This is a genomic window from Mycobacteroides franklinii (assembly GCF_002013895.1).
GTDB lineage: Bacteria > Actinomycetota > Actinomycetes > Mycobacteriales > Mycobacteriaceae > Mycobacterium > Mycobacterium franklinii.
The window spans coordinates 344,414-574,184 of record NZ_MAFQ01000006.1 but is presented as its reverse complement, the minus strand read 5'-3'; the positions used below and the strand labels follow the sequence as shown (position 1 = coordinate 574,184).

222 protein-coding genes, 2 tRNA genes, 2 pseudogenes and 2 riboswitches (2 of these 228 cut by a window edge) are annotated in these 229,771 nt (G+C 64.6%); of the genes and pseudogenes, 132 read left to right on the top strand and 94 right to left on the bottom strand.

Annotated elements, in window-relative coordinates:
• Nucleotides 1-935, top strand: partial view of an NADH:flavin oxidoreductase/NADH oxidase gene (locus B4393_RS12615; protein ID WP_025239157.1) — the 3' portion only. 169 nt of this gene lie to the left of the window's left edge; 935 of the gene's 1,104 nt are visible here — the last part of the coding sequence; the start codon falls outside the window, past its left edge; it ends in the stop codon at nt 933-935.
• On the opposite strand, the gene B4393_RS12610 is transcribed toward B4393_RS12615, so the two are convergent.
• Nucleotides 932-3,241: a DEAD/DEAH box helicase gene (locus B4393_RS12610; protein WP_025089348.1), complete on the bottom strand. Its 2,310-nt coding sequence runs from the start codon at nt 3,239-3,241 to the stop codon at nt 932-934. The two genes, B4393_RS12615 and B4393_RS12610, sit on opposite strands and share 4 nt — an antisense overlap.
• A gap of 341 nt (nt 3,242-3,582) precedes the next feature.
• Between B4393_RS12610 and B4393_RS12605 the strand changes: the two genes are divergently transcribed.
• From B4393_RS12605 to topA, 3 genes are all read left to right on the top strand, one after another.
• Nucleotides 3,583-3,786: a cold-shock protein gene (locus B4393_RS12605; protein WP_005064941.1), complete on the top strand. Its 204-nt coding sequence runs from the start codon at nt 3,583-3,585 to the stop codon at nt 3,784-3,786.
• A 91-nt stretch (nt 3,787-3,877) separates the two neighbouring features.
• Entirely contained in the window at nt 3,878-4,465 is a 588-nt protein-coding gene (locus B4393_RS12600; RefSeq protein WP_078281984.1) for a hypothetical protein, read from the top strand.
• 186 nt (nt 4,466-4,651) lie between these two features.
• A complete protein-coding gene (topA, locus tag B4393_RS12595; RefSeq protein WP_078334405.1) occupies nt 4,652-7,426 on the top strand; it encodes a type I DNA topoisomerase in 2,775 nt (924 codons plus the stop codon).
• Here topA and B4393_RS12590 read toward each other — a convergent pair.
• Nucleotides 7,423-8,913 (bottom strand): adenylate/guanylate cyclase domain-containing protein, encoded by a 1,491-nt coding sequence (locus B4393_RS12590; protein ID WP_078334404.1) that lies wholly within the window; start codon nt 8,911-8,913, stop codon nt 7,423-7,425. The two genes, topA and B4393_RS12590, sit on opposite strands and share 4 nt — an antisense overlap.
• A gap of 160 nt (nt 8,914-9,073) precedes the next feature.
• Here B4393_RS12590 and B4393_RS12585 point away from each other — a divergent pair, with 160 nt between their 5' ends.
• The 5 genes from B4393_RS12585 (at nt 9,074) to B4393_RS12565 (ending at nt 13,552) form a co-directional block, all read left to right on the top strand.
• Complete coding sequence (locus tag B4393_RS12585) at nt 9,074-10,282, top strand: DNA polymerase III subunit delta' (RefSeq protein ID WP_078334403.1); 1,209 nt, start codon at nt 9,074-9,076, stop codon at nt 10,280-10,282.
• 57 nt (nt 10,283-10,339) lie between these two features.
• A tRNA-Thr gene (locus B4393_RS12580) sits at nt 10,340-10,415 on the top strand.
• Nucleotides 10,416-10,662: 247 nt separating this feature from the next.
• The gene (locus B4393_RS12575) at nt 10,663-11,184 is read left to right on the top strand and encodes a hypothetical protein (protein ID WP_078334402.1); all 522 of its coding nucleotides are present in this window, start codon (nt 10,663-10,665) and stop codon (nt 11,182-11,184) included.
• On the top strand, nt 11,181-12,404 hold the full coding sequence (locus tag B4393_RS12570) for a hypothetical protein (protein ID WP_078334401.1): 1,224 nt from the start codon (nt 11,181-11,183) through the stop codon (nt 12,402-12,404). The genes B4393_RS12575 and B4393_RS12570 overlap by 4 nt, the downstream gene beginning before the upstream one ends.
• Nucleotides 12,401-13,552 carry a hypothetical protein gene (locus B4393_RS12565; protein ID WP_078334400.1) on the top strand — a complete coding sequence of 384 codons (1,152 nt, stop codon included), beginning with the start codon at nt 12,401-12,403 and terminating at the stop codon, nt 13,550-13,552. Before B4393_RS12570 ends, B4393_RS12565 begins: the two co-directional genes overlap by 4 nt.
• On the opposite strand, the gene B4393_RS12560 is transcribed toward B4393_RS12565, so the two are convergent.
• Together B4393_RS12560 and B4393_RS12555 are read right to left on the bottom strand one after the other, a co-directional pair.
• Complete coding sequence (locus B4393_RS12560; protein WP_070937312.1) at nt 13,492-13,914, bottom strand: helix-turn-helix transcriptional regulator; 423 nt, start codon at nt 13,912-13,914, stop codon at nt 13,492-13,494. The genes B4393_RS12565 and B4393_RS12560 overlap by 61 nt on opposite strands.
• 261 nt (nt 13,915-14,175) lie before the next feature.
• Nucleotides 14,176-14,868 (bottom strand): GAP family protein, encoded by a 693-nt coding sequence (locus B4393_RS12555; RefSeq protein ID WP_078334399.1) that lies wholly within the window; start codon nt 14,866-14,868, stop codon nt 14,176-14,178.
• Nucleotides 14,869-15,085: 217 nt separating this feature from the next.
• Between B4393_RS12555 and B4393_RS12550 the strand changes: the two genes are divergently transcribed.
• Complete coding sequence (locus B4393_RS12550) at nt 15,086-15,781, top strand: CPBP family intramembrane glutamic endopeptidase (protein WP_078334480.1); 696 nt, start codon at nt 15,086-15,088, stop codon at nt 15,779-15,781.
• Here the strand turns inward: B4393_RS12550 and B4393_RS12545 are convergent.
• A complete protein-coding gene (locus B4393_RS12545; protein WP_078334398.1) occupies nt 15,778-16,212 on the bottom strand; it encodes a DoxX family protein in 435 nt (144 codons plus the stop codon). The two genes, B4393_RS12550 and B4393_RS12545, sit on opposite strands and share 4 nt — an antisense overlap.
• An 83-nt stretch (nt 16,213-16,295) precedes the next feature.
• Here B4393_RS12545 and B4393_RS12540 point away from each other — a divergent pair, with 83 nt between their 5' ends.
• Complete coding sequence (locus tag B4393_RS12540) at nt 16,296-16,856, top strand: TetR/AcrR family transcriptional regulator (protein WP_078334397.1); 561 nt, start codon at nt 16,296-16,298, stop codon at nt 16,854-16,856.
• On the opposite strand, the gene B4393_RS12535 is transcribed toward B4393_RS12540, so the two are convergent.
• Genes B4393_RS12535 through B4393_RS12525 form a run of 3 tightly spaced genes read right to left on the bottom strand, consistent with a single transcriptional unit; the run spans nt 16,853 to nt 20,863 of the window.
• Nucleotides 16,853-17,419 (bottom strand): DUF4352 domain-containing protein, encoded by a 567-nt coding sequence (locus B4393_RS12535; RefSeq protein WP_078334396.1) that lies wholly within the window; start codon nt 17,417-17,419, stop codon nt 16,853-16,855. The genes B4393_RS12540 and B4393_RS12535 overlap by 4 nt on opposite strands.
• A complete protein-coding gene (locus tag B4393_RS12530) occupies nt 17,416-19,062 on the bottom strand; it encodes a CocE/NonD family hydrolase (RefSeq protein WP_078334395.1) in 1,647 nt (548 codons plus the stop codon). Before B4393_RS12530 ends, B4393_RS12535 begins: the two co-directional genes overlap by 4 nt.
• A gap of 10 nt (nt 19,063-19,072) precedes the next feature.
• The gene (locus B4393_RS12525; RefSeq protein ID WP_109558405.1) at nt 19,073-20,863 is read right to left on the bottom strand and encodes a hypothetical protein; all 1,791 of its coding nucleotides are present in this window, start codon (nt 20,861-20,863) and stop codon (nt 19,073-19,075) included.
• Nucleotides 20,864-20,933: 70 nt separating this feature from the next.
• On the opposite strand from B4393_RS12525, the gene B4393_RS12520 reads away from it, so the two are divergent.
• Complete coding sequence (locus B4393_RS12520) at nt 20,934-21,878, top strand: NAD-dependent epimerase/dehydratase family protein (protein ID WP_078334393.1); 945 nt, start codon at nt 20,934-20,936, stop codon at nt 21,876-21,878.
• Here B4393_RS12520 and B4393_RS12515 read toward each other — a convergent pair.
• A complete protein-coding gene (locus tag B4393_RS12515; RefSeq protein ID WP_078281839.1) occupies nt 21,822-22,190 on the bottom strand; it encodes a DUF2304 domain-containing protein in 369 nt (122 codons plus the stop codon). The two genes, B4393_RS12520 and B4393_RS12515, sit on opposite strands and share 57 nt — an antisense overlap.
• Nucleotides 22,187-22,897, bottom strand: a complete 711-nt coding sequence (locus B4393_RS12510; protein ID WP_236743154.1) for a glycosyltransferase family 2 protein — start codon at nt 22,895-22,897, stop codon at nt 22,187-22,189. The genes B4393_RS12515 and B4393_RS12510 overlap by 4 nt, the downstream gene beginning before the upstream one ends.
• Before the next feature lie 67 nt (nt 22,898-22,964).
• On the opposite strand from B4393_RS12510, the gene B4393_RS12505 reads away from it, so the two are divergent.
• Both B4393_RS12505 and B4393_RS12500 read left to right on the top strand, forming a co-directional pair.
• Nucleotides 22,965-23,372 (top strand): DUF2628 domain-containing protein, encoded by a 408-nt coding sequence (locus B4393_RS12505; RefSeq protein ID WP_165758479.1) that lies wholly within the window; start codon nt 22,965-22,967, stop codon nt 23,370-23,372.
• Between the two features lie 69 nt (nt 23,373-23,441).
• Nucleotides 23,442-24,827: a WS/DGAT/MGAT family O-acyltransferase gene (locus B4393_RS12500; RefSeq protein WP_078334391.1), complete on the top strand. Its 1,386-nt coding sequence runs from the start codon at nt 23,442-23,444 to the stop codon at nt 24,825-24,827.
• Nucleotides 24,828-24,834: 7 nt separating this feature from the next.
• On the opposite strand, the gene B4393_RS12495 is transcribed toward B4393_RS12500, so the two are convergent.
• The 4 genes from B4393_RS12495 to B4393_RS12480 all read right to left on the bottom strand — a co-directional run bounded on the left by B4393_RS12495 (nt 24,835) and on the right by B4393_RS12480 (nt 32,675).
• The gene (locus B4393_RS12495; RefSeq protein WP_078334390.1) at nt 24,835-26,127 is read right to left on the bottom strand and encodes a hypothetical protein; all 1,293 of its coding nucleotides are present in this window, start codon (nt 26,125-26,127) and stop codon (nt 24,835-24,837) included.
• Nucleotides 26,124-27,476 carry a M1 family metallopeptidase gene (locus tag B4393_RS12490; protein WP_078334389.1) on the bottom strand — a complete coding sequence of 451 codons (1,353 nt, stop codon included), beginning with the start codon at nt 27,474-27,476 and terminating at the stop codon, nt 26,124-26,126. Before B4393_RS12490 ends, B4393_RS12495 begins: the two co-directional genes overlap by 4 nt.
• On the bottom strand, nt 27,473-31,501 hold the full coding sequence (locus tag B4393_RS12485; RefSeq protein WP_078334388.1) for a Pls/PosA family non-ribosomal peptide synthetase: 4,029 nt from the start codon (nt 31,499-31,501) through the stop codon (nt 27,473-27,475). Before B4393_RS12485 ends, B4393_RS12490 begins: the two co-directional genes overlap by 4 nt.
• Nucleotides 31,502-31,694: 193 nt before the next feature.
• Nucleotides 31,695-32,675, bottom strand: a complete 981-nt coding sequence (locus B4393_RS12480; RefSeq protein ID WP_078334387.1) for a TerC family protein — start codon at nt 32,673-32,675, stop codon at nt 31,695-31,697.
• Nucleotides 32,676-32,931: 256 nt separating this feature from the next.
• Nucleotides 32,932-33,076, top strand: a riboswitch (SAM riboswitch).
• A gap of 32 nt (nt 33,077-33,108) precedes the next feature.
• Here B4393_RS12480 and B4393_RS12475 point away from each other — a divergent pair.
• From B4393_RS12475 to B4393_RS12460, 4 genes are all read left to right on the top strand, one after another.
• Nucleotides 33,109-34,404, top strand: coding sequence for an aminotransferase class V-fold PLP-dependent enzyme (locus B4393_RS12475; protein ID WP_078334477.1), 1,296 nt, complete (start codon nt 33,109-33,111; stop codon nt 34,402-34,404).
• Between the two features lie 82 nt (nt 34,405-34,486).
• Nucleotides 34,487-36,076, top strand: coding sequence for a flavin-containing monooxygenase (locus B4393_RS12470; protein ID WP_078334386.1), 1,590 nt, complete (start codon nt 34,487-34,489; stop codon nt 36,074-36,076).
• Entirely contained in the window at nt 36,073-37,032 is a 960-nt protein-coding gene (locus B4393_RS12465; RefSeq protein WP_078334385.1) for an SDR family NAD(P)-dependent oxidoreductase, read from the top strand. The genes B4393_RS12470 and B4393_RS12465 overlap by 4 nt, the downstream gene beginning before the upstream one ends.
• Nucleotides 37,033-37,083: 51 nt before the next feature.
• A complete protein-coding gene (locus tag B4393_RS12460) occupies nt 37,084-37,521 on the top strand; it encodes a hypothetical protein (protein ID WP_191988886.1) in 438 nt (145 codons plus the stop codon).
• Between the two features lie 24 nt (nt 37,522-37,545).
• Here B4393_RS12460 and B4393_RS12455 read toward each other — a convergent pair whose 3' ends face one another.
• On the bottom strand, nt 37,546-38,067 hold the full coding sequence (locus tag B4393_RS12455) for a 2-oxo-4-hydroxy-4-carboxy-5-ureidoimidazoline decarboxylase (protein WP_070937295.1): 522 nt from the start codon (nt 38,065-38,067) through the stop codon (nt 37,546-37,548).
• A gap of 114 nt (nt 38,068-38,181) precedes the next feature.
• On the opposite strand from B4393_RS12455, the gene B4393_RS12450 reads away from it, so the two are divergent.
• Nucleotides 38,182-38,871: a hypothetical protein gene (locus B4393_RS12450; RefSeq protein ID WP_070937294.1), complete on the top strand. Its 690-nt coding sequence runs from the start codon at nt 38,182-38,184 to the stop codon at nt 38,869-38,871.
• A gap of 3 nt (nt 38,872-38,874) precedes the next feature.
• On the opposite strand, the gene B4393_RS12445 is transcribed toward B4393_RS12450, so the two are convergent.
• A complete protein-coding gene (locus B4393_RS12445; RefSeq protein WP_070937293.1) occupies nt 38,875-39,363 on the bottom strand; it encodes an inorganic diphosphatase in 489 nt (162 codons plus the stop codon).
• A gap of 91 nt (nt 39,364-39,454) precedes the next feature.
• Here B4393_RS12445 and dacB point away from each other — a divergent pair, with 91 nt between their 5' ends.
• From dacB to tilS, 3 genes are read left to right on the top strand one after another with little or no spacing between them, the layout of a single operon-like run.
• On the top strand, nt 39,455-40,852 hold the full coding sequence (dacB, locus tag B4393_RS12440) for a D-alanyl-D-alanine carboxypeptidase/D-alanyl-D-alanine endopeptidase (RefSeq protein ID WP_078334384.1): 1,398 nt from the start codon (nt 39,455-39,457) through the stop codon (nt 40,850-40,852).
• Nucleotides 40,852-41,913 (top strand): zinc-dependent metalloprotease, encoded by a 1,062-nt coding sequence (locus tag B4393_RS12435; RefSeq protein WP_078334383.1) that lies wholly within the window; start codon nt 40,852-40,854, stop codon nt 41,911-41,913. Before dacB ends, B4393_RS12435 begins: the two co-directional genes overlap by 1 nt.
• A gap of 56 nt (nt 41,914-41,969) precedes the next feature.
• Nucleotides 41,970-42,851, top strand: coding sequence for a tRNA lysidine(34) synthetase TilS (gene tilS / locus B4393_RS12430; RefSeq protein ID WP_078334382.1), 882 nt, complete (start codon nt 41,970-41,972; stop codon nt 42,849-42,851).
• Nucleotides 42,852-42,857: 6 nt separating this feature from the next.
• Here the strand turns inward: tilS and B4393_RS12425 are convergent, their stop codons facing one another.
• Nucleotides 42,858-44,354 (bottom strand): flavin-containing monooxygenase, encoded by a 1,497-nt coding sequence (locus tag B4393_RS12425; protein WP_078334381.1) that lies wholly within the window; start codon nt 44,352-44,354, stop codon nt 42,858-42,860.
• A 123-nt stretch (nt 44,355-44,477) separates the two neighbouring features.
• Here B4393_RS12425 and hpt point away from each other — a divergent pair, with 123 nt between their 5' ends.
• Nucleotides 44,478-45,059, top strand: coding sequence for a hypoxanthine phosphoribosyltransferase (hpt, locus tag B4393_RS12420; RefSeq protein ID WP_070937289.1), 582 nt, complete (start codon nt 44,478-44,480; stop codon nt 45,057-45,059).
• On the opposite strand, the gene B4393_RS12415 is transcribed toward hpt, so the two are convergent.
• The 5 genes from B4393_RS12415 to B4393_RS12395 are packed head-to-tail and all read right to left on the bottom strand — an operon-like array spanning nt 45,060 to nt 49,638.
• The gene (locus tag B4393_RS12415; RefSeq protein ID WP_078334380.1) at nt 45,060-45,662 is read right to left on the bottom strand and encodes an SIMPL domain-containing protein; all 603 of its coding nucleotides are present in this window, start codon (nt 45,660-45,662) and stop codon (nt 45,060-45,062) included.
• A 3-nt stretch (nt 45,663-45,665) separates the two neighbouring features.
• On the bottom strand, nt 45,666-46,415 hold the full coding sequence (locus tag B4393_RS12410; RefSeq protein ID WP_078334379.1) for an SIMPL domain-containing protein: 750 nt from the start codon (nt 46,413-46,415) through the stop codon (nt 45,666-45,668).
• 24 nt (nt 46,416-46,439) lie between these two features.
• On the bottom strand, nt 46,440-47,471 hold the full coding sequence (locus tag B4393_RS12405) for a zinc-binding dehydrogenase (RefSeq protein ID WP_078334378.1): 1,032 nt from the start codon (nt 47,469-47,471) through the stop codon (nt 46,440-46,442).
• Nucleotides 47,471-48,673 carry an LLM class flavin-dependent oxidoreductase gene (locus B4393_RS12400; RefSeq protein ID WP_078334377.1) on the bottom strand — a complete coding sequence of 401 codons (1,203 nt, stop codon included), beginning with the start codon at nt 48,671-48,673 and terminating at the stop codon, nt 47,471-47,473. Before B4393_RS12400 ends, B4393_RS12405 begins: the two co-directional genes overlap by 1 nt.
• Nucleotides 48,673-49,638 (bottom strand): alpha/beta fold hydrolase, encoded by a 966-nt coding sequence (locus tag B4393_RS12395; RefSeq protein ID WP_078334376.1) that lies wholly within the window; start codon nt 49,636-49,638, stop codon nt 48,673-48,675. The genes B4393_RS12400 and B4393_RS12395 overlap by 1 nt, the downstream gene beginning before the upstream one ends.
• A 120-nt stretch (nt 49,639-49,758) precedes the next feature.
• On the opposite strand from B4393_RS12395, the gene B4393_RS12390 reads away from it, so the two are divergent.
• Nucleotides 49,759-51,105, top strand: a complete 1,347-nt coding sequence (locus tag B4393_RS12390) for an amidase (RefSeq protein ID WP_078334375.1) — start codon at nt 49,759-49,761, stop codon at nt 51,103-51,105.
• Between the two features lie 246 nt (nt 51,106-51,351).
• On the opposite strand, the gene B4393_RS12385 is transcribed toward B4393_RS12390, so the two are convergent.
• Nucleotides 51,352-52,170, bottom strand: a complete 819-nt coding sequence (locus B4393_RS12385) for a Coq4 family protein (protein ID WP_078334374.1) — start codon at nt 52,168-52,170, stop codon at nt 51,352-51,354.
• A gap of 62 nt (nt 52,171-52,232) precedes the next feature.
• Here B4393_RS12385 and B4393_RS12380 point away from each other — a divergent pair, with 62 nt between their 5' ends.
• Nucleotides 52,233-52,895 carry a helix-turn-helix domain-containing protein gene (locus B4393_RS12380; protein ID WP_078334373.1) on the top strand — a complete coding sequence of 221 codons (663 nt, stop codon included), beginning with the start codon at nt 52,233-52,235 and terminating at the stop codon, nt 52,893-52,895.
• Here the strand turns inward: B4393_RS12380 and B4393_RS12375 are convergent.
• Nucleotides 52,892-54,460, bottom strand: coding sequence for a substrate-binding domain-containing protein (locus B4393_RS12375; RefSeq protein WP_109558403.1), 1,569 nt, complete (start codon nt 54,458-54,460; stop codon nt 52,892-52,894). The two genes, B4393_RS12380 and B4393_RS12375, sit on opposite strands and share 4 nt — an antisense overlap.
• Before the next feature lie 145 nt (nt 54,461-54,605).
• Here B4393_RS12375 and B4393_RS27460 point away from each other — a divergent pair, with 145 nt between their 5' ends.
• The 16 genes from B4393_RS27460 to B4393_RS12300 all read left to right on the top strand — a co-directional run bounded on the left by B4393_RS27460 (nt 54,606) and on the right by B4393_RS12300 (nt 70,513).
• A complete protein-coding gene (locus tag B4393_RS27460; protein WP_157901275.1) occupies nt 54,606-54,773 on the top strand; it encodes a hypothetical protein in 168 nt (55 codons plus the stop codon).
• A 68-nt stretch (nt 54,774-54,841) separates the two neighbouring features.
• Complete coding sequence (gene ftsH, locus B4393_RS12370; RefSeq protein ID WP_078334371.1) at nt 54,842-57,109, top strand: ATP-dependent zinc metalloprotease FtsH; 2,268 nt, start codon at nt 54,842-54,844, stop codon at nt 57,107-57,109.
• 1 nt (nt 57,110) lies between these two features.
• Nucleotides 57,111-57,725, top strand: a complete 615-nt coding sequence (folE, locus tag B4393_RS12365) for a GTP cyclohydrolase I FolE (protein WP_078281861.1) — start codon at nt 57,111-57,113, stop codon at nt 57,723-57,725.
• Entirely contained in the window at nt 57,722-58,774 is a 1,053-nt protein-coding gene (folP, locus tag B4393_RS12360; RefSeq protein WP_078334370.1) for a dihydropteroate synthase, read from the top strand. The genes folE and folP overlap by 4 nt, the downstream gene beginning before the upstream one ends.
• Entirely contained in the window at nt 58,771-59,151 is a 381-nt protein-coding gene (gene folB, locus B4393_RS12355) for a dihydroneopterin aldolase (protein ID WP_078334369.1), read from the top strand. The genes folP and folB overlap by 4 nt, the downstream gene beginning before the upstream one ends.
• Before the next feature lie 11 nt (nt 59,152-59,162).
• Nucleotides 59,163-59,675, top strand: a complete 513-nt coding sequence (gene folK, locus B4393_RS12350; RefSeq protein ID WP_078334476.1) for a 2-amino-4-hydroxy-6-hydroxymethyldihydropteridine diphosphokinase — start codon at nt 59,163-59,165, stop codon at nt 59,673-59,675.
• Nucleotides 59,675-60,142, top strand: coding sequence for a DUF3180 domain-containing protein (locus B4393_RS12345; protein WP_078334368.1), 468 nt, complete (start codon nt 59,675-59,677; stop codon nt 60,140-60,142). The genes folK and B4393_RS12345 overlap by 1 nt, the downstream gene beginning before the upstream one ends.
• A 70-nt stretch (nt 60,143-60,212) precedes the next feature.
• Nucleotides 60,213-61,697: a DUF6779 domain-containing protein gene (locus B4393_RS12340; RefSeq protein WP_109842407.1), complete on the top strand. Its 1,485-nt coding sequence runs from the start codon at nt 60,213-60,215 to the stop codon at nt 61,695-61,697.
• A 154-nt stretch (nt 61,698-61,851) separates the two neighbouring features.
• Nucleotides 61,852-62,832: a Rossmann-like and DUF2520 domain-containing protein gene (locus B4393_RS12335; RefSeq protein ID WP_078334367.1), complete on the top strand. Its 981-nt coding sequence runs from the start codon at nt 61,852-61,854 to the stop codon at nt 62,830-62,832.
• Nucleotides 62,833-62,852: 20 nt separating this feature from the next.
• Nucleotides 62,853-63,785 (top strand): pantoate--beta-alanine ligase, encoded by a 933-nt coding sequence (gene panC, locus B4393_RS12330; protein WP_078334366.1) that lies wholly within the window; start codon nt 62,853-62,855, stop codon nt 63,783-63,785.
• A gap of 12 nt (nt 63,786-63,797) precedes the next feature.
• Nucleotides 63,798-64,220, top strand: coding sequence for an aspartate 1-decarboxylase (panD, locus tag B4393_RS12325; RefSeq protein WP_078334365.1), 423 nt, complete (start codon nt 63,798-63,800; stop codon nt 64,218-64,220).
• 2 nt (nt 64,221-64,222) lie between these two features.
• On the top strand, nt 64,223-65,038 hold the full coding sequence (locus B4393_RS12320) for a type III pantothenate kinase (protein ID WP_078334364.1): 816 nt from the start codon (nt 64,223-64,225) through the stop codon (nt 65,036-65,038).
• A gap of 54 nt (nt 65,039-65,092) precedes the next feature.
• Nucleotides 65,093-66,595: a lysine--tRNA ligase gene (lysS, locus tag B4393_RS12315; RefSeq protein WP_078334363.1), complete on the top strand. Its 1,503-nt coding sequence runs from the start codon at nt 65,093-65,095 to the stop codon at nt 66,593-66,595.
• A 163-nt stretch (nt 66,596-66,758) separates the two neighbouring features.
• A complete protein-coding gene (gene lsr2 / locus B4393_RS12310) occupies nt 66,759-67,103 on the top strand; it encodes a histone-like nucleoid-structuring protein Lsr2 (RefSeq protein ID WP_070937268.1) in 345 nt (114 codons plus the stop codon).
• Between the two features lie 280 nt (nt 67,104-67,383).
• Entirely contained in the window at nt 67,384-69,918 is a 2,535-nt protein-coding gene (gene clpC1, locus B4393_RS12305) for an ATP-dependent protease ATP-binding subunit ClpC (protein ID WP_070937267.1), read from the top strand.
• Nucleotides 69,919-70,042: 124 nt separating this feature from the next.
• Entirely contained in the window at nt 70,043-70,513 is a 471-nt protein-coding gene (locus B4393_RS12300; RefSeq protein WP_078334362.1) for a DUF2231 domain-containing protein, read from the top strand.
• Nucleotides 70,514-70,567: 54 nt separating this feature from the next.
• Here the strand turns inward: B4393_RS12300 and B4393_RS12295 are convergent, their stop codons facing one another.
• The 4 genes from B4393_RS12295 to B4393_RS12280 are packed head-to-tail and all read right to left on the bottom strand — an operon-like array spanning nt 70,568 to nt 74,313.
• On the bottom strand, nt 70,568-71,434 hold the full coding sequence (locus B4393_RS12295; protein ID WP_157901274.1) for an LLM class flavin-dependent oxidoreductase: 867 nt from the start codon (nt 71,432-71,434) through the stop codon (nt 70,568-70,570).
• A 46-nt stretch (nt 71,435-71,480) separates the two neighbouring features.
• Nucleotides 71,481-72,473: an ABC transporter substrate-binding protein gene (locus B4393_RS12290; protein ID WP_078334360.1), complete on the bottom strand. Its 993-nt coding sequence runs from the start codon at nt 72,471-72,473 to the stop codon at nt 71,481-71,483.
• Nucleotides 72,470-73,255 carry an ABC transporter ATP-binding protein gene (locus B4393_RS12285; protein ID WP_078334359.1) on the bottom strand — a complete coding sequence of 262 codons (786 nt, stop codon included), beginning with the start codon at nt 73,253-73,255 and terminating at the stop codon, nt 72,470-72,472. Before B4393_RS12285 ends, B4393_RS12290 begins: the two co-directional genes overlap by 4 nt.
• Nucleotides 73,255-74,313, bottom strand: coding sequence for a FecCD family ABC transporter permease (locus tag B4393_RS12280; protein WP_070937263.1), 1,059 nt, complete (start codon nt 74,311-74,313; stop codon nt 73,255-73,257). Before B4393_RS12280 ends, B4393_RS12285 begins: the two co-directional genes overlap by 1 nt.
• Before the next feature lie 98 nt (nt 74,314-74,411).
• Nucleotides 74,412-74,636, bottom strand: a riboswitch (cobalamin riboswitch).
• 157 nt (nt 74,637-74,793) lie between these two features.
• Between B4393_RS12280 and B4393_RS12275 the strand changes: the two genes are divergently transcribed.
• Both B4393_RS12275 and B4393_RS12270 read left to right on the top strand, forming a co-directional pair.
• Nucleotides 74,794-75,000, top strand: a complete 207-nt coding sequence (locus tag B4393_RS12275; RefSeq protein WP_078334358.1) for a CbtB domain-containing protein — start codon at nt 74,794-74,796, stop codon at nt 74,998-75,000.
• 15 nt (nt 75,001-75,015) lie between these two features.
• On the top strand, nt 75,016-75,816 hold the full coding sequence (locus tag B4393_RS12270; RefSeq protein ID WP_078334357.1) for a CbtA family protein: 801 nt from the start codon (nt 75,016-75,018) through the stop codon (nt 75,814-75,816).
• A gap of 114 nt (nt 75,817-75,930) precedes the next feature.
• Here the strand turns inward: B4393_RS12270 and B4393_RS12265 are convergent, their stop codons facing one another.
• Together B4393_RS12265 and mhuD are read right to left on the bottom strand one after the other, a co-directional pair.
• On the bottom strand, nt 75,931-77,244 hold the full coding sequence (locus B4393_RS12265; protein WP_078334356.1) for a serine hydrolase: 1,314 nt from the start codon (nt 77,242-77,244) through the stop codon (nt 75,931-75,933).
• 23 nt (nt 77,245-77,267) lie between these two features.
• Nucleotides 77,268-77,585: a mycobilin-forming heme oxygenase MhuD gene (gene mhuD, locus B4393_RS12260; protein ID WP_046252406.1), complete on the bottom strand. Its 318-nt coding sequence runs from the start codon at nt 77,583-77,585 to the stop codon at nt 77,268-77,270.
• A gap of 52 nt (nt 77,586-77,637) precedes the next feature.
• On the opposite strand from mhuD, the gene B4393_RS12255 reads away from it, so the two are divergent.
• Nucleotides 77,638-78,429 (top strand): alpha/beta fold hydrolase, encoded by a 792-nt coding sequence (locus B4393_RS12255; RefSeq protein ID WP_078334474.1) that lies wholly within the window; start codon nt 77,638-77,640, stop codon nt 78,427-78,429.
• A gap of 4 nt (nt 78,430-78,433) precedes the next feature.
• Nucleotides 78,434-79,861, top strand: coding sequence for an alkaline phosphatase family protein (locus B4393_RS12250; RefSeq protein WP_078334355.1), 1,428 nt, complete (start codon nt 78,434-78,436; stop codon nt 79,859-79,861).
• On the opposite strand, the gene B4393_RS12245 is transcribed toward B4393_RS12250, so the two are convergent.
• Entirely contained in the window at nt 79,844-80,068 is a 225-nt protein-coding gene (locus B4393_RS12245; protein ID WP_078334354.1) for a hypothetical protein, read from the bottom strand. The two genes, B4393_RS12250 and B4393_RS12245, sit on opposite strands and share 18 nt — an antisense overlap.
• A gap of 71 nt (nt 80,069-80,139) precedes the next feature.
• Here B4393_RS12245 and B4393_RS12240 point away from each other — a divergent pair, with 71 nt between their 5' ends.
• The gene (locus B4393_RS12240; RefSeq protein WP_078334353.1) at nt 80,140-81,096 is read left to right on the top strand and encodes a helix-turn-helix domain-containing protein; all 957 of its coding nucleotides are present in this window, start codon (nt 80,140-80,142) and stop codon (nt 81,094-81,096) included.
• Here B4393_RS12240 and B4393_RS12235 read toward each other — a convergent pair.
• Nucleotides 81,093-81,935, bottom strand: a complete 843-nt coding sequence (locus B4393_RS12235; RefSeq protein ID WP_109558688.1) for an HhH-GPD family protein — start codon at nt 81,933-81,935, stop codon at nt 81,093-81,095. The two genes, B4393_RS12240 and B4393_RS12235, sit on opposite strands and share 4 nt — an antisense overlap.
• A 26-nt stretch (nt 81,936-81,961) precedes the next feature.
• Between B4393_RS12235 and B4393_RS12230 the strand changes: the two genes are divergently transcribed.
• The 3 genes from B4393_RS12230 to B4393_RS12220 all read left to right on the top strand — a co-directional run bounded on the left by B4393_RS12230 (nt 81,962) and on the right by B4393_RS12220 (nt 85,146).
• Complete coding sequence (locus B4393_RS12230) at nt 81,962-82,576, top strand: carbonic anhydrase (protein WP_078334352.1); 615 nt, start codon at nt 81,962-81,964, stop codon at nt 82,574-82,576.
• Nucleotides 82,577-82,726: 150 nt separating this feature from the next.
• Nucleotides 82,727-84,271, top strand: coding sequence for an LCP family protein (locus B4393_RS12225; RefSeq protein WP_078334351.1), 1,545 nt, complete (start codon nt 82,727-82,729; stop codon nt 84,269-84,271).
• Nucleotides 84,272-84,402: 131 nt separating this feature from the next.
• Entirely contained in the window at nt 84,403-85,146 is a 744-nt protein-coding gene (locus B4393_RS12220; protein ID WP_078334350.1) for a hypothetical protein, read from the top strand.
• Here the strand turns inward: B4393_RS12220 and disA are convergent.
• Complete coding sequence (disA, locus tag B4393_RS12215; RefSeq protein ID WP_078334349.1) at nt 85,143-86,228, bottom strand: DNA integrity scanning diadenylate cyclase DisA; 1,086 nt, start codon at nt 86,226-86,228, stop codon at nt 85,143-85,145. The genes B4393_RS12220 and disA overlap by 4 nt on opposite strands.
• A gap of 50 nt (nt 86,229-86,278) precedes the next feature.
• Between disA and B4393_RS12210 the strand changes: the two genes are divergently transcribed.
• A complete protein-coding gene (locus tag B4393_RS12210; RefSeq protein ID WP_109558657.1) occupies nt 86,279-86,794 on the top strand; it encodes a PaaI family thioesterase in 516 nt (171 codons plus the stop codon).
• On the opposite strand, the gene radA is transcribed toward B4393_RS12210, so the two are convergent.
• On the bottom strand, nt 86,784-88,205 hold the full coding sequence (gene radA / locus B4393_RS12205; protein WP_078334348.1) for a DNA repair protein RadA: 1,422 nt from the start codon (nt 88,203-88,205) through the stop codon (nt 86,784-86,786). The two genes, B4393_RS12210 and radA, sit on opposite strands and share 11 nt — an antisense overlap.
• 308 nt (nt 88,206-88,513) lie before the next feature.
• On the opposite strand from radA, the gene B4393_RS12200 reads away from it, so the two are divergent.
• Together B4393_RS12200 and B4393_RS12195 are read left to right on the top strand one after the other, a co-directional pair.
• Nucleotides 88,514-89,629 (top strand): ferredoxin reductase, encoded by a 1,116-nt coding sequence (locus B4393_RS12200; RefSeq protein WP_078334347.1) that lies wholly within the window; start codon nt 88,514-88,516, stop codon nt 89,627-89,629.
• A 170-nt stretch (nt 89,630-89,799) separates the two neighbouring features.
• Nucleotides 89,800-90,894 carry a fatty acid desaturase family protein gene (locus tag B4393_RS12195; protein ID WP_236743159.1) on the top strand — a complete coding sequence of 365 codons (1,095 nt, stop codon included), beginning with the start codon at nt 89,800-89,802 and terminating at the stop codon, nt 90,892-90,894.
• A 25-nt stretch (nt 90,895-90,919) separates the two neighbouring features.
• Here B4393_RS12195 and B4393_RS12190 read toward each other — a convergent pair whose 3' ends face one another.
• The 3 genes from B4393_RS12190 to B4393_RS12180 form a co-directional block, all read right to left on the bottom strand.
• Nucleotides 90,920-91,285 carry an MmpS family transport accessory protein gene (locus B4393_RS12190; protein WP_078334345.1) on the bottom strand — a complete coding sequence of 122 codons (366 nt, stop codon included), beginning with the start codon at nt 91,283-91,285 and terminating at the stop codon, nt 90,920-90,922.
• Nucleotides 91,286-91,368: 83 nt separating this feature from the next.
• Nucleotides 91,369-91,824, bottom strand: a complete 456-nt coding sequence (locus B4393_RS12185; RefSeq protein ID WP_078334344.1) for an MmpS family transport accessory protein — start codon at nt 91,822-91,824, stop codon at nt 91,369-91,371.
• An 87-nt stretch (nt 91,825-91,911) separates the two neighbouring features.
• On the bottom strand, nt 91,912-92,595 hold the full coding sequence (locus B4393_RS12180) for a hypothetical protein (RefSeq protein WP_078334471.1): 684 nt from the start codon (nt 92,593-92,595) through the stop codon (nt 91,912-91,914).
• 379 nt (nt 92,596-92,974) lie between these two features.
• On the opposite strand from B4393_RS12180, the gene B4393_RS12175 reads away from it, so the two are divergent.
• The 6 genes from B4393_RS12175 to B4393_RS12150 all read left to right on the top strand — a co-directional run bounded on the left by B4393_RS12175 (nt 92,975) and on the right by B4393_RS12150 (nt 98,059).
• Complete coding sequence (locus B4393_RS12175; RefSeq protein ID WP_070937249.1) at nt 92,975-93,463, top strand: CarD family transcriptional regulator; 489 nt, start codon at nt 92,975-92,977, stop codon at nt 93,461-93,463.
• A complete protein-coding gene (gene ispD, locus B4393_RS12170) occupies nt 93,411-94,130 on the top strand; it encodes a 2-C-methyl-D-erythritol 4-phosphate cytidylyltransferase (protein WP_078334343.1) in 720 nt (239 codons plus the stop codon). Before B4393_RS12175 ends, ispD begins: the two co-directional genes overlap by 53 nt.
• Complete coding sequence (gene ispF, locus B4393_RS12165; RefSeq protein WP_078334342.1) at nt 94,127-94,603, top strand: 2-C-methyl-D-erythritol 2,4-cyclodiphosphate synthase; 477 nt, start codon at nt 94,127-94,129, stop codon at nt 94,601-94,603. Before ispD ends, ispF begins: the two co-directional genes overlap by 4 nt.
• Nucleotides 94,604-94,614: 11 nt before the next feature.
• Nucleotides 94,615-96,027 carry a cysteine--tRNA ligase gene (gene cysS / locus B4393_RS12160; RefSeq protein ID WP_078334341.1) on the top strand — a complete coding sequence of 471 codons (1,413 nt, stop codon included), beginning with the start codon at nt 94,615-94,617 and terminating at the stop codon, nt 96,025-96,027.
• Nucleotides 96,028-96,029: 2 nt separating this feature from the next.
• Entirely contained in the window at nt 96,030-96,977 is a 948-nt protein-coding gene (gene rlmB, locus B4393_RS12155) for a 23S rRNA (guanosine(2251)-2'-O)-methyltransferase RlmB (RefSeq protein WP_078281889.1), read from the top strand.
• Between the two features lie 83 nt (nt 96,978-97,060).
• On the top strand, nt 97,061-98,059 hold the full coding sequence (locus B4393_RS12150; protein WP_078334340.1) for a glycerophosphodiester phosphodiesterase family protein: 999 nt from the start codon (nt 97,061-97,063) through the stop codon (nt 98,057-98,059).
• Here B4393_RS12150 and B4393_RS12145 read toward each other — a convergent pair.
• The 6 genes from B4393_RS12145 to kstR all read right to left on the bottom strand — a co-directional run bounded on the left by B4393_RS12145 (nt 98,056) and on the right by kstR (nt 104,764).
• Nucleotides 98,056-98,772 carry a LamB/YcsF family protein gene (locus B4393_RS12145; protein ID WP_109558663.1) on the bottom strand — a complete coding sequence of 239 codons (717 nt, stop codon included), beginning with the start codon at nt 98,770-98,772 and terminating at the stop codon, nt 98,056-98,058. The two genes, B4393_RS12150 and B4393_RS12145, sit on opposite strands and share 4 nt — an antisense overlap.
• 50 nt (nt 98,773-98,822) lie before the next feature.
• Nucleotides 98,823-99,653 carry a metal ABC transporter permease gene (locus B4393_RS12140; RefSeq protein ID WP_078334338.1) on the bottom strand — a complete coding sequence of 277 codons (831 nt, stop codon included), beginning with the start codon at nt 99,651-99,653 and terminating at the stop codon, nt 98,823-98,825.
• Nucleotides 99,646-100,431 carry a metal ABC transporter ATP-binding protein gene (locus B4393_RS12135; protein WP_078334337.1) on the bottom strand — a complete coding sequence of 262 codons (786 nt, stop codon included), beginning with the start codon at nt 100,429-100,431 and terminating at the stop codon, nt 99,646-99,648. Before B4393_RS12135 ends, B4393_RS12140 begins: the two co-directional genes overlap by 8 nt.
• A 28-nt stretch (nt 100,432-100,459) precedes the next feature.
• Nucleotides 100,460-101,338 carry a metal ABC transporter solute-binding protein, Zn/Mn family gene (locus B4393_RS12130; protein ID WP_109558658.1) on the bottom strand — a complete coding sequence of 293 codons (879 nt, stop codon included), beginning with the start codon at nt 101,336-101,338 and terminating at the stop codon, nt 100,460-100,462.
• Nucleotides 101,339-101,494: 156 nt separating this feature from the next.
• Nucleotides 101,495-104,026: a trehalose-phosphatase gene (gene otsB / locus B4393_RS12125; RefSeq protein WP_078334469.1), complete on the bottom strand. Its 2,532-nt coding sequence runs from the start codon at nt 104,024-104,026 to the stop codon at nt 101,495-101,497.
• Between the two features lie 60 nt (nt 104,027-104,086).
• Nucleotides 104,087-104,764, bottom strand: a complete 678-nt coding sequence (kstR, locus tag B4393_RS12120; protein ID WP_070937239.1) for a cholesterol catabolism transcriptional regulator KstR — start codon at nt 104,762-104,764, stop codon at nt 104,087-104,089.
• Between the two features lie 180 nt (nt 104,765-104,944).
• Between kstR and B4393_RS12115 the strand changes: the two genes are divergently transcribed.
• A complete protein-coding gene (locus B4393_RS12115) occupies nt 104,945-107,101 on the top strand; it encodes an acyl-CoA dehydrogenase (RefSeq protein ID WP_078334336.1) in 2,157 nt (718 codons plus the stop codon).
• Here the strand turns inward: B4393_RS12115 and B4393_RS12110 are convergent.
• The 3 genes and pseudogenes from B4393_RS12110 to B4393_RS12100 form a co-directional block, all read right to left on the bottom strand.
• Nucleotides 107,081-107,381: pseudogene (locus tag B4393_RS12110) on the bottom strand (hypothetical protein). The gene B4393_RS12115 and the pseudogene B4393_RS12110 overlap by 21 nt on opposite strands.
• A 166-nt stretch (nt 107,382-107,547) precedes the next feature.
• Nucleotides 107,548-108,084: a hypothetical protein gene (locus B4393_RS12105; protein WP_078334334.1), complete on the bottom strand. Its 537-nt coding sequence runs from the start codon at nt 108,082-108,084 to the stop codon at nt 107,548-107,550.
• 8 nt (nt 108,085-108,092) lie between these two features.
• A complete protein-coding gene (locus B4393_RS12100) occupies nt 108,093-109,145 on the bottom strand; it encodes a ferredoxin--NADP reductase (protein WP_078334333.1) in 1,053 nt (350 codons plus the stop codon).
• A 264-nt stretch (nt 109,146-109,409) separates the two neighbouring features.
• On the opposite strand from B4393_RS12100, the gene hsaA reads away from it, so the two are divergent.
• From hsaA to fmdA, 4 genes are all read left to right on the top strand, one after another.
• A complete protein-coding gene (hsaA, locus tag B4393_RS12095) occupies nt 109,410-110,603 on the top strand; it encodes a 3-hydroxy-9,10-secoandrosta-1,3,5(10)-triene-9,17-dione monooxygenase oxygenase subunit (RefSeq protein WP_078334332.1) in 1,194 nt (397 codons plus the stop codon).
• Between the two features lie 14 nt (nt 110,604-110,617).
• The gene (gene hsaC, locus B4393_RS12090) at nt 110,618-111,520 is read left to right on the top strand and encodes an iron-dependent extradiol dioxygenase HsaC (RefSeq protein ID WP_078281898.1); all 903 of its coding nucleotides are present in this window, start codon (nt 110,618-110,620) and stop codon (nt 111,518-111,520) included.
• Nucleotides 111,521-111,534: 14 nt separating this feature from the next.
• On the top strand, nt 111,535-112,107 hold the full coding sequence (gene hsaB / locus B4393_RS12085) for a 3-hydroxy-9,10-secoandrosta-1,3,5(10)-triene-9,17-dione monooxygenase reductase subunit (protein WP_078334331.1): 573 nt from the start codon (nt 111,535-111,537) through the stop codon (nt 112,105-112,107).
• Between the two features lie 381 nt (nt 112,108-112,488).
• Nucleotides 112,489-113,745: a formamidase gene (fmdA, locus tag B4393_RS12075; protein WP_078334329.1), complete on the top strand. Its 1,257-nt coding sequence runs from the start codon at nt 112,489-112,491 to the stop codon at nt 113,743-113,745.
• Between the two features lie 7 nt (nt 113,746-113,752).
• Here the strand turns inward: fmdA and B4393_RS12070 are convergent, their stop codons facing one another.
• From B4393_RS12070 to B4393_RS12060, 3 genes are all read right to left on the bottom strand, one after another.
• Nucleotides 113,753-114,865 carry an agmatine deiminase family protein gene (locus tag B4393_RS12070; RefSeq protein ID WP_078334328.1) on the bottom strand — a complete coding sequence of 371 codons (1,113 nt, stop codon included), beginning with the start codon at nt 114,863-114,865 and terminating at the stop codon, nt 113,753-113,755.
• A gap of 144 nt (nt 114,866-115,009) precedes the next feature.
• Nucleotides 115,010-115,270 carry a hypothetical protein gene (locus B4393_RS12065; RefSeq protein WP_078281903.1) on the bottom strand — a complete coding sequence of 87 codons (261 nt, stop codon included), beginning with the start codon at nt 115,268-115,270 and terminating at the stop codon, nt 115,010-115,012.
• 65 nt (nt 115,271-115,335) lie between these two features.
• Complete coding sequence (locus B4393_RS12060; protein ID WP_078334327.1) at nt 115,336-116,610, bottom strand: hypothetical protein; 1,275 nt, start codon at nt 116,608-116,610, stop codon at nt 115,336-115,338.
• A gap of 145 nt (nt 116,611-116,755) precedes the next feature.
• Here B4393_RS12060 and arr point away from each other — a divergent pair, with 145 nt between their 5' ends.
• Nucleotides 116,756-117,181: an NAD(+)--rifampin ADP-ribosyltransferase gene (arr, locus tag B4393_RS12055; RefSeq protein WP_078334326.1), complete on the top strand. Its 426-nt coding sequence runs from the start codon at nt 116,756-116,758 to the stop codon at nt 117,179-117,181.
• A 17-nt stretch (nt 117,182-117,198) separates the two neighbouring features.
• Here arr and B4393_RS12050 read toward each other — a convergent pair whose 3' ends face one another.
• From B4393_RS12050 to B4393_RS12030, 5 genes are read right to left on the bottom strand one after another with little or no spacing between them, the layout of a single operon-like run.
• Entirely contained in the window at nt 117,199-117,573 is a 375-nt protein-coding gene (locus B4393_RS12050) for a DoxX family protein (protein WP_078334325.1), read from the bottom strand.
• Between the two features lie 21 nt (nt 117,574-117,594).
• Nucleotides 117,595-118,548: an acyl-CoA dehydrogenase IpdE2 gene (ipdE2, locus tag B4393_RS12045; protein ID WP_078334324.1), complete on the bottom strand. Its 954-nt coding sequence runs from the start codon at nt 118,546-118,548 to the stop codon at nt 117,595-117,597.
• Nucleotides 118,545-119,498, bottom strand: a complete 954-nt coding sequence (locus B4393_RS12040) for an acyl-CoA dehydrogenase (RefSeq protein WP_078334323.1) — start codon at nt 119,496-119,498, stop codon at nt 118,545-118,547. The genes ipdE2 and B4393_RS12040 overlap by 4 nt, the downstream gene beginning before the upstream one ends.
• The gene (locus B4393_RS12035) at nt 119,495-120,691 is read right to left on the bottom strand and encodes an acyl-CoA dehydrogenase family protein (protein WP_078334322.1); all 1,197 of its coding nucleotides are present in this window, start codon (nt 120,689-120,691) and stop codon (nt 119,495-119,497) included. The genes B4393_RS12040 and B4393_RS12035 overlap by 4 nt, the downstream gene beginning before the upstream one ends.
• A complete protein-coding gene (locus B4393_RS12030) occupies nt 120,691-122,319 on the bottom strand; it encodes a FadD3 family acyl-CoA ligase (RefSeq protein WP_078334321.1) in 1,629 nt (542 codons plus the stop codon). Before B4393_RS12030 ends, B4393_RS12035 begins: the two co-directional genes overlap by 1 nt.
• A 109-nt stretch (nt 122,320-122,428) precedes the next feature.
• Here B4393_RS12030 and ipdE1 point away from each other — a divergent pair, with 109 nt between their 5' ends.
• The 5 genes from ipdE1 (at nt 122,429) to B4393_RS12005 (ending at nt 126,690) form a co-directional block, all read left to right on the top strand.
• On the top strand, nt 122,429-123,571 hold the full coding sequence (ipdE1, locus tag B4393_RS12025) for an acyl-CoA dehydrogenase IpdE1 (RefSeq protein ID WP_078334468.1): 1,143 nt from the start codon (nt 122,429-122,431) through the stop codon (nt 123,569-123,571).
• Between the two features lie 32 nt (nt 123,572-123,603).
• A complete protein-coding gene (gene ipdF, locus B4393_RS12020) occupies nt 123,604-124,392 on the top strand; it encodes a (5R,7aS)-5-hydroxy-7a-methyl-1-oxo-2,3,5,6,7,7a-hexahydro-1H-indene-carboxyl-CoA reductase (protein WP_109558661.1) in 789 nt (262 codons plus the stop codon).
• Between the two features lie 59 nt (nt 124,393-124,451).
• Entirely contained in the window at nt 124,452-125,093 is a 642-nt protein-coding gene (locus tag B4393_RS12015) for a TetR/AcrR family transcriptional regulator (RefSeq protein WP_165758525.1), read from the top strand.
• An 18-nt stretch (nt 125,094-125,111) separates the two neighbouring features.
• Nucleotides 125,112-126,260: an acetyl-CoA C-acetyltransferase gene (locus tag B4393_RS12010; RefSeq protein WP_078334318.1), complete on the top strand. Its 1,149-nt coding sequence runs from the start codon at nt 125,112-125,114 to the stop codon at nt 126,258-126,260.
• Nucleotides 126,261-126,351: 91 nt separating this feature from the next.
• Nucleotides 126,352-126,690: a hypothetical protein gene (locus tag B4393_RS12005; RefSeq protein WP_078334317.1), complete on the top strand. Its 339-nt coding sequence runs from the start codon at nt 126,352-126,354 to the stop codon at nt 126,688-126,690.
• Here the strand turns inward: B4393_RS12005 and B4393_RS12000 are convergent.
• From B4393_RS12000 to B4393_RS11980, 5 genes are all read right to left on the bottom strand, one after another.
• Nucleotides 126,687-127,025, bottom strand: a complete 339-nt coding sequence (locus B4393_RS12000) for a hypothetical protein (RefSeq protein WP_078334316.1) — start codon at nt 127,023-127,025, stop codon at nt 126,687-126,689. The two genes, B4393_RS12005 and B4393_RS12000, sit on opposite strands and share 4 nt — an antisense overlap.
• Nucleotides 127,026-127,111: 86 nt before the next feature.
• Nucleotides 127,112-128,188, bottom strand: a complete 1,077-nt coding sequence (gene ipdC / locus B4393_RS11995) for a (3aS,4S,5R,7aS)-5-hydroxy-7a-methyl-1-oxo-octahydro-1H-indene-4-carboxyl-CoA dehydrogenase (RefSeq protein ID WP_078334315.1) — start codon at nt 128,186-128,188, stop codon at nt 127,112-127,114.
• Nucleotides 128,185-128,934, bottom strand: a complete 750-nt coding sequence (locus B4393_RS11990; RefSeq protein ID WP_078334314.1) for a CoA-transferase subunit beta — start codon at nt 128,932-128,934, stop codon at nt 128,185-128,187. Before B4393_RS11990 ends, ipdC begins: the two co-directional genes overlap by 4 nt.
• Nucleotides 128,931-129,812 (bottom strand): cholesterol ring-cleaving hydrolase subunit IpdA, encoded by an 882-nt coding sequence (ipdA, locus tag B4393_RS11985; protein WP_078334313.1) that lies wholly within the window; start codon nt 129,810-129,812, stop codon nt 128,931-128,933. Before ipdA ends, B4393_RS11990 begins: the two co-directional genes overlap by 4 nt.
• Nucleotides 129,813-129,844: 32 nt before the next feature.
• Nucleotides 129,845-130,615 carry an enoyl-CoA hydratase family protein gene (locus B4393_RS11980; RefSeq protein ID WP_078334312.1) on the bottom strand — a complete coding sequence of 257 codons (771 nt, stop codon included), beginning with the start codon at nt 130,613-130,615 and terminating at the stop codon, nt 129,845-129,847.
• Nucleotides 130,616-130,713: 98 nt separating this feature from the next.
• On the opposite strand from B4393_RS11980, the gene B4393_RS11975 reads away from it, so the two are divergent.
• Nucleotides 130,714-131,526 carry an SDR family oxidoreductase gene (locus B4393_RS11975; protein WP_078334467.1) on the top strand — a complete coding sequence of 271 codons (813 nt, stop codon included), beginning with the start codon at nt 130,714-130,716 and terminating at the stop codon, nt 131,524-131,526.
• A 3-nt stretch (nt 131,527-131,529) separates the two neighbouring features.
• Nucleotides 131,530-132,441: an SDR family oxidoreductase gene (locus B4393_RS11970; protein ID WP_078334311.1), complete on the top strand. Its 912-nt coding sequence runs from the start codon at nt 131,530-131,532 to the stop codon at nt 132,439-132,441.
• A gap of 73 nt (nt 132,442-132,514) precedes the next feature.
• On the opposite strand, the gene B4393_RS11965 is transcribed toward B4393_RS11970, so the two are convergent.
• Nucleotides 132,515-133,003: a nitroreductase family deazaflavin-dependent oxidoreductase gene (locus tag B4393_RS11965; RefSeq protein WP_078334310.1), complete on the bottom strand. Its 489-nt coding sequence runs from the start codon at nt 133,001-133,003 to the stop codon at nt 132,515-132,517.
• Between the two features lie 17 nt (nt 133,004-133,020).
• Here B4393_RS11965 and B4393_RS11960 point away from each other — a divergent pair, with 17 nt between their 5' ends.
• The gene (locus B4393_RS11960; RefSeq protein WP_078334309.1) at nt 133,021-133,407 is read left to right on the top strand and encodes a hypothetical protein; all 387 of its coding nucleotides are present in this window, start codon (nt 133,021-133,023) and stop codon (nt 133,405-133,407) included.
• Between the two features lie 115 nt (nt 133,408-133,522).
• Nucleotides 133,523-134,779, top strand: coding sequence for a cytochrome P450 (locus tag B4393_RS11955; RefSeq protein WP_078334308.1), 1,257 nt, complete (start codon nt 133,523-133,525; stop codon nt 134,777-134,779).
• Nucleotides 134,780-134,825: 46 nt separating this feature from the next.
• Here B4393_RS11955 and B4393_RS11950 read toward each other — a convergent pair whose 3' ends face one another.
• Nucleotides 134,826-135,986 carry a steroid 3-ketoacyl-CoA thiolase gene (locus tag B4393_RS11950; RefSeq protein ID WP_078334307.1) on the bottom strand — a complete coding sequence of 387 codons (1,161 nt, stop codon included), beginning with the start codon at nt 135,984-135,986 and terminating at the stop codon, nt 134,826-134,828.
• Nucleotides 135,987-136,203: 217 nt separating this feature from the next.
• Here B4393_RS11950 and B4393_RS11945 point away from each other — a divergent pair, with 217 nt between their 5' ends.
• From B4393_RS11945 to B4393_RS11920, 6 genes are read left to right on the top strand one after another with little or no spacing between them, the layout of a single operon-like run.
• Entirely contained in the window at nt 136,204-137,463 is a 1,260-nt protein-coding gene (locus B4393_RS11945; protein ID WP_078334306.1) for a cytochrome P450, read from the top strand.
• 23 nt (nt 137,464-137,486) lie between these two features.
• Complete coding sequence (locus tag B4393_RS11940) at nt 137,487-138,548, top strand: acyl-CoA dehydrogenase family protein (protein ID WP_078334305.1); 1,062 nt, start codon at nt 137,487-137,489, stop codon at nt 138,546-138,548.
• Nucleotides 138,549-138,557: 9 nt separating this feature from the next.
• On the top strand, nt 138,558-139,721 hold the full coding sequence (locus B4393_RS11935) for an acyl-CoA dehydrogenase family protein (protein WP_078334304.1): 1,164 nt from the start codon (nt 138,558-138,560) through the stop codon (nt 139,719-139,721).
• Between the two features lie 2 nt (nt 139,722-139,723).
• Nucleotides 139,724-140,668, top strand: a complete 945-nt coding sequence (locus B4393_RS11930; RefSeq protein ID WP_272818821.1) for a bifunctional MaoC family dehydratase N-terminal/OB-fold nucleic acid binding domain-containing protein — start codon at nt 139,724-139,726, stop codon at nt 140,666-140,668.
• A gap of 26 nt (nt 140,669-140,694) precedes the next feature.
• Entirely contained in the window at nt 140,695-141,090 is a 396-nt protein-coding gene (locus B4393_RS11925; protein WP_078281927.1) for a MaoC family dehydratase, read from the top strand.
• 2 nt (nt 141,091-141,092) lie between these two features.
• Nucleotides 141,093-142,247 carry a lipid-transfer protein gene (locus B4393_RS11920; RefSeq protein WP_191987011.1) on the top strand — a complete coding sequence of 385 codons (1,155 nt, stop codon included), beginning with the start codon at nt 141,093-141,095 and terminating at the stop codon, nt 142,245-142,247.
• A gap of 3 nt (nt 142,248-142,250) precedes the next feature.
• On the opposite strand, the gene B4393_RS11915 is transcribed toward B4393_RS11920, so the two are convergent.
• Nucleotides 142,251-142,934: an Rv3717 family N-acetylmuramoyl-L-alanine amidase gene (locus tag B4393_RS11915; RefSeq protein WP_078334302.1), complete on the bottom strand. Its 684-nt coding sequence runs from the start codon at nt 142,932-142,934 to the stop codon at nt 142,251-142,253.
• A 221-nt stretch (nt 142,935-143,155) separates the two neighbouring features.
• On the opposite strand from B4393_RS11915, the gene B4393_RS11910 reads away from it, so the two are divergent.
• Complete coding sequence (locus B4393_RS11910) at nt 143,156-143,914, top strand: hypothetical protein (RefSeq protein ID WP_078334301.1); 759 nt, start codon at nt 143,156-143,158, stop codon at nt 143,912-143,914.
• 9 nt (nt 143,915-143,923) lie between these two features.
• On the opposite strand, the gene B4393_RS11905 is transcribed toward B4393_RS11910, so the two are convergent.
• Both B4393_RS11905 and kstD read right to left on the bottom strand, forming a co-directional pair.
• Nucleotides 143,924-144,781, bottom strand: a complete 858-nt coding sequence (locus B4393_RS11905) for a MaoC/PaaZ C-terminal domain-containing protein (RefSeq protein ID WP_078334300.1) — start codon at nt 144,779-144,781, stop codon at nt 143,924-143,926.
• A 9-nt stretch (nt 144,782-144,790) separates the two neighbouring features.
• Entirely contained in the window at nt 144,791-146,479 is a 1,689-nt protein-coding gene (gene kstD / locus B4393_RS11900; RefSeq protein ID WP_078334466.1) for a 3-oxosteroid 1-dehydrogenase, read from the bottom strand.
• Between the two features lie 88 nt (nt 146,480-146,567).
• Between kstD and B4393_RS11895 the strand changes: the two genes are divergently transcribed.
• The 7 genes from B4393_RS11895 to B4393_RS11865 all read left to right on the top strand — a co-directional run bounded on the left by B4393_RS11895 (nt 146,568) and on the right by B4393_RS11865 (nt 156,951).
• A complete protein-coding gene (locus B4393_RS11895) occupies nt 146,568-148,214 on the top strand; it encodes an FAD-binding protein (protein ID WP_078334299.1) in 1,647 nt (548 codons plus the stop codon).
• Nucleotides 148,214-148,999, top strand: a complete 786-nt coding sequence (locus tag B4393_RS11890) for a 2-keto-4-pentenoate hydratase (protein WP_070937196.1) — start codon at nt 148,214-148,216, stop codon at nt 148,997-148,999. The genes B4393_RS11895 and B4393_RS11890 overlap by 1 nt, the downstream gene beginning before the upstream one ends.
• Nucleotides 149,000-149,009: 10 nt before the next feature.
• Nucleotides 149,010-149,918 carry an acetaldehyde dehydrogenase (acetylating) gene (locus B4393_RS11885; RefSeq protein ID WP_078334298.1) on the top strand — a complete coding sequence of 303 codons (909 nt, stop codon included), beginning with the start codon at nt 149,010-149,012 and terminating at the stop codon, nt 149,916-149,918.
• 1 nt (nt 149,919) lies between these two features.
• Entirely contained in the window at nt 149,920-150,996 is a 1,077-nt protein-coding gene (gene dmpG / locus B4393_RS11880; RefSeq protein WP_109558513.1) for a 4-hydroxy-2-oxovalerate aldolase, read from the top strand.
• Between the two features lie 604 nt (nt 150,997-151,600).
• Nucleotides 151,601-154,762, top strand: coding sequence for an AAA family ATPase (locus B4393_RS27795; protein ID WP_078334297.1), 3,162 nt, complete (start codon nt 151,601-151,603; stop codon nt 154,760-154,762).
• A 23-nt stretch (nt 154,763-154,785) separates the two neighbouring features.
• Entirely contained in the window at nt 154,786-154,995 is a 210-nt protein-coding gene (locus B4393_RS11870; RefSeq protein WP_078334296.1) for a hypothetical protein, read from the top strand.
• A gap of 6 nt (nt 154,996-155,001) precedes the next feature.
• A complete protein-coding gene (locus B4393_RS11865; RefSeq protein WP_078334295.1) occupies nt 155,002-156,951 on the top strand; it encodes a MinD/ParA family ATP-binding protein in 1,950 nt (649 codons plus the stop codon).
• Here B4393_RS11865 and mnhG read toward each other — a convergent pair.
• The 10 genes from mnhG to moeA all read right to left on the bottom strand — a co-directional run bounded on the left by mnhG (nt 156,948) and on the right by moeA (nt 168,320).
• Nucleotides 156,948-157,274 carry a monovalent cation/H(+) antiporter subunit G gene (mnhG, locus tag B4393_RS11860; RefSeq protein WP_078281936.1) on the bottom strand — a complete coding sequence of 109 codons (327 nt, stop codon included), beginning with the start codon at nt 157,272-157,274 and terminating at the stop codon, nt 156,948-156,950. The two genes, B4393_RS11865 and mnhG, sit on opposite strands and share 4 nt — an antisense overlap.
• Complete coding sequence (locus B4393_RS11855) at nt 157,271-157,564, bottom strand: monovalent cation/H+ antiporter complex subunit F (RefSeq protein ID WP_070937190.1); 294 nt, start codon at nt 157,562-157,564, stop codon at nt 157,271-157,273. Before B4393_RS11855 ends, mnhG begins: the two co-directional genes overlap by 4 nt.
• Complete coding sequence (locus B4393_RS11850) at nt 157,561-158,139, bottom strand: Na+/H+ antiporter subunit E (protein ID WP_078334464.1); 579 nt, start codon at nt 158,137-158,139, stop codon at nt 157,561-157,563. The genes B4393_RS11855 and B4393_RS11850 overlap by 4 nt, the downstream gene beginning before the upstream one ends.
• Before the next feature lie 29 nt (nt 158,140-158,168).
• The gene (locus B4393_RS11845; RefSeq protein WP_078334463.1) at nt 158,169-159,761 is read right to left on the bottom strand and encodes a Na+/H+ antiporter subunit D; all 1,593 of its coding nucleotides are present in this window, start codon (nt 159,759-159,761) and stop codon (nt 158,169-158,171) included.
• A gap of 5 nt (nt 159,762-159,766) precedes the next feature.
• Complete coding sequence (locus tag B4393_RS11840; protein WP_078281938.1) at nt 159,767-160,231, bottom strand: Na(+)/H(+) antiporter subunit C; 465 nt, start codon at nt 160,229-160,231, stop codon at nt 159,767-159,769.
• The gene (locus B4393_RS11835; protein WP_078334462.1) at nt 160,228-163,107 is read right to left on the bottom strand and encodes a Na+/H+ antiporter subunit A; all 2,880 of its coding nucleotides are present in this window, start codon (nt 163,105-163,107) and stop codon (nt 160,228-160,230) included. Before B4393_RS11835 ends, B4393_RS11840 begins: the two co-directional genes overlap by 4 nt.
• Before the next feature lie 86 nt (nt 163,108-163,193).
• A complete protein-coding gene (locus B4393_RS11830) occupies nt 163,194-165,383 on the bottom strand; it encodes an AAA family ATPase (protein ID WP_078334294.1) in 2,190 nt (729 codons plus the stop codon).
• A 6-nt stretch (nt 165,384-165,389) separates the two neighbouring features.
• On the bottom strand, nt 165,390-166,277 hold the full coding sequence (pssA, locus tag B4393_RS11825; protein WP_078334293.1) for a CDP-diacylglycerol--serine O-phosphatidyltransferase: 888 nt from the start codon (nt 166,275-166,277) through the stop codon (nt 165,390-165,392).
• Nucleotides 166,278-166,288: 11 nt separating this feature from the next.
• Nucleotides 166,289-167,020, bottom strand: a complete 732-nt coding sequence (locus B4393_RS11820) for a phosphatidylserine decarboxylase (protein WP_070937186.1) — start codon at nt 167,018-167,020, stop codon at nt 166,289-166,291.
• Between the two features lie 106 nt (nt 167,021-167,126).
• Nucleotides 167,127-168,320, bottom strand: coding sequence for a molybdopterin molybdotransferase MoeA (gene moeA, locus B4393_RS11815; protein ID WP_078334292.1), 1,194 nt, complete (start codon nt 168,318-168,320; stop codon nt 167,127-167,129).
• A 115-nt stretch (nt 168,321-168,435) separates the two neighbouring features.
• Here moeA and B4393_RS11810 point away from each other — a divergent pair, with 115 nt between their 5' ends.
• The gene (locus B4393_RS11810) at nt 168,436-169,233 is read left to right on the top strand and encodes an HAD-IIA family hydrolase (RefSeq protein ID WP_078334291.1); all 798 of its coding nucleotides are present in this window, start codon (nt 168,436-168,438) and stop codon (nt 169,231-169,233) included.
• Nucleotides 169,234-169,247: 14 nt separating this feature from the next.
• On the top strand, nt 169,248-169,616 hold the full coding sequence (locus tag B4393_RS11805; RefSeq protein WP_078334290.1) for a VOC family protein: 369 nt from the start codon (nt 169,248-169,250) through the stop codon (nt 169,614-169,616).
• Between the two features lie 40 nt (nt 169,617-169,656).
• Here B4393_RS11805 and B4393_RS11800 read toward each other — a convergent pair whose 3' ends face one another.
• Both B4393_RS11800 and B4393_RS11795 read right to left on the bottom strand, forming a co-directional pair.
• A complete protein-coding gene (locus tag B4393_RS11800; protein WP_078334289.1) occupies nt 169,657-170,067 on the bottom strand; it encodes a hypothetical protein in 411 nt (136 codons plus the stop codon).
• Nucleotides 170,064-170,699: an MspA family porin gene (locus B4393_RS11795; protein WP_070937183.1), complete on the bottom strand. Its 636-nt coding sequence runs from the start codon at nt 170,697-170,699 to the stop codon at nt 170,064-170,066. Before B4393_RS11795 ends, B4393_RS11800 begins: the two co-directional genes overlap by 4 nt.
• Before the next feature lie 147 nt (nt 170,700-170,846).
• Between B4393_RS11795 and B4393_RS11790 the strand changes: the two genes are divergently transcribed.
• Nucleotides 170,847-171,761 (top strand): SDR family NAD(P)-dependent oxidoreductase, encoded by a 915-nt coding sequence (locus B4393_RS11790; protein ID WP_078334461.1) that lies wholly within the window; start codon nt 170,847-170,849, stop codon nt 171,759-171,761.
• Here the strand turns inward: B4393_RS11790 and B4393_RS11785 are convergent.
• From B4393_RS11785 to B4393_RS11775, 3 genes are all read right to left on the bottom strand, one after another.
• Nucleotides 171,758-172,258, bottom strand: a complete 501-nt coding sequence (locus B4393_RS11785; RefSeq protein WP_078334287.1) for a cupin domain-containing protein — start codon at nt 172,256-172,258, stop codon at nt 171,758-171,760. The two genes, B4393_RS11790 and B4393_RS11785, sit on opposite strands and share 4 nt — an antisense overlap.
• Nucleotides 172,259-172,277: 19 nt before the next feature.
• Nucleotides 172,278-173,972, bottom strand: coding sequence for a DEAD/DEAH box helicase (locus tag B4393_RS11780; RefSeq protein ID WP_070937181.1), 1,695 nt, complete (start codon nt 173,970-173,972; stop codon nt 172,278-172,280).
• A 153-nt stretch (nt 173,973-174,125) separates the two neighbouring features.
• Nucleotides 174,126-175,037, bottom strand: a complete 912-nt coding sequence (locus B4393_RS11775) for an SDR family NAD(P)-dependent oxidoreductase (protein ID WP_078334286.1) — start codon at nt 175,035-175,037, stop codon at nt 174,126-174,128.
• A 101-nt stretch (nt 175,038-175,138) separates the two neighbouring features.
• On the opposite strand from B4393_RS11775, the gene B4393_RS11770 reads away from it, so the two are divergent.
• Complete coding sequence (locus B4393_RS11770) at nt 175,139-175,702, top strand: TetR/AcrR family transcriptional regulator (RefSeq protein ID WP_070937179.1); 564 nt, start codon at nt 175,139-175,141, stop codon at nt 175,700-175,702.
• Between the two features lie 11 nt (nt 175,703-175,713).
• Nucleotides 175,714-176,781, top strand: coding sequence for a hypothetical protein (locus B4393_RS11765; protein ID WP_078334285.1), 1,068 nt, complete (start codon nt 175,714-175,716; stop codon nt 176,779-176,781).
• Here B4393_RS11765 and B4393_RS11760 read toward each other — a convergent pair.
• The 3 genes from B4393_RS11760 to B4393_RS11750 all read right to left on the bottom strand — a co-directional run bounded on the left by B4393_RS11760 (nt 176,772) and on the right by B4393_RS11750 (nt 180,005).
• On the bottom strand, nt 176,772-177,947 hold the full coding sequence (locus B4393_RS11760) for an FAD-dependent monooxygenase (protein WP_078334460.1): 1,176 nt from the start codon (nt 177,945-177,947) through the stop codon (nt 176,772-176,774). The genes B4393_RS11765 and B4393_RS11760 overlap by 10 nt on opposite strands.
• A 358-nt stretch (nt 177,948-178,305) precedes the next feature.
• Nucleotides 178,306-179,505 (bottom strand): hypothetical protein, encoded by a 1,200-nt coding sequence (locus B4393_RS11755; RefSeq protein ID WP_109558511.1) that lies wholly within the window; start codon nt 179,503-179,505, stop codon nt 178,306-178,308.
• Nucleotides 179,502-180,005 carry a hypothetical protein gene (locus B4393_RS11750; RefSeq protein ID WP_078334284.1) on the bottom strand — a complete coding sequence of 168 codons (504 nt, stop codon included), beginning with the start codon at nt 180,003-180,005 and terminating at the stop codon, nt 179,502-179,504. The genes B4393_RS11755 and B4393_RS11750 overlap by 4 nt, the downstream gene beginning before the upstream one ends.
• 192 nt (nt 180,006-180,197) lie before the next feature.
• Between B4393_RS11750 and groL the strand changes: the two genes are divergently transcribed.
• Nucleotides 180,198-181,823, top strand: a complete 1,626-nt coding sequence (gene groL, locus B4393_RS11745) for a chaperonin GroEL (protein WP_070937174.1) — start codon at nt 180,198-180,200, stop codon at nt 181,821-181,823.
• 70 nt (nt 181,824-181,893) lie between these two features.
• Here groL and B4393_RS11740 read toward each other — a convergent pair whose 3' ends face one another.
• Entirely contained in the window at nt 181,894-182,886 is a 993-nt protein-coding gene (locus tag B4393_RS11740; RefSeq protein WP_078334283.1) for a hypothetical protein, read from the bottom strand.
• Between the two features lie 204 nt (nt 182,887-183,090).
• Here B4393_RS11740 and B4393_RS11735 point away from each other — a divergent pair, with 204 nt between their 5' ends.
• The 16 genes from B4393_RS11735 (at nt 183,091) to B4393_RS11660 (ending at nt 198,615) form a co-directional block, all read left to right on the top strand.
• Nucleotides 183,091-184,320 carry a proline-rich domain-containing protein gene (locus B4393_RS11735; RefSeq protein ID WP_078334282.1) on the top strand — a complete coding sequence of 410 codons (1,230 nt, stop codon included), beginning with the start codon at nt 183,091-183,093 and terminating at the stop codon, nt 184,318-184,320.
• Nucleotides 184,317-185,318 carry an AAA family ATPase gene (locus tag B4393_RS11730; RefSeq protein WP_078334458.1) on the top strand — a complete coding sequence of 334 codons (1,002 nt, stop codon included), beginning with the start codon at nt 184,317-184,319 and terminating at the stop codon, nt 185,316-185,318. Before B4393_RS11735 ends, B4393_RS11730 begins: the two co-directional genes overlap by 4 nt.
• Nucleotides 185,319-185,324: 6 nt before the next feature.
• Nucleotides 185,325-186,224 (top strand): DUF58 domain-containing protein, encoded by a 900-nt coding sequence (locus tag B4393_RS11725; protein ID WP_078334281.1) that lies wholly within the window; start codon nt 185,325-185,327, stop codon nt 186,222-186,224.
• Nucleotides 186,214-186,687 (top strand): hypothetical protein, encoded by a 474-nt coding sequence (locus tag B4393_RS11720; RefSeq protein ID WP_078334280.1) that lies wholly within the window; start codon nt 186,214-186,216, stop codon nt 186,685-186,687. The genes B4393_RS11725 and B4393_RS11720 overlap by 11 nt, the downstream gene beginning before the upstream one ends.
• Nucleotides 186,678-187,742 (top strand): hypothetical protein, encoded by a 1,065-nt coding sequence (locus B4393_RS11715; protein WP_078334279.1) that lies wholly within the window; start codon nt 186,678-186,680, stop codon nt 187,740-187,742. Before B4393_RS11720 ends, B4393_RS11715 begins: the two co-directional genes overlap by 10 nt.
• Nucleotides 187,739-188,791, top strand: a complete 1,053-nt coding sequence (locus B4393_RS11710; protein WP_078334278.1) for a vWA domain-containing protein — start codon at nt 187,739-187,741, stop codon at nt 188,789-188,791. Before B4393_RS11715 ends, B4393_RS11710 begins: the two co-directional genes overlap by 4 nt.
• On the top strand, nt 188,788-189,771 hold the full coding sequence (locus B4393_RS11705; RefSeq protein WP_078334277.1) for a hypothetical protein: 984 nt from the start codon (nt 188,788-188,790) through the stop codon (nt 189,769-189,771). Before B4393_RS11710 ends, B4393_RS11705 begins: the two co-directional genes overlap by 4 nt.
• A 207-nt stretch (nt 189,772-189,978) precedes the next feature.
• Entirely contained in the window at nt 189,979-190,848 is an 870-nt protein-coding gene (gene scoE, locus B4393_RS11700; protein ID WP_078281959.1) for a (3R)-3-[(carboxymethyl)amino]fatty acid oxygenase/decarboxylase, read from the top strand.
• The gene (locus tag B4393_RS11695) at nt 190,845-191,399 is read left to right on the top strand and encodes an FcoT family thioesterase (protein ID WP_078281960.1); all 555 of its coding nucleotides are present in this window, start codon (nt 190,845-190,847) and stop codon (nt 191,397-191,399) included. Before scoE ends, B4393_RS11695 begins: the two co-directional genes overlap by 4 nt.
• Entirely contained in the window at nt 191,300-192,946 is a 1,647-nt protein-coding gene (fadD10, locus tag B4393_RS11690; protein WP_413816145.1) for a fatty acid--CoA ligase FadD10, read from the top strand. Before B4393_RS11695 ends, fadD10 begins: the two co-directional genes overlap by 100 nt.
• On the top strand, nt 192,939-193,190 hold the full coding sequence (locus B4393_RS11685; protein ID WP_191986995.1) for an acyl carrier protein: 252 nt from the start codon (nt 192,939-192,941) through the stop codon (nt 193,188-193,190). The genes fadD10 and B4393_RS11685 overlap by 8 nt, the downstream gene beginning before the upstream one ends.
• Nucleotides 193,187-197,344, top strand: coding sequence for an AMP-binding protein (locus B4393_RS11680; protein ID WP_078334275.1), 4,158 nt, complete (start codon nt 193,187-193,189; stop codon nt 197,342-197,344). Before B4393_RS11685 ends, B4393_RS11680 begins: the two co-directional genes overlap by 4 nt.
• Before the next feature lie 31 nt (nt 197,345-197,375).
• Nucleotides 197,376-197,684 (top strand): PE family protein, encoded by a 309-nt coding sequence (locus tag B4393_RS11675; RefSeq protein WP_078334274.1) that lies wholly within the window; start codon nt 197,376-197,378, stop codon nt 197,682-197,684.
• 40 nt (nt 197,685-197,724) lie between these two features.
• Nucleotides 197,725-198,018 (top strand): type VII secretion protein EsxS, encoded by a 294-nt coding sequence (locus B4393_RS11670; RefSeq protein ID WP_070937635.1) that lies wholly within the window; start codon nt 197,725-197,727, stop codon nt 198,016-198,018.
• A gap of 24 nt (nt 198,019-198,042) precedes the next feature.
• Nucleotides 198,043-198,333, top strand: coding sequence for a WXG100 family type VII secretion target (locus B4393_RS11665; RefSeq protein ID WP_030095673.1), 291 nt, complete (start codon nt 198,043-198,045; stop codon nt 198,331-198,333).
• A gap of 57 nt (nt 198,334-198,390) precedes the next feature.
• Complete coding sequence (locus tag B4393_RS11660) at nt 198,391-198,615, top strand: heavy-metal-associated domain-containing protein (protein ID WP_078334273.1); 225 nt, start codon at nt 198,391-198,393, stop codon at nt 198,613-198,615.
• Between the two features lie 36 nt (nt 198,616-198,651).
• Here the strand turns inward: B4393_RS11660 and B4393_RS11655 are convergent, their stop codons facing one another.
• Entirely contained in the window at nt 198,652-199,458 is an 807-nt protein-coding gene (locus B4393_RS11655; protein ID WP_078334272.1) for a class I SAM-dependent methyltransferase, read from the bottom strand.
• A gap of 167 nt (nt 199,459-199,625) precedes the next feature.
• Between B4393_RS11655 and B4393_RS11650 the strand changes: the two genes are divergently transcribed.
• The 4 genes from B4393_RS11650 (at nt 199,626) to B4393_RS11635 (ending at nt 202,946) form a co-directional block, all read left to right on the top strand.
• The gene (locus B4393_RS11650; RefSeq protein WP_078334271.1) at nt 199,626-201,029 is read left to right on the top strand and encodes a PPE domain-containing protein; all 1,404 of its coding nucleotides are present in this window, start codon (nt 199,626-199,628) and stop codon (nt 201,027-201,029) included.
• A 146-nt stretch (nt 201,030-201,175) separates the two neighbouring features.
• A complete protein-coding gene (locus B4393_RS11645) occupies nt 201,176-202,213 on the top strand; it encodes an FAD/NAD(P)-binding protein (RefSeq protein ID WP_078334270.1) in 1,038 nt (345 codons plus the stop codon).
• On the top strand, nt 202,210-202,563 hold the full coding sequence (locus tag B4393_RS11640; RefSeq protein WP_078334269.1) for a YidH family protein: 354 nt from the start codon (nt 202,210-202,212) through the stop codon (nt 202,561-202,563). Before B4393_RS11645 ends, B4393_RS11640 begins: the two co-directional genes overlap by 4 nt.
• A 134-nt stretch (nt 202,564-202,697) precedes the next feature.
• A complete protein-coding gene (locus tag B4393_RS11635; protein WP_078334268.1) occupies nt 202,698-202,946 on the top strand; it encodes a hypothetical protein in 249 nt (82 codons plus the stop codon).
• Here the strand turns inward: B4393_RS11635 and B4393_RS11630 are convergent.
• Entirely contained in the window at nt 202,943-203,251 is a 309-nt protein-coding gene (locus B4393_RS11630; protein ID WP_078334454.1) for a DUF3349 domain-containing protein, read from the bottom strand. The genes B4393_RS11635 and B4393_RS11630 overlap by 4 nt on opposite strands.
• 186 nt (nt 203,252-203,437) lie before the next feature.
• Here B4393_RS11630 and phoU point away from each other — a divergent pair, with 186 nt between their 5' ends.
• From phoU to B4393_RS28380, 3 genes and pseudogenes are all read left to right on the top strand, one after another.
• Nucleotides 203,438-204,094, top strand: coding sequence for a phosphate signaling complex protein PhoU (phoU, locus tag B4393_RS11625; protein ID WP_078334267.1), 657 nt, complete (start codon nt 203,438-203,440; stop codon nt 204,092-204,094).
• A 189-nt stretch (nt 204,095-204,283) separates the two neighbouring features.
• Nucleotides 204,284-204,355 (top strand) — tRNA-Thr (locus B4393_RS11620).
• Nucleotides 204,356-204,399: 44 nt separating this feature from the next.
• A pseudogene (locus B4393_RS28380) lies at nt 204,400-204,804 on the top strand (HNH endonuclease signature motif containing protein).
• A gap of 13 nt (nt 204,805-204,817) precedes the next feature.
• Here the strand turns inward: B4393_RS28380 and B4393_RS11610 are convergent.
• Nucleotides 204,818-205,612, bottom strand: a complete 795-nt coding sequence (locus B4393_RS11610; RefSeq protein WP_078334265.1) for a hypothetical protein — start codon at nt 205,610-205,612, stop codon at nt 204,818-204,820.
• A 113-nt stretch (nt 205,613-205,725) separates the two neighbouring features.
• On the opposite strand from B4393_RS11610, the gene B4393_RS11605 reads away from it, so the two are divergent.
• On the top strand, nt 205,726-206,469 hold the full coding sequence (locus B4393_RS11605) for a response regulator transcription factor (protein WP_070936739.1): 744 nt from the start codon (nt 205,726-205,728) through the stop codon (nt 206,467-206,469).
• Nucleotides 206,469-207,995: a sensor histidine kinase gene (locus B4393_RS11600; protein WP_078334264.1), complete on the top strand. Its 1,527-nt coding sequence runs from the start codon at nt 206,469-206,471 to the stop codon at nt 207,993-207,995. Before B4393_RS11605 ends, B4393_RS11600 begins: the two co-directional genes overlap by 1 nt.
• Here the strand turns inward: B4393_RS11600 and B4393_RS11595 are convergent.
• Together B4393_RS11595 and B4393_RS11590 are read right to left on the bottom strand one after the other, a co-directional pair.
• Nucleotides 207,967-208,371: an HIT family protein gene (locus B4393_RS11595; protein WP_078334453.1), complete on the bottom strand. Its 405-nt coding sequence runs from the start codon at nt 208,369-208,371 to the stop codon at nt 207,967-207,969. The genes B4393_RS11600 and B4393_RS11595 overlap by 29 nt on opposite strands.
• Nucleotides 208,372-208,380: 9 nt before the next feature.
• A complete protein-coding gene (locus B4393_RS11590; protein WP_078334263.1) occupies nt 208,381-209,358 on the bottom strand; it encodes an EamA family transporter in 978 nt (325 codons plus the stop codon).
• 72 nt (nt 209,359-209,430) lie between these two features.
• Here B4393_RS11590 and B4393_RS11585 point away from each other — a divergent pair, with 72 nt between their 5' ends.
• Nucleotides 209,431-210,324, top strand: coding sequence for a LysR family transcriptional regulator (locus B4393_RS11585; protein ID WP_078334262.1), 894 nt, complete (start codon nt 209,431-209,433; stop codon nt 210,322-210,324).
• Between the two features lie 3 nt (nt 210,325-210,327).
• On the opposite strand, the gene B4393_RS11580 is transcribed toward B4393_RS11585, so the two are convergent.
• Together B4393_RS11580 and B4393_RS11575 are read right to left on the bottom strand one after the other, a co-directional pair.
• Nucleotides 210,328-211,191, bottom strand: a complete 864-nt coding sequence (locus tag B4393_RS11580) for an alpha/beta fold hydrolase (RefSeq protein WP_078334261.1) — start codon at nt 211,189-211,191, stop codon at nt 210,328-210,330.
• Nucleotides 211,188-212,999 (bottom strand): N-acyl-D-amino-acid deacylase family protein, encoded by a 1,812-nt coding sequence (locus B4393_RS11575; protein WP_078334260.1) that lies wholly within the window; start codon nt 212,997-212,999, stop codon nt 211,188-211,190. Before B4393_RS11575 ends, B4393_RS11580 begins: the two co-directional genes overlap by 4 nt.
• A 109-nt stretch (nt 213,000-213,108) precedes the next feature.
• Here B4393_RS11575 and B4393_RS11570 point away from each other — a divergent pair, with 109 nt between their 5' ends.
• From B4393_RS11570 to B4393_RS11560, 3 genes are read left to right on the top strand one after another with little or no spacing between them, the layout of a single operon-like run.
• Complete coding sequence (locus tag B4393_RS11570) at nt 213,109-213,705, top strand: TetR/AcrR family transcriptional regulator (RefSeq protein WP_070936733.1); 597 nt, start codon at nt 213,109-213,111, stop codon at nt 213,703-213,705.
• A 41-nt stretch (nt 213,706-213,746) separates the two neighbouring features.
• Nucleotides 213,747-215,006, top strand: coding sequence for a phosphoribosylamine--glycine ligase (gene purD / locus B4393_RS11565; RefSeq protein ID WP_078334452.1), 1,260 nt, complete (start codon nt 213,747-213,749; stop codon nt 215,004-215,006).
• Nucleotides 215,007-215,028: 22 nt separating this feature from the next.
• Nucleotides 215,029-215,655 (top strand): hypothetical protein, encoded by a 627-nt coding sequence (locus tag B4393_RS11560; RefSeq protein WP_133052589.1) that lies wholly within the window; start codon nt 215,029-215,031, stop codon nt 215,653-215,655.
• Here B4393_RS11560 and B4393_RS11555 read toward each other — a convergent pair.
• Both B4393_RS11555 and B4393_RS11550 read right to left on the bottom strand, forming a co-directional pair.
• Entirely contained in the window at nt 215,652-216,449 is a 798-nt protein-coding gene (locus B4393_RS11555; RefSeq protein ID WP_078334258.1) for an alpha/beta hydrolase, read from the bottom strand. The genes B4393_RS11560 and B4393_RS11555 overlap by 4 nt on opposite strands.
• A 46-nt stretch (nt 216,450-216,495) precedes the next feature.
• Nucleotides 216,496-217,311, bottom strand: a complete 816-nt coding sequence (locus B4393_RS11550; RefSeq protein ID WP_109558516.1) for an alpha/beta hydrolase — start codon at nt 217,309-217,311, stop codon at nt 216,496-216,498.
• 132 nt (nt 217,312-217,443) lie between these two features.
• Between B4393_RS11550 and B4393_RS11545 the strand changes: the two genes are divergently transcribed.
• The 4 genes from B4393_RS11545 to B4393_RS11530 all read left to right on the top strand — a co-directional run bounded on the left by B4393_RS11545 (nt 217,444) and on the right by B4393_RS11530 (nt 222,022).
• Nucleotides 217,444-218,571, top strand: a complete 1,128-nt coding sequence (locus B4393_RS11545; protein WP_236743158.1) for a pyridoxal phosphate-dependent aminotransferase — start codon at nt 217,444-217,446, stop codon at nt 218,569-218,571.
• Nucleotides 218,572-218,641: 70 nt separating this feature from the next.
• Nucleotides 218,642-219,349: a TetR/AcrR family transcriptional regulator gene (locus B4393_RS11540; protein WP_109420592.1), complete on the top strand. Its 708-nt coding sequence runs from the start codon at nt 218,642-218,644 to the stop codon at nt 219,347-219,349.
• An 18-nt stretch (nt 219,350-219,367) separates the two neighbouring features.
• Nucleotides 219,368-220,786 carry an adenylosuccinate lyase gene (gene purB, locus B4393_RS11535; protein ID WP_078334257.1) on the top strand — a complete coding sequence of 473 codons (1,419 nt, stop codon included), beginning with the start codon at nt 219,368-219,370 and terminating at the stop codon, nt 220,784-220,786.
• A gap of 3 nt (nt 220,787-220,789) precedes the next feature.
• Nucleotides 220,790-222,022, top strand: coding sequence for a cytochrome P450 (locus tag B4393_RS11530; RefSeq protein WP_078334256.1), 1,233 nt, complete (start codon nt 220,790-220,792; stop codon nt 222,020-222,022).
• A gap of 77 nt (nt 222,023-222,099) precedes the next feature.
• On the opposite strand, the gene B4393_RS11525 is transcribed toward B4393_RS11530, so the two are convergent.
• Nucleotides 222,100-222,726, bottom strand: a complete 627-nt coding sequence (locus B4393_RS11525) for a hypothetical protein (protein WP_078334255.1) — start codon at nt 222,724-222,726, stop codon at nt 222,100-222,102.
• An 18-nt stretch (nt 222,727-222,744) separates the two neighbouring features.
• Between B4393_RS11525 and B4393_RS11520 the strand changes: the two genes are divergently transcribed.
• Genes B4393_RS11520 through B4393_RS11510 form a run of 3 tightly spaced genes read left to right on the top strand, consistent with a single transcriptional unit; the run spans nt 222,745 to nt 226,581 of the window.
• The gene (locus tag B4393_RS11520; RefSeq protein WP_078334254.1) at nt 222,745-223,638 is read left to right on the top strand and encodes a phosphoribosylaminoimidazolesuccinocarboxamide synthase; all 894 of its coding nucleotides are present in this window, start codon (nt 222,745-222,747) and stop codon (nt 223,636-223,638) included.
• Nucleotides 223,635-225,752, top strand: a complete 2,118-nt coding sequence (locus B4393_RS11515; RefSeq protein WP_078334253.1) for a S9 family peptidase — start codon at nt 223,635-223,637, stop codon at nt 225,750-225,752. Before B4393_RS11520 ends, B4393_RS11515 begins: the two co-directional genes overlap by 4 nt.
• Before the next feature lie 7 nt (nt 225,753-225,759).
• Complete coding sequence (locus B4393_RS11510) at nt 225,760-226,581, top strand: SDR family oxidoreductase (RefSeq protein WP_078334252.1); 822 nt, start codon at nt 225,760-225,762, stop codon at nt 226,579-226,581.
• Nucleotides 226,582-226,589: 8 nt separating this feature from the next.
• Here the strand turns inward: B4393_RS11510 and B4393_RS11505 are convergent, their stop codons facing one another.
• On the bottom strand, nt 226,590-228,011 hold the full coding sequence (locus tag B4393_RS11505; protein ID WP_078334251.1) for a sugar porter family MFS transporter: 1,422 nt from the start codon (nt 228,009-228,011) through the stop codon (nt 226,590-226,592).
• A 68-nt stretch (nt 228,012-228,079) separates the two neighbouring features.
• Here B4393_RS11505 and B4393_RS11500 point away from each other — a divergent pair, with 68 nt between their 5' ends.
• The 3 genes from B4393_RS11500 to B4393_RS11490 form a co-directional block, all read left to right on the top strand.
• A complete protein-coding gene (locus tag B4393_RS11500; RefSeq protein WP_078334447.1) occupies nt 228,080-228,568 on the top strand; it encodes a glutathione peroxidase in 489 nt (162 codons plus the stop codon).
• 71 nt (nt 228,569-228,639) lie between these two features.
• Nucleotides 228,640-229,344: a DUF2334 domain-containing protein gene (locus tag B4393_RS11495; RefSeq protein ID WP_078282499.1), complete on the top strand. Its 705-nt coding sequence runs from the start codon at nt 228,640-228,642 to the stop codon at nt 229,342-229,344.
• A gap of 193 nt (nt 229,345-229,537) precedes the next feature.
• Nucleotides 229,538-229,771, top strand: partial view of an FAD-binding dehydrogenase gene (locus tag B4393_RS11490; RefSeq protein WP_078334250.1) — the 5' end (the start) only. Its footprint extends 1,425 nt past the window's final position; 234 of the gene's 1,659 nt are visible here — the first part of the coding sequence; its start codon is at nt 229,538-229,540; the stop codon falls past the right edge of the window.

Sequence of the window (229,771 nt, the reverse complement as noted above, 5' to 3'; positions counted from 1 at the left end):
TGGTGTTCACCGAGGCCACCTCCGTGAATGCGCAAGGGCGGCTTTCCCCATACGACACCGGTCTCTGGAACGACACCCAGGAGCAGGCCTGGGCAGCCATCGTGGACGGTATCAAGCACTTTGGCGCCGTCCCCGCGATACAGCTCGGGCATGCCGGGCGCAAGGCATCCACCGTCGCTCCGTGGGACGGGCACCGCTCGCTGGAGCCCACGGACCCGTTGAGTTGGGGGACCATCGGGCCCACCGATGCGCCATACGGTGATTTTGTACCACCCGTGGCCGCCACCACCGCCGACCTCACCGCGATCATCGAGGACTATGTCAGCGCCGCCCAGCGTGCCCTACGCGCAGGTTTCCAAGTGCTCGAGGTGCACGCTGCCCATGGATACATCCAGCACCAGTTCCTTTCTCCGGCAAGCAATACCCGCACCGACGAGTACGGCGGCTCGTTCTCCGGACGGGCCAAACTCACTCTCGACACCGTCACGGCGGTCCGCACCGTCTGGCCCGAACACCTACCGTTGTTTGTCAGGGTTTCGGCGACCGATTGGCTGTCCGAGGAACCGGGACACGAGGCGGACAGCTGGACACCCGATCAGACAGTGGAGCTGGCCAGAATGCTGGAGCCGCGTGGCGTAGACCTCGTGGACGTGTCGACGGGGGGCAATGTGCCGCACGTGCACATACCCACCGGGCCCGGATACCAGGTGCGTTTCGCTCGGCGCATTCAGACCGAAACACCGCTTCCCGCAGCGGCAGTGGGCATGATCACGGAGCCGCATCAGGCCGAATCCATCCTCGCCGCGGGCGATGCCTCCGCGGTGCTCTTGGGCCGTGAACTATTGCGCGATCCGTACTGGCCGCGGCGGGCGGCGCGCGAGCTGGGTGCGGATCTGAGCCCCGCGGTGCCCAAGCAGTACGCGCGGGCGTTCTAGCCCGGCAGTCGCGAGAGCACCAGCCGTAGTACCTTGACGGCAGCGCGCTTGTCCAACGGGGAATTTCCGTTGCCGCACTTGGGTGATTGCACACATGATGGGCATCCCGCATCGCATTCGCAGGCGTCGATGGCGTCGGCCGTGGCGCCCAGCCAGGTCGCGAGTTTGTGGTATCCCCGGGCGGCGAAGCCCGCACCGCCGGGGTGGCCGTCGTACACGAATACCGTCGGCAGACCGGTCTCCGGTTGAAGCGCGGTAGACACACCGCCGATATCGCCGCGGTCGCAGCTAGCTACCAACGGCAGCAGTCCGATCGCGGCGTGCTCAGCAGCGTGTAGGGCGCCGGGGGTCGAGAGCGGATCGATATCGATGCCCGCCAATGCTTCCGGCGTGACGGTGTACATCACCGCCTTGGTGCTCAGCGTCGACGAGGGCATGTCGAGCTCGACGAAGTCGAGGATCTCCCCGGTTGTCAGCTTGCGTAGATAGCCGATCACCTGATGGGTGACGTCCACGGGAACCAGCCCAATCTGTATGTCACCCAGGTCGATCCGCTCGCCCTCGCCGGTGATGGCAATATCGATGGTGGAGCGCGCGAACGTCGAATAGTCGGGCCGGTCGTTGTGCACCAGGGCGATTCCGTCGCCGAAGTCCAGTGAATCGACGACGTATGTCTCGCCGGAATGCAGGTAGACCGCACCCGGATGCACTGTCGCCGGAGCGCGTCCGGTGTCGACCGTGCCCAGCACCCGTCCGGTGTCGGCTTCGAGGATCATGACCTGCCCGCCGATCGACCCTCGGATGTCCACCGCGGCATATGGGTTGAGGCCCGGTGCTGCGAAATACCCGCCGGGCCGCTTGCGGAGCAGCCCGTCGTCGACCAGATCGGATACCACCTGCCCGGCGCCGAGAGAGCGTACATCATCCTCGGTGAGTGGGAGTTCTGTTGCCGCACAAAGCAGATGAGGACGCAGCACATGTGGATTGGTAGGGTCGATCACCACCGCTTCGATCGGTTTGTCCAGCAGGGCTTCTGGATGGTGCACCAGGTAGGTGTCCAGTGGATCGTCGCGTGCCACCAGCACCACCAACGAGCCCTGTCCACGACGCCCGGAGCGCCCGGCCTGCTGCCAGAATGACGCCACGGTACCCGGGAACCCCGCCACCACCACGGCATCAAGCCCGGCGATATCGACGCCCAGCTCAAGGGCATTCGTCGTCGCCGCACCGGTCAACGTGCCGCTCGACAGCGCCTGCTCCAGCGCACGCCGGTCCTCCGGTAGGTAACCGGCCCGGTACGCCGCCACCTGCGATACGAGGCCCGGATCGACCTCGGCCAGCCGATGCGCGGCGCCTAGTGCTGTCATCTCCGCGCCACGCCGCGACCTGACGAAGGCAAGCGTGCGCGCGCCCTCCTGGACAAGGTCGGCCAACAGCCGCGACGTCTCGGTACTGACTGGGCGGCGCACCGGTGCCCCGTTCTCGCCGGTAATCGGCAGCAGGGGTGGCTCCCACAGGGCGACCGTGCGCATCCCGTGCGGTGATCCATCCGCGACCACCTCTTCAACGGGCTGACCGATCAAGGCCTGCGCCGCCGCACCAGGATTGGCAGTCGTGGCACTGGCGAACACCACCGTCGGATGTGAACCGTAGCGCTCGCATAGGCGTAGCAGACGTTGCAGTATCAGTGCTACGTTTGACCCGAAAACGCCACGGTAGTAATGGCATTCGTCCACCACGAGATAGCGCAGGCCGCGTAGGAAGGCCGACCAGCGGGTGTGGTTGTGCAGTAACGAGACATGGATCATGTCGGGATTGGTGAAAACCCAGCGGGAGCTTTCCCGGGCGAACCGTCGCAACTCGTTGGAGCTATCGCCGTCGTACGTGCACGGCTGTACTCGCTCGAAATTGTCAACCCCCATGACTAATTCGCGCACCGCGCGCAACTGGTCGTGACCGAGAGCTTTGGTGGGCGCCAGATACAGCGCCCGTGCGCGCGGTTCTGAGGCCAGGGCGGTGAGGATCGGTAGTTGGTACGCGACCGACTTGCCAGATGCGGTTCCGGTGGCCACCACCACGTGGCGACCCGCGAAGGCCAGGGTGGCGGCGGCGACCTGGTGTGACCACGGCGCCGTCACACCTTGAGCTGCGAACGCGGCTATCGCGTCGGGATGTGCCCACTGCGGCCAGCTGGTCACCTCGGCGTTTCGGGCAGGGATATCGCAAATATGCCGCACCGGAGTCTCGCCGCTCGGCGTGCCGGCGACAATAAGATCCAGCAGTTCACGGCCGTAACCAACGGTCACCGCAAAACCCCTTGTGACCTGCACACTTGTGCCAAAACGGTGTCGATCCCGCTACCGTAAATGGCCATAATGCCAGGGTAAGGCAGGGCTGAAGGGGGCCGAAGTTTCGCCACTGTTCACCGAACTTCCTATCAATTATGTGGCACACCGCTATCGCCAACGGCCCAAACATGCTCTACTTAGGGCGGTCGCAGCTTCTGTGTTCGTGTTTTGCACTCGCAGGATCGACGTTGCGGTCGCGGTTCCTGCGAGGGTCATCTTCACGGGGTATGGCGGTCGGAACGGGGCCCGACGTACCGAACGGCGCGTCGCACCCGGTGTAAGAGAAGGAAAATCAAGAAATGCCACAGGGAACTGTGAAGTGGTTCAACGCGGAAAAGGGCTTCGGGTTCATTGCGCCCGAGGACGGCTCCGCTGACGTCTTCGTCCACTACACGGAGATTCAGGGCAACGGATTCCGTACCCTGGAAGAGAACCAGAAGGTTGAGTTCGAGGTAGGCCAGAGCCCCAAGGGCCCGCAGGCTACCGGCGTCCGCGCCGTCTGACCCACATCCGTCGTAGGAACGCCCCTGGCCCTGTGCCGGGGGCGTTTCTCGTTCGATGAAATTGATCGCGGAGAAAGTACTGTCTGTGACTGTGAGCCAGCTGTCCTTCTTTTCCGCCGAATCGGTGCCTCCCGAGGTCACCGATTTGGCGGGGCTGCTGGCCGGACCGGGTCAGGTGGTGGTCAGTGGAGCGGGCGCGCGCATCTCGGTGGTCGTGGACCAGCCGTGGCGGGCGTTGGCGCTGGCCGAGATGATCACCGAGACCGGTCTGCAGGCGGAGGTTGGCCACACCGAGACCGGTACAGAGAACCATCCGTTGGTGCGTACCGCGGTGAGTCCGGTTCTGCTCCCGGTGGCCGCAGCCTGGACCCGTGGCGCGGTGAAAACCGTGCCCGCACAATGGCTACCGGGTGCACGTGAACTGCGCGCCTGGGTACTTGCCGCGGGCTCGCCGGAGGCCGACAGATATCTGCTCGGGCTGGATCCCCACGCTCCCGATACTCATTCGGCGTTGGCGGCTGCGCTGATGCGGGTCGGCATTGCCCCGACCCTGATCGGAACACGCGGCGCCAATCCCGCGTTACGCATCAGTGGACGACGCCGGTTGGGGCGGTTATTGGAAAACATCGGAGAACCGCCCGGCGACACCGATGCATTCCGCGTCTGGCCGCGGGTCTAGCAGGGTTTTGACAGTGGGTGGGCGAGGACTCGGACACGCTTGTGGCCACCCTGACATCTGGAATACCGGCGCCTATATGCAAGGCTAGGTTTGCGCAATTGGCGTGGGGGTGTCATCTTGTGACCACGGTGAACCGCCCGTACACCGTACATATGCGGCTGAATGCGCAGGTAAGGAGACGAAGCAGTGCGACGGCTCGTCATCGTCGAATCACCGACGAAGGCCCGCAAGATCGCTGGCTACCTCGGCGACGGATACGTCGTCGAATCTTCACGTGGCCACATCCGGGACCTGCCCCGTGCCGCTGCCGACGTTCCGGCCAAATACAAGTCGGAACCCTGGGCTCGCCTCGGGGTGAACGTCGACGCGGACTTTGAGCCCCTCTACATCGTCAGTCCCGATAAGAAGGGCACCGTCACCGAACTCAAGGGCCTCTTGAAGGACGTTGACGAGCTCTATCTCGCGACGGACGGTGACCGCGAGGGTGAGGCCATCGCCTGGCACCTGCTGGAGACTCTCAAGCCCAAGGTGCCCGTCCGGCGCATGGTCTTCCATGAGATCACCGAGCAGGCCATCCTTGCGGCCGCTCAAGACCCCCGTGACCTCGACAACAACCTCGTCGATGCACAGGAGACCCGCCGCATCCTGGACCGGCTCTACGGCTACGAGGTCAGTCCCGTGCTGTGGAAGAAGGTCGGGCGCAACTTGTCGGCCGGGCGCGTGCAGTCGGTGGCGACCCGCATCATCGTCCAGCGTGAACGTGACCGCATGGCCTTCCGCAGTGCCGGGTACTGGGACCTGGGCGCCGAACTGGACGCCGGGAGCGAGGCCAAGCCGCCGCGATTCAACGCCCGCCTGCTGAGCGTCGACGCCCTGCGGGTGGCCTCGGGACGCGACTTCGACTCTCTGGGACACGTCAAAAAGGCCGACGATGTGTTGGTCCTCGACGAGACTCGCGCCAACGCGCTGGTCGCCGGTCTGAGTCAGGCCACGCTGACGGTCGCCTCCGCCGAGGAAAAGCCGTACACCCGTAAGCCCTACCCGCCGTTCATGACCTCGACGCTGCAGCAGGAAGCCGGGCGCAAGCTGCGGTTCTCCTCCGAACGCACCATGAGCATCGCGCAGCGGCTGTACGAAAACGGTTACATCACCTATATGCGTACCGACTCCACGACGCTGTCGGAATCCGCATTGACCGCGGCGCGCAGCCAGGCCGCGGAGTTGTACGGAAACGAATATGTGCACCCTTCGCCGCGGCAATACACGCGCAAGGTGAAAAATGCGCAGGAAGCGCACGAGGCTATTCGCCCGGCGGGTGAGACATTCAAAACTCCGGGTCAATTGCATTCATTGCTCGATAACGACGAATTCCGTTTGTATGAGCTGGTTTGGCAGCGCACCGTGGCCTCGCAGATGGCCGACGCGCGCGGCACCACGCTGAGCCTGCGGTTGGCGGGCACCGCCACCTCCGGCGAGCAGGTGGTGTTCACCGCCAGCGGTCGTACCATCACGTTCCCGGGTTTCTTGTCGGCATATGTCGAGACGGTCGACGAGCTGGCCGGTGGCGAGGCTGATGATGAGGAACGCCGTCTGCCGCAGCTCAAGCAGGGACAGACGGTTACCGTCGCCGAGCTGTCCGCGGATGGACACACCACCAATCCGCCCGCCCGCTACACCGAGGCCTCGCTCATCAAGGCGTTGGAAGAGCTGGGAATTGGGCGTCCGTCCACCTACTCGTCGATCATCAGGACCATCCAGGATCGTGGTTATGTGCACAAGCGCGGCAGCGCGCTGGTGCCCTCTTGGACCGCCTTCGCGGTGATCGGGTTGTTGGAGCAGCACTTCGGCCGCCTTGTCGACTACGACTTCACCGCCGCCATGGAGGACGACCTCGACGAGATCGCTTCCGGCAACGAACGTCGTACAAACTGGTTGAACGCCTTCTATTTTGGTGGCGAGCACGGTGTCGAGGGCTCGGTTGCACGCGCCGGCGGACTCAAGCGCCTGGTGGGTGTGAACCTAGAAGAGATCGATGCGCGCGAGGTCAACTCGATCAAGTTGTTCGACGACGAGCAGGGGCGCCCCATCTACGTGCGGGTCGGAAAGAACGGGCCGTACCTGGAGCGCATGGTGGCCGATCCTGATGGTGAAGCCGGGACTCTCATCCCGCAGCGCGCCAACGTCAAGGACGGCGTCACCCCCGACGAGCTGACCGTCGAGATGGCCGAACAGCTGTTCGCGATCCCGCAGGAAGGCCGGACCCTGGGTGTTGATCCAGAAACCGGACACGACATCGTGGCCAAGGACGGACGTTTCGGTCCTTATGTGACCGAGGTGCTGCCTGCCCCGCCTGAGCCCGCCGAGGACGAGAAGCCCAAACGTGGCGCCAAGAAGGTCGAAGGTCCTAAGCCGCGGACCGGCTCGCTACTCAAGACCATGACGTTGGAGACGGTGACACTTGAGGATGCCCTCAAGCTGCTGTCGTTGCCGCGCGTGGTCGGTGTCGATCCGTCCAACAATGAGGAGATCACCGCGCAGAACGGCCGCTACGGCCCGTATCTCAAGCGCGGCACGGATTCTCGGTCGCTGGCCACCGAGGATCAGATGTTTACCATCACCCTCGAAGAGGCCTTGAAGATCTACTCCGAGCCCAAGCGCCGTGGCGGACAGGCGGCTTCGGCCGCTCCGTTGCGCGAGCTCGGTGCGGATTCGGTCACCGGCAAGCCGATGGTGATCAAGGATGGGCGTTTCGGTCCTTACGTCACCGACGGTGAAACCAACGCCAGCCTGCGCAAGGGCGACGACGTGCTCTCGATCACCGACGAGCGGGCCTCGGAGCTGCTCGCCGATCGCCGCGCGCGTGGCCCGGTGAAGCGTGCCAAGAAGGCACCCGCGAAGGCGGCCAAGAAGGCGCCTGCCAAGAAGGCACCTGCGAAAAAGGCTGCGAAGAAGGCGACTTAGCCGTGACGGGGGCGCGCCACCTGAGTTGACACGGTGCGCCCGCGCAGCTCAACGGTCTCGCCGACGTCCCACCGCAATGCTTCCTCGTCGCGGGCTTCCATGACCGCGGAGGCCGACGCCAGCACGTTTCCGGGCTCGTTCTTGGCCAGCTCGGTCAGCCGGGCCGCTTCGTTCACAGGGTCGCCGATGACGGTGTACTCGAAGCGAGCCTGGGCGCCGATGTGGCCGGCGATGGCCCGTCCGGCGGAGACGCCGATGCCGAAGTCATTGGAACCCAAAACATTAGTGAGCTCGCCGGACAGCTCGCGGGCGGCCGCCAGCGCCGCGGCGGCACCATCGGGATGGTCGATGGGGGCGCCGAAGATGGCCAGCGCCGCGTCACCCTGGAACTTGTTGACGAAGCCGCCGTGCTTGTTGACGGTGTCGACGATGACCCGGAAGAACTCGTTGAGGACGCGTACGACCACCGCGGGCCCGCGGGTGGACGCGAGTTGTGTGGACCCCACCAGGTCCACGAAAAGCACCGCGACACTGCGCTCTTGACCTCCGAGCTCGGTGCCGTATTCGAGGGCCCGGCGTGCCACATCCTCGCCGACATAGCGACCGAACAGGTCGCGCAGGCGTTGCCGTTCGCCGAGATCGCGCACCATGTCGTTGAACCCGGCCTGCAACAGCCCTAGCTCGCTGGCGTCGTAGATCGGAACGTGCGCGTTGTAGTTCCCGCGCTGCACTTCGCTGAGGGCCCAACGCAACTGGCGCAGCGGATCGGCGATCGACGTAGCCACCAACAGCGTGCCCATCAGTCCGATGGCCAACGCGATGATCGCCAGGATCAGGATTGAACCGGTGAGGTTGTCGGCGTTGGACTTGAGATATCCGGCGCGCTGTCCCACGACGGTGAGCACGATCGCCAGGATCGGCACACCGGTACTCAGCGCCCAGGTGAGTACTTGGCGGACGATAACGCCTGGGGCGGTCACATTTTCGGGTACGCCACGGCGCAGGGCCTGAATGGCGACCGGGCGCAGGACGCGTTCGGACTGCAGGTACCCGATGATGCTGGTCGTGGTGGCGCCCAGCACGGTCGCGAACGCGGCGACCAGTACCGAGCTATGGGTGGACGACCAGGTGACGGCGACGAAGATCGCACCACCGACGAGCCATGTCGCGACGCTGATGACGGTCCGATAGAACGGCATCTGCAGGGCGCGGACGCGGACCCACTCAGAGCCCTCCGATTCGAAGTCGGGGGAGCTGTACTGCCAGCGCAGCACCGGCAGCAGCAGGTAGGTGCTGACGACGGCGCCGGCGATGAACAGGATGAACAGCGAGACGCCGAGGATGACGAGCCGCTCCGGGCCGAGCTCGGATAGTTCGACACGATCACTGGGCGGTAAGCCGAACCGCAGAAAACCCAACACGAACAGCGCGCCGACCAGGTTCGACTGGGCGATACCCATGATGAAGAGGGGCCATGGCGTCCGCATGACCCATCGGGAGTACCGGGCTGCGCGTGCGAGAGGGCGCTGGTCGGGCCTACCCTCCGCGCCAGTCACCCGTTAACCGTAGCTGTCGGCGGTGACGGAGGCGTTTCACACGCCTGAGCGGTGCCCTTGGGGTCGGTGCCGGCGGCTAGGGTTGGGGACGATGAGCGGGGTTTTCGAGCGCCTGGTGGATCAGGGAGCGGTGGTTTCGACGCTCTCGTCCTCGGCATTGGCTGCTCGCGGTGGTGACGCGGGCCGGATGACCCATGCGTGGCTGTTTACCGGACCTCCGGGTTCGGGCAGGTCGGTGGCAGCGTTGTGTTTTGCCGCCGCCCTTCAGTGCGAATCCGACGGCGAATCCGTCGGCTGCGGCGAGTGTCGTGCGTGCATGACCACGATGGCCGGAACCCACGCTGACGTGCGCAGAGTCGTTCCGGAGGGATTGTCGATCGGCGTGGATGAGATGCGCGCCATCGTGCAGGCGGCGTGGCGCAGACCGAGCACTGGTCGTTGGTTGGTGGTGCTCATCGAGGATGCCGACCGGTTGACCGAGGGTGCCGGCAATGTGTTGTTGAAGGTTGTCGAAGAGCCGCCACCGCGGACGGTGTTCCTGTTGTGCGCGCCGTCGGTGGATCCCGAGGACATTTCGATCACCCTCCGATCGCGCTGTCGGCATGTGGCGCTCATCACTCCCTCGGTGGCAGCCATCGCGCAGGTGTTGATGGACCGTGATGGCATCGATGCCGAGCAGGCCCTGTGGGCGGCTTCGGTGAGCGGTGGCCATGTGGGTCGGGCGCGCAGGCTCGCTACCGATGAACAGGCACGTGCGCGCCGACTTCGGGCATTGGGGCTGGCCAGGGAGGCCGCCACCCCGACGCGGGCATACGCCGCCGCCGAGGAGCTGGTCATCAGCGCCGAGGCCGAGGCCAAGGAGCTGACGGCTGCCCGTAACGAGTCCGAAGAGGAAGAACTGAAGACGGCGCTGGGGGCAGGCGGCACCGGAAAGGGTGCCGCAACGGCACTGCGGGGGTCCGCGGGGGTCTTGAAAGACCTTGAGCGGAAACAAAAATCCCGGCAGACCCGGGCGTCGCGAGATGCGCTGGACCGCACTCTTATCGATTTGGCGACCTACTTCCGAGATGCCCTGGTGCTCTCGTTCGGCGCCGCCGAGGAGGGGCGGGTGGCCTTGCATCATCCGGATATGGCCGACCGGTTGGGGCCGATGGTGGACAGGGTGCCGCCCGAACAGTTGTTGCAGTGCATCGAGGCGGTCCTGGAGTGCCGAGAAGCGCTGGCGGTCAATGTGAAGCCCAAGTTCGCGATCGATGCATTGGTCGCGACGGCAGGGCAGGCGCTGCGCCCGACGGAATGAGATTGGGCGTCGCGGCAGGGGTGCCGTAGACTCTCGGGCGCCGGGTTCGCCCGGCACGCTGCCCTAGCTCAGTCGGTAGAGCAATTCACTCGTAATGAATAGGTCGGGGGTTCGATTCCCCCGGGCAGCTCCACACCGATTACTCGGTAGCTTTCGTGGCGGCTTCTGCCATCGTTGCGTCGACCCGCTCGAACTCGGCAGGTGGGATACCTGCCATGGAGTTCTGATGCCCGTCGACCAGGGCGACTCCCGCGGAATCGAATCCCAGGCAGGCCGTGGATTGAGCAAACCTTTGACATAAATCACGCCGGCGCCGGCGCCGGGGCCGTGGGCGCTCCTTCTGCTGTGCGCGATGTACCAGGTCGCTAGCATTACTGGCCATGTGGTTTGCGCGACGCGGTGCCAGCGGTCATGGCGCGGTCGTTGCTGCGGTGGACCAGGTGCTCACGGTGAGCGGTGGTGGGCAGGGATCGGTGGTCGAGGTGGCCCGCAGTTGGGCGCAGGCGAACGGCCGGGTGATGGAGATCCAGGACGCGCCGCTTGCGGCCGGTGTGTTTGGCCAGTGGATTTCCTTTCCGGACCGAGACGTAGTCCAAGTAGGTCACGGAGTCGTGGGCCGAGACCGCACCATTGCTCACGAGTTGGGGCACATGGTGCTGGGGCACCGGGGGCTACCGGTTGCAGAGTTTGCAGCAGAGCATGTCGAGGTCGTTGCACCGGAGCTTGTGGCCCGCATGTTGCAACGCAGCTGCGGCAGTGACGATCTGGTGCATGACGACAACCGTTGGCCGGAGGATGAACTGGCCGCCGAGCGTTTTGCAGGCTTGTTGATCCGCCGCATGCGGTCTGGACGGGGCGCGCATACGCGGTGGAGTCCGTACGTGGACGACGCACTGGGGTGATCAGTCCCTGGATCTGGCAGGTCATGCAGATCGTGCGCTTTGTGTTTCTGCTGTGCTTTCTGCCGGTTCTGGTGTACCGGATATGGCGCCTATGGCGATACCCGGCGACCGCTCCGGCGATTGCAGTCACCTGCTTCGGGGTGATCATGTGGTTCTGGCTGTTCACCTTCACCGACACGGTGTGGTCGCTGATGCCGGTGCAGTTCCGCGCAGCCAGCATGGGTGGCTTGTTCGTCGCCACGGTGGCGATGTGCGCACAGGTGTTCATTCTCGGCGTTGCCGCGTCCGCTTCTCCGGATCGCATGCGGCGAGGAATGCGAATAATCCTTGGGGTAACCGCGGTGATCCTCGTCGTGGTCTCGGTGTCCGCGAGTCAGAGTCAAGTGCTGTTGGCTACCAAGGACTTACATGAGCTGACCAATGCGCTTCTGGACGGTGGGGACAGTAGCGCGATCGTTGCGTCGGTGGTGGGTAATGGATACCTGGCGGTGACGCTGGTCCAGTTGGCCTGGGTTGGGTTCCGGCATGCGGACCGCACACCGGTCGGTACCGGATTGGGGATATTGGCGGTGGCCTCGTCTTTCCAGTTTGTAGCGGTGGCTTCGGGGGGAATCTGGCGTCCGCTTACTGGGGGGCACGATCTCATATCTGTTCGGTATGGGCTGGTGCTGCAGAGTCTGACGGGTAGCGTTGGTGTGACATTGTTGACCGTCGGTTTTCTTTGGCCTCCTGTCGTACTGCGTATTAAGGCGCGGCGGGATGAGCGGCGCCTCCGTCCGCTTCACGACGCGTTGGCGCGTGTGTTCCCACAGCTGTTTCCCCCTGAAGAGTCACGAATACGTCTATCCGACTTAGTTTTTGAATGGACGACGCATATTCAAGACGGGCTCACTCTCCTGGCGCAGCATCGGCAGACTCCGATGCATACCGAGGTTGAACTACCGCTGAGTAAGGCAGATCGCGCCGCGCAAGTTGCGAAATGGGTAGCGGGAAAGGCACTTTCGGGATTCAGCTGCGAATGGCTCCTGGCCCCTGAGGGCCTCAGCGACGAGGAATGGGTGTTTGAGGTGGCCGACAGTTTCCGCCGGCTGGGTAGCCCGGGCGTCACGTGGCGGGATCAGGAGGCATCGCCTGTCCATTACACAAGTGGCGACGTAAATCGAACCCTCGAAACGGCTGATGGGGGTCGTCGTCGCCAGGGTGATGTCTGCGCACGATGAGCCACTCGTTCGGAGACAGTCTGCAAGTTCTGCGTATCGCGATTTTACTTTGCTTTCTGCCCGCCCTGTTGTACAGGATTTGGCGGCTGTGGCGGTATCCGACTTCGGTTCCGGCCGTTGCCGCCACGGGTTTCGCCGTGTTCGTGTGGTTGTGGCTGGTGGCGTTTACCGACTGGGCGTGGTCTGCGATGCCACCGGTGATACGAGCGATCAGCGCTGGTGGTTGGTGGATCGTTGCATTAGCGGGGTGTCTGCAAGTGTTCGTGGTTGGTATTCGTGGCGATGCATCTGCGGCGCGGATACGGCGAGGATTGCGAATTACGTTTGTAGTGACCGCCATCATTTCCGCCGTGGTTGCCGTGGCGGCCAGTCAGAGCGAGTTGCTGCTCACCACGAGGAACTTACCTGCGGTGATCGATGCACTTTTGGACGGTGCTGATCCTGCGAGTACTGGTGCGTTGGTGGTGAGCAGTGGATTCGCGGCCGTGGTGTTTGCACAGCTCTCGTGGGTGGGGATGCGGCATGCGGATCGCACACCGGTCGGCACCGGCCTGGGACTACTCGCGACCGCGTCGTTTTTCCAGCTCATTGCAACCGTTTGTGGGGGGATCTGGCGTCCCTTGGTCCATGGAGTGGGGTTCATGGGAAGCCGATATGGGCTGTGGATACAGACCTGGCCCGCGTGTGTCGCCGCGCTCCTGATGTTCATCGGATTTGTCTGGCCGCCGGTAGTACTCAACGTGCAGGCGCGGAGCGACGTACGGAGGCTTCAACCGTTTCACGATGCTCTCGGTCAACTCTTTCCGAAGCTCTTTCCTCCAGAAGACCAACGAGTCCGATTATCTGACTTGGTCTTTGAATGGAGGACTCACATCCAAGATGGTCTTACTGTTTTAGCGCAGCATCGGCAGACTCCGATGCATACCGAGGTTGAACTACCGCTGAGTAAGGCAGATCGCGCCGCGCAAATTGCGGATTGGCTAGTGGGAGAGCTGGTTCCGGGATTCAGTTGCGAATGGTTGCGCTCACCAGATGGTGTGAGCGATCAGGATTGGGTACTCGCGATCGCCGACGCCTACCGGGAGCGTCAGGACGGCTTCGCGGCTCCGGCTTCTTTATCGGGTATGCCCTCCACCTTGCGAAGGTGATCGACCATATCGGCAATCGCCTGCCGACTGTGCTCGGATAGCGCGTAGCTGCGTTGCGCGATCTCACGCACCTTCGAGTCGCGCAACTGTACGAGCCAATCCAGATCGCGGTTCACCGATTCGGCATAGTCGGCGTCATAGAAATAGGCGGGGCTCACCTGAAAAAACTCCGCCAGCGCTGTGACGATTTCGGGCGCGGGGTTCGACCGTTCGCCCTTGCGTAGGAGCGATAGATACGGCGACGACACCTCGACACCGCGCTCGCCGAGTGCGGCGACCACTTCATTCAGTGAGTAGGGGCCACGCCCGGCCGGATGCACGGTGGCAAACAGGTGGCTCAGTCGCCTCGAAAAATCTGGCATCGCACCCCCTCGCGTACTTCCACTCTGCAGCCCAACCATACACGCCGATGCTGTGCTGCTCATCGTAGGTGCGCGGGTGTCTGGGCGGTAAGCAACCTATCGAAAGGGTAAGTGATTGACAAGTGCTATTTACTGACAGTAATGTCTCGGGTGTTCGTTCGGCTAATCAAAGTTGGACGCGTTGGCTGATCAATCGTTGTGCTCATCGTGGGGTTGAGCACAACGAGCGGTCGGCCGATTTTTTGGGGGAGGCGGTGTCGCCTAGCGGAGTCCCAGTGCGCTGTGATGTACGAGCGCGCTGACGATCAGGACGACTCCGAGGCACAGGAAAATGACCCGGATCGCGGTGGGTCCGTAACGGGTCACCGTACGCACCAGGCCGCGCTGCATTCGTCGCGCGCGCGGCGATCGCCGCGTCGAGAGCACCAGAATCAGCAGACTCGGAAGTATGGCAATCAGGCCGTAGCCGACCAGCAGCAGCGGCCACATTGTGGGCAGCGGGTGGCGGGAGGCCAGCATCGCCAGAGCGCTCAAATACGGCACCGACGTAGGGGCTTCGGCGTATCCCAGTGCGAGGCCGACAAAGGCGAGCAGCCACGGATGGCGCCGTGCCACGTTCCGGATCCATGGCGGTGTGACCGGTTCGGAGAACCATGTCAACGCCGCCACCGCGATCAGCAGGATTCCGATGACCAGCTGCGCCCAATACCGGGTCGACGGGGTGATATCGGATCCGGCGGCCACGTCGGTCAGCGAGCGCACACCCAGCACCGTCGCCAGTCCAAACGTGAACAGCGCCACAAACAATCCGGTGATGAAGCTCAGGCCACCGGGGAACACCGACCGGCGTTCCAGCCGGGTCACGTAGACGATCGTGGTGGCGATGCCGATGTTGAGCACGTTGAGGGCGTCCAGACAGGCGAATCCCGCGAACGCCAACAACAGGGTGAGCACGATTTCAGAACTTACGGGAAGGTCGATCGTGTTCCGGCTAACCCGGCCTTGTGGGCACTGCCACAGTGCCCTGGGCTCCGACGTGCAGGATGGCGCCATGACGTGGTCGATACGACTGGATCACACTCTGATCTGGGCTAACGAGAGCGCCGGTACTCTGGATCGGGTGCCTACTCAGACCACGGCCGCCGCTGCGCCGCTGCATGGATTGCGGGATATGCGCACGTACATCGATATCGCTGTCGTCGTCGCTGTTCTGGTCGCCACCAATCTGATTGCACACTTCACCACGCCGTGGGCCAATTTTGTCGTGGTTCCGGTTGCCGCCGCCGGACTGCTCGCTCTGATTCGCTATCGCGGTCACTCCTGGGCCGAGCTGGGCTTGGGCCGAGATCACTGGCGTTCGGGCGCCAAATATGCGGCCGTCGCCGTCGTCATCGTGGGCGCGGTGATCGGCACGGGGCTGTTGTTGCCCATGACCCGCCCGATGTTCCTCAACAGCAGTTACGCCACGACGGTTTCGGGTGCGCTGCTCGCCTCATTCGTCCTGATCCCACTGCAGACCGTGATTCCCGAGGAGCTCGCGTTTCGTGGGGTTCTGCACGGAACGATGGCACGGGCCTGGGGCTTCCGGGGTGTGGCGGCGGCCGGATCCCTGCTTTTCGGCTTCTGGCACATCGCTACCTCGCTGGGCCTCACCACCGGCAATGTCGGCCTCACCAGGCTTCTCGGGGTGGGCCTAGGGGCGCAGATCGCGGGTGTCGCCGGCGCCGTGGTGGCCACTGCCTTCGCCGGATTTGTCTTCACCTGGTTGCGCCGCCGCAGCGGCAGCCTGTTGGCGCCCATTGCGCTGCATTGGTCGCTCAACGGGATGGGAGTGCTGGCCGCCGTTCTGGTCTGGCATCTGGTCTAGCTGAAGGCGACGGTTGTCGTCGCCGCGAGGAACAGCAGCTGTTCCGCGGTTCGCCAGCTCAGCGGCGTGGACAGCGGGTTGGATCGCTGGCTGGCCGCATACACGTTGGCCGGAAACATCACCACCAGCAGCACTCCCAGGCATCCCGCCGCCAACTCTCTCGTCGACGGAATCAGCACACCCAGCGCGCCGAGCAGCTCGAGTACCCCGGTCAGCGCCACCAGAAACCGGGGCGCCGGAATCTGCGGTGGCACGATCGCAATCATCGCCTCACGCATCGTGGGGACGAAATGCGCGACACCGGTCAGCGTGAACATTGCGGCCAGACCGACCGCCAACGCGGCGGGCCAGGCATTGACGAGCGTGAGTCCCAGGGCGCCGGCCAGACGAGCCAACAGCGTCCCGACGACAAGGGCGATGAGCGGAGCCATGACGATTCTCCAATCTTGACAGTGACTAGATTGACGATACTCGGGAACTAGTCACTGTCAAGATCCGGGGTTATGCTGGTGCGATGTCCTACCACCATGGCGATCTGCGGGCAGTGATACTGGCCAGCGCGGCTGACATGGTGGCGCGCCGCGGCGCAACAGAACTGTCGCTGCGGGAGTTGGCGCGCGAAGCCGGTGTCTCGCACGCCGCACCGGCCCACCACTTCGGCGACCGCCGCGGCTTGTTCACCGCATTGGCTGCCGACGGATTCAACCAACTTGCCGACGCCCTTGACAGCGCACACCCCGACTTTCATGCCGCGGCCCTGGCGTATGTGGAGTTCGCGCTGGCCAATCCGGGGCATTACTCGGTCATGTTCGAGCCGGCACTGCTCGATTCCGTGGACGCGTCGCTGGCCACCGCACGTGATCGCGCTGGTGCCGCGCTCGACGCCGGGATAGCCACGCTGACACCTCGGCAGACATCGGCCGACAGGGTCACCGCCGCCCGCGCGGCGTGGTCGTTGGTGCATGGGTTTGTGTCGCTGTGGACCAGTGGGGCGCTTGCCGATTCGCGCGATGACTCCGATCCGAAACAGATCGCCTCGCAGATCGCCTACACGCTGTTTCCGCCTGTCGGCTAGCCGAGCAGCACCCGTGCGCCCTTGGAGTTGTAATCGCTGTGAAGGTCGATCTCCTTGGGTACCGTGCCGTGCGGCACGTCGTAGACAAGCACCGACCGTTTCTGCGCGCCGGGCACAAGCTCCGCACCCGGTTCGAGCTGTTCGGCATTGCGCGCCAAGATGTTCGCCATGCTGTCGGGTGCGTATTCCCTGGCCGTCGCATCCTTGAGCTTCTGCTCGTCGCCGAGGAATGAATGCGTCGTCTGCCCGAGGTTCAGAACCTCGAGGTGTACGACGACGAACGTGCCGGACGCGGTGGCCTGCAGGGCGGGATTTGCCACGTCGCCGACGGTTCCGGCATCGCTCACCTGGGTGACCACGAACGCGAGATCGCCATCGTGCACCTGTTGGCCCATGGCGCCGGGCTTGCCGTCTTCTGCCGTCACCACCTTGGTCTCGGCGCCTCCGCCGCCCGTGCTGCCGACATGGATGAGGGTCGGGTGGCTTTCCGATGCGCCACCGCCCCCGCACGCGCTGAGGAATACCCCCGTAAAACCAAGGAAGCAAAGGTATTTCGTGATCATGAAATGCGCAGCACGGGAAGTGTCACGAACGAGGGGCATTCCTTGTCATGACGTACCTCGAAGCGGATGGGAACAGTGCGGCTGGCGGTGGCAAGCGGCTCGCCGGAGCCGGTATTGCGGGCATGGTTCGGAAACGCGCCGCCGCTGACCTGCACTCGCAGCCGATGTCCCCGTGCGAAACGGTATCCGGTGGGATGCATGGTCACCTGCACGGGGGAATCGGCCGCATCGCTCAGCTTGATGATTCCATCGGTGACGTTGTGGGACAGTCCCTTTCGATCAACATCGCAGAGCCTGACGAAGAGATCGCCCCGGCCGCTGTCGGTTGTCACGTAGATGGAGGCCGAGACGGGGCCGATGAGGTCTAGGTCGCTCGTCAGCGCCTTGGTGGTGAACACCAGGACATCGGAGCGCTTCTCGACATGAGCATTGTCGCGCTGACCGGCAGCCCTGGTGTCCAGCAGCGGCCCACCGACTGTCGGAGTGGGGTCATTGGGGTCGTAGGTAAAGGTGTCGACGGAATTATCATCCTGCGGCGCTTCCCAATCCAGCTTGTGATCGGCCCGTAGATACAGCGGTGTGGGCGAGGAGTCTTTGGGCGGCCAATGCTCGAAGTCCAGCCATTGGCCGGCCTTCTGCAGATAGATGCGTACCGGAGCGCGGTGCGTCGATGAGGTGTCACCGTGCAGATGGGCTGCCAGCCACGAGAAGCTATCGGTGATCACCGCCTTGAGTGACTTCATGTGGTCCCACGGACCTATGGTGATCCGCCGCGGGCAGTCGGTTTTCTGGAGCTCTTCGTAGTCACGCAGCTGTCCGACGAGAAGTAAATCCCACCAACCGGTCACCATGCTCACCGGCGTCTTCAGTGTCGCGAGCGCCGGGGTGTGGTTGATCTCGTCCCAGTGGTCGTCGTCGGTGTGGTCGGTGACGGTGCGCCAGAAAGGTTCTGGCTTGCCGAGCGCGACGTTGTCGGCGTTTCCCAGGGGTAGGTGATCCATGGCCCGGCGCACCCGCTTGGCGTTGGTGCCGGCGCGCAGCAGCCCGGCCAGCTGCGAGGTTTCCGGTGAACCGATCGAGAATGACCATGTCAGTAGGTTGTGAAGATTGAACGACCCGCCCGGATAGAAGAGCTCTGTGAAGTTACTGGTTGTGATGGCGGGGCACATGGCAGCCAACGGAGGTTCGATGTAGGGCGCCACCGCCCACTGGGTATGCCCGAGGTACGACGGGCCGGCGGTTGCCAGTGTGCCATCGCACCACGGCTGCTCCCGAACCCAGGCCGCGGTGGCCAGTCCGTCGGCACGTTCCTGCCGAAACGCGTCGAATTTGCCCTGGGATGCGAACTGCCCGCGGGTGTCCTGCAGTACTACCTGAAACCCCTGACGTGCCAATAGTGTTGCCCATATTTGACTCACCATGCCGCGCTTGTCGTACGGGGTGCGGAAGATGACAGCGGGCATCGGATCCTGCCCAGGTGGGCGGAAATGGTCGGTTGCGAGCCGTACGCCGTCAGGCATGGTGACCTCGATGTCCCGGCGCGTCTGGATCTCGGTGGTGAGTGGTTCCGGCAGGTCGAGCAGCTTTTCGAGGACGGGTGCAGACAGTCGTCCGGTCCACGCCAAAGCCAGTTCTTCGAGCATGGCGCCCAATCTACCGGGGCGCGAGTGCTCCCACCGGCCCGACGGCGACGCACAGCGACAACGACTGGGTAATCGGTTGCAGGGTAAGCGAATTCCCTGAACCTGGGAGTCTGATGAACACCCGGTTGAGGCCGGGGCGCACCGGCACTCTCACTTTCGGCCCATTGGTGAATGATGCCCACACGGCGCCGTCGGTGTTGGCCAGATAGTTCAGCTCGACGATCCAGTCCGCGGGGAGTAGTGGACCACTCAGCGGCATGGTGTGCGTGGACTGCACCAGATACCCGCAGCCGGGGACCGGCCCCTCGGTGATGGCACGCACCCACGTCACCTGGGCATCCAGCAGGTGGCCGTAGCGGTCGAACATCCGTAACTGCGTTGTGGTGGAACCGATCTCTGGCCGGGGACGGACCAGGGCGAACATATGACTGAGCAGGTTCTCCGGCCGCACCACATTCTGCAGAACCAGCGGGTCGACCTCCTGGTCGAGTACCGCCGGGCCGGTTGCTACCGCGGCCAGCGACTCCTTCACATTCGCGATGTAGGGCGAGGCGGGATTGTTGCGCCAGCTGCGCAGATACGTGACCGTCGAGACCATGCTGCTTCCGACGAACAACGCCAAGACCAGCGTGACGGCCGCGGTGCGCCGCGTAGAGCTGTCCAGGTACCCGCTACCCGGACGGTTGGGGGCGGTGAGACCCACCGCGGCCAGCAGCGCGGCGACCACCACCAGATCCGGCAGATACCGCAGCGTCTGCGCGAGCAGCAGTGCCGTGAAGGCCGATGAACGCATGAGGTAGATCGGCACCTCACTGGCCACCAAGTAGCCGAGCAGCGTCAGCCACACCAGCCCGAGCCGCTGCTTGCGGTAGCACGTCAGCAGGATCGTTGCGCCCAGCACGAACGCGCCCAGCCCGATCACGAACGACGAGGGCTCGGCCCACGGCGAGCTCGGCACCCAGCGGTCCCAACGCCACGGTCCGCCCACCAAACCGGGCAGTACCCCGTGCGTGAAGGAACGTTGCAGCAGCGACCACGTCATGGACAGATCGGTACTCCAGCGCTTCTGGTTCACCACCACCAGATACAACGCGATCCATGCCGCGGTCAGCGCCCCCGCCGGGATCCAGAGCATCGCGCCCCGCCGCCATGTTCGGGTCAGTGCGGACCAGCCGTCCCCGCGCAGATAGGCCAGGAGCGCGACCACCGCGATCGCCACGAACGGAATGACCACCGACTTCTCGAAGAACAACAGCCCGCCCAGGAACGCCGCCAGTGCCGTCGCGGCGTATTTACGGTGTCCGGTTCGATCCAACAAGATCGCGTCGGCCACGAACCAGCACATCGCGGTCAGCATCGGCAAAGAGTTCAACGCTGCCGACCACCAGGTGAAGCCGGGCACGGCCAGCGGCGTGAACAGTGCGAACGTGAGCGGAACCAGCAGCACAGGCCGCCAGCCGACTATCACCCACAACGCCCGCAGTAGCGCCAGTGATGCCAATGCCTGCAGCACCACCAGGCTCAGCGCGGGCCAAAACCAATTCAAGGGGGCGAGCTTGGTGATGATGCCTGCCAGTAGGAAGGCCGCAGGCATGACATGCCCGTCGTGATCGTCGAATAGGTACGACGGCGAGAACAGGCCCTGCGTCCCGGCGCGGCCCACCAGGATCAGGTCGTCCCAATAGAAATCGCCCCCGAACGCCAACACGCCACGAACCACCAGCTGCGCCACGATGAGAACCGCCGCAGCAGCGGCAACGCGGTTCATCTGGGGAAGTTGGGCTCGCACTGCAGAAGACATTTGGGCCAGACCCTATCTGTAGGGTGGGGCCGAATGCCGTGAGCTATGCGAACACAGAGGGAGTAGCCAGGTGCGGGCAATGGTTACCGGAGCTGCAGGATTCATCGGGTCGACGCTGGTCGACCGGCTGCTGGCGGACGGGCACGAGGTAACGGGGCTGGACAACCTGGCCACAGGCAAGGTGGCCAATCTGGAGACTGCCGAGGCGCATCCCGCGTTCACCTTCGTCAAGGACGACATCGTCGAGGCTGATCTGGACGCCGTTGTCGCCGAATACTCACCTGAGGTGATCTTCCATCTGGCCGCACAGATCGACGTGCGTCACTCGGTGGCCGACCCGCAGTTCGATTCTTCCGTGAATGTCGTCGGTACGGTCCGGCTCGCCGAGGCCGCGCGCAAGGCGGGCGTACGCAAGATCGTGCACACCTCGTCGGGCGGGTCGATCTACGGCACTCCGGAGCAAATCCCCACCAGCGAGGCCGTCCCCACCGACCCGCATTCGCCGTACGCGGCGGGCAAGGTGGCCGGCGAGATCTACCTCAATACCTTCCGGCACCTGTACGGGCTGGAGTGTTCCCATATCGCGCCGGCCAATGTGTATGGGCCACGACAAGATCCACACGGCGAGGCGGGCGTCGTCGCCATCTTCGCGCAAGCACTGCTGTCGGGCCGCCCCACCAAGGTGTTCGGCGATGGCGGTAACACACGCGACTACGTGTTCGTCGACGATGTCGTGGACGCCTTCGTGCGCGCCTCCGGCCCGGACGGTGGCGGGCGGCGTTTCAATGTCGGCACCGGTGTGGAAACCAGTGACCGACAACTGCATTCGCTAGTGGCCGCGGCCGCGGGCGCGGCGGATGATCCAGAGTTTCATCCACCACGGCTCGGCGATCTGCGTCAGTCCTGCCTGGACGTCGGCCTGGCCAAGAACGTGCTTGGCTGGGAACCGAAGGTGCCCTTAACGGCCGGAATTGGCCGGACTGTCGAGTTCTTCCGGAGGCTCGGCGCCGCGTAACGCGACGGCCCGGGCCAGCCTCGAGTAGCGCAGTTCAAGGTCCTTGAAGCGCAGGTAGGTGCTCAAGGTGGTGAACGCGAACGCGATGATCAGCGCATACAGCATCAAATCTGTGCCGCGGCCCAGGCCGAGCCAATGCGCCAGTGTGGTGGTGTCATTCGGGCGCAGGATGGCGTAGATACCGGCGATCACAAAGACCACGAACCCGAGCTTTACCCAGGCCTTGGCCTGCGCGGTGCTGCGCGAACGCAGCAGATACACCAGCAGCAGCAGAACGGCGACGATCAGCAGCGGCTGTATCCAGGTGATCACGGCAACCTCCGGCGGAACGCGGTGTCGAACAAGATGTTGACCCCGTTGATCAGCGACTGGCCCTTGGCCATCGAATACTCGGTGTACAGGATGTCCACCGGCTGTTCGGCCACCCGCCAATGATTTTCGGAGATCATCGCGATCAACTCACTGGCGTGGCCCATGCCGTTCATGGTGATGTTGAGGCCATTGGCGACGGTTCGGTTGAACACACGCAGACCGTTGTGAGCGTCGGTCAGGTTGAGGCGGCGAGTCCGGGGGCTTAGTAGCACAACGGTTTTCAGCACGATGCGCTTGATGAGGGGCACATGATCTGGTGTGGAGCCCGCACCGAAACGAGTGCCGACGATGATGTCGAGCGGTTCCAGCCGCAGCCGGTCCACCATCGCCACCACGTCCTTGACCTGGTGCTGGCCGTCGGCGTCGAACGTCACGAAGATCTGTGCACCCGGCTGTGCGCGGGCGTACTCCACGCCGGTCTGAATCGCCGCACCTTGCCCGAGGTTGACGGGATGGCGGACCACGTGCGCACCGGCTCCATGGGCGAGTGCGGCGGTACGGTCGGCGCTGCCGTCGTCCACGCAAACGATGTTGGGGAAGGTGCCGAGCGCCGCGGCGATGACCTCGGCGATGACTGGCCCCTCGTTATAGGCGGGGATGACCAGCCAGGTATCAGCATTGGCGCTGTTGCTCCCTGGGATGCTCACTGGGATCAAGGTAGCACCGGCGCCATCTGTATGACTGCTGTGTGCGTCCTGTGTAGGTTCTACCGGCGTGACTGATACCCATGACCGCCAGAGTTTGGCGGAGATCTGGCAGCGACGGTTCGACTTCTTTGACCGATACGGCCTCCCGGCCTCCAGCCCCGAATCCAAGGCCGCCTTCAAGGCGATACCCTTCGGCAGCCGGTTTCGGTTGACTGCGAACTTCCCCGCGTTCTTTTTCGGTCCGATCTACTTCTTCGTCAAGGGTATGTGGCAGAAGGGCCTCACGCTTGTCGGTGTGTGGGTTGTCTTCTACGCGGTGTTCGCGCTGTTGAACCTCCCGGATAGTGCGGCCCGGGGTGCCGGTATCGGGCTATCCGCGGCGACCATGAGCATCGCCAACTACGCGTACTACCTGCACTACGTCAAGGGCAGCCAGTCATGGAATCTGTTCGAGGGCTTCGGCAAGCGACGCTGATCGGATCAAGATCCGACGGTTCGCTGCATTCCTCACAGATGGAAAGCGGTCGGGGCTAGTGTTTCCGCCATGCAACGGCTGTCTGGGGTAGACGCGGCGTTCTGGCACGCCGAAACGGCGGGCTGGCACATGCACATTGGGGGACTGTCGATTTACGACCCCACCGATGCGCCGGACTACAGCTTTGAGCGGGTACGTGCCCTCATCGTGGAGAGACTTCCGTCGATGCCGCAGCTGCGCTGGCGGGTCACCGATGTCCCACTGGGACTGGACCGGCCGTGGTTCGTCGAGGACGAGGAGCTTGATCCCGACTTTCATATCCGGCGGATCGGCGTTCCCGCCCCCGGCGGCCGCAAGGAACTGGAAGAGCTTGCCGGACGGCTGATGTCGTACAAGCTCGACCGGTCGCGTCCGCTATGGGAGTTGTGGGTCATCGAGGGCGTCGAGGGTGGGCGGGTGGCCACGCTGACCAAGATGCATCACGCCATCGTCGACGGTGTTTCGGGCGCGGGGTTGGGTGAGATCCTGCTCGATATCGCACCCGAACCACGCCCCGCGCCGGATGACACAGTCGGTTCGCTGGTGGGGCTCGGGCTACCGAGCCGTGAGCGCATCCTGCTCAGCGCGCTGGTGAATGTCGGTGTCAAGACTCCCTATCGGGTGGTCCGGCTGGTGCAACAGACGGTGCGCCAACAGCTGGCGGTCTTCGGCATGGAACGCAAATCGCCCGGGTATTTCGAGGCACCGCACACCCGATTCAACGCGCCGGTATCGCCGCACCGGCGGATATCCGGGGCGCGTCTGGACCTGGCGCGTGTCAAGGCGCTCAAGGACGCGTTTGGCGTCAAGGTCAACGACGTGGTGCTGGCGATCGTCGCGGGTGCTGTCCGTGACTATTTGGCCAAGCGCGACGAGCTGCCGGACAAGCCGCTGATCGTCCAGATTCCGGTATCGGTGCGCACCGAGGAAACCGACGGGGTGGTAGGCAATCAGGTCAGTTCGATGACCGTCTCGCTGGCGACCGATATCGATGATCCGGCCGAGCGGATCAGGGCGATCTACGAGGGGACGCAGGGCGCCAAGGAGATGGCGCGGGCCATGTCGGCGCATCAGATCATGGGGCTGACCGATACGACGCCGCCTGGGCTGCTGCAATTGGCGGCACGTGCGTACACCGCCAGCGGGCTATCCCGGAATCTGGCACCCATCAACCTGGTGCTGTCCAACGTTCCTGGGCCGTCGTTCCCGCTCTACATGGCCGGGGCGCGATTGGAGTCGATGATTCCGCTTGGCCCACCCGTCATGGATGTCGCGCTGAACATCACCTGCTTCTCCTACCTGGAGCACATGGACTTCGGGTTTGTCACCACACCGGAAGTAGCCACAGATATCGACGAGATGGCTGACGGTCTCGAAGCCGCGCTGGTGGAGTTGGAGCACGCCGCGGGAATCTGAGCGCAGCTCAGTCGATGATGTCCTCGGCAGTCGCGGGGTCCCGCCACAACGCGAGAGCGGCCAAGTGCACCACGATTCCGACGACCGGTCCGCCGAGCAATGCGACGACCGTGCGCTCCTCCAGGCCGAGCGGCAGCAGTAGCAGAAGTGCCGAAACCACCGTCGCTCCAACCCATCCCGCGGAGTAGGCGAGGTGCCGGGCATGTGCCACGGTGGCCGCGCCGGTCAGTGTCAACAATGCGATCATGACCGCCCCGGCGGTCAGCCAGCCCAGCAGCGGGCCGCCCGCCTGATACGCCGGATCGAACACCGTCCGCAGCAGCCAGGGGCCGATGGACGCGGCGAGGGCGATACCCACCGCGCCTACTCCGACGATGATCGCGGCGGGGGTGATCAGCGCGCTGAGTCGCCGCTCCCGTTCATCGACGAAATGGGCGATGAGGTTGCCCTGCAATGCCGTTAGCGGCACCAGCAATGGCGCGCGGGTCAGCGTGACCGCCAGGATCACCACCCCGCCGGTGGTGCCAAGATCGCCCGCCGTCGACTGCAAGAGCACCGGGAATCCCATCACCAGGACCGCGCTGGCGGCCGCGGCGGCGATCGAATGCCGGGCACCGCGGAGGAACGCCATGGTGTCGACGAGCGCCGGCACCCTGAGCGCCTCGCGGGTCGGTTTCGAGAGCAGGGTGAGCAGTAGCCATGACATCGAGCCGGCCACTGTCGCCCAGAGATAGCCGACGAGCCCGAGGGTGGCCGCGAAGGTGACGACGGCCACCACCAAACGGATTCCCGCATCGGTCACCATCAGAACGCCGTATTGCGTCCAGCGGCTCGACCCGGCGAGTGCGCCCAGGGTGGTCGCGTGCATGCAGAAGCCGGCAAGCCCGCCGGCAAGCAATGCGACACTGAGCCAACGGAACTCGGTGAACACGTGCGATGCCCACAACGGTGCTGTGCCGACGATCCCGACGGCAGATGCGATCGCGAAGGCGAACGCGATCCTGATCGGCAGGGAGGAGCCGCTTGGGTGAAGACCATCTGGCAGGGGGGCGGACAGTGGGGAATGCTCACCCTGCGCCAGTGATAGCCGCACTTCGCGGGTGGTCTCCTGCAGCAGCCCGTTGGCGGCCCCTGTCACCAAACCGAATGCGCCCCAGAAGACTCCGAACACCGAGAACAACGCGGGGCCCAGCTCGCGGGCCGCCAGGTACAGCACGGTGTATCCGCAGATCGCGCTGACGGCCGTGGCGGCACCGATACGCGCGACGCTGGAGCGGGTGCTGGGTCCGGCGTCAGTCACTTCCGGTCCAAGGGAGGGAGCTGCTTCTCGTAGAGCCACGCGGTCCACAGCGGGCGCAGCGATTCGTCGGAGTATCCGGCGGCCAGCCCCGTGAAGTCATCGGTGATGACCGTGCTGTGCCGGTATCGGGTTGTCCAGTCCTGCAGTAGTGCAAAGAATTTCGTGTCGCCGAGGCGCAATCGCAAGGCATGCAATGTCAGTGCTCCGCGCTTGTACACGCGATCGTCGAACATCAGTCGTGGGCCCGGATCGGCCAGAATCAGGTCTTGGGGAAGCTCTTTCAGTTTCTGGTGGTAGTGGCGTGCCCGGGCATCGGCCGAGGGCCCGCCGGACTCCTCTGACCACAGCCATTCGGCGTAACAGGCGAATCCTTCGTGCAACCAGATGTCGCGCCAGCGCCGGGCGGTGACGCTGTTGCCGAACCACTGGTGAGCCAGTTCGTGCGCCACCAGTCGCTCGGAGTGCCTCGCGCCATCGCAATGATTGGCGCCGAATACCGAAATTCCTTGTGCCTCAAGTGGAATATCGAGTTCGTCATCGGTCACCACCACGGTGTATCCGGCGGCGAACGGGTAGGGGCCGAACTGCTTGATGAACAGCTTCATCATCTGCGGTTGTCGGCCGAAGTCGTGTTCGAACCGGTCACGCAGCCGTGAGGGCAGTGCGGCGTTCATGGCGACCGGGCTCTTGGCGAGTTTGACCAGTTGGTAGTCGCCGATCTGCAGCGTCGCCAGATACGGTGCCATCGGCTCGGGCTGTTCGTATGTCCAGGTTGTGTGTGCGGCTCGGACTCGGCGGGAAATCAACTCCCCATTAGAGATAACGCAGTACGGACTATCACTGCTGATGACAAACCGATAGCTCGCCTTGGAGCTGGGGTGGTCGTCACAGGGGAACCAGGATGCCGCACCGTTCGGCTGCCCGGCCACCAGGACCCCGTTGGACAGCTCCTCGAACCCGACGTCCCCCCACATGCTGTTGATGGGACGTGGTGATCCGCCGTACCGAATCGCGATGGTCATTGCCGCTCCCGCCGGAATGGCAGAGACCAATTTGACGGTGATCTTGCCGGCGCGATGCCCGAAATGTGTTGGACGCCGCCCATTCACCGTCACCTTCGAAACGCCGAGGGTATCGGCCAGATCGAGGGTGAACTCCTTGAGGGTGGCGAGGGTGACGGCAGTGATCGTCGCGCTGCCGGTCAGCCGGTTGATGGCCACCTTGTATTCCAGGTCCAACTCATACCGGGACACCCGGTATCCGTAGTTGCCGTTTTGCGGCAGGTAGGGATCGATGATCGGAGGCCGTGGAGGGAGCCGTTTGGCTGCCTTTTTGCCTGGTTTGGTCATGCGGCCCCGGAATTCTTACTCGGGGAAACCTTGCCGCCCTTGGGCTTCTTCGGTGCCATCGGGTCCAGCTTGCCCCATGGCGAGATGGGGTTGCCCTGCCACCTGGTCGACGGGGGTACGACGTCGCCGCGGACGACAAGGGAGGCGGGGCCGACGGTGGCGCCGGACCCCAGTTCGGCGGCCGGCAGCGCCACGCAATGCGGCCCTAGGGTGGCCCCCTCGCCGAGTACCACGGTGTCCATTCGCATGATCCGGTCGTGGAACAGATGTGTCTGCACCACGCAGCCCCGGTTCACGGTGGCACCCTTGCCCAAGGTCACCAGATCAGCCTCGGGCAGCCAGTACGTTTCGCACCACACACCGCGGCCGATCTTGGCGCCCAGACCGCGAAGCCACCAGTTCTGCATGACGGTTCCCGACGCCGCACGCGCGAACCACACGGCGGCAACGGTTTCCACGAAGGTGTCGGCGACCTCATTGCGCCAGACGAATGACGACCAGAGCGGCTTCTCGACGGCCTTGGTGCGACCCACCACCAGCCATTTCGCCACGACGCTGACCACCCCGGCCACGGCGCCGGCGATCAGTAGCACCACACCACTGAGCGCTCCGGCCACCCAGAAGTTGAACCGGATGGCGATGTTCTGCAGGGCCAGAAGGACCCCGACTCCGATTCCGAAGGTCACGATGATCGGGATGATGCGGCAAGTCTCCACGATGCCCCGCATGACCTTGAGGCGGAACGGCGGCGCGAACGTCAGTGCCGAGTCTGCACCATCGGCTTTGCGTCGCAGCCGCTTTGGCGGACTCCCGATCCATGAAGATCCCGACTTGGCCTTATGCGGCGTCGCAGACAGAACGGCGACCAGCGCATCGTTGGGCACCTTGCGCCCCGGCTGGGTGATCCCGGAGTTCCCCAGGAATGCGCGCTTGCCGATTCGGGCCTTGGCGATGTGAATCCAGCCGCCGCCCAACTCGTAGGACGCGACCATGGTGTCGTCGGCCAAAAACGCGCCGTCGTCGACCTCGGTGAACTTCGGCACCAGCAGGGCCGTCGAAATCTCGGTGTCCTTGCCGATTTTCGCGCCCAGAATACGCAGCCACCATGGAGTGAGCTGGCTGGCATAGATGGGGAACAGATAGTTGCGGGCCGCGTCCATCAGGCGCTCGGTGGCCCACAACTGCCATCCTTGCCGACTGCGAACGGGGTGGTAGCCCTCGTGGACGCCGAGCGATAGCAGCCGTACCAAAACGACGGTGATACCGGCGTACACGATCACGCTGACCAGAGCCGCTGCCGGTGTCCAGATAAGTGCGGGCACAACGGCTTCACAGATTGTGGCGGCATTCCGGATGCCGTACGCGACCACGGCCAGACCTGCTGCCAGCGCGAGCAAGGGAAGGCCGCCGAGCAGAATCGACGTCAGCCCGTAGATGGGAACCCATTGTCCGGCCCGGGGCGGGCGGTAGTCGGGCCACGGATGGCGAGCCTTCCCGGATTTGACGGCCGGCGAGCCCTTCCAGTACTGACCGTTCTTGACCCTGCCGACGACACCGGAAGCCGGTGCGACATCGGCGTTCTTGCCGACAACCGCCCCCGGTAGCAGGGTGGTCCGCGCACCGACGGTGGCGTCATCGCCGATGACGATGGGGCCGACATGGAACTTGTCGCCATCAACCCAATGCCCCGAGAGGTCAACTTCTGGTTCGACGGAACTACGGTCACCGAGATCGAGCCAGCCCGTCACGGGCGGCGAGGAATGCAAGTCGACACCGTTGCCGACCCGTGCGCCCAACGCCCTGGCGTAGTACACCATCCACGGTGCGCCGGAGAGGTTCTCGGCACCGCTGGCGGTGGCGAGTCGGTCCGCGATCCACACCCGCAGATGCACGCTGCCGCCGCGTTCGTATATGCCGGGCTTGACTCCGGACAGCAGTAGCCGCGCCCCGATGACGGTGATACTCATGCGGCCCAGGGGAGTGATGAAGAGCAGGAAGGCCGCCAACAGCACCCACCAGTTGACGGTTACCAGCCACGGCACGTTGCTGAACATTGCGAACACGTTGTTGGCCAGGGCAAGCCATGTCGCCCACTGCAGACCCGTGAGCGTGGTAAGCGGAACCGTCGCCGCCAGCTGAACCAGCTCGGCACGTCGGGGCACCGGCTTGACGATCCGGGGTTCGACTTCGACGGGTGGCGCGAGCTCATCCAGATAGGTGGCCAGCGATCCCAGTCGGGGCTGGTCGTACAGGTTGGCGACGGTCACCTGCGGGTAGCGCTGCCGCAAGGCTGCGACCAGCTGGGCCGCGGAGAGCGAACCACCACCAAGGGCGAAGAAGTCGGCCCCGGGCCCGTCGATGGGTGCTGCCAGGATGTCGCGCCACAATCCGGCGAGCCAGCCCATGGTGCCGCCGAGTTCGGTTGCGTCGTCGTCGGGGCCCGCACCCGGAGGCGGCCACGGCAGCGCGTTGCGATCGACTTTTCCTGATGTGCGTGTGGGTAGTTCGTCCAACTTGACCAGTCGTGGCACCAGCGCCGCGGGAAGCGATTCGGCCAGGCTCGCGCGGGCAGCGGCGATATCGAAGTTGGGGTCGGCGCTGGCGATGTAACCGACCAACACCGGGGTGCCGCTGGCGGTCTTGCGCACCGCGGCCGCGCCGCCGCTCACGCCGGGCAGGTTGACCAGCGCCGCGTCCACCTCGCCGAGTTCGATGCGGCGGCCACCGACCTTCACCTGGTCGTCGGCGCGGCCCTGGAAGTACAACCCGTCGGGTTCCAGGCGCACCAGGTCGCCGCTTCGGTAGGCCCGCGACCAGCCCAGAGTGTCGAGAGGAGCGTATTTTTCGGCATCCTTCTCGGGGTCGAGGTACTTGGCCAGACCAATACCGCCGATGACCAGCTCGCCGATCTCGCCATAGCCGACTTGGTTACCTTGTGCGTCCACGACCGCCAAATCCCAACCAGGAAGCGGCAATCCGATGCTGACGGGGCTCACCCCGTCGAGCCTGGCCGCGCAGGCCACCACGGTCGCCTCGGTGGGGCCGTAGGTGTTCCACACTTCGCGTGCGGCACCCTCCTCACCGGTGGCCAGCCGCTCGGCCAGATCGGGCGGGCAGGCCTCGCCGCCGAAAATCAGGAGGCGCACCGCCTCCAGCGCCTCCGCCGGCCACAGTGCGGCCAGGGTGGGCACCGTCGAGACCACGGTGACATCGCGGGAAACCAGCCACGGACCCAGATCCATGCCGCTGCGCACCAGCGAGCGCGGTGCGGGCACCAGGCAGGCGCCGTATCGCCAGGCGAGCCACATCTCCTCACAGGAGGCGTCGAAGGCCACGGACAGTCCGGCGAGCACCCGATCATCGGGTCCGATCGGGTTGTCCTGCAGGAACATCTCGGCTTCGGCATCCACAAAGGCGGCGGCGTTGCGATGCGTCACCGCCACGCCTTTGGGTGTGCCGGTGGACCCCGAGGTGAAGATGATCCACGCGTCATCGCGCGGTGTCGGTTTGGTGGCGCGCCAGCCTCGCGAGGAGCCTGGCCCGCGGACGAGTCCGTCGGGGGTGATCACGGCCGCCACCTGGGCCTCGCCGAACACGAGCGCCGCGCGTTCTTCGGGGTCATCGGCGTCGACCGGGACGTATGCGGCTCCCGCGGCCAGCGTCGCCAGGATGGCCACGTACAGCGAGTAGCTGCCCGAGGGCATCCGGATACCGACGCGATCACCGCGCCCGATTCCGCGGGCACCGAGCCATTCGACGCTCGACTCCACGTCGACAATCAGCTCGGAGTAGGTCAGCTGGATGGTGCCGTCATCGATGGCCGGCGCGTCGGGGTGCTCCGCGGCGGTCGCGTAGAGGATGTCGATCAGGGTGCGTGCGGGAGGTGCCGACCTACCGAGGAGATATTGCGGAGGTACCGGGTGCGCCGGGGCTTCCTGCGCGGCGGGTTGAGGCGCGTCCTGAGGCGCCGGATCCGGTGCCTCCTCGTGCGCGCGGCTCGTGGGTGACTCGTCAGGGCCGGTCACGCTTCTCCTCGGGCGGTTGGTGGGCTGCCGCAGCGAAGCCTATCGGTCCGGATGCGACGAGGCTCGTCGCCGCGCAGTGTCGCCCCGTTTAGGGGTGTGATGCCCCGAGTCGTCATGCCGGCGGGTGGTTCGCTAAGGGTTCCGGGCCTCCGCTTCCACGGGCGCGGATGGCTCCTGAGCTGGCCTGACGTACTCACTGCTCTTTGCGGAAGGTTCGGGTCTTGTACAGGCTGGCAACGGTGGTGATCAGCAGCGTCACCACAATCACCGCGAGACTTGCCAGCGTGGGGATCTCGGGCACGTGGACCGGCGCGCCACCATTGACGAAGGGCAGCTCGTTCTCATGCAAGGCGTGCAGGATCAGCTTGACCCCGATGAAGAACAGGACGAACGCCAGTCCCTGTGACAGGTACACCAGGCGCTTGAGCATGTCGCCGAGCAAGAAGTAGAGCTGCCGCAGCCCCATGAGCGCGAACACGTTGGCGGTGAACACCAGGTAGGGCTCTTTGGTGAGTCCGTAGATGGCGGGGATCGAGTCGAGGGCAAAGAGCAGGTCAGTGGTGCCCAGCGCGACGATCACCAGGAACATCGGCGTGATCAATCTGGCGCCGTTCGCGCTGCCGTCCCGGATCCACAACCGCAGCCCGTCCCACTTGTCGGTGGTTCGCAGGTGCTTGCGGGCGAACTGGACTACGGCGTTGTCCGCGTCGTCATCGTGCTCGGTGTCGCGCGCCAGATTGATGGCCGTGTACACCAGGAACGCGCCGAAAAGATAGAAGATCCAGGAGAATTGTTCGATGGCGACCGCGCCCAGGGCGATGAAGATGCCGCGGAAGATCAGCGCCAGGACGATGCCGACCAACAGGGCCTCTTGCTGGTAAATCCGGGGCACTTTGAAGCTGGCCATGATGATCAAGAAGATGAACAGGTTGTCCACCGACAGGCTGTATTCGGTGAGCCAGCCTGCGTAGAACTCCAGCCCGTACTGGCTGCCGTGGAAGAACCACACCCACAGACCGAACGCCACCGCGAGCCCCACGTAGATACCGAGTGCGGTGGCGCTTTCGCGTGTCGAGGGCTCGTGAGGTCGTCGACCGATCACCACGACGTCGACCAACAGGATCGCGACCGTGACGGCCAGGGTGATGATCCATTCGAGCTGAGAAACCTGCATTGATTCGATCCTCCGGTCGCCAAAACGCCGGAGGTCTCTTCCGCCGACGGATGACCGGCCCGCGGTACCGACCGGTCCGACAATGGCCGATGTGATGACGACACCGCAGCGAAGGAATACTCCCCTCCAGTACCCAGTCTGCCCTACGCCGCGGTTATCGGAAAGTCGGGTCGGCCGCCGGGGTGAGGTTGCGGGTTTGAATCACCGTGCGCAATGCGCTTGACGGTGACCTCGGCCGACGGGCACACTGCCGACAGGTCATGAGTACCAGCGACAAGCCCTGGCTAGCTGGTCGGCAACCCTCCTCCATACCGTTTGTCTTCGCGCAGGCGGTTCATCCACGGCGGGGTGCTCCAGGTGACGACCCGGCCGCGCTCAACCGTGCGCGGCAAGCGTGGACTCGCCGGGCGAGTCCGGTGAGATGGGATGTCGCATGTCAGCGTCACAAGAATTCGGGTCCGAGCAGCCGACCGCGCGCGTTGTAGGCGCTGATACCAAAGTTCCACTGGCTCAAGGTGGCTGGATCAGATACGCCAATTTCGATTACGCGGCCAGTGCGCCGGCCCTGCGCGACGTCGCGGACCGTGTCACTGAGCTGCTGCCGTATTACGCCAGCGTGCATCGGGGTGCCGGGTACGCCTCGCGCGTCTGCACGAGGCTCTATGAGGGGGCTCGGGAGGTTGTGGCGCGTTTTGTCGGAGCCACTGACGGCCAGCACGTGATTTTCACCCGCAACACCACGGACTCATTGAATCTACTGGCGTCCGCGGTGCCGGGCGAGGTGGTGGTGCTCGATATCGAACATCACGCAAATCTGTTGACCTGGCAGCGATATGGCGCTCGGGTGGTGGCGCATCGAGCCACCGTCGCGGACACCGTTGCCGCGCTGGACGAGGAACTGGCGCACCGGCCCGCCGCGCTGCTGGCCGTCACCGGCGCCTCCAATGTCACCGGTGAGGTGTTGCCCCTGGCCGAGCTCGCGACCGTGGCGCACCGCCACGGGGCAAGAATCGCCGTGGACGGAGCGCAGTTGGCGCCGCACCGCCGAATCGATCTGGCGGCGTGTGGAATTGACTACTTCGCGTTTTCTGGGCACAAGTTGTACGCGCCGTTCGGCGTTGGAGTCCTTGTGGGCCAAGCTGACTGGCTCGACGCCGCGAGGCCCTATCTGGCGGGTGGCGGAGCGGTACGCAACGTGGGTATCGACGGGGCCGAATGGTTTACCGGACCGCAGCGGCATGAGGCGGGGACGCCCAATGTGATCGGTGTCGCCGCGGTGGTCGCGGCGTGTGAGGCATTGACTGCTCTCGGTGATGTCGGACATGTCGAGGCCGCGCTCACCGCGCAACTGCGCGACGGGCTCGATGCGATCGATGGCGTTGACACCCTGCGTATCTGGGACAGCGATCGTGACGTGCTGGGCATCGTATCCTTCACCGTCGCCGGATACACGCCGTCGGTTGTCGCGGCCTATCTGTCGGCCGAGCACGGTATCGGGCTGCGCGACGGCAGGTTCTGCGCGCACCCGCTGTTGGCCAGGCTCGGCGCCCCCGACGGCGCGCTGCGCGCGAGCATCGGGCTGGGAACCACCGCGGGTGACATCACGCGGCTCCTGGGTGCGATCGATGAGCTTGTTGAGCACGGACCGGCTTTGACCTACGCCGAGATCGACGGTCAGGTCGGGCCCGTGGACGATCCGCGTCCGCTCCCGGATTTTCTGGCGGCCTGAGTCCCCGTTCTCATATCCGTAACTTTGAATACGTGATACTTTCAGTCTGACACATAACGGGTCGGACTGACAAGGACGTCGAATGACTAGTGCGCGTGTGCGAGGTAGTGGGGCCAACGAGCGTGAGCAGGGTGTTCCCGACCATGAGGTCGTGATCATCGGGGCCGGATTCGGGGGTATCGGAGCCGCCGTAGAGCTCACCAAAAGGGGAGTCCACGACTTCGTGATCGTGGAGAAGTGGGGGGCCGCCGGCGGCACCTGGCATGCGAACAAGTACCCGGGTGTGGCCGTCGACATCCCGACCTTCATCTACAGCTTCTCCTACGACCAGAAGACCACCTGGTCGAAGTTCTTCACGCCGGGCGATGAACTCGAGCAGTATGCCAACGAACTCGTCGACAAACATGAATTGCGCGGAAAGATTCGATTCAACACGCGTGTGGTGCGCCAGGAATTCGATGAGGGGCAAAACATTTGGGTGCTCACTCTGGATGACGACAGCGTGATCACCGGCAGGCATGTGGTTGCCGCGACCGGCGGGCTCGAGCAACCCAAGCTCCCCGAGATAGAAGGAATCGATTCCTACCAGGGTGTCCTGATGCATACCGCTTTGTGGGACAAGGGTGTTCAGCTTGCCGGGAAACGGGTGGCCGTCATCGGAACAGGCGCCACATCGCTGCAGCTGGTTCCCGAGATTGCTCCGGAGGTTGGCCACCTCACCGTCTTTCAGCGCACCCCTATCTACGTGGGGCCCAAGCCCGACTGGAAGTACAACGGGTTCTGGCGGGCGCTTTTCGGGTTCCCCGGGGTCGCCAAGGGCATTCGGCACGCCATCAACCTCAGCACCGCGTACATCCCGGATGCCGTGTTCAAGCTCGATTCCAAGTACGCCGAGTCCGCGTCGATGGCCCTGGCCAACAGGATCCGGCGCTGGATGCGCACTCAGGTCGACGACCCGGTGACCCGTGAGAAGCTGCTGCCCTACTACGGATTCGGCTGTAAGCGCCCCTCATTCTCCAACACCTATCTCAAGACCTTCAACCGCCCGAATGTCGCCTTGGTGACCGAACCGATTCAGCGGATCACCGAGAAGGGTCTGCTGACGGCGGATGGGGTCGAGCATGAAGTGGATGTGCTGATCTGCGCCACCGGATTCGCCATCTGGGATCACATGCCCGCCTTCCCGACGGCGGGCCGGGGCGGCAAGGACCTGAAGCAGTTCTTCCAAGAGAATCGTTACCAGGCATATCAGGGTGTCTCGATCCCCGATTACCCCAACTTCTTCCTTGTGCTCGGGCCTTACGGATACGTGTTCGGGCCGTACCACATGCTGATCGAGTCGACGACCGCGCACGCGGCCCGCGTCATCGCGGAGACGAAGAAGCGTGGTGCTACCACCGCCGAGGTGAAGCCTGATGTGCACCAGGCGTATTTCGACAAGATGCACGAGCGCAACAAGAATCACCTGTGGCTCTCGCCTGCATGCTCGACGGCTAACACGTACTACATCGACAACCATGGCGATTCCCCCTTCCGCCCAGGTGGTTTCGGTGAAATGTACTTTCACAACAAGTACTTCCGGCTGGACAACTACCGCTATGGCACCGAGACGGTTGCACCGGTAGTGAAGGCGGCGTCGAAGCGTAAGCGCAACAAGGAGGTTGTGGGATGAGACTGTGGCCCGGACGCAAACCAGAACTCGTCGTGGTGACCGGCGCCGGTAGCGGCATCGGGCGTGCCATCGCGATTCAATTCGCAAAGGGCGGCGCGGAGGTGGTGGCCTCCGATCTGGATCTGGCCACGGCCCAGGAGACGGCGGAGATCATCCACAACAAGGGGCAGCGGGCGGTGGCCTTCCAGCTCGATGTCACCGATCCGGCGGCCTGGGAACGGTTCGCCGAGCAGGTGCGGGCGGAATACGGTGTCCCTGATGTTCTGGTGAACAACGCGGGCATCATGGTCGGCGGCCGTTTCTTCGACCTGGAGCAGGAGCATTGGGAAAAGCAGTTCCGGGTCAACGTCTTTGGTGTCGCTTATGGTGGCCGAGCCTTTGGCAAGCAGATGGCCGAACGCGGGCGCGGCGGTCAGATCGTCAACATCGCCTCGGCAGGAGCAATCACCCCCACGCCGGTCTTCCCCGCCTACTCGGCCTCGAAGGCGGCGGTGAAAATGCTGAGCGAGTGCATGCGGATGGAACTGGGGCCCAAGGGAATAGGGGTTTCGGCGGTGTGTCCCGGATTCATCAACACCAATATCGGGGTAAATGCCACCATTGCCGGTCTGGATGTTCGCGACGATGTGCGTGAGCGTGCGAACAACATGATGCGGGCCTTCCAGTCGTCTGCGCCGATGCGGGTTCTCGACCAGCTGATCGGTCCCCCGCAGGTGGCGCGTGCGACGGTACGTGCGGCGCGCTACAACTTCGCGGTGGCTCCGGTACGCCCCGAGGCGTGGCTGGGCTACTTCCTGAGCAGACTCCTCCCCGGCCTCAATCGACACTTCATGTATCCGATTCCGTACTGGTTGGGACTCGATATCGACACGCTCATGCCCAGGGTGCAACGCGTCATCGATAGCCTGACCGAACGCACCCCGACATCACCGCTGGCGGAGCAGTCGTCCGTCTGATCCGTACCGATCCGCTCACCGGGAATTCAACGATGGCCCGCAGCGGCGCGCGTGGGTACCGTTGCGACTGTGGCGACGCAACATCAAACGTTTCGGGTCTTCACTGACGATGCTGCCGGTTGGCAGGAGCTGACCAGCGGAACGGGTGTTACCGCACGGGTCAACGCGCCCGACCTCAAGCAGGCGCAGCGGGCCCGACACTCCCTGCGCGCCGCGCACAAAGACGCCCCCGCGGTGATCCTGGACGTGTACGTGCACATCGAGGCGGATTCGCGATCGGCGCGTAAACATTTCGCGAGCCTGCGGGTGCCGGCTGCGGTCTCGTACGCAGGCACTCCCGAAGGGCTGGCAGGTCTGATCGCAGACATCTATCTGGCCGGGGTGGCCGACGGGGTGACCCTGATTCCGGCATCGCCGAACACAGATATCGATTGTGCTGCACGACGGGTGTTCGCCCTGCTACCGCAGCGAGTCCCGCTGGCCGCCTAGCGCCGTGCCGTTCGGCGGGCCCGATCACCAGTTGTCGTAGCCGCCCTCGGGGCCAAGCATGCGCTCCAACCGGGTGCGGTTGATCTTCGCGAGCTCGTTGCGGGTTACCTTGCGTTCGGTGTCCGCGTCGTGATGCATGCGATCGGAGATCGCCCGCAGTACCGAGGCGCCGTCCTGACCACACAGGTGCATGACGAAACGATGGCCGAAATGATGTTCGTATCTGTGGGCGGCGGCCCGCAGCGCTGCCATCATCCCCGGGGTCTCATCGCGGATCGCGCACTGTTCGGCATGTGATCGCACGCTGCCAGGCCGTTTGCCCAACGGGGGATAGGCGGTCAGCATCTCGTCCAGCGATTGTTCGGACAACGCGAACAATTCGTTATCTGCGCACCGGAACAGCGAATCGTGATCGGCGAACGGACGTGTCGCGGCGATCTTCCTGGCCCAGGTCACACTGCCACAACACTCATACAGCGCGTGGACCGCTTTGGTGTCGGGCATCTGGTTGAACGTGTCGCGGCCGATGCCCTGATGCATCAACATATGACCATGATTCGACGGATGACCGCTGTTCGCTAGAGGGGGACCGTTGATTTTGCAGGAGCTTAACGCGACGTAACATTGCACCGAGCAGGACTGGGGAAGGAGTGGGGGACAGTGACCGATCCGGCCTGGCAGGAATACCCGCAGGAGCCGTGGCCACCCGATGAGGTGATCCCGTATCCCGAGGATCCGAAGCCTCCGAAATGGCCGTGGATAGTCGCCGGCGTCAGCGTCTTGGCGGTGCTGGCGATAGCCCTGACCTCCATCTTGGTCATAACCCGCCGAACCGAGGTGGCCGCGCCGACCACGGTCACCGTCACCCCGTCGACAACCTGGACCGGACCCAATGACGTCCCGCTGCCGTCGACGACCGAGCCGCCTCCGACAACAACAGAGCCACCGCCGCCACCGAACCCCAGTACCGGTGTCCAGACCACGCCGACGACCACCGAGGCGCCCCCGGTTCCCACCACCACCGAGGCGCCGAAGCCGGTGCCGACGACGGGTGAGGGCCCTGGTGGTTCGGGGCATGGCGGCAAGAGCGTGACGTACAGCGCGTGGGGCTCGGGCGCTGACCCGATGCCGCCGCATTTCGGCTTGAAGGTCAGTTACTGGACCGGCACCGAGCTGGTGACGATCCAAGACATCAAGCTGCCCTGGGGTGTCTCGGTGACGATCACCAACTCTGCGGCGTCACCGCGCATGGTTGTCGACTGGGGTGAAGCCAGTTGCTCCATCACCATCGACGGTGACGTGGTTGCCACGAACAGTGGCCCCATGGGCGCCGTCTGTGTGGCGCCCTGACGCTTAGTGCCCCTGGGTCTTGAGACGCTCGAACGACGCAAGCACCTCGGCTTCGGCCTCGGCGCGGCCTACCCAGTCGGCGGCCTTGACGAACTTGCCGGGCTCCAGGTCCTTGTAATGCACAAAGAAGTGCTTGATGGCGTCCAGCTCGAAGCTCGAGACGTCACCGATGTCCTGGATGTGATCCCAGCGCTTGTCGCCGGCAGGCACACACAGCACCTTGTCGTCGCCACCGGCCTCGTCAACCATCTTGAACATGCCCACGGGCCGCGCCTCGACGATCACGCCGGGAAAGACGGACTCGGGCAGCAGCACCAGCGCGTCCAGCGGATCGCCATCCTCGCCGAGTGTGTTCTCGATGAACCCGTAGTCGGTGGGATAGGCCATGGGCGTGTAGAGGTAACGGTCCAGGCGCACTCGGCCGGTCTCGTGATCGACCTCATACTTGTTGCGCTGGCCCTTGGGGATCTCGATGGTGACGTCGAACTCCACACCCGCTCCTTGAATGTCGGTGGTACTTAACAGTCGGTCTTCGCGCAAGCGCTCATCCAGCGCGCACCAGGATAGCGATACCCTGCAGAGCATGGTCACCGCCAGGGCACTTGATCCGCGTCGCTGGCGGCGCTCTACCCATGTCCTGCTCGCCGTCGCTGTCGTGCTGGCGATTGCCGCTCTGGTACTGGCGGTATCGCTGACCACCGGCGCCTCCACCGCTCACCAGTTGCAGAGTGACGATCCGGAACCGGCGCTGGTCACCCCGAAGCCGGCGGTGGTGCCGGTTTCCGATTCCGCGCCGATTCCGACGGCGGACGGCCTGGCACAGGCCCTGGACAAGACGCTGGCTGATCCGGCATTGGGCATGTTCACCGGGCGGGTAACCGACGCGCTGACCGGTCGTGAACTGTGGCAGCAGGGTTCCACGGTGCCGATGGTGCCCGCGTCCACCAACAAGGTGTTGACTGCGGCGGCGGCGCTGCTCACCCTCGACCGCGACGCCAAGCTCACCACCTCGGTGGTGGCCGATACCGCGGGACAACGAGGACTGGTGACATTGGTCGGCGGTGGCGACCCGATCGTCAGCGCGGCCCCGCCGGATACCGACACCTGGTACCGCGACGCCGCACGCATCAGCGACCTGGCCGACCAGGTGCGCAAGTCGGGAGTCGCCGTCACATCAATCACGGTGGATATCAGCCGATTCGGCGGGCCGTCGATGGCGCCAGGATGGGACCCCGGCGATATCGACGGCGGAGATGTCGCGCCCATCCAGGCCGTGATGCTCGATGCCGGACGCACCCAGCCGACCGACTACGACTCACATCGTTCCATCACTCCCGCATTGGACGCCGGTCGCGCGCTTGCCACGGCACTCGGAGTCGACCCCGACGCGGTGCGACTGGACGCGGCGCCTCCGACAGCGAAATCCATTGCGTCCGTTCAATCGGCACCGCTCATGGAACGGCTGCGGCAGATGATGAACGCCTCGGACAACGTCATGGCGGAATGCATCGGACGCGAAGTGGCGCTGGCCTCGGGCCGCCCGCAGTCGTTCGCGGGCACCGTCGACGCGGTGACGAGCCAATTGCGCAGTGCGGGAATTGATCTGACGGATTTGACGCTACGCGATTCGAGTGGGCTGTCCGTGGACGACCGGGTAACCGCGCGTACCCTCGACGAGGTCATCGGAGCCGCCGCCGGTCCCGACAAGCCGAAGCTGCGGCCGCTGCTGGACGTGCTGCCCATTGCCGGTGGCAGTGGCACGCTGTCGGAGCGATTCATCACTCAGAACCAGGCGTCGGCGGGCTGGTTGCGCGCCAAGACGGGATCGCTTACCGGCGTGAACACGTTGGCGGGAGTGGTGACCGACGTCAGCGGGCGGGTGCTCACCTTCTCGCTGATGCAAAACCACGCCACTGCGCCCACCGCGCGCAATGCGGTGGATAACACCGCTGCGGTGTTGCGGTCTTGCGGATGTAGCTGATGGTCGATTCGGGTCGGGGCGACGTGGGAACCGGCAGCCCCGAATTGACGGTTGGCCGCATGGTCAACTGGGAGTTCGCCGCGACCGTGGGCGCAAAGTTGACGCGGCCGGCGCCACCCACCACCGAGTACACCCGTCAGCAGGCCATCGCCGAGCTGTCGGACGCGGCGCGGCGAGCGGAGACGCCGGTGCGTGAGCTCACCGGCCTGGCCGACGGCCTGCTGGTGCCGGAGGCGCGGATCATCGACCGCCCCAGTTGGGTTGCGGCCGCGGCAGAGTCCATGCGCTTGATGGCCGGCGGCGGCGAGGGGGCCACCGGATTCTTGTCCGGCCGCATCACCGGGGCACAGACCGGCGCGGTACTGGCATTCGTTTCGTCGGGAATTCTCGGGCAGTACGACCCGTTCACCGCGGACGGCGCGGGTGCGCTACTGCTGGTGTACCCGAACATCATTGCCGTCGAACGTCAACTTCGGGTGGTACCAAGCGATTTCCGGATGTGGGTATGTCTGCACGAGGTGACGCACCGAGTGCAGTTCTCCGCCAACCCGTGGCTGGCCGGCTATATGTCAGGCACCCTGGCGACGCTCGCGAACGAGCAAGAGGAAGATGTAGCAGGCATGCTCGGCAGGCTGGCCGAGTTTGTTCGCTCACCGAAGAGTCAGGGCGAGAACGGAATCGTCGATCTGCTGCGTGCCATGCAGTCCGAAAGCGGCAGGGATGCATTGGATCGCCTGCTGGTGCTGGGCACGCTCCTGGAAGGGCATGCCGACCACGTGATGGATGCGGTGGGGCCGACGGTTGTCCCGTCGGTGTCGTCCATCAGAGCCCGCTTCGAGGCGCGGCGCTCCCGGAAACAACCCCCGCTGCAGCGGATCATCCGTGCGCTCATCGGCATGGACGCCAAGATGCGTCAGTACACCCGTGGCAAGAAATTCGTCGACCATGTGGTGGGAAAGGTGGGGATGGAGCGCTTCAACACCATCTGGCGTGATGCGGAGACCTTGCCCAAGCCCGCCGAGATCGAGGATCCGGACCAATGGATCGCCCGAGTTCTTTAGCGCTCCGCGTCGCGGTCAAAAAATTTGGTGCTCAATACCTTCCGGGCGCTGCGGAAGTGGCGGTAGCCCTTTCGGGTGGCGCGGATTCGCTGGCGCTCGTGGCGGCCGCCGTCGCGCAGGACTGGGCGGTGACGGCGCTCATTGTTGACCACGGGCTGCAGCGGGACTCTGCCGAGGTCGCGGCCCAGGCCCGGGACCAGGCGCTGGCCCTGGGATGTCGTGATGCGTCGGTTCTTTCGGTGATCGTCGACGGTGCGGGTGGTCTGGAAGCGTCGGCACGCAACGCACGATATGCGGCGCTTGAGCAGTCCCGGGGTGGGCTGCCGGTGCTCCTTGCCCATACTCTCGATGACCAGGCCGAGACGGTGCTGCTGGGGCTCGGGCGCGGATCCGGCGGGCGTTCCATCGCCGGCATGCGCCCTTGGGACGCTCCGTGGGGCCGGCCCCTTCTGGATCTTCGCCGGACCGAGACACGTTCGGCATGTGCGGAATTGGGTCTTACTCCATGGGAAGACCCGCACAACGTGGATTCCCGCTTCGTCAGGGTCCGTCTGCGTCACGAGGTACTACCGCTGCTGGAGCAGGTTCTCGGCGGTGGTGTCGCCGAGGCACTCGCACGCACCGCCGCATCGTTGCGGGACGACGGGGATGCCCTCGATGCGCAGGCCCGCGCCGCGTTCCCGGCGTCGGAGGGCCTGGCGATCTCGAATCTGCGCGACTTGACGCCCGCGATCCGTCGCCGGGTGATCAGGCTCTGGCTGCTGGCCGGTGGCGCACAGGACCTGAACGACAATCAGATTCGCGCGGTGGACGCGCTTGTCATGCAGTGGCGCGGGCAGGGGGGCGTTGCCGTGGGCGCCGATCTGCCGTACCAGCGATTGGTGGCATCCAGGTCAGGCGACGAGCTGGTGCTATCGGTTCACGACGTTGCTAGGTAATCGTCGCTAGGTGATCGCGAAGTCCTCGGGTATCGGGGAGGTGAGCGTGCGCCGGTACTCGACCGGCGGCCAGGGCCACAGTTCGGGTACGCCGTCGGCTCCCAGATACCAACTGTCGCATCCGGTCGACCACACGGTGTTGGGCATTGCCCGGCGCACCTCGGCATTGAATGTCTCCGCGGCGTGCGCGGTTGGTGCCACCGATTGCACTCGGCCGGAACGGATCTTGTCGATCCAATGCATCGCGAATTTGACCTGTGTTTCGGCGATAGAGATGAGCGAGTTGTTGCCGATCGGGCTGTTTGGCCCTATCAAGAGGAAGAAGTTCGGAAACCCGGCGAGCCCCACGGCACGGTAGGCCCGCGGCCCGTCGCTCCACGCATCGCTGAGCTTGATGCCATCGCGCCCGATGACCTCCATGGGACGTAGATACGAATGTGCGTCGAAACCGGTGGCGCATACCAAGATATCGAGCTCATGCAGGACTCCGTCCTTGGTGATGACGCCCTGTGGCACGATGCGGTCGATTCCCTCGGTGAGTACCGAGACATTCGGCCGCTGCACCGCTGTGAAAAATGGCACCGACATCACCAATCGTCGGCACAGCGGTTCATAGTCGGGATGCAATTTCTCGCGTAGCGCCGGGTCGCGGATGAGCAGTCGATGTGATGCCCGCACGAATCCCTGGATGAGCTTGCGGCGTACGCCGGGGCTCACCACCGAGCCACCCACTCCGCGTTCAAAGTAGAAGCGCCACAATCGATAGGAGAATCTGTTGAGGGCGGGTACGCGTGACCAGATGGATTTGGACAGCGCGGAGTAGGTGAAATTGGGGACCGGAGCGACCCACTGCGCGGAGCGCTGGAATACCGACAGGTGCTGTACCTGATCGGCGAGTGCGCTGATGATCTGCACCCCCGACGAGCCGGTGCCGATGAGCCCGACCCGTTTCCCGGCATACGGCACCGTGTGATCCCAGCGCGCGGAGTGAAAGCACGGGCCGGCGAAGCTCCGCAATCCGCCGATCTCGGGAAGGCGTGGCAGGTGCAACACCCCCGTGGCGCTCACCACGGCATCGGCGATATCGCGACTTCCGTCGGAAAGCTCAAGCTCCCAGTGGGATTGACCGGGTTCGTCGACCCATTCGGCGCGCGTCACGGCAGTGCCGAAGCGGATGTTGCGGCGCAGATCCTGCTTGTCGGTGAATCTGACGAAATACCGGTGAATCTCCGAACCCGGTGAAAATCCCTTGCTCCAAGCGGGATTCGGGGCGAAGGAGTACGAGTAGTAACGCGAAGGCACATCGCATTGCAGGCCCGGGTAGGTGTTGTCTCGCCAGGTGCCGCCGACCTCGTCGGCCTTCTCGTAGACGGTGAAGTTGGTGATGCCACGGTGCCGGAGGGTGGAGGCCATGCAGAGGCCCGACATGCCCGCGCCGATCACCACCACGCGGATATCGCGGGATCGTGACTTTTCAACCGCTTGGTAAGCGCCATTGCTCACGTTTCCATAGTGGCCTATTTCGTAAACAAAGTCACTAGGCAATTTGGGATGAGCCGCTTGCGCGAAGACCGTCCGGGGAGGTCGGCTTGGATTGCTCGTGTCGTCCATGGCACGCTGTCGGTCGTGACCTGCGAACAGGATCAGGCATGCGGCGAGCAATACAGCGGCGACGTGAAATCGGTGCTACTCACCGAGGAGCAGATTCGCGCCAAGACGCTGGAGCTCGGTGCCGCCATCGGCGAGAAGTACCGGGACATCCCGGGTGATCTGCTGCTGGTGACGGTGCTCAAGGGTGCCGTCATGTTTGTGTCGGATTTGGCCCGCGCCATTCCGATCCCCACCCAGATGGAGTTCATGGCCGTCAGCTCGTACGGCTCGGCAACCTCGTCCTCCGGGGTGGTGCGCATCCTGAAGGACCTGGATCGGGACATCCAGAACCTCGATGTTCTGATCGTGGAGGACATCATTGATTCCGGGCTGACCCTGAGCTGGCTCATGCGCAACCTCGCCTCACGCGGGCCGCGCTCGCTGAACGTGGTCTCGCTGCTGCGCAAGCCTGAGGCCAAGAAGGTCGACGTCGACGTGGCTCTCGTCGGATTCGAGATTCCCAACGAGTTCGTCGTCGGTTACGGGCTCGATTACGGCGAACGCTACCGCGATCTGCCCTTCATCGGCACGCTGCATCCGCGCGTCTACACCGACTGATCAACTCAGTTCCCACACCACCGTGATGGCTGCGCTCACCGTCTGCTGACCGGCCTCCACCGGCGGACCGCCGGCGGCACGCAGCATCGCGAACTCGGCCCGCGGCTGCGAGGTGCCTCCGGTCTCATCGACGCGCAACACCTTGCCCAGGGCGGCGCCCGCCAGCGCGGCGTACTGCTCGGCCCGGGCCTTGGCGTCGGCGAACGCCCGTTCGCGTGCCTGGGTGGACAGCTCGGTGCTGTCCTGCAGATCGAAGCTCACCCCCGACAGTTGTGCCGCCTCACCTCCCGCGGTGACCGCCTTGTCCAGCACATCGGAGACCTTCGAGAGGTCGCGAACGGTGATCCGCACCGAATTGTCGGCGGCGTAGCCGGTGATCCGGTTGCCGTCGAACTGCGGGTGCACCGACATCCACGCGGTGCGGACATCCTCGGCGGCCACCCCGGAGTCGAGCACCGCGTCGATCACCGCGCGGGCCTTGGCTTTCACCTCGGCCATCACCCCGGCGATGCGGCGGGACCGCACCGACACCCCGACGGTCGCCTGGAACACGTCGGGGCTGCCGCTGGCCTCACCGTGGCCGACAACCGTGATGTCGCCCATGGCCTAATTCAGCTCCCAGATGACACTCACCTGGAAGGTCACCGTCTGCTGTCCCGGTTCCAGCGGCGGAGCAAACGAGGCATCGGCCGGCATGGGTGCACGCTTACCCATCATCGGAGCGGGCGGAGGCACCGAGCCGTGGGATTCGTCGATGCGCAGCACCTTGCCCAGCTGGGAGCCCGACAGACCCGCGTACTGCTCGGCGCGGGCCTTGGCGTCGTTGAAGGCACGCTCGCGGGCGCTCTTCATCAGATCGGCGTCGTTGTCGAGATCGAAGCTGACGCTGGACAACCGTGCGGCATCTCCGCCGGCCCGCACGGCCTTGTCCAGTACCTCGGAAGCCTTCTTGAGGTCGCGGACATTGATGCGCACCGAGTTGGTGGCGTTATAACCGGTGATGTGCGGCGGACCGCCCTGGGGGTAGGTCTGTTCCGGCTGGATGGACAGCTCGTTGGTCTGTACGTCCTCGCGGGCGACCCCGGCCCCGACCACAGCGTCGATGACGGCCTGCGCCTTCTCACTCGCCTGCGACAGCGCGCCGGATACGTCCTTGGCGGTCACCGATACGCCGACATCGGCGCGCAGTACATCGGGTGCGCCCCTGACCTCGCCCTTGCCCACCACCGTCACGTTCCGGGTGGACTCCGGGCTTCCGGTGGAATCGTCACCGCAGCCGGCGAGGAGTACCGCCATCGTCGCGGCGCCAACCAGGGCGGTTGTCCGCGTCAATGTGTGCCGTCTTAGTACCCGCATGTCACTTCCTGTCCTCCCCAACCATTACGGCACCACCAAAATCTTGCAGTGGCGCTCCGGATCACCGAGATCGGCAAAAGCCGAACCGACGTCTTCCAGACCTACCTCACCGGTGACGAGCGGCGCAACGTCGATCTCACCGTCTGCGATTCGCCGGAGCGTCTCGGAGAACTCGGTGGGGTCGTAGGCGAGCACGAATTGCACCGCAACTTCCTTCGCGATCCCGAAGTAGGGGGTGATGGCATCGGGCTCCATGCAGACGCCCACCACCACCACACGTGAACTGTGCGGAGCGTCGCGCAAGACCTCGTTGAGGATGCCAGGCACCCCGACGGCCTCGAAGATCACCGGTGCGCTCGTACCGATCCGGGACCAGGCTTCGAAGGTGGCCTCGATCGTGGGGTCGACGACCTCATGCGCGCCCATGTGCCGCGCCAGTTCACGCCGGGCGGGCGAGAAATCCGCGGCGACAATCGGCTCGATGCCCAGGTGGTGCAGGGCGGCGATCACGGCTATTCCGACGGGCCCGCATCCGATGACGATCGCTCCGGTACCGGGTTGGATTCCCGACTTGTTGACGGCGTGCAGACCGACCGCCATCGGCTCGGTCAGGGCGGCATGCCGGGGATCGAGACCGTTGGGGATGGGCAGCAGCAGCGGCGCGCTCAGCAGCATCCGCTCGGCATAGGCGCCCAGGGTGCTGTTGCTGTAGACGATGGGTTCGAGTCCCTTGGCGGACAGCAGGATTGGAATCGAGGTCACCGCGGTTCCGGGCGCGGGTGCCTGGGTCCCCGGGCCGGCCTCGATCACCTCGGCGGCGAACTCGTGCCCCATGAAGACGTCGGCACCCAAGTCGACGCCGTCGGTGAGGCTCGGCATGCCCGCCATCTGTTTGGACAGTTCGATGGCTTGGGCGCCGTGCTTGGCGAAATGTAGGTCGGATCCGCAGATTCCGCAGGCAGAGACTCTGACCAGCACCTGGCCCTCGCCGGGAACCGGGTCCGGCACATCGTCGCGATAGATCATCGCGCCGTCGCGCAGCACCGATGCTCGCATTAGTTGGCCGCCTTCTGCGCTCGGTCGTTCTGATGTTCCCCGATGGCCTTGGCGACCGCGTCCCCTGCGCGCCCCAGTAGCTCGGCACGCTTGGCCTGCGCCCAGTCGTGGGAGGCCTGGGCGGCGGTGAGCTGACCGGTGAAGTGTGGAATCACCGTGCGGGCGAACAGTTCGTAGGACTTGAATGTCGCCGCCGGTGACGCCCAGTCGTGGCCGAGCATGAGGAAGGTGCCGAACCCGCCGGACTTGTCGAGTAGGTCCTGGATGTATTCGATGGCGTCCTCGGGCGTACCGATGCAGCAGTTGCCTTCGTCCACATAGGCTTTGACGAATTCGTGCGGGTCGATGGTGCCGTCGGCACCGTCCGTGCTGTTGGCCAGCGGGAGTACCCCAACCGCCCCGAAGTAGTGCGCGTAGTCGGGCAGTCCGTAGGTGCAGTCCTCGATGGCCTGTTCGCGCGTCTCGGCCAGGTGCATGATGCCGAGCACTCGCCAGCTGGACCGGTCCGGTTCGGGATGGCCGTGGACTTCCGCCTGCTCGCGGACCACTTCCCATGCGTTCTCCAGCGCGGCGAATCCGCCCGGGATCGACGCCGACAAGGACAGCAATCCGGCGCCCAGCTTGCCGGCCAACCGTGGCCCGGAGGGTGAAAACATAGCGGCGGTAAGGATTTCCGGATATGGGTGGGTGTAGGGACGTAGTTGCAGTTGCGCGTCCCGGAGGGTGAACCAGGATGTTTCGCGGCTGATGCGTTCCTCCGGCGCAGCGCGCAGCAGGGCCAGGATCGCCTCCAGGGACTCTTCCTGCATCTGTCGCTGGTCGACCGGATCGATGCCCATCATGTAGGCGTCGGTCGGCAGCGCGCCCGGCCCGGTGCCGAAGATGACGCGGCCCCGGGTGATGTGGTCCAACAGGATCCAGCGATCCACCACCATCAACGGGTGGTGATAGGGCAGTGACACCACCCCGGTGCCCAGTCTGATGTGCTTGGTGCGCTCGGCCGCGGTGGCGATGAAAACCTCAGGGCAGGAGATCAATTCGTATCCACCGGAGTGGTGTTCACCGAACCATGCCTCGTGGTAGCCCAGGCGGTCCAGCGCGACCACGCGGTCCAGGTCGTATTCCAAAGCGGTGGTGGGATTTTGGCCGACAGGATGAAATGGGGTGATGAAGGCGCCAAAGCGCAGAGGTGCCGCGGGCATCAGTGCGCAACCTCTTGCAGGAATTTCAGCAGCGCGGCATTGACTTCTTCTGGCCGCTCTTGCTGAATCCAGTGTCCGGCCCCGTCGATCAGGAGATCTCCTCGATTGTCGGTGCGGTACTTCATGCTCCCCGCATGGTCGGTGAATCCGAGTACCGGATCGGCGGCACCCGCGATGAACAGCGAGGGCACCACCACATCCGCGCCCGAAAGGCGTTCGGTGAGGGCCCAGTTGCGGTCGAAGTTCCGGTACCAGTTCAGGCCGCCGGTAAATCCGGTGCGGGTGAATTCGGCTATGTAGTGCTCCAATTCGGCTTCGCTGAGCCACTCGGGTAGTGCACCGGGGTCGGGCATGCGCTCGACGAATCCGGCCGGGCCGGGCGCGATCATCGCGGCGCCGTCGATGCGGGCCATCCCTGCCATCATGCGGCGCATCGTGGCGGCCGGGTCGCGATTGAGGTCGGCGTCGGCGACTCCAGGTTCCTGGAAGTACAGGATGTAGAAGAAGTTGTCGCCGAACAGTTTGTTCCATGCCTGTGTGGGAGGTACCTGGCTGCGCCGGGTGAAGGGCACCGACAGGCCGGCCACTCCCGCGACGCGCTCAGGGACGGCGAGAGCCGTGTGCCAGGTGACGACGGCGCCCCAGTCATGCCCGACGAATGTCGCCTTGCCGGCCCCCACTTCATCGAGGATCCCCAGCAGATCGTCGGAGAGCGCCTCGATGTTGTAGTCGTCGATATGTGCGGGCACGCTTGATCTGCCGTAACCCCGCTGATCGGGGGCGATGACGTGGTATCCGGCAGCGGCGAGTGCGGGGATCTGATGGCGCCAGGAGTACGCCAGTTCGGGGAAACCATGGGCCAGAACGACTGCCGGTTGGCCGGGTTCACCCGCCTCGACGATGCGAAGGTGCACCCCGTTGGGGGCGATGTCACGTTCCCGGATATCCACTGCGGCGTCGGTCATGAGCGCATTCTCACCTTCCGAGGGCGGTCAACAGCCTTGTTGTCGCGCGTTTCTGATTGCCACTAAACCACAACGCGCAATCGCCGACCAGAGACCGCGGCCGTCGGTCACACTGAGGCGATGGAGTTCACCGCCACCGAGATCGCGGCGGACGTGCGTTCCGGCGCGATGGATCCGGTTGCCGTGGTCAAGCACGCACTTGCTCGAATTGTTGAGCGGGACAAGGAAATCTGTGCCTTCGCCAGGGTACGGTCCGATGCGTCGGTGCGCGAGGCTGGGCAGTTGGCCCTTCGGAGCGACTTAGCCCGGCTACCGCTGGCGGGAGTGCCCGTTGCCATCAAGGACGTCATACCGGTCACCGGTGAGCCCATGCGGATCGGTTCGTTGGCCACCGCCGCAGAGCCGCAGCCACACGATCACCCGCTGATCGCCAGGCTACAGCGCGCGGGGGCGATCATCGTGGGCCTTACCGCTGTACCTGAGTTATCGCTGTGGCCGACCACGGACGGTGTACACGGAATCACCAAGAACCCGTGGGCAACCGGGCGTACCGCGGGCGGGTCTTCGGGTGGATCCGCTGCCGCGGTCGCCGCCGCAATGGTGCCCGTCGCCGTCGGATCTGATGGATTTGGCTCGTTGCGGGTGCCGGCCGCCTGCTGTGGTCTGGTAGCGCTCAAGCCGGGGATCGGGGTGGTTCCGGCGGAACTCGGGGTGACTTCGTGGGGCGGCGTTGGGGTCAACGGTCCGATAGCCGCAACCGTCGCCGATACCGCGCTGCTCTTCTCGGCACTGGCCGACGATCCGCGGCTCGCGGTAGTGGAAGCGCCGCCATCGCTGCGGGTGGTGATACCCACCAACGAACCGGTCCCGCACGTATGGGCAGACGAGGCCGCGCGCAGGGCAGTGACCGCCGTCCGGGAGACGCTGACGGATATCGGGCACTTCACGGCGACCGCGCATCTGCCCTACCCGCGCAATCTGCTGCCCGTCTTCGCGCGCTGGTTCAGTACCCCGGCCGCCGACGTCGAGGCATTTGTGGCGGACCGTTCGGCACTGCAGCGCAGGACTGTTCGGCATCTGCGACTCGGCCACCTGATGCGCGGCCGGGTATCTGACGAACAGATCGCGGAGGCGGCGCAACGGGCCGAGAGATTCTTCGACGACCATGCCGCCGATGTGGTGATGACGCCGACCTCGCCAAGAATGCCGGTCAAGGCCGCCGGCTGGTCGCGCCGCGGCTGGCTCGCCAATGTGGCGGCCGCATCGATGTCGACCACCTACACCCCGTTCTGGAGTCTGGCCGGTTGGCCCGCCATCACCGTTCCGGCGGGTATTCACCCCATCTCGGGCACGCCGGTGGGCGTTCAGTTCGCCGCACGCCCGGGCAGGGAGGCGCTGCTCCTCGCGCTCGCGGGTCAGGTGGAACGGCACCGACCGTGGGAGCGGGTCCCCGCGCGCTACGCGTAGAGACACGAGCTAGAAGACAAACAGAGCGCCACCGGCCGTGGCGGCGGTGGCGCCCTGCACCGGTACGGGTCAGGGGGTGACCACCCGGTTGACATGGTGTGCGAGTGAGATATCGAGGGGTTCGCACACCACGCCTGATTATGTGCATACGTTCGTGCTCAGAATATTAGACACTCCAGCAGTCTTGTCAACAGTGGTATCCGCCTCGGATGGCGCTGGGCCGAATTGTGCTGAGCCGGTGAATGTTCAGGCGGCGATGGGCCCGGCGGCCAGGATGCGCTCGTAGTTCCACGGGGTCGGTGGCGTGATGGATGGCGGCGTCCATTCGGTGGTCCATCTGCCTTGTGGATGCGCCACCTCGACCGGACTCACGCCGAGAATCGATTGGACCTCGCGGTAGGGCAGTTCGAGCAGTTCTTCCCAGGGAGCGGCCATCAGCAGGTCGGCACGGCGGCCACGCTCGACCGCCTGCCGGTAGTAGCGAAGTTTGAAGCGCACCGGGGCGCCGGGCAGGGTGAGGGCTCCGAACAGTCCGAGCTTCTCCAGAGGGCCCGCGGGTTCCATTTGTCCGCAATGAAATCCGATGTTGGCCATTTCTCCGGCGATATCGGGGCCGTAGCCGCCGACGGTGTGAAACATGTCGTGCAGGGCGGTGCCCCGAATGATCATGTAGTAGAAGTCCTCATCCCAGTTGTTCTTCTCGGCGATCGGCCTGATGATGTCGGACTCGCCGAACACGCCGGCGTCGAGCTTGTTGGTGTTCAGGAACGAGAGGTAGGCGTGGCCCAGGCTGCCGAATGGCAGTGACTTCAAGTACTCCACGTCGTTCAGCACGGTGAGCAGATCTGGTTTGTGCTTGAACAGCTTTCGGCCGTTCGGATGGGATCGCACCTGGTGGTAGGCGCGTGCGAAGACCGGCGCTTCCATGCCGAGAAACGCCTCGTAGATATCGCCGTGGTATTTGGCGTCGATCAGCATGCGCCAGGCTTTGAGCCATGGAGTCCACGTCGCGCGGTCGGGTACGGCACCGCTCGGATTAGAGTATTCGGCCAGGTTGTTCACCATGCATCTAATAATAGGCAGATTAATAAAAGTGTCAATATATTGCGCGAGGAGGCGGCTACGGGATGGCTCGCAAGAGTGAGGGCGAGGACAGGGCTCCCCGCGGCCGGGGCAGGCCTCCGGGCGGTGGAAACACGGCACAGCAGGCCCAGGCTCAACTGCTCGATGCCGCGGAGCGTCTCTTCATCGCGCGTGGATACGGCGCGTCCACGATGGACGCCATCGCGCGGGAGGCCGGCTACAGCCGAGCCGTGGTGTACCGGCATTTCCGGAACCGCGACGACCTGATGGATGCCTTGGTGGTGCGCGCGACGATGAGTGAGATCAGCAAGATGATCGGTCGGCTGATGGCATTGAACAACCTCGCCGAGATCATTCCCGAGTCGCTGGTGATCGTTTCGGTGGAGGTCGGAGCCAATCCGCTGCTACGTGTGCTCGCCGATCGTGACGATCATGGCACAGTGGCGTCGCTGATTGTCAACGCCCCCAATCTTATTGACCTTTTGACGGCCATGTATGCGGGCGTATTCAGCACCCGTATGACGGAGGTACGTCAGGGTGTGCGGCCCGAGGATGCGGCGCGATACGTGCTCTCTGTCGCACTGTCCCTGCTACTCGGGCTGATCCCGGGAACCGACAATCCCGAGCAGGTTCGGCGCTACGTCCGGGTTTTCGTGCTGCCCACGCTGCTGGCGAACCCGCCGGAACCCGAGGCCGTCTTCATCTAGCGTGCCGCGGTTCGCGCCTTGATGAGGTCGGTGACGATATTGGGGATCTCGTCCGCGTTACGCGCGACTCGGCTGCCTCCACCCGGTGTAGCATCCGAAATCTGTTTGAGCACAGCGGCATCGGCATCTTCGGTGATTCCGAGGGTGATCAGGACGACGGGGCGTGCCGGGTCCTGCTCCTTCTTCAAGGTCGCCAGCAACTGGTCCAGTGTCAGGCCATTGGGTTTTTCGTTGGATCCGTCGGTGATGATCACGACGCTGTTGATGTAGTGCGGGTCGTAAGTCGACTGCACCTTGCGAAATGCCGCGAGCGTGGTGTCATACAAACCGGTCCCACCGCCGACGAGTGCGTCCAGGCCGTGGCCTTCGTCGGCCAATAGCTGACGTTGGGTCTTATCGCCCACCTTCTGGCCGAGCGTGCGGATGGGCAGCAGGTCCTTCCAATCCTGGCCGGGCCCGCCCTTGTCGATCGAGAATGCCCACAGGCCGATCTGCGCGTTCTCGGGGAACAGCGGGAGACCGTTGTCGATTGCCTGGCTCAGCAGGCCCACCCGGGTGGTGGGCCCGGCGGTGAACTTCATCGAGCCGGACACGTCGAGCACGGCAAGCATGCGGGAAGGCAAGGCCAGCACCGCATATCGGCGCATCGCCGTGTCGAATGCCGTGAGATCGTTCACGGTGAGCGTCTCGACGGCGCCGACACCGTTTCCGTTCAGCGGTGCGAAATCCGGCGCGCGGAAGCCGGAGCGCGCCAGCGCGTCCTTACCGTCGTCACCCGAGAAACGTTCGGCGAGTATCTCGCCGGAGCGTTTGGCGCTGGGATGCCGATCGTTGGCTGGTTCGGTCACCGCGATCGGATAGTTCAGGGCGGGCGATCCTGTCGCGGGAACGACGGCGATGAGCTTGGTGTCCGGGTGCCTTGCGTTGTAGTCGATGAGCTGTTGTTCGGTCGATACCGCCAGCCCGCCGGTCTTGGCCACCTCGCCGAGACGTTCCTCGGCGCTGCTCTGCTTGGTGTTGATCAGTTGTGCCTGTGCGATGGGAACGAGGGCCGCGGTAATCGCGTTGGGATCGCTCTTTCCCTGCTCGGCCTCGGCGAGCGCGCCCAGCACGGGACCGGCCGCGACGGTGTCCTCCAGCGGATTGCCGATTCGCAGGCCTGGCTGCTTCAACACGCTCAGCCACGAATCGAACGTCGGCGTCTCGCCTTGCTTGGCCACCACCACGACGGGTGTTCTGGCCACCGACTGGCTTGCTGAATCCAGTGCGGCCCCGGTGGCGCGCATCTGCCTGGCCAACCAGACGGACGAATCGGGGAGCCACAGCGCGGGCGCACCGCCGGGCTTGCCGATGGTCGCGGCCGTCGCCGCGGAGGGCTTCGCGGTCACGGTGAATTTTGCGCAGCCGAGCTCTTTGGCGCTGGCGCCGTCAACGACCTTGGACACCACAGGCGCGATCGCCGGATCGGCGGCGACGGCGAAGGTGTCGACGTCCGAGCACCGTTCGGACAGTTTCTTGTAGGCGAAAAACCCGAGCCCACCGAGCAGGAGGGCGACGACTGCCAACGCAATCCACTTGGGCCGACTCGATGCGCCCGAACGTTGTCTCCTGCGATGACGTTCACTGTGGCGACCAGGCATGACTGGACCTCTTCGTTCTCCGCCGCACGCAGACCTGATGCCCGCGTCGTGAGGCTCGCGCGATAGTACCGTGAACAAGATCACGGTTTTTCTCGACGAGGATGCGCATCACGACGTTTTTGGGTCGCAAATCATCGTGAAACGCGGACTCGGCACCACCCGAGTGGATGGCCACGCCACCTCCTCGTTCGCCCGCAGCGTAGTGCGCGCCACAGATGCGAACATGCAGGTGAGGTAGCCTGAAGGTTCTTATGTCTTCCCCCATGTCTACGGAAGGACCGGGCCGCTGACCGCGGCCGACGCTGTATGAACCGGACAAACGTGTTTCGCACCCTGGGCGTCATCGTGGTGGTGCTGCTGCTGGGGTGGTCGTTCTTCTATTTCAGCGACGACACCCGCGGATATAAGCCCGTGGACACCTCGGTCGCGATCAAGCAGATCGACACCGACAATGTCAAAAGTGCCCGCATCGATGACCGCGAGCAGCAGCTGCGACTGGACCTGAAGGCACCGAACGGTGATACCGAGGGCAAGGACAAGGTCATCACCAAGTACCCGACCGGGTACGGGGTGCCACTGCTGGAAAAGCTGAACGGCAAGGGCGCAACCGTCAACACCACGGTGAACCAGGGCAGCATCCTGGGATCGCTGCTGTTGTACCTGCTGCCGGTGATCCTCTTGGTGGTGCTGTTCTTCGCGTTCAGCCGCATGCAGTCCGGCGGCCGGGGCATGGGCTTCGGTTTCGGTAAATCGCGTGCCAAGCAGCTGTCCAAGGACATGCCCAAGACCACCTTCGCCGACGTGGCGGGCGTCGATGAGGCCGTCGAAGAGCTCTATGAGATCAAGGACTTCTTGCAGAATCCGTCGCGGTACCAGGCGCTCGGTGCCAAGATTCCACGCGGCGTGCTGCTCTACGGTCCGCCCGGAACCGGCAAGACCCTGCTGGCCCGCGCGGTCGCCGGCGAGGCCGGGGTGCCGTTCTTCACGATCTCCGGTTCGGACTTCGTGGAAATGTTTGTCGGCGTTGGCGCTTCACGTGTGCGTGACCTGTTCGAGCAGGCCAAGCAGAACAGCCCCTGCATCATCTTCGTCGACGAGATCGATGCCGTCGGACGCCAACGTGGCGCCGGTCTGGGCGGTGGACACGATGAGCGTGAGCAGACCCTCAACCAGCTGCTGGTGGAGATGGACGGCTTCGGTGATCGGCAGGGTGTCATCCTGATCGCCGCGACCAACCGCCCCGACATCCTCGACCCGGCGTTGTTGCGCCCAGGTCGTTTCGACCGCCAGATCCCGGTGTCCAGCCCGGACTTGGCAGGTCGCAAGGCCGTACTGAAGGTTCACTCTGCCGGTAAGCCTTTCGGGCCCGACGTCGATTTCGATGGTTTGGCCAAGCGCACCGTGGGGATGTCTGGCGCAGACCTGGCCAATGTCATCAACGAATCCGCACTGCTCACCGCCCGCGAGAACGGCACGGTGATCACCGCCGCCGCGCTCGAGGAATCGGTGGACAGGGTGGTCGGCGGTCCCCGTCGCAAGGGACGCCTCATCAGCGAACACGAAAAGAAGATCACCGCGTATCACGAGGCCGGGCATACCCTGGCCGCTTGGGCCATGCCGGATATCGAGCGGGTCTACAAGGTCACCATCTTGGCGCGTGGGCGCACCGGTGGGCACGCCATCGCCGTTCCCGAGGACGACAAGGGCCTGGCCACCAGGTCGGAGATGATTGCGCAGCTGGTCTTCGCGATGGGCGGCCGGGCTGCCGAGGAACTGGTGTTCCGGGAGCCGACCACCGGCGCGGTCTCCGATATCGAGCAGGCCACCAAGAAGGCTCGTGCCATGGTCACCGAGTTCGGTATGAGCGCCAAGCTCGGTGCGGTGCGGTACGGCACCGAACATGGTGATCCGTTCCTTGGCCGCACGATGGGCACCCAGGCCGACTACTCCCATGAGGTCGCCCGCGAAATCGATGAGGAGGTGCGCAATCTCATCGAGGCAGCGCACACCGAGGCCTGGGCCATCCTCACCGAGTACCGAGATGTGTTGGACACGTTGGCCGGTGAGCTGTTGGAGAAGGAAACCGTGGTCCGCAAGGAACTCGAGGAGATCTTCAAGGACGTCCAGCGCCGTCCGCGGCTGACGATGTTCGACGACTTCGGCGGCCGCATTCCGTCGGACAAGCCCCCCATCAAGACCCCGGGTGAGCTTGCCATCGAACGCGGTGAGCCCTGGCCTCCGCCGGTGCCCGAGCCCGCGTTCAAGAAGGCTATCGCCGAGCAGGCGGGCGATGCCGCGCCCGCCAACGGCGTTCCGTCGGTGCCCGCCGGTCCGCATGGACATGTGCCCAATGGCCAAGGTGGGCAACCTGTTCCGCCAGGAACCAACTATGGCGCGCCCGCTGGCTGGTACGCGCCGGGTTGGCCTCCTCCGGGGCAGGCGACCCACCCGCAGCCGGGTTATCCGCCGCCGGGCTACCAGCAGCACCCGCCGCAGCCGTATCCGTATCCGGTGCCGACCCCGCATCAGCAGCCGGGCCCGGCTCCGGACGAAGGCAGCGAGAGCAAGAGCTGATATGAACTCGCCCGAGACGGCCGAGCGCAACGGCCATCCGACCGGTCACGTCTTCGATCAGGCGCGTGCCGAGGCCGCGGTCCGCGAACTGCTCTATGCGGTTGGTGAAGACCCGGATCGGAACGGGTTGGTCGATACCCCGGCCCGGGTGGCGCGCGCCTACCAGGAGATATTCGCCGGGTTGTACACCGATCCGGACACCGTGCTGAACACCACATTCGATGAACAGCACGATGAGCTGGTGTTGGTGAAGTCGATACCGATGTACTCGACGTGTGAGCATCATCTGGTGTCGTTCCACGGTGTCGCACACGTCGGATACATCCCCGGGGAACACGGTCGGGTCACCGGGCTGTCGAAAATCGCACGCCTGGTTGACCTTTACGCGAAGCGGCCACAGGTGCAGGAGCGGTTGACCGCGCAGATCGCCGACGCGTTGGTGCGCAAGCTGGAGCCGCGTGGGGTGATCGTTGTGGTTGAGGCCGAGCATTTGTGTATGGCCATGCGTGGCGTACGCAAACCCGGCGCGACGACTACCACCTCGGCGGTGCGGGGTCAGTTCAAAAGCGACGCGGCCTCGCGGGCTGAGGTTCTCGACCTGATGATGAGGGCATGATCGCCGGCGTGACGGATACTCCCGCACTGACCCATATCCTGGGAGTCGTCAATGTTACCGACGACTCCTTCTCTGACGGTGGACAATTCGTCAGGCAATCGGACGCGGTGGCGCACGGCCTGGCACTTGCCTCCGCCGGCGCGGACATCATCGATGTCGGCGGCCAGTCGACTCGGCCGGGCTCGGCGCCGATCAGGCAGAAGATCGAGATGCAACGGGTCATCCCGGTGATCAAAGAGCTTGCCAGCCATGGGATCAACATCAGCGTGGACACCATGCGCGCGGAGGTCGCGGCCGCCGCGATCGACGCGGGCGCAAACATGGTCAACGATGTTTCGGGTGGCCGGGCCGATCCGGAGATGGCCCCGCTGGTAGCTGAGCGGGGTGTGCCGTGGATCCTGATGCATTGGCGTTCAAAGGATTTCATACATACTCCGGCCACTCGAAACTATGGCGATGTGGTCACCGATGTCTCGCGTGAGCTGATGGAGTCGGTAGAAGTCGCAATCAAGGCCGGTGTCGCCCCGGAAAAGCTGATCCTGGATCCCGGCCTCGGTTTCGCCAAGACCGCGCACCACAACTGGCTGCTGCTGCAGTCGATCCCTGATCTGCAGGAGCTGGGCTACCCGATCCTGATCGGTGCGTCCCGGAAGCGGTTCCTGGGCTCGCTGCTTACCGATTTGAAGGGTGTGGAGCGGCCCCCAGACGGGCGTGAAACCGCAACCGCCGTCATTACCGCGCTGGGCGCGCTGCACGAGGTGTGGGGTGTGCGCGTGCATGACGTGACCGCGTCCATGGATGCGCTCAAGGTGGTGCGCGCCTGGGAAACCGGGGGTGCCGAAACCGTTGAGGAAGACGAGGAAGAAAGTCAACAGGCAACCTCGCCGGAACCGCAGCCCACGCCGGAGCCCACCCCCACGATCACCGCACCGGACGAGGTGACCACCGAGGTGACGGTGCGGACGGTGCGCCCCGAGCCCAGTAAGACCGCGGGTGGCAAGTGGCGTCGTGAGGTTGCGCAGCGTGGCACCAAGGGCGCAAAGAAATGACCGACCGTATCGAGTTGCGCGGCCTGAAAGTCTTTGGCTATCACGGAGTTTTTGAGCACGAGCGCCGCGACGGTCAGGAGTTCTCGGTCGATGTCACCGTCTGGATCGACCTTGATACCGCCGCGACCACCGATGAGCTGGCCGACACGTTTGACTATGGAGATCTGGCTCAGCGCGCGGCCGCGATCGTGGCAGGGCCGCCGCGCAATCTCATCGAATCAGTCGCGGGTGCTATCGCCGAAGACGTGATGACCGATTCTCGCGTGCATGCGGTGGAGGCGGTGGTGCACAAGCCGAATGCGCCAATTCCGTTGACATTCAGCGATGTGGCGGTGGTGGCCCGCCGATCCCGGCGATCCCGGTCCGGGGCTCAGTAGCAGTGCGTGCCGTGCTTTCCGTCGGATCCAACCTTGGTGACAGGCTCGCGCACCTGCAATCGGTAGTGGACGCGCTGGGCGCGGATGTGGTTGGCGTGTCGCCGGTGTACCAGACCGCACCGTGGGGGCCGGTTCCGCAGCCGGATTTCTTCAATGCTGTCGTCATCGCGGACGGGTGTGAGCCTCGCGAGTGGCTCGCGATGGCGCACCGCCTGGAGCAATCCGCGCAGCGAGTGCGCACGGAGCGGTGGGGCCCCAGGACTCTCGATGTCGATGTGATCAGCTGCAGGCAAGCTGCCGCTGGCACCGAGATCCTTTCCGATGACCCGGATCTGACGCTGCCGCACCCGCGCGCGCATCAACGCGCGTTCGTGTTGGTGCCCTGGCTGGCATTGGATCCCGGTGCGGAGCTGACCGTAGCGGGCCGGGTCCGCCCGGTATCCGACCTGCTGGCCGGGCTGGACGCGGCCGAACGTGAGGGTGTGCGACGGGTCGATGACGCCCTGACCGGTCCGGTGACGTAGTGGGAACCACCCGGATCCGCGATCTGCTGATCGCGGGCACGGTGACGGCGATCCTCGGCTATTTCTTTGTGTTGATGGCCTACGGCTCTCTGCCGCCGATCCCGTTGCTTGCCGGCGTTTCGCTGTTGGTACTGGCGATCGCCGAAGGCGGGTGGGCGTTCTACATCCGTAGCAAGGTCAACCACGGTCAGATCGGAGTCGGCACCGGACGTTTGCCCGCGCTTGTGGTGGCGCGTTCGGTTGTGGTCGCGAAGGCGTCGGCGTGGCTCGGCACGCTGATGACCGGATGGTGGATGGCGATGCTCGTCTACATCCTGCCGCGGCGCGCGCATCTGGCCGCGGCCGCCGCGGACACCCTTGGTGTGGTGATCGCCACCGGATGTGCGCTGACGCTCGTCGTCGCCGGGCTGTGGCTCCAGCATTGCTGTAAGTCGCCGCCAGACCCGCCCGCGACCCCCGCCAGATAGCACCCACGCATGTCGAATCGCCGATTCGAGGTCGGCCAGCACACTGCGCTGTCCAGGTACAGTCACCTCCATGACGATGCCCACCCGTGCGGCGAAGCCCCGGCGTGGCAGTCGACGCCCCGGATGGGCGTTGCTGACCGCGTTGCTGGTGTTGGCTATCGGGTCCGGGATTGCGCTGGTTTTCACCGATAAGGCCATCTATTTGCGCGTCGGCTTGTTGCTGGCGCTATGGGCTGCAGTCATCGCGTCGTTCGCCGCACTGACCTACCGTCGGCAGAGCGATACCGATCAAGCCAAGGTTCGCGACCAGAAGCTCGTCTACGACCTGCAATTGGAGCGGGAGATCTCGGCACGACGCGAGTACGAGCTGACGGTCGAGAGCAAGCTGCGCCAGCAGCTGGCGGGGGAGATCGAGGCGCAGGCCGCGGACGAGATTGCGACGCTGCGGGCCGAGCTCGCCGCATTGCGCACCAATCTGGAGATCCTCTTCAATACCGACCTCAGTGACCGCCCAGCGATCGAGCACGACCCGATTCGCGCGCTGGGCCCCTGGCCCGGGGCGGAGCCGCAGCCCGTATCGAACACGAACGCTGCCGCGTTCACCCGTTCCGTGCGCGAGTCGGAACCTGCTCCTGCGGCCGAATATCAAGATGTCACCGCGGTCGAGGAGGACGGGCGGACATCGGAGTACCCGATCATCGATGTCGCCGAAGATCCTCATCACGAGGACGAAGCGCCACCGACGCCGCCCTATCCGGCACCTCCGTACTACGGGGCCGCTCAACCTCACGAGCCCGAGCCGTATCAGCAGCCGGTGTCTTCGGGGACGCATTGGCGTCCGCAACCCGAACCGTATGTGGCACAGCCTCCGATGCCCGGGCATCAACCGCAGTTCCCGGCGCCCGCGCCGGCCGCGGAGTCCCCGCAACAAGCATATTGGGCTGCCAGGCAAGAGGATTGGGATGCGGCGGCCGACGGTGAGGACTGGGACCCGGTGCCTGTACCGATGGCCCCGCCCGAGCAACCTGCGCCCCACCCTGCGTGGAACGCACCGCCGCAGGAATGGAACGCACCCCCGCCACCGCCCCCCAGTGCCTGGGCACCGGCACCCGCCGAGGGCCAGTGGCTACCTCCCGGAACGACCGGCAGCAATTGGGCCGCCAGCGAACCTGCAGCACCCTCAGGCCCATATCCGGCCGAACCCGCGGGCGGCGGCCGCCACTCCGGAGTTCCGTCACGTCACCAGGCACCGGCCGCACCCGAGACCGCAGGCGGGGGGCATTGGGCACCCGAGCCGTCTTATCCGCCACCCCCGGCGCCCGAACAGCCGAGCTATCCGGAGAGCTCGGGCGGTCACCGCGCGCCAGAGCCGGACCCGGAGCCGGAGGAGAAGCGTGGAAAGCGTCGGGCCCCGGAGCCCGAGGAATCTGAAGAAACCCGTGGTCGGCGTCGCGCGGAGGACACCGGCGGCTTTTCGGTCGCCGACCTCCTGGGACGTATGCAGAGCGATCCTTCGGAGTCCAGTGGCGGCCGTCGGCGTCGCCGTGAGGACTGATGTAGCCGGATTTCGTCACCGTGCGTGAAAGTGAGCAATCTAACGGCCCAGGCCTCTGCCGATAGCGCAGCCCGGGGATTACTCTGCTGGTGACCGTCCGGTACCTGCGCAGCAGGACTGGAACGTATCTAATCTGCGAGGTGTCTCGTTCAGCATGTCTGAGGCTTTCGATGTCGATGGCCCAGCCGGGAACCGTTCGGGTGACCAATCCGGCGGCCCGCTGGACGGCATGCGGCCAGCCCGCCTGGCCGTCGGAATCATTTCTGCCGGTCGCGTCGGCACCGCGCTGGGCGTCGCGCTGGAGACGGCCGGGCACTTCGTCGTCGCCTGCAGCGCGGTATCCGATACTTCGCGACGACGTGCTGAGCGGCGGCTGCCGGAAAGTCAGGTACTGCCCGCCCAAGAAGTAGCTCCGCGCGCCGAGCTGTTGATCCTCGCGGTGCCGGACCATGAGTTGGCGGCACTGGTCTCGGGGCTTGCCGCCACCGGTTCGGTGCGGCCCGGAACGATCGTGGTGCACACCTCGGGCGCCAACGGCATTGCGATCCTGGAACCGCTGACCGCCCTCGGGTGCGTCCCGCTGGCCATTCATCCGGCCATGACCTTTGCCGGCGGCGATGAGGACATCGAACGACTTCCCAACTCCTGCTTTGGAATTACTGCTGCAGATGAGACCGGCTACGCCATCGGTACGGCCCTGGTGCTGGAGATCGGCGGCGAACCGGTGCGCGTGCGTGAGGATGCCCGCACCCTCTATCACGCGGCGCTGGCACACGGAAGCAACCATGTGGTGACCCTGGTGCTGGATGCGGTTGAGGCGTTGCGCTCCGCGCTCTGGGGACAGGAGCTGTTGGGACAGGAGACAATTGGTGACGGACCGGGCGGGCTGCCCGAACGGATGCTGGCGCCGCTGGTGCGTGCCGCCGTCAACAACGCGCTGGATCGCGGGCAGGCGGCCCTGACCGGCCCGGTGGCGCGGGGAGACGGTGCCGCCATTGGGCGCCATCTCGAGGCGCTCGCCGAGACAGACCCGGCGTTGGCCGAGGCCTACCGTTGCGACGCGCGTAGGACGGCGCAGCGCGCGCACGCCCCCAAATCGGTTTTCGCCGCACTGGAACCCCGAGATGCTGGCTAAGGCAAGGTAAAGGCACTGAGATGACGAGTTTGTACGGACAGAAGGGGCCGAAGGGCTACCTTCGTGGAGAACTCACGGTTCACCACGATCCAGGCACCATGTACGACGTGTCCAAGGCGTTGCGGCATACCGGACGCCGGGTCATGCTGGTGCCGACCATGGGTGCGTTACATGAGGGCCACCTGACGTTGGTCCGGCATGCTCGCAAGGTGCCCGGCGCGGTGGTCGTGGTGTCGATCTTCGTCAACCCCTTGCAATTTGGCGCCGGGGAGGACCTCGATGCCTATCCCCGCACGCTGGATTCCGACGTAGAGAAATTGCGCGAGGAAGGCGTGGAGCTGGTGTTCGCGCCGAGCGTGGAGGCGATGTATCCCCAAGGTCAACGCACTACCGTCCAGCCCGGACCGCTCGGTGCCGAGCTTGAGGGTGCCTCCCGGCCAACGCATTTCGCCGGGATGCTGACGGTGGTACTCAAGCTGCTGCAGATCATCGCGCCCGACCGGGCGTACTTCGGTGAGAAGGATTACCAGCAGCTGGTGCTCATCCGGCAGATGGTTGCCGATCTCAACGTCAAGACTCGGATCGACGCGGTGCCGATCGTTCGTGAGGCGGACGGACTGGCGATGTCCTCGCGGAACGTATACCTCAGCGACGAGCATCGTGAGCAGGCAGGTGCGTTATCTGCCGCACTCCTCGCCGGAATCTATTCAGCCTCGGCGGGTACGGAGGCGGCGTTGGATGCGGCCCGCGCGGTGCTCGATGAGGTACCGGCGATCGAGGTGGATTACCTCGAAGTGCGCGGCGCCGATCTGGGCCCCGCCCCCGCACATGGGCCCGGTCGGATGCTGGTGGCGGCCAAGCTGGGGGCCACTCGGCTGTTGGACAACGTTCCCGTCGAGATCGGACCGGCGGTGCCGTCGGACCCTGATCACGAACTACCCTGGCGAAACTGACTGGAGGATCTGATGTTCCGCACGATGATGAAGTCAAAGATCCATCGCGCCACCGTGACGCATGCCGACCTGCACTATGTCGGCTCGGTCACTATCGACCCCGATCTCATGGAAGCGGCGGACCTGCTGGAGGGTGAGCAGGTCACCATCGTCGACATCGACAACGGTACCCGGCTGGAGACCTACGCGATTACCGGTACGCGTGGCAGCGGTGTCATTGGGATCAACGGTGCTGCAGCACATCTGGTACATCCGGGGGACCTGGTGATCATCATTGCCTACGGCGTGATGAGCGATCAGGAGGCCCGCGCCTTCACGCCGCGAGTGGTATTCGTCGACTCGGACAACAAACAGGTCGATCTGGGTGAGCACGGCGGCGACCCGGCCTACGTGCCCGAAAACTTCGGCTTGGTGTCGCCGCGCGGTCTGGTGTAGCCGTGCTGTTGGCCATCGACGTACGCAACACCCACACCGTGTTGGGGCTGGTCTCCGGGACGGGCGAGCACGCCAAGGTCGTTCAGCACTGGCGGATTCGCACCGAGCCCGAGATCACCGCCGACGAGCTGGCACTCACCATCGACGGACTGATCGGCGACGACAGCGAGACGCTTACCGGAGTTGCGGCACTTTCCACCGTGCCTTCCGTATTGCACGAAATGCGCGGGATGTTCGACCAGTACTGGTCATCGGTTCCGCAGGTGCTGATCGAGCCCGGCGTGCGCACCGGACTGCCGCTTCTGGTGGACAATCCCAAAGAGGTAGGCGCCGACCGTATCGTCAATTGCCTTGCCGCACATCATAGATTCGGTTCCGCGTGCATCGTGGTGGATTTCGGGTCCTCGATTTGTGTGGATGTGGTGTCGGCCAAGGGAGAGTTTCTCGGGGGAGCGATCGCACCAGGTGTGCAGGTGTCTTCCGATGCTGCCGCCGCTCGCAGCGCCGCCCTGCGCAGGGTGGAGCTGACCCGCCCGCGCTCTGTCGTCGGAAAGAACACGGTCGAGTGCATGCAGTCCGGAGCGGTTTTCGGGTTCGCCGGATTGGTGGATGGACTGGTGGGGCGGGTGCGTCGCGATATCGACGGCTTCGGTGGCACCGGAGTGACGGTGGTGGCCACCGGCCACACCGCACCGTTGATCCTGCCCGAGATCAACACCGTCGACCGCTATGAGGAGCACCTCACACTCGACGGTTTGGCGCTGGTGTACGAACGCAACCGCGCTGACCAGCGCGGTAAGACGCGAGCGACCAGGTAGGTACAAACTAAACAGAATCGTACGGGCGAAGCAGTACCGCTAAGCTGCCGAGACGTGACTGATCCTGACGCGCAGACCAGCTTGCCGGAACAATTTCGCATCCGGCAGGCCAAGCGCGAGAAGCTGCTCGCCGAAGGTACCCAGCCGTATCCGGTGGAGGTGCCCAGAACCCACAGCCTCAAGCAGATCCGAGATGCCTACGCGGATCTGGAAACCGACACCAGCACCGGCGTGCTGGTGGGCGTCTCGGGCCGGGTCATCTTCTCCCGCAACACCGGCAAGCTCTGTTTCGCGACGCTTCAGGAGGGCGACGGCACCTCGCTACAGGTGATGATCAGTCTGGCGGGCGTCGGCGAACAGTCGCTCGCCGACTGGAAGACCGACGTGGATCTCGGCGACATCGTATTTGTGCACGGTGAGGTCATCAGCTCGCGTCGCGGCGAGCTGAGTGTCTTGGCGGACGGCTGGCAGATGGCGTCGAAGTCCCTCCGCCCGCTGCCCGTTGCTCACAAGGAGATGTCCGAAGAGACCAGAGTGCGCCAGCGCTACGTTGACCTCATCGTGCGCCCAGAGGCGCGGCAGACCGCGCGGCAGCGTGTCGCGGTGATGCGCGCTATTCGTGATGCGCTGCACCGGCGTGATTTCTTGGAGCTGGAGACGCCGATCTTGCAGACCCTCGCAGGAGGTGCTGCGGCGCGCCCGTTCATTACGCATTCAAACGCGCTTGATATGGACCTGTATCTGCGTATTGCACCGGAACTTTTCCTGAAAAGGGCACTTGTTGGTGGTTTCGACAAGATTTTCGAACTCAACAGAGTTTTCCGAAATGAAGGTGCGGATTCCACACATTCCCCCGAATTCGTGATGTTGGAAACATACGAGACCTACGGCACATACGACACCGCCGCGACAATGATCCGTGAGCTCATCCAAGAGGTAGCCGACGATGCAATGGGCACCCGGCAGGTGACGTTGCCGGATGGATCTACCTACGACTTGGATGGTGAGTGGACAACGGTGGAAATGTATCCGTCGTTGTCTGCGGCTCTTGGCGAGGAGATCACGCCTGATACGCCGGTTGCCGCGCTATGGAAGATCGCAGATCGGGTGGGCGCCGAGATTCCCACCGACCGCGGTTACGGGCACGGAAAACTGATCGAGGAACTGTGGGAACACCAGGTCGGCGATAAAATGTTCGCGCCGACTTTTGTCAGGGATTTCCCAGTTGAGACGGCTCCGTTGACCCGTCAGCACCGCAGTATCGCCGGTGTGACCGAGAAGTGGGATTTGTATGTGCGTGGCTTCGAATTGGCAACCGGATACTCGGAGCTGATCGACCCGGTCATTCAGCGTGAAAGATTCGTTGACCAGGCGCGATTGGCGGCTGCCGGTGATGACGAGGCCATGAGTCTGGATGAGGATTTCCTCGGGGCGATGGAGCACGCGATGCCGCCGGCCGCCGGAACCGGGATGGGTATTGACCGGTTGTTGATGGCGCTTACCGGGTTGGGAATTCGAGAAACGATCTTGTTCCCGATTGTCAGACCCGCACTCTGATCTACGCGTCCGAATTTTTGTCACACTTTTCAACTATGAGTGTAGTGAAAGGCTTGCCTTGAGCCGAACACGCGCAGCCTTGCGGGTATGTTGAACTTTGCGGCAATCCGTGGCATGTTTGAGGTGGACCAACGGGGGTTCCGCATTTGGAAGGAAAAAAGGAATGGCTAAGAAGGTCACCGTCACGCTTGTCGACGACGTCGATGGCGAAGCGCCTGCCGACGAGACTGTTGAATTCGGTGTTGACGGTGTGACTTACGAGATCGACCTTTCTTCCAAGAATGCGGAGAAGCTGCGTAATCAGCTCGCTACATGGGTTGAACACGCGCGTCGTGTCAGCGGACGTCGCCGGGGGCGGGGGAGTTCGGGCTCGACTCGTGGCCGTGCCAGCATTGATCGCGAGCAGAGTGCGGCGATCCGGGAGTGGGCGCGTAAGAACGGGCACAATGTGTCATCGCGTGGCCGCATTCCGGCTGAAGTTGTCGACGCGTTCAACGCGGCCAACTAGTACGTTCCCCGGGCAATTTCGCTTACGGCGAAGCCCGGCCAAAATCGGAAACGTTTTCACCGCATCTGGCGTTGTTTCGGTTGCCTGACAAGCACCGCCGGGTGCGGTGATTTCGTGTAGTGGAGGCGTCTCCAGGTATGCGAACACCGCACCGACTACGGCCGACCACTAGAGTGGCGATTAGGTCCTAGTGCCAGCGGGGATGAGCCGTTTGGGGGGAGCCCCGAGCGACACCATCAACCGCTCGCGCAAAGGCCGGACGAGGAAGCGAGGGAGACCGATGTTCGAGAGATTCACTGACCGCGCACGGCGGGTGGTTGTGCTGGCCCAAGAAGAGGCCCGCATGCTCAACCACAACTACATCGGTACCGAGCACATCCTGCTGGGTCTGATTCACGAGGGCGAGGGCGTTGCCGCCAAGTCGCTTGAGTCGTTGGGCATCTCCCTGGAGGGGGTGCGCAGCCAGGTCGAGGAGATCATCGGCCAGGGCCAGCAGGCGCCGTCCGGGCACATTCCCTTCACCCCCCGCGCCAAGAAGGTGCTGGAGCTGAGTCTGCGCGAGGCGTTGCAGCTCGGCCACAACTACATCGGTACCGAGCACATCCTGCTGGGCCTCATCCGTGAGGGTGAAGGCGTCGCGGCTCAGGTGCTCGTGAAGCTGGGCGCTGAGCTGACCCGGGTGCGTCAGCAGGTCATCCAGCTGCTGAGCGGCTACCAGGGCAAGGAGACCGCCGAGTCCGGTACCAGCGGCCGCGGTGGCGAAGCAGGCACACCGTCGACCTCGCTGGTGCTTGACCAGTTCGGCCGCAACCTGACCGCCGCCGCCATGGAGGGCAAGCTCGATCCGGTCATCGGCCGTGAGAAGGAAATCGAGCGGGTCATGCAGGTGCTGAGCCGTCGCACCAAGAACAACCCGGTGCTGATCGGTGAGCCCGGTGTCGGTAAGACCGCCGTCGTCGAGGGTCTGGCGCAGGCCATCGTCCATGGCGAGGTGCCCGAGACACTGAAGAACAAGCAGCTGTACACCTTGGACCTCGGGTCCCTGGTGGCCGGCAGCCGCTACCGCGGTGACTTCGAAGAGCGTCTCAAGAAGGTGCTCAAGGAGATCAACACCCGCGGCGACATCATCCTGTTCATCGACGAGCTGCACACCCTGGTCGGTGCGGGCGCGGCCGAGGGCGCGATCGACGCGGCCTCGATCCTCAAGCCCAAGCTGGCTCGCGGTGAGCTGCAGACGATCGGCGCGACCACCCTCGATGAGTACCGCAAGTACATCGAGAAGGATGCCGCCCTGGAGCGCCGGTTCCAGCCGGTGCAGGTGGGTGAGCCGACCGTTGAACACACGATCGAGATCCTCAAGGGTCTGCGCGACCGCTACGAGGCGCACCACCGGGTGTCCATCACCGACGGCGCGCTGGTGGCGGCGGCCACCCTGGCCGATCGGTACATCAACGACAGGTTCTTGCCCGACAAGGCGATCGACCTGATCGACGAGGCCGGTGCCCGCATGCGCATCCGTCGGATGACCGCTCCGCCAGACCTGCGCGAGTTCGACGAGAAGATCGCCGATGCGCGTCGGGAGAAGGAATCGGCCATCGACGCCCAGGACTTCGAGAAGGCCGCGCGCTTGCGTGACTCCGAGAAGCAGTTGGTCGCGCAGCGTGCCGATCGCGAAAAGCAGTGGCGTTCAGGTGATCTGGATGTCGTTGCCGAAGTTGACGATGAGCAGATCGCCGAGGTGCTGGGCAACTGGACCGGTATCCCCGTGTTCAAGCTGACCGAGGAAGAGACCACGCGGCTGCTGCGCATGGAGGACGAGCTGCACAAGCGGATCATCGGGCAGGAGGACGCCGTCAAGGCGGTCTCCAAGGCGATCCGCCGCACCCGTGCCGGTCTGAAGGACCCGCGGCGCCCCTCGGGTTCGTTCATCTTCGCCGGCCCGTCGGGTGTCGGTAAGACCGAGCTGTCCAAGGCGCTGGCCAACTTCCTGTTCGGCGACGACGACGCGCTTATCCAGATCGACATGGGTGAGTTCCACGACCGCTTCACGGCCTCAAGGCTTTTCGGCGCGCCTCCGGGATACGTCGGCTACGAGGAGGGCGGTCAGCTCACCGAGAAGGTCAGAAGGAAGCCGTTCTCGGTTGTCCTGTTCGATGAGATCGAAAAGGCTCACCAGGAGATCTACAACACCCTGTTGCAGGTTCTCGAGGATGGACGTCTCACCGACGGCCAGGGCCGCACAGTCGATTTCAAGAACACCGTGCTGATCTTCACCTCGAACCTGGGCACGTCGGACATTTCGAAGGCCGTGGGTCTCGGGTTCTCCGAGGGTGGCGGCGGCTCGAACTACGAGCGGATGAAACAGAAGGTCAACGACGAGCTCAAGAAGCACTTCCGTCCGGAGTTCCTCAACCGCATCGACGACATCATCGTCTTCGAGCAGTTGACGCAGGAGCAGATCATCGAGATGGTCGACCTGATGATCGGCCGGGTGGGCAAGCAGCTCAAGGCCAAGGACATGGAGATGGAGCTCAGCGACAAGGCCAAGTCGCTGCTCGCCAAGCGCGGGTTCGACCCGGTGCTGGGTGCGCGGCCGCTGCGTCGGACCATCCAGCGCGAGATCGAGGACACCCTCTCGGAGAAGATCCTCTTCAACGAGGTTGGCCCCGGCGAGCTGGTCACCGTCGACGTCGAAGGCTGGGACGGCGAGGGTGCCGGCGAGGACGCGAAGTTCACCTTCGTCGGCCGTCCGAAGCCTGCACTGGTCACCGGCGAGGAGCCGGCAGCCGACTTGGCGGCCTCGGCCTCGGAGTAGTCAGTTCCGCGAGCGCCGGGCGTGAGCAGCAATGCTCACGCCCGGCGCTTTTTGTGCACTGGGCGGCGGATGCGGGTTCGGCGTTTCCGGGCGCGGAACATATTGCGGCAGTAGTGTCCCCCGCATGGACACGATCAGCGGCTTGCCTGCACACGTGCTATTGGTGCATTTCGTTGTCGTGCTTGCGCCGTTGACGGCGATCCTGGAGATCCTGTGTGGGGTTTCCGTCGCTGTTCGGTCGCGGCTGGTGTGGCTGGTTGCCGTGCTGGCGGCGGTGACGCTGATACTCACCCCGCTGACCACCTCGGCAGGGGAATGGCTGTTCGATCGTGAGAAGAGCCCTAGCGCGGCCCTGTTGACGCACGCCGAGCGTGGCGACTGGATGCTGGTGTTCTCCAGCGCGTTGGTGCTGGGGGCGGTGGTGCTGGCGATCGCTCATCGGCTCGGCCTGTCACCGGCTCGGCTCGGGTCGCACCTGACCGTTGCCGTGTTGGTGCTGATTCTCGGGGTCGTGTCCATCGTCGGCGTCATCCGGATCGGGGATTCGGGCGCCCGGGCGGTCTGGGGCACGGAACTGACCGGCGACGGCGGCTAGATTCGCGGCCCATCCCCGCCTACAGCTATGGCCGGGAAGTAATTGTCTGGAATTTCAGGCGCGCAGCAGTGGCCTTACTTCTTGGCCGAGGGCACGGATGTATTCGACGAGGTCGGGTTCGTTACCGGTGGGAGACGCGATGAAATCGGTGACGCCGAGATCTCGTAGCGCGTGGAGGTTCCCGGCGACCTCGGTGGCATCTCCGCCGATGCTCGCCGAAGCGTCGAAGGAGATCCCGGGGTAGTGGCCGGGGTCGTTCGCGATGAGTTGGGCGGCACCGGGGCCGATGCTGATGGTTCGGCTCAGGAAGATCCGGTGGTCGGGGCCGGGTTCGATCAGAGCGCAGTGCGCGGCGACGGTATCGGCGGGAACCATGCTGGTTAGCAAGGTGCCATCGCCCAGGTGGCCGGCCAGGCGCAGCGAGCGGGGCCCGTTCGCGCCGATCATGATGGGCAGTTGTTCCGCGGGTGGCCAGTCCAGCCTAACCTCGTTCAGCCGCACATAGCGTCCGTTGGCACTGACCTCCTTGCCTGCCAACAGATCCCGCAGCGCGGTCACGTACTCCTGGAGCAGGGTCAAGGGCGAGCCGACCTTGGCGCCGATTTGCGCCATGTGAGGCTGCCAGCCGTGCCCGATTCCCGGCAGCACCCGGCCGGGAAAGTTGCGGGCCAGGATGCTGTAGTCCATTGCGGCCGTGACGACATTGCGTACCGGTGCCGAGAGGAAACCGGTACCCACACTGATCCGCTCGGTAGCAGCAAGGGCCAGGGAGGCATACGCGATCGACGTGGTGGCGAAACAGTCCTCGCACACCCACAGATGATCGAGACCGGCGGAGTCGGCTGCCCGTGCGATCTCGAGCAGCCGTTCCGGTGGGAGGGAGGGAGGCACCATCAAACCGAGCGTTGGAAATTCACTCATGTCTTTCACCATAGCCATGCCAACGTGCCGTCCGGCGCCGCTAAATCTAGAATCCCTTACTGCGCAGGTAGTTCGCCAGAGTGACGATGGCATCCGGATTGCGTGGCCCCTCGACAAGTGCGGCGTAGGGCAGCACGATGAAGTTCCCGTCGCGCACCGCCTGGGTGTGTCTCATCAGTGGTTGTGCCTTGAGTAGGTTGATCTTTGCCTCGGCCGTGTTGTTGGGCCCCACTCCGTAATCGCAGATGATGATCACCTGCGGGTCCCGCTGGGCCGCGGTTTCCCAGGCGGCGGTGGTCCAGCTGTCATCGAGATCGGAGAATACATTGCGGCCACCGGCCTTCTCGATGATTTGTTGTGGCGCTGCGGTTTTACCCGATGTGAACGGCTGGGCTTCCCCGCTGTCGTACAGGAAGACACGTGCGCTTGGCCGCCCGTGCGGAATACGTGACTGCACGCCGTCAATGATTTTGCGGTAGTTCGCGATCAGGTCCCGCGCGCGATCCTGGACACCAAAGATGGTCCCTAGGTTGGAGAGGTCTTCATACAGGGCATCGAGGGGAGCCTTTATGCCGCGCCGTACGGTTCCGGGCTGTCGGCACGCCTCGGTGAGTTGATACGGCACCGCTCCGATGGACCGTACCCACTCGGGTGTCAGTCCCGAGGTTTCGTTGAATCCGTAGCTCCATCCGGCAAAGACAAGATCGGGCCGAGCGGTCTGTACGGCTTCCCGCGTGAACCCCTGACCCAGGTTCGTGGTGGAATCGAATTGCGCCTTCCACGGCGAGGTCTTGACGTCCCGGTCCTGCCCGGGGTCCAGGAAGTAGCCCGCCATCCGATCCTGCAGACCGAGTGCGAACAGGAGCTCGGTGACCCCGGTGTCATTGGTGACGGCTCGGGTCACCGGGACCGGAACATCAAGGGGTGCGGCGCAATTATCGACGGATACCCGCTCGGATCCAGTGCTTTTCTCCTCGATCGTCGCGCAGCTCGCCGAGAGCAACGACACCACCACCGTCACGCCGATGAATGCCTTCATACCTTCTCCTGCCTTTCAGGTTCAGCGTCGAAGATGATCTGCGGGACGCCGCTGCGTGGATGCGCGATGACATGGCAGCCGATGCCAAACCACCGGCCGACGGACTCGGCGGTGATGACCTCGTGCGGTGTTCCGGAGAGCACCACGCGGCCGTTGGCCATGACATGGATCGCGTCGCAGTACTGTGCCGCGAGGTTGAGGTCATGTAGTGCGGCGATGATCGTAATGTCCAGTGAACGAACGGAACTGAGTATCGAATACTGATGCCGAACGTCCAGGTGATTGGTTGGCTCGTCGAGCACCAGCACGCGCGGCTGCTGCGCCAGGGCGCGCGCGATGAGCACTCGCTGCCGCTCGCCGCCGGAAAGTGAACTGAACTTGCGGGCGGCAAGTGCCGTCACATCCGCTGTATCGGTGGCTTGCGCGCAGAGCTGTCTGTCCAGATCAGAGGTCCCACGCAGCGATGTACCGTGCGGTAGCCGGCCGGTGGCGACCACCTCGGCGGCAGTGAAGTCGAAGTCCAGCGACATGTCCTGCGTCAGCGCCGCGACCTGGCGTGCGTTCTCTCGCATACTGATTGCCCGTATCGACACGCCGTCGACCGCAACGTCGCCGCAGTCGGGGGTGAGTGCGCGATATAGGCAGCGCAGGGTTGTCGACTTGCCGCTGCCGTTGGGCCCGACTATGCCGACGAAGCCGCCGTCCGTGACGTCCAAGTCGATGTCCGAGACGATCGGAGCACCCGCGATGTTGACCGACACGCCCCGATAGGTAACGTCCATCAGCCGACAGCCCCCGCTGACATCGCACGGCGACGCATCAACCCGACAAACACCGGCACCCCGACTGCAGCGGTGATCGCCCCAAGCGGCAGCTCCTGCGGTGGAATCGCGGTTCGCGCAACAAGGTCGGCGGCCACCAGGAAGCATGCGCCCAGCACCGGAGCCACGATCAAGACCCGGCGATGATCCGCCCCGACCAATAGCCGCGCCGCGTGTGGAATGACCAATCCCACGAATCCGATTGCACCGCAGATGGATACAAAGCATCCGGTCATGACGGCCGACAGCACGAACAGTGCCACCCGGAACCGCCCGGCGTGTAGACCCAGCGACGCGCTCACCTCGTCGCCCATGGCGAGGGCGTTGAGCTGACGGGCCAGACCCGCAACGCAGATGATTCCGATCACGGTGGCCGCCAGAGCCACCGGCACCTTGTCCCAGGACGACGCGCCCAGGCTGCCCAATAGCCAGAACATGACGCTGCGGGCCGCCTCACCGTTGGGCGCCAAGAACACCAGGACTGTTGTCACCGCGGACAGGCCGTAGCCCACGGCAGTTCCAACCAGGATCAGTCGTAGCGGCACCAAACCCTGTGGAGTGCGCGCAATGTGATACACCAGGGCGGTCGCGGCCAAGGCGCCCAGTGACGCCGAAAGCGACAGCGCATAGGCGCCGAGGGTGCCGAGCACGCCGTAGACGACCACCGCCGTCGCACCCACCGAAGCCCCCGACGAGATGCCGAGAACATACGGATCGGCCAGGGCGTTGCGGACCATTGCCTGCACGACCACGCCCACCACGCTCAGCCCCGCGCCGACGAGGATCGCGAGGATCACTCGCGGCAGCCTGGACTCGACGACGATGCGGTAGTTCGCGGCGTCCGCGGCACGGACGGAGCCGCCGGTCGCACCGGACCAGAGGAAGTGCAGACAGTCGCGCCAGGGCACATCGGCGGTACCGAATGCAAGCGCGGTCACCGAGAGCAGCACAAGAGCCGCCAGACCGACCATGACCGCAAGGCTCAAAGACCGTGCGTGCTGCGCTGTGGGCATCGACATTCCTGCGTCGTCGGGTTGCCGGCACCAGGGCATGACGGATGCGCCGTACAAGCGCTACCCGCCAGGCGGTCCCTCGGCACTGGCGAATGACCGCACCTGACGGTGTGGTCGCGGTGGCAGGTCTTCGGACTCGCGGACACGAGGCACGTTCCGGGCCTCACCTACCAGCGGCTGCTTCCCGGGCCTGGGGCCCAGTGCTTGTAGTGCCGCCGTCGTTTCCACTCACCGCTGCGGGGCAGCTCCGGATTCTCACCGGATTCCCTCTTGCGATCCCCGAAGACACTTCCCAACGCTTCGGAGAAACCAACGCGGGGCAAAACTATCACTCGAACGCGTAGACCAGTCACGTCGACTAAGCTCAGTCCGTCCTTCGACAGGACGGGAACCTGGTGTGATTCCAGGACGGTCGCGCCACTGTGAGAGTCAGACCCCGTCGTCGATAAGAACAGATCGGGACGCGGTATCTCGAAAAGGAGCAACATGGCACACACAACGTCCGCCAGCCATCCGGTTGCGGTGTCGATCCCCCGGGCTGCACTGTGGCTCAGCATCACCGCGTTCCTCGCGCTGCTGACCTACTACTTCGTCGGCGTCGATCAGGGCGCCGTATCGGTTTTCGGTAGCGATATGCATGTGCATGAGTTTGTGCACGATGCTCGCCACTTCCTCGGCTTCCCCTGCCACTGAGTCGGCCCGCATCCAATGAATAAGTCAATAGCGTCGATTATTTTGCGTGCCTTGGGGTTTGGCGCCCTTGGTGGAGTGGTTGCGTTCGTATTCGGCCGCATCGCGGTCGAACCGGTCATCAACAGGGCAATCGGGTACGAGGAAGGCCGCGGCGAGGCGCAGCACACTCTCGACGAGGCCGCCGGTGCGCATCATCACGGCCATGAGGGTGCCGAACTGTTCACCCGAACCGTTCAGGAGAACGTGGGTTTGTTCTTCGGGATCCTGCTGTTCGGGCTGGCGATGGGCGCCCTGTTCGCGGTGGTGTACACGGTCACGATCGGCCGGTTGGGCAATCTCACGGCGCGGAATCTGGCCCTTGTGGTGTCCGGCGGGATGTTCTTGGCGTTCTACGTCACGCCGTTCCTGAAGTACCCACCGAACCCGCCGGCGGCGAGTGCGGAGGAGACGATCAAGGAGCGCACGGGCCTGTACCTGCTGATGGTTGTGGTGTCGGTAGTCGCACTGGTCGCGGCGATCTGGCTGAGTCGCAGGTTGGCCGCCCGTTATGGGAACTGGACAGCGAACATCATCGCAGGCAAGGCCTACATCATCGTGACGGTGCTGATCATGCTGGTGCTGCCGAATATCGCGGAGACTCCGGGACCACTGCTCGACGCGGCAGGAAACATCGTGTTCCCCGGTTTCCCGGCGCCGGACCTGTACCTGTTCAGGCTGTACTCGTTCATCGCGCAGGCCCTGATCTGGGCGACGATCGGGATCGGCTTCGCCACCGTGATCGAGCGTAAGCCGGTCGATGCCGAGGCTGTCGCTTAGCTAGCCGCCGAGTGCGAGCGTGGCGCGGTGTTCCGGGCCTATTTCCGCGTCAGGCTCGCACTCGGCGGGAGGCGTTGGCCGCTCATCCGCTGTTGATGGTCTTCGCGCGAGCGCTCATCCCAGCTTCTTGAAGACACCCTTGGCCAGGCCGATAACCCACCCGGCCGCGCCGGGGCCGAAGGCGCGATCCCAATTCAGTTGGAAACTCACCACATACGGCTGGCGATTGCGATCTTCGGCGTACCAGCTGAACGTCAGGTCGCCCGGGAGGTTGCCGCCCTTGGCGCCGATGTAGCGCCAGTTTTCGCTGTGCAGATCGATACCGGGTTCTGCCGCGAGGATGTCGCGGACCGGCGCTGCCGGGCCCACGGCGACCTTTTGCAGCGCCGCGTGCACACGGCAGATGTCCTCGGCGCTGCCGTACCACTCGATGCCGTACTTCGATGCGGGCGTGGTGGTCCGCTCCGGGTCCAGCTTGTAGTCGTGGGTATCGGCCTCGGCGAGCATCCGGCCGCGCTGCTCGGGGGTGGCGGCGTCCTTCCACTGCTGACGGACGTCCGGTATGCCCCAGCCGATGTTGAACAGCTCGTGCATGGTCGGGAAGGGAGTCATCGATGCCGGGTCATGATGGCCGGCGTCGGCCAGCGCCTTTTCGATCGCGTGCCGACCGAGGCGGTTGATCAGCATGTCGGTGCCCATGTTGTCGCTCACCGAGATCATCTTTTGGGCGGCGGTCCGCACCGAGACCGTCGAGCCCGTCCGAAGCTTGTCCATCGAGCTTCCGAGTGCCTTGCCGCGATCGGTGACGGTGAGTTGGTCATCCCATGTGAGGGTGCCCGCGTTGATGGCGGTTCCGGTGGCTAGCAGCACGTAGAGCTTGAAAACCGAAGCGAGCGGCATGGATTGGGTTGTGTTGGTGCCGGCGATCTGCTGGCACTGTCCATTGACGATCTTGGAGGCCCGGTAGGAGTACCGGCCCCCGGAGGCCGACAGCGCGGCGTCGACGTCGGACCACCCGGCGATGGTCGGCGGCTGTTGGTACGGAACCAGCCTGTCGACATCGCCCTTGTCGTTGGTGCGCAGCCCGATGTCCACATTGGCGCCGTAGGGCGCGATCAGGTGGACGGTGGAGCTGTTCGCCCCGAGATCCACCGAGCTGACCTTGTACGGACGGTCGACCCACAGCTTGGTCATGATCTCGGTGTAGTCGTCGACCTTGTTGGCGGTGGCCAACGTCGCCACACCCTGCTTGCCGATGGGCCAGTTCGAGTTCAGCATGTCGATCAGCTGTTGCGACCGCAGCCCGGGTGGCGTGCTGGTATCCACGTCCCCGTGCGGCACTTGGCGCAGCTTGATACCGCACCCCACGGTGCTGCCCAGTGACAAGGCCACCGCGACCACCGTGCATACGGAAACGGCGCGCGTCATCCGCGCGCTTAGCGAACCCTCGTTCACGCCTTGGCGGCGGCCCCGGTCACGTCGAGCACAACCTCGAACTCCAACAGGTGGGCGCCCTTGGCCACGGGCTTGGCCTGCTGTCCGGCATGTGCTTCGACCGCCGGACCGGTGGCCCAGGCCTGGAAGGCCTCCTCGGACTCCCACTGCGTGACCACGAAGTAGCGGTCCTCGCCCTTCACGGGGCGAAGCAGCTGAAAGCCCAGGAATCCGGGCTGGTTCTCTACGGCACCGGCGCGGTGAGCGAACCGCTTCTCCAGCTCCGGACCGGCACCCTCGGGGATCTCGATTGCGTTGATCTTCACCACGGACATGGCACAAGGCTACCGGTCGGGCGAAATGATGGAGGCAGGCATCATGGGTGGCATGCACGGCGACCACATCACCGATCACGGCGGGCGCGCCGACGGCCCGGCGCTGGTGCTGGTGCACGGCCTCATGGGCCGGGGCAGCACCTGGATCCGGCAGCTCCCGTGGCTGCGCCAGCTGGGCCGGGTCTACACCCACGACGCGCCGTGGCATCGGGGCCGTGATGTCCTTGATTCACAACCCGTTTCGACGGAACGGTATGTGGACGTGCTGGCCGATTCGGTGCGGTCCGTAGGCGCTCCGGTGGTGCTCATCGGGCACTCCATGGGCGGGCTGCATTCCTGGTGCCTGGCCGCGCAGTACCCCGAGCTGGTATCCGCCCTGGTGGTGGAGGATATGGCGCCCGATTTCGTGGGCGGGACGACCGGCCCGTGGGAGCCGTGGCTGTACTCGTGGCCGGAAGTGTTCACCTCGGTCGAGGAGTTCACCGTGCGCTTCGGAGAGATTGCGGGCCAATACTTTCGGGAGGCATTCGACCACGGCGACGATGGTTGGCGACTGCACGGCCCCATCGACAAATGGATTTCCACGGCTGCCGAATGGGGGACTCGCGACTTTTGGGACCAGTGGCGGGCTGTTCGATGTCCGGCCCTGCTGCTGGAGGCCGACGATACGGTGACGCCGCCCGGGCAGATGCAGAAGATGGCCGAAATGGGGCAGCGAACAACGTATTTCAAGATCGCGGGGTCGGGACATTTGATGCACGACGATTCACCGAACCTTTACCGCAGTGCCGTGTCTGACTTCCTCGCGGCGACGGGTGTGGCAGGAGGGACGGTCGTAGCCTGAAGCCATGAGCCCGCTAACCCGTCGCCGCCTCCTCACCTCGGCGGCAGGCGCCGCCGCGTTCAGCGCAGCTGTTTCGCTCATGCCCTCAAACGTCCAGCGGGCCCTGGCCCAGCCCGCACCCAGGGCGGGCTCACTCAAGGACGTCGAACACGTCGTGGTGCTGATGATGGAGAACCGGTCTTTCGACCACTACTTCGGCACTCTGTCCGGTGTTCGGGGCTTCGATGACCCGACCGCGATCACCCTTTCGACCGGGAAGTCGGTCTTCCATCAGCCCGATGCGCAGAACCCCGACGGCTATCTGCTGCCTTTCCACCTGGACACGTCGGTGAACAGCGTGCAGCAGATCCCGACCACCAGCCACGCCTGGTCGGTGCAGCATGACTCGTGGAACCACGGAAAAATGGACAACTGGATGGCCGCCCACCGGAAGGCCGACGGCGAGCACTACCCGTATGTGATGGGCTATTACGAACGTGCGGACATTCCCTTTCACTTCGCACTTGCCGAGGCGTTCACCGTGTGCGACAACTTTCACTCCTCGGTGTTGGGGCCGACCTGGCCCAACCGGATGATGTGGATGACCGGAACCATCGATCCCGATGCCACGCACGGCGGACCCATCACCTGGAACACCCCGGTGCCCGGCGGATACCGCTGGACCACCTACGCCGAACGCCTCGAGGCCGCCGGCGTGAGTTGGCGGGTGTACGCCGAGGAGGACGACTTCGGCGGCTGCAATGTGTTGAAGCTGTTCCGCCGTTTTCAGCAGAGTGCACCCGGAGAGCCCTTGTACGACAAGGGGATAGCGCCCGTGAGCGCGACACAGTTCGAGGATGACGCGCGGGCCGGCACGCTGCCTGCGGTGTCCTGGCTCGTCATGACCAGCACTGCCAGCGAGCATCCCGCGTATCGGCCGGCCGATGGTGCGGCATATATCGCGAGCAAGATCGACGCGGTCGCGGCCAACCCCGAGGTCTGGGCCAAGACGGTGTTCATCCTCAATTACGACGAGAACGACGGGTTGTTCGACCATGTGGTGCCGCCGACTTCGCCGGCAGGCACTGCGGGGGAGTGGATCAAGGGTGCGCCGATAGGCGGTGGATTCCGGGTACCGGCGATCGTGATATCGCCGTGGTCGGTCGGTGGATGGGTGGCCAGCGAGCCCTTCGACCACACCTCGGTATTGCGGTTTCTCGAAGAGTTCACGGGCGTGCGTGAGCCGAACATTTCGTCGTGGCGGCGCAAGACCTTCGGGAACATGTTGTCGGCCTTCGGTTTCAACGGTCCGGCGCGATCTGCGCCGGCGCTGCCGGGTACCGCGGCGGTGGTGGCGGCGGCGGACCACACGGACACCTTGCCGCCCCCGGAATTGCCTCCCGCGCCGCAGACCACACCGGTTCAAGAACGGGGCTCACGTCCCCGGCGGTAGCCGTAAGTGGCGCGACCGGATGACTTCCATCTCGCGCAGCTGCCGCTGCGGATCGCGGTCATCGGCGAAGGTGCCACCCAGCGGCGCAGCGACCCGGAACTGGTCGAGGTGGATTCGGAAGGTCTTGTGTCGGCGGGCGATCCAGCTGAGCGTGATTGTCAGTGCGAACGGAGATAGCAAGACGAGGGTGGCGGCGAAGATGGCCATGGCGTTAATTGTGTTCAGATAAATATCGCGCCAACAGTGGCGGAATTGACGACCTTCGATAATATTCAGCCATGTTGCATTCGGTGGCTGCGCTGGTCCTGGACCGGGTGGCCGTGTTCGAGTTCGGCGTCCTCTGTGAGGTCTTCGGGTTGGATCGCACCCGCGACGGCGTTCCCAACTTCGACTTCCGGGTCTGTGGGGTGGAACCAGGCGTGCCCTTGCGGACCACGGTCGGGGCGGCATTGATTCCAGAACACGGCCTCGACGGGCTGGCCGATGCCGACTTGGTGGCACTTCCGGCGCGGCCGTTCACCAAGGAGTACCCGCCGGAGGCGCTTGATGCGGTGCGGGCCGCGTCGGAGCGGGGAGCGACCATCCTCACGGTCTGCTCGGGTGCCTTCATCGCGGGCGCGGCAGGGCTGCTTGACGGCCGCCGGTGCACCACGCATTGGATGTACACCGAAGAGCTGGCCCGTAGGTACCCGACGGCGACGGTGGACCGCGACGTGCTGTTCGTCGACGACGGTGACCTCATCACCAGCGCGGGAACCGCCGCGGGCATAGATGCCTGTCTGCATTTGGTGCGCCGCGAGTTGGGCAGCGAAATCACCAACAAGATCGCTCGGCGCATGGTGGTGCCGCCCCAGCGCGCCGGTGGCCAGCGTCAGTTCATTCCGCAGCCGGTCCCGGATGTGGATGCCATCGGCTTTGGCGGGTTGTTCGATTGGCTGGTCGAAAACATCGACCAGGCCCACACGGTGGCGGATCTTGCCGCGCGGGTTCACATGTCGACCCGCACATTTGCGCGCAAGTTCACCGACCAGACCGGTGTGACGCCCATGCGCTGGATCATCGACCAGCGGGTGCTACTGGCCCGCCGCCTGCTGGAGGAAACGGAGCTGGATATCGATACCGTGGCGGCGCGCAGCGGTTTTGGCACTGCGATTCTGCTGCGCCATCACTTCCGGCGAGGGGTGGGCATCACACCCACCGACTACCGCCGGACCTTCGCGATGGCCGCGGGCTAGCCGCCCTCACCGGCAAGTGCGAACCGGCCGTCTGCCGTCTGCTCCACCAATCCGTCGACCAACAACGAGTCCAACGCTCGATCTCGCTGCGCGATATCGGAGAGCCACACCACGTCGAGCTGTGCCCGCGTCACCGGGATGCTGCTGCCGCGCAAAACATCTAACAATCGGCCGCGCACCTGACGATCTGTTCCGGCGTACTTCTGCACCGGCCGCGCCGGGGCGTCCAGTTGAGGATGTCCGGCCTCGTGCCATGTGCATGAGCTCAGCGGGCATACCGGGCATTGCGGCGCACGGGCAGTACATACCAGGGCGCCCAACTCCATGAGAGCCGCGGAGAACCTCGCGCCGTTGTCCGCCGGCAGCAGTTCCTCGGCGTCGCGCAGGTCCCGCGCCGACGGCGCCGAGTCGGCGACGCCGTGCACCACTCGTGCGATGACGCGGCGAACATTGGTGTCCACCACCGGAACTCGCTGTCCATACCCGAAGCAAGCGATGGCGCGGGCCGTATACGCACCGACGCCGGGGAGCGTCAGGAGTGTCTCCACGTCATCGGGTACCTCGTCGCCGTAGTCGCGGGCCAGCACCGTTGCGCACTCATGCAAACGCATAGCGCGGCGCGGATAGCCGAGCTTTCCCCACGCTCGCAATACTTCTGCCACAGAGGTTTTCGCCATCGCGGACGGAACGGGCCAGCGCGCCACCCATTCGCGCCACACCGGCTCCACCCTGGATACCGGGGTTTGCTGCAGCATTACCTCGCTAATCAGAATGTGCCACGGTGTCGCCTCGGGGTGTCGCCACGGCAGGTCCCGCTCGGCGACATCAAACCAGCCCAAAAGTTCGTCAGGGCACAATGACGGGTATGACAGCTGATCCGAGGTCCGCCTGGAAGGCACTCAAAGAGGGTAACCAGCGTTTTGTGGGTGGTTTTCCGCAGCATCCGAGCCAGGGGGTTGCGCGTCGGGCCGAGTTGGCCAGTGGTCAGAACCCCAATGTGTTGTTGTTCGGTTGCTCCGATAGCCGGGTGGCCGCGGAGATCATTTTCGATCAGGGCCTGGGTGACATGTTCATTGTGCGTACGGCCGGTCAGGTGATCGACTCGGCGGTGCTGGGTTCGATCGAGTATGCGGTCGCGGTCTTGGGTGTGCCGTTGATTGCGATCTTGGGGCATGACTCCTGTGGTGCGGTGGGCGCCACGGTGGCGGCCCTGGACACCGGAGAAGTGCCGGATGGGTACATCCGGGACTTGGTGGTGCGGGTGATGCCTTCGATCCTGGGCGGCCGTAAGGACGGGTTGTCGCGCATTGATGAGTTCGAGGCCCGTCATGTCGAAGAGACGGGGATCAAGCTGTTGCAGCGCTCGCAGGTGGTGGCCGATGCGGTCAAGGCCAACAAGCTCGCGCTGGTGTATCTGACTTACAAACTGGCCGACGGACGCGTCGTGCTGCACGGCCACGTCGGCGATATCGGCGAGTAGCAACGCAAAACCCCAGTTCACGATGCATTCGGCAAACATCACATGGCATCCCGGTGCCGGTAATGGGAGAATTAGACGGATTGCAGATTTCTCTGGGGGAGGGATGGGTAGTTCGGTGTATATGTTGCTGCCACTCGGGGGTGGCGACGGATGAGCCGCGACGCTGGTCGCAGGCGGCCAAAGCACGCACTACCTAAATCGAATAAGCGCTGGTCACTTAACAAAACCGTGGCGGGCCGCGTCATCTTCGCACTGCTGGCCTGCGGCAGCTTGGTGGTAACGGGCGCCGGCTGGCAGGTCTTCTATAAGGCGTTCAGCCATGTGCCCACTTCTGGTGCCGAGGCCGAGGGTGGCAAGTCGAACGACGGCTCCATGAACATGCTGCTGATCGGTCTGGACTCCCGGAAAGACCAGGACGGAAACGACCTCCCCAGGGCGGTCCTGAATCAGCTCCACGCGGGTGATTCGGACGCCGGCGGATACAACACGAACACACTGATCCTGGTGCACGTGGGCGCCGACAACAAGGTCACGGCATTCTCGATCCCCCGCGACGACTGGGTACCCGCCGACGGCATCCCCGGCTACAAGCACATCAAGATCAAAGAGGCCTATGGCCTGACGAAGGCCAACGAGGCGGACAAGCTCGTCAACGAGGGCATCACCGATCAGGCGACGCTGGAGCAGCAGAGCCGCGAGGCCGGCCGCCGCGCTACCCTCAACGCCGTCCACCGGCTGACCGGTCAACCCATAGACTACTTCGCCGAGGTCAATCTGGTCGGCTTCTACGATCTGGCCTCCGAACTCGGTGGCATCACCGTCTGCCTGAACAGTGCCGTCTACGACAGCTACTCGGGCGCCAATTTCCCGGCCGGAGAGCAGTCCCTCAACGCCTCCCAGGCATTGGCGTTCGTGCGTCAACGTCACGGTCTGGAAAACGGTGACCTGGACCGGACCCATCGTCAGCAGGCGTTCCTGATCTCGGTGATGCAGCAGCTTCGCAACGCGGGCACCCTCACCGACATCACCAAACTGAACGGTTTGATGAACGTCGTCCACAAGGACGTGGTGCTGTCCAAGGGTTGGACCGAGAAGCAGTTCCAGCGCCTCGGGCAGATCGCCGATGGCAACGTGAACTTCCAGACGCTGCCGGTGGTGCGATACGACAACATCAACGGTGCAGACGTGAACATCGTCGATCCGGTCGCGATTCGCGCCAAGGTAGCCGCCGCATTCAAGGGCGAGGATTCGGCGCCGGTGTCCGCCACGGGGACGCCCACCAGCACCGTCGACGTGGTGAATGCCACCTCGACGTCCGGCCTGGCGTCGACGATCTCGTCCGCGCTGGTTAGCCGCGGTTACACCAGGGGCGACGTGCGGGATCCGCTGAGCGGCGAATCCACCGGCACCGCCATTGATTACGGCGCCGGTGCCGATGCAGACGCCAAGGCGATGTCCAGCATGTTGGGTATCGAGGCGGAGCCCAGTGCGGATCCGACATTGGCGCCCGGACGAATTCGGGTCATGTTGGGCACCGGGTACTCCGCGCCAAGCGATGTCATGAGCGCCGAAGACAGCGGCACCGCAAGTTCCATGGCGAGCTTGTCGAGCTCGGGATCGTCCGGTGACTACGCGCCGCCGGACTCGGGTAAGCCGGTGGTCGGCAGCAGTAGCGGCGTCCCCTGCGTGAACTAACCGCCCGCCAGTGGCGCCCGATTACCCTCCCAAATCGCCACCCAAATAGCACTGTGAAGTCTGTGTAGCTCGCCGACACGCCGAGCGAGGTCGGCCATCCTGTGGTGACCTGCGCTTACCGTTGAATCGTGATGGACATGCACCCCTCAGGCCCGCTGCCTTCTGAGATCTATTGGCGGCGCCGCGCCCTCGCGATCGGCGTGGCGGTGGTCGTGGTCGCCATCGTCGCGGCGGTGATCTTCGCGCTGGTCGGTGGCAGTGCTGGAGCCGATACGAAGGCCGCCGACAAGCCTGCCGAAACGGCAGCCCCCGCCGGTAAGCCGGTCATCCTGCCGCCCAACGAAATCAACAAGCCTGCCGACAAGCCCGCGGACGCTCCCACGCATGATGGGCCGCCAATAGCCAAGCCCGAGTTGGTGCCCCCGGTGGCGTTGAATCCCGGCGACGACTGCCCGGACGCGACACTTGCGGTGAAGGCCTCCACCGACAAGGCCAGCTACCTGGCCGGTGAGCAGCCCAAGTTCACCATGGTGGTCACCAATATCGGTCTGGTGCAATGCAAGCGAGACGTGGGCGCCGCCGTGCTGGCCGCCTCGGTTTTCAGCGTGGACAATAAGCGGATCTGGGCCAACCTGGACTGCGCCCCGTCGCAAGAGTCGTCGATCAAGAGTTTCAACCCGGGTGAGCAGGTGACCACCGAGGTCACCTGGACAGGAATGGGTTCCGCACCGAACTGCCCGCTGCCGCGTCCGGCCATCGGGCCGGGGACCTACTCGCTGGTGGTGCAGCTTGGTGATCTGCGCAGTGCGCCGGTGCCGTTCATCATCGGCGAGAAGCCCGCGGACGCGCCGCCGCCGGTCGCGCCACCGGCCTAGCCGGTCTGTTCGGTAAGCGTCGACTCGGCCAGCCGGGAGAGGCCCTCCCGGATGTGGCGGGCCCACATCGCACCGATACCCTCCACTGACTGCAGGTCTGTCGCGCTGGCTGCCAGGAGCCCTTGGAGCGACCCGAAGGCCCTGACCAGCCTGTCGATATGCGCGAACTGCAGCCGGGGAATGTGCGTCATGACCCGGTAGCCGCGAGAACTCATCGCAGTGTCTTGAGCTTCGACGGTGGACGGGTAGCCGAACGTGCGCGATAACACTGTCAGGTCCAGCAGATCGGTGTCCGAGAGCGCGTCCAAATCCTCGAGTGTCGAGGCGATCTGCGTCTGTGTCGGTGGTTCGGGGTTGGCGTGATAATCCCGGACCAGCAGCTCACGTTCGGTGTCGTTATCACCGACGAGCTCGCTGATCTGTAGTTTGAGTTGCCGTCCGTCGGTGCCGAGCTCGATGACATCGAGCTCGATGTCCTGGCTGATCCGGCGCACCAGCTCTAAGCGCTGCGCCACCGTCATGACATCGCGCAGCGTCACGAAATCCTCGATCTCGGCGGTCGACAGCGACGAGGTCACCTCGTCCAGCCGCGTCGTGTAACGCTCCAGTGTGGAAACCGCCTGGTTGACGCGTGACATGACTGTCGCCGAGTCCATCACCACGTGCCGGATCCCGGCGGTGTACACACTCACGATATTCATCGAATGGCTCACCGACACAACGGGATAGTCGGTCTGGATGGCGGTTCGCTCCGCGGAGCGGTGCCGGGTGCCGGATTCGTCGGTCGGAATGGACGGGTCGGGCACCAGCTGCACATTGGCGCGCACGATGCGCGATCCGTCCGTGGACAGCACCACCGCGCCGTCCATCTTGGACAGCTCGCGAAGCCGGGTAGGGGCGAATGCGACATCGAGCGAGAAGCCGCCATCGCAGATGCTCTCGACCTTGTCGTCGTAGCCGAGGACAATCAGCGCACCGGTGCGACCACGAAGAATGCGCTCCAGGCCGTCACGTAGGGGTGTGCCAGGCGCCAATCGGGCCAGGGTTTCCCGCATTCTTGCGTTGGCTTCCGCGTTGTCCATCGCGCACCTCCCTCTCCCGGTTCGATTCGCCGCAGTTAGATTACGTGGTCATGTCGACGTGGACGTTGCCCGAGGGGCTTGAGCCGATCAGCCGCGGCCCGGAGGCTCCCGCTCCGGGCGCCGAGTTGAACCCGGGTTGGCCTCGTAGGTTTAGTTATCCGGGAACCGATGAGGACCTTTGGGGGACACGGTTCTTTGCCGGTGACGGTGCGAGGGTGACCGGCCAGTTCGAGGTGCTGCCCGAACTTGAGGGCGGACCCGGGGTCATCCACGGTGGCGTAATGGCCGCGATTTTCGATGAGCTACAAGGCGTTCTGGGCATCGTGACGCAATTGATCGCTGTCACAGCGCATTTGGAGATTGACTATCGCAAGCCGATTCCCGTCGGGGCGACAGTGGATCTGGAAGCCGCCGTGGAGGGCCGAGTTGGACGCAAGCTGTACACCACGGCGAGCGCGCGGATCGGCGGCCAGCTGGTGGCGAGTTCGCAGGGCATCTTTGTGATCATCGATCCTGACGCCCACTACGGCGAGGGTGCCTCGCGGACATTGGGCATCAGTCCGTAAAACGTTGCGCCAGGCGTAAGTTGGGGCGCGGCTCGGGCGCGGCTCGGCGTGCTTCCGAGAGCACCTCGAGGGCCCGGCCTACCGTCGGGCAGCGCAGTAGATGCATGCCCGCGGGGTGTAGATCGTCGCCCTCGGGTGGAATCACCGCATGTGTGTAGCCGAGGCGGGCAGCCTCGGAGATGCGCTTGCCCACGGCGGCAGAGCGCCGGATATCGCCCGCCAGTCCCACCTCGCCGATGAACACCATGTTGGCGGGCAGGGCTATGTCGGTGTACGCCGAGGCGACGGCCATCAGGACGGCCAAATCCGCCGAGGGGTCGGTCATGCGCATGCCGCCCACCGTTGCCATGTAAATATCGTTGTTACCCAAGGGAAGTCGCCCGTGTCGCTCCAGCACGGCGGTGACCATCGCCGAGCGTGCGTGATCGAGGCCGCTGACCGCCCGCCGCGGCGATGGGTTGGTCGACGTGGTGACGAGGGATTGCACCTCACCGAGCAGTGGGCGTTTCCCGTCGAGGGTGACGGTCACCGCCGTGCCTGCTGCCGCCTTCTCGCGATGCTCGAGGAACAGTCCGGATGGATCGGACACGCACTCGATTCCCTTGTCACGTAACTCAAAACATCCGACTTCATCCGCTGAGCCAAATCGGTTCTTGATGCCGCGCACCATGCGCAGCGCCGAATGCTTGTCGCCCTCGAAGTGCAGCACCACATCGACGAGGTGTTCCAGCGACCGTGGTCCGGCGATCGCGCCGTCCTTGGTGACGTGGCCAACCAACACCATCGCCACCCCCGACGCCTTGGCCGCCATGGTCAGTGCGGTTGTCACCGCGCGCACTTGCGTGACCCCGCCGGTGACCCCGTCGGTGTCGGTCGTGGACATGGTCTGCACCGAATCGATAATCGCCAGTGTGGGTTTGACGGCGTCGATGTGCCCGAGCACGCTGTGCAGGTCCGACTCCGCGGCCAGATATACCTCGTCGTGAACACAGCCGGTGCGTTCCGCCCGCAGCCGGACCTGAGCCGCGGACTCTTCGCCGCTGATGTAGAGGGCCCGTCCGCCGGATGCGGCCCATTGATGGACCACCTTCAACAGCAGGGTCGACTTGCCGACTCCCGGCTCGCCGGCGAGCAAGTTGACCGAACCCGGGATGACGCCGCCACCGAGCACCCTGTCGAGCTCGGAGACGCCCGTGGGCCGGTGCTTGGTGGCATCGGTGGCGATGCTGGTGATGGGAACCGCCGCCGAAGCCGGAGCGACCGCTCGTACCGCGCCCAGTCCGCCGATGGAGGACAGCACCGCGGTTTCGCTCACGCTGCCCCAGGTGCCGCAATCAGGGCAGCGGCCCACCCACTTGGCGGTGGTGTGCTGGCATTCCGAACAGCGGTATTGCGCGCGGGGTTTGGCCACACCGCGACGTTAGCCGTCTGGTCCGACAAAAACGCGCTGTCCTGCGGGCCGGGCGCGTGTTTCTCCTGGGTGTGCTTCCTGCTGACACAGTGTGTTCACATACAAATGTGCACTTATTCTAAGGGAATCGTATGACTCGATCGCGGCGAACCGTAGCCTGGCGAATGCACTGATTAAACCCATCGATAGATGCTATGAAATGCGGTAATAGCTCAGTGTTATGAGCGCCACGGTCGCATAGGTTGTGCCTTAGGACGCCCTGCCGTACTGTATTCAGTGTACAAACGTTAACCGAAACGGAGGCAAGTATGTCTCGCAGTCTTCAGGCTTTGACTTCCTCTCGGCTTGCACGTCGGGTGCTGACTTCTTCGTTCGTCAAGGCGGCCACAACTCCACACGGTGTGGACCGCTACTTCGAAATGATTGACCCGTTGTGGTCCACGGCGGAGACCCGCGCCGAGGTGACCGACGTCGTCCGGAAGACCAAGGACAGCGTCACTCTGACTTTGCGTCCCAATGCCAACTGGAAGGGCTTCCGGGCGGGACAGTTCGTCAAGCTCACGGTGGAGATCGACGGCATCCGTCGCACCCGTTGCTACTCGCCGGCGAATTCGCAGTTCCGCCGTGACGGCCGGATCGAACTCACCATCAAAGTAGACCCGAACGGACTTGTTTCGCCGTGGTTGCTGGCCAACGCCGAGCCAGGTTTGGTCGTACAGATCTCGGCCGCGCAAGGCGAGTTCTGCCTTCCGCTTCCGCATCCGCGAAGCATCCTGTTCATCAGCGGTGGTTCGGGAATCACGCCGGTGATGTCGATGCTGCGCACGCTCACGGACAAGGCGTACATCGGAAAAATCACCTTCCTGCACTACGCGTTCACCAAGGACGACGTGATCTACCAGGCTGAAATCGAGGAGATCAAGGCCAAGTACGAAGGCGTGAAGATCGTTCGGGCATATACCGAAGCGGCCGACGGAGATCTCCAGGGCTTCTTCAGTAAGGAGCACCTGGTCGCCGCTGACCGTCACTACGCGGAAGCCGAGACCTATCTGTGTGGCCCGATGCCGCTGATGAACGCGGTCCGTGAGATCTTCGATGCCGAAGGTCTCTCGGACAAGCTCCACCTCGAGCAGTTCGCCGCTCCGATACGCACCGTCGGCACCGACGATGCCGAAGGTGATCTCACCTTCTCCGAGTCGGACCTGACTGTCGCGAACAACGGCCAAACGCTCCTCGAGCAGGCTGAGGCCGCGGGCCTGACGCCGGAGTACGGCTGCCGCATCGGCATTTGCTTCACGTGTGTCCGCAAGAAGGACAGTGGAACGACCCAGAACGTTCTGAACGGCGACCTCTGTAGCGACAGCGACACCAACGTCAAGCTCTGCATCAACAAGCCCGTCGGCGACGTCGTCATTGCCCTCTGATCCATTCCGAGCCAGCCCCTATCAGCCCTGAAGGAGACCCGAAAATGACCACCTTCGCACCCGCGGTCAAGCAGAAGAACCAGAAGAAGCCGACCATTTACGCACCCCCGGCCAGGCCGAATGACCTGAAGAAGCTGCCTTCCGAGCAGATCGAAGAGTTCGGTAAGGAAATGGACGCCCTGCGTGCACGCATCGTCGCCGACCTCGGCGAAAAGGACGCCAACTACATCCGCGACATCGTGAGCAAGCAGAAGAAGCTCGAGGTCGCCGGCCGCGCGCTGCTGTGGGCTGGCTGGTTCCCGCCGGCCTGGCTTGCCGGCGTTGCCGCTCTGTCGTTGTCGAAGATCATCGACAACATGGAGATCGGGCACAACGTCATGCATGGCCAGTACGACTGGATGCAGGACCCGGCTCTCACGTCGAAGAACTTCGACTGGGACAACACGATTCACGCCGACAGCTGGCTGTACACGCACAACTACGTGCACCACACCTTCACCAACATCGTCGGCAAAGACCATGACGCCGAGGGTTACGGCGTCATGCGCATGACCGAGGAGCAGCCGTGGCATCCGATCTGGCTGCTCAACCCCGTCTTCTGTGCCACCCTGCAGATCTTCTTCCAGTGGGGAACCGCGCTCCAGGAGCTCGAGTCGGAGAAGTTCTTCAAGGGTGAGAAGTCGTGGTCCGACATGAAGGACGGGCTTGCCAGGTTCCGCGCGAAGGCCGGCAAGCAGGCGCTCAAGGACTACGTCATCTTCCCGCTGCTCTCGGGTCCGGGCGCGCCGTTTACCTTCCTCGGAAACATGGCGGCCAACCTGGTCCGCAACCTCTGGGCGTCGTCGGTGATCTGGTGCGGTCACTTCCCTGAAGAGGTTCAGACGTTCTCGATCGAAGAGACCGAGGACGAGAGCCACGCCGCCTGGTACTACCGCCAGATCCTCGGCTCAGCCAACTTCACCGGTTGGAAGGGCATCGACATTCTGTCGGGCAACCTGAGCTATCAGATCGAACACCACCTGTTCCCCGACCTCCCCGCGTATCGCTATGCGGAGATTGCGGTGGAGGTTCGCGCGATATGCGAAAAGTACGGCATCGCCTATCACGAGGCGTCGATGGCGAAGCAGCTGGGAAGTGTCTACAAGAAAGTGTTCAGGCTTTCGTTCCCGGACAACTTCTTTGAGAAGTCGCCGATTGCCACGGTTGCAGACATCATCGCGTTCCCGGTGCGGATGGTGCGGCGCCGGTTCCAGGCTGCCGTCTGAGGTCTCACTGAACCTGGCGGGCGCGCTAATCAGAGGGCAGCGGGACGATGCGGTCCTGGCAGTTCACGGTCCTCTCGCCGTCGTTGGACAGGACGGTCTGTCCGTCCACCAAAATCCGGCAGTAGATGTGGCCCGACCCCCAGATGGCCGTCACCTGCTTGACGGTGTCCTTGTACGGCCAGGCAACCGTCACCGACCAGGGCAACTTGACGTCATTGAGGGCCTGTGGCGTTCCGGAGTAGTCGCCATAGCTGATGGTCCCGGCGTCAGGGGTCTTGCCGGCCGCCCACACCAGATAGGTCACCTTGGGCGGCGCGGCCTGTGCGGTCCCGGGAAGGAGCAGGCCAAGGACCGCGGTCGCTGCAGTTGCCGCCGCCAACGTTCGCTTCACGGTGTCCTCCCGGTTCAGGCTTTGGGCCGGAAGTTATCACGGAGCCGGTGGGCAAATGGGCCGAATCGTCACACCGCGGGGTGTCACGGATTGCGGCTGCACGGGTCGCCATCCACTTGGTCCCGCGTGCCGACCTTGGTGCCGGAATTGCCGCGCAGGCAGTGCTGGCGTGGCAGTCCGTCGGTGGCGTAGCTGCAGGTGGCCAGCTCCACCCGGTCGTTCTCGTCGACCACCTGTCCGTCGATGAGGATCTGGCAGAAGATGCGTGGGCCGTCGCCGGTGTTGTAGCCGGTGACGTTGATGAGCGGATGCTTGCTGTCATCGGTCCAGGTGATGTCCTTGCCCCACGGCAGCTGTGGGTTGATCGCGCCCTGGCGGGCGCCGTTGGCGTCGTTGTAGCCGAGGGTTGCCGCGACCAGTGGGCCGTACTCCGCCCAGACTCGGTACGTCACGGTGCGAGGTGCCGCGTGGGCGATCGGCGCGCTGAGTACCGTGCCGATCATGGCCACAGCCGCCGCGCAGGTGAAGAGCCGTTTCATGGGCGCAAGCTAGCACGAAAAAAGCGAAGGCCCGGGACGGCAGATCGCCGTTCCGGGCCCTCGCTACGCGACTGTGTTAGTGCTCGGTTAGTGCTCGCCGCCCTCGTGGCCGCCACCGTTGATGGTGTGCTGGCGGGGTGCGCTGGGACCGGCGTCGATGGGTACCGCGACGGTGACCTCGCCGGCCTTCTCGAACGTGAAGGTGAACCGGTAGGTCAGGCCATCGGCCAGATCCTTCGTCAGCGCAAGCTGCGCCTTGCCGTGCGTGATCGTCGAGTCAGAAGAGGCCTGCGGCTTGGCTTCTGGCGCCTTGGTCTCGGGGATCGCGGTCTCCGTGCTGCCGGCTTCCGGAGCGGCGGCCTCGGGTGCCTTGGCCTCGACCGGCGGCTGCTGCCCCTCGGCGGAGCCGACGAACAGGCGCCCGGTTGCGGGGATGTCGCTGTCTCCGCTCAGCGTCACCTTGCCGATGTCGTCCGGCGAGCTGATCGAGGTGAGCCTGTCACTGACATCCGCGGATTCATTCGCGATGACCAGAACCAGCTCCGCCTTTTGTCCGGCGCGCTGCTTGACCGGGTCCGAGTTCCCGACGAGGTGAATGTTGCGCAGCGCCAGCTTGCCGAGGTTGGCGCTGCCGCCATTGATCGCCGACGACTGGTTCGCGGTCTGCGAGATCTGTCCGGCACCGCAGCCGGTCAGGGCAGCGGCGAGAACAGTGGCGCCGAGAAGTGTCGTAACGCGAGCGGTGCTGCGCTGGGACCGAGTGCGAAACACAGGCATCTCCCTGATTCGAAAGCGGCTCCGGACGTGTCCGAATCCACCTGCGGCGGATATGTCCTATAGACAGTAGTAGGTCCCTCGCCTTGACTAAAACTGCGGGGCACTCGGGGTGGGCCGGCTGCGCGGAGAGCGTTCGGATCCGGCCGCGCCCGGTGTCCCAGTCTGCGGTCGGAGAACCGATGTGATCTGGATTACCGCTCGTGGGGGCTGGTTTATGGGCGCGCGAGTAGGGTCCGCGAGGGTTGCCGGATGCACGAAAAAGTCACCCTGTCAACCCCGGGGGTTCATCTGCAATGCCCCTGACCTGCACCGTTGGTGGGCACGCCGAGATACGCCGTGTTAGAATTGGGTATCGAAAGGGGCACGAAACAAGATGATATTTAAGGTCGGAGACACCGTTGTGTATCCACATCACGGTGCAGCGCTGATTGAAGCGATCGAGACCCGAACCATCAAAGGCGAGCAGAAAGAGTATCTCGTCCTGAAGGTAGCCCAGGGCGATTTGACTGTTCGCGTGCCTGCAGAGAATGCCGAATACGTCGGCGTCCGTGACGTGGTGGGCCGCGAAGGTCTGGACACGGTCTTTCAGGTGCTGCGTGCACCGCACACCGAAGAGCCCACCAACTGGTCCCGCCGATTCAAGGCCAACCAGGAGAAGCTGGCTTCCGGTGACGTGAAGAAGGTCGCCGAGGTCGTGCGTGACTTGTGGCGTCGTGAGCAGGAGCGCGGCCTGTCCGCGGGCGAGAAGCGGATGCTGGCCAAGGCTCGTCAGATCCTGGTTGGTGAGCTGGCTCTTGCCGAGAACACCAATGCCGCCAGGGCCGACATCATTCTCGACGAGGTGCTCGCAGCTGCCTCGTAGGACGGCGGCGATAGTCCCGGCCGCCGGTCTAGGTGTGCGGCTGGGTGCAGATATTCCGAAAGCCTTCGTCACTGTCGGCGGCCGGACAATGCTCGAACATTGCGTCGACGGTCTGCTGTGCTCGGGGGCCGTCGACGAGGTGATCGTTGTAGTCGGCGCCGATCAGCGTGATAAGGCCGCAGCTCTCGTAGGCCCGACGGTAAAGATTGTGCAAGGCGGTGCCGAGCGCACCGATTCGGTACGAGCCGGTCTGGCCGCCGTGGATGCGGCAGACTGGATCCTGGTTCACGATGCCGCGCGTCCGTTGACCCCTCCGGACATGATCGCCCGGATCGTTGCAGAACTGCGCGAAGGCCGCGGCGCGGTCATCCCGGTGATCCCGGTGACGGACACCATCAAATCCATCGATACGCACGGCGAGGTGAGCGGCACCCCGGACCGGGCCAGCCTGCGGGCTGTACAGACTCCCCAGGGATTCGCGGCCGACGTGCTCAGGCGGGCCTATGCGGCCGCCGGGGATATCGCGACCGACGATGCCGCGCTGGTGGAGCAAATCGGCGAGCGCGTTCATGTGGTGGAGGGTGACCGGCTGGCCTTCAAGATCACCACGGCGCTGGACATGACATTGGCCGAGGCGATTCTGAATAGGGAAGGGCATCCCCAATGACCGCATTGCCTCGGGTCGGCATCGGCACCGATGTGCACCCGATTGAGGAAGGCAAGCCCTGCTGGTTGCTCGGGCTGCTGTTTCCTGACGACAACGGATGTGAAGGGCACTCGGATGGGGATGTCGCCGCGCATGCGCTCTGTGATGCCCTGCTTTCGGCGGCCGGGCTGGGCGACGTGGGGGCGGTATTCGGCACGGGCCGTCCCGAATGGACGGGTGTCAGTGGCGCGAAGATGCTGACCCACGTGCGGGAGCTACTGCACAACAATGGTTTCCAGATCGGCAATGCAGCAGTGCAGGTCATCGGCAATCGGCCGAAGATCGGTCCGCGCCGGGCCGAGGCTCAGCAGCTGCTGTCGGGCCTTGTCGGGGCACCGGTTTCGGTGTCGGCGACCACGACCGACGGCTTGGGCCTGACCGGACGCGGCGAGGGGTTGGCCGCGGTGGCAACGGCGCTCGTCACAGCGCTGTAAGCTCGCTGGTCGTGACCGGTCACGCTCCGCTTAGGCTGTACGACACCCGTGTGGGTGCCGTGCGTGACTTCGTGCCGCTACAGCCGGGGTCCGTCTCCATCTATCTGTGCGGGGCAACGGTGCAGGGTCTGCCCCATATAGGGCACGTGCGCAGCGGTGTGGCCTTCGATGTGCTGCGCCGCTGGCTCAGCGCCCGCGCCTATGACGTCTTGTTCGTCCGGAACGTCACCGATATCGACGACAAGATCCTCAACAAGGCGGCCGACGCCGGCCGGCCGTGGTGGGAGTGGGCATCGACGTATGAGCGTGCCTTCGATGAGGCGTACGACGCTCTCGGAGTGCTGCCGCCGTCGGTTTCCCCCCGCGCGACCGGCCACATCACCCAGATGGTCGAGCTGATCGATCGGCTGATCGAATCCGGGCACGCCTACGCCAGCGGCGGCGACGTCTACTTCGACGTGCTGAGCTACCCGGAGTACGGGCAACTTTCCGGGCACAAGATCGACGATGTCCACCAGGGTGAGGGTGTGGCCACCGGAAAGCGCGATCCGCGCGACTTCACGCTGTGGAAGGGCGCCAAGCCCGGTGAGCCGTCGTGGCCCACTCCGTGGGGACCAGGCCGCCCGGGGTGGCATCTGGAATGCTCGGCCATGGCTCGCACCTATCTCGGGTCCAGTTTCGATATCCACTGCGGTGGAATGGATTTGGTTTTCCCGCACCATGAGAACGAAATTGCGCAGAGCTGTGCCGCCGGTGACGGGTTCGCCCGCTACTGGATGCATAACGGCTGGGTCACCATGGGCGGCGAGAAGATGAGCAAGTCGCTGGGCAACGTGTTGTCCATTCCGGCTGTGCTGCAACGTGTCCGGGCGGTTGAACTGCGCTACTACCTGGGTAGCGCGCATTACCGTTCGATGCTCGAATACTCCGAGACAGCACTGGCCGATGCGGTGAAGGCATATAGCGGTATCGAAGACTTCCTGCACAGGGTGCGGATCCGCGTCGGTGAGGTGCCAGTGGGTACCTGGACGCCGGGATTCGCCGCGGCCTTGGACGACGACCTGTCAGTGCCGATTGCGCTTGCCGAGGTGCATTCCACCCGCGCCGACGGAAACCGGGCGTTGGATGCCGGCGACCACGAGGGCGCGCTATCCGCGGCGGCCAGCATCCGCGCCATGATGGCCATTCTCGGGTGCGACCCGCTCAATGAGCGCTGGGAGACGCGCGATGAGACGTCCGCCGCGCTGAACGCCGTGGACGTGTTGGTGACAGCGGAGCTGCAGCGACGCGAAACGGCACGGACAGAAAAGAATTGGGCACTGGCCGATGAGATCAGAGACCGGCTCAAGCGGGCGGGTTTGGAGATCACCGACACCGCCGATGGCCCACAATGGACCCTTATCAGTAGCGACGAAGAGCAGTAGCAATGGCAGGTAATTCTCAGCGCCGAGGCGCTATACGTAAGCCCGGTACCAAGAAGGGGCCCACCGTCGGTTCCGGCGGCGTGCGCCGTCGTGGCCTGGAGGGCAAGGGGGCCACGCCCCCGGCGGAGCAGCGCACCAAGCACCCCGCAGCCAAACGTGCTGCCGTCCAACGGAAGGTCGCGGACGCCAAGCAGCGCCGGATCAAGCAGGGCGACGAGTCCGAGATGGTGTTGGGCCGCAACCCGGTGCTGGAATGCCTGCGCACCGGTGTGCCGGCGACCGCGCTGTACGTCGCCGTCGGCGCAGATAACGACGAACGGCTGACCGAGTCGGTGGCTCTTGCCGCCGATGCCGGGATCGCGATCCTGGAGGTGCCGCGCCCAGACCTGGATCGCATGAGCACCAACGGATTGCATCAGGGCCTCGCGTTGCAGGTCCCGCCGTACAAGTACGCGCATCCCGATGATCTGCTGGCCCGCGCCCGCGCGGAAGCGCAGCCCGCGCTTCTGGTGGCGCTGGACAACATCTCGGATCCGCGCAATCTGGGTGCCATCGTGCGTTCCGTGGCCGCCTTCGGCGGGCACGGCGTCGTCATTCCGCAGCGTCGCAGTGCATCGGTGACCGCCGTGGCCTGGCGTACCAGTGCGGGTGCGGCAGCGCGTCTTCCAGTGGCCCGCGCCACGAATCTGACGCGCACACTGAAGGATTGGCAGGACAAGGGGATAACCATCGTCGGGCTTGACGCCGGCGGCGACACCGAGCTCGACGATCTCGACGGTGCCGGCGATATCGCTGTTGTCGTCGGGTCGGAGGGCAAAGGACTCTCGCAGCTGGTCCGCAAGACCTGCGATGCGGTGGTCTCGATCCCGATGGCCGGCCCCGTTGAATCGTTGAACGCCTCGGTGGCCGCAGGTGTGGTGCTCGCGGAGATCGCCCGCCAGCGCCGCTGAGCGCCTTGTGCCGAGAGGACATTCACGCAGGTGTCTCTCACGTGTCACCCGCATAGACGTCATCTCGGGCACAATGTGCAGCCATGAAGCGCATAGCTACCGTTCTTGCGGTCGCCCTGGCCTTGGCATCGTGCGGTAACAAGGAGGCGACGTCCTTCGACCTGCAGGCGCACCGGGGTGGGCGCGGGGAGACCACCGAAGAATCGTTGCGTGCCTTCGCCAAAGCCATCGAGCTCGGGGCCAGCACTCTTGAACTCGATATCGTCATCTCCAAAGACCGTAAGCCCATGGTCTGGCACGACCCGGTGATCGATGCCGCGAAATGCGCCGACACCGGCCCGGTGACATCCGGCGATCCGCAATTCCCTTATGTCGGAAAACTGGTCAAGGACCTGACCTCCGAGCAGCTGCACACCCTGGACTGCGGCAAGCTGCTCAAGGACTTTCCTCAGGCCGAGGTGGTCAAGAATGACAAGATCGCCTTGCTGTCAGATGTTTTCGCCCTGGCCGATTCGTATCATGCCGACGTGCGGTACAACGTCGAGACCAAGGTGGAAGCCGCCGAACCTCAGAAATCCGTGGCACCGCAGGTGTTCGTGGACGTCATCCTCGACACCATCCGTGCGGCGGGCAAGCTCGACAAGGTCGAGGTTCAGAGCTTCGATTGGAGCACGCTGCCGATGACCAAGCGGGCCGAACCGGGCATCCCGCTGGTCGCGCTGTGGGATGAAACCACCTGGTACCCAGGCTCTCCGTGGTTGGGCGGGGTGGACCCGGCCGTGGTGAAGGATCCGATTGACGGCGCCAAGCAGATAGGTGCCACCATCTTGTCGCCCGGATACACCGTGCCCTATGGCGGCAAGGTGGGTGATCCCGGTTTCGCGCTGGTCGCGGACAAGAAGTTCGTCGACAAGGCGCACGGTTTGGGGCTCAAGGTCATTCCCTGGACCATCAACGATCCCGAGACCATGAAGGCACAGATTGACGCCGGTGCGGACGGGATAATCAGCGATTACCCAACTACGCTGCGGAAAGTCATGGCAGAGAAGGGTTTACCGCTGCCGCCGGCGTATCACCGCTAGACGAACGGTGCCAGCTCGATGTCGTTGGCGGCCAGTGCAGAGCGAACAGCCTGGGCAATCGTGACCGCACCCGGCGAATCACCGTGCACGCATATCGACTCGGCGGTGCGGCTGAGGGCGGGAATGCGCGCCGCCACCTCAGCGGGATCGCGCAACACCGCGCCGGGTTCGCTGCGCGGCACCAGGGTGCCGTCGTCGCGGTAGGCACGGTCGGCGAATGCTTCGGTGACCACCCGTAGCCCCAACTCGCGTGCGCGGTCTCCGAATGCACCGTGCGGCAGGGTCAGTACGGGGAAATCGCCATTCAGATCTCGTACCGCACGCGCCACCGCGTCTGCCTGTGCTTCGTGATGGATGATCGTGTTGTAGAGCGCGCCATGCGGTTTCACATAGGTCACCGACGATCCGACGGTGCGGGCCAGCGCATCGAGCGCGCCGATCTGATACACCACGTCGGCGTACAGGTCGTCGGGGCAGATGTCGATGAACCGTCGGCCGAATCCGGCGAGATCGCGATAACCCACTTGCGCACCGATGCGGATACCGCGCATGGCGGCGGCCTGGCAGGTGCGGCGTAATGTCGCGGGATCGCCCGCATGGAAACCGCAGGCAAGGTTGGCGCTGGTGACCACATCCAGCATGGCCTCGTCGTCGCCCAGGCGCCAGGCACCGAAACCCTCACCCAGGTCGGCATTCAGGTCGACGCGTGTCACCGGAGCCATCGTTCTTCCTGCGAGCCGCTCACCAGGTGAGCGTAACGCCCCTATGCGTGTCGGTACCGCCCGATGACGCGGCACAGCAGATAAATCGCGACGGCGATCATGGTGACGAAGACGGAGATCGGTACTCCGGGCGCCAGCGACAGCACGATGCCGCCGATGGCGGCGATCTCCGCGAAGACGATCGACAGTCCAATGGCCCGCGCGGGTGAGGAGGTGATGCGAGCGGCAGCGGCGGCGGGTGTGATGAGCAGTGACATCACCAGCAGGGCGCCGACGATCTGCACACCCTGTGCCGCGGTGAGACCGACGAGGGCGGCGAACACAATTCCCAACGTACGCACCGGGACTCCGCGAGCCTCGGCCACATCCGGATCGACGGTGGCGAACAGCATGGGCCGATAGGTGATGGCCAGTACCGCTCCGACGACGATGCTCACCACGACCAGCATGAGCAGCCCGCTGTAGCCGACGCCGACGATCTGCCCGGTGAGGAGGGCGAAGTTGGTGCCGGTGCGTCCCGGATAGAGGTGGATGAACAGCACTGCCAGTCCCAGCCCGAAGGCCATGACCACCCCGATCGATGAATCACGATCCTTGGTTCGCTGCCCGAGGACACCGAAAAGTATTGCCGCGACCACGCTCCCGAGTAGCGCTCCGGTCCCCACATTGGCGCCGGCGAGCAGCGCGGCAGCGGCGCCCGTGAGTGACAGCTCGCTGGAGCCGTGGACGGCGAAGGACATCTGCCGCATCACCACGAACGGTCCGACGAGGCCGGCCAGCAGTCCGAGCAGTGCGGCCGCGAGGATCGCCTGCTGCACGAAGTCGCGCGCCAGGAGATCAGCGGTGAGGGAGAGATCGAAGAAGTTATTCATGGGCGTGCTCGGCACACTCCTCGGTGATCTGCCGGTCTTCGCCCACCACCACGTACTGTCCACGCACCTTCACTACGTCAATCTGGGCGCGGTACAGCTCGGACAAGGTCTCGGTTGTCATCACTTCGGCGACGGTGCCGATCTGGAAGCGCCCGTCCACCAGGTACAGGATTCGGTCCACGTACGGCAGGATCGGGTTGATCTCATGTGTCACGAATAGCACGGCCGTGTGCGCACTGCGCCGGCGTTTGTCGATCAGGGCGCAAATCTGTTGCGCGCTTGCCGGATCCAAGTTCAGCAGCGGCTCGTCGCAGAGCAAGAGCGCGGGGTCGCCCGCTAATGCCTGTGCGATACGCACCCGCTGGAGCTCGCCGCCCGACAGGGACGAGACGGCTTTGGTTGCCAAATGGCTCGCGTCCACCTGGTCCAGTGCGAGGTCGATCGCGGCACGATGGCGCGCGCGACGGGCGGGGTTGAAGGCGGTCAAACCCCAACGATGGCCGTCGATCCCGAGACCCACCAGATCCTCCGCGCGCAGGATCAGCGCGTTGTCTGCGAGTCGGTGCTGAGGCACGTATCCGAGGTCATCGGTGACCTTCATGGTTCCCTGGGTCAGTGGCACCTGTCCCAGCAGCAGGCGCAGCAGGGAGGTCTTTCCCGAACCGTTGGGCCCCAGTACCGCGATGAACTCGCCGGGCTCGACAGTCAGATCCAGATCCTGCCAAAGGGTGCGTCCACCGCGATCCAGTGATGCGTTGCGCAGGGTGGCGGCACTCATGCGGCCATTATCCGCCAGTGGTCTGCGCTCATCCCAGCGCCGCGGCGAGTTGCTCGGTGGTGCGTCGCTGCCAGGTGATGTAGTCGGTGCCGTCGGGCAGAGTTTCGGTCACCGTCACGACCGGAACCCCGTGGGATTCGGCGGATTGCTTGAGCTGATTGGTCACCGATCCGGCTGTTTGGGGGTTGAACAGCAGCGCCGCAACCTGTTTGGTGCTGATCAGGTCCAGTGCGGTGGCAACGTCCTTGGGAGAGGGATCTGAGCCCTGCTCGGCCGCCTCGGCGAAGTCATGCGGTGTGCGGTCTACCAGTCCGCAATGGGAGACCAGGTGGCTGGCCACCGGCTCGGTCGCCAGGATTGCCTTGCCCCGGTCTTTGTCGGCGACATTGTCTTGCAGACTTGCGATGGAATCGAGCTGTTGCCCAAATGTTTTGGCGTTGGCGTGGTACGAGTCGGCATTGTCCGGGTCGGCCTGGGCGAGATCGTCCGCGACGTGGTTGGCCACTTGCTGGGCGGTTCGCAGGCTGTAGAACACATGCTCATTCTTGTCGGTGGAGTCCGCGGGGAGAAGCTGGTAGGCGTTGACCCGGGCCTGGCCGTCCTTGAGCAGCTTGTCGACGAAGGGGTCGTACCCGTCGCCGTTGTACACCACCAAGGTGGCGTCCTGGACCTGGGCCGCCGCCGCCGGGGTCACCTCGAACGAGTGGGGGTCGGTGTTGGCGCCGCTGACCAATGCGCTCACCTTGGCGTGGTCACCGGCGACAGCCTGCGCGACCGAGGCCCAGGCATCGGTCGAGGCCACCACCTTGGGCTCACCGGTCGGCTCGTGAGATTGGCCGCAGCCGACGAGGACGAGCGTTCCGGCGGTGGCGACTGCCACTGACAATCCAGCCACGCGAGCGAACATCGCAGACCTCCAGCCTTCCAATAATGAAAACGGTTTTCATTATGACGGATGGAGTGCTTGCTGTGCAAAGCCTGGCAGCGTTGGCTGCGGTCGGTGGCGACGCGCAGCGCTGAGAACTGCGCAGATCGTGCAGTGAATCGCCCGCGAACGGGTGGGTCAGGACAGCAGCGCGGCGCAGCGCAACAGGCCGATATGGCTGTATGCCTGCGGGTGATTACCCAGTGAGCGTTCGGCCACCGGGTCGTACTCCTCGGACAGCAGGCCGGTGGGGCCGGTGGCCTTGACCAGCTGGTCGAACAGCAGCTCGGCCTGTGACCTCGCACCGATGAGCAGATACGCCTCGACCAGCCAGGCCGCGCACAGATGGAACCCGCCCTCACCTCCGGGTAGGCCGTCATCGCGGTGGTATCGGTAAACGGTTGCACCACTGCGTAGTTCGGCCTCGGTGGCGATCACCGTCGCGGTGAATCGGGGATCGGTGGGGTCGATCAGTCCGGACAGGCCGATGTACAGGGAGGCGGCATCCAGATCGGTGCCGTCATAGGCGGCGGTGTAGGAGTTGACGGAGTCGTTCCATCCCTTCTCCACCACCTCGGTTGCGATCTCGTCTCGCAACGCAGCCCATGATGCCGGGGCCGCACGCTGGAACTCCTCGGCCAATTTCACCGCGCGATCCACCGTCACCCAGCACATCACCTTGGAGTAGACGTGATGACGCGGATTGCCGCGGATCTCCCAGATACCGTGGTCGGGTTCGTACCACCGGCGCTCGACGGCAAGAACCATGTCGGACACCAGGTTCCAATCGGCATCGGTCAGCGGATCGGAATGCCCGAGACGCTTGCGTGCGTGGGTCAGATCATGGATCAGCTCCACGACCGGGCCGAAGACATCGAGCTGCACTTGCGAATTGGCGGCGTTGCCGACGCGGACCGGCCGCGAGCCCGCATACCCGGGCAGCGAGTCGATCACGGCCTCGGGTGGCAGCACGGTGCCGGCGAGCGTGTACAGCGGGTGCAGACGATCGGGTCCGGGCAGATGTTCCAGCACCCGGTGCAGCCAGCCCAGCAGTCCCTCTGCCTCGCTCAGTGATCCGAGAGCCACCAGTGCCGAAGCGGTCATCGACGCATCACGCAGCCAGCAGTACCGGTAGTCCCAGTTGCGAATGCCGCCAATGTCTTCCGGGAGCGATGTGGTGGCCGCGGCCATGATCGCGCCGGACTCGGCATGCACCAGGCCACGCAATGTCAGCGCCGAGCGCTTCATCAAGCCGGGTTTACGTTCGGGCAGTGTCAGGGTTTGGGCCCAGTCACGCCAGTACGATTCGGCACGTTCCCGCAGCTCGGGTTCCGGGATTGAGTTCTCGTCGAGATCCTCGGTACCGCAGCGCAGTTCGAGAACCACCGGGCCATTGGCCGGGCTGATGGTGGCGGTGGCGGACTGATCGTCGGCCCCGATTGTCCAGGTGACGCCGGGTGCGCGCAGCACGATCGGATCGTTGGTGCCCAACACGCGCAGGCCGTCCCCCTCGGCCACCAGTTGCACGGGAGCCTGGCCGAACTCGGGGCGTGGAGCGAAGGTCACCACCGCATCGGCTTCTCCGGTGACTACCCGAATCAGGTCGGTGCGTCCCGGAATCTCGTCGTGAGCCAGGTAGTCGGTTACTTGCAGGCTGGCCCAACGTGTTTCGACAGTCATCGTGCTGTCGAGATACTTCTGGCCCAGCGGCAGCGCGGATCGCGCGGGGCCAATCGTGAAGTGCCCGGCCTCATCCCCGCCGAGGAGATGGGCGAAGACCGCCGCCGAGTCGGGTTCGGGGTGACACATCCAGGTGACGCCACCGGTCGGCGTCACCAGCGCAATGGTGCGCGAATTGGCGAGCATGGTGAGACGTTCGATGGGTGTGGCGTGTCCACCGAGTAGCCAGGTGCGGCGCTCCTCGAGCAGGAAAGCCAGTGCGGTGCCTACCGATTCGGTGTCCGGGATGCGATATCCGGCGAGTGTTTCGCCGTCGCCCACCTTGACCCCCAGGTCGGGCCCGTGTAGCCGCTTGAAGACCTTTTCGTCGGTGACATCGTCGCCGAAGAACACCGCGGCCGTCGCGCCCTCCTGGTGGCGCAGAATGTCGAGGGCCTGGCCCTTGTCGGTGGGTATGACGGCGAACTCGAGTACCTTCTTGCCCTCGGTGACCTGCGCGCCCCAGCCGTTCGCCACCGCGAGTGCCTGACTCAGCGCGGCATCGGCGTCCTCCTCCGAGGCATTGCGCACGTGCAGCGCGACACTCGCCGGTTTCAGTTCGATGGCCACGCCGGCGTATTCGGCGGCGATGGCCGACAGCTTGCTGGTGATGGTCTTCAACAGCGCCTTGGCGTCTCCGTCGATGGCGTGCACAAATCCCGCGTCGAACTCCGAGCCGTGACTTCCGACCAGATGAACCTCGGAGGGCAGCCGCGACAGGGTCGCCAGATCGCGCAACGCGCGTCCGGAGATCAGTGCGGAGGTTGTCGACGGCAGTCCCGCCAAAGCCCGGAGCGCGGTGGTCGATTCGGGATGCGGGCGGGCATCGTCGGGATTGTTGACCAGCGGGGCGATCGTTCCGTCATAGTCGGAAGCCACCAGCAGTCGGGGCGTACGGGCCACCTCGGAAAGAGCCCGACGCAGTTCCACAGGCAGATCTTGGGCACTCACCACGGGTCCCGAGTCTACGTCCGCAACCTGCTTGAGGCAGGTCAGGCCAAGCGTCGCAGGTTAGGTAATACCGAGCAGCAATCGGACCGTGCGATCGAGCCGGTGGCTCACGTCGGTTGCCGAGGCTCGCCGCGTCAACCAGGCAATCATGTTGGAGGTCCAGACGTCCGAGATGACGCGGGCAATGTGGAACTGGGCATCGGACGGGTCGTCATCGCCGGCCATCGCTCGCGCGAAGATGCCGTCCATCAACCGGCCCACGTGATCAACCTCACCGGCGGCGGAGGCATCGGCGAAGACCAGCGCGCGTGTCATCGCCTCGGTGAGCAGTGGATTGCGTTGCATATTGCGGTTCAGTCGGGTGATCGCGGTGTGCAGTCGTTCATACGCGGTGCCGCCGCTGACGGTATTGCGATCCGATTTGGCGTCGATCTGCTCGAACTCGCGTTCCAGGGCCGACACCAGCAGGTGCACCTTGGATGGGAAGTACCGGTAGAGGGTGCCGACGGCGACATCGGCACGTTCGGCGACGGTGCGCATCTGCACCGCTTCGTAGCCGCCCTTGGAGGCGATGGCCAAGGTGGCGTCCAGGATGCGCTTGCGGCGCTCACGCTGCGCGGTAGAGCCGAGATCGTCGTCAGACAGAGCTGAGACTGCGGCGCTCTGGTTTGTCGCGTCGGTGTCGCCGCTGTCCGACGGCGCGGTTTCCGTTCCGCTAGATGTCCGGGGCGTTGCCATTGCGTCTGTACTCCCTGCCTTCAATCTCGCGCGTGCACGCGGTGGTTTCAGCGCACGACTATACGGATGCCTGTCGTTCGAATCAGGTCTCCCTGGCTCGTCGGTAGCGCTCTGTACAGCCTGAATGCGTTCCTACTACACTGAACCCAATCACGATATTAGAACACGTTCTAGTCTGATTTGTGCCGAAAAACTAGCCGAGGAGAATCTGTGTCCGACGTCCAGGAAGCCGCGCGGGATGCGGTCCGTCAGTGGGCCAAGAGCGCGGCTGTCATCGAGTCGGTCCGGAAGCAGGAATCCGAGTCTGACGGGTGGGGTCCCGCCTACGCCGGGCTCGCTGAACTGGGCATTTTCGGTGTTGCGGTGCCGGAGGCCGCCGGCGGGTCGGGGGCCGGATTCGACGACATGATCGCCATGGTCGATGAGGCCGCGGCCGCGTTGGTGCCGGGACCCGTTGCCACCAGTGCGCTGGCTGCGGTGGTCCTCGCGACCGACGGACACGAGGAATTGGTCGGTGCGTTGGCGGCCGGGGAACGCACCGCGGGCCTGGCTCTCGCGGGGAACCTGGTCGTCTCCGACGGGCGGGCGTCGGGCGTGTTGCCAGCCGTGCTGGGCGGTACCGCCGATGGCGTGCTGTTGGCCCCGGGGTCCGACGGCTGGGTACTCGTCGACTGCGTCGGTACCGGTGTCGCGGTGGAAGCCAAGAAGGCGACCGACTTCTCGCGACCGTGGGCCGCGGCCACCTTGGAGGGTGCTGCGGTGCAGCCGGTGGGCCTGCCGACCGGCGTGGTCTCTGATCTGTCGGCCGTGACACTCTCGGCCGAGGCCGTGGGTGTGGCGCGGTGGGCGTTGCAGACGGCTGTCGAGTACGCCAAGGTGCGGGAGCAGTTCGGCAAGCAGATCGGCAGCTTCCAGGCCATCAAGCACATGTGCGCGGAAATGCTGTGCCGTGTCGAGCAGGCCGATGTGGCCGTCTGGGATGCCGCCGGGTGCGCACAGGACGTCCTCGCGAACAGCTCGGCCAACAGTGCTGATGCCCAGCAGCTTTCGCTTGCCGCAGCGGTTGCGGCGGCGGTGGCCGTCGACGCGGCGGTGGCCAACACGAAGGACTGCATCCAGATTCTCGGTGGTATCGGATTCACCTGGGAGCACGACGCGCATCTGTACCTACGCCGGGCGTACTCCCTGCAGTCCTTCCTGGGCAGGCCCGCGGTGTGGCGGCGTAAGGCCGCCGCGCTGACCATCGGTGGTACTCGCCGGTCGTTGACCATCGACCTCGGCGAGGTGGAGACCCAGCGTGCGCAGATCGCCGCGGCTGCCGCGGAAATCGCCTCGGCGCCAAGGGCCGAGCAGCAGGTTCGGCTGGCCGAGACGGGCTTTTTGGCGCCACACTGGCCCGCGCCGTACGGACTGGGCGCGGGCGCCGCGCAGCAGCTGCTCATCGATCAGGAGCTACACGCGGCCGGCGTCACGCGTCCCGATCTGGTCATCGGCTGGTGGGCGGCTCCGACCATTCTTGAGCACGGAACACCCGAGCAGATATCGCAATTCGTCGCACCCACCCTGCGTGGCGAGATCGAGTGGTGCCAGCTGTTCTCCGAGCCCGGCGCCGGTAGTGACCTTGCATCGTTGCGTACCAAGGCAACTCGGGTTGAGGGCGGCTGGAAGCTGGACGGGCAGAAGGTGTGGAACTCCAAGGCGCAGATCGCGGATTGGGCGATCTGCCTGGCCCGTACCAATCCTGACGTGCCCAAGCACAAGGGCATCACCTATTTCCTGTTGGACATGAAGACCCCCGGGATCACCGTGCGGCCGCTGCGTGAGATCACCGGTGAGGAGATGTTCAACGAGGTCTTTCTCGACGGGGTCATCGTTCCGGACGAGAACGTGGTCGGGTCGGTCGACGACGGATGGCGCCTGGCCCGCACCACGCTGGCCAACGAGCGGGTGGCGATGGCAGGTGGCGGCACCCTCGATGAGGCCATAGAATCGCTGCTGGCGCTTATTGGCGATGCCGAATTGGATGTGGCACAGCTGGATACGCTCGGGGTGTTCGTCTGCTCGGCGCAGGCCGGCGCGCTGCTGGATCTGCGCACCGCGCTGCGCGCCATCGGAGGGCAGGACCCGGGTGCGGCCTCGAGTGTGCGCAAGCTTGTCGGCGTGCGGCATCGCCAGGGGCTTTCTGAGCACATCCTCGACTACGTGGACTCTCACGGTGCGGTGGAGTCGCACGAGATGTGGTTGTTCATGCGGGATCGATGCTTGTCCATCGCGGGGGGCACCACGCAGATCTTGCTCAGCGTGGCGGGCGAGCGGCTACTCGGCTTGCCGCGCTAGCGTCCATCCATCTGGCTGTTCGGGTACGCATGCGGTGTTGAGTGCTGCGCGGCAATGCTCCCGGACCGTAGACGCCACGTCCGCGTCGACGGACGCGGTCAAGCTTGACGTCGGTGCGTAGTGCGTCCGAGACCGTCTTTGACGGGCGGCCATCCACGTCAAAACCGAGGTCCGCCAACATGGTGACCATCTCGGACACGGCAGTGAGTCCGTGCCGGTGGATGTGCAAGACAAGCAGATAGCGCAGCTCGGTGCGCAGCGAGCGAGTCCGGGCGGCCATGCGCGCACCATGCCAAAGGGCGCCAAAGGGCACTGACAATGACTCGAACGGCGCTTGGGCCACATACACCTGGTGCCCACCTCTATGCGACAACTTCCGCGCGGCCCGCCGCGGGCCACGAGTTGTCGCATAGAGGCGGGCAGTACGCATATGCGTACCGAAACGCCTAGCTGAATCGGGCCTGTGCGCAGGCATCGGGTGAAATCACGCTGCGGCCACCGATACTGGCCTCGACGTGGCTGCACACGATGTAGTCGGCGTCCAGCTTGGGCTGCCCGGTCGCCCAGTCGGTCGGTTGGGTGGTACCGGTGATGCGGAAGCGGTCGGTGTCACCGCCCCCGAAGTAGACGGTGGTGAGCAGCCAGGTACTACCGCCGTTGTGCTCCACCGTGTTCGGGTTGTCGGCCCACTGCACCCACAGGTAGTTCATCCGGTCGGAGGTGCGTAGCTCGGTGGTCTGTTTGGCCCACAGGTCACCGCCGAATCCCTCAATCCCATTGGGGGTGCGCAGATTGAAACTGGCGGTGTAGTAGCACTGCCGCTCGGCCCTGCGGCAGTCGGCGGTGGTGTGAACCTCCAGCTGGCGGCCGTCGTCGACGGGAGTGCTGACGTCGACCGTCTTGACCTCGGCGTTGGCGGGCACCGGGGTGATCAGGGTTGTGGCGGTCATCAGCAGTGCGGCGGCATATATGACGCGAGCCATGCGGTCTCTCACTCGTCGAAGGTTACGTTGACGTCGTCGGTCTCCGGAACCGCCTGGCACGCCAGGATGTACCCGTCGTCGATGTCATTCTGGGACAACGCGTCGTTGACCAGCATGCGGACCTTGCCGTTCTTGAGAATGCAGGCGCACGTCATGCAGTGGCCCTCGCGGCAGGAGAACGGCGCGTCCAGGCCCTTGGCGAGCAGCACGTCCAGCAGCACGGTGCTGCGCGGCCAACTGACCTCGTGAGTCTCACCGTCCAGTTCCACGGTGGCCGTGGCCGGTGGTTCGTCGTCGTCAGAGGGCTCGGCGAGAACGACCTCGGCGAACGGGTCGCTTTCGAGAGAGCGGAAAACCTCGACGTGCACGCGATCGTCGGACATGCCATTGCCCTTGAGCGCGGCCTGCGCGGCATCCATGAACGGCCCGGGACCGCAGATGAAGGCCTCATGACCGGCGAACGGCGCGGCCAGGGTGGCCAGGGACTGTAGCGACGGCAATCCCTGCACCGATTCGAGCCAATGGATGACAGTCAGCCGATCGGGGTGCTTGGCCGCCAGCTCGCGCAGCGCCGCCCCGAAGATCACCGACTGCTCATCGCGGTTGGCGTAGATCAGCACTACCTTGCCGCTGCCCTGCGAGAGTGCGGACTTGCAGATCGCCATCATCGGGGTGATACCGCTGCCGCCGGCCAGCAGCAGGAAATCGCGATCGAGCTCTCGCGGGACGAAAACCCCGGACGGCGCCAGGACGTGCATGTGCATACCGGCGTGGGCGTTATCGCAGATCCAGTTGGATCCGTAGCCGTCGGCGGTGCGCTTGATCGTGACGGTCAACCGGTCATCGATATGCGGGGAACTGGACAGCGAGTAGCAGCGCGCCACGGAACCAGTGCGATCGGACGGAATGCGCAATGTGAGGTATTGGCCGGGTGCGTACGCGAACTTGTCGGCCGCGTCCTCGGGAATCTCGAAGACCAGGGACCGGGAGTCGGCGGTCTCATCGATCACCTCGGCGATTCGAACCTCAAGGACGTGCTTCCCCAGCGGAACGTCCGTCACGTGATTCCTCCGTCAGTCGTCGTCGGCGAGTGGCCGAACTAGAACAGGTTACAGAATTGACCTTTGGCCCTACAACACCGTCGTCGCTTCGTTCCAGATGAGCCCGCCTTCCCGGGGTGGGCGAGGCGATGTCGACACAGATCGAAACGTGTTCTAGTCTCAGCAGTGAACACGTGCTGTCACCACGGGTGTGCAGCGAGTGTCGCGAACTACTAGCCCTAGTTTGTGCCGACTGATGCTAACTACAGCAGTGGAGGAAATGCAGTGACGACGACCGAACAGCGGGACGAAGTTCAGGCGGTTCTCGCAGGAATTGACGACCTGCTGCCGACCCTGCGCAAGCGTGCGCAGGAAACCGAGGACCTGCGGCGTCTGCCCGACGCCACGGTCGCCGAACTGCAGGAGATCGGCTTCTTCAAGCTGCTGCAGCCCTCGCAGTGGGGTGGATACGAAACCGCCCCCACCACCTTCTACGAGGCGGTGCGTCGTCTGGGTAGTGCCTGCGGCTCGACCGGTTGGGTCGCTTCGATCATCGGCGTGCACAACTGGCACCTGGCCCTGTTCGACCAGAGGGCGCAGGAGGAGGTCTGGGGTGAGGACACCAACGTGCGGGTGTCCTCCTCGTACGCTCCGATGGGAGCTGGTGTGGTGACCGAGGCCGGTGACGGCTATCTCGTCAACGGTTCGTGGAACTGGTCTTCGGGTTGTGACCACGCCACCTGGGCGTTCCTGGGTGGACCCGTGATCAAGGACGGCCGTCCGGTCGACTTCGGCAGCTTCCTGATCCCGCGCACCGAGTACCGCATCGATGACGTGTGGAATGTGGTCGGCCTGCGCGGCACCGGTAGCAACACGGTCGTGGTCAAGGACGTTTTCGTGCCGAAGCACCGGTTCCTGTCGTACAAGAAGATGAACGACCAGACCGCCGGCGGATACGAGACCAACACCGCTCCGGTCTACAAGATGCCTTGGGGCACAATGCACCCCACCACCATCACCGCGCCCATCATGGGCATGGCCTATGGTGCATACGACGCACACGTCGAGGCTCAGGGCAAGCGCGTGCGCGCTGCCTACGCCGGCGAGAAGGCCAAGGATGACCCGTTCACCAAGGTGCGCGTGGCCGAGGCCGCCAGTGACATCGACGCCGGGTGGCGCCAGCTGATCGGAAATGTGGGCGACGAGTTCGCACTCATCTCGGCGGGTCAGGAGGTTCCCTTCGAGCTGCGTGCTGCCGCGCGCCGCGACCAGGTGCGTGCCACCGGCCGGGCGATCGCGTCGATCGACCTGTTGTTCGAGAACTCCGGCGCCACCGCACTGTCCAACGACGCTCCGGTACAGCGTTTCTGGCGTGACGCGCACGCCGGTCGCGTGCACGCGGCCAATGACGCGGAGCGGGCTTACCAGATCTGGGGCAACCACGCGTTCGAGCTGCCCGCCACCGACACGATGGTTTAGGAGGGCGGTACCCCATGAGCATTATCAAGGCACTCGGATACATGCGGATCCAGGCCACCGACATGGCGGCATGGCGCGAGTTCGGGACCAAGGTGCTCGGCATGATGGAAGGCGCGGGAGATGATCCTTCCGCGCTGTATCTGCGGATGGATGATGTCGCAGCGCGTCTGGTGATTGTGCCGGGAGACAACGACCGGCTGTTGGCTTCCGGGTGGGAGGTCGCCGACGCGCCGGCGCTGCAGGCCGTGCGCGAACGCCTGGCCAAGGCGGGGGTCGAATTCACAGAGGGCACCAAGGAAGAGATTTCGGACCGCAAGGTCGAGGGTTTCATCCGGTTCAACGATCCGTCGGAGAATGTGCTGGAGGTTTTCCACGGTGCCCAATACCTGGGTCGCCGGTTCGTCAGCCCGTACGGCCACAAGTTCGTCACCGCCGAACAAGGGCTTGGGCATGTGGTGCTCACGTGTACCGATGACGCCGCGGCGCAGGCGTTCTATCAGGATGTCCTCGGCTTCCAGCTGCGAGACTCGATGAAGCTGCCACCACAGCTGGTGGGGCGTCCCGCCGACGGTGATCCGGTCTGGTTGCGGTTCTACGGATGCAACCCGCGTCACCACGCGTTGGCGTTCATGCCGATGCCCAATCCGACGGGAATCGTGCACCTGATGGTCGAGGTGGAAAACTCCGACGACGTCGGTCTCTGCCTGGACCGTGCGAACCGGAGGAAGGTCAAAATGTCGGCCAGCCTGGGTCGGCACATCAACGACAAGATGCTGTCCTTCTACATGAAGACCCCTGGAGGGTTCGACATGGAATTCGGTTGCGAAGGACTGGAAGTCGACGACGAGAGCTGGATCGCCCGGGAGAGCGTGGGAATCAGCCTGTGGGGTCACGACTTCAGCGTCGGGTTCAAGTAGAGGTTTGCGCGCAGATGTCTGAACCGGCTATCGACCCGCGGGCGTTTCGGAATGTGCTGGGGCAGTTCTGCACCGGCGTCACCATCATCACCACGACGCACGAGGACGCGCCGGTCGGGTTCGCCTGCCAGTCGTTCGCCGCGCTGTCGCTGGAACCGCCGCTGGTGCTGTTCTGCCCAACCAAGCAGTCCCGGTCCTGGGCGGCCATCGAGGCGTCGGGCAAGTTCTGTGTGAACGTGCTTGCCGAGGATCAGCGCGAAGTCTCGGCCCGGTTCGGTTCGCGCGAGCCCGACAAGTTCGCCGGAATCGATTGGCGTCCATCGGGTCTCGGATCGCCTATCATCACCGGATCGCTCGCGCACATCGACTGCGAGGTTGCCAACGTCCACGACGGCGGGGACCACTGGGTCGTGTTCGGATCCGTCAATGAACTCTCCGAGATTCCGGAGAAACCGACGGCCACCCGACCGCTGCTGTTCTACCGCGGGCAGTACACCGGTATCGAACCGGACAAGACCACGCCCGCCGATTGGCGCAACGACCTGGAGGCATTCCTCACCGCGACCACCGAGGACACCTGGTTGTAACCGGGCCTACCCCCGTTTCCCCTGCGGGCCTAGCCAATCCGGCGTAACGTCACAGATCCAGGTGCTACCTCGGTGAGGGCGGGTCATGGCGTTGTACGCGTATCGATGCGTGAGCTGTGGCGATACCGCGCGCGACTTTCCGATGGCGACCGCCCCTGATACCGTGCCCTGCCCCGGCTGCCCTGAACCGGCACGCCGGGTTTTTGGTATCGCCGGGATGAGCCGTGGCTCCTCGGCGCGTATGCGCCTGCTCGACGCCACCCATCGCAGTGCCAGCGAGCCATCCGTGGTTTCCGCGCTACCCAATGTGCGACGTTCGGCGCCGGTGACATCAAATCCGTTGCATCGCAAGTTACCCCGCCCCTGATCGGAAGGAATGCCATGCCCGAAGTGTTGTTCCCGCTGGATTCGAACAAGAAGTTCACCGAGCAACACATCGTCGGGCACAACAGGTGGCACCCTGACATTCCGCCGGCCGCGGTCGTGAAACCGGGCACCTCTTTCCGGGTGCACTGCCGCGAATGGTTCGACGGCGCGATCCACAATGACGACTCCGCCGACGATATCCGCGATGCCCCGCTGACCACGGTGCACGCGTTGTCGGGGCCCTTCTCGGTGGAAGGGGCGCAGCCCGGAGACCTGCTGATCGTGGACATTCTCGATGTGGGCCCCATCCCGCAGGAAGACTCCGGTCCGCTGGCAGGTCAGGGATGGGGCTACACGGGCATCTTCCCGACCGTGAACGGCGGCGGGTTCCTCACCGAGCAGTTCCCGGACGCGTACAAGGCAATCTGGGACTTCTCGGGGCAGACCGCGACGTCCCGGCATGTCCCCGGGGTCAGTTTTACCGGGATCGTGCACCCCGGTTTGATGGGCACGGCGCCGTCCGCGGAATTGCTGGCAAGATGGAATGCGCGTGAGGGCGCGCTGATCGCCACTGACCCCAACCGCGTTCCTGCACTGGCACTTCCACCGGAGCCCAAAGACGCGGTACTGGGTGCCCTCAGTGGAGAATCCTTCGAGACAGCAGCGGCCGTGGCGGCCCGGACCGCGCCGCCACGGGAGAACGGTGGCAATCAAGACATCAAGAACCTGACCAAGGGCAGCAGGGTGTTTTACCCCGTGTTCGTGCCGGGAGGAAAGCTGTCCGTCGGCGACCTGCACTTCTCCCAGGGGGACGGAGAGATCACCTTCTGCGGGGCCATCGAGATGGGTGGCTTCATCGATCTGCATGTCGATGTGCTCAAGGGCGGCATGGATACCTATGGGGTTTCCGAGAACGCGATCTTCATGCCGGGTAATACCGATCCGCAATACTCACAATGGTTGGCGTTCTCGGGGACGTCCGTCACCCTCGATGACGAACAGCGTTACCTGGATTCGCATTTGGCGTACCAGCGGGCCTGTCTGCACGCCATCGATTACCTCACCAAGTTTGGCTACAGCCCGGAGCAGGCGTATCTGCTGTTGGGTGCTGCGCCCATCGAGGGCAGGTTGTCCGGGGTCGTCGATATCCCGAATTCCTGTGCCACTGTTTACATTCCGACGGCAATATTCGACTTCCCGGTGACACCCTCGGCCAGCGGCCCGGTGCGGATCGACGCGGGCCCGGGTGCGCCCCGCTCCGTCGCGCGCTGAGTCGGTGCTATCGGGGCTCTTGCTGCGTGGCGCAGTGGATGCCGCCGCCGCCCGCGGCGATACCGTCGATATCGAGCTGAACCACCCTGCGGTTCGGGAAGACTCGTTCCAGGGTGGACTTGGCCGCCTCGTCGGCGCCGGGGTCTCCGAATTCGGGCGCGATGACGCCGCCGTTGCAGACATAAAAGTTGATGTAACCGGCCGCGAAATCCTCTGAGTCGAAGTCATCGCGCCCTTGCCGGGGTGCTTCGAGCACTTCCACGTGCAGAGGGCGTCCGGCCACGTCCGTCGCCTTGTCGAGGATGTCGAGGTGACGGCGTGTCACGTGGTAGTCAAACGAATCGGGGTCATTGTCGAGCCCGGCTACGACTACCCCCGGCCCGGCGAACCGCGCGTAGAAATCGGTATGCCCGTCGGTGATGTCCATGCCCGCGATGCCGGGCAGCCAGATGATCTTCTGCAGGCCCAGTAGGCGCCGCAACTCGGCTTCCACATCGCTCTTGGATCGACCCTGGTTGCGGTTGCTGTTGAGAACACAGCTTTCGGTGATGATTGCGGTGCCCCGGCCATCGACTTCGATACCGCCGCCTTCCAGGACAAGATTGGTGTGCAGCACGGGAACTCCCGCACGCTTGGCCACCTCGACCGCGACCTTGGCATCCGACTCGTGTTCTTGTTTGTCGCCCCAGCCGTTGAAGTTGAAATCAACAGCTGCTCTGCCGCTTTCGTTGCGGACGAAGACGGATCCGCTGTCGCGTACCCACAGGTCCTCCAGTGGGGCCGGAACCAACTCCACATTGGGCCCGGCCAATTGGCGTGCCAGCTCGGTCTCATCAGGTCGCACCAACATCGACACTGGTTCGAATTGCGCGATGGCCTGGGCGATGGTGCCGAGATTCTGTTGCACCTTGCGGTTCAGCCGTCGTCCCCAGATCTCTGGGCTGGCGCCGAAGGCCATCCAGGTTCGCAGATGTGGCTCGCCTTCATCAGGCATGTGCCAGGGTCTGCTGTCGTGCACCACGTCGGTATCGTCGCCCTCAACTGGTACGTCGGTGCACGCGGCTAGCAAGATTCCGCCTGCGGTTGCCGCACCGAGCTGAAGCAGCCTTCTCCGACGCATGGACCGATTGTGCCGGGTTGGGGGTCCACGCGCGGCGATCAATCCGTCCGGGTAGGGCTCAGCAATCTAGCGAGCGGCGTTGCCGGCAATCTTGGCGCCACGTGAAGTCCATGGACGTGCAGTGACTCAGCCGACCCTTCTCGGCTAACCCACCACGCTGAACACGAGCAACACGAGTGACCCCAGGTTTGCGATGACCAGCGCTAGGCCCCATCGGGTTGGTTGTGCGGCTTCGGCTTTCGCTGCCCGTAGAGCCACGCAAAGTCCCATGATTCCCGTCATGAACACCCCGACGAGCCCAAGGAGAAAGAAACCGAATCCCTGGTTGAATTGTTGGCAGGCGGGAATGCCCGGATGGCCAGAGCACTGGCTCACACCGGCTTCGGCCAGCATCGCCTCGAACATGTGGCGAACCTAGCAAACCAATGTGAAGAACTTGTGAAAGTCGCTGTGCCCGTCTGTGAACGCGATTAGCGTCCGTACCAGCGCCGGGCGTGTTCGGCGTGCGTCGGCAGATAGGCGCCGGGACCGAAGTGCGTGTCGTAGAAGCCCAGGTCGATGTTCTGGGCCTGCAGGTACATCAGGACATGGACGGTGGGGACGGTACCGGGAATCTTGCCAAACGTGTCATAGATGTATGAGGCCTCCACGGTGACGATTTCCCGGATCGCCTCGGCGGGTAACGCGGCCGAGCGCACCTTGCGAGAATCGGCCCAGGCCCCGGGGGTGTCAGGGTGGAAGGGGCCGCCCGGGCCGTACTTGCGCTCGATGTACTTATCCACGCCGGCCGCGATCGTCGGCACGTGCGGCGGGCTGAGGGTCTCGAAGAATCCGGGCAGACCGGTGGCATTAGGAAAAGGCCACCGGTGGTCGTTGTCCGATCGGAACCCGATACCCGGAGCGCGCGGATCACCCGATCCGCCGAGCACCGACAGTCGGTCGAGTCCGTCGAACATCCAGCCGCCCAGACCGAGCGCTTGTAGTAGCAGCACCCCGTTGTGTGTGGCGGTGGCCAGCTCGGCACTTGCCTCGGTGAGCGTGTATTGCTCGACGAAGGACAGCGGAATCGGATCGTCGTAATGGCGCAGGCTGTCGAATTTTTCGGTGCCCGGAATGCTCTGGTTGTTGATGTCGTCGTAGACGAGGTAGCCATTGGCGGCGAAGAACGACAGGTTCGCGATCAGATGTTCGGCCAGATCGGCCACCGGAAAGGCCAGCAGGCTGCCTGGGTGGTTGCCAATCCAGATGTTGTGGCCCTCCATGTACGGCTCTTCGCGTGGCAACTCCAGACGTTTGTCCGAGATTCGCACGTACGAGTCGGCGGTGTGGCTTATCCACTCCTCGATGGTCGTGAACTCTTGTGGAGTTTCATCGCGGGTGGGCAGCAGGTAGATCCCGGTGTCGTCGGTGAAAAACAGCTGGCTGGTATGGAAGCCGGCGGCGGAGGGAAAGGTGCGGCCGGTGGCGCTGCCGGAGTAGTTCGGGAATGCGGGGGCATATCCGGGGTGATGAGTGATGCCGTAGTGCCACCCGGTGACGCCACCGACTACCGAAAGGATCAGTGCCCGTTCGACTTCCGATATCGGCGTGACCGGTTGGCCGCTGGTGTATGCCAGTGGGCCGTCGGGTATGCGACCGCCAGCGGGGAAACGTCGCGAGCGGCGACCGGTGATCGCGGCCAGCAGCGGGAACTGGGTGACCTGCGCCAGGGCTTCGCGTTCTCGGTCGGATATCTGTAGCGGCATGAGTCAACCCGACCACCGCGCGGATTTCGGGTCAACCTTTTGGCTTCTCCCCTTTCAAAATATGACACGAAGGGGGGCTTGCGGCAAGGCCCCCAACGTGGCGCACAATCCTGCGACCACGAATTGTCGACTGATGGGACCTGGGATGACGATGCCGGACTTTTTCGAGGCGCACGAGTCGGGCGCCTACTTCCACGGCACCAAGGCCGACCTGGAAGTGGGTGATCTATTGACGCCCGGGCATCTCTCGAACTACGAAGAGGGCCGCATCATGAACCACGTTTACGTGACGAAGACATTGGTGGGCGCGGGGCTGGCAGCCATCATGGCCAAAGGTGAGGGCAGGGGTCATGTCTACATCGTGGAACCGGAGGGCACCCTGGAAGACGACCCGAATGTGACGGACAAAAAATTCCCGGGAAACCCAACCCACTCGTACCGCAGCCGGGAACCCGTGCGCATCGTTGGCGAGGTCATGGACTGGGTAGGACCCCCACCGGAATTCATGGAGACCTTCCGTGCGGGGTTGGCGGATCTGCGGCGCGAGGGAAACGCCGTCATCTATGACTAGACGCGACGAGGACGCCGCTACGACGTACGGCGGACTTTCAGCGCCTCGGTGATCATCGGGATCTGCAGGGGCAGCCGGGCGATGGCGCCGAGCTTCAGTGGCAACGGCTTGTCCCACCACAGCCGCACCATGTTGACGTTGGCGGGAAACACGGCGATGAACAACAGAGCAGCAATCGTCCCGCCGAGCCTGCGTGTCTTGGGGGCCAGCAGCAGCGCGCCGGTTCCGAGTTCGGCAACACCCGAGGCATAGGTATAGAACCGCGCGTTCCCGGGTAGTTCGGCGGGAACGATGTCGTCAAACGGCTTCGGCGCGACGAAATGCACGACGCCGACGCCGAGCAGGACGGCAGCAAGCCGGTAGGCGGGCCAGGGACTGGCTTTGGTCTCCATGCCCGGAGTCTAGGCCGGGGATCACAGTCCCGCGGCGATCTCCAGACTTGGCAGCAGCTGACGCGGTGTGCCCAGCAATAGTGCGCTGCCATGTGCGCGCTTGAAGTACAGGTGCGCGTCGTGCTCCCAGGTGATCGCGATACCGCCGTGCAGTTGGATGGAATCCCCGGATACTGTCGAAAGTGCCTCGCTGGCCTTGATTCTCGCCACGGTCGCGGCCTCGGGAGTTGGATCCTGGATAGCGTGGTAGACGGCGGCGCGCGCGGATTCGACCAGCACGTACAGGTCGGCCATCCGGTGCTTGAGGGCCTGGAAGCTGCCGATGGCGCGTCCGAATTGCACTCGCGTCTTGGTGTACTCGACGGTGAGCTCGAGTGCTCGTGCGGCGGCGCCCACCTGCTCGGCGGCCAGCAGTAACGCGGCTTTGTCGAGCAGGCCCGGGGCGGCGCCGATCGGCTTGCTTTCGGTCACCGCGAGGGCGGCGAGTCGACGGGTGGGATCCATGGTGGACAACGGGGTGGCGGACACGGTCTCCGCCTGACGCACCTCGTCATCCTCCAGAGTCAGCACCACATCGGCGATATCTCCGTTGACGACATATCCGGGATCGAAGGCCACCGTGCCGATCGATTCCCCGGCGGCCAGCGATTCCAGCAGCTCACCGGTGTACCCGGTGCCGAGAAGAGCGAGTTCTGCCCACAGTGTGCCCATCAGCGGGCTGGGAACAAGCCCTCGGCCGAGCTCCTCGACCACGACGGCCGCGTCCGCGAGTTCGCCTCCGGCACCGCCCAATTCTTCCGGAACCAAGAGCGCCGCGGCCCCGACCTGCTCGCACAGAACCGTCCACAGGTTTTCGTCGTACCCCTGATCGGACTCCATCGCGGCGCGGACCGCGCTCGAGTCAGCCCGCTTGGTGACCAAGGAGCGGACGGTGTCACGCAGCATCTGCCGTTCGGCGTTAACGGAAGGGCTCACAGTGCCTCCAATACCCGGTTCCGATGCCATTCCGGCGTACCCCATGCCGACGTCAGGGCTCGTACCTTGAGGATCCATAGGGAAAGGTCGTATTCGGCGGTGAACCCGATGGCGCCGTGGGTCTGTAGGGAGGAGCGTGCGGCCTGATAGGCGGCCTTGCCCGCGGCGACCTTCGCGGCGCTCACATCGCGTGCCGCAGTGGGGGAATCGTCCGCTAGAGAAAGTGCGGCGCCGTACACCAGCGGGCGCGCCAGCTCCAGCGCGATGTGCACATCGGCCAGCTTGTGCTTGACGGCCTGGTAGGAGCCGATCGGTCGGCCGAACTGGGAGCGCTGCTTGGCGTACTCCACCGCACGGTCCAACAGCGCCTGTCCGGCGCCGATCAGCTGCGCCGAAATGGCAAGTACGCCAAAGTCGATAGCGCGACTGGTGTCCAGAGAGGCGCCGCCGCCGGCCGGTGTCACATCGAACACCCGGCGAGTGGCGTCGATCGACTCGTGCTGCGCACCGGCCCGGGCCTCACGGAACCCGATATCGTCGGCGATGAGCACCAGCCCGGCGATGTCCGCGTCGAGAGCCCGCGGGGTGTGGGGAGGTGCGGCGACCGTGGCGATGAGTTCACCGGAGGCGAGCTGGGCGCTGCGTTCGTCCTCCGCGAGCAGCACCGGGGCCACCGCGAGAGACTCGACGACGGGTCCAGGCACAGCCCACTTGCCCAAACCCTCCAGTGCGACAACCAGATCCACCGGGTGAGCGCCGATGCCGTCATATTTCTCGGAGACCGCAAGGGCCGTCACGCCCAGCTCGGCGAGCGTCGACCAGACGGCCAGGCCGGATTCGTGACTGCCGGCGGCCCAGGCGCGAGCCGCCGCGGGAACGTCCGCCGTCGACAGGGCGGCGTCGATACTGGCGGCGAAGTCTCGCTGCTGAGTGTCCAGATCAAACTTCACTTGGCACCTCCCGTACGAGCGCTTACGCTGCTTTCTCTGGGTAGGCCCAGGATGCGCTCGGCGATGATATTGCGCTGAATCTCGTTGGTGCCCGCGTATATCGGGCCACCGAGTGAGAACAGATAACCGGAGGTCCAGTCGGCGTCTGGGGGTCCGGTCAGCTCACCGTCGGCGCCGCGCAGGTCGATCGCCGTCTCGTGCAGGGCGACGTCCAGCTCGGACCAGAACACCTTGGTGATCGAGGATTCAGCACCGAGCTCACCGCCGCCGGATAACCGGGTCACGGTACCGAAGGTGTGGAGTCGGTAGGCCTGCGCTGCTATCCAGGCGTCGGCGACGCGCTCGGATGCAAACCCGTTCTCCGACACAGATTTCCACAGCTCCACCAAGCGGTCGGCGGTGGCAAGGAAACGGCCGGGGCTGCGCAGCGACATGCCACGCTCATTGCTCGAGGTGCTCATGGCGACGCGCCAACCGTCATCCACCGCGCCGATGACGTCCTCGTCGGGCACGAACACATCGTCCAGGAAGATCTCGGCGAAGCCAGGGTCGCCGTCGAGCTGTGGGATGGGGCGGACCGTGACCCCCTCGGCCTTGAGATCGAACATGAAGTACGTCAGCCCATCATGACGACTGGGGCGCTGTCCGGATGTCGCCGGCTCCGCGGCTCCAGAGCGGAACAGCCCGAATGCCCTGTCCGCAAACGGCGCTCGCGAACTCCAGATCTTCTGCCCGGACAGGCGCCAGCCCCCGTCCACCTTGCGGGCGGGGGAGCGCAGCGACGCCAGGTCGCTACCGGACTCCGGCTCCGACCATGCCTGCGCCCAGATCTCGTCGCCGTTGGCCATCTTCGGCAGAATGCGATCCAGCTGGTCCTTGCTGCCGTGCGCGAACAGTGTCGGCCCCAGCAGGAACATGCCGTTCTGGCTGATGCGCGCCGGGGCGCCTGCCTTGAAGTACTCCTCTTCGAAGATCACCCACTGCAGCAGGGTGACATCGCGGCCGCCATATTCCTTAGGCCAGGACACCGCGGAGAATCCCGCGTCATACAGGGTGCGCTCCCATTGGCGGTGTGCCACCGCGCCTTCCGGTGAGTCATAGGAGGGCAGCGGCGGATTCGGGACGTTGGCCGCCAGGAATTCGCGCACCTCGACCCGGAAGGCTTCGGTCTCATCGTCAAGAAGTAGGTCCACTAGCTGCTCTCCTTCTGTGCCCTCTGCTCTTCGCGCAACTGCTTATCGCGATGCATGGCCCGCAGGGTGGGTTTGACCACCTTGCCGCCCAAGTTGCGGGGAAGTCCGTCGAGGAACTCGACAAACCGCGGCTTCTTGAAATTCGCCACATGCTTTGCGCTGTAATCGATTACCGCCTGCGCATCGAGGCTGGCGCCATCGCGCAGCACCAAATACGCCTTGCCGACCTCGCCGAGGCGCTCGTCGGGCACCCCGATCACGGCGGCGTCGGCCACCCCGTCGAGGCGCATCAGTACCTGCTCGATCTCGGCGGGGTACACGTTGAACCCGCCGCAGATGTACATGTCCTTGAGCCGGTCGGTGATGGTCAGATTGCCGCGTTCATCGAGCTTGCCGATGTCACCGGTGTGTAGCCAGCCGTCGGTATCGATGGTCTCGGCGGTGGCCTGGGGATCGTCGAGGTAGCCCTTCATCACGTTGGCGCTGCGCAGCAGCACTTCGCCTTCGTCGCCGGGTTTTTCGGCACCGTCGATGCGCAGCTCGTAGCCGATCATGGGGCGCCCACAGGTGGTCGCGACAGTGACGGCGTCGTCATCGGAGCGACAGATTGTGGCGAAGCCCTGGGTTTCGGTGAGGCCGTAGGCGGTGAGCACCAGGTCGAAGTCCAGCTCGGATTGCATGCGTTCGATCAGCACCACCGGCACCACGGCCGCGCCCGTCACCGAATATCGCAGTGAGGTCAGGTCGTAGTTCTTGCGCGCGGGGTGATCGAGCAGCATCTGGAAGATGGTGGGCGCGCCGGGTAGCACGGTGATCTTGTGTTCCTGCACCGCGGCCATCGCCCTTTCGGGGTCGAAGGTCAGCTGTGGCATGAGCGCGGCGCCGGTCTGCAGGCAGGCCAGAATGCCGGCCTTGTATCCGAAGTTGTGGAAGAACGGGTTGACACAGAGGTACCTGTCGTTCTCGGTGAACTCGCCGTAGGTGGCCCAGGCCAGAGAGGCGGCCAGCGGCTGGCGGTGCATGCACAGCACACCCTTGCTGCGTCCGGTGGTGCCGGAGGTGAAGAGGATGTCGCTGATGTCTTCCGAACCCACGACGGCCTTGCGCGCGTCGATGTCTTCGTCGCTGACGTCGTCTCCGTGCGCGACGAACGCGTCCCAGGTGGAGTCGTCGCCGGCCTCCACCGCCACCCTTACGATGTGCCGCAGATCGGGCAGGGACGACGTATCGAGCTGTGCGATGCGGTCCGAGCCGAGGAACACCCCGACCGACACCAGGACCCGAGCCTCGCTGCGCTGCAGGATGTCTGTCGCTTCGTCAACCGTGTAGCGGGTGTTCATCGGGACGACGGCGGCTCCGGCGTACTGCGCGCCAAGGCAGGCGATGGGCCAATGCCACGAGTTGGGAGACCAGATGGCCACCCGATCTCCGTGCGTGATGTCGAGTGCGATCAATGCCGCGGCGAAGCGCCGGGCGCGGGTGCGAAGTTCGGCAAAAGACAGCCAGGAACCGTCGGATGAACCGCTTGCGTGAAGACCATCAGGCCCGGCATAGAGGGCATCGCGCTCGCCGAAACGGGCGGCTGCCTGGTCCAATGCGGCCGGAATGGTGAGTTCGGGTGTCTGCATCGACTGTCCGTCCACTCTCCTCTAACAAAGCAAGTGCTTGGTAGGTTAGCCTACTGGAGTGGTTGAGTCGCAAGTATCACCGGCGCCGGCCGGACAACCTATGTCGGAGATGTCCGACGACCAGGTGCGCGCCGAGATCCGGGAATGGCTGGCCGAGAACCTTGTCGGTGAGTTCGCCGAGCTGAAGGGCCTTGGTGGCCCCGGCAGTGAGCACGAGGCCTTCGAAGAGCGTCTCGCCTGGAACCGTCATCTGGCCGCCGCGGGCTGGACCTGCCTGGGCTGGCCCGTCGAGCACGGTGGCCGTGGGGCCACGGTGAGCCAGCGAGTCATCTTCTACGAGGAGTACGCGCGGGCGGAGGCGCCCCACAAGGTCAACCACCTGGGCGAGGAACTGCTGGGGCCGACGCTCATCGCCTATGGCACCCCGCAACAGCAACAGCGCTTTCTGCCCACCATCCGCGACGTCACGGAACTGTGGTGCCAGGGCTATTCGGAACCCGGGGCCGGGTCCGATCTTGCCAACGTGTCGACCTCCGCGGTGCTTGACGGTGACGAATGGGTGATCAACGGGCAGAAGGTGTGGACCTCCCTGGCCCTGCAGTCCCAGTGGTGCTTTGTTGTCGCACGGACCGAACCCGGATCCTCGCGCCACAAGGGTCTTTCGTATCTGCTTGTGCCCCTTGATCAGCCGGGTGTCGAGATTCGGCCGATCATCCAGCTGACCTGTACCTCGGAGTTCAACGAGGTGTTCTTCGACAACGCGCGTACCTCCGCCGATCTGGTGGTCGGCGAGCCCGGCGACGGCTGGCGGGTCGCCATGGGCACCCTCACCTTCGAACGCGGTGTGTCGACCCTCGGCAACCAGATCACTTATGCCCGTGAGCTTTCCCGACTGTCCGAGCTGGCCAAATCCAACGGGTCGGCGGACGATCCGGCCATCCGGGAGCGCCTCGCGCAGGCCTATGTGGGCCTGCGGACCATGCGTGCGTACGCACTGGCCACCATGGACGAGGAACGGCCCGGTCAGGACAATGTGTCAAAGCTGTTGTGGGCCAACTGGCATCGTGACCTGGGTGAGCTAGCGATGGAGATCATCGGAAAGTCGACCCTGTTGACCGATGGCGGCGAGATGGACGAGTGGCAGCGGCTGTTCCTGTTCTCGCGCGCCGACACCATCTACGGCGGCTCCAATGAGATTCAACGCAACATCATCTCCGAGCGGGTGCTCGGACTACCGAGAGAGGTGCGATGAGCGCTCCGCGCGAAGAGCATGCAACACAGCTAGTGAGCTTGTCGCAGGCCCCGAAAGAGATTGACGGACACGGTCTCCTGAAGGGTAAGGCGGTCGTCGTGACTGCGGCCGCCGGGACCGGGATCGGCTCGTCGACCGCACGTCGTGCGCTGGCCGAGGGCGCCGACGTTGTCGTCTCGGATTATCACGAGCGTCGTCTCACCGAGACGCGGGACGAGCTCGCCGCGCTCGGGCTGGGCAAGGTTGCCGCGGTGGTGTGCGATGTCACTTCCACCGAGGCCGTGGATGCGCTGATCACGGAATCTGTTGCTGCCCTGGGCCGTATCGACGTGCTGGTGAACAATGCCGGTCTCGGCGGCGAGACCCCGGTCGCGGATATGACCGACGATCAGTGGGACCGGGTGCTCGATGTGACCCTGACCTCCACGTTCCGCGCAACCCGCGCCGCCCTGCGCTACTTCCGCGAAGCCGGCCACGGCGGCGTCATCGTCAACAACGCGAGTGTGTTGGGTTGGCGCGCGCAATACGGGCAGTCGCACTACGCCGCAGCCAAGGCCGGTGTCATGGCGCTGACCCGGTGCAGTGCCATCGAGGCCGTCGAGCACGGGGTGCGTATCAACGCCGTTGCCCCGAGCATCGCCCGGCACAAGTTCCTCGACAAGGTGACCTCATCGGACCTGCTGGACAAGTTGTCCTCCGACGAGGCCTTCGGTCGCGCCGCCGAGCCGTGGGAGGTCGCGGCGACCATCGCCTTCTTGGCCAGTGACTATTCGAGCTACCTGACCGGTGAGGTCATCTCGGTGTCCAGCCAGCGGGCGTGACATCGGATACGCGTTCGACCAAACAAGCGCTTGGTTGATACAGTGGGGAGGTGGACAAGGTGACCGAGGTGCGAGAGTCGGACGCTCTTCGCGCAAGTAGCGCATCGCAGCCGTCCCGGCGCGACGAGCTACTGAGCCTTGCCGCCGAAATGTTCGCCGAGCGTGGTCTGCGTGCGACCACCGTGCGCGATATCGCCGACGCCGCCGGGATCCTGTCGGGCAGCCTCTATCACCACTTCGATTCCAAAGAGGCGATCGTCGACGAACTGCTGCGGGACTTTCTTGAGGGACTGTTCGCACGCTATCGCGAGATTGCGGCCGCCAACCTGAATCCGGTTGACACGCTCAAGGGCCTGTTCCTGGCATCGTTCGATGCGATTGAAACCAAACATGCGCAGGTCGCCATCTACCAGGCGGAGGCGCCCCGGCTGCTGTCGCAAGAGCGGTTCTCCTACCTTAATGAGCTCAATACCGAGCAACGCCAGCTGTGGCTGGAAGTGCTGCGCGACGGCATCGATCAGGGCTACTTCCGCCCTGATCTCGACGTGGCTGTGGTGTACCGGTTCATCCGCGACGCCACCTGGGTATCGGTGCGCTGGTTCCGCCCCGGTGGTTCACGCACCGCGCAGGAAGTCGCCGAACAGTACCTCTCGATCGTCCTCGGCGGGATCACCGTCGGGCATTCGTCTGAGAACATCTGAAAAATAAGGAGATTCACCATGTCTGAGGCGTACATCATCGACGCTGTGCGTACCGCTGTCGGCAAGCGCAACGGCTCGCTGTCCAAGGTGCATCCGCTGGATCTGGGTGCGGCCACCTTCAAGGGGCTCTTCGATCGCGTCGACGTCGATCCCGACGCCATCGACGACGTGTACATGGGTGTGTTGGACGCCATCGGCGGACAGGCCGGCAATGCCGGACGGTTGGCGTGGTTGGCCGGCGGGTACCCCGAAGAGGTGCCGGGTTGCACCGTCGACCGTCAGTGTGGATCGAGCCAGCAGGCTATTTCCTTTGCCGCGCAGGCTGTTATGTCCGGAACCGCGGACCTGGTGGTGGCCGGTGGTTTCCAGAACATGAGCCAGATTCCGATCTCGGCGGCGATGCTCGTCGGCAAGGAATATGGGTTCACCTCGCCCACAGCAGAATCCGAGGGCTGGCTGCACCGCTATGGCGATCAGGAAATCTCTCAGTTCAGAGGCGCCGAAATGATCGCCGAGAAGTGGGACATCAGCCGTGAGGAGATGGAGCTTTTCGCGCTCTCCAGCCACGAGAAGGCATTCGCCGCAATCCGCAACGGGCACTTCGACAACGAGATCATCCCTGTGGGCGACTTCCGCGTCGACGAGGGCCCCCGCGAATCCACCCTGGAGAAGTTGGCAAGCCTGAAGCCTCTGGTCGAGGGCGGGCGCCTCACCGCGGCGCTCGCCAGCCAGATCTCCGATGGCGGTAGCGCCACGTTGGTGGCCTCCGAGGGCGCGGTGAAGGCGCACGGCCTCACGCCGCGTGCACGCGTCCACCACATCAGCGCCCGGGGCGACGACCCGGTGTTCATGCTGACGGGACCGATCCCGGCCACCCGGTACGCGCTGGAGAAGACCGGTCTGACCATGGACGATATCGATGTCGTGGAGATCAACGAGGCCTTCGCCCCCGTCGTGCTGGCCTGGGCCAAGGAGCTGGACGTCGACCTGAAGAAGGTCAACCCGAATGGCGGGGCCATGGCTTTGGGGCACCCGTTGGGTGCCACCGGCGCCAAGCTGTTCGCCACCATGCTCAACGAGCTGGAGCGCACCGGCGGCCGCTACGGCCTGCAGACGATGTGCGAGGGCGGCGGCACCGCCAACGTCACCATCATCGAACGCCTCTGAGTTCATCGCGAATCTGAGTTCATCGCGAATGTTGACCCTTCCGCTGTCTTTCCACGGAGGGGCCAACATTCGCGGGCGTAGCCTGAGGGGTATGCGCGCAGGAATCCTGATCGGCACGGCAGCGGCGGCGTTGGGCGTTATGGCGAGCGGTGCCCCGGCATATGCCGAACCGTGCCCTCCGGAGATTTGTTATGTCCCGGGAATCCCCGGGGTACCCAGCGGCGTGCTCAATATGCTGCCGCAGTCGATGGGTGATCTGCCGCCACAGCTTTCGCAATACCCGGGCGGCTGGGGAGACCAGTCCTGGGGCGGTTGGAACCAGCGGGACAGCATCGATATCTACAACACTCCGGCACCCGACGCGCCGGTCCCGGCATCGGGCGGCATTGTGCCGCAGCCGGATCTGCCGGCTCCGTTACCGGGAGACTAGCTCTGCGCCCAGGTCCCGTAGGGCACATCGGGATCGGTGCCGAGCGGAGTGTCCGGATTGGCCCCACCGATATCGTTCGCGTGGTCCGGCACGTAGGGGTTGGTTCCGTACGGTACGTCGGGATCCGCTCCGCCGACGCCCTGGTCTTGGCGCAGCACATGGCGACGGCCGCGGTCGGTGGGTAGCTCCATAGAGCCCTGTGCAGGGGTGTGAATACCGTGATTCGGGCTGGACGGCTGGTCCGGATCTGCCGCGGCGAGGGGAGAGAAGACGACCGCGGCCGCGGCAGCACAACAACAGGCAGCGGTCGGCAAAGTGAACATTCGGTGAATCACATTTCCAGGATTCTCCCGGAGTCTGTGAATCACCTGGAGTTTTACTTCAGGCTGAGTGGGAATGTGGTGCGTTTCCTGCTCGGTGGCTACATGATCGCGGCGTTGGCGCTCTTGAGGTGCTGGACCGCTTCCGTCACGATCGCGTCCACCAACTCCTGACAGCTCGGCAGGTCATCCAGAATGCCCGCCACCTGCCCGGAGGCGAGCACGCCGGCATTCGTGTTGCCCTCAACCAGGCCTGCCTTCAGCAGCATCGGGGTGTTGGCGGCCATGAGCACCTGCGACCAGGTGAGCTCCTTGCCGTGCCGCATCGCCAGACCGTCTTTGACCATCGACACCCACGACATGCCCGTCATCTTCTTGAACTTGGCGGCGTTGCGTACCGCGGCGGTGAAGCCGCGTACCCGCGAACCGCTCTCCAGCTTCTCGACGAGCTCGGTGCGCAGCACCCGGTGCGGCATACCGTCGACGCGGGTGGACACCACGGTGCCGCCGAGATCGGAGGCCAGGTAGCGCTGCTTGACGGCATCCGGAACAGTGCTGTCGGAGGTCAGCAGGAATCGGGTGCCCATCGCGACACCGGCGGCCCCGTAGGACAACGCGGCAGCCAGGCCACGTCCGTCGAAAAAGCCACCGGCGGCGATGACCGGCATCCCGGTGTCCTTCACGGCGTCGAGCACCGAGGGCAGCAGCAGGGTGGTGGCGACCGGACCGGTGTGGCCACCGCCCTCACCGCCCTGCACGATCACTGCGTCGGCGCCCCAGGCCGCGACCTTCTTGGCATGTTTGGCCGCTCCGATGGACGGAACCACCACCACGCCATTGTCTTTCAGTTTGGCAATCAGATCCTGCTTGGGTGCTAGCGCGAACGAGGCCACCTTGACCCTCTCGCGGATCAGCAGATCGATGCGCTCGGTGGCGTCGCCGGCGTCGGCGCGGATGTTCACACCGAAAGGTTTGTCGGTCAGCGACTTCGTCTTCGCGACGGCGGCGATCAACTCGTCGAGCGTCATGGTCGCCGAGGCCAGGATGCCCAGGCCGCCGGCGTTGGAGGTCGCGGCGACCAGCCGTGGGCCGGCCACCCACCCCATCCCGGTCTGCACGACGGGATGGTCGATACCGACAAGTTCGGTCAGTGCTGTCCTGAGGACCGGTGCGCTCATTGCTTGACTTCCTTGTCCCGGAACGACTTCGGATCGATCACCTCACGAATGATCCGAAGCTCTTCGCCGGTCGGCGTTCGGGTCTCACCGGCGTCGGCCAGCCCATGTACCTCGAAGCCGGTGTTGGACGCGACGTCCTCGGCCGAGACGCCGGGGTGCAGTGATAGGGCCTGCATCTCGTGGTTGGGGCCGTTGAAGTCGAACACGCCGAGGTTCGAGATCACCCGGAACACGTTGAGGTACTTGAACGCCGGGTTCGCCGGGTCGACCTTGTCGTAGCCGACGCCCGAGATGACGTCGACCGAATTGCCGAACACTCGCGCCGAATGGTTGCCCACCCAGTACGAGGTGGCGTGGTTGATGGTGTTGCCGGGAGCACCGCGCACACCGAACATCTGCCGGGTGGGGTGCTGCAGCGGCCCGAACGCTGAGAGGTTCTGATTGCCGTAGCGGTCAATCTGATTGGCGCCCATGACGACATGTCGGCGACCCGAGGCCACCACGTCGAACACCTTGCGGAACGGCATCCAGCCCTCGATCGGCGAGATTCCACCGATGGCCGGTGTTTCTGCCATCAGCACGGCCTCGCCGTCCGAGAGCACCAGGTCGGGGGAGAAGGTGAGGCGCGCCAGCCGGGCACCCACGGTGGACATCGTCGACATCGCAGAGGCCATGATCTCGCCTGCGTCCCTGAACAACTCGGCGCATGCGACAGCGCATACCTCCGCGCGGGTTGCCTCGCTCATGCCTGCGCCTCCTTGAAACGCTTGACGGCTGCCTGGTAATCCTCTTCGGAACCAGACAGATAGGTGTCGACAAACTTCTGCCAGGACTCGGGGTCACCGGCGGCCTCGGCGTAGTGCCGCTGGAATTTCTCGTCGCGGCCGTAGTCGGCGGCGCCGATGGTGAAGTGCGCGCCACCCGGGGCCTCGACCACCTTGTCGACCATCATGCGGTTCAGCAGAAGCGACTGCAGGGGAACGGATTTTACCAACTCTTCGGTGGATACCACCTTCTCCACCGACAGGTAGCGACGTTCGGCGGCCATGCAGTACAAGTCGTCGAAGTACGGGTCGACGCCGGTGTACGCGGCATTGCCGGTGGCGTCACCCAGGTTCAGATGCACGAAAGCGGCATCCAGGTTCAGCGCGGGCATCGCGACCAGGGTTTCCGCTTGCCCCGATGAGTCGGCGTACGGAGAGGTGACCGTCTTGAGCTCGTCGCCCCAGAAGTTCATGACGTCGGATCCCAGCCCGGCCCGGATGGGCAGGAATGGCAGCCGGGCGGCGGCGGCTTCCAAGCCGCACTTGACCATGCCCTCGTCCATCTCGCGGGACTCGATGGCGCCGGTCGTGCGCGCCTTGGCGAACCACGGGTCGTAGAAGGGCGGCGAGTCCAGGGAGACGAAGCCGTAGTAGGCCCTCTTCACCTTGCCCGCGGAACACAGCAGACCCAAGTCCGGCCCGCCATAGGTGACGACCGTCAGATCCTTGACGTCCGAGCGCAGAATCGCGCGCACGAACGCCATCGGCTTGCGGCGGGAGCCCCAGCCGCCGAGACCGATGGTCATCCCGCTGCGTAGTTCGGCGACGACCTCGTCGAGTGAAGATCGTTTGTCGCTCATATTTTCTCCTCTTCGCGCAAGCGGCTCATCGGCTACTTCCCCTTCGGCTTTCCGGTCTCGACGAACGCGTCACGGTGTTCGTCGGCGACACCGGCAAGATTGAGTTCGAACGTGAAGCCCTGCTCCATGCGGTAGCTCGACTCGACGTCTTGCGGGTCGATGAAGTTGATGGCCTCCTTGGCGGCCCGGATGACCCGGGTGTCCTTGGCGGCGATGTCACGGGCGACGCGCAGCGCGGCCTCGTCCAGCTCTTCGCGCGGCACTACTTCATGGATCGATCCATAGTGGTGCAACGTCTTTGCGTCGATCTTGGCTGCCGTGTAGAACATCCTGCGCATCACATGCTGGGGGACCAGCCGCTGCAGGTGGGTGGCGGTGCCGAGGGCGCCGCGGTCCACCTCGGGCACGCTGAACACGGCGTCATCGGAGGCGACGATCACATCGGCGTTGCCCACCAAGCCAATTCCTCCGCCGAGGCAAAAACCGTTGACGGCGGCGATGACGGGCACCTTGCAGCGGTACACCGCACTGAAGGCCTCGAAGCAGCCCCGGTTGGTGTCGATCAGCGCGGTGTAGCCCTTCCCCTCAGCTTGGGTGGCCTGCATCTCCTTGATGTCGGCGCCGGCGTTGAACCCACGGCCCTCGGCCCGCAGGATCACGACGTGCGTGGCCGGGTCGTTGCCCGCGGCCAGGATGGCGTCGGCCAACTCAAACCATCCGCGCGACGGGATGGCGTTGACCTTCGGATAGTCGACGGTGACGGTGACGATGCCCGGTTCAACCGTCGCGGTGGTGATGCCCATGAGACTCCTCAAGGTACCGAAACAAGCACTTGCTTGGTACGCTACCATGGCTCGAAAGTGCAGGACAAACGGTGCAGAATCAGGGGAAGGGTGGCCAGGTGAGCGATGAGCTTCGGCGAAGAGCATCGAATGGCGCCACGTATGACCTCGGCCTGGAGGGCCGCGTCGTCCTGGTGACCGGAGGGGTCCGTGGTGTCGGCGCCGGGATCAGCCAGGTCTTCGCCGACCAGGGCGCCACGGTGGTGACCTGTGCGCGCCGCCCTGGTGAGACCCCCTACGAATTCCACTCCTGCGATGTCCGCGACGAAGAGTCGGTGGACGCGCTCATCAACACCATCGTCTCCACGCACGGTCGCCTGGACGTCGTCGTGAACAACGCCGGGGGAGCACCCTTTGCCCTGGCTGCCGACGCGAGCCACAACTTCCACCGCAAGATCATCGAGTTGAACCTGCTGTCCGCCCTGCTCGTTTCTCAGCGCGCCAACGCGGTGATGCAGAGGCAGGACGACGGCGGCGCGATCGTCAACATCACCAGCGTGAGCGCGAGCCGCCCGTCTCCGGGTACCGCCGCTTACGGTGCGGCCAAGGCAGGGCTGGAGAGCTTGACCCGGAGCCTGGCCGTCGAGTGGGCACCCAAGGTGCGGGTGAACGCGCTCGCTGCCGGGATGATCCGCACGGAGCTGTCGGAGCTGCACTATGGCAACGAAGACGGGATCGCGGCGGTGGGTGCCACCGTGCCGTTGGGGCGGCTGGCCGATCCCGATGAGATCGGTTGGACGGCAGCATTTCTCGCTTCACCACTGTCTTCGTATGTGACCGGTTCGGTCCTCACGGTGCACGGCGGAGGGGAACGTCCCGCGTTCCTCGACGCCGCCAATGTCAACAGCAATGAGAACGGCGAAAAGGAATAGAACATGCCAGGTTTACTCGACGGTCGGGTTGTCATCATCACCGGCGCGGGACGCGGTATCGGCCGCGCGCACGCACTGGCCTTCGCCGCCGAAGGCGCCCGAGTCGTCGTCAATGACATCGGCGTGGGCCTGGATGGATCGGCGGGCACGAGTCCCGCGCAGGAAGTCGTCGAGGAGATCAAGGCCGCGGGTGGCGAGGCGGTCACCAACGGTGACGACGTCGCGGACTGGAACGGTGCCAAGAACCTCATCGATACCGCCATCAATTCCTTTGGCCGCCTGGATGTTCTGGTCAACAACGCCGGATTCCTGCGCGACCGGATGCTGGCGAACATGGGCGAGGAGGAGTGGGACGCGGTGATCCGCGTGCATCTCAAGGGACACTTCGCGCCCCTGCGTCACGCCGCCGCCTACTGGCGTGATGAGTTCAAGGCCGGGAACGCGGTGGACGCCCGCATCATCAACACCAGCTCCGCCGCCGGTCTGCAAGGCAGTGTCGGCCAAGGGAATTACGCAGCCGCCAAGGCCGGTATCGCGACCCTGACCCTGCAAGCCGCCGCCGAGATGGGCCGCTACGGCATCACCGTGAACGCCATCGCGCCGGCCGCACGCACCCGCATGACCGAGGCGGTTTTCGCCGAGACCATGGCCAAGCCGGAGGACGGCGCATTCGACGCGATGGCTCCCGAGAACGTCTCGCCGCTGGTGGTGTGGCTGGGTAGCTCGGAATCGCGCGAGGTCACCGGAAAGGTGTTCGAGGTCGAAGCCGGGATCATCCGTGTCGCCGAGGGCTGGGCGCACGGCCCGCAGGTGGACAAGGGAGCTCGTTGGGATCCAAGCGAATTGGGTCCGGTCGTGAACGACCTGCTCGACAAGGCGCGCACGCCGGTCCCGGTCTACGGCTCGCAGTCCTAGTTCCGCCGACACGCCGTGTTTGGATGCGTTTCGCGAGTGGAGTTCGCAGAATGCGGCGTGTCGACGTAGGGGGCTAGGGCTCCAGGATGACGACGGGGATCGTGCGGCTCGTATATGACTGGTACTTGTCGAAGTCCGCGTACAGCTCGACCAGCTGGGGCCAGTAGTGGGCGCGTTCCTCATCGGTCGCGGTGCGCGCCGTCATGGCGCGGATATCGCCCTTGATCTGAACGGTGACTTCAGAATTCGCCTTCAGATTGAGGTACCACGCCGGATTGGTGTCGCGCCCACCCTGCGACGCCACCAGAACCACCTTCTCGCCGTCCGGCAGATAGAGCAGTGCGCTGAGCCGCTTCTGCCCGGTCTTGCGGCCGGTGGTGGTGAGCAGCAGTACCGGTATGCCCCACGGGAAAGCCGCACCCACACGCCACTTTCCGCCGAGCCGGCCGTCGGTGCGCTGGTACAGCCAGACGTTGGCGGTGGTCATCCACTTGATCAGCTTGCCGGCGAATTCGGAATTCAGTTGGGCGGGCGCGTTCGCGGATGATCCCGGTGCGGTCATGGCCCTATGCTACGAGGGTGTCAACACCCGGAGCCTCAGATGACGTACGTATTGCCGCGGCGAATGCATACATCGAAGCCCTCGTCACACATCAGGCGGACACAGTCCCGTTCACTCCGGAATGTGTGCGGATCGAGCAGGGCGTCAAGACCGGATTCTCCGGAGATCACTTGCGGCGCAGCCTGAACAATGGCCCGCAGTTCCGCCTCATCGCTGCCGCTTCCAACCGGCAGTTCCGTGTTGAGGGTGAGAATGTCATCGCGAGCTTTGTCATCGAGACCAAGGCGAAGGTCGCCGGGTGGCGCGTCGTCGCCAAAGTGGACGAGACGTTCAAAATTCCAGCCGACGACCCCCGGATCCACCACATCCGGGCGATCTTCGTTCCGAAGCTGTCACACACCTAGAACACGTTCTAGATCTGCGGTTTTTCTGCCGCGCACCCTTGTCCTGGGGTCGATTTCTGTGCTTCACTGCGACTAGAGCCAGTAGTGAAATGCATCACAGGCCGGGAGGTACAGCGTGGTACAGGCCCAACATCCCCACTTGCCGGACGGTATCGACTTCACCGATCCCGAACTTTTCGTGCGCGGGATCCCCGAACGCGAGCTCGCCGAACTCCGCCGCGTAGCTCCCGTGTGGTGGAACCGAACACCGCATGGAGCCGCCGGGTTCGATGACGATGGTTTCTGGGTAGTGACAAAACATAAAGATGTTAAAGAGGTTTCGATACGCAGCGACGTGTTCTCGAGCGAGGCGAATACATCACTCCCGCGCTATCCGGTCACCGCTGCGCGCGAGATGATCGAAGCCTCCTCGCATGTGGTCATGCTCTATATGGACCCGCCACGGCACACCAGGCTGAGGCAGATCATCAGTAAGGGCTTCACCCCTCGGGCGATCGGCAGACTGAGGGAAGAGCTGAACGATCGCGCCCAGGCCATCGCGAAGGCGGCGGCGCAGACACAGCATGGGGATTTCGTCGAACACGTAGCGTGCGAGCTGCCGCTGCAGGCCCTTGCGGGTCTGCTGGGCACGCCTCTGGACGAGCGGGAAAAGCTCTTTCACTGGTCCAACATGCTCGTGGGGTCGGAGGAATCCGAAGAGGACGCGCAGACTGCGCGTGTCGAACTGCTGACGTATGCCATGCACATGGCGGCGAGCAAAATTGCCGAGCCGGGTGATGACATCTGCACGGCGCTGGTGAATGCCGATGTGGACGGGCAGAAGCTCTCCGAGGACGAGTTCGGGTTCTTTGTCATGATGCTGGCGGTGGCGGGCAATGAGACCACCCGCAACTCGATCACACACGGCATGCGAGCGTTTACGCAGTTCCCGGAGCAGTGGGAGTTGTACAAGAAGGAACGTCCCGAGACGGCCGCCGACGAGATTGTGCGCTGGGCCACGCCGGTGACGTCGTTTCAGCGGACAGCGTTGCAGGACACCGAACTTGGTGGTGTGCAGATCAAGAAGGGGCAGCGCGTCGTCATGATGTACCGCAGCGCCAACTTCGATGAAGACGTCTTTCCGGATCCGTTCATTTTCGACATCATGCGAACCCCGAACCCGCATGTCGGCTTCGGCGGTACCGGCGAGCACTATTGTGTCGGTGCGAATCTGGCGCGGATGACCGTCAACCTGATGTTCAACGCGATCGCCGATCACCTGCCCGATCTCGCCTCTGCCGGGGAACCGGAGCGGCTGCGGTCGGGATGGCTCAATGGTGTCAAGCACTGGGAGGTCGACTTCTGCCCGGCGGGATTCGGGCGGGCCAGCTGACGAAAAAGCCCCCGACACGGTGGTGTCGGGGGCTTTCGCGAAGGTATTAAATCCGCTCGATGATGGTGCCGGTGGACAGCGCGCCACCAGCGCACATGGTGATCAAAGCCGTTGACTTGTCGGTGCGTTCGAGCTCATACAACGCCGTGGTGATCAGGCGGGCACCGGTGCTGCCCACCGGGTGCCCCAGGGCGATGGCACCGCCGTTGACGTTCACGCGATCGAAGTCCGGCTTGTGCACCGCGGCCCACGACAGCACCACGGATGCGAAGGCCTCGTTGATCTCGACGACGTCGATATCGCCGATCTTCATGCCGGCGCGATCCAGCACCCGTTGCGTCGACTGCACCGGACCGTCTAGGTGGTAGTACGGCTCGGCGCCGACCAAGGCCTGCGACACGATGCGGGCGCGTGGCTTCAGGCCCAGGGCGCGGGCCTTGTCTTCGTCCATGAGTAGTACCGCGGAAGCTCCGTCAGAAATCTGGGAGGAGGTGCCGGCCGTGTGAATACCCTCCGGCATAACCGGTTTCAGATTCCCCAGGGACTCCAGGGTGGTGTCACGCAGGCCCTGATCGCGGTTGACCGTCAAGGTCTCGCCGGTGGGATTGCCTTCTTTGTCCACCTGCGGGGCGGTAAGCGAGGTGATCTCGCGGTCGAAGCGACCTTCGGCCCAGGCCTGTTTGGCCAGTGCCTGCGAGCGCACGCCCAGGCCGTCCACGTCGGCGCGGGTGATGCCGCGACGCTTGGCAATGCGCTCGGCGGCCTCGAACTGGTTCGGCATGTCGATATCCCACGAGGCGGGGCGCGGAATGCCGGTGCCACCGACGTTGGCGCCGAGCGGTACGCGGCTCATCGATTCGATACCGCAGGCGATGCCGGTGTCGATGGCACCCGAGTAGATCAAGCCGGCGATGAGGTGGTTGGCCTGCTGCGCGCTGCCGCACTGGCAGTCGATGGTGGTGGCGCCGGTGGCCTCGGGCAGCCCGGCGTGCAGCCATGCCTGCCGGGTGATGTGCCCGCCCTGCTCGCCGAACTGGGTCACGCAGCCGCCGATGACTTGCTCGACCTCGTGGGGATCTAGGCCCGCGCGCGCAATCACCGACTTCTGGATGCTGCCCAGCAGCTCGGCGGGATGTAGGCCCGCGAGCCATCCACCGCGTTTGCCGATGGGGCTGCGCGTCGCTTCGACGATGACCGGATTACCCATGGAGCTGCTCCTTTGCGCTCTGAACGTTGACCTCACGGTAGAACACGTTTCAGTCCGGAAGCAATGAGAACGTGTTCTCACCCCGCGCACCACGTTTTGTCTGCGCTGATCGTGTGCTTCAATGGGGCTAGAGAGTGTCGTAGCTCACTCGGCTCTCACTAGATGCTCTAACCAGATCGTCCCTGAAAGACGCCCCGAAAGGCCATAGGAGTTCAACGTGGTGCACCCCAGCCTTCCCGCCGGATTCGACTTCACCGACCCGGAGGTTTACGCAGAACGGCTCCCCATCGAGGAGCTCAAGGAGCTTCGGAAGACGGCTCCGATTTGGTGGCAGGAGCAGCCCGACGGCGTCGGCGGCTTCAACGACGGCGGGTACTGGGTAATTTCCAAGCACAAGGACGTCAAGGAGGTATCGCTGCGCAGTGATGTCTTCTCTAGCTGGGAAAACACCGCCATCCCGCGGTTCAGCGATGACATGACGCGAGAAGCGATCGAGCTGCAGCGCTACGTCATGCTCAACATGGACGCCCCGCACCACACCCGGCTGCGCAAGATCATTTCCCGCGGTTTCACCCCGCGTGCCATCGGCCGTCTGCGGGACGAGCTGAACGAGCGTGCGCAGGAGATCGCCAAGAACGCAGCGGCGAGCGGCACCGGCGACTTCGTCGAGCAGGTCTCCTGTGAGTTGCCACTGCAGGCCATCGCCGGTCTGCTTGGGGTGCCCATCGAGGATCGCGGCAAGCTGTTCAATTGGTCCAACGAGATGACGTCGTACGACGATCCGGAATACGCCGATATCGACCCGGCGGCCTCGTCGATGGAGATCCTGGCTTACTCGATGGAGATGGCCAAGCAGAAGACCGAGAATCCGGGCGAGGACATCGTGACCACCCTCATCAACGCCGAGATCGAGGGCGAGGGCAAGCTCTCCGATGACGAGTTCGGCTTCTTCGTGATCATGCTCGCGGTGGCCGGCAACGAGACTTCACGCAACTCGATCACCCAGGGCATGATGGCCTTCACCCAGTTCCCGGAGCAGTGGGAGCTGTACAAGAAGGAGCGCCCGGAGACGGCGGCCGACGAGATCGTGCGCTGGGCCACCCCCGTGACCTCCTTCCAACGGACGGCGTTGGAGGACACCGAGCTCGGTGGCGTGCAGATCAAGAAGGGTCAGCGCGTCGTCATGATGTACCGTTCGGCCAACTTCGACGAAGAGGTCTTCGAGGATCCATTCAGCTTCAACATCATGCGTAACCCCAACCCGCACATGGGCTTCGGCGGCAGCGGTGCGCACTACTGCATCGGCGCCAACCTGGCCCGGTTGACCATCAACCTGATGTTCAACGCGATCGCCGATCACATGCCGAACCTGGCTCCGGCGGGTGACCCGAAGCGCCTGCAGTCCGGCTGGCTCAACGGCATCAAGCACTGGCAGGTTGATTTCACCGGCGCCAGCGGCTGCCCGGTTCTGCAGTAGCTTTTCAAAAGGAAACGAGCATAATGGATTTCGCTTTCGCGGAGGAGCAGCAGGCTGTCTCTGACGTGGTCGAAGCGGTGCTTGCCGACCGTGAGTTCATCGGTGTGGTGCCCGGGATCGGATACGACGAAGACACCTGGCATGCCCTGGCTGCCAATGGGGTCCTTAACCTGGCGCTGCCCGAACGACTGGGTGGTGACGGGCTGGGCCTGGCCGAGGTATCGGTGGCGCTGCGGGTGCTCGGGAAGCATGGTGCCCTGACACCCGCGCTGGCCACGCTCGGATTCGGGGTGGTTCCCTTGCTGGAGCTCGCCTCGGAGCAGCAGCAGGACAGGTTCCTCGATGGCGTCGGCGCCGGCGGAATCCTGACGGCGGCCCTGGATGAGCCCGGGTCCGCATTGCCTTCGTCGCCCGCGGTTTCTGCCGTGCGCGACGGGTCCGCGCTGGTGTTGAACGGTCGGAAGATCGGTGTTCTGCATGCGGCCGAGGCGAATTGGATACTTGTCACCACCGACAATGGCGTCGTTGTGGTGGCACCTAACACCCCGGGTGTGACGATCACCCGGACACCGACGGCCAGCAAGGCCGCCGAATACGCGGTGACATTCGCCGATGCGTCGGTGCCTGCCGAGGATGTGCTCGGTGGCGCTGTCGAGCGGCTGAACCAGTGTGCGCTGGCCGCTGTCGGCTCCTATGCCGACGGGCTGGTCTCCGGAGCGTTGCGCCTGACGGCAGATCATGTGTCCAACAGGGTGCAGTTCGGCAAGCCGCTGGCCACCTTCCAGGCGGTCTCGCAGCAGCTGGCAGATGTGTATGTGGTTTCGCGGACGCTGAATCTCGGTGTCACATCTGCTGTTTGGCGCCTATCTGAGGGGTTGGACGCCACCGAGGACCTGGACATTGTGGCGTTCTGGATGGCCTTGGAAGCTCAGCGGGTGATGCAGATCTGCCACCACCTGCACGGTGGTCTCGGTGTTGACATCACGTACCCGATGAACCGTTACTACTCGACGATCAAAGACCTGAGCCGTCTGGTCGGCGGGTCTTCCGAGCGCCTCGATGTTCTTGCCGCGGCGCAGGGTTAGGAGCCAGCGATGCTGATTGACCTCACGCCGGAACAGGCGAAGTTGCAAAGCGATCTGCGACAGTACTTCTCGAACCTCGTCACCGCCGATGAGACCCGCGACATGATGGTCGACCGTCACAGCTCGTCCTACGAGGCGGTGGTCCGCCGGATGGGGCAGGACGGCTGGCTCGGTGTCGGCTGGCCCAAGGAGTACGGCGGACACGGATTCGGTCCGCTGGAGCAGCAGATCTTCATGAATGAGGTCATCCGTGCCGACGTGCCGATGCCCCTGGTGACGCTGCAGACCGTCGGTCCGACCCTGCAGAAGTACGGGACGGAAGAGCAGAAGAAGAAGTTTCTGCCCGGAATCCTCGCCGGTGAGATCCATTTCGCCATTGGTTACACCGAACCGGAGGCGGGGACCGACCTGGCGTCCCTACGTACCACCGCGGTGCGCGACGGCGACCATTACGTCGTCAACGGGCAGAAGATCTTCACCACCGGTGCGCACCAGGCCCAGTACATCTGGCTGGCCTGCAGGACGGACCCAAGCGCCCCTAAACATAAGGGCATCTCGATTCTGATTGTCGACACCAAGGATCCGGGCTACTCGTGGACGCCGATCATCACCAATGATGGTGCACACCACACCAATGCCACCTACTACTCCGATGTTCGGGTTCCGGTGGAAATGCTGGTGGGCGAGGAGAACCTGGGCTGGAAGCTGATCACCACCCAGCTGAATCATGAGCGGGTGTCACTCGGCCCGTCCGGGCGGATCGCGGGCATGTACGACCGTGTCTATGAATGGGCCGCGAAGCCCGGGCCCGACGGCGTGGCACCGCTGTCGCATGAGGACGTGCGGCGGGTACTCGGCGAGATGAAGGCGGTCTGGCGGCTCAACGAGTTGCTCAACTGGCAGGTGGCCTCATCGGGCGATGACATCAGCATGGCTGATGCCGCAGCGACGAAGATCCTTGCGACCGAATGGATTCAGAAGCTTGGTCGGCTGAGTGAAGGCGTGGTGGGCCGTTACGGCGATCCCGCCGACGCGAACACCGCGGAGACGTTGGAATGGCTTGATGCACAAACCAAGCGCCACCTGGTGATCACCTTTGGTGGCGGCGTGAACGAGGTGATGCGAGAGATGGTGGCAACGGCCGGGCTCGGTACTCCGAGGGCTCCGCGATGACCGTGGTGGATATCCAGGAGGGCTTCGCCAAGATCAAGGCGGAAGGCCCCAGTGCACCTCGCTTGGCGCGGGATCCGGTGAACCAGTCCATGATCAACAATTGGGTTGAGGCGATGGGGGATCGCAACCCGATCTACGTCAACGAACAAGCCGCCAAGGCCGCCGGGCATCCCGGCATCGTGGCGCCTCCGGCCATGGCTCAGGTGTGGACCATGGCCGGGCTGTACGGCGAGCGTTCCGGGGACGACCCGCTGGGCCTGGTGATGGAGCTGCTTGATTCGGCGGGCTACGAGTCGGTGGTCGCCACCAACTACGAGCAGATCTATCACCGTTACCTGCAGTTGGGTGAGCAGGTCACCACCACCAACGAGGTGACCGAGGTCTTCGGCCCGAAGCAGACTGCTCTGGGCGAGAGCTGGTTCATCAACATCCACGCCGAGTGGCATGTGGGCGACGAGCTCGTCAACGAAATGAACTGGCGCATCATGAAGTTCCGGCCCGGTGCCAAGCAGTCGGTCAACGTACCCGAGGATCTGGATCCGTCGAAGCTGATGCGCCCGTCGTGGTCGCGCGACAGCGCGTACTTCTGGGAGGGCGTCGCGGCACACGAGCTGCGGCTGCAGGAACGTCCGGACGGTTCATTGCAGCATCCGCCGGTTCCCGCGGTATGGCAGGACAAAGACTCCGCGATCGCCTATCGGGTGGCTAGTGGCCGCGGCACGGTGTACAGCTACGTGGTGCATCACGCACCTCAGGTGCCCGGTCGCACATTGCCTTTCGTGATCGCGCTGGTGGAGCTCGAAGAGGGTGTCCGGATGCTCGGTGAGCTTCGCGGGGTCTCGCCTGATGATGTTCAGATCGGGTTGCCCGTCCAGGTCACCTATCTGGACTTCCCGGCCGAGGGCGAGAGCCCGGCATGGACCCTGTACGCCTGGGAGGCAGTGTGAGTATCGGTGAGCGACTTGAGCAAAGAGTGCACGTAGAGGTTGGCGACAAGCTGCCGGAGCTGAAACTCGAAGGCACCCCGACGTTCATTGTGTCGACGGCGCTCGCGACCCGCGATTTCCAGGATGTGCACCATGATCGGGATCTGGCGCAGGCCAAGGGATCCAAGGACATCTTCATCAACATCCTGTCCGACACCGGTCTGGTCGAGCGGTTCGTCACCGACTGGGCCGGACCTTCCGCCCGCGTGAAATCGATTTCGCTGCGCCTGGGTGTGCCGTGGTATGCCTACGACACCACGGTGTTCACCGGCGAGGTGACGTCCGTCGAAGACGGTGTTGTGGAAGTGGATGTGGTGGGCAACAACAGCCTTGGCGCACACGTCACCGCCAAGGTCACGCTGACGATCGGAGCGAGCGCGTGAGCTTGTCGGGTAAGGCGAGCATTGCCGGTATCGGCGCCACCGACTTCTCGAAGAAGTCAGGACGATCCGAGCTGAGGCTGGCGGCCGAAGCAGTGCTCGATGCCCTCGACGATGCGGGGCTGTCACCGTCGGATGTCGACGGCTTGGTGACCTTCACCATGGACTCGAATCTCGAGACGGCTGTCGCGCGTGCCACCGGTATCGGCGAGCTGAAATTTTTCAGCCAGATCGGGTACGGCGGCGGGGCCGCGGCCGCGACCGTGCAGCAGGCCGCGTTGGCGGTAGCCGCTGGTGTTGCGGAAGTCGTTGTCGCATACCGGGCCTTCAACGAACGCTCGGAGTTCCGGTTCGGCCAGGTGATGACCGGACTGAGCTCGACCGCCGACTCGCGCGGCGTGGAATACAGCTGGTCGTATCCGCACGGGCTGAGCACGCCGGCGGCCTCGGTGGCGATGATCGCTCGCCGGTACATGCATGAATACGGGGCCACAAGTGCAGATTTCGGCGCCGTATCGGTGGCCGATCGCAAGCATGCCGCGACCAACCCGAAGGCTTTCTTCTACGGCAAGCCGATCACCATCGAGGACCACCAGAATTCGCGGATGATCGCCGATCCGGTGCGGCTGCTGGACTGCTGCCAGGAAAGCGATGGCGGGGTGGCGATCGTGGTGACCACGCCGGAGCGAGCGAAGGACCTCAAGAATCGGCCGGTGGTCATCGAAGCCGCCGCGCAGGGTTCGGGCGAGGACCAGTTCACCATGTACTCGTACTACCGCGACGAGCTCGGCCTGCCCGAGATGGGTCTGGTCGGTCGGCAGCTGTGGGGTCAATCGGGCCTGACGCCCAATGACATTCAGACCGCGATCCTGTACGACCACTTCACGCCCTACACGCTGCTGCAGCTAGAAGAACTGGGCTTCTGCGGTAAGGGCGAGGCCAAGGATTTCATCGCCCACGGCGCCATCGAGCTGGGCGGCAAGCTGCCGATCAACACGCACGGTGGTCAGCTCGGTGAGGCCTACATCCACGGTATGAACGGCATCGCCGAGGGTGTGCGTCAGCTCCGCGGCACATCGGTCAACCAGGTACCCAACGTCGAGCACGTGCTCGTCACCGCGGGCACCGGAGTGCCGACGTCCGGCCTCATCCTGGGATAACGACTAACTCAGGAATCTGGCTATACCCTGCGCGATCGCCGCTGCCAGCCGGGCCTGGCCATCGGAACTGGACAGTATGGCGGCGTCGTCGCTGTTCTTCATGTTTCCGCATTCGATGAGGATTGCCGGGTACTGGGCCAGGTTCAGGCCGGCCAGGTCGGAACGTCCGTAGAGGCCGTCGTTTCCGCGATAGGTCGACGGCTGGAATCCCGAGGCCTTGAGTTGGTCTCGCATCGTGCTGGCCAAGCGCAGCGTCGGGGCCCCCTGCGCCTCGTTGATCGGTGGATTCGAGTAGTTGACGTGAAATCCTCGGCCGTCGCGGGGGCCGCCGTCGGCATGGATGCTGACGATCGCGTCGGGCTTCAGGGAGTTGCCCGTAGCGGCACGCTGATCGATGCATGGTCCGAGTGCGTTGTCGTTACCGCGTGAGAGCGCGGTGCGCACCCCGGCCACGGTAAGAGCCTGGCGGATGTGCAACACCACGTTCCAGTTGAAGGTGTGCTCGGGAAAGCCGGCGTCGGTTGCGGTGCCGCTGGTCTGGCAGTCCTTGGTGCGTCCCCGGCCGTCGCTGACCTGCCGGGTGATCGAGCTGTCGTTGGCGCCGTTATGGCCGGGATCGAGGAAGACGATCTTGCCCGCGATGGGGGATGCGTGCGCCAGTGCGGCGGTGGACAGCATGGCAGGCATGCTCAACAGGACGGGCACGCTCGAGGCGTACTTGAGGACATCACGTCGCGAGAGGCAGCGGGACCGCTTGGCGGGACCGCACGGGGAGGTCTGCACGCGGGAAAGGTATGCCCCGAACCTGGGGTACGGGACTCGGACATGTGGCTCGGCTGAACTGTGACCGAGACGAGACCGTATCGCAGTCACAGCTTTCTGACAGAAAGCCGGGCAATGCTTGGCCGATGACGTATCGGGAGGCTGCCACCGCGGCACGCGTACCGACTCGCCTGCTCAGGGACCTCGCCGAGACCTTTCGGCCGCCACGGCGATGGCTCGAGGGGTTGGGACTGAACCTGGCGCTGTCGATCGCCTACCTGATCATCTGGCAGCCCATCGCCCAACACGGGCGCAAGCGCGACTGGGCGCTGCTGGTCGGCATGTACTTCGCCATGTTCATCTTTGCCGATGTGTCCGTGACCAACATGCTGGGTCTGGATGCCGATCGGGTCAGGCACGCGCTGCGAGGGCATCGGTCTCTTCTGCACGTCTTGCTCGTCAAGAACATCGCACTGTTTCTTGTCGCCGGATTGCCGACGCTCATGCTCACGGCTGTCCTGACCGTTCACCGCCAGCAGGCAACCCAGACCGCGATCACAGTGCCCGATGTCGCCGTGCACATCGTGAGCTGGCTGGGCCTGGGCAATCTGGTGTCGGTGCTGCTGCCCATGGCGGCCCAGCCACTGCGCGAACGGTGGCGGCAACGCGGTGACCTGCTGGCCACCGTGCGATGGCTCGTTTATCTGGCCCTGCCGTACGGCGTCTACTACCTCGTGGCGCCGGTGGGCGGTATCCCGCGAGCGATATTCGGGCGCAACGTTTTCCATTCCATGCCCCTCACCGAGCGCTCCCTACTGGAGCTCGGCCTGGGCATCGCGGTGTGGACTGTCGGCACCGCACTCGCGCTGGGTGTGCATCGCTACCGCGGTTTACGGTGGCACTAGCCGGGGCCGCTACGTGTGCAGCAGCTCAACGTCGGCCAACGCGGGGGCGTCCTCACGTTCGGCCACGACCGCCGAGATCAGCAGCTTGCCGTCTTCCTTCCAGATACGGGTCTTGAGCGTCTCGCCCGGGAACACCACACCCGCGAACTTCGCGGCATAGGACGTCACCCGCGAGGCATCGCCGTCGAGTGCCGCGTCGACCGCCGCCTTGCATACCACGCCGTAGCTGCAGAGGCCATGCAGGATCGGACGCGGGAAGCCCGCCGCCGCCGCGAAGGCGGGGTCGGAATGGAGCGGGTTGCGGTCACCGCAGAGTCGGTACAGCAATGCCTGCTGCGGCAGGATGTGCGTCGAGACTTCGATATCCGGGTTGCGATCCGGGGTTGCGCCGGAGGCAGACGGTCCGCGCTCGCCGCCGAAGCCGCCCTCACCGCGCGCGAAGATGGAACGCCGGATGGTCCAGAGTGGCCCCTGGTCATCGGAAGTCGTTGTCTCCGTGACGATGACAGCAGCCTTGCCCTTGTCCCAGATCTCCACGACCTTGCCCTCCGAGCGAGCGGAGCCCGAAGCGGGCAAGGGCCGGTGTGCGGTCACCTGCTCGGTGCCGTGCAGGATCTTGGCCAGGTCGATCTCGATACCCGGGAATGACACCTTGGGCGGCTCCACCGTGTGGAAACCGGAGGCGACGGTCGCGAAGGTGGGCAGCACCTGTGGGGTCTTGTCCTGCAGGTAGCGCAGCTCGGTTTCGCTCACCGGATCGGCTCCCGCACCGATTGCCAGGTGATAGAGCTGCACATCGGACGCGGTCCACGAGAATTCGGCGGCCGGGGTGGCAGCACCCAGAGCGATATCGACGTTGATCGGCATGAACGGACCCTACTTCCCGGCGATATCGAGCGCGGCGAGGTAACCCCACGTCATGGCCGGGCCGATGGTGGCGCCCGGGCCGGCGTAGGTGTGCCCCATCACCGGGGTGCTGACATTGCCTGCGGCGTAAAGACCTTCGATGATGCTGTTGTCGTCGCGCAGCACACGGCCCTGGATATCGGTGCGCACGCCCCCCTTGGTGCCCAGGTCGCCCGGCACCATCTTGGCCGCATAGAACGGACCCTTCGCAATCGCTCCCAAGTTGGGGTTGGGCTTGTTGGTGGGGTCGCCGTAGTAACGGTCGTAGGCGCTCTTGCCACGGCCAAAGTCTTCGTCGACACCGCTGCGGGCGAAACCGTTGAACCGCTCGACGGTCTGTACCAACGCGTCGACGGGGAGGTTCGTGAGTTCCGCCAACGCCTCTATGGTGTCGGCCTTGACGATGACGCCGGACTCGATCCACTTGCTCGGAATCTTTTGTCCCGGCTGCAATCCGGCGAAGATGTACCGGTTGCGGTACTCCTGGTCGAACACGAGCCATGCGGGCAGGTTCTCGCCCGGTCCGGGGCCCTGGCCGTACTGGCCGCCGTACATGCGATGGGTGGCCTCGACATAGGGCAGCGACTCGTTCATGAAGCGCTTGCCCGAAGAGTTGACGATGATGGAACCGGGGGAGTTGCGTTCGGACAGCGCGAACCACGGACGGCCGACCAGTGGCACGGTCGGGCCCCACCACGAGTCCTCCATGAATTCTAGTGCAGCACCTAGCTTTTCGGCGGCCAGGATGCCGTCACCGGTGTTGGCCTTGGCGCCCACGGTCCACTCGTTGGTGATGGGGGCGCGCTGGTATTTCACCCGCATCTGCTCGTTGTGCTCGAAACCGCCGGATGCCAGGATGACGCCCTTGCGCGCCTTGATGACCGTCGGCTCGGCGGCTTCGGGAGTGCCCGCTTCACGCACGTAGACGCCCTTGACGGTGCCGTTCTCGATGTAGAGGTCGGTGAGCGCGGTGTTGAGCTTGACCGGGACCCCGGCGTCGCGCAGGCCGATGCGCAGTGCGGCCGACAGTGCCCGTCCCATGCCGACAAGCTTCTTGCCGGTGCCCTGTGCCCAGAAGGTGCGCACACCCACCCGCAAGCTGCGCAGCACACCACGCGGGTGGCGCTTGAGCTGATTCAGGCGCACGTAATCCTGCTGGCGCACGACGACATTCAGCGGAACCTTGCCGTACGGCGGCTCCAGATTGGGCAGTTCGTCGCCAAGCTTCTTGGCGTCGAAAGGCTTTGGTTCCACCGAGCGTCCGGCGGCACGCCCGCCGGGTGCCTCGGGATAGTAATCGGAGTAGTTGGGTACCCAGTCGAGCTTCAACGGGGAGTTCGCGAGCACGAACGAGAGCATCTCCGGCCCGCGATCGAGGTAGGTGTCGATCTTCTCGCGTGGAACGACGTCGCCGATGATGTTGTAGAGGTACTCGCGGGCGGCCTCCGGGGTATCGGTCTGGCGGGCCTTCTTGAGGACCTCGTTGTTGGGGATCCAGACGCCACCCCCGGAACGGGCGGTCGATCCACCGAAGTGAGGGGCCTTTTCGATCAGTACGGTGCTCAGCCCGTTGTGTGCCGCGGTGAGCGCCGCAACCATGCCGGCGCCACCACTCCCGACGACGACGACGTCGTACTCCTGCTCAGTCATGTAGAACACGTTATAGAATTGAGGCGGCCTGGCGCTACCAGCGTTGGCCAGTGGTTTCGCCGCCTGGACACTGTGATGTTGCGGTGAAAACAGAAACATGTTGCTGTTTTTGCTTTATGACGATGAGGGAGGCCCCGTGCCGGGTCGTTCGGACATGCCGTCGGCCGATGTCGTCATTGTCGGATACGGGGTGGCGGGAGCATCAGCCGCGCTCGCTGCCCTGGAGCGTGGGGCGTCGGTGGCCGTCCTGGAGCGATTCGGCGGTGGTGGGGCTTCTGCCATTTCAGGGGGTATTTATTACGCCGGTGGGGGCACCAACATTCAGCGTGACGCGGGCGTCGAGGACACCCCGGAGCTGATGCTGGAATACCTCCAATTGGAGGTCGGAGACGCCGTCAAACCCGAGACGCTGCAGAAGTTCGTCGACGGTAGCGTCGACACCCTGGATTGGCTACAAGGTTACGGAGTTCCGTTCGAAGGTTCGCTGGCCCCGTTCAAGACTTCGTACCCCACCAACGACTACTACCTCTACTTTTCTGGCAGCGAATCCTCAGGCATGGCGCGTGCTGCCACGCCGCCCCGTCAGCGCGGGCATCGGGCCTTTGGCCGGGGCGTGTCCGGCAAGGCGTTGTTCGCGCCGTTGGCAGCCTCCGCGGAGCGTTTGGGCGCCGATGTGTGGCGGCAGACCCGGGTCACCGACCTGATCGTCGAGGACGGTCGCGTGGTCGGGGTGCGGGGGATGACGCTGAAGGATGCGCCGGGCTGGGTCCGGCGGCTGTATTCGCGGCTCACCGACTACGCGACCAAGCCGGGCATCTACTACCCGCCGATGCGAAAGGCGTTGGAGGGTCCCGCGTACGCGTTGGAACGCCGGTTCGCCAGACCATTTGAGATCCGTGCCAATGACGGGGTGATTCTGTCCTCGGGTGGGTTCATCGCCAATCGCGAGTTGGTGCGGCGATATGCCCCGGCCTACCTGGACGGGTTGGAGCTGGGCACTGCCGGTGACGACGGAACCGCGCTGAAGCTCGCCGAGCCGTTGAACGCGGCCACCGGGCACCTCGACGAGATCTCGGCGTGGCGATTCATCGTGCCGCCTGCGGCGTTCCTCGGCTCGTTGCTGGTGGATGCCAAGGGGCAGAGGATGGTTGACGAGTCGCGCTATGGCGCCGCGCTGGGCAAGGCGATCGTGCAGAAGGCCGGCGGCGTCGGGTACTTGGTGGCCGACAAGGCATTGGTGAAACGGGCCCGCCAGCAGTTGGGTTCGCAGACGCTGTGGTTCCAGCGCATTCAGGCCGAGGCGTTCCTCAACGTGGGCCGCAAGAAGGCCGGATCCATCGAAGAACTGGCCGCCAAGGCGGGTATCGATCCGGATGCGCTCGCGCGCACCGTATCCGAACACAACCAGGCCATCGCCGACGGCACTCCGGATCCCTTGGGGAAACCCGACGACATTAGGGTCCCCATCGGGCAGGGGCCGTTCTATCTGTTCAACGTGTCCATCAAGACCAGCATGCTGAATCCGTGTCCCATGCTGACTCTTGGCGGGCTGGTGGTGGACGAGGAGACTGGTGCCGTGCAGACCACATCGGGCACGGCGATCCCGGGGCTCTATGCCGCCGGGCGTGCGGCGGTGGGTATCTGCTCCAATTCGTATGTGAGCGGATTGTCCCTGGCCGACTGCGTCTTCTCCGGGCGCCGGGCCGGGACCGAGTCCCGATTAGACACAGTAAGGCGGTCATAATGCTCAACCCCGAAGTTCGCGATGCCATCGCGGCCGATCTGGCCGAGGCCGAGCGCACCCGGGTGGCGATCGCGCCACCCACCGACACGCATCCGGATTTCGACGTGGTCGACGCCTATGAGATCCAGCTGATGAATATTCGTTCCCGCCTAGCGGACGGAGCCAAGGTCGTCGGGCACAAGGTGGGCCTATCGTCCGAGGCGATGCAGAAGATGATGGGTGTCCACGAACCGGACTACGGGCACCTGTTGGCCGATATGGAGTTGTTCGAGGATGTTGCGGCGTCGGCGTCCAAGTTCCTGTTCCCGCGGGTAGAGGTGGAGGTCGGGTTCATCCTGGCCGCTGATCTGCCCGGCGAAGACTGCACCGAGGACGACGTACTGGCGGCGACTGCGGCGTACGTACCGTCCATCGAGGTAGTGGACAGCCGGATCACCAACTGGCAGATCAAGATTTGCGACACCATCGCCGACAACGCGTCCTCTGCGGGGTTTGTCATTGGCAAGCAACGGGTTTCGCCAAAAGATATCGACATTAAGTCGATCGATGCGGTGCTGACCTGCAACGGCGAGAAGTTGGCCGAAGGTAGAAGCGATGCGGTGCTGGGTAATCCGGTGACATCGGTGGCATGGCTGGCGCGCAAGGTGGCCTCGTTCGGGGTACGTCTGCGGGCCGGTGACGTGGTACTGCCGGGTTCGTGCACGCGGGCGTTCGACGCGCATCCGGGGGACGAGTTTATCGCCGAGTTCGCCGGACTTGGTTCGGTCCGACTGGCTTTCGAGTAGAGGAGAGATTGTGGCATCAAAGGCATCTGTAGCGATTGTCGGTTCGGGAAACATCAGCACCGACCTGCTGTACAAGTTGCAGCGTTCCGAGTGGCTGGAGCCGCGGTTGATGATCGGCATCGACCCCGAGTCCGAAGGTCTCAAGCGTGCGCGCGGTTTCGGTCTGGAAACCTCGCATGAGGGTGTCGACTGGCTGTTGGCGCAGGACGAGAAGCCGGACCTGGTGTTCGAGGCCACGTCCGCGTACGTGCACAGGGCTGCCGCGCCCCGGTACGAGGAAGCAGGGATCCGGGCGATCGACCTGACCCCCGCCGCAGTAGGTCCGGCGGTGGTACCGCCGGCGAATCTGCGTGCCCACCTTGATGCTCCGAACGTCAACATGATCACCTGCGGTGGTCAGGCGACGATTCCGATCGTGTATGCGGTATCCCGTGTCGTCGAGGTGCCCTACGCCGAAATCGTGGCCTCGGTCGCGTCCGTGTCGGCAGGCCCGGGCACGCGTGCCAACATCGACGAGTTCACCAAGACCACGTCCAAGGGTGTTGAGGTGATCGGCGGCGCCAAGCGCGGCAAGGCGATCATCATCCTGAACCCGGCCGATCCGCCGATGATCATGCGCGACACCATCTTCTGCGCGATCCCCGAGGATGCCGATCGCGATGCGATTACCGCCTCGATTCATGATGTGGTGAGCCAGGTTCAGCAGTACGTGCCCGGATACCGGCTGCTTAACGAGCCGCAGTTCGATGAGCCTTCGGTGGTGAACGGTGGCAACCACGTCGTCACCACCTTCGTTGAGGTGGAGGGCGCGGGCGACTTCCTGCCGCCGTACGCCGGGAACCTGGACATCATGACCGCGGCCGCCACCAAGGTCGGCGAGGAAATCGCCAAAGAACTTCTATCTGCAAAGGTTTCGTGAAATGGGTTCGGATACCAGCACTCAGCTCTTGGGCACCGACGTTGTTTTCTTCGATGCCGCCTGGGACGTCCGGATCACCGACACGTCACTGCGCGATGGGTCGCACCACAAGCGGCACCAGTTCACCGCCGATGAGGTGCGCGCGATAGTCGCAGCCCTTGACGGTGCCGGCGTGCCGGTTATCGAGGTGACCCACGGTGACGGGCTCGGCGGGTCCTCGTTCAACTACGGATTCTCGAAAACCCCTGAGCAGGAACTGATCAAGCTCGCAGCCGAGACCGCTACGAACGCAAAGATCGCCTTCCTGATGCTGCCGGGTGTGGGTACCAAGGAAGACATCATCGAGGCGCAGGGCAACGGCGGGTCGATCTGCCGCATCGCCACCCACTGCACCGAGGCCGACGTCTCGATTCAGCACTTTGGGCTGGCGCGTGAGCGTGGGCTGGAAACTGTTGGCTTCCTGATGATGTCGCACACCATCTCACCGGAGAAGCTGGCCAAGCAGGCGCGGATCATGGCCGACGCCGGATGCCAGTGTGTGTACGTGGTGGACTCCGCGGGCGCGCTGGTTCTGGACGGTGTCGCGGACCGGGTCGCCGCGGTGGTGGCCGAACTGGGGTCGGATGCTCAAGTTGGTTTTCATGGGCACGAAAACCTCGGTCTCGGTGTCGCCAACTCCATCGAGGCGGTGCGCGCCGGTGCCAAGCAGATCGATGGCAGCACAAGGCGTTTCGGCGCAGGTGCGGGCAATGCTCCGGTCGAGGCGCTGATCGGTGTGTTCGACAAGATCGGTGTGAAGACGGGTATCGATTTCTTCGATATCGCCGATGCCGCCGAAGAGGTTGTCGCGCCCGCGATGCCCACTGAGTGCTTGCTGGACCGCAATGCGTTGATCATGGGCTATAGCGGGGTGTACTCGAGCTTCCTCAAGCACGCCATCCGACAGGGGGAGCGTTACGGGGTGCCCGCGCACCAGCTGCTGCACCGCGCCGGCCAGCGCAAGCTCATCGGTGGCCAGGAGGACCAGCTCATCGATATCGCGCTGGAGATTCAGCGGGAGAACGCCGCGAAGGGGTAGGCAGCGCGCTCGGTAGCTGCCGCGTCGTTACGGTGCGGTTACGCTGCTGCCCCCGGCGCCGGTGGGATCGACGACTGGCCGAATTGTTCGGGGGCCCGATGCCAGTGCGGCGGTGATATCGCCGAACCTTCCGGGACCTCGCCACCCAGCGGTGAGATTGAGCACCGCGCGCGGAGGCTCGGTGGTCGGCCTTCCTCATCGGCCCCGATGGTGGCGTGCCGCTGTCGCTGCCAACTCGCTCACGGTGGCAGGCTCGGTCACCGCGACGATTTCGATGTCGTGGGATTTCCGCGGGATGTCCTGAGGCCTGCGAGCTGCGGCCCAGCAGATGCCCGCAGGGTGCGAAGATCTGGCCGGTGAGCCTCAGCGTGGCTTAGCCAGTCCTCGCTAATCGAACGTGAGGGCGGCGGGCGGGTCCGGCGCCCGGGACCGTGCGGGTACGGGATCGCACCGAAAGCTGCGGGGACATTGCCACCTCCCTTAAGCTGCTGGTTGAGTGCGGGGGTTTATGCGGTTGGGTAACCGGTCTTGATACCCGTGCGCTAGCTACTGAGTACCATCGAACTCTACGAAGATTTGGCGATTGAGGAAGGGGAGGGGGACGTTGCCCAAGCAGGATCGTGGAGCACCGGCCCGTCCTCCGTGGTTGCCCGAAGAAGATGAACAACGAGGCTTTCTTCGGTCGTTGAGGCGCAAGAAGCGCAACGCGGACGAGGACGAACCCAACGAGGAATCGTTAACCCACGAGACCGAACGGCCCTCCACGCCCAAGGCTCCTGCACAGAAGCCGATCGCCGAACCGGTCGCTGCTCCCGTCGAAGAACGCGCGGCCGTCAGGCCTGGCGAAGAAAAGGCCAACGGCGCCAAGCCGATGCCCGACGTGTCCAAGTACTACACCCCGCCGCGCAAGCCGGAATCCGCCGACGAGCAGCCGCCCACGGACCAGGCGAAGGCAGTTGTCCAGGTGCCCGTTTCGGAGCCTGTTGCAGAGGCGCCGCGGATCGTCACGGGCCCGCTGCCGGAGATAAAGCCGGAATCACGGCCAATCCCGCAGGTCGAGCAACTCTCGTCGTCTCCGCCCGCCGAGTCCCCGGCAATCCCCGAGCCGGAGCCCGTGGATCCTGAGGCCACCCCTGCTGTGGAGGCGGCCCGGCAGCCTCCGATCGAGCCGACGCCGCCCCGCGAGACCCCTGCCCCGCGGGAGGCGGCCAGTGGGCCCGCACCCACCCCGGAACAGGCTGTCGCGGAGCCTGGGAATCAGGACCCGTTCTCGCGATTCAGCCTGCTCGAAGCGCAGCTACGCCAGATGAGCCTTGACGAGAGCATCACCGATGACGAGCTCGAGCGTCACCGGCGCCACACGATGCCCGAATCCGGGCCCATGGCAGAGGCTCACGCTCCGCTCAGCTTCACGCCACCAGAGGCGGCCGATATCGCCTCCGGCCCCGCCGATGAGGCGCCAGAGGCGGCGCACGCGGCCGATGATGCGCAGTCGGCAGCGCCGGTACCCACGCCTACGTTGGGTTTCACGCTGCCAGAGGCCACGAATGACCTGCCGGAAGCAGCCGAGGAGGCTGTTGCCGAATCTGCCGAATCTGCCGAACCCGAGCCTGTGGTGGCGGCCGCACAGGATGACGAGTCCGAGTCGTTTTCTGCCGAGACGGAACCAGATACCGGCGCGCAGGAACCAGATACGGGCCTGACCGAGGATTTCGTTCCTCAAGAACCTGAACCGACCGAGCCCGAACCGAATGCCGAAATCGCCGGCGAGTTTGTTCCGCAGAATCCGGTTGTCGAGCAGCCCACTCGGCCGGAAGTAGCCCACACGCAGGCGGATGCGCCCGTGGCCGAGCCCGACGACGTCGACGCCAGGGCCGCCGCGCTGTTACAGCGCATCGAGGCCAAGCGCGCGGAGCTCAACGAAGAATTGGCTGCCCACGATGCTGCCGAGGCGGAAGCATCTCAATCTGAGCCGGAGCCCGCCCCATTCGTACCCATGATGGCGCCGTGGGCTTCGGTGCCCGAGGTGGTGAATTCGCCCGAACCCGCGCCCGCCGAAGCCGCCGACGAAGCCGAGACGGAATCCGCCGCGGTGGCCGACCCCGAACTTGAGGGGTTTGCACCTCTGGTAGACGAGGACATCGTCATATCCGCTCCGGCGGTGTACGCGGAAACTTCCGCGGTCGACGCTCTCGAGGACGTGGTGTCGGAGGGCGCGATTGCGTCCGAGCCGGAAACCCCGGCAGCGCGGACGATCGATCCGGAGCCGGTCGAGGAAATCGTCGACGCCGCATATGAACAGCCTGCCGAAGCTTCCGTCGCCGACGTGCCGGAGCAATCCGAACCCGAGCCGGTTGCGGCGCCCGCACCTGCCGCGGTGCCCGAGCCGCAATCCGTCGAGCCTTCGCCGTCGAGTGCGCCTCCGTCCTGGGAGATCCCCTCGACTCCGCAGGCTCCACCCGCTGCGGAGTCGCCCGCACAGCCCGCGTACTTCGTGCCACCGACAGCGCCGCCGCAGCCTGACCAACAACCACCGGTGCAACAGCAGCCCGCCGCACAGGCCCCGCCGGGATGGAACCCACGTCAGCCCTACCCGGGACAGTGGCCGCAGGGCGCACCGCAAGCTCCGCAGCCCTCTGGCGGGCAACATCTTTCGCCGCAGCCACCGCCACAGCCCACGAGCGTTGAGGGGCAATGGCAGTGGGTGCCGCAGCCGCAACAGGAGCCGCAACCTCCCGTGCAGCAGGAGCCCCCCGCGGGCTACGTGCAACCCCCTCAAGGGGCCGCCCCTCCGGCCAATTATCGTGCGCCGCAGGCCTACCGGATGCCGCCTTCGCTTGATGAGGCCGAGGTGATCAACCGTGGGCGCTATGCGCCGCGATCCGGCTGGCGCAAGGCGGTACACCGGTCTACCGGTGGCCGCGTCAACCCGGGCGACTCGCGGCGGGATCGCGAGCAGGACCAGCTGCTGGCGAGCATCCGTCAGCCGATCCTCGGCGACTATCGCATTGCGGTGCTGTCCATCAAGGGTGGTGTCGGAAAGACAACCACCACACTGGGATTGGGCTCGGCCTTCGCGACGATCCGCACCGACCGGATCATCGCTGTGGACGCCAACCCCGACCGCGGAACCCTGGCCGAGCGCGTGCGCGATCATTCGACGCAGTCGACCGTTCGCGATCTGCTCAACGATCGGAACATCAGAAGCTACGCCGATGTGCGCAACCACACCCGGATGGCCACCAGCCGTCTGGAAGTCCTTGCCAGCGAACAGGATCCGGCGGTATCGGAGGCTTTTGGTGAGATTGACTATCGCAATACGATCGACATCCTGCAGCGGTACTACAACATCATCCTGACCGACTGTGGCACCGGCATCATGCACTCGGCGATGGCCGGTGTGCTCGATCTCGCGCACACCATCGTGCTGGTGAGCTCCCCGGCCATGGACTCCGCCCGTAGCGCCTCGGCCACCCTCGATTGGCTTATGCAGCACGGCCATGCGGCGTTGGTGCGCGAAGCCCACGTTGTCCTGAGCGCGTCCCGCCCCGGGTCGGCGGGAATCAAACTGGACAAGGTCTACGAGCACTTCCAGGCGCGTTGCCGGTCCATCCACATGATCCCCTTCGATCCGCATCTCGCCGAGGGAGCCGACGTCGACTTCAATCTGCTCAACGCGGACACCAACGCGGCGTACCTGAAGCTGGCGGGTGCGATCTCGGAGAGTTTCCCACGGCTTCGCATGCGCGGCGACGAGCAGCGATAATACGAAAGAGGCAGGACAGCAAGATGATTGACGCTAGAGACGCCCGGCGGTTCGTTGACGCCGGTGTGTTCTCGCTCGGTATTCCGATCGGCGGTCCGGAGACGGGCCGCGATGCCGTCGATCAGTCCAGGCCGCAGCGATGTGGTGTCGTGATGGCCGGTGATGGGCGTATCGGGGCTTCCGGCATGCGCGCGGCGGCTCTCGAGAACGTGCTCGGACTGATGGCGAAGTGAGCTGGCATGGCTGATTCCAACGACAACGCACCCGACTCGCCGCCGCCTAGCGGCCCGTGGCGCGAACCCATCGCGGATGGGTTGGGTGGCGGTGACACCAAGGGCAATCCGTTCCGTCGTTCCAAGAATCCCAATCAGGAATTCGTGCCGCCGAGCGCCGACTACTTCCCGCAGCCGACGTTGAAGCCGCCGCCCCCATTGCCGAAGTCCCCCAAACTGTCACGGCGTCAGCGGAATCACCAGCGTCCGATGAACCCGATCTGGGAACCGGATCCGTTGAGTTCCTACGGCATGCCGCAATACCAGAACCCCGCTCCTCCCGCTGCGCCACAGGGATACGGTGCGCCGGGGCAGCAGCCACCGCAGAACTATCAGCCACCGCAGAACTACCAACCGCCGCAGAACTATCAGCCGCCGCAGAATTACTACGCACCGCCGCAGAATTACTACGGCCCGCCGACTGATCAGCCACCGGCGCCCGCGGCTCCGGTAGAACCCGCTGCACCCAACGTGCCGCCTGCCTCGCAGGAGCCGGCGAGCCAGCTGCCGGCGTGGCCCGCATCGGCGGTGGTACCCGAGCCTGCCGCCCCGGAACCTCCCGCGCCGCCTGTGGAGACACCTGCCGCCCAAGAAGAAGAGGTCCACCGGGACGAGGCACCCAAGGAACAAGCGTCCGCCGTGGCACCCGCGCCTGCGCCGGTCGCCCCGGAGCCCATCCCACAGATCCGGCCCGACGACGCATCCTCGATGATTCCGGACGGCATGACCCCCTGGGGCGGGCAGGCGCCGCACATGCCGCCTGTACCAACACCACCCGTGCGATCATGGGCTCCGCCACCGCCCGCGCCGCAGGCTCCGGCAGGCCCGCCGGTGGCGTTCCCTCAAGCCGACTGGAACGCGCCGGCCGCACCACAACGGGCTCCCTTTGTTCCGGGCCAGACCCCGTTCACCGCTGCCCGGCCGGAAGCCCCCGTGTATCGGCCGGCACCGCAGCCGCAGCAGCCGCAACGACCGCAGGGGCCGAGTCACGACCAACTCGGTCTCATCAGATCGATCAAGCCGCTACCCAGGAGTGGATGGCGCAAGGCCGTCCACCGTCTCTCGGGTGGCGCGATCAACCCCGGCGAGTCCTCGGAGGAATCGCATCGCAGTGAGTTGATCGACCGGATCAACCTGCCGGTTCGCGGCGACTACCGGATCGCGGTGTTGTCCCTGAAGGGCGGTGTCGGTAAGACCACCACCACGTTCTCGCTGGGTGCCACCTTCGCCTCACTGCGCGGTGATCGTGTGATCGCTGTTGACGCCAACCCGGACTTCGGCACACTTGCCCAGCGCGGACCAGACGAGACCCGTTCAACTGCGCGAGATCTGTTGCGAGATCCGGATATTCACCGTTATTCCGATGTGCGCAGGCACACGTCGCAGAGTGCGAGCCGTCTGGAGGTGCTGGCCTCCGAACGGGATCCGGCGGCATCGGAGTTGTTCTCCGAAGCCGATTACCTGGCGGTCATGCGGATTCTGCAGCGGTTCTACAACATCATCCTGACCGACTGCGGCACCGGTCTCATGCACTCGGCCATGGCCGGCGTGCTGGGTGAAGCGAATGCGATCGTCCTGGTGACGTCTCCGGCCATCGATGGTGCCCGTAGCGCTCTGGCGACTCTGGACTGGCTTGACCACCATGGTTATTCGCACCTGGTACGGCAGTCCGTGGTGGCCATCAGTTCGTCCAGGCCGGGGGCTTCCTCGATCGACCTCGAACAGCTGAGTCGACACTTCCTGACCCGTGCGAGGGCCGTGCACATCATCCCGTTCGACAACCACCTGTCGGAAGGGTCGGAGATCTCACTGGACCTGATGGGCAAGAAGACCCGCATGGCATTCATGGAACTGGCCGGCTCGGTGGCGGACGGTTTCTACGAGGGTGGCAACACCCGGCAGACGAGTTGGGGCTAACGCTCCAGTTCGTCGGTCGTCATGAGGTCGTCACGGACACTGCGCTCGTGGTACGCCAGCCGTGCGACCCGGTGCGCGACAACCGGGGCAGTGATGATGGTGAACAGCCCGGTCAGCACGATCATGCTGACATCGGTATGCCCGCGTAGCCGCAGTGCGGCACCGGCCAGAACCAGCAGCAGTCCCAACACCTGCGGTTTGGACGCGGCATGCATGCGGGCCAGGGTGTCGGGGAATCGCACCACGCCCATCGCGGCGGTCAGGGCCAGCGCCGAACCCAATAACACCAGCGCGCCGGAGATCCCGTCGAGGAATGCGTTCATCGCGGCGTCCTCCTTTCATCGCGGGGATTGATCGCGGTATCGGGCACCCGGAATCGGGTCACGCTCACCGAACCCAGGAAGCTGATCAGGGACAGTGCGACCATCCCGTAGAGCACTGTGGAATCCAGGCTGTAGGCCGCCCACGCGGCGAGCCCGCACATGGTGACGGCCACGAGAGTGTCGACGGCCACCAGCCGATCCAGTGTGTTGGGTCCGGCGAGTAGCCGGTAGGTCGTGACGCCGGCCGCCGCAATGAGCAGCACCGCGGCTATATGCCATACGAGGTTCATACGCCCTCCCTCGTCTCGGACTCGTCGACGGTGTCATCTTCGGGATGCCAATCGACGTCTCGTTCGAATGCCGCGATGAAAAGCTTTTCCAGTTGCCGCAACTGGGTGTAGAAGCTCGCCACGGCCTTGGGAGAGCCGACATCCAACACGTGTACGTACGCCAGCCGGCGCTCCTGGTCGATTTCCAGGACCACCGATCCCGGGATGATCGTCAAGGTATTGAGCAGCAGTGCCATCACAAGGTCCGACTTCACCGAAATCTGCGCCCGCAGTACGGCACTCAACGGAGGTGGTCCCGGCCTGATGGCCCACCAGGCGACCTGCAGGCTGGATAGCACCATGTACCAGCCGACGGTGAGTGCCAGCCGGATCATGGAGACTACGTGCAGCCGGCCTTCGACCGGCAGCCGAGGCATGGGCAGCAAGACCGTGATGACCAAGGCCACCACCAGCCCGTTGATGGTGTTGGCCGCCGAGAAATTGCCCCAGAGCATGGTCCACACCAGCATGAGCCACACCAAAGTCCAGGCCCGCAGCACGATTTCGCGTGGTCCGTACTTTGTCAGCTGCTTGATCGGTGTCGGGTGTCCTTCGCGGGTGCGCTTCATCGCGGGCCACCCCCGAGGACGGCACTGATGTACACCGTGCGATCACGGACCTCCGCGGCGGCACGATCGCTGATTCCGATGATGGGGCCCGCGAAGACCGTCAGCGCCACCCCGACTGCGATCAAGCCCAGTGTGGGCGCCAGCATGCCGGCGGGCATCCGACCCACGTCGACGCGGTCCACGAACGCGACATCCTCGGCGTCATCGAGAAGCGCCGTCGGCGTGGCCGCGGCCAGGTCGCCTTCCGGGGCATCGGCACGTGGCCGCCAGAACGCCTTGGTCCAGACGCGGGCCACCGCGTACAGGGTCAGCAGACTGGTGATCGTGCCGCCTGCCACGAGGGTCCAGGCCAACGCAGAACCCTGTAGTGATCCGGCCTCCAATAGTGCAACCTTGCCGATGAATCCCGAGAACGGCGGGATGCCCGCCAGATTCAGCGCGGGGACCACGAATGCGAAGGCCAGTAGCGGGCTTGCGGCGGCGAGGCCACCCAGCCGATTCAGCGACGATGCCCCGGCCTGACGTTCGATGAGACCCACCACCAGGAACAACGTTGTCTGCACGATGATGTGATGTGCCACGTAGTAAATGGCGCCGGACATACCCAGTTCGTTGGACAGTGCGATACCGAAGATCATGTATCCGATATGGCTGACCAGGGTGAAGGACAGCAGCCGCTTGATATCGCTCTGGGCGATGGCACCCAGGATGCCGACGATCATGGTGAGCAGGGCGGCGACCAGTAGCACCGTGTTCAGGCCGCCGCCGGGGAACAGCAGCGAATGCGCGCGAATGATGGCGTAGACACCCACTTTGGTGAGCAAGCCCGCGAAAACGGCGGTGACGGGTGCCGGCGCGGTGGGGTAGGAGTCGGGCAGCCAGGTCGACAACGGGAAGACGGCCGCCTTGATGGCGAAGCCAACCAGCAGCACCGCGAAGATCGCCATCCTGGTTCCCGACGGGATACCGTCTGCGCGGACCGCGATTTCGGCCATGTTGAGGGTTCCGGTTGCCGCATAGACGAAGGCGATGCCCAGGAGGAAGACCACCGAGGACATCATCGAGACCATCACATAGGAGATGCCGGCACGTACCCGGTCGGCACTGGCCCCGATGGTCAGCAGGACGAAGCTGGCGGCCAGTAGCACCTCGAATCCCACGTAGAGGTTGAACAGGTCACCCGCGAGGAAGGCATTGCAGACGCCGGCTGACAGCGCCAGATAGGTGGGCATGAAGATCGACACCGGCTGCCGCTCATCACCGTCGCGGATACCCTGAGCCGCCGCGTACAACACCACCGCCAACAGCACGATGGCCGACACCACCAGCATCAATGCCGAAAGGCGATCTACCACAAGGGTTATTCCGAGAGGCCCCAGCTTCTCGTCGGTCGGGCCCCAGCCGCCGACGGCAAGGGCGAAGGTGCCGTCGCGATCCGCCAGGTACAGCAGCGCGGTGCAGACGCCGAGCACCGTGGTCAATGCCGTCACGGTGATCAGCAGCTGCAACCGGGGGCGCCGTCCCGCGATGAGGGTCAGCGCTGCGGCGGTCGTCGGAACCAGCACCGGGAGCGGTGTCAGAACGGACATGGCGTTCATGACTTCTCACCCGCGGGTAGCGCGTCGAGCTCGGCGGGGGAGTCCTCGTCGAGCGATTCGGCCCCTTCCCGGTGTTCGTCTCTGCCGTCGGTGACCGGCTCCGGAGGTTCCTGGGCGACGCGCGCATCTTCGGCGTCGTCGTCCACGACATCGTCGGCTTCCAGCGTGAACATGCGATAGATCAGAGCGAGCGTGAATGCCGCGACGCCCATGGTGATGACGATTGCGGTGAGGATCATGCCCTGGGCCAACGGATCTGCCACGGTGGTCCGGCCGGCGGATTGCCGCCCGATGATCGGTGGATTGCCGGACGGGCCGCCGAGCGTAAGAATCAGCAGATTCACCGCATTACCGACGAGAAGCAGACCCAACACCATGCGTGTCAGGTTGCGTTCGAGCATCAGGTACACGCCGCACGCGGTCAGTGCGCCGATGATGATGAGCAGTCCGAGATTGGTCATGATGCGCGCACCCCTTCTCGGGCACGTGGAGATTCCTCGAGCTCGACGTCCAGGCGCGCACCCAGGCTGCGCAGCACGTCCAGTACCAGGCCGACCACGACCAGGTACACGCCCAGATCAAAGAAGATCGCGGTCACGATTTTGATGTGCCCGAACCCGAGCATGTCGAATTGGATAGTGGCCGAGGACAACACCGGTGCGCCGAGCAGCATCGAGGCCAGTGCCGTGCCGCCGGAGAATGCCAGCCCGAGGCCCAGGATCTTGCCGGCGTCGAACGGCAGCGTCTCACCCAGTTCGTAGCGCCCACCGGCGAGATAGCGCAGCACCAGCGCCAAGCCGGCGGTCAGCCCGCCCGCGAAACCCCCACCGGGAACGTTGTGACCGGCGAAGAAGAAGTAGAACGACAGCACCATGACAAGCGGGAAGATCAGTCGCGTGGCGACTTCGAGGACCAGCGAACGATGCTTGGGGTCGCGTAGCTCGCTGCCGCGCAGCCAGATTCCAGATGCCACCACAACGTCCGGTTGACCGGCCGCATCGGTTGACAGTCTTCGCGCGAGCGGCTCATCGCCGACCCGGGGAGCTCTGCCAAAACGCCGGTGCCGGAACATCAGCGAGGCCACACCTGTCGCGGCGACCAGCAGCACCGAGATCTCGCCAAGGGTGTCCCATGCTCGGATGTCCACCAGGAGGACGTTCACGGTGTTGGCTCCGTGTCCGCGCTGATAGGCCGCCTGGGGGAGCAGGTCGGCGATCGGGCGATCACGTCGCGCGGCCATCGCGTACACCCCGAGTGTGGTGACCGTGCAGCCGACAGCGATCGCCAGTGCCGCGCGAGGTAGCCGGAACCTATTGGCCTGCTTAACATCTGACTCGGCAGGCAGTGCGCGCAGCACCAACACGAAGATCACCAGCGTCAGGGTTTCGACCAGGAACTGCGTCAGCGCCAGGTCTGGTGCGCCGTGCAGGGCGAAGATGGTTCCCGTTCCGTAGCCGGTGATGCCGACCAGCAGCACCGCGGCGAGACGGTTGCGCATGATGGTCGCACCGAGGGCGGCCGCGAGTATCAAGAGGCCGATCACCCCCTGCAACGGGGAATCCCAGAGTTTCAGATGTGCTTGGTCGCGGGCGCCGAGCGCGAGGACGATTGTCGGCAGAGTCACCAGGGTCACCAGAATGGTGGCCTGGGTGAACGGGATTGAGCCGCGTTGGGTCAGTGCGGTCAGTCGTTGGGACAGCGCGTCGGCGCCACGCAGCACTGCGTCGTAGCCGCGATCGGCATTGCCCAGCGGGTTGACGGCAAGCCGTGCCCGGCGCAGGCGTCCCCGCGAGAAGAACGCGAGGATGCCGACGGCGAAGGCAATCGCGGTGAGCAGAAGCGGAACTCCGAACCCTTCCCAGACCGCGATATGTGCGTCAACGGGATCGGCGTAACTACCCAGCGCCCAGTTGAGCCAATCCGGCAATACCCCGGCCGCGATGCTTGTCACCGCGAGCAGCGCGGGTGCCACCAGGAACGTGGGTGCGGGGGCGTGCATGTCCCGCACGCGGGCGCTGGACTCGGGTAAACCCTTGCGCGCGAACGCCCCCCACATGAACCGCATGCTGTAGGTGATGGTGAACATCGAACCGATGACGATGCCGGCCAGCACCCAGGGTGCGGCCGAGCCGAGTACCTGACTGTGCAGCACCGTGGCGAAGGCCAACTCCTTGCCGACAAATCCAAGGGTCAGTGGCACGCCCGCCATACTGGCCGCGGCAATTCCGGCGATCACGGCCAGCGCTGGTTGGCGATTTCCCAGCCAGGCCAGTTTGCGAATATCACGGGTTCCGACGGTGTGGTCGACGATTCCCACGACCATGAACAGCGCGGCCTTGAACAGGGCGTGCGCGCACAGCATGACCAGACCGGCCAGCAGGATGTCGGGATCGCCGGTCCCGGTGAGCACCACCAGGAATCCCAGCTGGCTGACCGTACCGAAGGCCAGGATCAGCTTGAGGTCGTACTCGCGTAGCGCCCGCCAACCCGCGAGGATCATCGTCGCGATGCCCAGGACCAGTACGACGGGTCGCCACGGCGCTGCTTCGGCGAACCCCGGCGACATGCGGGCCAGCAGATAGATACCAGCCTTGACCATGGCCGCAGCATGCAGGTAGGCGCTGACCGGGGTGGGCGCGGCCATCGCGCCCGGAAGCCAAAAGTGCAGGGGCACAATGGCGGACTTGCTCAGCGCGCCGATCAACACCAGTACCAGGCCCACGTTGGCGGCCATCCCCGACGGCGGATTCGCGACGAGGTCGGACAGCAGGAAGCTGCCACCCACATGACCGAGCACGATGACCCCGACGAGCATGGCCAAACCACCCGCGGTGGTGACCAACAGCGCTTGGACCGCCGCACGCCGACTTGCCAGGCGTTCGGCATAGTGCCCGACCAGCAGGAAGGACAGCACCGTCGTCAGTTCCCAGAAGATGTAGAGCAGGAGCAGGTTGTCGCTGACCACCAGGCCGAACATGGCGCCGGAGAACGCGACCAGCTCCGCAGCGAAGCTCGGTAGGCGTGGTTCGGTGTGTCCGTCGCGGTGCCGGAAGTAGCTTGCGCAATAGGTCAGCACCAGTGCACCGATGCCGAGCACCAGCACACTCATGATCGCGGCCAGCGAATCGAAACGCAGAGCGATGTCCATGGCCAGCTCGGGCACCCACGGGATGTCGACTCGAATGCCCGGACCGTCGCCTGGCCATCGTGCCAATACCCAGATCAGCGAACCTAAGGGAACCAGTGCGAGGGGGTAGAACGCCAGTCGGCCGATGCGCGCCACGAGTAGCGGCGCCACCGCGGCCGCCAGCGCATGGGCAAGCAGAATCGCAAGCAAAGGCACTCCCGTCTATCTGTTGTTGGGCGGGGTGTCGTGATGCCTAGTTTACGGGGCGCCCCACGATCGGCGCGACGCAACCCTTTTCAGCGATTGTCAGCAAACGCGCGCAGTGATGCCACCTGCACGGGATCCAACGACGGCCGCACAGCGGCCCGCGCCGTGTCGATATCGGCGACGGTGACATCGGCCGCGTCGATGGATCGCCGCATCGCCGCCATCGCGGCCTCGCGCAACAATGCCGCGCAATCGGCGGCCGAGAAGCCGTCGAGCTCGTCGGCGAGGGCATCCAGATCCACATCGGCGTCCAGCGGAACCGAGCGTGCCGCCGTCTTGAGGATGTCTTTGCGTGCGTGGGCGTCCGGGGGTTCGACGAACACCAAACGCTCCATCCGGCCGGGGCGCAGCAGGGCAGGATCGATGAGCTCCGGCCGGTTGGTGGCGCCGAGCACCACGACGTCGCGTAGCGGCTCCACCCCATCCAACTCGGTGAGTAGGGCCGCCACCACACGGTCGGTGACTCCAGAGTCGAAGCTCTGTCCGCGCCGCGGTGCCAGCGCATCCACCTCATCGAGGAATACCAGCGAGGGTGCCGAATCGCGCGCTCGCCGAAACAGGTCGCGGACCGCCTGCTCGGAGGCTCCGACCCATTTGTCCATCAGCTCGGCGCCCTTGACGGCATGCACCGACAGTCGTCCGGAGCTGGCCAGTGCCCGCACCACGAAAGTCTTTCCGCAGCCGGGCGGTCCGTAGAGCAGAACACCGCGGGGAGGGTCGACGCCCAACCGCTGGAAGGTGTCGGGGTGCTGCAGTGGCCACAAAACAGCTTCTGTCAGAGCCTGTTTGGTGGTAACCATGTCGCCGACATCGTCGAGAGTGATGGACCCGATGGCCACCTCCTCGGTGGTAGACCGGGAGAGCGGACGGATCACCGACAGCGCGCCCACCAGATCTTCCTGGTCGAGTGCCGGGGGGCTGGCTTTCTCGCTGGCGCGTGCGGCCGCGCGCAGTGCGGCCTCACGGACCAGTGCGGCCAGATCGGCCACGACGAAACCGGGTGTCCGTGCGGCAATCTCATCGAGCTGCAGGTCGTGCGAGGGCACCTTCGCCAGCAGAACCTCAAGCAGCGATTTACGGGTGGCGGCATCCGGCAGGCTCAGGCCGAGCTCGCGATCGCAGAGCTCGGGGGCGCGCAACCGCGCGTCGATCGCATCAGGATGTGCGGTGGTAGCGATGAACGCCACTCCGGAAGTGGATACCGCGGAGCGCAATTCGGCGAGGATAAGTGTCGCCACGGGTTCGGCGGCCGCGGGCAGCAGCGCATCGATATCCGATATCAGCAGGACTCCGCCGGACTGCCTGACCCGGCTCACCGCTTCGCGGATCGTGTTGAGGCGTCCGTCTGCGGTGGTGGCTCCCACTTCCGGCCCGTCCAACCCGACGAGCGTGCGCGATGCACAGACGGCGCGTGCCAGTGCCGTCTTGCCGACACCGGCCGGGCCCGATATCAGCACGCCTAGATGGGGTTGGGCGCCCAGTGTTTTCAGCAGATCCGGTTCATCGAGGGCGAGTTTGAGCCATTCGGTGAGGCGGGTGGCCTGCGCCTGGGAACCCTTGAGGTCTTCCACGGATAGCGTAGGTGGCGGTGCCGGAGACGGTGTCGCTGCCGGGGTCGTGACCGTGGGTTGCGCGACCGCCAATGGCGTGCTGGGGCTCAGCGGAGCCGAACCCTGCCAGCTGACAAGCGAATTGGGTTGCACACTGACGGGACCGCCCGGATCGACCGCGGTCACCGTGAGCAGCTCGGAAGTCCAGGTGATGCCCACGGACCGGGCCAGCGCCGTCGTCGCCTCCGAGGTGGACGTACCGGGCCCGAGATCGCGCGGCAGCAGTGAAACGGTGTCTCCCACGGTCATCACCTTGCCCAACAGGGCCAGCCGAAGAGTCGCGGACGAAACTGACTGGGTAGTAAGAGAAGAACCGCTTACCGTGACGGACCGCGCGCCGTACACCGTCACCGCCGCGACGATGACCGACGAATCCTCGCGCAGCCCCGCATTCGACAGCGCGACATCGTCGAGCAGGGCGGTCCCGGCCGGAACCGTGCGCGGGGCGACTCCGACCACTGCGGCCGTCGTTCGCGACCCGGTCAGAGAAATCGCATCCCACTCCCGGATACCCAAGGCGGCAATCGCTTCCGGATGCAGCCGGACCACGCCACGCCGCGAGTCGACCGCCGAAGTATTGAGGCGTGCGGTCAGAGTGAGAGAGCTCATGTGGCCCTAGCGGGGCCGGCCGGGACGGCGCAGCCCCAGGCGTTCGGCGGTGCGCCGCTTGGGGAGCCCAGCCTTCCGGAAGGCGCGCCGCTGATCCCGGCGCTGATCGCGCCGGAGGTCCCGGCGCTCCTTGGGCTTGGCATCCCAGGATTCGGGCCGGGCGGCTACCCAGCGCTGACTGCGCCAGGCGAACGGGATATGTGCCAGGTACACGACGATCAGAACGAGCAGCAGCACATACGGGTACTGCAGCAGCAGGGCGGCGGCCACCGTGACCAACGCGAGTAGCAACACCACCATGCGGGGCGGCACCGACACGGACTTCATGGCCGCGGTGGGTATCTGGCTGACGATGAGAACGGATACGAACACCATCCATCCGCATATCGCCCATACGGACGACCACCACCCGTCGCCGAACTGCAGGTAAGCGGCCAGCGGGGCCAGCACCATCAAGGCTCCTGCGGGGGAGGGGACCCCGACGAAGTATTCCTTGGTGAACGCGGGTGCGGAGTCGTCGTCGAGCAGCGTGTTGAAGCGGGCCAGCCGAAGCACGATGCAGACCGCGTAGAGAAGCGAAAAGACCCACGCCGTAGGGGTATCCGACAGCAGGGAGATGTACAGCACCACCGCCGGAGCAACACCGAAGTTCACCGCGTCGGCGAGCGAGTCGATTTCCGCGCCCATGCGGGACGTCGCGTCCAACAGCCTGGCGATCCTGCCGTCCAGACCGTCGAGGATCGCCGCTGCGGCGATCAACGTCAGCGAGATGTAGGGCTTTCCGTCGAACGCGAACTTGATCGACGACAGGCCACCACAGATCGCCAGTACCGTCATGACACTCGGCAGGATCCGGATGTGAACCGGACGTCGTGGGGCGGCGCTACTGGTCATGGCTGCGTTGCTTACGCGTTATCCGCCGAGGACGGCAGCTCGGCCAGTACGGTCTCCGCACCGACGGCCCGCTGCCCCTGCTGGACAAGGATTTTCGAACCCTCGGGCAGGTAGGTGTCCACTCGCGAACCGAATCGGATCAGGCCGTACGTGTCGCCGATGGACAGCTGGTCACCCACCTTGGCGTGGCAGATGATGCGGCGCGCGATGAGCCCAGCGATTTGCACCACGATCACATCGTGCCCGGTGCGGGTGCGGATCTGCACGCTATTGCGTTCGTTGGCGACGCTTGCCTCGGCGCGATCGGCAGACAGGAACTGCCCGCCGCGATGGATGACAGCGGTTGCCTCACCCGCGACCGGCACCCGCTGCACGTGAACGTCGAAAACGGACAGGAAGATGCTGATACGCGGAAGCGGTTCGGCAGGCAAGCCCAATTCCGGCGGCGGCACCGCACGGTCGACGAGGCAGACCTGGCCGTCGGCGGCGGCCACCACCACGTCGGAGCGGTTGGGTGGAACGCGCGGCGGATGCCGGAAGAACCCGGCACACGCGCCCGCGAGCGCCAGCCCGGTACCGCGAACCCAACGGTTCTTGAAGCCCAGGCCCGCCAATCCCAATCCGCCGGCGATAAACGGAAGACCTGCCGGATGGATCGGCGGGATCGTCGAGCGGAAGAGCTCGACGATATGCGGAATGCCGGAATCCGGCTCTGAACCTACGGGGCGGGGGCGTCTTGCCACCGGACCATCCTAGTGATGTGGCCGGTGCACTGGGGACGCAGTTGCTGGGATGGCGTTGACCGCCGGGTTCTCTCTTCGCACTCCCGCGGCGCTCAGTGGGCGGTGATCAGCCGAGATCCCACACGCTGACGGTCGTTCCCGCGGCGAGGTCGGTGACGTTCTTGGGGATGTCCAGCAGGCAGTTCGATACCGCCAGCCAGCGTAGGTGGTGCGAAGCGGGAGGTCCGACGGCGGTCACGGTGCCCTTGTCCGCGTCCCAGCAACCGCGCCGGAACTGCCGCTTGCCTGCGGGTGCCGAGATCGGATCGGTGAGGACTGCTTCATGACGTGTCCGTGCCGGATCCAGCCCCATGGCGGCGCGCAGCGGTTCGCGAATGAACACCTCGAACGACACCAGTGCGCTCACCGGATTGCCGGGCAGCGTGAGCACCGGAACACCGTTGACGTGTCCGGCCCCCTGGGGCTTACCGGGCTGCATGGCCACCGAGACGAACTGGACGCCGGCGTCGGTGAGCGCGTCCTTGACCACCTCGTAGGCCCCGGCACTCACTCCGCCGGTCGTGATCACCAGATCGGCCTGCGCGCCGAATTCTTCAAGTACAGAAAGGAATTGGTCAACGTCATCGGCGACGGTCGGCGCCACCACGGCATCGGCTCCGGCCTCCTGGACGGCGGCCGCGAGCATGACCGCGTTTGACTCGTAGATCTGTCCCGGTTTGAGGGGCGTACCGGGAGGTACCAGCTCGCTACCGGTCGATGCGATCACCACCCGCAGGCGGGGATGCACGGTCAACGCTTCAAGGCCGAGCGCCGCGGCAAGACCCAACGCCGGTGCGGTGAGGCGGGTGCCGGCGGTCAACACGGTGTCGCCGGCGCGCACATCCTCACCGGCACATCGGACATGTTGTCCGGCACCGGGTTCCTCGGTGACGGTCACTGTTTCGGTACCGCCGTCGGTGGCCTCGACAGGCACCACCGCGGTGGCCCCCGCGGGGATCGGTGCCCCCGTCATGATCCGATGTGCGGTGCCCGGCCTGAGCGTCAACTCGTCGGTGCGCCCAGCCGGGATGTCCTCGGTGACCGGCAGGGTTATCGGATTGGCCGGGCCGGCCCCAGCCAGGTCCTCGTATCGAACCGCGTAACCGTCCATCGCCGAGTTGTCGAACACCGGCAGATTCAGGGGTGCGACGACATCGGCGGCCAGAACCAGCCGTTCGGCCGCGCCGACCGGTATCCGTGCGGGCGCGGGTGCCGGGATCAATCCGGCGACGACTTGCTGGTGTTCTGCGACGGAACGCATCGGCTCATTATTGCCCGCGCCCCGCGCGCATACCGCACGCAGGGGTTTCGCTCGGCCATGTCGCCCCGTGTGCCCTCGACGTGCGGTATCCGCGCCGTGGCAGGAAAATAGCGCCATGACGGTCGGCGGAGTGCTCTTCGATATCGACGGGGTCCTGGTGACCTCGTGGGAGCCGATCGACGGCGCCGCGCAGGCCCTCAAAGCGCTCGAGAACGACGATGTGCGACGGTGCTTCCTGACCAACACCACGTCACGGACCCGGGTGCAGATCGCGGAGCTGCTCACCGCCGCCGGGCTCTCGGTGCCTGCCGATGAGGTGATCACCGCGGCCATGCTGACCGCCGATCACGTGATCGCCCAGCATCCCGGTGCTCGATGTTATCTGCTGAACGACGGTGACATCACCGCCGATATGCCGGGGGTCGACTTCGTCGAATCCCTCTCCGATGACCCCGATGTGATCATTCTGGGCGGGGCCGGTCCGCAGTTCGATCACGCCACACTGAGCCGGGTGTACGAGTTGATGGCCCAAGGGATTCCGGTGGTCGCGATGCATCGCAACACGGTGTGGAGCACCCGCGAGGGATTGCGGGTCGACACCGGCGTGTACCTGGCGGGAATGGAACAGGTTTCGGGGCGCAAGGCCGTGGCCGTCGGAAAGCCGGCCCCGGCCGGATTTCAACTCGCGGCCGAGCGGATGGGCTGCGAGCCCGATCAGGTGGTGATGGTGGGCGATGACCTGCACGTCGATGTGCTGGCCGCCCAGGTCGTGGGAATGACCGGAGTGCTGGTGCGTACCGGAAAGTTTCGGCAGGACACCCTGGACAGGTGGGCCGCCGATCAGTACTCCATGCAGCCGGCGTATGTCGTCGACTCGGTTGCGAATTTACCGGCACTGTTGTCGGACCTGTAGGCCAGAATCGCGTCATGATCGATCACTTCGGTATCAACTGTGCGGATCTGCCGGGGGCAGCCGCGTTCTACGACAAGGTGCTGGGGGTTCTCGGGCTCACGCGGCAGATGGATTTCGGTGTCGCCATCGGATACGGCGCCGATGGGCGCGCGCAGTTCTGGATTGGTGGTGACGGACGGGCCATGGGGCCCAACCGTGAAGTCCACGTGGCATTTTCGGCCATCAGTACCGAGCAGGTCGACGAGTTCTTCGCGACCGCGACCGGCGAGGGTGCCGAGGTGCTGCACGCGCCACGGTTATGGCCCGAGTATCACCCCGGGTATTACGGCGCATTCGTGCGTGACCCCGACGGGAACAACATCGAAGCGGTGTTCCACGGATGAGTGGCTCGCGCGAAGACCGACAACTCGGGGCCGTACCTGACTAAGAGCCAGGGGTGACGATCGCCGCCGGGGCCGACTTCGCCGAAGCGGAACCCACCGGGACGATGGGGGTCGGCGCGGTTGTCGTCTGTCCAGTCGATCGTGAGGGAGTCGCCTCCGTGGCGCCGTTGGGTATCACGATCGGTGCGGGGGCAGCGCCTTGCTGACTGGACTTGTCAGAGTCGGCGTCGGTATCCGCGTCGGGTGGCCAGTCGATGCCAGTCGGAGGCCAACTTTCGGCCTTGTCACCGCCCGCCGCAGCCGGAGGAGCGCACCCCGCAGCCGCACCGAAATCACCGGGGCTGCAGTTGTCGGCCTGTGCGATGGGCGTCTGTGACATGACGACGTACGCCAGCAACGCGGCAGCGGTGAGGCACCGCGCGAGTATGTGGCGTCTCTGCAGGGCGCTCATAGCGAGAGGATGTCCCCGTACACGTTCACACTGTCGTCGGACTTGTCCGTGTCGATCATCGCCGTCGTGAAGAAACGAATGGAGACCGGCCCTCCGCAGGCGTCCACTTTGACGTGCGCGTCGTGAACCACGATTTCGCCGGTCCGGCCCTTGAGAGCCTTCTTGCCCAAGACGATGTTCTTGATCGTCCCGGGAAGCAGGTTGACCGAGATGCTGCCGTTCACCTCCGCGTACGGGCCGATCATTCCCAGAATATTGCTGCTACCGGAGAAGCCCGGGTTGATGCCCGCATCTGCGCCGACGTCCACGCTTCCGCCCTCGCTGAGGTCGATTTGGCAGCCCAGCTGCAAGCCCATGACGAGGGTGCCCGAATTGACCGGAACCGCGCCGTTGCCATCGATGCTGGCTGCGGCCTTGCCGGTGACGAAGCCCTCGCGCGTGAACGCCGTCGCGGCCATGTTCGGCACCGAATTGATCGTCATCCGGCTGAGCGAGTCACTCAGATGCCAGCCGTCGTCGGTTACCGCGGATTGGGTCACATCCGCGATCGGCAACGGATCTGCCGCAGCCACCCCAGTGCCCGCGCAGAAGAGCGAAACAACAAGTGTGGCAACAGAAGTAGGTTTGTGCACGTACCCGCCTTATGTGGAGTGGGTGGCCTGGCTCAGCTATTCCGCGCTGAGCGTATTGACCCCGGCTGTGGGATTCCTGGCACCGAACACCGGGAGAACTGTGAATCACGGGTGGGCAGCGCGCTGGATCTGGGGCAGGATGCGAACGTGACCGCACATTGGACGACTGCCGATATCCCTGACCAGACCGGGCGCATCGCCGTCATCACCGGTGCCAATACCGGCCTGGGCCTGGAGACGGCCCGCGCGCTGGCGGCCGCGGGCGCACGGGTGGTTCTTGCGGTCCGCGACCTCGACAAGGGCTCCGCTGCCATTGCTGAGATCAAGACGACCGCGCCCGAGAGCAACCTCGCACTGCAGCGACTGGACTTGTCTTCCCTGTCGGATATCAGAGCCGCCGCGGGACAGCTCAGTGGCGACTATCCGCAGATCGATCTTCTCATCAACAACGCAGGTGTGATGTATCCGCCGAAGGGCACCACGGCCGACGGGTTTGAGCTGCAGTTCGGCACCAACCACCTGGGACATTTCGCGCTCACGGGCTTGCTGTTGGAGAACCTCACCGCCGTGCGTGACTCGCGCGTCGTCACCGTCAGTAGCAATGGCCATAAATTCAGGGCCGCAATACATTTCGATGATCTGCAATGGGAGCGTACGTACAGTCGAGTGGGTGCATACGCGCAGTCCAAGCTCGCGAATTTGCTGTTCACCTATGAACTGCAGCGACGGCTTGCGGCAGCGGGGGCGGAGACGACGGCGCTGGCTGCCCACCCGGGCGCCTCGGGTACTGAGCTGATGCGCCACATCACGTTCGGTCCCGAGGCCTTCAGTGCGGCGGCCCTGAAACTTGCACAGAGCCCGGCGATGGGAGCATTGCCCAGTCTGCGTGCCGCCACGGACCCGGCAGCCTCGGGCGGTCAGTACTACGGGCCCTCAGGTTTCGGGGAGTTCCGCGGGTATCCCAAGGTGGTCAGGTCGACCAAGCAGTCACACGATGAGGCTCTGCAACAACGACTTTGGTCCGTTTCCGAGGAGCTGACCGGAGTGCGGTTCCCGGTCTAGACGAAGAAGTTGTCGTGGTCGATGAACCACTGGGTGCGCTGTTCATCGGTCATATCGGCGAGCTCACCGAAACCTTCGAAGTATCTCTGCCGGGGTGCGCCCGGAGCGAACAGCATGAGCATGGAAGCTGCTTGACCCGAGTCGTTTTGGAACGCGTGCAGGCCACCGGGCGGTACGAACAAGAAGTCGCCCGCGGTCGCATCGACCCAGTTTTCACCGTTGTAGAGCCGCCAGGTGCCCGAGAGTACGAAGAACGCCTCGGACATCGCCTTGTGGAAATGCGTCGCGGCACCAAAGCCCTTCACCGGCCCGGCATCGATTCGGTACAGCCCGTAATCGCCCGCCGTGGACTGCTGGGTGGCCAGGTAGCTGTACTGGACGTTGCCGCCGTCGGGTGCGTAATCGGGCGGATCGGTGGCCGGTTTGAATGTCGCGCTGATCTCGCCGGTGCCGCCGTGATACCGAGGTTCGGGATATCCAGAAACAACCAGTGACATGCGATCCACGCTACGCGCGCTACAGCTCCCGGTGAAGGGTGCGGACCGCGACGATGCGTTCCTTGAGCTGATCGCGAGTGGCCGCCGCCACCGGCGGGCCGCCACAGCGGCGGCGCAGCTCGTTGTGAATCCAGCCGTGCGGCTTGCCCGATTTGAAATGCGTGGCCGACACCAGCGCATTGAGTTCGCGCCGCAGCTCGCGTAGCTGGCCGTGTGTCGAGGTGATCTCCGGTGGCACCTCACCCGATGCGGTGCGCTTGGTGAGCTGTTCTTCTTGCCTGCGCCGCAACAGATCTCGCATCTGGTTCGGATCCAGTAGGCCGGGAATGCCGAGATACTCGGCCTCCTCCTCGCTGCCCGCCGGTGTCGCGGTGCCGAAGGATGCGCCGTCGAAGATCACCTGATCGAGCTCGGCACTGGCGCTGAGTGACTCGAAGCCCTTCTCTTCCTCGCCAGGCTCGGTGCGCTTGCGTTCCACCGGCTCCTCGTCGCCCATCGGTTCGCGATGCGGCTTGCCGAGCACGTGATTGCGCTGTTCTTCCAGCAGGCTGGCGAGCTCGAGCAGTGTGGGCACCGAGGGCAGGAAGATGCTGGCCGTCTCGCCCGGTGCCCGCGAGCGGACGTACCGCCCGATCGCCTGGGCGAAGAACAGCGGGGTCGAGGCGCTTGTCGCGTAGACACCGACAGCCAACCGTGGTACGTCCACGCCCTCGGACACCATGCGCACCGCCACCAGCCACTCGCTGCCGTCGGAGGCGAACTGGGCGATGCGGTCCGAGGATTTCGGATCGTCGGACAGCACCACAGTGGGCTCGGTGCCGGTGATCGTGGTCAGCAGCTTCGCGTAGGCGCGCGCGGCCTTCTGATCGGAGGCGATGATCATGGCCCCGGCATCGGTCATGCCGCCGTTGCGCTTCTGCTGCAGCCGTGCGTGGGCGGCACGCAACACCGCGGGTATCCAGTCGCCGTTCGGATCCAGGGTGGTGCGCCATGCGCGTGCGGTCTGCTCGGCGCTCAATGGCTCGCCGAGGCGTGCGGCGTGTTCCTCGCCGGCGCTGTCGCGCCAGCGGGCCTCGCCCGAGTACGCCATGAAGACCACGGGGCGCACCACGCCGTCGGCGAGGGCCTCGGAGTAGCCATAGGTGTGGTCGGCCTGTGAACGCTGGTATCCGGCGCCGTCGGGCTCGTAGTTGATGAACGGGATGGGGCTGTCGTCGCTACGGAACGGCGTCCCGGTCAACGAGAGGCGCCGGGTGGCGTCGTCGAATGCCTCGCGGACCGCCTCGCCCCAGCTCTTGGCATCTCCGGCGTGGTGGATCTCATCGAAGATCACCAGGGTGCGATGGTTCTCGGTGCGCACCCGGTGCCGGGTGGGGTGGCTGGCGATCTGGGCGTAGGTGACGACCACGCCGTGGTACTCCGAGGAGGTTTGTGAATCGGAGTTACTGAACCGCGGGTCTAGAGACAGGCCGAAGGAGGTTGCCGACTGTGCCCACTGCACCTTGAGGTGTTCGGTGGGCACCACGACAGTGATCTTGTCCACGGTGCCGTCGGCCAGCAGCTCGGTAGCAATCCGCAGGGCAAATCTTGTTTTGCCTGATCCCGGGGTTGCGACCGCGAGGAAGTCCCGGGGTTTGGCGGCCAGATAGCGCACCAATGCCCTGCGTTGCCAGCCCCGCAAGGTGTGGGTGCTGGGCGCCTCTACAGCCCGCACCCGATGGTCTCCGCTCTGACTCGATGATTGAGTCGCAGACTAACGCAACGGATTACGTGAGTGCATCCCGGCGGCGTGGCGGGCGCCGCGTGTCGTGTCACCACGGGGCAAGTCGGTGACGGTCAGCACAGTGCCCGCCGTCCTCCCGCTCTTCTACTTGACCGGGAAGATCACGTCGGTGAGTTCCTCAGATGCCGACCACAACCGACGCTGCAAATCGAGGTCATAGGACTGCTCGCTCGACGCGACGACCTTGGGGTTACCGCGTTGTTCCATAAATCCGTCGGGGCCGTAGTACTGGCCACCCAGGGCCGCGGGGTCCGTGGCGGCCCGCAATGTAGGCAGAGCGCCCATATCCGCGCCCTGGACCAGCAGCGGTGCCACGGCGTCGAACACGGCCCGGACCCACAGCGGAGAGTTGCGCGCCAGCTCGGTGTTGGACCCGCCCGGATGCGCGGCCAAGGCGACCGTATTGGTGCCCGCCAGGCGCCGCTGTAGCTCGTAGGTGAACAAAAGGTTGGCCAGCTTCGACTGGCCGTATGCCGCCACCCGGTTGTAGTTACGTTCCCACTGCAAGTCGTCGAAGTGGATCGCGGCGCGAATGCGGTGTCCGATGCTGGACACGGTCACCACGCGTGAGCCCACGACCGGCAGCAGGTGGTCCAAGAGCAGGCCGGTGAATGCGTAATGGCCCAGGTGGTTGGTGCCGAACTGCAGCTCGAAGCCGTCGGCGGTGGTGGACTTCTCGGTCCACATGACACCGGCGTTGTTGATCAGCAGGTCGATTTTGTCGTAGCGCGACTTGAGCTCGTCACTGGCGCGACGGATGGACTCCAGCGATGACAGGTCCAAGGACTGCAGGGTGATGTCGGCGTTCGAGTGGGCGGCGGTGATCGTGTCGGCCGCGGCCTTGCCCTTTTCGGTATTGCGCACTGCCAATACGACGTGGGCGCCGCGTGCGGCGAGTGCCTTGGCAGTCTCCAGACCTAGTCCGGTGTTGGCACCGGTGACGATGGCGACGCGGCCGGTCTGGTCGGGGATGTCGGTGGTGCTCCATGCGGTCATGGGAACTCCTTGAGTAGTATCTTCAGTAACCGGGGCGGTTACTCCGCTTATGAATATACGGAACGCGCGCCCCGTTTTGTCAAGGCGTCGAGGAGTGTGAGATGGATCAACCCGCCCGGCCGTTGCGTGCCGACGCTGCCCGCAACCGTGCGCGCGTGCTGGAGGTCGCCTACCAAACCTTCGCCGAGGAGGGACTTGGTGTCCCGATCGACGAGATCGCGCGGCGCGCGGGGGTGGGCGCCGGGACCGTGTACCGGCACTTTCCCGCCAAGGAGGACCTGTACCGCGCGGTCGCGGAGGACCGGATGGGCAGCGTGATCGGCAAGGGACGCGAGCTGTTGGAAGCCGTCGATCCCGGTGAGGCGTTGTTCGAATTCCTGCGCTCGATGATGGCCTGGGGTGGGACCGACCAAGGGTTGGTCGACGCGTTATCAGGCGCGGGTATTGACGTCGAGGCTCTCATTCCGCGTATCGAGGAGTCCTTCTACGCGGTCCTCGGGGACCTGTTGCGCGCGGCGCAGCAGGCGGGGACCGTGCGATCCGATGTCGGCGTGCACGAGGTCAAGGCACTTCTGGTCGGTTGTCAGGCCATGCAGAGCTATAACCAGGAAGTCTCGCAGCAGGTGACCGATGTCGTGTTCGATGGGCTGCGACCGCGTCGGTAGGGAGGTGGCATGTGCCCGCAGGTCGTTGGCCGGTGCTCGTGGCGGTGCTGCTGCTGGCCGCAGGATGTTCCTTTTTCGACTCCCGACAGCGGGACGACTGGCGTGCCCACACCGCCGCTGATTCCGCCCAGCTGACGGTCGACGCAGCGCTTCGCGACATCGATCCGTGCGGTTTTGTCGATGCCACATCGATCAAGTCCACGATTCCGCGGGCGATCTCATACGGATACACCGAAGGCTTTGATCGGTGCACCCTGCGGCTGGGTGCGTTCGACGGCACCTTTCCCAGCGATGTCTCGGCGACCATCGGCTTCGACATTGCTCCGGAGCGCGTAGAACCTCCCGCTGATTCGATGGAGATCAACGGGATAGCAGTGACGCACGAGTTGGGGCCGACGAGTAACCGCGGATGGTGCCGGTATGTGTTCAACCTGGGTGCCGTCGATCTGCCCGGTGTGTCTTCCCGTGGGGCTGCCGCCGATCTGATGAGGCGTGTGCGGCTGACAGTGGTGGCGAGCCTGTCTCGAGATCCCGGACCCGGTGATCCGGTCTATCCGTGCAAGGAGGCAGTCGCGATCGCGACGGGTGCCGCACAGATCAGGTCGAAGCAGCTGCCGCTGAAATCCAACTGGTCCGACCCGTGCTCGCTGCTCGCCGATCTGCGCGATTTCGCCGGCTACCGGCCTAGCGGTGACGATGGAATACGGACCGATCTATACGGGTGCTGGTTCAGCGCGGGGCCGCCCGGGGACAAGAAAGCCGATGGGGTGCAGCTGACCCTGCGGCCGCTTGACCCGCATGAGCCGGACAGTTCCTCCTACGGAGAGCAGCGGCATTCGGTCGTCGAGCAGCGCGACGGTGTGGAACTACACGTCAGCACCGTCACCCGGACTTACGACAAACCGTTCTGTGAGGTCTATGTGTTTCTGGGGAAGGACTATCCGCCGACCTACTTCGCTCCCGGGACATCCCGCCCGGACGATGTCCGCGTGCCCGCCGCCGTGTTGCGTGGGACCTCGCCCTGTGACGACATCAAGGCGGTGGCGGTGGCGGCACATAAGAAGTTCGGTCAGTCGTAGGTGGGTAGCACGAACGACCGGCCCACCTTGAGCGCCTGGAGGGCGACCAGCTGACGGACGCCGGGCAGCCGCAGCGACCACAGACCAAGTTTGCGCAGTTGCTTCGCCCAGGGAGACGTGGCGCCGTCGATCTTCAAGGTGCTCAGTGCCAGCTGTTGGCAACGCGCGACGTACGGAACCATCAGGGCGTGAAATCGGGTGAAAGCAGTCGGGAAATCGCCCTGTGCGGAACGTAATTCGTGGGCGAGCACGTAGGCGCCGACGATCGCCAGACTCGTACCCATGCCCGACCGGGGCGAGGCACACCAGGCCGCGTCCCCGATGAGACACACCCGGCCGCGGGAGTACTCGTTCAGATGCACCTGGCACAACGAGTCGAAATAGGGTTCGTCGGTGGCTGATAGGGCATCCAGAACGGCCGCTGTCTCCCAGCCGAAGCCGGTGAACCTTTCGCGAAACAGCCGCTTGTTGCCCTCGATGTCGCGGTAGTCGAACTTCACGTCGTCGTCAGAGAACGCGAGTGAACCCCGGGCCGGGGCGTCGGGAGCGTTCACCTGGATGCCAACGCCCCGGGTACCTTCCCGGAAGCTCACCGTCTGATGGTCGAGACCGAGGTGGTTGTCCATCGCGAAAAACGTGAAGTACTGGCCCAACTGGGTCACGAATTCGTTTTCGGGCCCAAATGTCAGCGCGCGAAGACCGGAATGCACGCCATCGGCGCCGATCACGAGATCGAAGCTCTCCGGAGCGGCTCCTGCAAAAGAGACGGCGACCTCGGCGCCGTCGTCACGCACATCGGTGATCCAATCGCCGAAGCGAAATGTGACATGGTCGCGCACCGCGTCGTGCAGGATGCGGGCGAGATCTCCCCACAGGATCTCTAACTCCCCGCTGATGACCTCCGGTGGTAGCCGGGCGATTTCGTTGCCCCCGGCATCGACCATCACCAAGGACCCCATGTGCGTGGCCTGTGCTCGCACCGCGTGGAGTACACCCATCTTGTCCAGTACCTCGACCGACGGCCCGCGGAAGTCGACGGCCTGACCGCCACTCCTCAAGGCTCTGGCACGCTCGACGATCGTGACGGAGTGTCCTTCTCTCGCAAGCCAGTACGCCAACGCGGGACCTGCGATACCACCACCGCTGATGAGGATATTGAGCGACATGCCCAGCACCCTAGACCCCGTTCCTGAGTGTCCGGGCGCCACGACCACGGCCGGTTGTCCGGGGTTCTGCGGTCAGCTCAGCCCGAGCCGAGATCGGTGCGGGCACGTTCGGCGAGTCGATCGATGCTGTTGTCCGAGACGAATTTGTCGATCGCCGCTGCGCGACGGCAGTCGCCAACGCATAGCGACTGCTGCGGGTGGCAAGCCGAATTTCATGCTGGAGTGCGTCGAAACGCTGCTCCGGCAGCTGCTAGTCGGATTCGGTGGCCGGCTCGCTGGGTGTGTTGTCCGTATCCGTTGGGCGCCAACTCTTCCCCTTCGTCGCAAGGAGGTCGTGTACATCCTCCACCCGAGTGCGTCAACCGCGGCGGATCCGCCGGATGCCTGCCGGCAGCCACGGCAGGGTGGCGACGGCGCCAAGGGCAAGGAGCCACGAGGTCCGCCACCACCACGGCAGCGGGTACGACGCGGCAGCCGGTTCCGCGGTGAGCAGCCGCGCCGTCGACGACCACACCACGAACGCGTCGCCAATCGGCACTGCGCCAAAGGCGTAGCGCTTGGTCTTCGGCAAGGTAATCGGCACCCCTGCCAGCTCGCCCTCGGCGCCGATGGCCGCCGCCAGTTCGGCATCGCCGTTTACTCGGGCCGCGCCCATGGCGACGACGGTCGCCGACAGGCTGATCCCGGCAATCAGCGGTCCGGAGTCAACATCGCCCCGTCCGTCCACGCCCTGCCGATGCTCCCGCAGCGCGGGCCCGAAACCGTATGGGTAAGAAATAAATTGGCGCCGGTAGGCGCCGTATTGGCCGCGCGCGAAGGAGCCGTCGATCTCGGGCAAAAACCGTTGGATCACGGTCTGCGAGGTGGCTCGCGCCCCTTCGATTATCGCGGCGTCGGACGCTGAAACTTCATGGGGCAGAAGTCCTGTCGTTGGATCGAGATGCCCAAGGGCGGCGCTGCGCCAGCGGTCGATCACCGCGCTGAAACGATCGCCCAAGATGTGATCGTGCAGGCGTAAAGCGGCGATGGCCACCGTCGAATCGACCGGCCACGACCGTCCCGGATATGCGGACAGGAACGGGCTTGCCGAGACCGAGAATGCCTGCGCAATCTCGTCGCTACGTGCGGCGAACAGCTGCCGCTCGGCGCCGTCGGTGTTGTCGAGGGTGAGGATCGCGCCGCGCAACCATGTGGTCCAGCCCGCCCAGAACACGCCGTATGCCGGACGCAGCGTGGGGTCGAAGACGCCTTTGCCTTCGGCCGACTCGGCGCGCGCCAACGCCCAGCGGGCCTCGTGCAGCGCCTGATCGCGCAGCCCCTGGTCGGTGTGAGCGGCTTGGACCCAGGCAAGTCCATAGAGCACGTTGGTGAAGAAGTATCCCTCGGGGAAGTGCTGCTGCGCGGCGGAGTCGGCGTGGCTATCGATCTCCTGGCGCACGAACGTCAACTGCCGCACCGTCGAACCGGATTGCTCGGTGATGCCGGGCTGCGGCCAGAGAAACTGTGCTGCACCTAGCGCGCACAGCAGCGTGACGACGAGCGCGAGACCGCGCCTCACCGGGTGCGGTCCCTGAACAACGAGGCGATCAACACCAACCAGGCCACGCAGCCGATGAGCAGTGCGACCCAGCCGGTCCAGTCGCAGACCGTGTCGAGCAGGCTGCGGTGGTACTCCCGGTCGAACCACACGCCGTAGGTTGTGGATGTGCGTTCGGTGACGACGGCCTTCCCGGTCAGCGCGGCCAAGATGGGTGGGTATTCGCTCTCGGCATCGCCGTCGGAGAACGTCAGACCGAACACGAACATTGCGACCCATACCGAGACTTGCGTCCACACCTCAACGCGGGTGAGACCCCGATGCGCATGCGCCAGCGCAGTCGTCACCGACAGACAGAGCAGCATCAGCGGTCCACCTACAAACATCAAGAACAGCGTGAAGATGCCTCCCAGGTCTAGCCCCAGGTAACTGAGCAGCCACTTGGCATAGGCCGCCCAGATGATGGCCAACAGGTTTATTGGGGCCATCAGCCGGTAGACCACCCCGTGAATCCCCTCCACGTGACCAAATGTACGGACCACATCGCCCTTGCACTCGCCATGCTCGAGTGCTAAACATGGCATTGGCACTCACGACCGGTGAGTGCTAGGTCGGGACGGTGAGGCCGCAGCCCACACAGCTGCGTCCGTCCGTCGCGGGCACTGCGCCCGGCCCAGAACGTGCAACCCCCTATACGGAGGAATCACTTCGCAATGGCCAAGACAATTGCGTATGACGAAGAGGCCCGCCGCGGCCTGGAGCGGGGCCTCAACGCCCTCGCTGACGCGGTCAAGGTGACGCTGGGCCCCAAGGGTCGCAACGTCGTCTTGGAGAAGAAGTGGGGCGCCCCCACGATCACCAACGATGGTGTTTCCATCGCCAAGGAGATCGAGCTGGAGGATCCGTACGAGAAGATCGGCGCTGAGCTGGTCAAGGAAGTTGCCAAGAAGACCGATGACGTCGCGGGTGACGGCACTACTACCGCCACCGTGCTCGCTCAGGCTCTGGTCAAGGAAGGTCTGCGTAACGTCGCCGCCGGCGCCAACCCGCTCGGCCTGAAGCGCGGCATCGAGAAGGCCGTGGAGGCTGTTACCAGCGCCCTGCTGGCTTCCGCCAAGGAGATCGACACCAAGGAGCAGATCGCGGCCACCGCGGGTATCTCCGCTGGTGACCAGTCCATCGGCGATCTGATCGCCGAGGCCATGGACAAGGTTGGCAACGAGGGTGTCATCACCGTCGAGGAGTCCAACACCTTCGGCCTGCAGCTGGAGCTCACCGAAGGCATGCGCTTCGACAAGGGCTACATCTCGGGTTACTTCGTGACCGACGCCGAGCGTCAGGAAGCCGTCCTGGAGGATCCCTACATCCTGCTGGTCAGCTCCAAGGTGTCGACCGTCAAGGACCTGCTGCCCTTGCTGGAGAAGGTCATCCAGGCCGGCAAGCCGCTGCTGATCATCGCTGAAGACGTTGAGGGCGAAGCACTTTCGACCCTGGTCGTCAACAAGATCCGTGGCACCTTCAAGTCTGTCGCCGTCAAGGCTCCGGGCTTCGGCGACCGCCGCAAGGCCATGCTGCAGGACATCGCGATCCTCACCGGCGGACAGGTCATCAGCGAAGAGGTCGGCCTCTCCCTGGAGACCGCTGGCGTCGAGCTGCTCGGCACTGCCCGCAAGGTCGTCGTCACCAAGGACGAGACCACCGTCATCGAGGGTGCAGGCGATGCCGACGCGATCCAGGGCCGTGTCGCCCAGATTCGTGCCGAGATCGAGAACAGCGACTCCGACTACGACCGCGAGAAGCTGCAGGAGCGCCTGGCCAAGCTGGCCGGCGGTGTTGCGGTGATCAAGGCCGGAGCTGCCACCGAGGTGGAGCTCAAGGAGCGCAAGCACCGCATCGAGGACGCCGTTCGCAACGCGAAGGCCGCCGTCGAAGAGGGCATCGTCGCCGGCGGTGGCGTCGCCCTGCTGCAGGCTGCCCCCGCGCTGGACTCGCTCTCACTCGAGGGTGACGAGGCCACTGGCGCCAACATCGTGCGTGTTGCGCTGTCGGCTCCGCTGAAGCAGATCGCCTTCAACGGTGGTCTGGAGCCGGGTGTCGTCGCAGAGAAGGTCGCGAACCTTCCTGCGGGTCACGGCCTGAACGCGGCGACCAACGTGTACGAGGACCTGCTCGCGGCCGGCGTTGCCGACCCCGTGAAGGTGACCCGCTCGGCGCTGCAGAACGCGGCGTCCATCGCGGCGCTGTTCCTCACCACCGAGGCCGTCGTTGCCGACAAGCCGGAGAAGGCCGCCGCACCTGCGGGCGACCCGACCGGTGGCATGGGCGGTATGGACTTCTAAGTCCCTAACGAAAGGGCCCGGTCTGCCTGGAGATATCCAGTGCAGGCCGGGCCCTTTTCGTTGTTACGGATTACACCGGTGCGGGTGCGATGACGCCTCCGGTGAGACGGCGATAGGTGTAGACGTGGATCAGACCGCTGAGGGCCGCGATCACCGGGTAGCTGATGATTCCGCCGAGACCACAGGTGATGACTGCCACCGCGACGCCGGCGAGAGCGACGCCCAAGGTGATCAGGAAAACCACCAGCGCCTGCCCCAGATTGTCCTTGACGATCTGGAAGCTCGCCTTCAGGGCGTCGACTGGGCCGAGGCCGCGGTCGATGGCGAAGAAGACGGCGTACTGGGCGAAGAACCCGAAGATGAGACCGCCGACGATGACGAGACTTCCGATCAGAACTCCGAGCCCCACCAGCAGCGCGGTCCCCACGTACAGGCCGAAGCTGCGGGCGCGGAAGAAGGTCCCGAAAGCCACCGGCTTACCGTCCGCGACATCAAGGTTGGCACTGACGATGCAGGCGCCTATATAGAGGCTGACTGCGAAAATCGCTGCGTAGAGCAGGATCATGATCGCCACGGCGCGGCCCGAGAGCTCCGGGCCCTCATAGGAATACGAGTACGAGGAGCTCGAATCTCCGCCGTAACCGCTCGTGCTGGTCTGGGGGAGGCTGGCCATGAGGATGGCGTAGACGATCCCTACGGGCACGCCGATCGCGAGGAACCACACCAGATACGGAGGAATGAAGGTTCCAAAGCGTTTGGTGACCTGCGCCCAAGACCAAGTCCAGGATTCACCGGCGCTGAACGGGCCCCGCGGCGGCCACGGTGCCTGCTGCGGGTAACCATATCCGGCGGGCGGATAACCGGGAGGCGGCGGCGGGAACTGTCCGCCGGGGTACTGGGGGGCTCCTGGGGGAGGACCGGGCTGATACCCGGGTTGGTACCCGGGTGGTGGAGGCGGCTGATATCCCGGAGGTGGCTGGTTCGCATATCCCGGTGGGGGCTGATTCGGGTCGTACGCTGACGGATCGCCGGATGCCGGCGGCTCCTGTGGTGGGTAGGTCACCGGGCAAGATTAGCAACAGAGAAGTTTGCTAAGCGCCGAATGCGAGAAGTGTCGCCGGGGCGAGGAGCCACGGGGTGTCGCAGCACAACGTCTGGCGGCGATGCCCTGCATAATGCGGTGATAGTCTCGGTTCGCCTGGGCGGATCTTGCTTGCTGGAGAGGGGGGCGATTGGTGTTCGGCTATCGCGAAGATGGGGCACGAGGGTGACGCAGCCGCCGTCGCAATTTGGCGGTCCCAACCCCATTGACGGACCGGCCAACCCGGCGCCGCAATATGGCACTCCGCAATTCGGAGGACCGGCACCGGTGGGTGTGCCGCAACCGGACCCTTCGGCCTACGGGCCGCCGAACTTCGGGCCGCCTCCCCAGCAGCCGGGATGGCCCAATCAGTTCGGCGGGCAGCCGCCTCAGTACCAGCAGTTTGGGCAGCCGCCGAGCCCGCCGCAGAAGAACCGAAAGGCTCTGATTGTCACCGGAGTGGCCACCGGCGTAGTGCTGCTGGTTGTGGCCATCGTGGTGGGAATCGTGTCGTTCTCCGGTGGAAGCGATGGGGAGACAAGGCCCGCCGCGGGCGCGGCGACCGCCGAGGCCGCGGTCAAGGGATACCTGGAGGCGTTGTCCAAGGGCGATGCCGAAGCGGCCCTTGCGTATTCGTCGGATCAGCCGGCGTCCAAGGAATTTCTCACCGACGACATTCTGAAGAAGCAGATCGCGAAATGGCCGATAGGGAACATTCGCATTCTCAATTCCGAGGACGTCGGCGGTGTGATGGCCCGGGTACACGTGGCCGCGAACTTCGGCGATCAGACCTCCGACGAGACAATTCTCGTCAAGAAGACCGACGGATCCTGGAAGCTCAGTACCGCGGCGGTCAAGCTGTCGTTGGACCAGAACGGCATCCTGGCCGGCGCCCTTCGCACCCTGTCGCTGTTCGGTAAGCCGGCCTCGAATATGTCTGTCGCGTATGTCTTTCCGGGATGGCTGGACATCGGATCCTCCAACAAGAATCTGACGGCGGTCTCGGCTCGCCCGGTTCTGCTCAACGGAATCCTGGTGCAGGGAGCGCCGGTATTCCCCGGGGTCGAGATGCGGATGAGCGAAGAGGGAGCCGCGGCGGTGAAGAAGGCCGTCGCGGACAACATCGCCGAATGCGCGAAATCGACATCACTTGCTCCGCCGTCATGCCCTCAGGCACTGCGTAATCCGGGATATGTCGACGGGACAGCGCACTGGGAGCCGCCATCTGATGTGGACAAGGTGCAGTACACCTTCACCGCGTTCGATCTGAATGTGCGGACCACCGGGGTCACCACGTGGATGCTGACAGTGCAATCCACCAACGGCAGCACCGTGCAAGGGAGGGCGATCGTGCCGACTATGGGACAAATCGACATGACACAGGATCCGTTGGTAGTGAAGTGGTTCGGACGGTGACCGCCGCCACCCAGGTGCAGCCCTCGCGGCAGGAACTGGACCAGGCCCGTGCGGTCATCCAGGCTGTCGCCCAGGCATTCTCCGTCAAGGTGGTCGGGCAATCCGGACTGCAGCAGTCGCTGTTGATCGGCCTGCTCACCGGCGGCCACGTGCTGCTCGAGAGCGTCCCGGGATTGGCCAAAACCACTGCGGCGCGGGCGATCGCGGATGCCATTCAGGCACAGTTTCGCCGCATCCAGTGCACCCCCGACCTGCTGCCCAGCGACATCATCGGCACGCAGATCTTCGATGCGTCCAAGGGCACGTTCAAGACGCAACTAGGCCCGGTACACGCCAATATCGTGCTGCTGGACGAGATCAACCGATCCAGCGCGAAGACGCAGAGCGCCATGCTGGAGGCGATGGAGGAGCGACAGACCAGTATCGCCGGAGAGATCTACAAGATCCCGGAACCGTTTCTGGTTCTCGCCACGCAGAATCCGGTGGACCAAGAAGGAACCTATCCGCTGCCGGAGGCACAGATGGACCGGTTCATGTTCAAGGAGATCCTCACCTACCCGAACCCTGCCGAGGAAGCGGAGGTCGTTTTCCGAATCGATGCCGGGGTGTACACGAATCACCAAGGCGCGCCGGTCGCTTCGATCCAAGACATCCTGTACATCCAGGATGTGGTTCGGCGTATCTACGTCGACCCCGCGATCGTGCACTACGTGACTCAGATTGTGAATGTCACCCGTAATCCCAAGCAATACCTGCCGCCGAATCTGGCCCGGCTGATCGAATACGGCGCCAGCCCGCGCGCCACCATCGCGTTCTGCAAGGCGGCACGCGCACTGGCACTGTTGGCCGATCGCAATCACGTGCTTCCCGATGACATCAAGACGCTGGCGCACCGGATCCTGCGGCACCGGCTGATTCTTGGGTTCGAGGCGGTGGCCGAGAACGTGACGGCGGAAGTGCTGATAGACAACATCATCCAGGCCGTACGAACCCCTTAACCTGCCATGGGAGTACTACTTCAGCAGGTCAAGGCGGAGACGCTGACCAACAATCGGCTGACGGGCCCCACCGGGTTGTCACGTGGGCTGCTCGAAGGTGAGCACCGCTCGATGTTCCATGGTCGCAGCCTGGAATTCGACGACCTGCGTCCCTACATCCTCGGCGACGACGTGCGCGATATCGATTGGCGGGCCTCCGCCCGGTCGTCGTCGGTGCTGGTGAAGCGTTTTGTGTCCTACCGCCAGCAGCGGATTCTCATGGTCGCCGATATCGGACGCAACATGCTTGCCCTGGCGGCCAGCGGTGAACCGAAACAGCGGGTCGCGGTGAATGCGGTTGGTGTGGTGGGTCTCATCGCCAACAGCAAGGGCGACGAAATGGGACTGGTCTATGGCGATGAGCATGCCTCAGGGCGGATGCCGAACCGCCGCGGCGAGCCGCATTTGGAGCACATGCTCGAACGGATCAACAGCCGTGATATCACCTCCAGTGGGCGCAGCAGCGTTGCCGCGCAGCTGCGCTTCGTCGAGCGGAACTACCGACATCGCCACATCGTGTTCGTCATATCCGACGAACCCGATCTATCCGATGAGCTCGACAGCGAATTCCGCCGGCTGGCAGCGCGTCACAACGTCTACTGGATCACCATCAAAGATGCTCCTCTAGTTGGGATCCCGGAATTCGGTGGTGAGGGATACGATGTCGACTCCGGCCGCTCGATCCTTCGGGAGGAGATACTCGGCGGCGGGGTGATCGAGGCCTATCGACGCGCCGAGGCGCAGCGTGAGGCGGCCTTCGACGAGTACGTGAATTCATCGGCCATTCCCTGTGCGCGGGTCGCGGGCAGTCGCGACCTGGTCAAGGCGATCACCACAATGCTGAAGAAGGCCAGCCGTGCCAAATGACTATCTGAGATGGATAGTGGCGCCACTGCCGTACTCGGTGCTGTGGCTGGTGTTCGGAATCATCCTGATGCTGTTGGTAATCGGATGGTGCGTAGGTGTTTTCGTATGGACACTGCCGGTGGAGAAGCTGCGCACCATTCCGGTGATCCGGGACATCACCGCGCGCGTACTACGCCGCAAGTTCAGTGCGGCCATCGACAACGTCCGCAAGGAGCACGATGCCGGAGCGTTGAGTTCGCGGCAGGCGCACGGCGCGATGAGCCGCGTGCTGCGCACCTTCATCTATATGCGTACCGGTGTGCGCGCGCCGTACATGTCGTTGGGAGAAGTAGCGCACAGTGGCGCGGCAGGGGCGGCTCCGGTGGTGGCGCAGCTGTACTCGGGTCAGTTCGAGATCGGCGATGACACCAATGTCGCGGCGACGGCGGCAGCGGTTCGGGGTGTGATCCAGTCATGGAACTGAGATGGTGGTTCGTTGTCATCGGCGGGTTGGTTCTGCTGGTGGCGATTGCGCTGCTCGCCTACTTCTGGCCTATGCGCCAGCGGCCACGCAGCCTGCGTCCGCTGGCTTGGGTGCAGCGGCTTACCCAGCTCCCCGAATATGTACGCGCATACCGTAGATATCGGATCATGCTGGCAGCCATCGCGATTGCGGCCACGGCATTCCTGCTCGCCGCGATCTTCGCCACCGCACGGCCGGTAAGTAGCGAGGCGACGGCCGCCCAAATCAACCGGGCACACCCGGAGGACATCAGCCTGTGCGTGGCGTACGACCCTGCTGCCCATGATGTTTCGGAACTGCTGAACTACTTCCGCGATCAGGCAAAGGGCTTCGATACCCAACGACTGGCCTTGACCTCGGCCACACTACGGGTCATCCCCATGACGGGAGACAACACCTACCTGCAAGACCGGCTCGGTTATTTCGGCGGACTGGGCGCCTTGGCAGGTACGGACAAACCCGGGCCCGAGGACAGCAAGGCGCTGCAGCGCGGTCGGCAGGAATTCTCCCGCGGGGTGGCCTACACGGACTACGCCCGCACGGTCAACGATGCTCTTGCCTTGTGTATGACCGGATTTCCCGGTTTCACCAAGCCCAGTGAGCATCGCCGTTCGGTCATCTTCCTGGGGCCCACCGCCGAGCAGCGACAAGCGCGCCCGATCTACGCCGATGACAAGCTGGCGGAGCTGACCAGAACAGCGCAAATCCAGCTGAATGTTCTGACCCCCACCGCCGCCGAAGAAGGTGGCGCGGTGAAGCGACTGGCCGAGGGCAGCGGTGGCCGATTCATCACGTATCTGCAGGGCACGAAGACCAGTAGCGCGGCCGAGCAGGCCGGTATCGACAAGACCTTCCGGGGCCATCTCGATGAGATCCGCTCCAACCCTCCGGTGATCACCCAGTCCGACGGAACAATTTACGTCCAGAAGGTGCAGGACCGACCGAACGTCATCCTGGTGATCGCGCTAGCGATCGCGGTGGTCTTCGCCACTGCCCTGGCGGGGGTGCGCCGATGACCTTCCAGCCCGTGCTGCCATGGTGGATCTTCATCGTGTTGGCGGTCGTGATCGTCGCACTACGCATGTACACGCTGTATCGAGTTTTGGTGGTGGTGGGTGGCGGTAGCGAACGCAAGGTGGTTCTGCGCTGGAGTCTGTTGACGCTGGCCATCGTCTGTGTGTTCGCCGCCGCGGCCCGGCCCGGGACCGAGCCCAACGCGCATGTCCTCACCGAATCGAATGCCGTTGCGGCAGCTAACAGCAACGTCAATGTCTTTTTCGTTGTCGATCGGTCCATCAATTCCCGGGCCGAAGACTATGGCAACGGGCAGTTCCGGATGGCGGGCATTCGTTCGGATATGGATGCCATCGTCAACCAGTACGCGCAAGGCCGGTTCTCCATCACCTCGTTCGCGACGAGTGCTCGGGTGGATTGGCCACTTTCTGAAGATATTTGGAGCCTCAAGGCGCTACTCACGGGTTACTCGGCGTATGTCTCCGAACCGGACTCGGTATACCGTGTCGGCGTCGCGGCCGCCGACGGCGAGCTCAAGAGACAACTCGAGTTGGCGCGCCGACAGTACCCGGGTTCAAGCAACGTCGTGTTCTACCTCGGGGAGGGCGCGGGTGCATCGCGTGAGCCCGCCAAGAAGTTCGACATCCCCGCCGACCTTGTCGACGGGGGCGCGGTACTTGGCTATGGGACGCCCGAAGGCGGCAAGGTGGCCAGCCAGCTCACGGCCAACGGAGACAAGACATACTTCCAGAACGCCGCAGGCACAGGCCCGTTCCTGTCCGTTCTCGACGAGCAGTCCCTCAAAGACATCGCGGACCAGCTCCACGTGCGATATGTCCATCGGTTGCAGGGTGATTCGATCGCCCCGGTGATTCCGGGACTGGATCCGTCGGCGAGCACGAGCGAGCAGCGGTCGGTGTCACTTCCCGGAAACAGGACCGAGTTCTACTGGGTCTTCACCGGCATCGCGATGGCTCTGATGTTCTACGAGCTGTTCGCGATGGTCCGTGAATACCGTACGTCGCGCATCACGAAGGTGGGGCCGACGTGACCCCCCGGGTGATTCTTGACGCGGTGCGACGGTTCTTTAGCGACGGGCCGCGCCGGAAGGTGCTGCGACGCAGACTGGTGGCCCTCTCGGTATTGCCCGCATTGTTGTTGCTGGCGCTCGCGGTGAAGCTCATTGTCATGGTGAGCACGGGGTACGCCGCACAGTCGCACTACCTTGGCTATGACTCGTACTCGCTGCGCGACGATGTCCGACTTCTCAAGTCGTGGAACATCATCGATTCGTACAAGGCCTACCTCACCGAAGGCGACCGGTACGTCCTGGAGGGCAAGCTCGGGGAAGCGGAGACCGAATTCAAGGAGTCGCTCACGCGAGTGGATCCCGCCAAGTCCTGTCCGGTGCGGATCAACCTGGAAGTTGTCCTGGAGACGCGGGGCGACCTCAAGTCCGCCGACCGGAAGCGAGACGAAGCCAAGAGATTTTGGCAGGAAGCCCTCGTCGTCACCAGGGAGGCTCCGGCGGGCTGCTTTGACACCACGAGTGAACCCGACGAAGAGGTTCGCAAGCACCTCAACGGAACTGAACAACGATTACTGGACAAGCTGAAGGGTCCGCCGGCGACCTCGACCTCACCGACTCCTACGACATCACCATCGCCCTCGCCATCGCCGTCTGACGGTGGTGGCGGAGGCGGTGGAGGTCAGGGTGGAGACAACGGCCAGGGCGGTAGTGGTGGCCAGGGCGGTGGCAATGACCAGGCTGGCAGTGGTGGTCAGGGCGGCGGCAACGGCCAAAGTGGAGGCGACCAGAACTCTCAGCCTGGTCAGCAACCGGGCCAGCCGACCCAGGAGGGGCAGAGCCCCGGTCAGCCCACCCAGGCACCGAATCCGATCGGACCTGATCGGATTCCTACCAGCGGCGGCAGCGGCGGGAACGAGCTTCACCCCGATCAGGGCGATCCGTCAGAGGTGCTCAAGCGGTCGCTTGAGAACTCGACGGCATCGGGTACCGACGCCGAATGACGCTCTTCGGCTGGCCGGCCCGTCGGTCGACGACCTGACTGGTTCCTCGCCGGTGGCGTGACGTCGACCACTAATCGCATTGTTTTCCAACGATTTACCCACTGCGCGAAACCGCCCCTCATTTCGGTGGGAACTTTTCGCACTCCCGGATCGACTGCTCCCTTAGTCGCATTAGTTAGTCATATCCGCGAGAAGGTTAGGGAGTCGATGACGCTCAACGTGAAGGGCGAGGGACTGGGGGCGCAGGTCACCGGAATTGATCCGGGGAACCTGGACGGCATCACCACCGAGGAGATCCGCGAACTCGTCTATCGGCACAAGCTCGTCGTCCTCAAGGACGTGCACCCATCCCCCGAGCAATTCATCCAGCTCGGGCGGTTGATCGGCGAGATCGTGCCCTACTACGAGCCTGTCTATCACCACCAGGACCATCCCGAGATCTTCGTGTCTTCCACCGAAGAAGGCCAAGGCGTTCCGCGGACCGGTGCGTTCTGGCACGTCGACTACATGTTCATGCCGAAGCCCTTTGCCTTCTCGATGGTGTTGCCGTTAGCAGTTCCGGGGCTCGACCGCGGTACCTACTTCATCGACCTCAACAAGGTGTGGGAATCGCTGCCCGCACAGACAAAGGAAGCAGCGTTGGGGACATTCAGCACACATACCCCGCGCCGCTACATCAAGATTCGGCCGAGTGACGTGTACCGGCCTATCGGGGAAATCCTGGCCGAGATCGAGCGCACCACGCCTCCGCAGAAGTGGCCGACGGTGATCCAGCACCCGAAGACCGGGAAAGAGATCCTCTACATCTGCGAGGCGGGCACCGAGACCATCGAGGACGGGGCCGGAAAGCTTCTGGACGCGGAGTTGCTTCAGCAGCTCCTCGAAGCGTCGGGGCAGCTCGACTCCGATTATGCGTCCCCGTTCATCCACGCTCAGCACTATGAGGTTGGGGATATTGTTCTGTGGGACAACCGATCTCTGGTACATCGTGCAAAGCATGGGACGGCATCGGGTACGTTGACGACCTACCGCCTGACCATGCTGGACGGGCTCGAGACGCCGGGATTCGCGGCGTGAGTGCGGTCGCGGCGACGCTGTCGGTCCAGACCGGTCTGCCTTCGGCGGGTATGGCCCCGATGTCCGAGGCGCTGCTCAGCAGAGTCCTCGAGCCGTATTCGTACAAGGGATGCCGCTACCTGAACGATGCTCAATACGGAATCACCTCTGACGCAGTGCACGCGCAGGGCAACTTCGCGATCGACGAGTCCGCGTACATCCGAAGCACAGGGCACTTCAATGCCGTGGAGTTGGTGCTGTGCTTCAACCAGCTGGCGTACTGCGCGTTCGCGCAAGGTGTTGTCAACGACGACATCTGGGCATTCCGGGGCTGGTCCATCGACGACTATTGCCAGAACCAACTCGCCAGCATGCTGATCAAGAGCACATCGTCGAGGTTTCGGCGGCTGGTCAACGCGCAGCAGTTCTCCGCACGCCTGCAGGCCCGCGACTTCCACATCGTCGACCGGTCATGGCGCTATCTCCAGTTCCACAGCACCATCGAATTCTGGGATCAGGATGGAGGATCCGCGACAGGAGAGTTCGATATCGCGGTCCTCAACATCCCGTAACCCTCGACAGGAAGCGCATCGCCACCGTCATGTCTCAGTCACCGCCGCCCACTGTGCTGGAACGGATCCTCGAACAGGCCCGTATACAACCGGAGTCAATTGCGCTGCGCCGCAGCGACGGTACCGATGCCGTTAGTTACGGTGAGCTCGTCGGCACGGTTGAGCGCCTCGCCGTGACACTTCGCGCCGAGTCGGTCACGCCGGGTTCTCGTGTCGTGGTCCTCTCTGACAATGGGCCCCAGACGTACCTTTGGGTACTGGCCTGCGCACGGGTCGGAGCAATCGCGGTCATGGTCGACAATGCCCTGCCCCAGGCGACCATCGCGCGGTTCTGCGAGATAACCCAGCCGGCCGCGATCGTTCCGAGTGCAGCCGACAACGACACCACCCGTCATCACGCGAGCGGTGACTCGGATTTCTCGGCGGCCGAGGCGGAAAGCGGAGCCGACGATGCCCTTGCCATGATCTTCACCAGCGGCACAACGGGTGAACCGAAGGCCGTGCTGCTTGCCAATCGCACGTTCTTCGCCATCCCGGACATCCTGCATGACGAGGGACTGAGCTGGATCGATTGGGTGGCAGGAGAAACGACTTACTCGCCGTTGCCCGCTACGCATATCGGCGGGCTGTGGTGGATCCTCAACGGGTTGATGCACGGTGCCGCATGCGTCACCGGTGGTGAACGCGGTGCCTCACTGCGAGAGTTGCTTGTCGACAACGACGTGGCCACCGCGTGTCTGGTGCCCACTCTCCTGACCAGATTGGTGTCGGAGCTCAAGCTGACTGGCACCTGCCTTCCCGCGTTGCGCTTCATTGCCTACGGTGGTTCGCGCGCGATCCCTGCCGATGTGCGATTTATCGAGGCGACCGGGGTGCGGACGGCACAGGTCTACGGACTGAGTGAAACAGGCTGTACCGCATTGTGTCTGCCGACCGACGGCGAGTCGATTGCCAGGATCGAAGAAGGTGCGGTCGGGCGCCCGTATCCGGGCGTACAGACCTATCTTTCGGGCGAAGGGTCCGGCGGGCCGGCGGCGGGTGCCGCCTCTGCATCTTTCGGCACGTTGTGGATCAAATCGCCCGCCAACATGCTGGGGTACTGGGGAGATTCCGATCGCACCCGTGAGGTACTGGCCGACGGATGGGTGAACACCGGTGATTTGGTGGAGCGCCGCGATGACGGATTCTTTTACATCAGGGGTCGCTCGTCGGAGATGATCATCTCCGGTGGCGTCAACGTGGTACCGGACGAGGTCGACCGAATTGCCGAAGATGTTGCGGGCGTGCGTGAAGCGGCGTGTTACGAGATACCGGATGAGGAATTCGGCGCGCTGGTCGGGTTGGCCGTGGTGTCCGACGCACAACTCGATGGGCAGAGTACGGCCGAGTTGAAGCGGCGGATCGCGGCCAGATATCGGCATGAGTCGGAGTCGATGGCCAGGCCGTCGACCATCGTCGTTGTCGAGGACATCCCTCGGACAAAGTCCGGCAAGGTGATGCGCTCGTCGTTGTCTGCCTCGCTGAACGGGGCACAGGCACGTGTCTGAAACCACGCGAGACCTGATTCTGGCTGCGGTGTGCGAGGTGCTGTACATCTCGGAATCCGAACTCTTCGATGGCGACTTGACCGATCTCCGGGAGCTGGGTCTGGACTCGGTCCGATTCGTGCTGTTGATGAAGCAGCTGGGCGTGACTCGCGGCTCGGAGCTGCAGAAGCGTTTGGTTTCAGATCTTTCCATCGCAGGGTGGGCCGAGGTACTGGAGCACGCTCAGCCGGAGGGCGTCACATGACCGTGGCCGTCGAACCCCGCGTGGACCGCGTGCCGATGAGCCTTTCACAGCAGAACATGTACAACGGCGCGGTACAGGCCGATGATCCCGGGTTGTACCTGATTGGGAAGAGTTTTCGGTTTCACCCGATCGAGCTATCGGTGTTTCTGTCCGCGCTGGAAGGGGCAATAGCCGCCAACCCGGTGCAGTTGTGTGTCCTAGAACCAGTGTCAGCCGATCTGCACCATCCGGAACTGATGCAACGGTTAGAGTTCGGCGACATTGTCTCGGTTGCTGCGGACGCAGAGGGCCTGACCGCACGGACCGCGGGCGAGCTGGTGAGCCGGTGGTCCACCGGCCTCGCGGTAAAGCCGCTCGTGCATTACACCGTGCGCACCGGCGCTGACGCGCGGGTGGTGGGCCTCGATATCCAGGCACACCATCTCCTGCTCGACGGCGGCGCCATTGGTGTTATCGAAGCAGACCTTGGCAGATTCCTCTCGACAAGCGAGGAAGTCAAACCCCCTTGTGCCAGTGACGGACTGGCGAATCTTGTGGCAGCGCACCGCCGTGAGGCTGCCAAGGCAGACGAGTCCCTGCAACGTTTTGGTGCGGCGATCCAAACTGAACTCGCCGACGCGGCGCAATACACCGCGCACGGACAAGGCCTCGGCACCGGGCCATCCGGCGCCGCCAAGGGTGTGCTGCAGGAGTCGGTTACCCTGTCCGGCAAGGAATTCGATGCACTCGATGCGCTGGCCGAGGCTAAGCGGGTGCCGTTGAACATCCTGGTGGCCGCGGCTTCGGTCGCAGTGGACGCCAGTTTGCGACAGGGCACACAGACTCTGCTGGTTCACGCGGTGGACAACAGGTTCGGGGAGCCCGACCTCAGTGTGGCAACCTGCCTGGTCAACTCCATCGCGCATCCGGTCTGCTTCCCTGCCTTTGCATCGGTACAGGATGTTGTGCGCGCCCTTGATCGTGACTATGTCAAGGCTTCGCGGCGCCGGTGGCTCCGTGAGGAGCAGTACCGCCGAATGTATTTGGCCATCAACAGGACGTCACATGTCGAGGCGCTGACCGTCAATTTCATCCGGGAGACCTGCGCACCACAGCTACGTCCATTCCTCGCCGCAGCACCCTGTGTGACGGATATCGGCCCGGTGGAGGGCATGACCGTGTCGTGCGTCGCGGATGAAGATCGACGTACGCTGACCCTGTCCATCTGGCATCGCAGCGACTTGCCGAGCGCAAGCGCTCATCAGTGGGTCGCCGAGAGAATCGCGGCGGCGCTGGGCTCGATGGAAGCGATGTGGCAGCTGCCGATCGCGATGACGGTGAATGAATGGTTCGGGATCGGCGCAGACGGCGCCCGCCGCAGAGGTGATGATCGCGCACACGCTACGGGGCTACCTGCCTGGTTCCTGGACACCGGCGGTGAGGTGGCGCGGTTCGTGCGGCGGCGGGCGTTTGTCGAGCCGTGGATCGCATGGCTGATCGCCGCGTGCGTCGTGCCCGGTGACATTGTGGTGTGCGCCGACGACGACACCGATAAGACTGTGGACCTGCTGATCGCCTGCCACCTCATCGGCTGCGGATACAGCGTGTGTGAGAGCACGGAAGAGCTTGCGGCGCGGTCTGATTCGATTGCACAGCACGGGCGTGGCGTTACGGTGCGTGTCGTCGACACGGCTATCTCGGTCCCTGTCGTTCTGGACGCATCGCTGCGTGAACTCGTGACGGAGCGCATGGAGCAGGTGGCTCGGGATGATGCCCTGGCGGACAGCACGGCGTACATCATGGCCACCTCGGGGTCGACCGGTGAGCCCAAACTGGTTCCGGTTTCCCATGGTGCCCTTGCGCTGTTTGCCCGCGCCGCCAGTAGTGCCTACGGCTGGCGGACGCAGGACAGCATTCTCCAATGTGCCCCGCTGACGTCGGATATCAGCGTCGAGGAAATCTTCGGGGCCGCGGTATGCGGAGCGCGGGTGGTCCGTTCCCGCGGCATGAAATCCGGAGATCTGCGCGCATTGGTGTCCGATATCCGCGAGTTCCGGCCCACCCTGCTCGATCTGCCGACGGCTGTGTGGCACCTGTTGTGCGAGGACCCCGAGGCTCTCGCCGTGGTCGGTGCTTCTGACCTGCGTCAGGTGGTCGTCGGCGGCGAAGCCATTCGCCCAGGCGCAGTAGATATGTGGGTGAAATCCGCTGATACCAGCGGTATCTCACTCATCTCGAGCTATGATCCCACCGAAACCACGGTGGTCGTCACGTACCTGCCCGTCGCGGATGCGGACGATATCGACCGGCTTCGTGTGGGCCTGCCGATCGTACCGAACACGGTCTTTGTCGCCTTCGGTGAAATCGTCGTGGTAGGCGAACCCGTCTCGGCGGGGTATCTGGGTATGCAGAGCGAGAGCTTCGGTGTGGTCAACGCCCCCGACGGTGAAGCCAGGCGGGCCTTCGCCACCGCCGATCGCGTGGTGTTCGACGAAGATGGATTCCCCACCTTCGCCGGACGCCGCGATGCGATCGTGAAGATCTCGGGCAAGAGAGTCGACACGGCCGCGATCATCGGCCGCATATCCGAAGACCCGGCGGTCGCCGACGCCTACGCGGCCGCCCACAATGGTGCGCTGGCCGTGTGGTTCCAGGCCTGTAACGGGCTGCAGCACCACGAATTGGCCGGCCGAATCAGGCGTCTGTTAGTGAGCTTGGGTGTCTCCTCGTTCTTCGTCATCGATGTGCCGAGCATCCCGCGAAAGCCGAACGGCAAGGTCGACAGGGACGTCCTGCGGACCATGGCCGAGTTTGTGGACGCGGTACCGGATGAGGCGGACGCAGCAGAGACAGCCGCTGGTCTTGCACGAATCTGGAGTGAGCACCTCGGGCGGCAGGTCCGTGCGGGCTCCTCGCTGCTGGCGGAGGGGATCGGCTCGCTCGATCTGATCAGAATTCTGCCGGCCACTCGCCAGTATCTCGGTCGTGAACTGTCCGTGCTGGACCTGATCAGTGCGGACAGCGCCACCTACCTCGTTGCGGCAGGTACGGCGGTCGATGAGCTCGCAGCCTTGGACACCGCGGCCGATATCGGAGCGGACCTGGACCGGATCGCAATCGCTCGGGATGCTAAGACGTCGTGCGGTAGTGATTCGCGGTCCACGGACGGTGGGCCGATCATGGTGCTCGGGGCTTCCGGAATTGTCGGCACCGGGTTCGCGCGGGCCACGCTCGACCTGAAACGAGAAGGCGCGCTGCGCCCCGAGGTCATCTTGGTGACCAGGTCGGAGCTACCCGATTGCGAACCCTGGTCGGCCCTGAAGGACGTCGTCGGCGTCAAGGTTCTGCATGTCGGATCCGAGTTTCACCCCGGGATGTTGGACGAGTTGATTCGCCGGACCGGTGCCCACACTCTGGTCAATTGCATCGGGAACACCAACGTGCTGGCTCCCTACCGCGACATTCGAGACGCCAATGTGGAGTGGGTATCTGGGGCCGTGGCCGCCTGTACGGCCAGGGGGGTTCGACTGATTCACATGTCGACCTTTGTGGTGAATGCCGATCCCGCGGTCGCTCAGGTGACCGATCCGCGCGAGGCCGTCTATCCCTACGCGGCGTCCAAGGCGCTGGCGGAACTCGTTGTCGCGGCAGCGCCGGGCGAGCTTGACTTCACGCTCGTTCGGTTACCCCGGGTGCTTGGCGAGGTCAGTCAACTGGGTGATGGCGCCGATATTCTGGTGTCGTTCGTTGATGCATGTATTGCGTTGCGGGCCTGTCCTTCTGTCGCGTTGACCGAGGAAGTGACCACCGGCGATGTCGCAGCCAGGTCCATCCTCGGGATGGCGGGCGAATCATCGGCGCTGGGCCGGGGAGTGACCGTGTTGCGTGGCATGTCCGTTTCGTATGCCGAGTTCCTCGGCGGGTTCGGCCTCGAGGAGCTCGGCCTGAGCGAATGGAAACGGCTGCTGGACCGCAGCGATTGGGCCACGCAGAACCCGGGGCGATGGTCGGTGCTCGACGCCTGGGCTGGCCTGGGGATGCGGCTCGGATCACGCAGCTACGCAGACTATCTGGCGGGGTTTCGGACCATCTCACTTGACACGGCGCCCGTGGCCGAGCTTTGCGCGTTACCGGAATCGATCCGGGATCTGCTCACACAGGAGTTTTCTCGATGACCGTAGCCCAGCCGAAGGAGGAGAATTCGTCATGATTCTGAACGTAGTTCCCGAGGGGTTGACCGCGGCCAGCGCCGCGGTGGAAGCCCTGACCGCGCGGCTCGCCGCAGTGCATGCGGCTGCCGCACCGGTGATCGGCGCGGTGGTGCCGCCGGCGGCTGATCCGGTGTCGATCCAGAGCGCGGCGTTGTTCAGTGCCCACGGGATCGAGCGCACCGGCGCCGGTACCGGTGCCGCGTACCAGCTTGGGCGGGCCGGAATCGGAACCGCCGAGGCCGCGACGAGTTACACAGTCGGCGATATGCACGCTGCCGCAACCTATATGCCGGGATTCGCGTAGTTCCGATAACAACCCATCACGATCCGAGAAAGGAAATTTCATGAGTTTGCTTGATGCACATATCCCGGCTTTGGTGGCTGCGGAGGGCACTTTTGGTGCCAAGACCGCGTTGATGCGTTCGACGATTTCGCAGGCCGAGCAGGCCGCGATGTCGGCCCAGGCGTTCCATGTCGGGGAATCCTCGGTGGCATTCCAGGCCGCACACGCTCGTTTCGTGGAGGTCGCCGCCAAGGTCAACGCACTGCTCGATATCGCCCAGGTCAACCTCGGTGATGCCGCCGCGTCCTACGTCGCCGAAGATGCCGCCGCCGCCAGCCGCTACGTCGGCGTCTAACGCCACCGAAAGGAAAAGACCCCAATGTCGCAGATCACGTTCAACTACCCCGCGATGCTGGCCCATGCCGGCGAGATGAACACCTACTCCGGTGTATTGACCGCCCTGGGCGCCGACCTGGCCGCTCAGCAGGCCTCCCTGCAGGCCGCCTGGCACGGTGATACCTCCATGAGCCAAGCCGCCTGGCAGGCCCAGTGGAACACCGCCATGGAAGAACTCATCCGCGCCTACCGCGCCATGGGCACCACCCACGAAACCAACACCCTGTCCATGAACGCCCGCGACATGGCCGAAGGAGCCAAGTGGGGCGCATAAACGCCGGCGCTCTACCAAATCTTTTGTGAGTAACAAATTTCAGGAAGGAAACACAATATGTCCGAGCAGATCTTCGCCATCAGCGGGATGCACTGCAACTCATGTGTGATGGGCGTGACCGAGGCACTGACAGCCCTCGATCCGGTGCGTGAGGTGTCGGTGGAGCTGGATCCCAGGGGTGCCTCGACGGTGCGTGTCCAGACAGACAGCGTGCTGTCGGTGGAAGAAGTTCACGACACGCTTGTGCGGGCAGGCGGGGACTTCGCGGTCGCTGCCGGATAGCCTGACTGCCGCAAACGGGCCCTAAATGCTGCTATTTCAGCCGAATTCGACAACGGTATGAGGTGCGCGCCACCGATCAAGGCCGGGGAGCGCATACAGCAGCGGGCCCGCCCAGCGCAGTATCTTGCCGCGCCCAGCCGGCATCCGCAGCTCACGCACACTGCGGATGCCGGGGATGGCACGTAGTTCACCGTATTGATTTGCGGTGAACGAGAAAGGCATTGGTGGCACGAGGTACTGCTCGCTGAGCCGCATGCCGCGCTGAGAATGTGTGCTCAGAAACTTCGGCACCGAATCGAATACCAGTGTGCCGCCCGGAAAACGTTTGGCGCAGGCGGATATCAGATCGAACACCAGGTCGCGCTCCAGGTACTGGAACAGGCCCTCGGCGGTGATAAGTACACCGTCGGAGTCGTCGACTCGATCCATCCACGAGTAGTCCAGTGCCGATTGTGCGCAATGGTGCAACCGGTCCGATCGCGGGAGCAGCTGTTGACGCAACCGCACGATGGGCTCAAGGTCTACCGACAGCCAGGTGAGCTCGCCATTGTCGACACGCCAGTAGCTCGTCTGCAGCCCCTCGGCCAAGGCCACCACGGTGGCGCGCGGATGGCCGTCCAGGTATCCGCGGGTGGCCTTGTCGAATATCAAGGCGCGCAAGGCCGTCGCCTGATGTGTGCGGCCGAAGCGCTGGAAGTCGTAGTCGACGCTTGCGTACAGCGAGATGGCCATGGGGTCGTCGATGATGCCGTCCGGTCGGGCCGCCTCGGTCGCACGTTGATGCAACGTCAGGAGTGCGGTCTCGGACACGCCGTCGAGGTGGCGAACATCGATGACAGACATGGGCCCGACTGTACGGGACGGTAATAGTGCGTGGGAATTCCTGGCGCACAACGATAAATGTGATTTCGGACGCTGATTCTGATTGTTCGGGAACTTTCTCGCACGCAGTCCGACTACTCCAACGGTGACGCGAAACCGTTTGCGTCCATTCAGCAGGGAGGCAGCGGGTGACGGCACCGATATGGATGGCGGAGCCTCCGGAGGTGCATTCGGCGCTGTTGAGTGCGGGCCCCGGACCGGGTGCGATGCTGGCCGCTGCCGCGCAGTGGCAAGAGATCGGTAACAACTACGCAAGCACGGCGGTCGAGCTGACTCAGGTGCTCGCGGGGGTGCAGGCAAGTAGTTGGCAGGGGCCCAGCGCTTCGGAGTATGTGGCCGCCCACCTGCCGTACGTGGCCTGGCTCGAGCAGTCCGCCGCGGAGAGCAGTGTCATTGCCGCACAGCACGAAACCACCGCGGCGGCATATGGGAGCGCGCTCGCCGCGATGCCCACGCTCGCGGAGCTGGCGGCCAACCACATCACGCATGGAGTTCTGGTCGGGACGAATTTCTTTGGGATCAATACCATCCCCATCGCACTCAACGAGGCCGACTATATGCGCATGTGGGTACAGGCCGCGGCCACCATGAGCGCTTACCAGGCGACTGCCGAGGCCATGACATCGGCGATACCGTCGACCCAACAGGCGCCCTCGATCCTGAGTCCCGGCGGTGAAGGCCGCAGCGACCAATCGGATGTTCCCGGATCGCCGGATCAGATCATGAAGATGCTGCAGGGCTTTCAGCAGTGGTTCGAGAAGATGGGCTTCAATCCGGCGACCTCGGCGATATTGGCCGTGATCATGCTGTTCCTTTATGACCTGCTGTGGTACCCGTACTACGCCTCATACCTGCTGCCGTTTCTCATTCCCGCCCTCAGTGGACTGAGCGGCCTGGCGGCACTGATGCATCTTCGGCCCGCGGTTGCGCCGGTTCCCGCGCCGGCGGCGCCGTCGGCGGACAGGCCGGTGCATCGGCCGGTACCGCGTGCGGAGTCGGGTCTTGCTGCCGTGCCCGTGTCTGTCTCGTCCGTCGTACCTACCGGCGGTTCGTCGGCGCCCGCACCCGCGCCGAGTACACCTGCCCCGGCCACGTCCCCGGCTCCCGCGCCGGGCGCAGGAATCAGTTACGCGATACCGGGTTTGGTGCCGCCCGCGGTGAGCTTTGGCCCCAAGAGCACCGAGAAATCCTCGGAGTCCGCGGTAGACACCGTCGAGGCACCCGCCGTGGTGAGTGCCGCCGTGGCAGCCCAGGCCCGGCGCAGAGCACGCGCCAAAAACAAGGCCAGGGTTGGTGGTAGGCGTCATGAATATCTGGAAGAGCCAAGCGGTATGGATGCGACGGCCGACGCGGCGGTACCGGAGCATCGTGCGACCAGCCGGGGTGCCGGCCCTCTTGGTTTCGCGGGTACTGCTCCCGTGGCGGCGAGTACGCAGGCTGCCGCAACGGTCAGGTTCTCCTCCGATGACACCCGGCAGGTGATTCCCATGCTGCCGAGCACCTGGGAAACCGGCGATGCGGAACCGTCGTAGGGCAACTACCAGTATTTATAAGTGAAACTTTGGGGCTGCTCCCGGATTGATCCCTACTCAGGGGCCTCTTTGCGCCGAACAATCGAAGACAGTCACCGCAAGCAACAAATGCGGCGTTCTTGGATTACGCAGAGAAGGGCAGAACAGTGAGCAAGTACGGGTGGACAGTGGTCGGAGCGGGACCCGCGGGAATTGCGGCAGTCGGGAGGCTCCTTGATCACGGAGTGGAGCCCGGGGCGATCGCCTGGATCGACCCGGATTTTTCCGCAGGCGATCTGGGTGCGAAATGGCGTGCGGTACCGAGTAATACGTCGGTGAAACTGTTCATCAACTACCTCACGGGCGCTGATTCTTTCCGCTTCGCTCACGCCCCGCATTTCGCGCTGAATGACCTCGCGCCCACGGACACTTGTCTACTCGGGGATGTCGCGGATCCGCTGGTGTGGATCACCGGGCAGTTGTGCGCGCAGGTGAGCGCGTTGCGTACCAGCGTGACGGGTCTTTCGCTGCAGGGCGGTCGGTGGGCAGTGCAGACCGAACTGGGCGAGATCAGTTCTCAGAACGTGATTCTGGCGATCGGATCGATTCCCAAGACGCTCGACTACCCGTGGCTGAACGAGATTCCGATCGAGGTGGCGCTGAATCCGGCGAAGTTGGCTGAGCAGCCGTTGGAGGGCGCGACCGTCGCCGTGTTCGGCTCCTCGCACTCCAGCATGATCGCGCTGCCAAACCTGTTGGCCGGACCCGCCGCCAAGGTCATCAACTTCTACCGTGGCCCGCTGCGCTACGCGGTGGACATGGGCGATTGGACGCTTTTCGACGACACCGGGCTCAAGGGCGAGGCCGCGCGCTGGGCGCGCGAGAACATCGACGGGGTCCTGCCGGACCGGTTGCAAAGATGTCTCGTCGACAGCCCCGAATTCCCCGAGATGCTCCAGAGCTGCGACTACGCGGTGTACACCGTCGGATTCAGTCCCCGGCCGCTTCCCGCCGCCCCGCAGTGGGGTCAGCTGGAGTGCAACCCGGCCAACGGGATCATCGCGCCCGGCCTGTTCGGTATTGGAATTGCCTTCCCGGAGTATCGGATTGACCCCATGGGCTTCGGTGAATACCGGGTGGGGCTGCAGAAGTTCATGGACCGTCTGAACAAGACCATGCCACTGTGGCTGAAGTACGGCTCGTGACCACCGGCGAAGTCGTGGACGCCGAGCCCGACTACCGATTCACACTCGCCAACGAACGGACCTACCTGGCGTGGGTGCGTACCTCACTGGCACTGATCGCCAGCGGTGTGGCGCTCATGCAGTTCGTCCCCGAGTTCTGGATCCCCGGTGCGCGGCATGTGGTGAGCATCGTGTTGGTGATCACGGGTGGCCTGCTGGCCATGGCGGCAGCGGGACGGCGGCGCCGGGTACAGGAGGCCATGCGACGCGATATGGCGCTGCCGCCGAGCCATATGCCGACCTTCCTCAGTGCCTTGTTGCTCGGGATGGTGGTGCTGTTGGTCGCCCTGCTGTTCAGCGGACCACGCTGAGATTGCGCAGCTCCTAGGCGAGACCCGGCGGGTAGGGCCAACCGTCCAGGCGGGAGAATCGACAGCGAGACAAATCCGGGGTCTGGGAGTACAACGGTCTGGAAATGTTTGGCCCTTGGAAACGCGGGTGGCAGATGAAGTCGACGGAACGCGCACAGATGGTGCTGTTGTCGGAGACGTTATCGGCCGAGGTCGGCGAGCTTCGCCGGCGCATCGATATCGCCGAACAGAATTGGGAACAGCGTCGTCGGCGGTGCAGTTCCGAAAAGGAAACCCCGGAAAGATTGTTGCGCCTCTACCGCCAGCTCGAAGAGGCTGAACAGCTACTCAATTCTTTGGCCGCACGGGGTGCGCGGCGCCGCGTCAAGCAAGCCAGTAGCTAGTCGGATGATTCGAAGGGATCGTTCGGGCTCCATCCGGCCACGCGGAGTCTGTGTCTTACGCGCTCAGTCTCTTCGGCGGACGGGAGTGCGTCAGTCGCCTTGGTGATCGCGACCTCAATGTCGGCGTCCGCAACGGGTGTGTTGCCATGGGCGATCACTTCGCGAGCGACCATGAGAATCTCCTCGTCGGAGAGTCTTCGACGTAGTAGAGCAAATAGTGGAATGTAGTCGGTATGGGGTACTCCGTCGGGGTATCCGAGACGAAGAAATCGGATGACCCGGGCCAGGACCTCTGGGATTGCCATCTGCACACCTCACCCTGCCCCACGTTTTGACCTGGACTTATCGTAGTCGCCGGGTGGTGTGGGTGCAGTGTCGACCGAACCTGGCCGCGCTCGACGGGTGCCGGCGAGTGTATGGGCCGAGTCCGGCCCTCAATTGTGCGCCCACGCGGAGATGACCTGGGTTGTGGCAAATCGTAGAGTGGGACCATGCGGGCGGCCTTCCATCAACAGCTAGATGCGCTAGCGGCGAGCATCGCCGATATTTGTCAGTTGGCCGGCAGTGCTATGCAGAAGGCAACGCAGGCGCTTTTACAGGCTGATCTGGCGCTGGCCGAAGAAGTCATCAGCTGCCATGACGACATAGTTCTCCGTACCCGAAGGCTTGAAGAGGCGGCGTTCACGGTATTGGCTCTGCAAGCACCCGTGGCCTCCGATCTGCGGGCAGTTCTGGCGGCTCTCAAGAATGTTGCCGACGCCGAGCGCATGGGTGCCCTGGCACTACACGTTGCCAAAATCACCCGTCGACGTCACCCGCAGCGGGCATTGCCCGAAGAGGTCCACGGTTATTTCGCTGAGATGGGCCGCATCGCGGTCAGTATCGGGCACGACGCCAAAGACGTTGTGCTCTCCGGAGATCCGCAGAAGGCTGCGCGCTTGGATGCGGATGACGACGCGATGGACGATCTGCACCGCCATCTCTTCACGGTTCTGATGGATAAGGAATGGAAGCACGGGGTGGCAGCTGCGGTCGATGTCACGCTGTTGGGCCGCTACTACGAACGATTCGCGGATCACGCGGTGGAAATCAGCCGTCGCATGATTTACCAGGCGGGGGGCACGGGGACAGCCGTGGGGCAGGCATAGCTTCGCGTGCTGATCACACGTTGGACCCCGGTCAGGGTTGAACGGTATCTCGGGCCAGCGACGGTAGACCGAACGCGCCTGCACGCGCCTGGTGAACAAAAGTCGATAGCACGCTCGTACGCGGTCGGCATGGGGGTGGTCTCCGGATGTGTCATCGATGAAGACCGCTAAGCTGTACGGCGTTCCATTGCCTCCTTAGCTCAGTGGTAGAGCACCGCTCTTGTAAAGCGAAGGTCGTCAGTTCAATCCTGACAGGGGGCTCAATGATTATCCGGCATGTCGGTGCCGTCACGTAATTTCAGCCCATGAGACGGTGCCTTGGTTGTGGCGCACTGCTTTCCAGGCGAAGCCAGAAGGTCTACTGTGGCAATGCTTGTTAGGCGGCAGCCCGACGCGACACCAGCACCAGACTCTGGCTCGAGTCCGGCGAGGCCCGGGTGCGCAGCGAGCGAAGCCACTTCATTCGGCTCTTTCTCGCCGAGGCTCAATCGGGCCGCTGCGCTATCTGCGGCGGAGCGAGCATGTGGCAAGACTCTCCGCTCGTCTTCGTCCTGGACCATGTGGATGGAAATCCGGCCAACAATTGTCGAGAGAATCTGCGGCTCGTCTGCCCGAACTGCGACTCGCAATTGCCGACCTACAAGAGTCGCAATCGCGGCAATGGCCGCAGTTCTCGCCGGCGGCGTTACGCCGACGGAAAGTCGTACTAGTCGACCGCGAGCCCTAGTCGGGTTGCCCTGCGCTGCCCGATTCTCTTCGGGCAACAGGTTCGTCGATAACCCGTTCGGATCGGACCGGCCGCGGTGCACTCGACGGCCGCGACGGGCGCAGGCGCGGCAGGAACCCGCCCAGCGGGCTGATCACCGAGCTGAGCGCCGACACGGTATCGGTCAGCAGCTCGACGGTGGGGGTCAGCGCGTCGATGCTCGGCGCGGCCTTGGTGAGCACCTCGGAGAGGTTGGCCAGCTGTTGCAGCGGCCCGTCTTTGGCGGTGAACTTGTCCAGCACGCCCTCCTCCCGCATCAGCCGTTCGAGGATGCCGTCCTCGGCGAGCAGCTGGTCGACCAGACCGCCGGGAGCCAGAGCGCGGTCCAGCGCGCCGTCCTGTGAGGTCAGCCGGTCGACGGGCCCATCCTTGGCGAACAAGCGGTCCAGGACGCCACCGGGTTCGGTGAGGCGATCAGCAAGCCCGCCGGGGGCCATGACGCGCTCCACCGGTCCACCCGGTCGCAGCGCCCGGCCTATCGGTTTGTCCTCCTCCATGAGCTCGGCGACCTTCATTGCCGAGTGCAGGGGGCTCTTGCGGCCGACCATTCCCAGTAAGGATTCGAGGGTGCCTACCAGGCCCGCCCCGGCGGCTGGGTGGGCACGGCCCTGGCCGTCGTGCGGTTGTCCATCGGGGAGCTCGGCGAGGATCTCACGTCCGGTATCGATCGCCTTGGACGCTACCGCCAGGCCGGTGTCGGCAACCGCCAGCGAAATCTTGAGAGGCGCGGTGATCAGCGACACCAGCTTCATGGCACAACTGTAGGGCGACTTTGCGCGGTCGGCTGACAATCTCCTGTGAGAAACTCACAGGAAGCTCACAGTGGAGATCCAGCACACCGTCAATTTCGGAGAGAAGATTGTTCATGGTGAGCATCACGACAGAGACACATCAAGGCACTTTCGCCGCTAACGGCACCACTCCTGCGAAGGTGCTGGTGGTTGACGATGAATCGAACATCGTTGAGCTGCTCTCCGTCAGTCTTAAATTCCAGGGCTTTGACGTCTATACCGCCGATAGCGGGGCCGCAGCCCTTGATCTGGCGCGCACGGTCCGCCCGGATGCGGTGATCCTTGACGTGATGATGCCGGGAATGGACGGATTCGGCGTCCTGCGTCGTCTGCGTGCCGATGGCATCGATGCGCCAACACTGTTCCTTACCGCTCGTGACGGGTTGCAGGACAAGATCGCGGGCCTGACACTCGGCGCCGACGACTACGTGACCAAACCGTTCAGCCTGGAAGAGGTGGTTGCCCGGCTGCGGGTGATCCTGCGTCGCTCCGGCATGGGCTCCGAGCCCGCCCGCAAATCGCGGCTCAGCTTCGCCGATATCGAGCTCGACGAGGACACCCACGAGGTGTGGAAGGCCGGTGAGCCGGTCGCGCTTTCGCCCACCGAGTTCACGCTGTTGCGGTACTTCATGATCAACGCGGGCACCGTGCTCAGTAAGCCCAAGATCCTCGACCACGTGTGGCGCTACGACTTCGGTGGCGATGTGAATGTCGTGGAGTCCTATGTTTCGTATCTGCGCCGCAAGATCGATAACGGCGAGAAGCGGTTATTGCATACGCTTCGTGGCGTGGGATACGTATTACGCGAGCCGCGCTAGTGGCAGTCCCCGGCGTTCGTCGGGGTGTACCGCTGCGGGTAAGCCTTGTTGTCGGAACCTTGGTTCTGGTGGCGTTGGGGCTGGTGGCATCCGGCATTGCGGTGACCACCACCATGCAGCGCACCATGATGAACCGCGCCGATCGCGAACTGATCGATGCCGCGAATGGGTGGGCGAATCGGCCGCTGCCGCCGCCCCCGGCTTTCGAGACAACCCGTCGTCGGCCTCCGTCGTTGTTCTTCATCCGCACGACCGATGACCGCGGGCGGGTTGTCATCATGCTCAACGATCGCGCCCGGGCTGATCCGGGCTTGCCGCCCGACAACGACGTGGGCGGCCGTCCCGTGACGGTCCGCTCAGCCGACGGCACAACGGAGTGGCGCGCGGTGTCCCGGCACGATGCGATGGGTGGGTACACCACCGTCGCGCGTGATATCACCGATGTGCGTACCACGGCCCGCGACCTGCTGTGGTTGCAAGTGGCGATCGGAACCGCGGTGCTGACCGTCCTCGGTGTCGCCGGGTATTGGTTGGTGCACCGCAGCCTGCGGCCGCTGGCCGAGGTGGAGGCGACGGCCGCGGATATCGCCGCGGGGCATCTTGATCGCCGAGTGCCCGAACGCGACCCGCGCACCGAGGTCGGCCGGTTGTCCTTGGCGCTCAACGGAATGCTTGCGCAGATCCAGCGCGCGGTGGCCGATTCGGAGAAATCGGCGAAGGCAGCCCGCACCTCCGAGGAGCGCATGCGGCGCTTCATCACCGATGCCAGCCACGAGTTGCGCACGCCCCTGACCACCATTCGTGGCTACGCGGAGCTGTACCGGCAGGGCGCGGCCACCGACACCGAGCTGGTGCTGGGCCGCATCGAGGGCGAGTCAACCCGTATGGGGCAGCTCGTGGAGGATCTGTTGCTGCTGGCGCGGCTGGATGCGCATCGGCCCATGGAACAGCGTCTCGTCGACCTGTTGGTGCTGGCCACCGATGCCGTCCACGATGCGAAAGCCACTGCGCCCGAACGGGATGTGGAACTGGAGGTCTTCGACGGCCCGGGCACTCCTGAGGTCATCGGCGACGAGCTCAGGTTGCGGCAGGTGCTCGGCAATCTGGTGAGCAACGCACTGGGGCACACCACGGCGGCCGTCCGGGTCCGGGTCGGCACCGAGGGCGATGACGCCGTCCTCGAGGTCATCGACCGTGGGCCGGGTATGACGAAGACCGATGCCGAACGCGTCTTCGAGCGGTTCTACCGCGCGGACTCCTCGCGCACCCGCAGCAGCGGTGGTACAGGCCTGGGATTGTCGATCGTCGATGCCCTCACCGCCGCGCACGGTGGCACCGTCACCGTGCACACCGCGCCCGGCGAGGGCTGCCGGTTCGAGGTGCGACTGCCGCGCGCAGACATGACCGACGACGACATCGATCTCGATGATCCCGACCTCTACGAACCGGAGGCGCAGGTGCCAGGCGCCGGCGAAGCCGAGCCAAAGATCGTGCGAACTAGTCGATCTGAGCCAGCGCAGCCTTGATCTTGGCCTGCGCCTCATCCAGGGACTCCGCGGAAGCGTTGGGATCGGCGTTTTCGAAGCTGAAATCGGTCAGCTGATATCCCGGGAACACGTGCACGTGTAGGTGCGGCACTTCCATACCCGCGATGATGTAACCGGCGCGTGGTGCGTCAAAGGCCTTGCGGATCGCGCGGCCGACGCGCTGTGCCACAAGGTTGACCTTCGCGAAAACTGTCGCGTCGATGTCCTGCCACTGGTCGATCTCGGCGCGCGGCACCACCAGGGTGTGGCCCTGGGTGATGGGGGCGATGGTCAGAAACGCGACGACGTCGTCGTCCTCGTAGACGAATCGACCGGGGAGCTCTCCGTTGATGATCTTCGTGAACACACTCGACATGCCCATAGGTTAGTGGCCCGCCGGGGTGGCACAGGCTGCGGACAGCTCACGGGCCGCGGGCTCGCGCGCGTCGCCACACTCGGCTGCGCGGGTGGCGGCGGGGCGCGCCGTCATGCCGAGGAGGCACCCGGTGATCACCACCGCCGCTCCGACGAGTTCGAGGATGGTCGGCCGTTCGCCAAGGGCCAGCCAGGACGCGGTAATACCCACGATCGGGACCAGTAGGGAGAATGGCGCCACTCTGCTGGCCGGGTACCGGCCCATCAGGTACGTCCACAGGCCTAGGCCGACGATGGTGGCCAGCACCACGATGTAGACGAGGCCGCCGAGTGCCATCAGTCCACTGTGTGTACCGATTGTGGTCAGCGCCTTCCAGCCTGCGCGCGGCCCCTCGGTGAGTGCGGAGAGGGTGAACAACGGGATCGGTGGCACCACGGACATCCACAAGGTGAGCCGCAGCGGTGTACGCGGATTAGTGTTGTCCTCCATGGCCTTTCGGCTCGCGATGTTGCCGAACGCCCAACCCGACGCCCCCAGCAGCGTCAGGATCACCGGGACCACGGCGGCCGATGCGCCGTGTGTCGCGCGATCGGTCGCGATGAGTGCCATGCCGGCCACGGCCAGCGTGATGCCCGCGACCTGTAGACCCGACATCCGTTCGCCGAGCAACAGCACACCGAGGATGGCCGTGAACGGAGCCGATGCCTGTAGAACCAGGGAGGCGAGCCCGGTGGGCATTCCGTTGGCCATGGCCAGGAACAGGAAGGCGAATTGGACGGTGCCGAAGCCCAGCCCGTAGAGCAGGACCCACCGCACCGGCACCCGCGGCCACGGCACGAACAGAATCACCGGGACCGCCAGCACCGCGAACCGTAGCCCCGCAAAGAACAGTGGCGGGAAATGTTCCAGCCCAACGTGGATAGCCAGGAAGTTGACTCCCCACAGCACGGCGACGGTCAGTCCGAGGAGACGGTGCCGGGTTGTCATGCCGTCGATCCTGCGCAGGAAGTTGATTCAGCACAATCTAATTAATGTGCACTATTCGTGTAGTTTTACTTCATGGAGGTGCGTCGCCTGCGGATTCTGCGGGAATTTGCCGACCGGGGCACCGTGGGCGAGGTGGCCGATGCGATGCGCCTCACGCCCTCGGCGGTCTCGCAGCAGCTGAAGGTTCTGACGCGCGAGGCGGGAGTGCCCTTGCTGCGGCAGGAAGGCCGCGGCATCGCGCTCACCGAGGCGGGTCGTGCGTTGGTGTTGCGCGCCGACGAGGTGATCGCTGCGGTCGATCGTGCGGCCGAGGAGATGGTGATCTATCGGGAAGGCACGCAGCCCGTGGTGCGTGTGGCGTCGTTTCCCTCCGGTGCCGGACTGTTGCTACCGAGAGTCGTGGCAGTGGTGGGCGGGGTAGTGGACGTGCGTCCGAGCGATGAGGACGTCACCTACAGCGAGGCGCCCGGACTGTTGACCGAATACGACATCGTCGTCACTCACCGCGACGAGCGAGCCGCGGCCTTGAAATTGCCCCGCGTCTGGTCCACGACGCTGTTGCGGGAGCCGATTGATCTGCTGGTGCACCGAGATCATCCGCTGGCGACATGTGACTCGGTGACACCGGCCGAGCTCGCCGACGAGACGTGGATCAGTGTCCCCGAGGGCTTTCCGGTCGATGATGTCCTGGTGTCACTCGGGGTTTCTACCGGAATCCGGCCGCGAGTCAGGTTCCGGTTCAAAGATTTTCAAATCGTCGAGGATATGGTGGCCCACGGACATGGCGTCGCGCTGATGCCGCGGTACGTGAGCCGGAGTCCCCGGGTGGCGCGGCTGGTCATCCGTGAGGTGCGCGCCGCACGGCTCTATGAGGTGCTGGCCCGCCCCGGGGCGCAGCACCGTCCGGCCATCGCCGCGACCATCCAGGGGCTACGGGACGCCGCGGCCGTATTGGAGTCCCGGTAAGCGCTACGGCGTGTGCTCGCTGTGCTCCCGGATGTGTTCCAAGACAAGCGAGGCCGTCTCATCGGGTCGCTCCTCGGCGATCCAATGCGACACACCTTCGAAGACTTCGAAACGATAAGGCGCGTCCACGTATTTGGGGGTGGCGTCTGCGGCCGCACGTGTCACCGCGGAGTCCTCGTCGCTCCAGATGAACAAGGTGGGCACGCGGACCGTCCGTGCCGGCGACCGGAGCGAATAGCGCATCGCCCGATACCAATTCACTGTTGCGGTGGTAGCGCCGGGCTCGTTGAACAGCTCCCGTATGCGTTCGGCGAGCCGGTCGGAGACCTTCATCCACGATTTGCCGAACTTTTGGAACGCTTCCTTGTCGTTGAAGCTGAAGAGCCATTCCGGAAACCGCGGGATCTGGAACAGCAGCATGTACCAGGAATGCAGAATCTGGCCGCGCAGCATGGCATCCCGGAACGCGCGTGGATGCGGGACCGAAAGCACAGAGGTGGTGCGCACTCGGTCGCCGTGGTCGCCGGCCAGCTGCCACGCCACTGCTGCGCCCCAGTCATGGGCTAGCACATGGAATGTGGGAACGCCGGCCTGATCGGTGAGAGCGAGGATGTCGCCCTGGAGCTTGTCCAGGGCATAGTTCCGGACGCCGATGGGTCGGGCGCCGGGGGAGTAGCCCCGCTGATTCGGGGCCAGCACCCGGAATCCGGCGTCCGTCAGCTTCGGGATGATCTCGGCCCACATGGTCGCCCGCTCGGGAAAACCGTGCAACGCAACGATCACCGGTCCGTCGAGCGGCCCCTCGTCGATGACGTCGAAGATCAGGCCGTCATTGGTGAACGTGGAGAGGCGTGTCGCCGCGCTCATCGGACCGCGAGTTTCTCACCGGCCTTCAGGTACCGACCGGTCTGCAGGTCGTGCCCGTAGCCGTCGATGAACTCACCGAGACGGAACACCACCTTGCCGCTGACCGCAGTGGCGATGACGGTCTCGTCATTGCGGTTCACCATGCGTGAGAGGTTGTCGAAGAACGGGGCCTGTGCCTCGTTGTAGGCGTCGACAGTGCCGTCCAGCTTCTCCGGATCGATGATGACGAAATCGGCGCGGTCACCCTCGCGCAGGTATCCGGCATCAAGCCCGAACCAGCTGGCCAGCTCGCCGGTCAGGCGGTGGACGGCCTGACCGAGGGACATCACCGGTTTCCCGGCCTTCTGGGCGTCGTTCATGCGCTTGAGGAAGCGCAGCGAGAAGTTGTAGAACGCCATGTTGCGCAGGTGCGCACCGGCATCGGAGAAGCCCAATTGGAAGTTGGGGTCCTTGGCCATCTCGTCGAGCACCTTGGGGCGGTGGTTGCCGACCGTGGTGGTCCAACGGACGTTCTTCTCACCGTTCTCGACCAACACGTCCAGGAAGGCGTCCAGCGGTGCGATGCCGCGCTCGTCGCCGATCTGGCCGAACGTCTTGCCGATCAGTGAGGCGTCCGGGCATTCCACGATGACGGCGTCGTGGAAGTCCTTGTGCCACAGGCCTGGCTTGTGCTTCTTCATGGCGAACTCGCGCCGGAACTTGCGGCGATACTCCTTGTCGGCCATCAGTTTGTTGCGCTCGAGCTGCTCCTTGATGTGCAGCGCGGCCGTGCCGGCCCCGAACTCCTCGAACACCGGCAGATCGATGCCATCGGAGTACAGCGTGAAGGGCAGCGGCATGTGCTGGAACTTCACATTGGACTTGAAGACCTTGTTCCCGATCCTGGCGGCGGCGCTGAAGAACACGTTCGCGCCCTTGATGCTCTTGGAGTCGGCGGCGACCAGCAGGCTGACGGGAACAGCCTTGCGGCGCTTGAAGAAACGGGTTCCCGTGGACAGGAAGAACAAGACCGCGGTGAGCGGATTGTTGATGTTCGGGGCGCTCTGCAGGATGCGGTCACGCTTGCGCAGCACGTTGATCAGGCGCCACCGCTCATGCCACCACGCGTAGGTCGACGGCAGCGCCCGCGAGCGGTAGCGGTCGCCGTCGAGCTTGTCGATGGGGGCGTCCATGCCGGACATGCCGAGCATGCCCGCGTCGAGTGCCTTGTCGAGCATGTCGGCCATCCGGTCGAGTTCCTTGCGCGTGGGGAACGACCAGTTGTTGGTGGCGCGGCCCAGCCCCATGACGGCGGCACGCAGATCCGAATGTCCAAGGAAAGATGTCACATTGGGGCCGAGGGGCAACGCGTCGATCTTCTTGACGTAGCTCTCCGGATCGGTCCAGTCCTGAAATTCGTTGAGCGCGCCAATCACATGCTTGCGCGGCACCGCTTCCACGCGGCTGAACAGGTCCGCGGCGTCCTCGGGCTTGGCGTAGACGGTCGACATGGAACAGCAGCCCAGCACGATGGTGGTGACGCCGTGGCGCACCGACTCATCGAGCCCCGGGTTGAGCAGCACCTCGGCGTCGTAGTGGGTGTGGATGTCGACGAACCCGGGCAGCACCCACTTGCCGCCGGCATCGATCACCTCGGGGCAATCGGTCTCGTCCAGCGGGACGGTGGAGACGGTGGCGACCCGCCCCTCTTTGATCCCGAGATTGGCCTTACGAGGTTCGGAATTGGTGCCGTTGAACCAGAGGCCATCGCGAATGATGAGGTCGTAGTCGCTCGAGGATGAGCCGCTTGCGCGAAGACTGTCGTCCATGGGGGCTGCCCTTCGTTGGGTGTTATGGCGAGTCTAAAAAAAGATGGCAACCAATCACAATGTTAGTGATGGGCGCCACATGTGTGTCGCGTTCCTCTAGTGTGCACCCGTGAGCCCCACCCAGGCCGAGCGCCGTGAATCGACCATCGCTCGGCTGCTCGATTCCGGTATCGACACCATCGCCGAGCTGGGATATTCGCGCGCTTCCGTGCAGAAAATCGCCCGCCGCGCCGGGTTGTCCTATGGGGCGTTGTTCCGGCACTTCCCGACCGTCGGCGACTTCATGGCAGCGGTGGCGCACGAGACCTTGCGCCGCCAGCTCGCGACCGTGCGCGCCCAGTTCGACAAGGCGGGGGATCGTCTTGCCGAATTCGAGGATGTGATGGCGGTGATGCGCGCACTCAAGGAAGAGCCCATCAACGCCGTGCTCTACGAACTCATGGTGGCCGCGCGCACCGACGAACAGCTGCGGCAGACCTTGCAGGTCGCGGTGGCCGAGTACGGAGCGCAGATGGTCACGCTGGCGCGATCGGTGCCCGGGACCGACCGGCTGTCCGACGCGGAACTCGTCACGTTGGTCTTCATGATCACCGACATGTTCGACGGGGAGGCGTTGGTGAAGACGCTGCGTCCCTACCCGGAGCTTGTGGCGGGCAGGGACGAGCTACTCGCCAAGTTGCTGCGGGGATACCGCCCGGATGCATAGCCGGGCACACCCAGACCGATAGGGTTGGGCGCATGGAGTCCTTGCGTGTCCTGATTCTGGGATCCGGTGGCCGTGAACACGCTTTGGCGATCGCTCTCAAGCGTGACCCGCACGTGGACTATCTGGCGATAGCGCCGGGTAACGCGGGCACCGCGGCCGTGGCCGAGCAGCATGCCGTCGACATCGGCTCCGCCGCCGAGGTCGTGGCGTTGGCCGCCAAACTGAAGATCGACCTCGTCGTCATCGGCCCCGAGGTGCCGTTGGTGCTGGGCGTCGGTGACGCCGTGCGCGCCGCGGGTATTGCCTGCTTCGGCCCGTCGGCGGCCGCCGCGCGCATCGAGGGTTCCAAGGCGTTCGCCAAAGACGTGATGACATCGGCCGGGGTGCGCACCGCGCGCAGCGAAATCGTCGACAACCCAGCGCATCTGGATGCCGCCCTGGATCGGTTCGCGAGCGAGCCGGCATGGGTGGTCAAGGATGACGGCCTGGCCGCGGGCAAGGGCGTGGTGGTCACCGATGACCGCGCCGCGGCGCGTGCCCACGCCGCGAGCCTGCTCGACGATGGGCATCCTGTGTTGCTGGAGTCCTTCCTCGACGGGCCCGAGGTCTCCTTGCTGTGCATCGTGGACGGTGAGACTGTGGTGCCGCTGCTGCCTGCTCAGGACCACAAGCGGGTGGGCGACGGCGACACCGGTCCCAACACCGGCGGCATGGGTGCTTACTCCCCGCTGCCCTGGCTGCCGGACGAGACTGTCACCGAGATCGTCGACACCATCGTCAAACCCGTTGCCGCCGAGCTTGTTCAGCGTGGCAGCACGTTCACCGGGGTCCTGTACGCGGGGTTGGCGATCACCTCGAACGGCCCCTCGGTCGTCGAGTTCAATTGCCGCTTCGGCGATCCGGAGACCCAGGCGGTGCTGGCCCTGCTGGAGTCTCCGCTGGGGCAGCTGTTGAACGCCGCCGCGACCGGGACTCTCCGCGACTTCGGCCCGCTGCGCTGGCAGAACGGTAGTGCCGTCACCGTGGTGGTGGCCGCCGAGAACTATCCGTTGCGTCCGCGCACGGGCGATGTGATCACCGGCGCCGACGCCGAGGGTGTGTTGCACGCCGGGACAGCCCGTCGGGAGGACGGTGCTGTCGTCTCGTCCGGTGGACGCGTGTTGTCGGTGGTGGGCACCGGCGCCGACCTAGAAGCCGCGCGAGCCGATGCCTACGCCAAGATCGAGGCGATTCGCCTGCCGGGCAGCCACTTCCGCAGCGATATCGGGCTGGCCGCGGCGGAGGGGCGCATCAGCCTCTAGCGAACGGCAGGGGGATCGATCGATGGGGCGTCGACGCTGGATTGCGGTTGCTGTGGTGACCGCGGTTCTCACCGCGAGTGTGCTGCTGGTGCTGAGTTGGAGGTCGAACCGATCACAGGCAGTCGGGGCTCCGGACGTCCATGAACTGTCGCTGTGTACCGCGCTGCTCGCCGTGGCTGAGCGTGCCAACCCCGAATATGACGACTTCGCGAGATTGACGAAGGGTCGCACGTGGTCGTGGCAGGACGAGAAGATCGGACCTGCTGCCTCGGCATTCAGCCAGGCATTGCGGCGTGAGGCGGAGTCGTTGCGGGCGTTGATGCCTGATGGTCATGCCGACCACGGACTGACACTGGAGGCGGATATCCGTGCGATGGCGGAAGACGATGTCGCGCTCGCCGACAAGCTGGCCCGACGTGACGGCCTCCTATCGATCGACACATTGGTTCTCCGCTACGAGTTCGCGCATCAATCATCGGCGCGGTCCTGCGGGATTACCCGTGACTTCGAAGCCCTCAGGCAAGAAGAAGAACGTCAGTGCGAGCACCGGCGGGCAGGTTCGATTGCCAACTGGTGGACAGTGACGTGCGTTCAAGCGCCGAAGGAACCCTCGACGACCTTCGAGATTCCCCCAAATCCGGGGCTCTAGGCGGCCAGGATCGGTGCGATCCAGCTCAGTGCGGGGGATACCTGCGTGTCCCAGTAGTCGCCGTCATGCCCGCCCGGGCTGAAGCCGCCGGCAGGCGGCGTCTTGCGCTCGGAGGCGAATAGTTTGGCGGCCTCGTAGAACCTGTCCTCCGTGCCGCAGGACACCCACAGCGGAATGGTGTCGAGCTGCGGAAGATTGAAGACCGAGTAGTCGGACCAGTTCTTCGGACCGTCGAAGGCATCCGGTGTGGCTGCCTCGTACACGGTCCACAGTGCCGGGCCCACCGCGGCGATGGCGGCCGTTCTCGGTCCGCCCAGACGCGCGCCGTTGAGCAGCGCGCCGTATCCACCGGCCGACCACCCCAGGAAGGCGACGCGCGAGGTGTCCATGCCCTGCTCGGCCAGTAGTGGCAGGAACTCGTTGATGATCATGGCGCCGGGGTCATCACCCGACTCGTGTGGATGCCAGTAACTGTTGCCGCCGTCGATGGCGGCGACCGCGACAGCAGGCCCTCCGGCTCCCCCGACGATGTTCTCGAAGCCCCAGCCGATCATCCGGTCGGCTGTCTCGTCGCGGCCGTGCAGCAAGATCACCGGGCGCAGCGGCCCGTCGGCTCCCGGTGGACGGGCAATCTTGTACCCCGTCTCGACACCGCCCCGGGCTGCCGACACGAACGAGCCGGTGGTTACCTCACCGAACGCCCGAGCCGGGGGTGCGAGGGTCGGGAGCAGCGCTGCACCGGCTCCGAGTGCGGCGCCGGCCCGCAGCAGCTGACGACGGGACAAGGCTGACACCCCTGCCATGATGCCAGCGGATGGCAAACACGTCGAGGTCCCGGCGCTAGGCGGTGAGCAGCGGCGCCATCCAGGCCATTTCGGCGCCGATCTGCGAACTCCAGAAGGCGCCGTCGTGTCCGCCGGGGCTGAACCCGCCCGCCGGAGGCGTCGGCAGCTGGGCGATGAACTGCTTGGTGGCGCTGTAGAACGGATCGCTGTTACCGCAGTCGATGCGCAAGGGGATGGTGTTCAGCCCGGCCAGGCCCCACACCGAATTCGCGGCGTAGTCGTCGGCACCGTCGAAGGCGCCGGGTGCTGTCGCGCCCGAGGATGTCCACAGTGCCGGGCTGACCGCGGTGATGGCGGCGGTGCGACCCGCACCCAGGCGTGAACCCAGCAGCATGGCGCCGTATCCACCCATGGACCAACCCAGGAATGCCACCCGCGAGGTGTCCAGCCCCTGCTCGGCCAGCAGCGGAATGAATTCGTTCAGCACCATGGCGCCGGCATCTTCACCCGAGGCTCGCTTGTGCCAGTAGCCACCGCCACCGTCGACACTTGCCAGCGCGAACGGCTTGGCTCCCGAGGCCACGGCCTGCGCCAGCATGTTCTCCACGCCGCCCTCCATGACGCCTGCGGCCGTCTGCCCTTTGCCGTGCAGCGCGATGATGGGCCGGATGGGCCCGGTGGCCCCCGGTGGCCTGGCGATACGCCATTCGGTGCCGACCCCGCCACGCGCCGCCGAGACAAAGGAGCCCGCGGTGATGGCGCCGTCGGCGCGGGCCGGGAGGACTCCCGTGCCAGGGAGAGCGGCGAGTGCGGCACCGGCACCAGTGGCCGCGCCGATCTTGAGTAGTGAGCGTCGGGACAGGTCACGCATGTCGACCATCATGCCTGGGACGAGCCTCTCGGGCGAAGACCGTCCCAGGTGGTCGCCTGGATCCAGAAATTCGATAGCGTCGCAACCGTGGTTGGTCTCTCGCAGCGATCGGACGTTCCGCCGTTCTATGTCATGGACGTGCTGACGGCGGCAGCCGCGCGCCAGCGCACCCACGGCGACATGATTTCCCTGGCCGCCGGGCAGCCGTCGACGGGTGCACCCGCGGTGGTTCTCGACGCGGTGCGCGGGGCGCTCGGCGCCGAGGTGCTCGGGTACACCGAAACGCTCGGGCTGCCGGAGCTGCGTGAGGCGATCGCCGGGTACCACCGGGAGCGTTCCGGCATTGAGGTTGCCGCGGACGACGTCGTCGTCACCACGGGATCCTCGGGAGGATTCACGCTGCTGTTCCTGGCCGCGTTCGACGTGGGGGACACCGTGGTGATGACCCGGCCCGGCTACCCTGCCTACCGCAATTGTCTTGCCGCACTGGGTTGTCGGGTAGTCGAGATCGACTGCGGGCCGGCGACGCGATATCAGCCGACGGTGGCGATGTTGGAGGCTGTTTCGCAGACGGATGGCCGGGCGCCCGCCGGCCTCGTCGTCGCCAGCCCTGCCAACCCCACCGGTACAATCATCGACGCGGCCGAGCTGGAGGCAATCGCGCTGTGGTGCGAGGCCAACGGCACCCTGCTCATTTCCGACGAGATTTACCACGGGTTGTCCTATGGCGATCAAAAGACTTCCAGTGCATGGGAATTCAGTCGCGAAGCGGTGGTTATGGGCTCGGTGTCCAAGTATTTCTCGATGACGGGCTGGCGGTTGGGCTGGATGCTGGTGCCGCGCCAGTTCCTGCGTGCCGTCGACAGGCTGTCCTCCAACTTCACCATCTGTCCGCCGGCGGTCTCGCAGTACGGAGCGCTCGCGGCGTTCAGTGCCGAGGCGCGCGCGGAACTCGACGGGCATGTGCGGCGATATGCGGCGAACAGAACACTGCTCATCGACGGTCTCGCCGCCGCAGGTATCACCAAGATCGCCCCACCCGATGGCGCCTTCTATGCGTACGCCGATATCGAGCACCTGACCGATAACGCCGAACAGTGGTGTGCGGACTTGTTGGCGCGCACGGGGGTAGCGATTGCGCCCGGTATCGACTTCGACACCGTGCACGGCCACCAGAGGATCAGACTGAGCTTCGCGGGAAGTTCGGACACGATCGAGGAAGCGTTGGAGAGACTGCGGCAGCGGCTCGGCCGGGGCTGATATCAACCGCTTGCATGAGATAGCGCAAAACGCCCGTGGGGACGCGTCGCTGCTGGCAGCATGACATGGCGTGACAGTCAGGCAGCAGGCGGAGGTGTTCTCCGACGGGAACGCCACGCACCGCCCGCAAGCCACCCCCAAGGGTGAGCGGCGGCGCCGTGCGTTGATCAGTGCCGCAGCTGACCTATTGCGGGACAACGGTATTGATGCGGTTCGGCATCGTGCGGTGGCGCAACGCGCCGGCCTGCCGTTGGCATCCACCACGTACTACTTCTCCTCGCTGGAGGACCTCATCGCCCGGGCCGTCGAGCATGCGGGGACCCATGAGCTGGAACAGATCCAGGAACGGCTGTCGTTGGTTCAATACCGGCGTCGCGGTGCCGCCGCCACCGCCGAGGCTGTGGTGGATCTGCTGTTCGGCACGCCGGGCTTCGGCGCGGGGGAACAGCTGGTGTCGCGATACGAGCGGGAACTGGCGTGCAGTCGCCATCCCGAACTGCGCGAGGTGCAGCAGCGGTTGCGGGAACAACGCGACGACGCCGTGGCCCAGGTGGTGCGCCGGTCCGGCCGGTCCATTGACAACGACCGTGTCGCGGTGCTGATTTCGACGGTCGATGGGGCCATGGTGGGAGCGCTCACCGAGGCCGCGATCAGTCCGACGGCGACGGCGACGTCAATGCTGGTGGACGTCATCGACGTGCTTGCTCCCCTGGAAGCAGAACAGCTGGCGGAGTCCGTTTCGGCCGATGAGGCTCTTGGGCGAAGAGCATGGATCTAGCCCCCATAGACTCTAGTCGTGCAAATCCCTAACGTTCTGGCATCTCGGTACGCGAGCGATGCCATGGTTCAGCTGTGGTCGCCGCAGTCAAAGGTGGTGCTGGAGCGCCAGTTGTGGATCGCGGTGCTGCGCGCACAACGCGATCTGGGCATCGACGTTCCCGACGGCGTCATCGAGGACTACGAGCGCGTGGTCGAGGACGTCGACCTGGACTCGATCTCGGCCCGTGAGCGCGTCACCCGCCACGATGTGAAGGCCCGCATCGAGGAGTTCAACGCGCTGGCCGGGCACGAGCACATCCACAAGGGCATGACGAGCCGCGACCTCACCGAGAACGTGGAGCAACTGCAGATCCGCCGGTCGCTGGAGTACGTGCACGCGCATGGCGTCGCGGTGGTGGCGCGGCTGGCGAGTCATGCCGTCGAGTACCGGGATGTGGTGATGGCCGGGCGCAGTCACAACGTGGCCGCGCAGGCAACCACATTGGGTAAGCGATTCGCATCGGCGGCCGACGAGACGCTGATCGCGCTGACCCGGCTGCGGGAGCTTCTCGATCGCTATCCGTTGCGGGGGATCAAGGGCCCGATGGGCACCGGGCAGGACATGCTGGACCTGTTCAACGGGGATACCGAGAAGCTGGCGGAGCTGGAAGAGCGTGTGGCGGGCTTCCTGGGTTTCTCCAGCACCCTGACGAGCGTCGGGCAGGTGTATCCACGCTCGCTGGACCACGACGTGGTGTCGGCGCTGGTGCAACTTGGTGCCGGCCCGTCCTCGCTGGCGCACACCGTCCGCCTGATGGCCGGGCACGAGCTGGTCACCGAGGGCTTCGCGCCCGGGCAGGTCGGCAGCTCGGCGATGCCGCACAAGATGAACACCCGCAGTTGCGAACGCGTCAACGGCCTGCAGGTGATTCTGCGCGGATATGGCTCCATGGTTGCGGAACTGGCTGGAGCGCAATGGAATGAAGGCGATGTGTTCTGTTCGGTGGTGCGCCGGGTCGCGCTGCCCGACGCCTTCTTCGCCATCGACGGGATGATCGAGACCTTCCTGACGGTGCTCGACGAGTTCGGTGCATATCCGGCGGTGATCGACCGTGAGTTGCGGCGCTACCTGCCGTTCCTGGCGACCACCAAGGTGCTGATGGCGGCGGTTCGTGCCGGGGTCGGCCGCGAGGAGGCTCACGAGGTCATCAAGGAGCACGCCGTCGCGACGGCGCTGGCGATGCGCGAAAAGGGTGCCGAGCCAGACCTTTTGGGCTTGCTGGCCGATGACGCCCGGCTGCCGTTGGACAGGGCTGCGCTGGAGGCCGCGCTGGCCGACCGTGCCTCGTTCACCGGGGCGGCCGCGGATCAGGTCGATCGGGTGGTGACTGAGGTCGAGGCGCTGGCGGCCGACTATCCGGATGCCGCCGTGTACAGCCCGGGTGCCATCCTGTAGCGCATGGGCTGCGCGGCTCTTGCTGGAATTGACCTGACCGACCTGGACAACTTCGCCGGTGGATTCCCGCACGCCCTGTTCGCGCGGCATCGACGTGAGGCGCCGGTGTACTGGCATGAACCCACCGAGAACACCCCCGACAACGAGGGTTTCTGGTCGGTGGCCAGCTGCGCGGAAACCTTTGAGGTGCTGCGTGATCAGGTGACGTACTCGTCGGTGACCGGAGGTGATCGCGCCTACGGCGGCACGTTGATCCAGGATCTGCCGATCGCCGGGCAGGTGCTCAACATGATGGACGACCCGCGGCACCGCCAGATTCGCAAGCTGGTGAGCTCGGGTTTGACCCCGCGCATGATCCAGCGCGTCGAGGACGATCTGCGCGGGCGGTGCCGGATGCTGCTGGACGCGGTGCAACCGTCGGTGCCCTTCGACTTCTTGGTGGACATCGCCGCGGAACTGCCGATGCAGATGATCTGCATCCTTTTGGGCGTACCGGAGTCGGATCGACACTGGTTGTTCGAAGCGGTCGAGCCCAGTTTCGACTTCGGCAAGGCGCGCCGCTCGCAGGTCACCAGTTCGCTGGGTGACCCGAGTTCTGGTATGTACCAGTACGGTTCGGAGTTGATCGCGTTGAAACGCTCTCGGCCCGGTGACGACATGTTGTCGGTGGTGGTCAATGCGACAGTCGACGATCCGGATGCGCCCGCGTTGTCGGATGCCGAGCTGTACCTGTTTTTCTATCTGCTGTTCAGTGCGGGCGCCGAGACGACGCGCAACGCCATCGCCGGTGGTCTGTTGGCGCTGCTGGAGCATCCCGGCGAATTCCATTCCCTGCGTGCGAATCTTGATCGGGTGCCGACAGCGATCGAGGAGATGCTGCGCTGGACCTCCCCGTCACCGTCCAAGCGCAGGACGGCGACCACCGATGTCACGTTGGGTGGACAGGACATCGGGTCCGGGCAGAAGGTGGTGGTCTGGGAAGGCTCGGCCAATCGCGATGCGCTGGTGTTCGACCGCCCCGATCAATTCGATATCACGCGCAAACCCAATCCCCACTTGGGCTTTGGACACGGCGTGCATTTTTGCCTCGGCGCGCATCTGGCCCGTCTGGAGCTGCGGGTGGTCTTCGAGGAGATGCTGCCGCGTTTCACGTCGGTGCGGCTGGCGGAGCCGGTGGAGTGGACCCGCAGTAACCGGCACACCGGCATTCGACACATGGTCGTCGCGGCCTCCTAACCCGCCGACACGCCGCGTTCTGTTGCGAACAGTGGCGTGTCATCACAAAACGCGGCGTGTCGGCAAGGAGAGGACGCTCAGGAGGTGCGCCACTGCTTGGGTGCGCTGATGCCCGTCGCCTTCAATTCGATGGCAGCCAAACCACGTATCGCAGCGGCATCCTCGGCGCGCCACGCAGCCACCGGATCGGCGGTGACCACCGCGAGCTTCTTCAGCGGCCGGTTCGCCAGCGCCCGCAGGGCCAGCAGCTGTTCCCCGGCGGGAGTGGCCGCGAGCTGAACCGCAACCAGCTTGCGGCGAAAGAACCTGATCCGGAGAAAGATCCACGGCCCGGCGAAGGCCAGGATGGGCGGCGCGGCGACGGCGATCGCCAAGACGACCGCCAACCAGGTCGCAGTGGTGTCCAGATTGTGGCCGGCCCCGGCCAAATCGGCGGCCGCCTCACTGGCCGCGCGCAGCGGTCCGCCCACCTTGTCGCCTACCAACGGGATCCTGTGTGCGCTGTCGCCGGCGGAGTTCAGGTTGTCCGAGATGCCGTCGGCACCGTCCTTCACCTGGCGGCCCACCGCCGCAATCGTCGACACGGATGCGTGCACAGCAAGCCCGACGAACACCCAGATCGTGGTCCAGATCGCGACCGCTACGTCGCTGAACAGTTGGCGGAGCAACCGCCCCGGCCGGGTCGAGTAGGGCAGGAGTCGCATGAATCGTAGGATGGCACGATGCGTCCTCCGCTGTCCGATTACCAGCATGTGGCCAGCGGAAAGGTCCGTGAGCTGTACCGAGTCGACGACGAGCACCTGCTGTTCGTCGCCACCGACCGAATTTCCGCGTTCGATTTCATCCTGGATACGCCGATCCCCGACAAGGGGCGCATCCTCACCGCGATGAGCGTGTTCTTCTTCGGGCTGCTGACCGTGCCCAACCATCTGGCCGGGCCGCCCGACGATCCGCGCATTCCGGAGGAGGTGCTGGGTCGGGCGCTGCTGGTGCGACGGCTCGACATGCTTCCGGTGGAATGCGTGGCACGCGGATACCTCACCGGATCCGGACTGCTGGACTATCAGCGGACCGGCGCGGTCTGTGGACACGTGCTGCCGCAGGGCCTCGGCGAGGCCAGCCGGCTGGATCCGCCGTTGTTCACCCCGGCGACGAAGGCAGATATCGGTGAGCACGATATGAATGTCGACTTCGCCGCGGTGATAGATCTGGTCGGCGCAGTGCGTGCCAACCAGCTGCGCGATGAGACCATCAAGATCTATACCCGGGCGGCGGCACACGCGCTGCACAAGGGAATCATCCTGGCCGACACCAAGTTTGAATTCGGCGTCGATATCGAGGGCACCCTGGTGCTAGCCGACGAGGTATTCACCCCGGACTCGTCCCGCTACTGGGATGCCGCCAACTATCGGCCGGGCGTGGTGCAGGACAGCTTTGACAAGCAGTTTGTCCGCAATTGGCTCACCAGTGCGGAATCGGGATGGGATCGCGCGTCGGACACCCCGCCACCGCCTCTACCTGATGAGGTGGCGGCGGCCACACGTGAACGTTATATCGAGGCATATGAACGTATTTCGGGGCTGAGCTTCGCCGATTGGATCGGCCCGTCGGCGTGAGCGGGCCCGTACGCCCGCCCGCCGCGAACCGCATCGATACTCTGCGTGAGTATCACGGAGACACCTTCGTAGACCCCTACGAATGGATGCGCGAGAAGGAGAGCCCCGAGGTCATCGCGCACCTTGAGGCCGAGAACGCCTACGTCGATGACCAACTCGGCCATCTCGAGGGGCTGCGCAACAGCATCTTCGGCGAGATCAAATCGCGCACCAAGGAGACCGACCTTTCGATTCCCACCCGGATGGGGCAATGGTGGTACTACGCCCGCAGCTTCGAGGGGAAGCAGTACGGCGTTCATTGCCGTTGTCCGATAGGTGATCCGGACAACTGGACGCCCCCAGTGCTCGATGAGGACGTTCCGGGTGAGCAGATCCTTCTCGACGGCAATCTGGAAGCGCAGGGCCACGACTTCTTCTCGTTGGGGGCCGCGACCGTCAGCCCGGACGGAAACACGCTCGCCTACTCGGTCGATGTCGTCGGCCACGAGATGTACACGCTGCGGTTCAAGGACCTGCGTACCGGCGAGATGTACCCGGACGAGATCGCCGATATCGGTGCAGGCGCGACCTGGGCGATGGACAGCCGCACCCTTTACTACCCCGTGATCGATGAAGCCTTCCGGCCGTACGCCATTCGCCGCTACACCATGGGTAGCGGCGAAGAATCCGTTGAGGTGTTCACGGAACCCGACGAGCGATTCTGGATCGGGGTGGGTCGCACGCGCAGTGACCGCTTTGTCGCCATCAGCGTGCATTCGTCGGTAACCTCCGAGATCCTGATCGGCGATGCCAGCGATCCCGCCACCGATTTCTCGCCAGTCTGGTTGCGCCGCACCGGTATCGAGTACACCGTCGATCACATTGTGGTCGGGGGTGAGGATCGACTCCTGATCCTGCACAACGAAGGCGCCGTGAACTTCGCGCTCGCCGAGCTGCCGGTCGCCGCGCTGGCGGACGGGCCAGCCGAGCCGACGTTGGCGCGCAACCTGATCGCCCACCGCGACGATGTGCGCCTGGACGGTGTGGAGGCCTTCGCGGAACGGTTCGTGATCGGCTATCGACGAGAAGCGTTGCCGCGCATACAGGTATGGCCGATCACCGCGGACGGATACGGTGCACCGCAGGAGGTCGAGTTCGACTCCGAGCTCATGCTGTCGGGGCTGGGCGACAACCCCGAATGGAACTCGCCGCTGTTGCGGGTCGGTTGTACATCCTTCATCACCCCGACTCGCGTCTACGACCTCGACGTGCATACCGGGGAACGCGCGCTACTCAAGGAGCAACCGGTTCTTGGTGGCTATCACCGCGAGGACTACGTGGAGCGGCGCGAATGGGCGCTTGCCGAGGACGGCACCCGGATACCGCTGTCGGTGGTCCACCGTAGAGACACTCGTGAACCCGCGCCGACACTCCTGTACGGATACGGCGCATACGAGATGTGTGAGGACCCGCAGTTCAGCATCGGGCGCCTCTCACTGCTGGACCGTGGGGTGGTGTTCGTCATCGCCCACGTGCGTGGTGGCGGTGAGATGGGCCGCCTCTGGTACGAGGACGGCAAGATGCTGCACAAGAAGCACAGCTTCAGCGACTTCGTCGCGGCAGGTAGGCATCTCATTGACACTGGAGTTGCCTTGCCCGATCGGCTTGTCGCCTGGGGAGGCAGCGCGGGCGGGCTGTTGGTGGGCGCCGCGGTGAACCTGGCACCCGAGCTGTTCGCCGGGGTGCTGGCGCAGGTGCCCTTCGTCGATCCCGTCACCACCATCTGTGATCCGTCACTGCCGCTCACCGTCACCGAGTGGGATGAGTGGGGAAACCCGTTGGAAAACAAGGATGTGTACGACTACATCAAGTCGTACTCGCCTTACGAGAACATTCGTGCCGCTGACTATCCGAGCATCCTCGCGATGACTTCACTGCATGACTCTCGTGTGCTGTACGTCGAACCCGCCAAATGGGTGGCGGAGTTGCGGCACACCACCACCGGTGAGCGTCCCATCCTGATACGCACCGAGATGACGGCCGGGCACGGCGGTATCAGCGGGCGTTACGAGCGTTGGAAAGAGAGCGCCTTCCAGCTCGCCTGGATACTCGATGTTCTTGGGGCGGAAGGGTAGATATCGAATGTCTGACGAGGTCGTCGTCGTCACCGGTGTCGGCGGCATGGGCAAGGTCATCGCCCGCCGTCAAGGCATCGGTAAGACACTGCTGATCGCCGACTACAACGAGCAGGCACTGCAGGCCGTCGTCGATGAACTGACGGCCGACGGACACAACGTCATCGGGCGGCGAGTCGACGTTTCCTCGCGTGAGTCGGTGTCAGGGTTGGCCGAAGCCGCCGCGGCGCTGGGACGGGTCACTCAGGTGGCGCACACCGCCGGCGTTTCGCCGGCACAGTCGCCGACGGCGGCCATCCTGGCCGTCGACCTGGTGGGTGTGGCCTTGGTGGTAGAGGAGTTCGGCAAGATCGTCGCCCCCGGCGGTGCTGGGGTGGTGATCGCCAGCATGGCCGGGCACATGCCGTTGGAGCTCACCGCCGAGCAGGAGCAGGAGCTGGGCTCCGTCGGTGCCGAGGATCTGCTGGAGTTACCCTATGTTCGGAGCATTGAGTATCCTGCGGCGGCGTACCAATTCGCCAAGCGCGCCAACCATATTCGCGTTCGATTTGCCGCGCGTGGGTGGGGAGCGCGAGGGGCTCGCATCAACTCGATAAGCCCGGGAGTGGTGTCCACCAAGATGGGACACCAGGAACTTGCCTCGGAGACCGGTGCCATCACGAAGGCCATGATCGACGGTTCGGCGTCCGGGCGGATTGGCACATCCGACGATATTGCGGCGGCGACGGCATTCCTGCTGGGGTCCGAGTCGACCTACGTCACCGGAACCGATCTGTTGGTCGACGGCGGAGTCATCGCCGCGGCGCGCTCCGGCCAGTTGTTCAGCTGATCACCGAATCAGGGCCGGATGGTCTTCGCGCGAGCTTGCTCATCCATATCTTCCAGGGTCCTGCCTTTGGTCTCCTGCACCCAGCGGGCCACGAATGCCAAGGACAGCAGCGCACATATTGCATAGAACCCGTAGGCGATTCCCAACGCGTCACGTAGCCCGGGGAAGGTCACCGTCACCAACCAGTTGGCTGCCCAGTTTCCCGCGGTGGCCAAACCCATGGCCGCTGCCCTGATTCGATTGGGGAAGATCTCACCCAGCAGCACCCAGACCACCGGACCCCAGGACATTCCGAATGCCACCACAAACAGATTGGCGGCAACCAGCGCAACGGGCCCGGCGATAGGTCCCAGGTGCGGCTTGCCGTCGACCATGGTGGCCGAGCTAAAGACGATCGCCATGGTGCCCAGAGTTGCCGCCATGCCTGCCGAACCGATGAGCAACAGGGGCTTGCGGCCCACCCTGTCGATGAGCGCTATGGCCACCAGCGTGGTGGCGATGTTGGTGATCGAGGTGATCACCGTGATGGTGAAGGACGAGCTCTCGCCGAACCCGACGGCTTGCCACAGCACATTTGAGTAGTAGAAGATCACGTTGATGCCGACCAGCTGCTGAAACACCGCCAATGCCACACCAATCCACACGATGGCGTACAAACCGCCGGTGGGCTTGCGTAGGTCGCGCCACGAGGGCGCGGTGCCCTGGTCGAGCGTCTCCTGGATACGGTCGATAGTGATGTCCAGGTTCTTTTCCCCGAGCAGCCTCGTCAATACCGTGCGCGCTTCGGGAATACGGTGCGCGGCAATGAGATAACGGGGTGACTCGGGGATGGTGAATGCCAGTGCGCCGTACACCAGCGCAGGTAGTGCCATCGCGAGGAACATCCAGCGCCACGCGGGCAGGCTCAACCACAAGTCATCGCGAGAGCCACCCGCGAGGTGTGCCAATAGCCAATCGATGGTGAGGGACAAGAAGATCCCCGTGACAATCGCCAATTGCTGCAGCGAGCCCAACCGTCCGCGGATGTGCGATGGAGAGGTTTCGGCGATATAGGCCGGTGCGATCAGGGATGCGACACCTACTCCCACGCCGCCGATTACGCGAAAGATGACGAGCAGCTCGATGTTCGGCGAGAGACCGGCGCCCACCGCGCTCACCAGAAACAAGGCGGCGGCGATCTTCATGACCGCCACCCGCCCGATCCGGTCGGCGATGCGGCCGGCAGTCATGGCGCCAAGGGCAGCTCCTATGAGGGCGGAGGCGACCGCGAATCCGAGCTCGACGTCACGGATGTCAAACTCGTCCTGAATCGCCTGGACCGCGCCATTGACGACGGCGCTGTCGTATCCGAAGAGGAGTCCTCCCAGGGCGGCTACCGACGCGATCCGCAGGGCACTGCGGCCCGAGGAGAATTCGTCCTCCTCGCTCATATATGACCTCCGCAACTTTGCTTGGTGTTCAAACAGTCAATCATCGCTACCCCGGTACCGTGGGAGGCATGACCGATCTCGCCTCGATCTCGTTGACCGCCCTGGACGGCTCGCCGCTGTCACTCGCCGATTTCGGCGACAACGCCGTGCTCGTCGTCAACGTCGCGTCCAAATGCGGTCTCACCCCGCAGTACGCGGCCCTGGAGAAGTTGGCCAGCGACTACGCCGACCGTGGTTTGACGGTGCTCGGGGTGCCCTGCAATCAGTTCATGGGCCAGGAACCGGGTACGGCGGAGGAGATTCAGACTTTCTGTTCCACCACCTACGGCGTCAGCTTTCCGCTACTGGAGAAGACCGATGTCAACGGGGACAGCCGGCATCCGCTGTACACCGAGCTCACCAAGACGGCCGATGCCGAAGGTGCCGCCGGGGACGTGCAGTGGAACTTCGAGAAGTTCTTGATCGCGCGGGATGGCTCGGTGGTCAATAGATTCCGGCCGACGACGGTGCCGGATGCTCCCGAGGTGATTGCGGCCATCGAGAAGGAGCTGGGCTAGCGCCCAGAGCGTTCTTTTCGATGCGGGGTGTCTGACACCTCGCGTACATCTGAAGTTGCCACACTGAAGGCATGGCAGGACAGCTGCTGGTATCCGTGTCGGGAATCTGCGATCGCACTCTCGATGAGATTGCTGTGTTCACTGAGGAAATGGATCGGCGGTCCATCCCGCTGTCATTTCTGGTGGCTCCCCGTTTGAAGGGTAAGTACCGCCTCGTGGAGGACCAGCCGACGGTCGATTGGCTTGCCGGGCGCCGCTCTCGGGGTGACGCCATCGTTCTGCACGGATACGACCAGGCCGCCACCAAGAAGCGTCGCGACGAGTTCGCCGCATTGCCCGCACACGAGGCCAACCTGCGTCTGATGGCCGCCGACCGCGTGATGGAGCAGACCGGGTTGCGTACGCGTCTGTTCGCGGCGCCGGGTTGGATGGCATCGGCAGGAGCCATAGAAATGCTGCCGCGCAACGGTTTCCGTCTGAACGTCGGTCTTTCCGAGATTACCGATCTGGTGCATGGCACCTCGGTGCGCGCACGGGTGCTGGGCATTGGCGAGGGCTTTCTCTCCGAGCCGTGGTGGTGCCGGATGCTGGTGCTGTCGGCCGCGCGCACTGCCCGTCGCGACGGTGTGGTGCGGGTTGCGATTTCGGCCAAGCACCTGCGTAAGCCCGGCCCGCGGCAGGCCATGATCGACGCCATTGACCTGTCATTGCTGCACGGTGCAGTGCCCGGCATTTACCAGTGGTTGCCCAAGCAGGTATTGCACAGCGTGGCCTAAGGTCCACGATTTTGCTGCATCTTCCAGGGAATGGTCCGGGGGTGGCGGCATCTCCTCTGCGGTGGCAGAGGAGAAATGACTTCGCCTGTCGGTATATCGGCACTGTTCGGGCCCAATATGATCACGGCTTTGTGCTTTCACCGCAAGGAAGTTGGACCTTTTAATCCTTAATCGTCCCGGCTACGGTGAACCGGTGAGTGACACGAGTACCGATGTCATTGTCGTGGGCGCGGGTCTGTCGGGGCTGGTGGCGACCTGTGAATTGGTGGACCGCGGCAAGAGGGTCATCATCGTCGAACAGGAGAACGCCGCCAATCTGGGCGGGCAGGCGTATTGGTCTTTCGGTGGTTTGTTCTTCGTCAACAGTCCCGAACAGCGCCGCATGGGGATCAAGGATTCCCACGAGCTGGCCCTGCAGGACTGGCTG

Coding starts and splice junctions, on each gene's coding strand:
- fadD10 (WP_413816145.1), top strand. CDS start 191,300: ATGGCGCTATCTCCAGTTCCACAGCACCATCGAATTCTGGGATCAGGA.
- B4393_RS11805 (WP_078334290.1), top strand. CDS start 169,248: ATGATCGATCACTTCGGTATCAACTGTGCGGATCTGCCGGGGGCAGCC.
- B4393_RS11610 (WP_078334265.1), bottom strand. CDS start 205,612: ATGAAGCTGGTGTCGCTGATCACCGCGCCTCTCAAGATTTCGCTGGCG.
- mhuD (WP_046252406.1), bottom strand. CDS start 77,585: ATGTCCGTGGTGAAGATCAACGCAATCGAGATCCCCGAGGGTGCCGGT.
- B4393_RS12560 (WP_070937312.1), bottom strand. CDS start 13,914: ATGCCAGATTTTTCGAGGCGACTGAGCCACCTGTTTGCCACCGTGCAT.
- rlmB (WP_078281889.1), top strand. CDS start 96,030: ATGGCAGGTAATTCTCAGCGCCGAGGCGCTATACGTAAGCCCGGTACC.
- B4393_RS12465 (WP_078334385.1), top strand. CDS start 36,073: ATGAGACTGTGGCCCGGACGCAAACCAGAACTCGTCGTGGTGACCGGC.
- B4393_RS11725 (WP_078334281.1), top strand. CDS start 185,325: ATGGGAGTACTACTTCAGCAGGTCAAGGCGGAGACGCTGACCAACAAT.
- B4393_RS12285 (WP_078334359.1), bottom strand. CDS start 73,255: ATGGACGTTACCTATCGGGGCGTGTCGGTCAACATCGCGGGTGCTCCG.
- B4393_RS11495 (WP_078282499.1), top strand. CDS start 228,640: ATGGCAGGACAGCTGCTGGTATCCGTGTCGGGAATCTGCGATCGCACT.
- B4393_RS12500 (WP_078334391.1), top strand. CDS start 23,442: ATGCAACGGCTGTCTGGGGTAGACGCGGCGTTCTGGCACGCCGAAACG.
- B4393_RS12435 (WP_078334383.1), top strand. CDS start 40,852: ATGGTCGATTCGGGTCGGGGCGACGTGGGAACCGGCAGCCCCGAATTG.
- pssA (WP_078334293.1), bottom strand. CDS start 166,277: ATGACCAGTAGCGCCGCCCCACGACGTCCGGTTCACATCCGGATCCTG.
- B4393_RS12385 (WP_078334374.1), bottom strand. CDS start 52,170: ATGGTGAACAACCTGGCCGAATACTCTAATCCGAGCGGTGCCGTACCC.
- B4393_RS12050 (WP_078334325.1), bottom strand. CDS start 117,573: ATGGAGACCAAAGCCAGTCCCTGGCCCGCCTACCGGCTTGCTGCCGTC.
- B4393_RS12280 (WP_070937263.1), bottom strand. CDS start 74,313: ATGTCGATGCCCACAGCGCAGCACGCACGGTCTTTGAGCCTTGCGGTC.
- B4393_RS12210 (WP_109558657.1), top strand. CDS start 86,279: ATGTCGACGTGGACGTTGCCCGAGGGGCTTGAGCCGATCAGCCGCGGC.
- B4393_RS11575 (WP_078334260.1), bottom strand. CDS start 212,999: ATGGACGACAGTCTTCGCGCAAGCGGCTCATCCTCGAGCGACTACGAC.
- B4393_RS11865 (WP_078334295.1), top strand. CDS start 155,002: ATGGCTGATTCCAACGACAACGCACCCGACTCGCCGCCGCCTAGCGGC.
- ipdA (WP_078334313.1), bottom strand. CDS start 129,812: ATGAGCGACAAACGATCTTCACTCGACGAGGTCGTCGCCGAACTACGC.
- B4393_RS12490 (WP_078334389.1), bottom strand. CDS start 27,476: ATGACCAAACCAGGCAAAAAGGCAGCCAAACGGCTCCCTCCACGGCCT.
- B4393_RS12270 (WP_078334357.1), top strand. CDS start 75,016: ATGAATAAGTCAATAGCGTCGATTATTTTGCGTGCCTTGGGGTTTGGC.
- phoU (WP_078334267.1), top strand. CDS start 203,438: ATGCGGGCGGCCTTCCATCAACAGCTAGATGCGCTAGCGGCGAGCATC.
- B4393_RS12130 (WP_109558658.1), bottom strand. CDS start 101,338: ATGTTCGCTCGCGTGGCTGGATTGTCAGTGGCAGTCGCCACCGCCGGA.
- hsaB (WP_078334331.1), top strand. CDS start 111,535: ATGTCTGAACCGGCTATCGACCCGCGGGCGTTTCGGAATGTGCTGGGG.
- B4393_RS11580 (WP_078334261.1), bottom strand. CDS start 211,191: ATGAGCGCGGCGACACGCCTCTCCACGTTCACCAATGACGGCCTGATC.
- folP (WP_078334370.1), top strand. CDS start 57,722: ATGATCGCCGGCGTGACGGATACTCCCGCACTGACCCATATCCTGGGA.
- B4393_RS12070 (WP_078334328.1), bottom strand. CDS start 114,865: ATGCGTCGGAGAAGGCTGCTTCAGCTCGGTGCGGCAACCGCAGGCGGA.
- B4393_RS11525 (WP_078334255.1), bottom strand. CDS start 222,726: ATGCGACTCCTGCCCTACTCGACCCGGCCGGGGCGGTTGCTCCGCCAA.
- B4393_RS12230 (WP_078334352.1), top strand. CDS start 81,962: ATGACAGCTGATCCGAGGTCCGCCTGGAAGGCACTCAAAGAGGGTAAC.
- B4393_RS11905 (WP_078334300.1), bottom strand. CDS start 144,781: ATGCCGATCAACGTCGATATCGCTCTGGGTGCTGCCACCCCGGCCGCC.
- B4393_RS11950 (WP_078334307.1), bottom strand. CDS start 135,986: ATGGGTAATCCGGTCATCGTCGAAGCGACGCGCAGCCCCATCGGCAAA.
- B4393_RS11830 (WP_078334294.1), bottom strand. CDS start 165,383: ATGAGCTCTCTCACTCTGACCGCACGCCTCAATACTTCGGCGGTCGAC.
- B4393_RS11785 (WP_078334287.1), bottom strand. CDS start 172,258: ATGTCACTGGTTGTTTCTGGATATCCCGAACCTCGGTATCACGGCGGC.
- clpC1 (WP_070937267.1), top strand. CDS start 67,384: ATGTTCGAGAGATTCACTGACCGCGCACGGCGGGTGGTTGTGCTGGCC.
- ftsH (WP_078334371.1), top strand. CDS start 54,842: ATGAACCGGACAAACGTGTTTCGCACCCTGGGCGTCATCGTGGTGGTG.
- mnhG (WP_078281936.1), bottom strand. CDS start 157,274: ATGAACGCATTCCTCGACGGGATCTCCGGCGCGCTGGTGTTATTGGGT.
- B4393_RS12605 (WP_005064941.1), top strand. CDS start 3,583: ATGCCACAGGGAACTGTGAAGTGGTTCAACGCGGAAAAGGGCTTCGGG.
- B4393_RS12405 (WP_078334378.1), bottom strand. CDS start 47,471: ATGCGAGCATCGGTGCTGCGCGACGGCGCGATGATCTATCGCGACGAT.
- B4393_RS11595 (WP_078334453.1), bottom strand. CDS start 208,371: ATGTCGAGTGTGTTCACGAAGATCATCAACGGAGAGCTCCCCGGTCGA.
- hsaC (WP_078281898.1), top strand. CDS start 110,618: ATGAGCATTATCAAGGCACTCGGATACATGCGGATCCAGGCCACCGAC.
- B4393_RS12415 (WP_078334380.1), bottom strand. CDS start 45,662: ATGGGCGACATCACGGTTGTCGGCCACGGTGAGGCCAGCGGCAGCCCC.
- B4393_RS12335 (WP_078334367.1), top strand. CDS start 61,852: ATGTCTGAGGCTTTCGATGTCGATGGCCCAGCCGGGAACCGTTCGGGT.
- B4393_RS11935 (WP_078334304.1), top strand. CDS start 138,558: ATGCTGATTGACCTCACGCCGGAACAGGCGAAGTTGCAAAGCGATCTG.
- B4393_RS12390 (WP_078334375.1), top strand. CDS start 49,759: ATGGAGTTCACCGCCACCGAGATCGCGGCGGACGTGCGTTCCGGCGCG.
- B4393_RS11500 (WP_078334447.1), top strand. CDS start 228,080: ATGACCGATCTCGCCTCGATCTCGTTGACCGCCCTGGACGGCTCGCCG.
- panC (WP_078334366.1), top strand. CDS start 62,853: ATGACGAGTTTGTACGGACAGAAGGGGCCGAAGGGCTACCTTCGTGGA.
- B4393_RS11980 (WP_078334312.1), bottom strand. CDS start 130,615: ATGGGCATCACCACCGCGACGGTTGAACCGGGCATCGTCACCGTCACC.
- B4393_RS11630 (WP_078334454.1), bottom strand. CDS start 203,251: ATGGCAATCCCAGAGGTCCTGGCCCGGGTCATCCGATTTCTTCGTCTC.
- B4393_RS12220 (WP_078334350.1), top strand. CDS start 84,403: ATGGACATGCACCCCTCAGGCCCGCTGCCTTCTGAGATCTATTGGCGG.
- B4393_RS12060 (WP_078334327.1), bottom strand. CDS start 116,610: ATGCCGCTACAGATATCCGACCGAGAACGCGAAGCCCTGGCGCAGGTC.
- B4393_RS12525 (WP_109558405.1), bottom strand. CDS start 20,863: ATGTCTTCTGCAGTGCGAGCCCAACTTCCCCAGATGAACCGCGTTGCC.
- B4393_RS11965 (WP_078334310.1), bottom strand. CDS start 133,003: ATGACCGCACCGGGATCATCCGCGAACGCGCCCGCCCAACTGAATTCC.
- B4393_RS11890 (WP_070937196.1), top strand. CDS start 148,214: ATGCTCAACCCCGAAGTTCGCGATGCCATCGCGGCCGATCTGGCCGAG.
- ipdC (WP_078334315.1), bottom strand. CDS start 128,188: ATGAGCGCACCGGTCCTCAGGACAGCACTGACCGAACTTGTCGGTATC.
- B4393_RS11910 (WP_078334301.1), top strand. CDS start 143,156: ATGACGTATCGGGAGGCTGCCACCGCGGCACGCGTACCGACTCGCCTG.
- B4393_RS12380 (WP_078334373.1), top strand. CDS start 52,233: ATGGCTCGCAAGAGTGAGGGCGAGGACAGGGCTCCCCGCGGCCGGGGC.
- B4393_RS11710 (WP_078334278.1), top strand. CDS start 187,739: ATGACCTTCCAGCCCGTGCTGCCATGGTGGATCTTCATCGTGTTGGCG.
- B4393_RS12200 (WP_078334347.1), top strand. CDS start 88,514: ATGTCTCGCAGTCTTCAGGCTTTGACTTCCTCTCGGCTTGCACGTCGG.
- B4393_RS12400 (WP_078334377.1), bottom strand. CDS start 48,673: ATGCCCGCGGCACCTCTGCGCTTTGGCGCCTTCATCACCCCATTTCAT.
- B4393_RS12030 (WP_078334321.1), bottom strand. CDS start 122,319: ATGCAGACACCCGAACTCACCATTCCGGCCGCATTGGACCAGGCAGCC.
- B4393_RS12290 (WP_078334360.1), bottom strand. CDS start 72,473: ATGAAGGCATTCATCGGCGTGACGGTGGTGGTGTCGTTGCTCTCGGCG.
- B4393_RS12105 (WP_078334334.1), bottom strand. CDS start 108,084: ATGGCTCGCGTCATATATGCCGCCGCACTGCTGATGACCGCCACAACC.
- scoE (WP_078281959.1), top strand. CDS start 189,979: ATGACGCTCAACGTGAAGGGCGAGGGACTGGGGGCGCAGGTCACCGGA.
- B4393_RS11560 (WP_133052589.1), top strand. CDS start 215,029: ATGGGGCGTCGACGCTGGATTGCGGTTGCTGTGGTGACCGCGGTTCTC.
- B4393_RS12275 (WP_078334358.1), top strand. CDS start 74,794: ATGGCACACACAACGTCCGCCAGCCATCCGGTTGCGGTGTCGATCCCC.
- ispF (WP_078334342.1), top strand. CDS start 94,127: ATGACCGCATTGCCTCGGGTCGGCATCGGCACCGATGTGCACCCGATT.
- B4393_RS11670 (WP_070937635.1), top strand. CDS start 197,725: ATGAGTTTGCTTGATGCACATATCCCGGCTTTGGTGGCTGCGGAGGGC.
- B4393_RS12585 (WP_078334403.1), top strand. CDS start 9,074: ATGAGCGGGGTTTTCGAGCGCCTGGTGGATCAGGGAGCGGTGGTTTCG.
- B4393_RS12245 (WP_078334354.1), bottom strand. CDS start 80,068: ATGGCCATCTTCGCCGCCACCCTCGTCTTGCTATCTCCGTTCGCACTG.
- B4393_RS11550 (WP_109558516.1), bottom strand. CDS start 217,311: ATGCGTGACCTGTCCCGACGCTCACTACTCAAGATCGGCGCGGCCACT.
- B4393_RS11870 (WP_078334296.1), top strand. CDS start 154,786: ATGATTGACGCTAGAGACGCCCGGCGGTTCGTTGACGCCGGTGTGTTC.
- B4393_RS11680 (WP_078334275.1), top strand. CDS start 193,187: ATGACCGTGGCCGTCGAACCCCGCGTGGACCGCGTGCCGATGAGCCTT.
- B4393_RS12470 (WP_078334386.1), top strand. CDS start 34,487: ATGACTAGTGCGCGTGTGCGAGGTAGTGGGGCCAACGAGCGTGAGCAG.
- B4393_RS12255 (WP_078334474.1), top strand. CDS start 77,638: ATGCACGGCGACCACATCACCGATCACGGCGGGCGCGCCGACGGCCCG.
- B4393_RS11605 (WP_070936739.1), top strand. CDS start 205,726: ATGGTGAGCATCACGACAGAGACACATCAAGGCACTTTCGCCGCTAAC.
- B4393_RS12540 (WP_078334397.1), top strand. CDS start 16,296: ATGTCCTACCACCATGGCGATCTGCGGGCAGTGATACTGGCCAGCGCG.
- B4393_RS11810 (WP_078334291.1), top strand. CDS start 168,436: ATGACGGTCGGCGGAGTGCTCTTCGATATCGACGGGGTCCTGGTGACC.
- B4393_RS12240 (WP_078334353.1), top strand. CDS start 80,140: ATGTTGCATTCGGTGGCTGCGCTGGTCCTGGACCGGGTGGCCGTGTTC.
- B4393_RS11895 (WP_078334299.1), top strand. CDS start 146,568: ATGTTGCTGTTTTTGCTTTATGACGATGAGGGAGGCCCCGTGCCGGGT.
- folB (WP_078334369.1), top strand. CDS start 58,771: ATGACCGACCGTATCGAGTTGCGCGGCCTGAAAGTCTTTGGCTATCAC.
- arr (WP_078334326.1), top strand. CDS start 116,756: ATGACGATGCCGGACTTTTTCGAGGCGCACGAGTCGGGCGCCTACTTC.
- B4393_RS12300 (WP_078334362.1), top strand. CDS start 70,043: ATGGACACGATCAGCGGCTTGCCTGCACACGTGCTATTGGTGCATTTC.
- disA (WP_078334349.1), bottom strand. CDS start 86,228: ATGGACAACGCGGAAGCCAACGCAAGAATGCGGGAAACCCTGGCCCGA.
- B4393_RS11655 (WP_078334272.1), bottom strand. CDS start 199,458: ATGTCTGTCATCGATGTTCGCCACCTCGACGGCGTGTCCGAGACCGCA.
- B4393_RS11760 (WP_078334460.1), bottom strand. CDS start 177,947: ATGTCGCTCAATATCCTCATCAGCGGTGGTGGTATCGCAGGTCCCGCG.
- B4393_RS12140 (WP_078334338.1), bottom strand. CDS start 99,653: ATGAATAACTTCTTCGATCTCTCCCTCACCGCTGATCTCCTGGCGCGC.
- B4393_RS11775 (WP_078334286.1), bottom strand. CDS start 175,037: ATGACCGCATGGAGCACCACCGACATCCCCGACCAGACCGGCCGCGTC.
- B4393_RS12175 (WP_070937249.1), top strand. CDS start 92,975: ATGATATTTAAGGTCGGAGACACCGTTGTGTATCCACATCACGGTGCA.
- B4393_RS12575 (WP_078334402.1), top strand. CDS start 10,663: ATGTGGTTTGCGCGACGCGGTGCCAGCGGTCATGGCGCGGTCGTTGCT.
- B4393_RS12185 (WP_078334344.1), bottom strand. CDS start 91,824: ATGAAACGGCTCTTCACCTGCGCGGCGGCTGTGGCCATGATCGGCACG.
- B4393_RS12480 (WP_078334387.1), bottom strand. CDS start 32,675: ATGCAGGTTTCTCAGCTCGAATGGATCATCACCCTGGCCGTCACGGTC.
- B4393_RS12590 (WP_078334404.1), bottom strand. CDS start 8,913: ATGCGGACGCCATGGCCCCTCTTCATCATGGGTATCGCCCAGTCGAAC.
- B4393_RS12195 (WP_236743159.1), top strand. CDS start 89,800: ATGGACGCCCTGCGTGCACGCATCGTCGCCGACCTCGGCGAAAAGGAC.
- B4393_RS11845 (WP_078334463.1), bottom strand. CDS start 159,761: ATGTCCGTTCTGACACCGCTCCCGGTGCTGGTTCCGACGACCGCCGCA.
- B4393_RS11510 (WP_078334252.1), top strand. CDS start 225,760: ATGTCTGACGAGGTCGTCGTCGTCACCGGTGTCGGCGGCATGGGCAAG.
- B4393_RS12010 (WP_078334318.1), top strand. CDS start 125,112: ATGTCTGAGGCGTACATCATCGACGCTGTGCGTACCGCTGTCGGCAAG.
- B4393_RS12530 (WP_078334395.1), bottom strand. CDS start 19,062: ATGCTCGAAGAACTGGCTTTGGCGTGGACCGGACGACTGTCTGCACCC.
- B4393_RS11855 (WP_070937190.1), bottom strand. CDS start 157,564: ATGAACCTCGTATGGCATATAGCCGCGGTGCTGCTCATTGCGGCGGCC.
- lsr2 (WP_070937268.1), top strand. CDS start 66,759: ATGGCTAAGAAGGTCACCGTCACGCTTGTCGACGACGTCGATGGCGAA.
- B4393_RS12250 (WP_078334355.1), top strand. CDS start 78,434: ATGAGCCCGCTAACCCGTCGCCGCCTCCTCACCTCGGCGGCAGGCGCC.
- B4393_RS12005 (WP_078334317.1), top strand. CDS start 126,352: ATGCGCGCAGGAATCCTGATCGGCACGGCAGCGGCGGCGTTGGGCGTT.
- B4393_RS11940 (WP_078334305.1), top strand. CDS start 137,487: ATGGATTTCGCTTTCGCGGAGGAGCAGCAGGCTGTCTCTGACGTGGTC.
- B4393_RS12225 (WP_078334351.1), top strand. CDS start 82,727: ATGAGCCGCGACGCTGGTCGCAGGCGGCCAAAGCACGCACTACCTAAA.
- B4393_RS12065 (WP_078281903.1), bottom strand. CDS start 115,270: ATGTTCGAGGCGATGCTGGCCGAAGCCGGTGTGAGCCAGTGCTCTGGC.
- B4393_RS11520 (WP_078334254.1), top strand. CDS start 222,745: ATGCGTCCTCCGCTGTCCGATTACCAGCATGTGGCCAGCGGAAAGGTC.
- B4393_RS11840 (WP_078281938.1), bottom strand. CDS start 160,231: ATGACCAATCTCGGACTGCTCATCATCATCGGCGCACTGACCGCGTGC.
- B4393_RS12545 (WP_078334398.1), bottom strand. CDS start 16,212: ATGGCTCCGCTCATCGCCCTTGTCGTCGGGACGCTGTTGGCTCGTCTG.
- B4393_RS12535 (WP_078334396.1), bottom strand. CDS start 17,419: ATGATCACGAAATACCTTTGCTTCCTTGGTTTTACGGGGGTATTCCTC.
- B4393_RS11660 (WP_078334273.1), top strand. CDS start 198,391: ATGTCCGAGCAGATCTTCGCCATCAGCGGGATGCACTGCAACTCATGT.
- B4393_RS12265 (WP_078334356.1), bottom strand. CDS start 77,244: ATGACGCGCGCCGTTTCCGTATGCACGGTGGTCGCGGTGGCCTTGTCA.
- folE (WP_078281861.1), top strand. CDS start 57,111: ATGAACTCGCCCGAGACGGCCGAGCGCAACGGCCATCCGACCGGTCAC.
- B4393_RS11770 (WP_070937179.1), top strand. CDS start 175,139: ATGGATCAACCCGCCCGGCCGTTGCGTGCCGACGCTGCCCGCAACCGT.
- ispD (WP_078334343.1), top strand. CDS start 93,411: ATGCCGCCAGGGCCGACATCATTCTCGACGAGGTGCTCGCAGCTGCCT.
- B4393_RS12550 (WP_078334480.1), top strand. CDS start 15,086: ATGCGCACGTACATCGATATCGCTGTCGTCGTCGCTGTTCTGGTCGCC.
- B4393_RS11715 (WP_078334279.1), top strand. CDS start 186,678: ATGGAACTGAGATGGTGGTTCGTTGTCATCGGCGGGTTGGTTCTGCTG.
- B4393_RS12410 (WP_078334379.1), bottom strand. CDS start 46,415: ATGCGGGTACTAAGACGGCACACATTGACGCGGACAACCGCCCTGGTT.
- B4393_RS11675 (WP_078334274.1), top strand. CDS start 197,376: ATGATTCTGAACGTAGTTCCCGAGGGGTTGACCGCGGCCAGCGCCGCG.
- B4393_RS11915 (WP_078334302.1), bottom strand. CDS start 142,934: ATGCCTGCCATGCTGTCCACCGCCGCACTGGCGCACGCATCCCCCATC.
- B4393_RS11530 (WP_078334256.1), top strand. CDS start 220,790: ATGGGCTGCGCGGCTCTTGCTGGAATTGACCTGACCGACCTGGACAAC.
- groL (WP_070937174.1), top strand. CDS start 180,198: ATGGCCAAGACAATTGCGTATGACGAAGAGGCCCGCCGCGGCCTGGAG.
- B4393_RS11635 (WP_078334268.1), top strand. CDS start 202,698: ATGAAGTCGACGGAACGCGCACAGATGGTGCTGTTGTCGGAGACGTTA.
- B4393_RS11665 (WP_030095673.1), top strand. CDS start 198,043: ATGTCGCAGATCACGTTCAACTACCCCGCGATGCTGGCCCATGCCGGC.
- B4393_RS12455 (WP_070937295.1), bottom strand. CDS start 38,067: ATGTTGATGCATCAGGGCATCGGCCGCGACACGTTCAACCAGATGCCC.
- fmdA (WP_078334329.1), top strand. CDS start 112,489: ATGCCCGAAGTGTTGTTCCCGCTGGATTCGAACAAGAAGTTCACCGAG.
- B4393_RS12565 (WP_078334400.1), top strand. CDS start 12,401: ATGAGCCACTCGTTCGGAGACAGTCTGCAAGTTCTGCGTATCGCGATT.
- B4393_RS12340 (WP_109842407.1), top strand. CDS start 60,213: ATGACGATGCCCACCCGTGCGGCGAAGCCCCGGCGTGGCAGTCGACGC.
- panD (WP_078334365.1), top strand. CDS start 63,798: ATGTTCCGCACGATGATGAAGTCAAAGATCCATCGCGCCACCGTGACG.
- B4393_RS11505 (WP_078334251.1), bottom strand. CDS start 228,011: ATGAGCGAGGAGGACGAATTCTCCTCGGGCCGCAGTGCCCTGCGGATC.
- kstR (WP_070937239.1), bottom strand. CDS start 104,764: ATGGCAACGCCCCGGACATCTAGCGGAACGGAAACCGCGCCGTCGGAC.
- B4393_RS12295 (WP_157901274.1), bottom strand. CDS start 71,434: ATGAGTGAATTTCCAACGCTCGGTTTGATGGTGCCTCCCTCCCTCCCA.
- B4393_RS12475 (WP_078334477.1), top strand. CDS start 33,109: ATGTCAGCGTCACAAGAATTCGGGTCCGAGCAGCCGACCGCGCGCGTT.
- moeA (WP_078334292.1), bottom strand. CDS start 168,320: ATGCGTTCCGTCGCAGAACACCAGCAAGTCGTCGCCGGATTGATCCCG.
- B4393_RS11545 (WP_236743158.1), top strand. CDS start 217,444: ATGGACGTGCTGACGGCGGCAGCCGCGCGCCAGCGCACCCACGGCGAC.
- B4393_RS11585 (WP_078334262.1), top strand. CDS start 209,431: ATGGAGGTGCGTCGCCTGCGGATTCTGCGGGAATTTGCCGACCGGGGC.
- B4393_RS11990 (WP_078334314.1), bottom strand. CDS start 128,934: ATGAGCGAGGCAACCCGCGCGGAGGTATGCGCTGTCGCATGCGCCGAG.
- B4393_RS11590 (WP_078334263.1), bottom strand. CDS start 209,358: ATGACAACCCGGCACCGTCTCCTCGGACTGACCGTCGCCGTGCTGTGG.
- ipdE1 (WP_078334468.1), top strand. CDS start 122,429: ATGTCCGACGACCAGGTGCGCGCCGAGATCCGGGAATGGCTGGCCGAG.
- B4393_RS11800 (WP_078334289.1), bottom strand. CDS start 170,067: ATGAGCGCCCTGCAGAGACGCCACATACTCGCGCGGTGCCTCACCGCT.
- dmpG (WP_109558513.1), top strand. CDS start 149,920: ATGGGTTCGGATACCAGCACTCAGCTCTTGGGCACCGACGTTGTTTTC.
- B4393_RS11970 (WP_078334311.1), top strand. CDS start 131,530: ATGCCAGGTTTACTCGACGGTCGGGTTGTCATCATCACCGGCGCGGGA.
- B4393_RS12135 (WP_078334337.1), bottom strand. CDS start 100,431: ATGAGTGCCGCCACCCTGCGCAACGCATCACTGGATCGCGGTGGACGC.
- B4393_RS12395 (WP_078334376.1), bottom strand. CDS start 49,638: ATGACCGACGCCGCAGTGGATATCCGGGAACGTGACATCGCCCCCAAC.
- B4393_RS12150 (WP_078334340.1), top strand. CDS start 97,061: ATGAAGCGCATAGCTACCGTTCTTGCGGTCGCCCTGGCCTTGGCATCG.
- dacB (WP_078334384.1), top strand. CDS start 39,455: ATGGTCACCGCCAGGGCACTTGATCCGCGTCGCTGGCGGCGCTCTACC.